Annotated in this window: 186 protein-coding genes, 6 tRNA genes and 13 pseudogenes (2 of these 205 cut by a window edge); 119 read left to right on the top strand and 86 right to left on the bottom strand. The window is 44.7% G+C overall.

Features of this window, described 5'->3' with window-relative positions:
- The 5 genes and pseudogenes from NQ565_RS09380 to NQ565_RS09360 all read left to right on the top strand — a co-directional run.
- Window positions 1–24: pseudogene (locus NQ565_RS09380) on the top strand (ISAon1 family transposase N-terminal region protein); it begins 319 nt to the left of the window's first position.
- Window positions 25–34: 10 nt separating this feature from the next.
- Complete coding sequence (locus NQ565_RS09375) at window positions 35–736, top strand: ISAon1 family transposase (protein ID WP_005652718.1); 702 nt, start codon at window positions 35–37, stop codon at window positions 734–736.
- A 36-nt stretch (window positions 737–772) separates the two neighbouring features.
- Window positions 773–1123: an ISAon1 family transposase N-terminal region protein gene (locus NQ565_RS09370; protein WP_005652161.1), complete on the top strand. Its 351-nt coding sequence runs from the start codon at window positions 773–775 to the stop codon at window positions 1121–1123.
- A 10-nt stretch (window positions 1124–1133) separates the two neighbouring features.
- Window positions 1134–2138 carry an ISAon1 family transposase gene (locus tag NQ565_RS09365; RefSeq protein WP_040315496.1) on the top strand — a complete coding sequence of 335 codons (1005 nt, stop codon included), beginning with the start codon at window positions 1134–1136 and terminating at the stop codon, window positions 2136–2138.
- Between the two features lie 16 nt (window positions 2139–2154).
- Window positions 2155–2475 (top strand): annotated as a pseudogene (locus tag NQ565_RS09360) (transposase); the annotation flags it as partial.
- A 173-nt stretch (window positions 2476–2648) separates the two neighbouring features.
- Here NQ565_RS09360 and NQ565_RS09355 read toward each other — a convergent pair.
- From NQ565_RS09355 to feoB, 3 genes are all read right to left on the bottom strand, one after another.
- A tRNA-Cys gene (locus tag NQ565_RS09355) sits at window positions 2649–2720 on the bottom strand.
- 54 nt (window positions 2721–2774) lie between these two features.
- Window positions 2775–2987, bottom strand: a complete 213-nt coding sequence (locus tag NQ565_RS09350; RefSeq protein WP_005652720.1) for a hypothetical protein — start codon at window positions 2985–2987, stop codon at window positions 2775–2777.
- The gene (feoB, locus tag NQ565_RS09345) at window positions 2984–5455 is read right to left on the bottom strand and encodes a ferrous iron transport protein B (protein WP_005652722.1); all 2472 of its coding nucleotides are present in this window, start codon (window positions 5453–5455) and stop codon (window positions 2984–2986) included. The genes NQ565_RS09350 and feoB overlap by 4 nt, the downstream gene beginning before the upstream one ends.
- A gap of 196 nt (window positions 5456–5651) precedes the next feature.
- Between feoB and tilS the strand changes: the two genes are divergently transcribed.
- Window positions 5652–6947, top strand: a complete 1296-nt coding sequence (gene tilS / locus NQ565_RS09340) for a tRNA lysidine(34) synthetase TilS (protein WP_005652725.1) — start codon at window positions 5652–5654, stop codon at window positions 6945–6947.
- A gap of 380 nt (window positions 6948–7327) precedes the next feature.
- Here the strand turns inward: tilS and NQ565_RS09335 are convergent, their stop codons facing one another.
- Window positions 7328–8161 carry a 4Fe-4S binding protein gene (locus NQ565_RS09335; protein WP_005652727.1) on the bottom strand — a complete coding sequence of 278 codons (834 nt, stop codon included), beginning with the start codon at window positions 8159–8161 and terminating at the stop codon, window positions 7328–7330.
- A 240-nt stretch (window positions 8162–8401) separates the two neighbouring features.
- Here NQ565_RS09335 and rho point away from each other — a divergent pair, with 240 nt between their 5' ends.
- The 5 genes from rho (at window position 8402) to NQ565_RS09310 (ending at window position 14337) form a co-directional block, all read left to right on the top strand.
- Window positions 8402–10381: a transcription termination factor Rho gene (gene rho, locus NQ565_RS09330; RefSeq protein WP_005652729.1), complete on the top strand. Its 1980-nt coding sequence runs from the start codon at window positions 8402–8404 to the stop codon at window positions 10379–10381.
- A gap of 297 nt (window positions 10382–10678) precedes the next feature.
- Window positions 10679–12001 carry a signal recognition particle protein gene (gene ffh / locus NQ565_RS09325; protein WP_005652735.1) on the top strand — a complete coding sequence of 441 codons (1323 nt, stop codon included), beginning with the start codon at window positions 10679–10681 and terminating at the stop codon, window positions 11999–12001.
- A 140-nt stretch (window positions 12002–12141) separates the two neighbouring features.
- The gene (folD, locus tag NQ565_RS09320) at window positions 12142–13023 is read left to right on the top strand and encodes a bifunctional methylenetetrahydrofolate dehydrogenase/methenyltetrahydrofolate cyclohydrolase FolD (RefSeq protein ID WP_005652736.1); all 882 of its coding nucleotides are present in this window, start codon (window positions 12142–12144) and stop codon (window positions 13021–13023) included.
- Between the two features lie 8 nt (window positions 13024–13031).
- Window positions 13032–14174 (top strand): CapA family protein, encoded by a 1143-nt coding sequence (locus NQ565_RS09315; protein WP_040315560.1) that lies wholly within the window; start codon window positions 13032–13034, stop codon window positions 14172–14174.
- A gap of 89 nt (window positions 14175–14263) precedes the next feature.
- Window positions 14264–14337 (top strand) — tRNA-His (locus NQ565_RS09310).
- Between the two features lie 198 nt (window positions 14338–14535).
- On the opposite strand, the gene NQ565_RS09305 is transcribed toward NQ565_RS09310, so the two are convergent.
- From NQ565_RS09305 to NQ565_RS09280, 6 genes and pseudogenes are all read right to left on the bottom strand, one after another.
- The gene (locus NQ565_RS09305) at window positions 14536–15504 is read right to left on the bottom strand and encodes an ISAon1 family transposase (RefSeq protein ID WP_458693198.1); all 969 of its coding nucleotides are present in this window, start codon (window positions 15502–15504) and stop codon (window positions 14536–14538) included.
- 10 nt (window positions 15505–15514) lie between these two features.
- Complete coding sequence (locus NQ565_RS09300) at window positions 15515–15856, bottom strand: ISAon1 family transposase N-terminal region protein (RefSeq protein WP_151878731.1); 342 nt, start codon at window positions 15854–15856, stop codon at window positions 15515–15517.
- 78 nt (window positions 15857–15934) lie between these two features.
- Window positions 15935–16069, bottom strand: a pseudogene (locus NQ565_RS09295) (transposase); the annotation flags it as partial.
- Between the two features lie 294 nt (window positions 16070–16363).
- Window positions 16364–17452, bottom strand: a pseudogene (locus NQ565_RS09290) (IS110 family RNA-guided transposase); the annotation flags it as partial.
- Between the two features lie 246 nt (window positions 17453–17698).
- A pseudogene (locus NQ565_RS09285) lies at window positions 17699–18787 on the bottom strand (IS110 family RNA-guided transposase); the annotation flags it as partial.
- A 246-nt stretch (window positions 18788–19033) separates the two neighbouring features.
- Window positions 19034–20185, bottom strand: coding sequence for an IS110 family RNA-guided transposase (locus NQ565_RS09280; RefSeq protein WP_005654610.1), 1152 nt, complete (start codon window positions 20183–20185; stop codon window positions 19034–19036).
- A gap of 158 nt (window positions 20186–20343) precedes the next feature.
- Here NQ565_RS09280 and NQ565_RS09275 point away from each other — a divergent pair, with 158 nt between their 5' ends.
- Both NQ565_RS09275 and NQ565_RS09270 read left to right on the top strand, forming a co-directional pair.
- A complete protein-coding gene (locus NQ565_RS09275) occupies window positions 20344–20694 on the top strand; it encodes an ISAon1 family transposase N-terminal region protein (protein WP_005652161.1) in 351 nt (116 codons plus the stop codon).
- Between the two features lie 10 nt (window positions 20695–20704).
- Window positions 20705–21709, top strand: a complete 1005-nt coding sequence (locus NQ565_RS09270) for an ISAon1 family transposase (protein WP_040315496.1) — start codon at window positions 20705–20707, stop codon at window positions 21707–21709.
- Here NQ565_RS09270 and NQ565_RS09265 read toward each other — a convergent pair.
- The 3 genes from NQ565_RS09265 to NQ565_RS09255 all read right to left on the bottom strand — a co-directional run bounded on the left by NQ565_RS09265 (window position 21698) and on the right by NQ565_RS09255 (window position 25049).
- Window positions 21698–22585: an ISAon1 family transposase gene (locus NQ565_RS09265; protein ID WP_458692664.1), complete on the bottom strand. Its 888-nt coding sequence runs from the start codon at window positions 22583–22585 to the stop codon at window positions 21698–21700. The two genes, NQ565_RS09270 and NQ565_RS09265, sit on opposite strands and share 12 nt — an antisense overlap.
- Window positions 22586–22595: 10 nt before the next feature.
- Complete coding sequence (locus tag NQ565_RS09260) at window positions 22596–22937, bottom strand: ISAon1 family transposase N-terminal region protein (RefSeq protein WP_005653519.1); 342 nt, start codon at window positions 22935–22937, stop codon at window positions 22596–22598.
- A gap of 471 nt (window positions 22938–23408) precedes the next feature.
- Window positions 23409–25049, bottom strand: coding sequence for a B12-binding domain-containing radical SAM protein (locus NQ565_RS09255; protein ID WP_005653523.1), 1641 nt, complete (start codon window positions 25047–25049; stop codon window positions 23409–23411).
- A 106-nt stretch (window positions 25050–25155) separates the two neighbouring features.
- Here NQ565_RS09255 and NQ565_RS09250 point away from each other — a divergent pair, with 106 nt between their 5' ends.
- Window positions 25156–26877 carry a helix-turn-helix domain-containing protein gene (locus NQ565_RS09250; RefSeq protein WP_005653525.1) on the top strand — a complete coding sequence of 574 codons (1722 nt, stop codon included), beginning with the start codon at window positions 25156–25158 and terminating at the stop codon, window positions 26875–26877.
- Window positions 26878–27422: 545 nt separating this feature from the next.
- Here the strand turns inward: NQ565_RS09250 and NQ565_RS09245 are convergent.
- Together NQ565_RS09245 and NQ565_RS09240 are read right to left on the bottom strand one after the other, a co-directional pair.
- Entirely contained in the window at window positions 27423–28391 is a 969-nt protein-coding gene (locus tag NQ565_RS09245) for an ISAon1 family transposase (RefSeq protein WP_458692665.1), read from the bottom strand.
- 10 nt (window positions 28392–28401) lie between these two features.
- On the bottom strand, window positions 28402–28743 hold the full coding sequence (locus NQ565_RS09240) for an ISAon1 family transposase N-terminal region protein (RefSeq protein ID WP_005653527.1): 342 nt from the start codon (window positions 28741–28743) through the stop codon (window positions 28402–28404).
- Window positions 28744–28906: 163 nt separating this feature from the next.
- On the opposite strand from NQ565_RS09240, the gene NQ565_RS09235 reads away from it, so the two are divergent.
- The 18 genes and pseudogenes from NQ565_RS09235 (at window position 28907) to NQ565_RS09150 (ending at window position 44265) form a co-directional block, all read left to right on the top strand.
- Entirely contained in the window at window positions 28907–30046 is a 1140-nt protein-coding gene (locus tag NQ565_RS09235) for an IS110 family RNA-guided transposase (protein WP_005653528.1), read from the top strand.
- A 355-nt stretch (window positions 30047–30401) separates the two neighbouring features.
- Window positions 30402–30743 (top strand): ISAon1 family transposase N-terminal region protein, encoded by a 342-nt coding sequence (locus NQ565_RS09230; RefSeq protein WP_005653530.1) that lies wholly within the window; start codon window positions 30402–30404, stop codon window positions 30741–30743.
- Between the two features lie 10 nt (window positions 30744–30753).
- Window positions 30754–31722: pseudogene (locus NQ565_RS09225) on the top strand (ISAon1 family transposase).
- Window positions 31723–31843: 121 nt separating this feature from the next.
- Window positions 31844–32185, top strand: a complete 342-nt coding sequence (locus tag NQ565_RS09220) for an ISAon1 family transposase N-terminal region protein (RefSeq protein ID WP_005653519.1) — start codon at window positions 31844–31846, stop codon at window positions 32183–32185.
- Window positions 32186–32195: 10 nt separating this feature from the next.
- Window positions 32196–33164 carry an ISAon1 family transposase gene (locus tag NQ565_RS09215; RefSeq protein ID WP_445291860.1) on the top strand — a complete coding sequence of 323 codons (969 nt, stop codon included), beginning with the start codon at window positions 32196–32198 and terminating at the stop codon, window positions 33162–33164.
- Between the two features lie 1091 nt (window positions 33165–34255).
- Window positions 34256–34582, top strand: coding sequence for an ArsR/SmtB family transcription factor (locus NQ565_RS09210; protein ID WP_005800946.1), 327 nt, complete (start codon window positions 34256–34258; stop codon window positions 34580–34582).
- 77 nt (window positions 34583–34659) lie between these two features.
- Window positions 34660–34893, top strand: coding sequence for a thioredoxin family protein (locus NQ565_RS09205; protein WP_005800948.1), 234 nt, complete (start codon window positions 34660–34662; stop codon window positions 34891–34893).
- A 9-nt stretch (window positions 34894–34902) separates the two neighbouring features.
- Complete coding sequence (locus tag NQ565_RS09200; RefSeq protein ID WP_005655272.1) at window positions 34903–35346, top strand: nitrophenyl compound nitroreductase subunit ArsF family protein; 444 nt, start codon at window positions 34903–34905, stop codon at window positions 35344–35346.
- A 1-nt stretch (window position 35347) separates the two neighbouring features.
- Window positions 35348–36055, top strand: coding sequence for an aromatic aminobenezylarsenical efflux permease ArsG family transporter (locus tag NQ565_RS09195; RefSeq protein ID WP_005655271.1), 708 nt, complete (start codon window positions 35348–35350; stop codon window positions 36053–36055).
- Between the two features lie 29 nt (window positions 36056–36084).
- Complete coding sequence (gene arsD, locus NQ565_RS09190; RefSeq protein WP_005655270.1) at window positions 36085–36411, top strand: arsenite efflux transporter metallochaperone ArsD; 327 nt, start codon at window positions 36085–36087, stop codon at window positions 36409–36411.
- A gap of 25 nt (window positions 36412–36436) precedes the next feature.
- A complete protein-coding gene (gene arsA / locus NQ565_RS09185; protein WP_005655268.1) occupies window positions 36437–38149 on the top strand; it encodes an arsenical pump-driving ATPase in 1713 nt (570 codons plus the stop codon).
- Window positions 38150–38153: 4 nt separating this feature from the next.
- The gene (locus NQ565_RS09180; protein WP_040315777.1) at window positions 38154–38582 is read left to right on the top strand and encodes an arsenate reductase ArsC; all 429 of its coding nucleotides are present in this window, start codon (window positions 38154–38156) and stop codon (window positions 38580–38582) included.
- A gap of 12 nt (window positions 38583–38594) precedes the next feature.
- Window positions 38595–39641 (top strand): ACR3 family arsenite efflux transporter, encoded by a 1047-nt coding sequence (gene arsB / locus NQ565_RS09175; RefSeq protein ID WP_005655265.1) that lies wholly within the window; start codon window positions 38595–38597, stop codon window positions 39639–39641.
- A gap of 142 nt (window positions 39642–39783) precedes the next feature.
- A complete protein-coding gene (locus tag NQ565_RS09170; protein WP_005655263.1) occupies window positions 39784–40644 on the top strand; it encodes an RteC domain-containing protein in 861 nt (286 codons plus the stop codon).
- A 210-nt stretch (window positions 40645–40854) separates the two neighbouring features.
- Window positions 40855–41214 (top strand): helix-turn-helix domain-containing protein, encoded by a 360-nt coding sequence (locus NQ565_RS09165; RefSeq protein WP_005655259.1) that lies wholly within the window; start codon window positions 40855–40857, stop codon window positions 41212–41214.
- Window positions 41177–42265, top strand: a pseudogene (locus tag NQ565_RS09160) (toprim domain-containing protein); the annotation flags it as partial. The gene NQ565_RS09165 and the pseudogene NQ565_RS09160, both read left to right, overlap by 38 nt.
- 175 nt (window positions 42266–42440) lie before the next feature.
- Window positions 42441–43118, top strand: coding sequence for a pyridoxamine 5'-phosphate oxidase (pdxH, locus tag NQ565_RS09155; RefSeq protein ID WP_005655256.1), 678 nt, complete (start codon window positions 42441–42443; stop codon window positions 43116–43118).
- Between the two features lie 100 nt (window positions 43119–43218).
- Window positions 43219–44265, top strand: coding sequence for a DUF2776 family protein (locus NQ565_RS09150; protein WP_005655254.1), 1047 nt, complete (start codon window positions 43219–43221; stop codon window positions 44263–44265).
- 4 nt (window positions 44266–44269) lie between these two features.
- Here the strand turns inward: NQ565_RS09150 and pgl are convergent, their stop codons facing one another.
- From pgl to gnd, 3 genes are read right to left on the bottom strand one after another with little or no spacing between them, the layout of a single operon-like run.
- Window positions 44270–44974 (bottom strand): 6-phosphogluconolactonase, encoded by a 705-nt coding sequence (pgl, locus tag NQ565_RS09145; RefSeq protein WP_005655252.1) that lies wholly within the window; start codon window positions 44972–44974, stop codon window positions 44270–44272.
- Complete coding sequence (gene zwf, locus NQ565_RS09140) at window positions 44971–46467, bottom strand: glucose-6-phosphate dehydrogenase (RefSeq protein WP_005655250.1); 1497 nt, start codon at window positions 46465–46467, stop codon at window positions 44971–44973. The genes pgl and zwf overlap by 4 nt, the downstream gene beginning before the upstream one ends.
- A gap of 49 nt (window positions 46468–46516) precedes the next feature.
- Complete coding sequence (gene gnd / locus NQ565_RS09135; protein WP_005655248.1) at window positions 46517–47992, bottom strand: decarboxylating NADP(+)-dependent phosphogluconate dehydrogenase; 1476 nt, start codon at window positions 47990–47992, stop codon at window positions 46517–46519.
- 271 nt (window positions 47993–48263) lie between these two features.
- Here gnd and gmd point away from each other — a divergent pair, with 271 nt between their 5' ends.
- From gmd to NQ565_RS09110, 5 genes are all read left to right on the top strand, one after another.
- Window positions 48264–49340: a GDP-mannose 4,6-dehydratase gene (gene gmd, locus NQ565_RS09130; RefSeq protein ID WP_005655246.1), complete on the top strand. Its 1077-nt coding sequence runs from the start codon at window positions 48264–48266 to the stop codon at window positions 49338–49340.
- Between the two features lie 123 nt (window positions 49341–49463).
- Window positions 49464–50546 (top strand): GDP-L-fucose synthase family protein, encoded by a 1083-nt coding sequence (locus NQ565_RS09125; RefSeq protein WP_040315776.1) that lies wholly within the window; start codon window positions 49464–49466, stop codon window positions 50544–50546.
- A gap of 105 nt (window positions 50547–50651) precedes the next feature.
- Window positions 50652–52310 carry a long-chain fatty acid--CoA ligase gene (locus NQ565_RS09120; protein ID WP_005655243.1) on the top strand — a complete coding sequence of 553 codons (1659 nt, stop codon included), beginning with the start codon at window positions 50652–50654 and terminating at the stop codon, window positions 52308–52310.
- A 150-nt stretch (window positions 52311–52460) separates the two neighbouring features.
- Window positions 52461–54014 carry a sulfatase gene (locus NQ565_RS09115; RefSeq protein ID WP_005655242.1) on the top strand — a complete coding sequence of 518 codons (1554 nt, stop codon included), beginning with the start codon at window positions 52461–52463 and terminating at the stop codon, window positions 54012–54014.
- A gap of 6 nt (window positions 54015–54020) precedes the next feature.
- Window positions 54021–55196, top strand: a complete 1176-nt coding sequence (locus tag NQ565_RS09110) for an LA_2272 family surface repeat-containing protein (RefSeq protein WP_005655241.1) — start codon at window positions 54021–54023, stop codon at window positions 55194–55196.
- 49 nt (window positions 55197–55245) lie between these two features.
- Here NQ565_RS09110 and NQ565_RS09105 read toward each other — a convergent pair whose 3' ends face one another.
- Both NQ565_RS09105 and NQ565_RS09100 read right to left on the bottom strand, forming a co-directional pair.
- Window positions 55246–57240, bottom strand: coding sequence for a fructose-bisphosphatase class III (locus NQ565_RS09105; RefSeq protein WP_005655240.1), 1995 nt, complete (start codon window positions 57238–57240; stop codon window positions 55246–55248).
- A 91-nt stretch (window positions 57241–57331) separates the two neighbouring features.
- On the bottom strand, window positions 57332–58996 hold the full coding sequence (locus NQ565_RS09100) for a putative transporter (RefSeq protein WP_005655239.1): 1665 nt from the start codon (window positions 58994–58996) through the stop codon (window positions 57332–57334).
- Between the two features lie 67 nt (window positions 58997–59063).
- Between NQ565_RS09100 and NQ565_RS09095 the strand changes: the two genes are divergently transcribed.
- Both NQ565_RS09095 and NQ565_RS09090 read left to right on the top strand, forming a co-directional pair.
- Window positions 59064–60572 carry a tetratricopeptide repeat protein gene (locus NQ565_RS09095; protein WP_005655238.1) on the top strand — a complete coding sequence of 503 codons (1509 nt, stop codon included), beginning with the start codon at window positions 59064–59066 and terminating at the stop codon, window positions 60570–60572.
- Between the two features lie 165 nt (window positions 60573–60737).
- Window positions 60738–62321 (top strand): leucine-rich repeat domain-containing protein, encoded by a 1584-nt coding sequence (locus tag NQ565_RS09090; RefSeq protein WP_016662368.1) that lies wholly within the window; start codon window positions 60738–60740, stop codon window positions 62319–62321.
- Window positions 62322–62501: 180 nt separating this feature from the next.
- On the opposite strand, the gene NQ565_RS09085 is transcribed toward NQ565_RS09090, so the two are convergent.
- A complete protein-coding gene (locus NQ565_RS09085) occupies window positions 62502–63023 on the bottom strand; it encodes a porin family protein (protein ID WP_005655236.1) in 522 nt (173 codons plus the stop codon).
- Window positions 63024–63209: 186 nt separating this feature from the next.
- Here NQ565_RS09085 and NQ565_RS09080 point away from each other — a divergent pair, with 186 nt between their 5' ends.
- Entirely contained in the window at window positions 63210–64058 is an 849-nt protein-coding gene (locus NQ565_RS09080) for a mechanosensitive ion channel family protein (RefSeq protein WP_005655234.1), read from the top strand.
- Between the two features lie 107 nt (window positions 64059–64165).
- Here NQ565_RS09080 and NQ565_RS09075 read toward each other — a convergent pair whose 3' ends face one another.
- Window positions 64166–64843 (bottom strand): MIP family channel protein, encoded by a 678-nt coding sequence (locus tag NQ565_RS09075; RefSeq protein WP_005655233.1) that lies wholly within the window; start codon window positions 64841–64843, stop codon window positions 64166–64168.
- 288 nt (window positions 64844–65131) lie between these two features.
- Between NQ565_RS09075 and NQ565_RS09070 the strand changes: the two genes are divergently transcribed.
- The gene (locus NQ565_RS09070) at window positions 65132–68089 is read left to right on the top strand and encodes an AsmA family protein (protein ID WP_005655231.1); all 2958 of its coding nucleotides are present in this window, start codon (window positions 65132–65134) and stop codon (window positions 68087–68089) included.
- A 201-nt stretch (window positions 68090–68290) separates the two neighbouring features.
- Window positions 68291–68490: pseudogene (locus tag NQ565_RS09065) on the top strand (IS66 family transposase); the annotation flags it as partial.
- A 161-nt stretch (window positions 68491–68651) separates the two neighbouring features.
- Here the strand turns inward: NQ565_RS09065 and NQ565_RS09060 are convergent.
- From NQ565_RS09060 to NQ565_RS09025, 8 genes are all read right to left on the bottom strand, one after another.
- The gene (locus NQ565_RS09060) at window positions 68652–71183 is read right to left on the bottom strand and encodes a hypothetical protein (RefSeq protein ID WP_005655223.1); all 2532 of its coding nucleotides are present in this window, start codon (window positions 71181–71183) and stop codon (window positions 68652–68654) included.
- Window positions 71184–71384: 201 nt separating this feature from the next.
- On the bottom strand, window positions 71385–72488 hold the full coding sequence (locus NQ565_RS09055) for a polysaccharide pyruvyl transferase family protein (RefSeq protein ID WP_005655222.1): 1104 nt from the start codon (window positions 72486–72488) through the stop codon (window positions 71385–71387).
- 4 nt (window positions 72489–72492) lie between these two features.
- Complete coding sequence (locus tag NQ565_RS09050; RefSeq protein WP_040315773.1) at window positions 72493–73656, bottom strand: Coenzyme F420 hydrogenase/dehydrogenase, beta subunit C-terminal domain; 1164 nt, start codon at window positions 73654–73656, stop codon at window positions 72493–72495.
- 50 nt (window positions 73657–73706) lie between these two features.
- Complete coding sequence (locus NQ565_RS09045; RefSeq protein WP_005655220.1) at window positions 73707–75233, bottom strand: lipopolysaccharide biosynthesis protein; 1527 nt, start codon at window positions 75231–75233, stop codon at window positions 73707–73709.
- Between the two features lie 284 nt (window positions 75234–75517).
- Window positions 75518–75590 (bottom strand) — tRNA-Lys (locus NQ565_RS09040).
- 16 nt (window positions 75591–75606) lie between these two features.
- Window positions 75607–75678, bottom strand: a tRNA-Glu gene (locus NQ565_RS09035).
- Between the two features lie 54 nt (window positions 75679–75732).
- Window positions 75733–75819, bottom strand: a tRNA-Ser gene (locus NQ565_RS09030).
- Between the two features lie 265 nt (window positions 75820–76084).
- Window positions 76085–77425, bottom strand: a complete 1341-nt coding sequence (locus NQ565_RS09025; protein WP_005655217.1) for an MATE family efflux transporter — start codon at window positions 77423–77425, stop codon at window positions 76085–76087.
- A 128-nt stretch (window positions 77426–77553) separates the two neighbouring features.
- On the opposite strand from NQ565_RS09025, the gene NQ565_RS09020 reads away from it, so the two are divergent.
- The 6 genes from NQ565_RS09020 (at window position 77554) to NQ565_RS08995 (ending at window position 85259) form a co-directional block, all read left to right on the top strand.
- Window positions 77554–78138 carry a Crp/Fnr family transcriptional regulator gene (locus tag NQ565_RS09020; RefSeq protein WP_005655216.1) on the top strand — a complete coding sequence of 195 codons (585 nt, stop codon included), beginning with the start codon at window positions 77554–77556 and terminating at the stop codon, window positions 78136–78138.
- Between the two features lie 210 nt (window positions 78139–78348).
- On the top strand, window positions 78349–79284 hold the full coding sequence (locus tag NQ565_RS09015) for a tyrosine-type recombinase/integrase (protein WP_040315771.1): 936 nt from the start codon (window positions 78349–78351) through the stop codon (window positions 79282–79284).
- A gap of 507 nt (window positions 79285–79791) precedes the next feature.
- Window positions 79792–81195 carry an undecaprenyl-phosphate glucose phosphotransferase gene (locus NQ565_RS09010; protein WP_040315769.1) on the top strand — a complete coding sequence of 468 codons (1404 nt, stop codon included), beginning with the start codon at window positions 79792–79794 and terminating at the stop codon, window positions 81193–81195.
- Window positions 81196–81231: 36 nt separating this feature from the next.
- Window positions 81232–82041: a polysaccharide biosynthesis/export family protein gene (locus NQ565_RS09005; protein ID WP_005655210.1), complete on the top strand. Its 810-nt coding sequence runs from the start codon at window positions 81232–81234 to the stop codon at window positions 82039–82041.
- 43 nt (window positions 82042–82084) lie between these two features.
- Window positions 82085–84493, top strand: a complete 2409-nt coding sequence (locus NQ565_RS09000) for a GumC family protein (RefSeq protein WP_005655207.1) — start codon at window positions 82085–82087, stop codon at window positions 84491–84493.
- Between the two features lie 145 nt (window positions 84494–84638).
- Entirely contained in the window at window positions 84639–85259 is a 621-nt protein-coding gene (locus NQ565_RS08995) for a UpxY family transcription antiterminator (RefSeq protein ID WP_005655204.1), read from the top strand.
- A 38-nt stretch (window positions 85260–85297) separates the two neighbouring features.
- Here the strand turns inward: NQ565_RS08995 and NQ565_RS08990 are convergent, their stop codons facing one another.
- From NQ565_RS08990 to NQ565_RS08980, 3 genes are read right to left on the bottom strand one after another with little or no spacing between them, the layout of a single operon-like run.
- A complete protein-coding gene (locus NQ565_RS08990; protein ID WP_005655202.1) occupies window positions 85298–85738 on the bottom strand; it encodes an N-acetylmuramoyl-L-alanine amidase in 441 nt (146 codons plus the stop codon).
- 3 nt (window positions 85739–85741) lie between these two features.
- Entirely contained in the window at window positions 85742–85843 is a 102-nt protein-coding gene (locus NQ565_RS08985; RefSeq protein WP_151878525.1) for a smalltalk protein, read from the bottom strand.
- 54 nt (window positions 85844–85897) lie between these two features.
- Complete coding sequence (locus NQ565_RS08980; protein ID WP_005655200.1) at window positions 85898–86398, bottom strand: HU family DNA-binding protein; 501 nt, start codon at window positions 86396–86398, stop codon at window positions 85898–85900.
- A 256-nt stretch (window positions 86399–86654) separates the two neighbouring features.
- Here NQ565_RS08980 and NQ565_RS08975 point away from each other — a divergent pair, with 256 nt between their 5' ends.
- Entirely contained in the window at window positions 86655–86879 is a 225-nt protein-coding gene (locus NQ565_RS08975) for a DUF4248 domain-containing protein (RefSeq protein ID WP_005655197.1), read from the top strand.
- A gap of 120 nt (window positions 86880–86999) precedes the next feature.
- Here the strand turns inward: NQ565_RS08975 and NQ565_RS08970 are convergent, their stop codons facing one another.
- Both NQ565_RS08970 and NQ565_RS08965 read right to left on the bottom strand, forming a co-directional pair.
- Window positions 87000–88979 (bottom strand): bifunctional DNA primase/helicase, encoded by a 1980-nt coding sequence (locus NQ565_RS08970; RefSeq protein WP_005655194.1) that lies wholly within the window; start codon window positions 88977–88979, stop codon window positions 87000–87002.
- A gap of 31 nt (window positions 88980–89010) precedes the next feature.
- Window positions 89011–89952 carry a hypothetical protein gene (locus NQ565_RS08965; protein ID WP_005655193.1) on the bottom strand — a complete coding sequence of 314 codons (942 nt, stop codon included), beginning with the start codon at window positions 89950–89952 and terminating at the stop codon, window positions 89011–89013.
- 127 nt (window positions 89953–90079) lie between these two features.
- Here NQ565_RS08965 and NQ565_RS08960 point away from each other — a divergent pair, with 127 nt between their 5' ends.
- From NQ565_RS08960 to NQ565_RS08930, 7 genes are all read left to right on the top strand, one after another.
- A complete protein-coding gene (locus NQ565_RS08960) occupies window positions 90080–90241 on the top strand; it encodes a hypothetical protein (RefSeq protein ID WP_005655189.1) in 162 nt (53 codons plus the stop codon).
- A gap of 421 nt (window positions 90242–90662) precedes the next feature.
- Window positions 90663–91313 (top strand): acyltransferase, encoded by a 651-nt coding sequence (locus NQ565_RS16970; RefSeq protein WP_005655185.1) that lies wholly within the window; start codon window positions 90663–90665, stop codon window positions 91311–91313.
- Window positions 91195–92505, top strand: coding sequence for an EpsG family protein (locus NQ565_RS08950; protein ID WP_316928870.1), 1311 nt, complete (start codon window positions 91195–91197; stop codon window positions 92503–92505). Before NQ565_RS16970 ends, NQ565_RS08950 begins: the two co-directional genes overlap by 119 nt.
- Window positions 92506–92531: 26 nt before the next feature.
- Window positions 92532–93590, top strand: a complete 1059-nt coding sequence (locus NQ565_RS08945; protein WP_005655180.1) for a glycosyltransferase — start codon at window positions 92532–92534, stop codon at window positions 93588–93590.
- A 16-nt stretch (window positions 93591–93606) separates the two neighbouring features.
- Window positions 93607–94650, top strand: coding sequence for a capsular polysaccharide synthesis protein (locus tag NQ565_RS08940; RefSeq protein ID WP_005655179.1), 1044 nt, complete (start codon window positions 93607–93609; stop codon window positions 94648–94650).
- 15 nt (window positions 94651–94665) lie between these two features.
- Window positions 94666–95901 carry a glycosyltransferase family 4 protein gene (locus tag NQ565_RS08935; protein ID WP_005655177.1) on the top strand — a complete coding sequence of 412 codons (1236 nt, stop codon included), beginning with the start codon at window positions 94666–94668 and terminating at the stop codon, window positions 95899–95901.
- 7 nt (window positions 95902–95908) lie between these two features.
- Window positions 95909–96991: a glycosyltransferase family 4 protein gene (locus tag NQ565_RS08930; protein WP_005655176.1), complete on the top strand. Its 1083-nt coding sequence runs from the start codon at window positions 95909–95911 to the stop codon at window positions 96989–96991.
- Between the two features lie 263 nt (window positions 96992–97254).
- On the opposite strand, the gene NQ565_RS08925 is transcribed toward NQ565_RS08930, so the two are convergent.
- Entirely contained in the window at window positions 97255–98910 is a 1656-nt protein-coding gene (locus NQ565_RS08925; RefSeq protein WP_005656266.1) for an IS1182 family transposase, read from the bottom strand.
- Between the two features lie 136 nt (window positions 98911–99046).
- Between NQ565_RS08925 and NQ565_RS08920 the strand changes: the two genes are divergently transcribed.
- From NQ565_RS08920 to NQ565_RS08885, 8 genes are all read left to right on the top strand, one after another.
- Window positions 99047–100372 (top strand): hypothetical protein, encoded by a 1326-nt coding sequence (locus tag NQ565_RS08920; RefSeq protein WP_005655173.1) that lies wholly within the window; start codon window positions 99047–99049, stop codon window positions 100370–100372.
- Between the two features lie 30 nt (window positions 100373–100402).
- A complete protein-coding gene (locus NQ565_RS08915) occupies window positions 100403–101677 on the top strand; it encodes an OmpA family protein (RefSeq protein ID WP_005655172.1) in 1275 nt (424 codons plus the stop codon).
- A 299-nt stretch (window positions 101678–101976) separates the two neighbouring features.
- A complete protein-coding gene (locus tag NQ565_RS08910) occupies window positions 101977–102591 on the top strand; it encodes a hypothetical protein (protein WP_005655171.1) in 615 nt (204 codons plus the stop codon).
- Between the two features lie 33 nt (window positions 102592–102624).
- Entirely contained in the window at window positions 102625–103320 is a 696-nt protein-coding gene (locus NQ565_RS08905) for a DUF3575 domain-containing protein (RefSeq protein ID WP_005655170.1), read from the top strand.
- 9 nt (window positions 103321–103329) lie between these two features.
- Window positions 103330–103890, top strand: a complete 561-nt coding sequence (locus NQ565_RS08900) for a DUF3575 domain-containing protein (RefSeq protein WP_005655169.1) — start codon at window positions 103330–103332, stop codon at window positions 103888–103890.
- Between the two features lie 8 nt (window positions 103891–103898).
- The gene (locus tag NQ565_RS08895) at window positions 103899–106136 is read left to right on the top strand and encodes a hypothetical protein (protein WP_005655168.1); all 2238 of its coding nucleotides are present in this window, start codon (window positions 103899–103901) and stop codon (window positions 106134–106136) included.
- A gap of 18 nt (window positions 106137–106154) precedes the next feature.
- A complete protein-coding gene (locus NQ565_RS08890) occupies window positions 106155–107921 on the top strand; it encodes a hypothetical protein (protein WP_040315766.1) in 1767 nt (588 codons plus the stop codon).
- Between the two features lie 17 nt (window positions 107922–107938).
- A complete protein-coding gene (locus NQ565_RS08885; protein WP_005655166.1) occupies window positions 107939–108361 on the top strand; it encodes a BT0820 family HAD-type phosphatase in 423 nt (140 codons plus the stop codon).
- Window positions 108362–108579: 218 nt separating this feature from the next.
- Here the strand turns inward: NQ565_RS08885 and NQ565_RS08880 are convergent, their stop codons facing one another.
- Both NQ565_RS08880 and NQ565_RS08875 read right to left on the bottom strand, forming a co-directional pair.
- Window positions 108580–109458, bottom strand: a complete 879-nt coding sequence (locus NQ565_RS08880; protein WP_005655165.1) for a helix-turn-helix domain-containing protein — start codon at window positions 109456–109458, stop codon at window positions 108580–108582.
- Between the two features lie 71 nt (window positions 109459–109529).
- Window positions 109530–111827 carry a TonB-dependent receptor gene (locus NQ565_RS08875; protein ID WP_005655164.1) on the bottom strand — a complete coding sequence of 766 codons (2298 nt, stop codon included), beginning with the start codon at window positions 111825–111827 and terminating at the stop codon, window positions 109530–109532.
- Window positions 111828–111857: 30 nt separating this feature from the next.
- On the opposite strand from NQ565_RS08875, the gene NQ565_RS08870 reads away from it, so the two are divergent.
- A complete protein-coding gene (locus NQ565_RS08870) occupies window positions 111858–112046 on the top strand; it encodes a hypothetical protein (protein WP_005655163.1) in 189 nt (62 codons plus the stop codon).
- Here NQ565_RS08870 and NQ565_RS08865 read toward each other — a convergent pair.
- Together NQ565_RS08865 and NQ565_RS08860 are read right to left on the bottom strand one after the other, a co-directional pair.
- Window positions 112028–112369 carry a hypothetical protein gene (locus tag NQ565_RS08865; RefSeq protein WP_016661247.1) on the bottom strand — a complete coding sequence of 114 codons (342 nt, stop codon included), beginning with the start codon at window positions 112367–112369 and terminating at the stop codon, window positions 112028–112030. The two genes, NQ565_RS08870 and NQ565_RS08865, sit on opposite strands and share 19 nt — an antisense overlap.
- A 43-nt stretch (window positions 112370–112412) precedes the next feature.
- Window positions 112413–114158, bottom strand: a complete 1746-nt coding sequence (locus NQ565_RS08860) for a bifunctional metallophosphatase/5'-nucleotidase (protein ID WP_040315764.1) — start codon at window positions 114156–114158, stop codon at window positions 112413–112415.
- 129 nt (window positions 114159–114287) lie between these two features.
- On the opposite strand from NQ565_RS08860, the gene NQ565_RS08855 reads away from it, so the two are divergent.
- Window positions 114288–116420 (top strand): Tex family protein, encoded by a 2133-nt coding sequence (locus NQ565_RS08855; protein ID WP_005655159.1) that lies wholly within the window; start codon window positions 114288–114290, stop codon window positions 116418–116420.
- 83 nt (window positions 116421–116503) lie between these two features.
- Here the strand turns inward: NQ565_RS08855 and NQ565_RS08850 are convergent, their stop codons facing one another.
- Complete coding sequence (locus NQ565_RS08850; protein WP_005655158.1) at window positions 116504–117550, bottom strand: leucine-rich repeat domain-containing protein; 1047 nt, start codon at window positions 117548–117550, stop codon at window positions 116504–116506.
- A 118-nt stretch (window positions 117551–117668) separates the two neighbouring features.
- On the opposite strand from NQ565_RS08850, the gene NQ565_RS08845 reads away from it, so the two are divergent.
- Complete coding sequence (locus NQ565_RS08845) at window positions 117669–118520, top strand: CPBP family intramembrane glutamic endopeptidase (protein ID WP_005655157.1); 852 nt, start codon at window positions 117669–117671, stop codon at window positions 118518–118520.
- 263 nt (window positions 118521–118783) lie between these two features.
- Here NQ565_RS08845 and NQ565_RS08840 read toward each other — a convergent pair whose 3' ends face one another.
- Window positions 118784–120400, bottom strand: a complete 1617-nt coding sequence (locus NQ565_RS08840) for an ABC-F family ATP-binding cassette domain-containing protein (protein WP_005655156.1) — start codon at window positions 120398–120400, stop codon at window positions 118784–118786.
- Window positions 120401–120739: 339 nt separating this feature from the next.
- Between NQ565_RS08840 and NQ565_RS08835 the strand changes: the two genes are divergently transcribed.
- Both NQ565_RS08835 and dnaJ read left to right on the top strand, forming a co-directional pair.
- Window positions 120740–121360, top strand: a complete 621-nt coding sequence (locus tag NQ565_RS08835; RefSeq protein ID WP_005655155.1) for a nucleotide exchange factor GrpE — start codon at window positions 120740–120742, stop codon at window positions 121358–121360.
- Window positions 121361–121373: 13 nt separating this feature from the next.
- Window positions 121374–122561 carry a molecular chaperone DnaJ gene (gene dnaJ, locus NQ565_RS08830; protein WP_005655154.1) on the top strand — a complete coding sequence of 396 codons (1188 nt, stop codon included), beginning with the start codon at window positions 121374–121376 and terminating at the stop codon, window positions 122559–122561.
- An 88-nt stretch (window positions 122562–122649) separates the two neighbouring features.
- Here the strand turns inward: dnaJ and NQ565_RS16965 are convergent, their stop codons facing one another.
- The 6 genes from NQ565_RS16965 to NQ565_RS08795 all read right to left on the bottom strand — a co-directional run bounded on the left by NQ565_RS16965 (window position 122650) and on the right by NQ565_RS08795 (window position 135761).
- Window positions 122650–125361 (bottom strand): cyclically-permuted mutarotase family protein, encoded by a 2712-nt coding sequence (locus NQ565_RS16965; protein ID WP_005655153.1) that lies wholly within the window; start codon window positions 125359–125361, stop codon window positions 122650–122652.
- A gap of 132 nt (window positions 125362–125493) precedes the next feature.
- A complete protein-coding gene (locus NQ565_RS08815; RefSeq protein ID WP_005655152.1) occupies window positions 125494–126744 on the bottom strand; it encodes an alpha/beta hydrolase family protein in 1251 nt (416 codons plus the stop codon).
- A gap of 37 nt (window positions 126745–126781) precedes the next feature.
- Complete coding sequence (locus tag NQ565_RS08810) at window positions 126782–128416, bottom strand: sialidase family protein (protein WP_005655151.1); 1635 nt, start codon at window positions 128414–128416, stop codon at window positions 126782–126784.
- Window positions 128417–128726: 310 nt separating this feature from the next.
- Window positions 128727–130832, bottom strand: coding sequence for a fimbrillin family protein (locus NQ565_RS08805; RefSeq protein ID WP_005655150.1), 2106 nt, complete (start codon window positions 130830–130832; stop codon window positions 128727–128729).
- A gap of 62 nt (window positions 130833–130894) precedes the next feature.
- A complete protein-coding gene (locus NQ565_RS08800; RefSeq protein WP_040315762.1) occupies window positions 130895–132445 on the bottom strand; it encodes a RagB/SusD family nutrient uptake outer membrane protein in 1551 nt (516 codons plus the stop codon).
- A 37-nt stretch (window positions 132446–132482) separates the two neighbouring features.
- Entirely contained in the window at window positions 132483–135761 is a 3279-nt protein-coding gene (locus tag NQ565_RS08795) for a SusC/RagA family TonB-linked outer membrane protein (protein WP_005655148.1), read from the bottom strand.
- A gap of 403 nt (window positions 135762–136164) precedes the next feature.
- Here NQ565_RS08795 and NQ565_RS08790 point away from each other — a divergent pair, with 403 nt between their 5' ends.
- Together NQ565_RS08790 and NQ565_RS08785 are read left to right on the top strand one after the other, a co-directional pair.
- Window positions 136165–136470 carry a MerR family transcriptional regulator gene (locus tag NQ565_RS08790; protein ID WP_005651667.1) on the top strand — a complete coding sequence of 102 codons (306 nt, stop codon included), beginning with the start codon at window positions 136165–136167 and terminating at the stop codon, window positions 136468–136470.
- On the top strand, window positions 136467–136796 hold the full coding sequence (locus tag NQ565_RS08785) for a hypothetical protein (RefSeq protein WP_005655143.1): 330 nt from the start codon (window positions 136467–136469) through the stop codon (window positions 136794–136796). The genes NQ565_RS08790 and NQ565_RS08785 overlap by 4 nt, the downstream gene beginning before the upstream one ends.
- 110 nt (window positions 136797–136906) lie before the next feature.
- Here the strand turns inward: NQ565_RS08785 and NQ565_RS08780 are convergent, their stop codons facing one another.
- From NQ565_RS08780 to mobA, 9 genes and pseudogenes are all read right to left on the bottom strand, one after another.
- Entirely contained in the window at window positions 136907–137974 is a 1068-nt protein-coding gene (locus NQ565_RS08780; protein ID WP_005655141.1) for a hypothetical protein, read from the bottom strand.
- 36 nt (window positions 137975–138010) lie between these two features.
- Window positions 138011–141973 carry an N-6 DNA methylase gene (locus tag NQ565_RS08775; protein ID WP_040315826.1) on the bottom strand — a complete coding sequence of 1321 codons (3963 nt, stop codon included), beginning with the start codon at window positions 141971–141973 and terminating at the stop codon, window positions 138011–138013.
- Between the two features lie 153 nt (window positions 141974–142126).
- On the bottom strand, window positions 142127–142306 hold the full coding sequence (locus NQ565_RS08770; protein WP_005655137.1) for a hypothetical protein: 180 nt from the start codon (window positions 142304–142306) through the stop codon (window positions 142127–142129).
- The gene (locus NQ565_RS08765) at window positions 142296–142742 is read right to left on the bottom strand and encodes a DUF1896 domain-containing protein (RefSeq protein ID WP_005655135.1); all 447 of its coding nucleotides are present in this window, start codon (window positions 142740–142742) and stop codon (window positions 142296–142298) included. Before NQ565_RS08765 ends, NQ565_RS08770 begins: the two co-directional genes overlap by 11 nt.
- A gap of 101 nt (window positions 142743–142843) precedes the next feature.
- Entirely contained in the window at window positions 142844–144133 is a 1290-nt protein-coding gene (locus NQ565_RS08760; protein WP_005655133.1) for a DUF3945 domain-containing protein, read from the bottom strand.
- A gap of 819 nt (window positions 144134–144952) precedes the next feature.
- On the bottom strand, window positions 144953–146668 hold the full coding sequence (locus NQ565_RS08755; protein WP_005655131.1) for a hypothetical protein: 1716 nt from the start codon (window positions 146666–146668) through the stop codon (window positions 144953–144955).
- 570 nt (window positions 146669–147238) lie between these two features.
- Window positions 147239–149245 (bottom strand): annotated as a pseudogene (gene mobC, locus NQ565_RS08750) (conjugal transfer protein MobC).
- Window positions 149246–149291: 46 nt separating this feature from the next.
- Window positions 149292–150467 carry a conjugal transfer protein MobB gene (gene mobB / locus NQ565_RS08745; protein ID WP_005655124.1) on the bottom strand — a complete coding sequence of 392 codons (1176 nt, stop codon included), beginning with the start codon at window positions 150465–150467 and terminating at the stop codon, window positions 149292–149294.
- Between the two features lie 148 nt (window positions 150468–150615).
- A pseudogene (gene mobA, locus NQ565_RS08740) lies at window positions 150616–151050 on the bottom strand (conjugal transfer protein MobA).
- Window positions 151051–151834: 784 nt separating this feature from the next.
- On the opposite strand from mobA, the gene NQ565_RS08735 reads away from it, so the two are divergent.
- The 23 genes and pseudogenes from NQ565_RS08735 to NQ565_RS08625 all read left to right on the top strand — a co-directional run bounded on the left by NQ565_RS08735 (window position 151835) and on the right by NQ565_RS08625 (window position 168142).
- On the top strand, window positions 151835–152029 hold the full coding sequence (locus NQ565_RS08735; protein WP_005655114.1) for a hypothetical protein: 195 nt from the start codon (window positions 151835–151837) through the stop codon (window positions 152027–152029).
- Window positions 152030–152092: 63 nt separating this feature from the next.
- Entirely contained in the window at window positions 152093–152503 is a 411-nt protein-coding gene (locus tag NQ565_RS08730; RefSeq protein ID WP_005655113.1) for a ParA family protein, read from the top strand.
- A gap of 2 nt (window positions 152504–152505) precedes the next feature.
- Complete coding sequence (locus NQ565_RS08725) at window positions 152506–152934, top strand: DUF3408 domain-containing protein (RefSeq protein ID WP_005655112.1); 429 nt, start codon at window positions 152506–152508, stop codon at window positions 152932–152934.
- Between the two features lie 3 nt (window positions 152935–152937).
- Window positions 152938–153846, top strand: coding sequence for a hypothetical protein (locus NQ565_RS08720; RefSeq protein ID WP_005655111.1), 909 nt, complete (start codon window positions 152938–152940; stop codon window positions 153844–153846).
- 211 nt (window positions 153847–154057) lie between these two features.
- Window positions 154058–154513, top strand: coding sequence for a hypothetical protein (locus NQ565_RS08715; RefSeq protein ID WP_005655110.1), 456 nt, complete (start codon window positions 154058–154060; stop codon window positions 154511–154513).
- Between the two features lie 21 nt (window positions 154514–154534).
- Complete coding sequence (locus tag NQ565_RS08710; protein ID WP_005655108.1) at window positions 154535–154972, top strand: hypothetical protein; 438 nt, start codon at window positions 154535–154537, stop codon at window positions 154970–154972.
- A gap of 265 nt (window positions 154973–155237) precedes the next feature.
- The gene (locus NQ565_RS08705) at window positions 155238–155537 is read left to right on the top strand and encodes a DUF4134 domain-containing protein (RefSeq protein WP_005682322.1); all 300 of its coding nucleotides are present in this window, start codon (window positions 155238–155240) and stop codon (window positions 155535–155537) included.
- A gap of 22 nt (window positions 155538–155559) precedes the next feature.
- Window positions 155560–155880, top strand: a complete 321-nt coding sequence (locus tag NQ565_RS08700) for a DUF4133 domain-containing protein (RefSeq protein ID WP_005655104.1) — start codon at window positions 155560–155562, stop codon at window positions 155878–155880.
- Between the two features lie 3 nt (window positions 155881–155883).
- Window positions 155884–157908 (top strand): annotated as a pseudogene (locus tag NQ565_RS08695) (TraG family conjugative transposon ATPase); the annotation flags it as partial.
- A gap of 630 nt (window positions 157909–158538) precedes the next feature.
- The gene (gene ltrA / locus NQ565_RS08690) at window positions 158539–160185 is read left to right on the top strand and encodes a group II intron reverse transcriptase/maturase (RefSeq protein ID WP_005655094.1); all 1647 of its coding nucleotides are present in this window, start codon (window positions 158539–158541) and stop codon (window positions 160183–160185) included.
- 119 nt (window positions 160186–160304) lie between these two features.
- A pseudogene (locus NQ565_RS08685) lies at window positions 160305–160787 on the top strand (TraG family conjugative transposon ATPase); the annotation flags it as partial.
- Window positions 160788–160809: 22 nt separating this feature from the next.
- The gene (locus NQ565_RS08680) at window positions 160810–160941 is read left to right on the top strand and encodes a hypothetical protein (RefSeq protein ID WP_005655090.1); all 132 of its coding nucleotides are present in this window, start codon (window positions 160810–160812) and stop codon (window positions 160939–160941) included.
- The gene (locus tag NQ565_RS08675) at window positions 160942–161217 is read left to right on the top strand and encodes a hypothetical protein (protein ID WP_005655086.1); all 276 of its coding nucleotides are present in this window, start codon (window positions 160942–160944) and stop codon (window positions 161215–161217) included.
- Window positions 161218–161221: 4 nt separating this feature from the next.
- The gene (locus tag NQ565_RS08670) at window positions 161222–161851 is read left to right on the top strand and encodes a DUF4141 domain-containing protein (protein ID WP_005655084.1); all 630 of its coding nucleotides are present in this window, start codon (window positions 161222–161224) and stop codon (window positions 161849–161851) included.
- A 27-nt stretch (window positions 161852–161878) separates the two neighbouring features.
- Entirely contained in the window at window positions 161879–162892 is a 1014-nt protein-coding gene (gene traJ / locus NQ565_RS08665) for a conjugative transposon protein TraJ (RefSeq protein ID WP_005655082.1), read from the top strand.
- A gap of 31 nt (window positions 162893–162923) precedes the next feature.
- A pseudogene (gene traK, locus NQ565_RS08660) lies at window positions 162924–163547 on the top strand (conjugative transposon protein TraK).
- Window positions 163537–163827 carry a hypothetical protein gene (locus tag NQ565_RS08655; protein ID WP_005655076.1) on the top strand — a complete coding sequence of 97 codons (291 nt, stop codon included), beginning with the start codon at window positions 163537–163539 and terminating at the stop codon, window positions 163825–163827. The pseudogene traK and the gene NQ565_RS08655 overlap by 11 nt, the downstream one beginning before the upstream one ends.
- Window positions 163811–164659 (top strand): conjugative transposon protein TraM, encoded by an 849-nt coding sequence (locus tag NQ565_RS08650; RefSeq protein WP_005655073.1) that lies wholly within the window; start codon window positions 163811–163813, stop codon window positions 164657–164659. The genes NQ565_RS08655 and NQ565_RS08650 overlap by 17 nt, the downstream gene beginning before the upstream one ends.
- A gap of 12 nt (window positions 164660–164671) precedes the next feature.
- Window positions 164672–165076 (top strand): conjugative transposon protein TraM, encoded by a 405-nt coding sequence (traM, locus tag NQ565_RS08645; RefSeq protein WP_005655072.1) that lies wholly within the window; start codon window positions 164672–164674, stop codon window positions 165074–165076.
- Window positions 165077–165080: 4 nt separating this feature from the next.
- Window positions 165081–165980: a conjugative transposon protein TraN gene (traN, locus tag NQ565_RS08640; protein ID WP_005655070.1), complete on the top strand. Its 900-nt coding sequence runs from the start codon at window positions 165081–165083 to the stop codon at window positions 165978–165980.
- Between the two features lie 18 nt (window positions 165981–165998).
- Window positions 165999–166589 (top strand): conjugal transfer protein TraO, encoded by a 591-nt coding sequence (locus NQ565_RS08635; RefSeq protein ID WP_005655069.1) that lies wholly within the window; start codon window positions 165999–166001, stop codon window positions 166587–166589.
- A 27-nt stretch (window positions 166590–166616) separates the two neighbouring features.
- Window positions 166617–167078, top strand: coding sequence for a TraQ conjugal transfer family protein (locus NQ565_RS08630; RefSeq protein WP_005655066.1), 462 nt, complete (start codon window positions 166617–166619; stop codon window positions 167076–167078).
- Window positions 167079–167230: 152 nt separating this feature from the next.
- Window positions 167231–168142: a M48 family metalloprotease gene (locus tag NQ565_RS08625; protein ID WP_005655064.1), complete on the top strand. Its 912-nt coding sequence runs from the start codon at window positions 167231–167233 to the stop codon at window positions 168140–168142.
- Window positions 168143–168163: 21 nt separating this feature from the next.
- Here NQ565_RS08625 and NQ565_RS08620 read toward each other — a convergent pair whose 3' ends face one another.
- The 6 genes from NQ565_RS08620 to NQ565_RS08595 all read right to left on the bottom strand — a co-directional run bounded on the left by NQ565_RS08620 (window position 168164) and on the right by NQ565_RS08595 (window position 173299).
- Window positions 168164–168625, bottom strand: coding sequence for a hypothetical protein (locus tag NQ565_RS08620; protein ID WP_005655062.1), 462 nt, complete (start codon window positions 168623–168625; stop codon window positions 168164–168166).
- Between the two features lie 361 nt (window positions 168626–168986).
- A complete protein-coding gene (locus NQ565_RS08615; protein WP_040315756.1) occupies window positions 168987–169226 on the bottom strand; it encodes a hypothetical protein in 240 nt (79 codons plus the stop codon).
- 133 nt (window positions 169227–169359) lie between these two features.
- Entirely contained in the window at window positions 169360–171294 is a 1935-nt protein-coding gene (locus NQ565_RS08610) for a ParB/RepB/Spo0J family partition protein (RefSeq protein WP_005655058.1), read from the bottom strand.
- A 25-nt stretch (window positions 171295–171319) separates the two neighbouring features.
- Window positions 171320–171910: a hypothetical protein gene (locus tag NQ565_RS08605; RefSeq protein WP_005655056.1), complete on the bottom strand. Its 591-nt coding sequence runs from the start codon at window positions 171908–171910 to the stop codon at window positions 171320–171322.
- Window positions 171911–171974: 64 nt separating this feature from the next.
- Window positions 171975–172991 (bottom strand): hypothetical protein, encoded by a 1017-nt coding sequence (locus NQ565_RS08600; protein WP_005655054.1) that lies wholly within the window; start codon window positions 172989–172991, stop codon window positions 171975–171977.
- A 32-nt stretch (window positions 172992–173023) separates the two neighbouring features.
- Window positions 173024–173299, bottom strand: coding sequence for a hypothetical protein (locus NQ565_RS08595; protein WP_040315821.1), 276 nt, complete (start codon window positions 173297–173299; stop codon window positions 173024–173026).
- A gap of 609 nt (window positions 173300–173908) precedes the next feature.
- Here NQ565_RS08595 and NQ565_RS08590 point away from each other — a divergent pair.
- From NQ565_RS08590 to NQ565_RS08510, 17 genes are all read left to right on the top strand, one after another.
- The gene (locus tag NQ565_RS08590; protein WP_005655051.1) at window positions 173909–175567 is read left to right on the top strand and encodes a DUF6377 domain-containing protein; all 1659 of its coding nucleotides are present in this window, start codon (window positions 173909–173911) and stop codon (window positions 175565–175567) included.
- A gap of 390 nt (window positions 175568–175957) precedes the next feature.
- Entirely contained in the window at window positions 175958–179047 is a 3090-nt protein-coding gene (locus NQ565_RS08585) for a SusC/RagA family TonB-linked outer membrane protein (protein ID WP_004313136.1), read from the top strand.
- 27 nt (window positions 179048–179074) lie between these two features.
- A complete protein-coding gene (locus NQ565_RS08580; RefSeq protein ID WP_004313137.1) occupies window positions 179075–180931 on the top strand; it encodes a RagB/SusD family nutrient uptake outer membrane protein in 1857 nt (618 codons plus the stop codon).
- 20 nt (window positions 180932–180951) lie between these two features.
- Complete coding sequence (locus NQ565_RS08575; protein ID WP_005655049.1) at window positions 180952–182445, top strand: SusF/SusE family outer membrane protein; 1494 nt, start codon at window positions 180952–180954, stop codon at window positions 182443–182445.
- Between the two features lie 57 nt (window positions 182446–182502).
- Window positions 182503–183981 carry a hypothetical protein gene (locus tag NQ565_RS08570; protein ID WP_005655048.1) on the top strand — a complete coding sequence of 493 codons (1479 nt, stop codon included), beginning with the start codon at window positions 182503–182505 and terminating at the stop codon, window positions 183979–183981.
- Between the two features lie 20 nt (window positions 183982–184001).
- Window positions 184002–186341: a glycoside hydrolase family 31 protein gene (locus NQ565_RS08565; RefSeq protein WP_005655047.1), complete on the top strand. Its 2340-nt coding sequence runs from the start codon at window positions 184002–184004 to the stop codon at window positions 186339–186341.
- A 26-nt stretch (window positions 186342–186367) separates the two neighbouring features.
- Window positions 186368–188509: a glycoside hydrolase family 97 protein gene (locus NQ565_RS08560; RefSeq protein WP_004313141.1), complete on the top strand. Its 2142-nt coding sequence runs from the start codon at window positions 186368–186370 to the stop codon at window positions 188507–188509.
- 126 nt (window positions 188510–188635) lie between these two features.
- Window positions 188636–191044, top strand: a complete 2409-nt coding sequence (locus tag NQ565_RS08555) for an ATP-binding response regulator (RefSeq protein ID WP_005655046.1) — start codon at window positions 188636–188638, stop codon at window positions 191042–191044.
- Window positions 191016–192314 carry a sigma-54-dependent transcriptional regulator gene (locus tag NQ565_RS08550; RefSeq protein WP_005655045.1) on the top strand — a complete coding sequence of 433 codons (1299 nt, stop codon included), beginning with the start codon at window positions 191016–191018 and terminating at the stop codon, window positions 192312–192314. Before NQ565_RS08555 ends, NQ565_RS08550 begins: the two co-directional genes overlap by 29 nt.
- Window positions 192315–192499: 185 nt before the next feature.
- Window positions 192500–193135, top strand: coding sequence for an RteC domain-containing protein (locus NQ565_RS08545; RefSeq protein WP_005655044.1), 636 nt, complete (start codon window positions 192500–192502; stop codon window positions 193133–193135).
- Window positions 193136–193245: 110 nt separating this feature from the next.
- Entirely contained in the window at window positions 193246–194193 is a 948-nt protein-coding gene (locus tag NQ565_RS08540; protein WP_005655043.1) for a DUF6047 family protein, read from the top strand.
- A 5-nt stretch (window positions 194194–194198) separates the two neighbouring features.
- Window positions 194199–194375 carry a hypothetical protein gene (locus tag NQ565_RS08535; protein WP_002562197.1) on the top strand — a complete coding sequence of 59 codons (177 nt, stop codon included), beginning with the start codon at window positions 194199–194201 and terminating at the stop codon, window positions 194373–194375.
- Window positions 194376–195092: a DUF6047 family protein gene (locus tag NQ565_RS08530; protein ID WP_005655041.1), complete on the top strand. Its 717-nt coding sequence runs from the start codon at window positions 194376–194378 to the stop codon at window positions 195090–195092.
- A gap of 11 nt (window positions 195093–195103) precedes the next feature.
- Window positions 195104–195424: a hypothetical protein gene (locus NQ565_RS08525; RefSeq protein WP_005655040.1), complete on the top strand. Its 321-nt coding sequence runs from the start codon at window positions 195104–195106 to the stop codon at window positions 195422–195424.
- Between the two features lie 6 nt (window positions 195425–195430).
- Window positions 195431–196207 carry a DUF6047 family protein gene (locus NQ565_RS08520; protein WP_005655038.1) on the top strand — a complete coding sequence of 259 codons (777 nt, stop codon included), beginning with the start codon at window positions 195431–195433 and terminating at the stop codon, window positions 196205–196207.
- 306 nt (window positions 196208–196513) lie between these two features.
- Window positions 196514–196678 (top strand): helix-turn-helix domain-containing protein, encoded by a 165-nt coding sequence (locus NQ565_RS08515; protein ID WP_005655033.1) that lies wholly within the window; start codon window positions 196514–196516, stop codon window positions 196676–196678.
- Window positions 196679–196681: 3 nt separating this feature from the next.
- The gene (locus tag NQ565_RS08510; RefSeq protein ID WP_002562202.1) at window positions 196682–196984 is read left to right on the top strand and encodes a helix-turn-helix domain-containing protein; all 303 of its coding nucleotides are present in this window, start codon (window positions 196682–196684) and stop codon (window positions 196982–196984) included.
- A gap of 61 nt (window positions 196985–197045) precedes the next feature.
- Here NQ565_RS08510 and NQ565_RS08505 read toward each other — a convergent pair whose 3' ends face one another.
- The 7 genes from NQ565_RS08505 to NQ565_RS08475 form a co-directional block, all read right to left on the bottom strand.
- Window positions 197046–198275, bottom strand: a complete 1230-nt coding sequence (locus tag NQ565_RS08505) for a site-specific integrase (RefSeq protein WP_005655030.1) — start codon at window positions 198273–198275, stop codon at window positions 197046–197048.
- 278 nt (window positions 198276–198553) lie between these two features.
- The gene (locus tag NQ565_RS08500; protein WP_225982405.1) at window positions 198554–199825 is read right to left on the bottom strand and encodes a sialidase family protein; all 1272 of its coding nucleotides are present in this window, start codon (window positions 199823–199825) and stop codon (window positions 198554–198556) included.
- A 31-nt stretch (window positions 199826–199856) separates the two neighbouring features.
- A complete protein-coding gene (locus NQ565_RS08495) occupies window positions 199857–201014 on the bottom strand; it encodes a sialidase family protein (protein ID WP_231292984.1) in 1158 nt (385 codons plus the stop codon).
- A gap of 38 nt (window positions 201015–201052) precedes the next feature.
- On the bottom strand, window positions 201053–202228 hold the full coding sequence (locus tag NQ565_RS08490; RefSeq protein WP_005655024.1) for an AGE family epimerase/isomerase: 1176 nt from the start codon (window positions 202226–202228) through the stop codon (window positions 201053–201055).
- 13 nt (window positions 202229–202241) lie between these two features.
- Complete coding sequence (locus tag NQ565_RS08485; RefSeq protein ID WP_005655021.1) at window positions 202242–203159, bottom strand: dihydrodipicolinate synthase family protein; 918 nt, start codon at window positions 203157–203159, stop codon at window positions 202242–202244.
- Window positions 203160–203192: 33 nt separating this feature from the next.
- Window positions 203193–204428 carry an MFS transporter gene (locus tag NQ565_RS08480; RefSeq protein ID WP_005655020.1) on the bottom strand — a complete coding sequence of 412 codons (1236 nt, stop codon included), beginning with the start codon at window positions 204426–204428 and terminating at the stop codon, window positions 203193–203195.
- A 218-nt stretch (window positions 204429–204646) separates the two neighbouring features.
- Window positions 204647–205093, bottom strand: coding sequence for a YhcH/YjgK/YiaL family protein (locus NQ565_RS08475; protein ID WP_005655018.1), 447 nt, complete (start codon window positions 205091–205093; stop codon window positions 204647–204649).
- 148 nt (window positions 205094–205241) lie between these two features.
- Between NQ565_RS08475 and NQ565_RS08470 the strand changes: the two genes are divergently transcribed.
- Window positions 205242–206450 carry an ROK family transcriptional regulator gene (locus tag NQ565_RS08470; RefSeq protein ID WP_074713630.1) on the top strand — a complete coding sequence of 403 codons (1209 nt, stop codon included), beginning with the start codon at window positions 205242–205244 and terminating at the stop codon, window positions 206448–206450.
- A 142-nt stretch (window positions 206451–206592) separates the two neighbouring features.
- Here NQ565_RS08470 and NQ565_RS08465 read toward each other — a convergent pair whose 3' ends face one another.
- The 3 genes from NQ565_RS08465 to NQ565_RS08455 are packed head-to-tail and all read right to left on the bottom strand — an operon-like array spanning window position 206593 to window position 210568.
- Entirely contained in the window at window positions 206593–206934 is a 342-nt protein-coding gene (locus tag NQ565_RS08465; RefSeq protein ID WP_005655014.1) for a UpxY family transcription antiterminator, read from the bottom strand.
- Window positions 206931–208040 (bottom strand): Wzz/FepE/Etk N-terminal domain-containing protein, encoded by a 1110-nt coding sequence (locus NQ565_RS08460; protein WP_005655013.1) that lies wholly within the window; start codon window positions 208038–208040, stop codon window positions 206931–206933. Before NQ565_RS08460 ends, NQ565_RS08465 begins: the two co-directional genes overlap by 4 nt.
- 8 nt (window positions 208041–208048) lie before the next feature.
- Complete coding sequence (locus NQ565_RS08455; RefSeq protein WP_005655012.1) at window positions 208049–210568, bottom strand: SLBB domain-containing protein; 2520 nt, start codon at window positions 210566–210568, stop codon at window positions 208049–208051.
- 356 nt (window positions 210569–210924) lie between these two features.
- Here NQ565_RS08455 and NQ565_RS08450 point away from each other — a divergent pair.
- From NQ565_RS08450 to NQ565_RS08420, 7 genes are all read left to right on the top strand, one after another.
- Window positions 210925–210997: transfer RNA gene (locus NQ565_RS08450), tRNA-Thr, on the top strand.
- Between the two features lie 380 nt (window positions 210998–211377).
- Complete coding sequence (locus NQ565_RS08445) at window positions 211378–211611, top strand: hypothetical protein (protein ID WP_005655010.1); 234 nt, start codon at window positions 211378–211380, stop codon at window positions 211609–211611.
- Between the two features lie 68 nt (window positions 211612–211679).
- Window positions 211680–212183, top strand: a complete 504-nt coding sequence (locus NQ565_RS08440; RefSeq protein ID WP_005655009.1) for a hypothetical protein — start codon at window positions 211680–211682, stop codon at window positions 212181–212183.
- 292 nt (window positions 212184–212475) lie between these two features.
- Window positions 212476–213513 (top strand): endolytic transglycosylase MltG, encoded by a 1038-nt coding sequence (gene mltG / locus NQ565_RS08435; protein ID WP_040315813.1) that lies wholly within the window; start codon window positions 212476–212478, stop codon window positions 213511–213513.
- Window positions 213514–213590: 77 nt separating this feature from the next.
- The gene (locus NQ565_RS08430) at window positions 213591–215183 is read left to right on the top strand and encodes a thiamine pyrophosphate-dependent enzyme (protein ID WP_005655006.1); all 1593 of its coding nucleotides are present in this window, start codon (window positions 213591–213593) and stop codon (window positions 215181–215183) included.
- A gap of 4 nt (window positions 215184–215187) precedes the next feature.
- Window positions 215188–215769: an indolepyruvate oxidoreductase subunit beta gene (locus tag NQ565_RS08425; RefSeq protein ID WP_005655005.1), complete on the top strand. Its 582-nt coding sequence runs from the start codon at window positions 215188–215190 to the stop codon at window positions 215767–215769.
- Between the two features lie 18 nt (window positions 215770–215787).
- Complete coding sequence (locus NQ565_RS08420; protein ID WP_005655004.1) at window positions 215788–217095, top strand: phenylacetate--CoA ligase; 1308 nt, start codon at window positions 215788–215790, stop codon at window positions 217093–217095.
- Between the two features lie 645 nt (window positions 217096–217740).
- Here the strand turns inward: NQ565_RS08420 and rplT are convergent.
- The 13 genes from rplT to NQ565_RS08355 all read right to left on the bottom strand — a co-directional run.
- Window positions 217741–218091, bottom strand: a complete 351-nt coding sequence (gene rplT / locus NQ565_RS08415; protein WP_004289896.1) for a 50S ribosomal protein L20 — start codon at window positions 218089–218091, stop codon at window positions 217741–217743.
- Window positions 218092–218192: 101 nt separating this feature from the next.
- Complete coding sequence (gene rpmI, locus NQ565_RS08410; protein WP_005655002.1) at window positions 218193–218390, bottom strand: 50S ribosomal protein L35; 198 nt, start codon at window positions 218388–218390, stop codon at window positions 218193–218195.
- Between the two features lie 65 nt (window positions 218391–218455).
- The gene (gene infC / locus NQ565_RS08405; RefSeq protein WP_005655001.1) at window positions 218456–219058 is read right to left on the bottom strand and encodes a translation initiation factor IF-3; all 603 of its coding nucleotides are present in this window, start codon (window positions 219056–219058) and stop codon (window positions 218456–218458) included.
- Between the two features lie 119 nt (window positions 219059–219177).
- A complete protein-coding gene (thrS, locus tag NQ565_RS08400; RefSeq protein WP_005655000.1) occupies window positions 219178–221118 on the bottom strand; it encodes a threonine--tRNA ligase in 1941 nt (646 codons plus the stop codon).
- Between the two features lie 79 nt (window positions 221119–221197).
- Window positions 221198–223243 (bottom strand): tetratricopeptide repeat protein, encoded by a 2046-nt coding sequence (locus NQ565_RS08395; RefSeq protein WP_005654999.1) that lies wholly within the window; start codon window positions 223241–223243, stop codon window positions 221198–221200.
- 117 nt (window positions 223244–223360) lie between these two features.
- Window positions 223361–223915: a peptide deformylase gene (gene def, locus NQ565_RS08390; protein WP_005654997.1), complete on the bottom strand. Its 555-nt coding sequence runs from the start codon at window positions 223913–223915 to the stop codon at window positions 223361–223363.
- A 38-nt stretch (window positions 223916–223953) separates the two neighbouring features.
- On the bottom strand, window positions 223954–224379 hold the full coding sequence (gene ruvX / locus NQ565_RS08385; RefSeq protein WP_005654996.1) for a Holliday junction resolvase RuvX: 426 nt from the start codon (window positions 224377–224379) through the stop codon (window positions 223954–223956).
- 146 nt (window positions 224380–224525) lie between these two features.
- Window positions 224526–225491, bottom strand: a complete 966-nt coding sequence (locus NQ565_RS08380) for a PCMD domain-containing protein (protein ID WP_005654994.1) — start codon at window positions 225489–225491, stop codon at window positions 224526–224528.
- A gap of 22 nt (window positions 225492–225513) precedes the next feature.
- Window positions 225514–226620, bottom strand: a complete 1107-nt coding sequence (locus NQ565_RS08375) for a sulfotransferase family protein (protein WP_005654993.1) — start codon at window positions 226618–226620, stop codon at window positions 225514–225516.
- Window positions 226621–226717: 97 nt separating this feature from the next.
- Window positions 226718–228178 (bottom strand): sulfate adenylyltransferase subunit CysN, encoded by a 1461-nt coding sequence (cysN, locus tag NQ565_RS08370; RefSeq protein WP_005654991.1) that lies wholly within the window; start codon window positions 228176–228178, stop codon window positions 226718–226720.
- Between the two features lie 33 nt (window positions 228179–228211).
- Entirely contained in the window at window positions 228212–229123 is a 912-nt protein-coding gene (gene cysD / locus NQ565_RS08365; protein ID WP_005654990.1) for a sulfate adenylyltransferase subunit CysD, read from the bottom strand.
- 6 nt (window positions 229124–229129) lie between these two features.
- Window positions 229130–229732, bottom strand: a complete 603-nt coding sequence (gene cysC, locus NQ565_RS08360; RefSeq protein ID WP_005654989.1) for an adenylyl-sulfate kinase — start codon at window positions 229730–229732, stop codon at window positions 229130–229132.
- Window positions 229733–229739: 7 nt separating this feature from the next.
- Window positions 229740–230686, bottom strand: the 3' portion of a protein-coding gene (locus NQ565_RS08355) for an SLC13 family permease (protein ID WP_005654987.1). It continues 607 nt past the right edge of the window; 947 of the gene's 1554 nt are visible here — the last part of the coding sequence; the start codon falls outside the window, past its right edge — the gene reads right to left on this strand; it ends in the stop codon at window positions 229740–229742.

The following is a 230686-nucleotide window of genomic DNA, read 5'->3' as shown; positions in this document are numbered from 1 at the left end:
TCTTTTTTAAAAGAATTATATTGATAAGCTGCCGGTGGGCTGCAGGCTGTTGGGAACGCTGTTCGGGGTCGACGGGGAACTGCTCGAGCGGCAATACCGGAATCACCTGAGCGGTTATCTCTGTTGGGAGCAGCTTCCTCATGCCGAAGAATGGCTTCTTTTCGAGAAGAACATCGGTGTTTATGTGGGACTGGATGAAGTCTGCCTTTCCCGCGGAGAATTATATACCGTGTTGATAAACAAGGAGAGAAAAGGCCGTTCGGGCAGTCTTATCGCCGTTGTGAAAGGAACAGATGTAAAGACCGTGACCTCCGTACTGCTCCGTCTTTCCCGCCGCAGACGCTTTCAGGTCAGGGAGATAACCATGGATATGGCTCCGAACATGGAGCAGATCGCCCGCCTCTGTTTTCCCGCCGCACGCCGCGTCACAGACCGTTTCCATGTGCAGAAACTCGCTTATGAGGCGGTTCAGGATATGCGCGTTAAAGCACGTTGGGAGGCTTTGGACGAAGAATCCGTTCAGATCGCCCATGCCAAAGCCTGCGGGAAGATATATCATGCGCCGGTCTTTGAAAACGGTGATTCACGCAAACAGCTTCTTTCGAGAAGCATTTACCTGTTATATAAGAAGGAATCCTTGTGGACGGAATCACAGCGCGTACGCGCCGGCATCCTGTTCCGGGAGTATCCCGATATTAAGAAAGCATACGGCTCAGCGGAAATATCTGGTTGGTAAGTTTTAAAATTAGCTATCTTTGCTTACCTTTGTTTTATGAAACCCGCACAACTCCTTCGTGCCATCCTTCCGGATGTGCTTATAGACAACTTTGATATTGTCAATTTCGACAAGAGTGCTGACCGTTTTGATATTTATCTTGATGAAAAAAAAGTTCAACTAAAAGAAGATAAGATCAATCCGGATATCATATCCTATGGTTTTGGTGAGTATCGTACAATCCAAGACTATCCTATTCGTGGTCGCGCCACTTATCTCCATGTTCGTAAACGTAAATGGCTTGACAAATCTTCCAATGAAATCTTCAGTTATGACTGGGATTTATCCGAATTTGACGGTACACGGCTCAATTCTGAGTTCGTCTCTTTTTTAAAAGAAGGAGATTGAATCTACTCCTGTGAGCATCAGTGTGCTTGCGGAACGTTATGGCGTAAAAGGGCAGACTCTTCGTAAACAATACAAGGAGAAAATCAGTGATTACCGGAACTGGGATCAGCTCGAACATGCGCATGACTATCTCCTTTATCCTGAAAATATTGGAGAAAAGCTTTCTTTGGATGAAACTTGCCTGAGCAATGGAGATGTTTATACGATTCTGACCAATAAAGCAGCTAAAGGTCGTAAGGGTGCTTTAGTTGCAATAGTTCGTGGAGTGGCCACAGATGCGGTAAGCGGAATCTTGCGCAGGCTTCCGCACCGGAAACGGCTGTCTGTCAAGACTGTCACTACAGATTTATCTTCAGCCATGATGCTGACAGTCAGAAAGGTGTTTCCTGCCGCAAAGCTGATCAATGACCGTTTTCATGTACAGCAGCTCATGTCTGAAGCTGTTGACCAGTTAAGAATACGCTATCGGTGGAAAGTACTTGATGCGGAAAATCAGGCTATCAGGGAGCATCGCCAAAAGAAGAAAGAAACAAAGAGTAAGGCGGAAAGGGAAAGAATAGGGAAATGGGAACCTGAAAGAATGGAGAACGGAGAAACCCTGTCACAGATAGTAAGCAGAAGCAAGCACATTATACTGAAACACTGGAGCAAATGGAATGAACAGCAAAAGACCAGGGCTGCCATTCTCTTTGATAAATTCCCCAAGCTTCTGGAAGGATACAGCCTTAGCATGAAACTGACAGACATCTTCAACAAGAAGTCAGGTCTCGATGAAGCAAGGCTAAATCTCGCAAGATGGTACAATGAAGTGGAAAAGTTTGACTATATGGAGTTCAACAAGGTACTTGATACGTTTTCAAACCATAGTACGACCATCATAAATTATTTTGAAGAACGATTGACAAATGCTTCAGCGGAGTCGTTCAATGCTAAAATCAAAGCTTTTCGAAGCCAGTTAAGAGGGGTGGCTGATCTGAAATTCTTCATGTTCAGACTGGCTAGGCTATACGCTTAAAAGAAAGCTTGCCAACCGGGGAAATCCGCTGACCCAAGCATACTACCTCTCCATGAGGCTCGGACTGATATACCACCAATGCAGGTACAAGGATGCGGCATTGACGCATCTTGCCCGCTGGTATGACGAGGTGGAAAAATCAGGGTTTCTTGCTTTCGGAAGAGTGGCACGTTCCGTACAGATGCATTACCGGGAAATAATCAACTTCTTTGACAGACGTTCAACAAACGCTGCTTCCGAATCGTTCAATGCAAAAATAAAGGAGTTCCGCACACAATTCAGAGGAGTAAAGGACAGAGCTTTCTTCCTGTTCAGACTGGCGAAAATTTATGCATAAGCTATGAATCCCTCAGGTTTTTACGTTGACCCTCCCTCAGATTGTTACGTTGACCCCTTTTATTATGCTTAACCTACAAATCCCTCACGTTGATTTTGTAGTACCAATGTAGTACCATTTTTGCTTATCTTAAAATAAAACCCCTCCCAGAAATTATCTGAAAGGGGTGTTTGAGGTTCCTGGCGGATTCGAACCGCCGTACACGGTTTTGCAGACCGCTGACTAAGCCACTCATCCAAGGAACCAATCTTTCTCGTTTGCGGTTGCAAAGGTAGTCATTTTTTTGAAACTACCAACTATCAACAGCATTTTTTCTTTATTTCTTTTTTACCGTCACTGCATTCCAAGCGTTTCTTTTCGTACAATTGCTTTAATTCACAGCCTGTTGCACAATTCTCGCAAGGATTACGTTTTTCTTTTACTTTCATGAAAAAAGCATAAACACGCTGTCCAATACGGACGATACACAACAATAAAATGAGAGCTACCGCCCAATTTTGCCAATTACTCATCCAAACAGCCCCCCTATCTGATAAATTGCAAAGGACACCACCCATGCAAGGACAGTAGTGTACACCGCTGCAAACAAAGCCCATTTCCAACTGCCCGATTCTCCTTTAATGGCCGCTAAGGTGGCGATGCACGGGAAATATATCAATACAAACACCATATAGCCAAAAGCCACCAACGGAGTAATCGGAATCCGTTCGCCCAAGCTCACCGCATCGGCTTCGGCATCATCTGCATACAGAACTCCCAGCGTACTTACCACCAGTTCCTTGGCCCCTACACCGGAAAGGATACCGACACCCAGTTTCCAATCAAAGCCTAACGGCTCTATCACCGGTTCAACAGCCTTGCCTATTCTGCCGATATACGAGTTTTCCTGCTGTTCGGCCACATCCTGATATGCATCGTGGTCCGGATAATACCCCAACGCCCATATCACAATGGAAGCCACCATGATGATACCTCCCATTTTGCGCAGATATTGCGCGCCTTTCTCCCAAGTATGGCGAAAAATGGACTTCGACGTCGGTATGCGGTAAGGAGGAAGCTCCATAACAAACGGCGTGTCATCTCCCTTTACCAGAAAGCGACAGAAAAGTCGTGCCATAACCACAGCCAGTAAAATGCCGATAGCATAGATTATCAGCAATACCAAACTGGCATTGTTCGGGAAAAACGCCCCCACCAACAGCAAATAAATAGGCAAACGTGCACTGCACGACATCAGCGGATTGATAAGCATGGTCACCAGTCGGCTCTTCCGGTTTTCAATAGTACGCGAGGCCATAATAGCCGGTACATTGCAACCGAATCCCATAATCAGAGGGATAAAAGACTTGCCGTGCAGACCCATCTTATGCATTATCTTATCCATGATAAAGGCGGCACGCGCCATATATCCGGAATCCTCCATCAAAGATATGAAGAAATATAGAATCAAGATATTGGGCAAAAAGACAATCACCCCGCCTACACCGCCGATAATGCCGTCCACCAACAAATCCTTCAGCGGTCCTTCAGACATGTTGTCACGCACCAGACTGCCCAACGCACCTACCAGCCATTCAATGCCCTGCATGGGATAATCTCCCAAGATGAATGTTCCTTCAAACATCAGATACAGGAACAGAAAAAAGATGGGATACCCCCATACTCGATGTGTCACAATGGAATCTATCACACGCGTTGTACGTGCCGTATCCTCTTGCTTGTCCACATAGGTTTCGCGAAGCGCACCGGCGATAAAACCGTATTTGGCATCTGTAATGGCCTGCTCGCTATCTTCGTTTATTACATTACGCAGGCGTTGCACTTCGCGGTTACGGACTTCAATAATATCCTTCCCATTGGGAAACTCCTGTACGGTCTTCTCCAAATCCTCGTCATTCTCCAGCAACTTAATAGCAAGAAAGCGCGTGGAGTATTTATACCGTATATTCTCGTTGACACTGATTATGCGTTTCACCTCTTCAATGCTCCGCTCCAATTCCGGCCCGTGATTGATATGGATGTGGCGGTAAAAGCCTGCCGGATGCTCCTTCTCCTCCTTATGAGTGCCGAAGTCATGGTCGGGTACATACTCCTTGTGCCAGTTGCGCAAATCATTCAGGATTTCGGCACGTATCTTACCTTTTTTATCCAGAAAATCACCACCCTCGTAAATGCCGATGATAATATGGAAAAGCTGTTCTATGCCTTTTCCGGTGCGACTGATGGTAGGCAGCATCGGCACGCCAAACAACTGACCGAGTTTTACGTAATCCAACGTGTTCCCGCTTGCTTCCAGTTCGTCGTACATGTTAAGCGCGATAACCATGCGCACGTTCATGTCAATCAACTGGGTGGTGAGATACAGGTTCCGTTCCAGATTGGAAGAGTCCACCACATTAATAATGATATCCGGAGTTTCGTTGATGATGTGATGGCGCACATAAATCTCTTCGGGAGAATAGGCAGAAAGCGAATAAGTGCCAGGCAAGTCGACGATGCGGAAATGATACCCCTGAAAGTCAAAATACCCCTCTTTAGCATCTACGGTGACACCGCTGTAATTACCCACATGCTCGTGCGAACCCGAGGCGATGTTGAAAAGGGATGTCTTGCCGCAATTGGGATTACCCACCAAAGCAACATTGATGGTGCGGCGTTTTCCTAAAGCGATACGTTTCAGTTCCTCTTCGTCCAAACGCATATCTTCGCTCCATCCCTCGTGATAGTCGAGCTGCACGGACTCCCGACACATTTCCTTTTCACCGACAATCTCAATCATCTCAGCTTCCTGACGCCGTAAAGAGATTTCATATCCCATCACCTTATACTTGATGGGGTCTTTCAGAGGGGCGTTCAGCAACACCTCAACGGTTTTCCCTTTGATAAATCCCATTTCCACGATTCGCTTACGGAAACCTCCGTGTCCCAGCACTTTAACGATTACTCCCTTCTCACCGGTTTTCAATTCGGACAAACGCATAGTCTTCTGCCTTTTTTATTTTTGCCGCAAAGATAAAGGATAAGTCCGTATAGCGCAAACAATTTAGAATGTTTTTAAATAAGAGGTATCAAAGAGAGCCGATTCTGCATTGTAAGCAAGCTGACAACGGTCTGCCAAAGCAACCTTTCGGCACGGAAGTAACAAAATCCGGGAAGAAACATGTATATTTGCCGCTATGGAAAAGGAAAAAGTAGCACAATATATCAACCGGAAACAGCTTTTGCAACCGACAGACAAGGTACTTGTCGCCCTAAGCGGCGGTGCGGATTCCGTCGCTTTATTACGACTGTTGCAAGCGTCGGGCTACGACTGCGAAGCTGCGCACTGTAATTTTCACCTGCGAGGTGCAGAATCCGACAGAGATGAGGCATTTGTCCGCCAACTGTGCGTAAAACAACAAGTACCGCTACACACCGTCCACTTCGACACCGCGCGCACTGCCGAAGAACGGCACATCTCCATTGAAATGGCCGCACGCGAACTACGTTACGGATGGTTTGAGGAAATACGGCAGAAAATCAATGCCGACGCCATTGCCGTGGCCCATCACCAGGACGACAGCGTGGAAACCCTCCTGCTGAACCTGATACGTGGTACGGGCATCAACGGGTTACGGGGAATACGCCCCAAAAACGGGCACATCGTACGTCCGTTGCTTTGCCTGGAACGCAAAGAAATCATCAGTTATCTGAACCGCATAGGGCAGGATTACGTAACGGACAGCACCAATCTGCAGGATGAATACACTCGTAACAAAATACGCTTGAACCTGTTGCCCATGATGCAGGAAATCAACCCATCCGTCAAAGAAAGCATTCTCAACACCGCCGAGCATCTGGATGGCGCATCCGCCATATATAAACAAGGGATAGACGAAGGCATAAAACGGGTGCGGACAGCAGAGGGCATCTGCATCGAGAGACTGATGCAGGAACCGGCCCCCGCAACATTACTGTTTGAAATCCTATACCCGCTCGGCTTTAACACTGCCCAAATCAGAGACATATACCGTTCGCTGGAAGGACAGCCGGGAAAGATCTTCACTTCGGAACATTGGTGCATCGTGAAAGACCGCGAATATCTGCTGATTGAAGCACACCGACACCCCATACAACCCGCACTGGCAATGGAAGAACATGTCTTTACCCCGGACTTTGTCATTCCCCGCGACAAGAACACTGCCTGCTTTGATGCGGATAAACTGACACATCCTCTCCTTCTGCGCCCCTGGCGACAAGGGGACTCTTTTATTCCATTCGGCATGAAAGGCCGGAAAAAAGTAAGCGACTATATGACCGACCGGAAGTTCTCCCTTTTGCGCAAAGAGCAGCAATGGGTATTATGTTGCGGCGAAGAGATTATCTGGCTGATAGGTGAAAGAACGGACAACCGTTTCCGCATCGGTGCCTCTACAAAACGGGTACTCACAGTCCGGCTTCTTCCCGCCGGGGACAGTCCTGTCACACCCTGAGCCCCAAGTGGTATAACTCTGCATCCGAAGAGTACCCCATTATCCATTTCATCTTTAGGTTAGAAATACAGAACTTTAACCTAAAAACGGATCTCTCCAGCCTAAAGACACCCATCTTCAGACCGGAGATAAAGTTCTTCTCCTATATTTACCGGCTTCTTACCTGAAGAGAACATCTCTCCTCTCCGACAAGAATCCTTCTCCTTAAGAACCTGCTTAAATCTTCTTCAGCACTCCTTGTTTGAAGATATTTTTCTATTTTTATTCGTCACATACCCCGTTATGCTTCTTATAAAAACAAACCGAATAGAGTTTCAAAAGAAGCTGAAAATACTCTTTGAACTCAATTTATGCCCGAAGGCAGATATGTCAGAATCTACTTACAAGATAATCCTATTTTCCTTCTGCTTCTTAAAGCAATCGGCAAGCAAGGCGGCAAACGGCGTATCAAAAGTACGGGCCTTTTGCGGACACCCTTTTACACAAGCACAGCAGCGAATACACTTTTCCACATCGGTACTACACTCATCGCCTTTCACGATGGCGCCTGCCGGACAATGCTTCACGCAGTATCCGCAATGGTTGCAAAGTTCTGTGTCGACAGCCGGAATGCGCGGCATAGGAACTCCGCTTTTGCGTAGTTTCACCACCTTCCGCAAGAAACGGAATAACGGAAAAAACGCCTGACGGGGACGTTGAATACGGTTGACGTCAACGGCATAGAGCTTATCCATGTCGGCTGCCGCTTCGATTTTAGTCCGTATCTTAGCGCCGAAAGTTTCTGCAAACTGCAAGTCATCTGCATCCGGCCGCCCTGCAGCTATGGGATTTTGCTGCGTACTGTACGAATGCTCGCCTACAAACGTAGCACCGGCAATCACTTTAAATCCTCTGTCCGATGCAAATGCGTCCAACTCCACCAATGCTTTTTCATAGGCACGGTTACCATACACAGCAACCAGCACCGCCGGAGCACCGGAAGCATGAACGTCTTTCATCCGCTCCAATCCCAGGGGTGCCACCTTCCCGCCATAGACGGGGACGGTTATCACCGTCAAGGTGCTTTCAGGAATTTCCAATTTGCCGGCCGGGTGGAAAGTAAGGTCTGTCCGGGCAACATCGGAAATGCCCGTACCGCGAACAATCGCCTCGCCCACTTGTTTAGAGGTATGGGTAGGCGAAAAAGTAATCAAACGAACTGCATATATATTCATAAATCTGTTTCTTATATAATAATGAAACAAAGATAGACTTTTAAAATTAAAAAAAAGACGATTTATTTATGAAACCAAAAATTATTATTACCTTTGTGCCGTTGAAACATTCTGCAACTCCTTGCTGAGGTGAGGATTGTTAGTCAGATTTCCGGTTCAATAACAAATATCCCTATTAAATCATAATTTACAAAAGGTAGACTTACCGATATAAGTAAAAACCATTCACACATATACTATATGTATAATATCATTCAATTAAACGACAAAAATTTGTCGGAACTGCAAGCTATTGCCCAAGAATTGGGTATCAAAAAAACAGACTCTCTCAAAAAAGAAGAACTCGTTTACAAGATACTTGACGAACAAGCCATTGCTGGAGCAACCAAGAAAGTAGCAGCCGACAAATTAAAAGAAGAACGTAAAGGGGACAAGCAAAAACGTTCTCGCGTAACGGTCAAGAAAGAAGCAGCGGACAAGGTATTCACAGCCAATAAGAACGGTGAACTCACAAAAGGGAAAACCGAAGAAGCACCTGCCGTACAAGCTTCCGTACAAGCAGCAGAGGCGGCTAAAGAACCGGCCGTAGCCGCAACTCCCGCAGCAGAGACTGAAGTTCCCAAACGCAAACCGGGACGTCCTCGCAAAGTAAAACAAGAAGCGGCTCCCGTAGCGGAAACACCTAAAACCGTTCCGGCAGAAACTAAAGTAGAAACTACAGAGCCGAAAAAAGCAGAACCCAAGAAAGTTGTTGCAGCCCCCCAGCCTACACCGGATGAAAGTCCTGTCTTGCCGGAAGCAGAGGATGACTTTATCCCCATCGAGGATTTGCCAACCGAAAAAATAGAACTGCCGTCAGAGCTCATCGGCAAATTCGAAGCTACCAAAGCAGAAACTCCTGTTCCTGCAACAGAGCAACCGCAACAACGCTCCCGTCTTCGCCTCCGCGATAACAATACGCCATACAACAACAATCGTAACAATAACAACCAGCGTCCTGCACAACAGCAGCAACGTCCTGCACAACAACAGAACAACAATGAGAATTATGTTGCTTCCGAACGCAAGCCGGCAATAGAACGCGAAAAGGCGTACGAATTTGACGATATACTCACAGGAACCGGCGTATTGGAAATCATGCAGGACGGTTATGGATTCCTGCGCTCATCCGATTATAACTACCTTTCTTCTCCCGATGATATTTACGTTTCACAATCACAAATCAAGCTGTTCGGCCTGAAGACCGGTGATGTAGTGGAAGGTGTTATCCGTCCACCCAAGGAAGGAGAGAAATATTTCCCGCTGGTAAAAGTATCCAAGATTAACGGACGTGACCCGGCTTTTGTACGCGACCGTGTACCGTTCGAACATCTCACCCCGCTCTTCCCGGACGAGAAATTCAAACTTTGCAAAGGCGGATATTCCGACTCCCTGTCTGCCCGTGTAGTAGACCTCTTTGCGCCCATTGGTAAAGGCCAGCGCGCACTAATCGTAGCACAGCCCAAAACGGGTAAGACTATTCTGATGAAGGACATTGCCAACGCCATTGCAGCCAACCACCCGGAAGTGTACATGATTATGCTATTGATTGATGAACGTCCGGAAGAAGTTACCGACATGGCCCGTACCGTAAATGCAGAGGTTATTGCCTCTACTTTCGACGAACCGGCAGAACGTCACGTGAAAATAGCAGGCATTGTTTTGGAGAAGGCCAAAAGAATGGTAGAATGCGGACATGACGTTGTTATCTTCCTTGACTCCATAACACGTTTGGCACGTGCCTACAATACTGTTTCCCCGGCTTCGGGTAAAGTATTGTCCGGAGGTGTGGACGCCAACGCACTGCACAAGCCGAAACGCTTCTTCGGTGCTGCCCGCAACATTGAAGGCGGTGGTTCGCTGACCATCCTTGCTACGGCGCTTATAGATACCGGTTCCAAAATGGACGAAGTGATCTTTGAAGAGTTCAAAGGTACTGGTAATATGGAACTGCAACTCGACCGCAACCTGTCCAACAAGCGCATCTTCCCGGCTGTCAATATCGTTGCTTCCAGCACTCGTCGCGATGACTTGCTGCAAGACAAGCAAACGCTGGATCGCATGTGGATTCTCCGCAAGTATCTTGCCGATATGAACCCGATAGAGGCAATGGACTTCGTAAAAGACCGTTTGGAAAAAACCAAAGACAACGATGAATTCCTGATGAGCATGAACGGTTAAATGCCTACACGGAAAAGAACCAACTAAGATATAAAAGCAAATATTTGAAAAAGAGCGGAATAGCATAAGTTATTCCGCTCTTTTTCAATGTTATTATATAATAAAAAGCAAAAGCATGGAGAATAAACATGATTTCAGTCTTCCCGTCAGTTGGAACGGAATATTTTATGCTTCAAGGCAATCTGCTGCAAAACCGCAATAATATTCTGTCCTTAAAAGAAGGCAGTTACAGGTATTTTTTGTACTTTTGCGCCTCAATAAGAGTAATTTGTAATTTAGTAATTGTAATTAGATACTATGTTCGATAATTTAAGCGAGAGACTTGAGAGGTCGTTTAAAATTTTGAAGGGTGAAGGTAAAATCACCGAAATTAATGTAGCGGAAACGCTGAAAGACGTGCGTAAAGCACTTTTGGATGCTGACGTAAACTATAAGGTTGCCAAGAGTTTTACTGATACCGTTAAGGAAAAAGCTTTAGGACAAAACGTGCTGACAGCTGTAAAACCCAGCCAGTTAATGGTAAAAATCGTACACGATGAGTTAACACAACTCATGGGTGGCGAAACTGCGGAAATCAATATTGATTCCAAACCGGCTGTTATTTTGATGTCCGGTCTGCAAGGTTCCGGTAAGACTACTTTCTCCGGAAAGTTGGCACGCATGTTGAAAACCAAAAAGAACCGGAAGCCCTTATTGGTGGCTTGCGACGTTTACCGCCCCGCCGCTATCGAACAGTTGCGCGTACTGGCAGAGCAGATCGAAGTGCCCATGTATTCCGAACCTGATAGCAAAGACCCAGTGAGCATAGCCCAAAACGCCATACAGGAAGCTAAAGCCAAAGGATATGACCTCGTAATCGTCGATACAGCCGGTCGTCTGGCCGTAGACGAAGAGATGATGAACGAAATCGCCGCCATCAAATCCGCCATCAATCCGAATGAAATCTTGTTCGTAGTGGATTCCATGACCGGACAGGATGCCGTAAACACAGCCAAAGAATTCAACGAACGTCTGGACTTCAATGGTGTGGTATTGACCAAGTTGGACGGTGACACTCGCGGTGGTGCCGCCCTTTCTATCCGTACTGTAGTAAACAAGCCTATCAAGTTTGTAGGAACCGGCGAAAAACTGGACGCTATCGACCAATTCCACCCTGCCCGTATGGCAGACCGTATTCTGGGTATGGGCGACATCGTGTCATTGGTAGAGCGTGCACAAGAACAATATGATGAAGAAGAAGCCAAACGTCTGCAAAAGAAAATTGCGAAGAACCAGTTTGACTTCAACGACTTCCTGAGCCAGATTGCACAAATCAAGAAAATGGGTAACTTGAAAGAACTCGCTTCCATGATACCGGGGGTAGGCAAAGCTATCAAGGATATCGATATTGACGACAATGCTTTCAAAAGCATCGAAGCGATTATCTACTCCATGACTCCGGAAGAACGCAGCAACCCGGCCATCCTAAACGGCTCGCGCCGCCAGCGTATCGCCAAAGGCAGCGGCACGAACATTCAGGAAGTAAACCGTTTGCTGAAACAGTTCGACCAGACCCGTAAAATGATGAAAATGGTGACCGGCAGCAAAATGGGCAAGATGATGCCGAAACTGAAACGATAAGAAAGAAAAATATCCTGCATATAAATCCCGCTAATTTCATAGTTCGAATGAAGTCAGCGGGATTTTTGCTTTATTCGGTTATTTGACCTATTTTTGCGAATAATGCCATGTAAATAATAACCAATACAATAATTTTGAATATGACACTAATTGACGGAAAAACAATTTCCGAACAGGTAAAACAGGAAATTGCAACAGAAGTAGCTGAGATAGTGGAGCGCGGCGGAAAACGCCCGCATTTAGCAGCTATCCTTGTAGGACACGACGGTGGCAGCGAAACCTATGTAGCAGCCAAAGTAAAAGCTTGTGAAGCATGCGGATTCAAGTCCTCGCTCATTCGTTATGAGACAGATGTAACGGAAGAAGAGCTGCTGGCGAAAGTGCGCGAACTGAATGAGGATGCAGATGTAGACGGTTTTATCGTCCAGCTGCCTTTGCCAAAACATATATCGGAACAAAAAGTGATTGAAACAATCGACTACCGCAAAGATGTGGATGGCTTCCATCCTATCAATGTAGGACGTATGTCCATAGGATTGCCTTGTTACGTTTCCGCAACTCCTAACGGAATTCTCGAATTGCTGAAAAGATACAAAATAGAAACTTCCGGAAAGAAATGCGTTGTACTGGGGCGCAGCAATATCGTAGGCAAACCCATGGCTGCCCTAATGATGCAAAAGGCTTATCCCGGTGACGCCACAGTAACCGTTTGCCACAGCCGCAGTAAAGACCTGGTAAAAGAGTGCCAAGAAGCCGATATTATCATCGCAGCTATGGGACAACCTAACTTTGTAAAAGCGGAAATGGTGAAAGAAGGCGCAGTTGTCATTGACGTAGGTACTACCCGTGTACCAGACGCAACCAGAAAATCCGGTTTCAAGCTGACCGGTGATGTCAAGTTCGATGAAGTAGCTCCCAAATGTTCATTCATCACTCCCGTACCTGGTGGTGTAGGTCCCATGACCATTGTCTCTTTAATGAAGAATACATTGTTGGCAGGCAAGAAAGCTATTTATCAATAATAAGGATGATGAAAGCGCTCATCTCCTTTATCTTTCTACTATATAGCGTAACCCTTTCCTCACAGGAAAGGATTACGCTATTATTTGTAGGAGACTTAATGCAACACCGGGCGCAAATAGATGCCGCCCGCACTTCCGACGGGAAATATGATTATTCTCCTTGTTTCTCCCTTGTAAAGGAAGAAATCTCCCGTGCCGATATTGCAATAGGTAATCTTGAAGTGACTCTCGGTGGAAAACCTTATCAAGGCTATCCTACTTTCAGTGCACCCGACGAATATCTGCAAGCTATCAAAGATGCCGAATTCGACGTTCTTCTCACAGCAAACAATCATTGCCTGGATCGCGGCAAGACCGGATTGGAACGAACCATCACACAAATCGAATCATTTTCCATACCCTATGCAGGTACTTACCGGAACGCTATAGAACGTAAACAACTCCATCCTCTCTTCATCCGGAAAAAAGGTTTCTGCATAGCCATACTCAACTACACTTACGGCACTAATGGAATCAAGGTATCTGCACCCAACATAGTCAATTACATTGACAAAAAAACAATTCTAAAAGACATACATAGCGCCCAAGCCGTACGCCCGGATGCTATTATAGCCTGTATGCATTGGGGAGAAGAATATCAATCACTCCCGAACCGTGAGCAATGCGAGCTTGCCGACTGGTTGCTGAAACAGGGGGTGACCCATATTATCGGTTCGCATCCGCACGTAATCCAGCCTATGGAATTACGCACGAACGGCAATCAACAGCATGCCATCGTCTATTCTTTAGGAAACTTCATCTCCAATATGAGCGCTGCAAATACAGACGGTGGACTCATCTTTACGCTGCAACTTGAAAAATATCCTCTCCCCAAGCCCATCCGTCCATTACAAAACCATTCAAGTCATTCACCGTCGCCCGAATCTTTTGCCTCTTCTTTTCCATTCGCCCGTGTCGTCCGATGCGGATACACTTTAGTATGGACCGGCCGCCCCACTCTCACTGGAGAAAAAAATTACATTTTATATCCTTCTTACTCACCACATAGCCATTTGCCGCAATCAGCCCGTAACCGTCTGAATATCTTCATTAAAAACACTCGAAAGTTCCTAGTACAGCATAATACAGAAATTTATGAAAATAATAAATAGCTATTTTTTTGAAAAAAAAACGCCAAAACATTTGTAATATCAAAGATTATCCATATCTTTGCACCGCATTTAAGAAATGCAACAACATGGTGACTGTAGTTCAGTTGGTTAGAGCGTCAGATTGTGGTTCTGAATGTCGAGGGTTCGAGTCCCTTCAGTCACCCAAGAAAAAGAGGAATTTCAGTGATGATTTTCCTCTTTTTTTATTATATACCCCCTTTACCGGGACTCAGGGTTCAGGGATCAACGTAACAATCTGGGGTCAACGTAACAATCTGAGGGATTTTATATTTAAGCATATAATTTAGCAAGTCTATATAAGAAAAAAGGGGTCAACGTAACAATCTGAGGGATTTTATATTTAAGCATATAATTTAGCAAGTCTATATAAGAAAAAAGCTCTATCTCTTACTCCTCTGAACTGTGCTCTAAATGCTTTGATTTTAGCATTGAATGACTCTGCTGCGGCATTGGTTGCCCTCCTTTCAAAGAAATTGATTATATCCAGATAATGTGTTTGTATAGAACGTGCGACCCTTCCAAAGGTGAGGAACCCTGATTTATCTACTTCATCATACCACCTTGCCAGCCTTGTCAAAGCAATATCCTTAAACTTACACTGATGATAGATTAAGCCTAACCGCATAGACAGATAATATCCTTTCTTTATATCGGGATATTCCTTGAAAAGAATTTCAGCCCGTATTCTTTGAGACTGAGTCCATAAGGATTCCTTCTTGTAAAGCAGATAAATACTTCTCGCTAACAACTGCTTTCTTGTATCTCCATTAGCGAAAACAGGTGCATGATACATCTTTCCACAGGCCTTTGCATAAGCAATCTGAGTGGACTCTTCATCCAAAGCCTCCCAGCGAGCTTTTACACGCATCTCCTGCACTGCTTCATAAGCTAACTTCTGTACGTGAAAGCGATCGGTAACACGTTTGGCCGCAGGAAAGCAGATGCGTGCAATCTGCTCCATGTTAGGAGCCATATCTAAAGTTATCTCGCGCACTTGGTAACGGCGGCGACGGGAGAGCTTAAGCAGGACAGAAGTGATCGTATGAACGTCCGTACCTTTAATGATAGCAATCATACTACCTTTACCACCGTGAGCTTCTTTATTGGTCAGTACAGTATAGAGTTCTCCACGCGAGAGGGCTACCTCATCAATACAGAGATAAGCACCGATATTCTTTTCGAATAGTAGCCAATCCTCTGCATGAACAAGTTGGTCCCAATGGAGATAACCACTTAGATGGTTACGGTATTGACGCTCCAATAAATCCCCGTCAACTCCATATAAAACACCTAAGAGCTTGCAACTGATCGGATAGCTATCAATATAGTTCTTTTAAAAAAGACGCAAAATCTTGCGTCATACGAGTACCTTCAGCCACCATACGCCAGTTACGAGAGATATACTCATTATGCTTCTTTAAGAGCCAGCGACGACGACGAATATTAAGGAAGACCTTCTTGCCACGAAGAGGAAAATCCTGAACAATAATAGGATCATAAAAGCCTTTACTCTCAGTATCCTGATCTGTATACTTCTCAGGGACGATATTTTTCTCCTCAAGGTAGATCACAACTTCATTTACGCTTTCCTTCACATCAACAAGATCAAAGTAATCTAAAGTGCCTTCAGGAAGAAGAAGGCGATAACCGTTTAACTCCATAAGCTATGAATTTGGAGACAAAGATAACTATTTATAAATTTACCCCTCAGGTTTTTACATTGACCCGGGATTTTATATTTAAGCATATAATTTAGCAAGTCTATATAAGAAAAAAGCTCTATCTCTTACTCCTCTGAACTGTGCTCTAAATGCTTTGATTTTAGCATTGAATGACTCTGCTGCGGCATTGGTTGCCCTCCTTTCAAAGAAATTGGGCTCAGCGGAAATATCTGGTTGGTAAGTTTTAAAATTAGCTATCTTTCCTCTATGAAAAGATAAAGATTACCCCTGTCTTTATGGCTCCTTTACTTAGTTTATGGTGTTAATGAGCATGAATGTATTGACCGTTCTATCAAGAGCAGTCAGATATACAATATAAAAAGTATCATTTTCCTCTTCAGGCTTTATTTCCTAACACTGGCATTCTAAGCCGCTTAAAGCATCAGTCAATTTGCAAAACGGAGTCTATGCTACCACAAAGATACTGGCCTTACAATAAGCGGTATATTATGAGTTGCCTTCTGCAATAGCTTCAGGCTTCTTATAATCATTGTATGGAACACCATCACTCAACACGTGCCAAATGACAACAAGCATTTTCCGCGCTATGGCCACTTTCACTTTCATGGCATTCTTCCTTCTGACGACAGTTTGTGTGTAACTGAAATTCGAGTAAAAACAGTTTTGTGTCCGGCTGGCTCCCCATGCGCATTCAATCATAGTCTTTCTGATGTACTTGTTACCATGTGTGATTCTTCGTGATTTGATTTTTCCTGCGCTTTCTTCATTCCGTGGTTTGAGCCCGCACCACGACACCAATGCAGCCGCTGTAATAAACATCTTCATGTCGGCCCCTAATTCAGAGAGTATGGAGGTTGCCGAGCGTTCCTTTACACCGGGTATCGTCTGAAGATTATCGAACTCCCTGGGGAACTCTTTCCTGCAGATTTCCGTCAGTTTTTCCTGGCACTCTTTCAGATGCTTGTCATCCATAAGGATTTCCTCCCGGTACTGGCGTATCAGGTCTATGTCCACTTCATTGACAACTCCTGTCAGAGCGGCTGTAATTACTTCTTTTCCGACACGGTTCACCGTCCGTCCATGGATGGCCTCCGTCAGCTTTTCCGCATTGACAATTCCTTCGGAAAGCAATTTCACCACATCTTTGTAGCTCTTACTGTCTGTAGAAGATACGTAGTTGCTGATACGGATATTGCAACGTTGAAGCAAGGCATCCAGTTTGGTCAGTTTATAGACCTTCTCCTTGTTCAAGTCAAAAATGCGTCGGTTATACTGACGCATGCGCTGCACTATCTCATCCGGCACGAAACTGCCACGGATGAGATCCTTCATGGTACATTCGGCTATCCAGGCAGCGTCACGGACATCACTTTTTCTGCCGGGAAGCTGCTTGATGAAGTAGGGGTTGACCAACTTCAGACATTCTATGTCACTGAGAATGCGCCAGATGGGATACCAGTAAATACTGGTGCTTTCCATAGTAACTTCCTTAACTTCATGAGTAAGGAGAAGTTGATGCAGCTCTTCCAGTTCAGGTGTCAAAACACCGTACTTGGCTTCAAATTTCTCACCTTTTCCTCTATGAAAAGATAAAGATTACCCCTGTCTTTATGGCTCCTTTACTTAGTTTATGGTGTTAATGAGCATGAATGTATTGACCGTTCTATCAAGAGCAGTCAGATATACAATATAAAAAGTATCATTTTCCTCTTCAGGCTTTATTTCCTAACACTGGCATTCTAAGCCGCTTAAAGCATCAGTCAATTTGCAAAACGGAGTCTATGCTACCACAAAGATACTGGCCTTACAATAAGCGGTATATTATGAGTTGCCTTCTGCAATAGCTTCAGGCTTCTTATAATCATTGTATGGAACACCATCACTCAACACGTGCCAAATGACAACAAGCATTTTCCGCGCTATGGCCACTTTCACTTTCATGGCATTCTTCCTTCTGACGACAGTTTGTGTGTAACTGAAATTCGAGTAAAAACAGTTTTGTGTCCGGCTGGCTCCCCATGCGCATTCAATCATAGTCTTTCTGATGTACTTGTTACCATGTGTGATTCTTCGTGATTTGATTTTTCCTGCGCTTTCTTCATTCCGTGGTTTGAGCCCGCACCACGACACCAATGCAGCCGCTGTAATAAACATCTTCATGTCGGCCCCTAATTCAGAGAGTATGGAGGTTGCCGAGCGTTCCTTTACACCGGGTATCGTCTGAAGATTATCGAACTCCCTGGGGAACTCTTTCCTGCAGATTTCCGTCAGTTTTTCCTGGCACTCTTTCAGATGCTTGTCATCCATAAGGATTTCCTCCCGGTACTGGCGTATCAGGTCTATGTCCACTTCATTGACAACTCCTGTCAGAGCGGCTGTAATTACTTCTTTTCCGACACGGTTCACCGTCCGTCCATGGATGGCCTCCGTCAGCTTTTCCGCATTGACAATTCCTTCGGAAAGCAATTTCACCACATCTTTGTAGCTCTTACTGTCTGTAGAAGATACGTAGTTGCTGATACGGATATTGCAACGTTGAAGCAAGGCATCCAGTTTGGTCAGTTTATAGACCTTCTCCTTGTTCAAGTCAAAAATGCGTCGGTTATACTGACGCATGCGCTGCACTATCTCATCCGGCACGAAACTGCCACGGATGAGATCCTTCATGGTACATTCGGCTATCCAGGCAGCGTCACGGACATCACTTTTTCTGCCGGGAAGCTGCTTGATGAAGTAGGGGTTGACCAACTTCAGACATTCTATGTCACTGAGAATGCGCCAGATGGGATACCAGTAAATACTGGTGCTTTCCATAGTAACTTCCTTAACTTCATGAGTAAGGAGAAGTTGATGCAGCTCTTCCAGTTCAGGTGTCAAAACACCGTACTTGGCTTCAAATTTCTCACCTTTTCCTCTATGAAAAGATAAAGATTACCCCTGTCTTTATGGCTCCTTTACTTAGTTTATGGTGTTAATGAGCATGAATGTATTGACCGTTCTATCAAGAGCAGTCAGATATACAATATAAAAAGTATCATTTTCCTCTTCAGGCTTTATTTCCTAACACTGGCATTCTAAGCCGCTTAAAGCATCAGTCAATTTGCAAAACGGAGTCTATGCTACCACAAAGATACTGGCCTTACAATAAGCGGTATATTATGAGTTGCCTTCTGCAATAGCTTCAGGCTTCTTATAATCATTGTATGGAACACCATCACTCAACACGTGCCAAATGACAACAAGCATTTTCCGCGCTATGGCCACTTTCACTTTCATGGCATTCTTCCTTCTGACGACAGTTTGTGTGTAACTGAAATTCGAGTAAAAACAGTTTTGTGTCCGGCTGGCTCCCCATGCGCATTCAATCATAGTCTTTCTGATGTACTTGTTACCATGTGTGATTCTTCGTGATTTGATTTTTCCTGCGCTTTCTTCATTCCGTGGTTTGAGCCCGCACCACGACACCAATGCAGCCGCTGTAATAAACATCTTCATGTCGGCCCCTAATTCAGAGAGTATGGAGGTTGCCGAGCGTTCCTTTACACCGGGTATCGTCTGAAGATTATCGAACTCCCTGGGGAACTCTTTCCTGCAGATTTCCGTCAGTTTTTCCTGGCACTCTTTCAGATGCTTGTCATCCATAAGGATTTCCTCCCGGTACTGGCGTATCAGGTCTATGTCCACTTCATTGACAACTCCTGTCAGAGCGGCTGTAATTACTTCTTTTCCGACACGGTTCACCGTCCGTCCATGGATGGCCTCCGTCAGCTTTTCCGCATTGACAATTCCTTCGGAAAGCAATTTCACCACATCTTTGTAGCTCTTACTGTCTGTAGAAGATACGTAGTTGCTGATACGGATATTGCAACGTTGAAGCAAGGCATCCAGTTTGGTCAGTTTATAGACCTTCTCCTTGTTCAAGTCAAAAATGCGTCGGTTATACTGACGCATGCGCTGCACTATCTCATCCGGCACGAAACTGCCACGGATGAGATCCTTCATGGTACATTCGGCTATCCAGGCAGCGTCACGGACATCACTTTTTCTGCCGGGAAGCTGCTTGATGAAGTAGGGGTTGACCAACTTCAGACATTCTATGTCACTGAGAATGCGCCAGATGGGATACCAGTAAATACTGGTGCTTTCCATAGTAACTTCCTTAACTTCATGAGTAAGGAGAAGTTGATGCAGCTCTTCCAGTTCAGGTGTCAAAACACCGTACTTGGCTTCAAATTTCTCACCTTTTTCGTTGAGAATACAAACAAATACACTATCTTTGTGTACGTCAAGACCACATACTATCCGCATAGGCTATTACATTTTGAGACTAAGAGCTCGTGAAACATTTATTTTGAGGCTCACACACTGAGACCTCCACGCCATAAAGATAGGGGTGGTCTTGATTTTTTCATATCCCACTGGCATATAAATCGTGATTTATATCTAAATTTGCTTACCTTTGTTTTATGAAACCCGCACAACTCCTTCGTGCCATCCTTCCGGATGTGCTTATAGACAACTTTGATATTGTCAATTTCGACAAGAGTGCTGACCGTTTTGATATTTATCTTGATGAAAAAAAAGTTCAACTAAAAGAAGATAAGATCAATCCGGATATCATATCCTATGGTTTTGGTGAGTATCGTACAATCCAAGACTATCCTATTCGTGGTCGCGCCACTTATCTCCATGTTCGTAAACGTAAATGGCTTGACAAATCTTCCAATGAAATCTTCAGTTATGACTGGGATTTATCCGAATTTGACGGTACACGGCTCAATTCTGAGTTCGTCTCTTTTTTAAAAGAAGGAGATTGAATCTACTCCTGTGAGCATCAGTGTGCTTGCGGAACGTTATGGCGTAAAAGGGCAGACTCTTCGTAAACAATACAAGGAGAAAATCAGTGATTACCGGAACTGGGATCAGCTCGAACATGCGCATGACTATCTCCTTTATCCTGAAAATATTGGAGAAAAGCTTTCTTTGGATGAAACTTGCCTGAGCAATGGAGATGTTTATACGATTCTGACCAATAAAGCAGCTAAAGGTCGTAAGGGTGCTTTAGTTGCAATAGTTCGTGGAGTGGCCACAGATGCGGTAAGCGGAATCTTGCGCAGGCTTCCGCACCGGAAACGGCTGTCTGTCAAGACTGTCACTACAGATTTATCTTCAGCCATGATGCTGACAGTCAGAAAGGTGTTTCCTGCCGCAAAGCTGATCAATGACCGTTTTCATGTACAGCAGCTCATGTCTGAAGCTGTTGACCAGTTAAGAATACGCTATCGGTGGAAAGTACTTGATGCGGAAAATCAGGCTATCAGGGAGCATCGCCAAAAGAAGAAAGAAACAAAGAGTAAGGCGGAAAGGGAAAGAATAGGGAAATGGGAACCTGAAAGAATGGAGAACGGAGAAACCCTGTCACAGATAGTAAGCAGAAGCAAGCACATTATACTGAAACACTGGAGCAAATGGAATGAACAGCAAAAGACCAGGGCTGCCATTCTCTTTGATAAATTCCCCAAGCTTCTGGAAGGATACAGCCTTAGCATGAAACTGACAGACATCTTCAACAAGAAGTCAGGTCTCGATGAAGCAAGGCTAAATCTCGCAAGATGGTACAATGAAGTGGAAAAGTTTGACTATATGGAGTTCAACAAGGTACTTGATACGTTTTCAAACCATAGTACGACCATCATAAATTATTTTGAAGAACGATTGACAAATGCTTCAGCGGAGTCGTTCAATGCTAAAATCAAAGCTTTTCGAAGCCAGTTAAGAGGGGTGGCTGATCTGAAATTCTTCATGTTCAGACTGGCTAGGCTATACGCTTAAAAGAAAGCTTGCCAACCGGGGAAATCCGCTGACCCAGAAATTGATTATATCCAGATAATGTGTTTGTATAGAACGTGCGACCCTTCCAAAGGTGAGGAACCCTGATTTATCTACTTCATCATACCACCTTGCCAGCCTTGTCAAAGCAATATCCTTAAACTTACACTGATGATAGATTAAGCCTAACCGCATAGACAGATAATATCCTTTCTTTATATCGGGATATTCCTTGAAAAGAATTTCAGCCCGTATTCTTTGAGACTGAGTCCATAAGGATTCCTTCTTGTAAAGCAGATAAATACTTCTTGCTAACAACTGCTTTCTTGTATCTCCATTAGCGAAAACAGGTGCATGATACATCTTTCCACAGGCCTTTGCATAAGCAAGCTGAGTGGACTCTTCATCCAAAGCCTCCCAGCGAGCTTTTACACGCATCTCCTGCACAGCTTCATAAGCTAACTTCTGTACGTGAAAGCGATCGGTAACACGTTTGGCCGCAGGAAAGCAGATGCGTGCAATCTGCTCCATGTTAGGAGCCATATCCAAGGTTATCTCGCGCACTTGGTAACGGCGGCGACGGGAGAGCTTAAGCAGGACAGAAGTGACCGTATGAACGTCCGTACCTTTAATGATGGCAATCATACTACCTTTACCACCGTGAGCTTCTTTATTGGTCAGTACAGTATAGAGTTCCCCACGCGAGAGGGCTACCTCATCAATACAGATATAAGCACCGATATTCTTTTCGAATAGTAGCCAATCCTCTGCATGAACAAGTTGGTCCCAATGGAGATAACCACTTAGATGGTTACGGTATTGACGCTCCAATAAATCCCCGTCAACTCCATATAAAACACCTAAGAGCTTGCAACTGATCGGATAGTTATCAATACAGTTCTTTTAAAAAAGACGCAAAATCCTGCGTCATACGAGTACCTTCAGCCACCATACGCCAGTTACGAGAGATATACTCATTATGCTTCTTTAAGAGCCAGCGACGACGACGAATATTAAGGAAGACCTTCTTGCCACGAAGAGGAAAATCCTGAACAATAACAGGAGCATAAAAGCCTTTACTCTCAGTATCCTGATCTGTATACTTCTCAGGAACGATATTTTTCTCCTCAAGGTAGATCACAACTTCATTTACGCTTTCCTTCACATCAACAAGATCAAAGTAATCTAAAGTGCCTTCAGGAAGAAGAAGGCAATAACCGTTTAATTCCATAAGCTATGAATTTGGAGACAAAGATAACAATTTATAAATTTACCCCTCAGGTTTTTACATTGACCCATTATTATTCCAAATAGGAGAAAATAGACCGTATGGTGTATCTTGTTTTTTATGCTCATTTTCCAGAATTGTTGTCAGCTTGGACGTTTGCATACTCTATCCGTATGCAATTCTCACTATTCTTTTCTTCTTTGTATGATGCTCCCTCTCTGTTTCTGAACGTTGTCCATGCAGCCGAAAGTAATATAATATAGCCACAAAGATAAAGAAAGAAATAGAAAAACCGACAGAGTAGTTGGTTCTGTTTTATTAAAGTACTTTTAACGGGGATTTATTGCTGTCTTATGTTGTCTGCAACCAGCATTTTCAAGCTTTCGGCAGTGAATTGAGGCAGTGCAGGCTTCGTGGCGTGACAGTTTCTTTAGCGGCAATTCATTTTTATTCAACGCAGTAAAATGATATTTGTTATATATCTATTTTAGCTTTGAATACGGGGAATGTTCTCTGTATTTCTGTTTCAAATCCAAACCAATAACCGCATTTTGTATTTTCATCGAGCGGAAGAAAGCAAAGTCGCAGATTACTTTTATATTCTCCATATATCACTTCCCATTTCTCAGGCGGAATCTGATGTTTGGTTTTTACTTTTTCTGCCGGAGTCTTTTTTAAGGACATGCCAGCTTCTATCCAAGCAATGCTTGCTTGGATTTTATATTCAGGATAGGCTAGTTTGCAATATTCATAAAGTATAAGCCCGCGTTTCTCCAAACTCATAGGCTGGTCTATCAGATTTACCTGTATCAGATATTTAAGGAAGTTATGTAGAAAATCTTTGTCATTTAATATTAACTCTCTGGTTAGTGTATGCCAGGCGGGAGTATTGTAGAAAGCATCTAACAGGCGAGACAGCCGGCGAGCGGTTTGCAGTTCTCCAACGCTGATTTCGTTGGTTTCCAAAACTTCGTAAGGAGGAAAGGGGGAATAGCGTATTCCAAGTTCTTCTGCCCGTCGACGCATTTCCGTACCTGGAAGCAATTTGAGTGATTCCAGCTGTATCTCTCCTGCATTGTATCCGGCAAGGGTATATACATCTTCAAATATTTCATAGAGGTGATAGAGGGGAAGTCCGGCAATGAGGTCGGCATGCGTTTCCATATTCGGGAGCGAGCATAGAAATTTCAGCCCTTTTAAGGCATCGGATAATTTTCCCATACGGTGGCTTTGCTCAAGAACAGGTTCGCGCAAACTTTGAATTCCCGCTTCGAGGTGAAGCAGACCTTGTGGCAATTGTTTCAATTCTTCTTTCAGTTCTTCGGAAAGAAGAGCTGGATGTATCTCTAAATGAAAATGTATATCGGGATATTCTAAAAACAGCTGAAGCAGTTCTTTTGCGCGATGCGTATTGTAGTTGAATGTACGGTCGAGTACACGTATGTTTTTGATACCGTGTTCGTGAATGGTTTGAAGCCGTTGGCGGATGTTTTCAATGGAGAGTGTACGTATAGGTTTTTCGCCGCCGCTGACGCAAAAGGCGCATGTGTTGAAACATCCGCGTGTGGTTTCAAGTTGCACAAACGGTTTGTCCCAATTGAAGAAACAGCTTTTTTCGGGTGGAATGAGTCTGGAAAAGTTTAAGACACGGGCTGTTCCATTGTCTCTGTATTGCTTGTCAGTGTCCAAATAGCATAGTCCGGCAATATCATTCCACAGTTCTGGTTGGTTCCAGCAAGTCAGCCATTGGGGAAAGACTTCCTCGCCTTCTCCTCTGAATACGCAGTCCACAAAAGGGTACTTGCGCAGAAATAACTCATTATTTCCGAGGAACTCCGGACCGCCTAATATGAGACATGCTTTAGGAAGTAATACTTTCAGCCTTGAAGTAATATGTAGCAACTGTTCGTGATTGAAAAGCCAGGTTGTTGCAGCTATGATGTCGGGCTTATGGCGGTAAGCTTCGTCTACAACGGTTCCTACATTCTCATTTATCGTGGCAGATACTATTGCCCATTCAATAGATGAGTCGTTTGCTATCTGTGCATGTAGCGCAGGAAGTGCCAATGAAGAATGAGCGTAGGAACTATTTAGGTCTATCCAAAGAATTTTCATATCTGATTAAGTTTCGTCTTTGCAAAGATAGATGATTTTACTGTTAGGATAAATAAAAAAGTATATATTTGCGAACAGTTAGTAAATCCGAATAGGTTCAAATGCTATGAAAAAATTCCTTTATATCTGTTTCTTATTTTGGGTGAACAGCGTTTTTTTGATGGCTCAGGAAAAAAAAGAGAGCGGACAATCTTCACTTTATACGGATCAATATATTACAGATATATATATGAGTGAACCCGACCGTGCCTTGCAGTTGCTGGATGAAGCTGAAAAGAAGAAGGTAATGATGCCTGCGCGCATAAACGATTTGCGGAGTATGGTCTATCGTAATAGATATCAGTGCAAATTGGCTTTTCGTTATGCACGGAGAGCTTATGTTCAGGATTCCATTGCTGGTAATAATCCTGAACATTTGCTTAAGATGACGATTGCATTGGCGGAATTATCAAGTTTGTTGAGTGAATATGAGGTGAGTAACCGGTATGTTGTTGAAGGCATCAGGCAAGCGAGGGATATGGAGAATAAGCGGGCAGAGGCTAAACTGTTGTTCTGTATGGGAGAAAATAAGCGTTGGCTGTCTTTTAAAAAGGATGCTTACGAAACATTTGATGAAGCTATTCAACTTTTGAGGGATGCTGACGATGCATATGGTTTGCGTATGCTTTCTTATTTCAACGGGGTTAAAATGAGTTTTTTGATAGATGATGGATTAATAGATAATGCGTTGTCCGTTGGGCTATATCGACAGAAACTGTTGGATAAAATGGAAGGCAAGGAAGGAATACAAGCTGCTTATTTGGACTTACAGAAGTCTTATCTGTATTCCAAACTGGCTTATTTGTATTATTGTTCGGGTGATAAGGAGAAAGCAGAGGAATGTTTTATAAAATATAAGTCTACTTTGGCAGCTTCAACTCCTGCCGGGAAATACGATGCTACTCCCTATTTGTTTGTGACAGGCCGGTATAGGGAAGTTTTAGATAATTGTCGCGAGCTGAAAGAAGTTTTTAGGAGAGAGGATACAATTAATTATCAGTATCGTGGCATTTTGTCTAAAGAGATAAAAGCTTATACTGGTTTGAAGGAATATGAAAAGGCAGTGAAGCTAAGTACTGTTTTCATTGCTTTGACTGACAGCATATATCAGCGTGAAAAAACAAATGCGGCATTGGAATTAGAAACCTTGTACGATGTTGATGAGAGAGAAGCCCACATTGCAGAACAAGCTTTAAAATTGAAGATACGGACAATTTCTCTGGCTTTTATTTTTTTTATAGTACTGCTGGTCTTGTTTTTTCTTTGGAAGGTTTGGCTGCAGAATCGTAATATCAAAGAAAAGAACAGGGCATTGGTGAAGTATGTAAATGAGGCGCTGTCAGAGCAAAAGAAGAAACAGCAATCGCCAGGTGAAGATGATAAGTCTATTCTGTATAATGACTTGGATACAGAATCTTCCGACATTGATAAAGAGTATGAAATCAATAAACAGGTCTTTCAGAAATTGGATTCTTTGATAAGGAGAGATGAATTGTATCTTTCTGCTGATTTGTCAAGAGAAGATTTAGTCAGAATGGCGCATATGAATAATACCCGTTTTGCTAAGATGATAAAAGAAAATACAGGTACTAATCTGAGTGGTTATATCAATGAGTTACGTTTGAATCATGCTATACATTTGTTGAAGGAACATCCTGAATATACTTTACGTGCTATAGCTGAGGCTTCCGGCATTAATAGTATGCCTACTTTTCATAGTCTGTTCAAGAATAAAACGGGAATGACACCTTCTGAATTTAAAAAGACCCAATTGGATATGAAACAATAAATTATTGTTATACAATATTATAAGACTTTTCTTTATAAACTTTAGGACATTTCTTTATAGCAAGAGCTTTTAAATTAAGATGCTTCATGCAGAAAAGCTTTTCTTTGCAGTATAAAAACATTGCTACGTATATATTTTGTTGGCTGATGCCATATAATATACGCCAAAGTAATGTATGGATATATTTTATGCAATAATAAACAGGAGTTGAATTTGAGTGCTACTGACGCAGTATATGAAATGCACGAGAACAATTTTCTACGTTCTTTGACTGATTTGAAGAGCCCGGCTCTTTTGCACAGGGGACTGGTTTGGGGTTATCAATATGCAAGTCTATTGTAAAGAGTGCGGGAATGGAATCATAAGTGTTGGTTCCTAATCGGTGTGGAAAGTCTGTTTTGAGTGATTCTATTCTGCTGTTTGCAACTTATTGAAGGGATACTAAAGAGTATTCTAAGTTCTGTTTATTCTGGGGTCCCGTAGGTCGTTGAGATTTGCGGGACTTTTTGGGGTTAGTCTGAAAAAAATCTGTAAGTATGTTAATTTCAGACTGTTAATTTATATAATCTAAAAATAAAGAATGGCATATCTCCGACTCCCCTAAACTGTGCTCTAAATGCTTTGATTTTAGCATTGAATGACTCTGCTGCGGCATTGGTTGCCCTCCTTTCAAAGAAATTGATTATATCCAGATAATGTGTTTGTATAGAACGTGCGACCCTTCCAAAGGTGAGGAACCCTGATTTATCTACTTCATCATACCACCTTGCCAGCCTTGTCAAAGCAATATCCTTAAACTTACACTGATGATAGATTAAGCCTAACCGCATAGACAGATAATATCCTTTCTTTATATCGGGATATTCCTTGAAAAGAATTTCAGCCCGTATTCTTTGAGACTGAGTCCATAAGGATTCCTTCTTGTAAAGCAGATAAATACTTCTTGCTAACAACTGCTTTCTTGTATCTCCATTAGCGAAAACAGGTGCATGATACATCTTTCCACAGGCCTTTGCATAAGCAAGCTGAGTGGACTCTTCATCCAAAGCCTCCCAGCGAGCTTTTACACGCATCTCCTGCACAGCTTCATAAGCTAACTTCTGTACGTGAAAGCGATCGGTAACACGTTTGGCCGCAGGAAAGCAGATGCGTGCAATCTGCTCCATGTTAGGAGCCATATCCAAGGTTATCTCGCGCACTTGGTAACGGCGGCGACGGGAGAGCTTAAGCAGGACAGAAGTGACCGTATGAACGTCCGTACCTTTAATGATGGCAATCATACTACCTTTACCACCGTGAGCTTCTTTATTGGTCAGTACAGTATAGAGTTCTCCACGCGAGAGGGCTACCTCATCAATACAGATATAAGCACCGATATTCTTTTCGAATAGTAGCCAATCCTCTGCATGAACAAGTTGGTCCCAATGGAGATAACCACTTAGATGGTTACGGTATTGACGCTCCAATAAATCCCCGTCAACTCCATATAAAACACCTAAGAGCTTGCAACTGATCGGATAGCTATCAATATAGTTCTTTTAAAAAAGACGCAAAACCCTGCGTCATACGAGTACCTTCAGCCACCATACGCCAGTTGCGAGAGATATACTCATTATGCTTCTTTAAGAGCCAGCGACGACGACGAATATTAAGGAAGACCTTCTTGCCACGGAGAGGAAAATCCTGAACAATAACAGGATCATAAAAGCCTTTACTCTCAGTATCCTGATCTGTATACTTCTCAGGAACGATATTTTTCTCCTCAAGGTAGATCACAACTTCATGTACGCTTTCCTTCACATCAACAAGATCAAAGTAGTCTAAAGTGCCTTCAGGAAGAAGAAGGCGATAACCGTTTAATTCCATAAGCTATGAATTTGGAGACAAACTTACATAAAGAACCTTGGATTTTTATGCCAGTCCAATAAAAACAAGACCACCTCCCTCTCTTTCGCCTTATTCGTACTCTTGGTACACAATTTTTTGTTATCCTTAGGTCTCCAGTTATTAACCTATAAATTGGCTTATTATGAGACGAGTATGTGGTCTTGATGTTCACAAAGATAGCATTTATATGTGTATCTTGTATGAAAACGGTTCAAAAATCGAATCTGTTTTTGGTGTATTGACTCCTGAGCTGGATAAGTTACGTGATTTGCTTGTTTCTCATCATGTTTGTGAAGTTGCTCTTGAGAGTACAAGTATCTATTGGATTCCAATTTGGAATATTTTGTCTGTTGACTTTAGTCTGAAACTTGTCAATCCTTATTTCATCAAACAGCTTCCCGGTCGTAAAAGTGACGTCAAGGATGCTGAGTGGATAGCTACAGTTCTGCAGAAAGGTTTGATTCGTGGTAGTTACGTTCCGGATCGTATGATTCAATGTTTGCGCCAATATGAGCGTCGCAATCATGAACTCTCCAAAAACATCGTTCATGCGGAACAACGTATGGATATGATTCTTCAACGCTGTAATATCCGTATTAGCAACTATGTCTCCTGCATCTCCTGTAAAGGTTATCAAAAGGTTGTCAACGCCATTATATCGGGAGAGAGTAATCCGAAAGTATTGGTAACTTTAATTCATAAACGTACCTTGAACAAGCACGGGCGACAGGTTGTCGAAGATTCTCTCAATGGTTTTGTATCTGATACGGACCGTGATATACTCCGTCAGTATCGTGACGAACGTATGCAGATGGAACAACACAAAAGTGAAAATAAAGCCAAGATGCAGGCTATTTGCGAAGCGCATTATTGCGAAGAATTGGAATTGCTTCAAACTCTTCCGGGTATAAAGGAAGAGAGTGCTGCCAATATCATTGCTGAAATCGGAGTGGATATGAAGATGTTCCTAACCGCATCCGCAATTGTAGGTTGGGCAGGCCTTAAACCGCGTAATGACCAGAGTGCAGGAAGAATTAAATCCCGAAAAATCACCCATGGGAATAAATACCTTCGTAAAATATTGGTGGAAGCAGCCTGGAGTGCGGCTAGAACAAAAGACAGTAGGTTCATGAAAATGTATCAACGATTATTGGCACGAGGAAAAAGCAAACAAAAAGCACTAATTGCAGTTGCAAGGAAGTTACTTGTTCTGATTTGGAATATGTTATCAAAAAAAGAGGCTTTCAATCCAGAATATAAAAGAAGAATACAAGCAGCATAAACTTAAACTTTATTGATGAAAAGGACCGTATCTTTGTGGTAGAGTAAACTCCGTTTTGCAAACTGTCTGAGAAATCAATAAAGAATTGAAAGCCAGTCTGAACTTCGAGTTCGAAGAGGAAAGTAATATAAAACAGGAGACTAAACAGAGTAGTCTCCCATAACAACACATGCCAAAAAGAATGATACCTCTGCCAAGCCGAAAGAGAGGGAGGTGGTCTTATTTGTTTTTTAGAGGAAAGATAACAATTTATAAATTTACTCCTCAGGTTTTTACATTGCCCCATCCTGGGTTAATGTAAAAACCTGAGGAGTAAATTTATAAATTGTTATCTTTGTCTCCAAATTCATAGCTTATGGAATTAAACGGTTATCGCCTTCTTCTTCCTGAAGGCACTTTAGACTACTTTGATCTTGTTGATGTGAAGGAAAGTGTAAATGAAGTTGTGTTCTACCTTGAGGAGAAAAATATCGTTCCTGAGAAGTATACAGCTCAGGATACTGAGAGTAAAGGCGTTTATGCTCCTGTTATTGTTCAGGATTTTCCTCTCCGTGGCAAGAAGGTCTTCCTTAATATTCGTCGTCGTCGCTGGCTCTTAAAGAAGCATAATGAGTATATCTCCCGTAACTGGCGTATGGTGGCTGAAGGTACTCGTATGACGCAGGATTTTGCGTCTTTTTTAAAAGAACTGTATTGATAACTATCCGATCAGTTGCAAGCTCTTAGGTGTTTTATATGGAGTTGACGGGGATTTATTGGAGCGTCAATACCGTAACCATCTAAGTGGTTATCTCCATTGGGACCAACTTGTTCATGCAGAGGATTGGCTACTATTCGAAAAGAATATCGGTGCTTATATCTGTATTGATGAGGTATCCCTCTCGCGTGGGGAACTCTATACTGTACTGACCAATAAAGAAGCTCACGGTGGTAAAGGCAGTATGATTGCCATCATTAAAGGTACGGACGTTCATACGGTCACTTCTGTCCTGCTTAAGCTCTCCCGTCGCCGCCGTTACCAAGTGCGCGAGATAACCTTGGATATGGCTCCTAACATGGAGCAGATTGCACGCATCTGCTTTCCTGCGGCCAAACGTGTTACCGATCGCTTTCACGTACAGAAGTTAGCTTATGAAGCTGTGCAGGAGATGCGTGTAAAAGCTCGCTGGGAGGCTTTGGATGAAGAGTCCACTCAGCTTGCTTATGCAAAGGCCTGTGGAAAGATGTATCATGCACCTGTTTTCGCTAATGGAGATACAAGAAAGCAGTTGTTAGCAAGAAGTATTTATCTGCTTTACAAGAAGGAATCCTTATGGACTCAGTCTCAAAGAATACGGGCTGAAATTCTTTTCAAGGAATATCCCGATATAAAGAAAGGATATTATCTGTCTATGCGGTTAGGCTTAATCTATCATCAGTGTAAGTTTAAGGATATTGCTTTGACAAGGCTGGCAAGGTGGTATGATGAAGTAGATAAATCGGGGTTCCTCACCTTTTGAAGGGTCTCACGTTCTATACAAACACATTATCTGGATATAATCAATTTCTTTGAAAGGAGGGCAACCAATGCCGCAGCAGAGTCATTCAATGCTAAAATCAAAGCATTTAGAGCACAGTTCAGAGGAGTAAGAGATAGAGCTTTTTTCTTATATAGACTTGCTAAATTATATGCTTAAATATAAAATCCCTCAGATTGTTACGTTGACCCAAAATTTTTTTCGAACTGAACCCGGGTCAATGTAAAAACCTGAGGGGTAAATTTATAAATTGTTATCTTTGTCTCCAAATTCATAGCTTATGGAATTAAACGGTTATTGCCTTCTTCTTCCTGAAGGCACTTTAGATTACTTTGATCTTGTTGATGTGAAGGAAAGCGTAAATGAAGTTGTGATCTACCTTGAGGAGAAAAATATCGTTCCTGAGAAGTATACAGATCAGGATACTGAGAGTAAAGGCTTTTATGCTCCTGTTATTGTTCAGGATTTTCCTCTTCGTGGCAAGAAGGTCTTCCTTAATATTCGTCGTCGTCGCTGGCTCTTAAAGAAGCATAATGAGTATATCTCTCGTAACTGGCGTATGGTGGCTGAAGGTACTCGTATGACGCAGGATTTTGCGTCTTTTTTAAAAGAACTGTATTGATAACTATCCGATCAGTTGCAAGCTCTTAGGTGTTTTATATGGAGTTGACGGGGATTTATTGGAGCGTCAATACCGTAACCATCTAAGTGGTTATCTCCATTGGGACCAACTTGTTCATGCAGAGGATTGGCTACTATTCGAAAAGAATATCGGTGCTTATATCTGTATTGATGAGGTAGCCCTCTCGCGTGGGGAACTCTATACTGTACTGACCAATAAAGAAGCTCACGGTGGTAAAGGTAGTATGATTGCCATCATTAAAGGTACGGACGTTCATACGGTCACTTCTGTCCTGCTTAAGCTCTCCCGTCGCCGCCGTTACCAAGTGCGCGAGATAACCTTGGATATGGCTCCTAACATGGAGCAGATTGCACGCATCTGCTTTCCTGCGGCCAAACGTGTTACCGATCGCTTTCACGTACAGAAGTTAGCTTATGAAGCTGTGCAGGAGATGCGTGTAAAAGCTCGCTGGGAGGCTTTGGATGAAGAGTCCACTCAGCTTGCTTATGCAAAGGCCTGTGGAAAGATGTATCATGCACCTGTTTTCGCTAATGGAGATACAAGAAAGCAGTTGTTAGCGAGAAGTATTTATCTGCTTTACAAGAAGGAATCCTTATGGACTCAGTCTCAAAGAATACGGGCTGAAATTCTTTTCAAGGAATATCCCGATATAAAGAAAGGATATTATCTGTCTATGCGGTTAGGCTTAATCTATCATCAGTGTAAGTTTAAGGATATTGCTTTGACAAGGCTGGCAAGGTGGTATGATGAAGTAGATAAATCAGGGTTCCTCACCTTTGGAAGGGTCGCACGTTCTATACAAACACATTATCTGGATATAATCAATTTCTTTGAAAGGAGGGCAACCAATGCCGCAGCAGAGTCATTCAATGCTAAAATCAAAGCATTTAGAGCACAGTTCAGAGGAGTAAGAGATAGAGCTTTTTTCTTATATAGACTTGCTAAATTATATGCTTAAATATAAAATCCCTCAGATTGTTACGTTGATCCATAATAATAGGTATTTTAAGATGGACTATATGTATAGTAGATACAAATGGAGGCATGAATTTCACTCCTTTTTTACAAGCATTCTTGTTGATAATTGCACTGTTATTATTTGTAATTTGGGATATTGTTTTGCATAAAATAACCTTGAGAGTAATTTCAACCATCATTTTATTATGTTTTAACATATGGTCTTACACCTACTATTTTAAAATAGAAGAATTAAAAGAATATTGGGATGGGGTTAAATATTCGCCTAATGATGCATATCTTCCCCCCCGACATTGATAATTTCATTTTTGTATGGTTGGCGAACCAAGTTCTTGTTTTTTATTTGCTTTTAGCAATAGGCATTTCACATCTATTACAGAGAAAAAAGACATTAGCAAAGCATGATAACATTTAACAGTATCCCTATCTTAACCCATAATGATGGAGATATATGAGTATATGTACGATAACTATTATAGTTATGACAACTTTATTGTCACTACTTTTATCGAAAAAGAAAGATAGTATATCTTACGTTAGGCATCTACATTTTGTTCTGTATGATTACATTACCCAATAGGTGTACATAGTATTAAAAGCGATCAGGTACACCGAATAGTACACCGAAAGAATGCTTTGATATGCTTATTTTTGCTATGTACCAAAATAAAAAATCGCCGTAAATTGTTAGTTTACAGGAATTTTCTTTGTTTTGCAATTCTTTCCAGCGGAGAGACAGGGTATTGAACCCAAACATCTAACCGCCTATAAATCAGCTTTTTATTTTCCAAAATTTCAAATAGGTAACGAAACAGTAACGATTTTTGCAGGGTTATTTGTCCGGCTTTGTCCGCTGTTTGTCTGCCTATCTCACGGGTTCAAAGATACAACACATTTTTTAATTACGCAAATCTCTGTATATAAATGTTTCAGCTTAGGTGCAAGGTGCAAGCTATATATATAGATATATACTTGCACCTTGCACCTATCCGAAAAAATATGCCGTATTATTTGGCTATTCAAAATATTGTTCGTAGTTTTGCGAACAACAAAGAAGAAAGGAGAATTGAAGTGAAAGAGAAACAGTACACAACAGAGCAGGAACAGATTGCTCGTTTTGCCAAAGCAATGGGGCATCCGGCACGGATGGCTATTCTTGCTTTCTTGGCGAAACAAGATAGTTGCTTCTTCGGTGATATTCACGAAGAACTGCCTATCGCTAAAGCAACCGTTTCGCAGCATTTGAAAGAACTGAAAGAAGCTGGCTTAATTCAGGGTGAAATAGAAACACCAAAAGTCCGGTATTGTATAAATCGGGAGAACTGGGAACTTGCCCGAAAATTGTTTGCAGCTTTTTTAGGGGACTGTAAATGTAAAGGTACATCGTGCTGTGAATAGCAGTACCTTTTTTTTGGGATAATTGTTCGTAGTTCTACGAACTACGATTATTATATTAACTTTAAAGTAGAATGACAATGGAAATTAAAGTATTAGGAACTGGGTGTTCAAGCTGTAAAGCCTTGTACGAAACCACCAAACAAGCTATTTCAGAATTAGGTTGCGATGCAACCCTTATCAAAGAGGAAGATTTATTGAAAATCATGGAGTATAACATTTTAGGGCTTCCGGCTTTGGTGATTGACGAGAAAGTCGTATCAGCCGGGAAAAAGTTATCCCTTGCAGAAGTGAAAGAGTTGATAACCAAATAAAAGTGAACTATGAGAAAATTATTTTATCTACTGATTGCAACGCTGGTCTTAGTTTCCTGTGGTAATGGTTCAAAGAAAAAGACCGGAGAAAACCAAGCGGAAGAAATACAGTCTAACCGCATAGAGGTTCTTTATTTTCATGGAGCGCAACGGTGTATCACTTGCCGGGCGATAGAAGCAAATACAGTAGCCCTTTTGGATAGCCTTTATTCAAAAGAAAAAGCGGACGGTAAAATTATCTATAAAGTGATAGACATTTCAAAGAAAGAAAATGAAGCGATTGCAGACAAGTACGAAGTTACATGGTCGTCTTTGTTTGTGAACGGCTGGAAAGACGGTAAAGAGAATGTAAACAACATGACCGAGTTTAGTTTTTCCAATGCGAAAAATGCACCGGACAAGTTTAAAGAGGGAATTAAAAGCAAGATTGACGAATTGTTAAAACAGTTGTAAGATGGATTTTCTTCAATCGCTATTAGATAACAGTTCTATTCCTGCTATTACAGCTTTTATATTGGGGATTTTAACGGCGGTTAGCCCGTGTCCGTTAGCGACCAACATAACGGCAATAGGATTTATTAGTAAGGACATAGAAAACCATCACCGGATATTTATAAACGGATTGCTTTATACATTCGGCAGAATAGTAAGCTATACGGTTCTTGGCTTTATCCTTATCCCTATTCTCCGTGAGGGGGCAAGCATGTTTATGGTTCAAAAAGTCGTAAGCAAGTACGGGGAAATGCTGATTGCTCCGGCGTTAATCATCATTGGAATATTTATGCTCGATATAATAAAACTCAATCTGCCGAAAATCAATATCGGCGGTGAAAGTTTGAAAAAGAGGACGAAAGGCGGTTGGGGGGCTATGCTATTGGGTATTTTATTCGCCCTTGCTTTTTGTCCTACCAGTGGAGTATTTTATTTCGGTATGCTTATGCCTTTGTCAGCAGCAGAAACGGGCGGGTATCTCTTACCTGTAATTTACGCTATTGCTACGGGATTACCCGTAATCCTTGTTGCATGGATTTTAGCGTACAGTGTTGCCGGACTGGGTAAGTTTTATAACCGGATGCAAATATTCGAGAAATGGTTTCGTAAAATAGTTGCCATCCTCTTTATTGCGGTAGGAATTTATTATGCAGTAGTCTTTTATCTATAACATAGAGTATCATTTTAAATAAAAACAGTATGAAAAAGATAGAAATTTTCGACCCGGCAATGTGTTGCCCTACGGGTCTTTGTGGAACAAATATTGACCCTGAATTAATGCGTATTGCGGTTGTTATTGAAACATTGAAGAAACAGGGTATCATCGTTACCCGTCACAATTTACGTGACGAACCGCAAGTGTATGTAAGTAATAAAACAGTAAACGAGCATCTGCAAAAACATGGGGCGGATGCACTGCCTATTACTTTAGTGGACGGCGAAATCGCTGTTTCAAAAACCTATCCTACCACCAAACAAATGAGTGAATGGACGGGTATCAATTTGGATTTTATGCCAGTAAAATGAGTATTCACCAGCTAATTATATAAAAATGAAAACATTTAATTTATCAGATATAGATTTGACGAAATACCTTTTCTTCACTGGAAAGGGCGGTGTAGGGAAAACTTCGATTGCTTGTGCTACTGCGGTAGGCTTGGCAGATAATGGAAAGAAAATACTTCTTATCAGTACAGACCCAGCTTCAAACCTGCAAGATGTGTTTAATCAAACACTGAACGGACACGGCACGGATATTCAAGAAGTACCCGGCTTGACGGTCGTTAATCTCGACCCGGAACAAGCCGCAGCCGAATACAGGGAAAGCGTTATCGCTCCTTTCCGGGGACAACTGCCCGAAAGTGTAATTCAGAATATGGAAGAACAACTTTCAGGCTCTTGTACGGTAGAAATTGCGGCTTTCAACCAGTTTTCCGATTTTATCACGGATGCCGATAAAGCAAAAGAATACGACCATATTATCTTTGATACAGCCCCCACGGGACACACGTTGCGAATGTTACAACTGCCATCAGCATGGAGTACATTTATTAGTGAGAGTACGCACGGTGCATCTTGCTTAGGTCAATTATCCGGTTTGGAAGAACGGAAAGGTATCTATAAGCAGGCAGTTGAAACACTTTCGGATGCAAATGCAACCCGCTTAGTGTTGGTTAGCCGTCCCGAAATCGCACCACTAAAAGAAGCTGCTCGTTCTTCACATGAATTGCAATTACTGGGAATTAAAAACCAGCTATTGGTAATCAACGGGCTTTTGCTACAATTAGATGAAGCCGACAGCGTATCGAAACAGATATATGACAGGCAGCAAAATGCCCTGAAACAGACCCCTGCGGAACTGCTGGAATATCCGTCTTATTATGTTCCTTTACGGTCATACAATTTATCTAATATTACGAATATCCGCCGGATGCTTTACAATGATAATTTAACAAATGATGCGAACTATCAGCGGATTACCGATGCCAAAGGGATAGATGAACTGGTAAACGACCTCTATCAATCAGGAAAAAGGGTTGTTTTTACTATGGGAAAAGGCGGCGTGGGAAAAACCACTTTAGCCACTGAAATAGCCCTGAAATTAACAAAACTGGGTGCAAAAGTGCATCTTACCACCACTGACCCGGCAAACCATCTGAATTATAACCTTGCTGTTCAGGCTGGCATTACGGTAAGCCGGATTGATGAAGCGGAAGTGTTGGAAGCCTATAAAAACGAGGTTCGCAGTAAAGCTGCGGAAACAATGACTGCCGAAGATATGGAATATATAGAGGAAGATTTACGTTCACCGTGTACGCAGGAAATTGCAGTATTCCGGGCTTTCGCTGAAATTGTCGATAAAGCAGAAAATGAAGTCGTAGTAATTGACACCGCACCTACCGGACACACTTTGTTATTGCTGGATGCAACGGAAAGTTACCATAAAGAAGTACAACGTACACATGGCGACACTCCCGCTTCGGTAAGAAAGCTGTTACCACGTTTGAGAAACCAGCAGGAAACAGAAGTCGTTATTGTGACCCTGCCCGAAGCAACACCCGTATTTGAAGCCGAACGTTTGCAAATGGATTTACAACGTGCCGGGATTAATAATAAATGGTGGGTCGTGAATGCTTGCTTGTCATTAACTGACACCGAAAATTCTTTCTTGCGGGCAAAGGCGCAAAATGAATTGGTTTGGATTAAGAAAGTAGAAGAATTGTCAAAGGGAAATGCTGCCCTGATAGCTTGGAAAAATAACTAAAAACATGAAGATTTTAATTCTTTGTACAGGGAATAGCTGCCGCAGCCAAATGGCACATGGCTTTCTACAATCATTTGACAATAAACTGGATGTCTTTTCAGCAGGAACAAAACCTGCTGAAAAGGTTAATCCGATGGCGGTAAAGGTTATGGATGAAATGGGTATAGATTTAGCCCACCATACCCCTAAAAGTGTAAACCTATATATAGGGCAGGAATGGGACTATGTTATTACGGTCTGCGGTGGGGCAAACGAAAGCTGCCCGATGTTTACGGGTGAAGTAAGAAATAGGCTGCATATAGGATTTGACGACCCCTCGGAAGCAACCGAAACGCCGGAGTTTATAAACAGTGAATTTCATCGGGTACGGGATGAGATAAAATCCCGTTTCTATGACTTCTACCTGAAAGAATTAAGACCACAATTAAGCTAAATAGTTGTTGTTATGGAAAAGAAACAAGGAATTGGATTTTTTGAAAAATACCTGACTATCTGGGTTGCCTTGTGCATCATTATTGGAATTGCTGTGGGACAATGGCTTCCGGCAATTCCGCAAACATTAAGCAAATTTGAATATGCCAACGTGTCTATACCCGTGGCAATCCTGATTTGGTTAATGATTTATCCGATGATGCTAAAAGTGGATTTTCAAAGTGTTAAGAATGTCGGCAAGCGTCCGAAAGGAATAATAGTCACTTGCGTTACAAATTGGCTGATAAAGCCATTTACCATGTTCGGAATAGCTTATTTGTTCTTCTATGTGGTTTTCAAAGCCTTTATACCTGCCGGATTAGCCGAAGAATATTTAGCCGGGGCGGTATTATTGGGGGCTGCACCTTGTACAGCTATGGTGTTCGTGTGGAGTTACCTTACTAAAGGGGATGCCGCTTATACGCTGGTACAGGTGGCAGTGAACGATTTAATCATATTGGTAGCGTTTGCCCCTATCGTTGCTTTCCTGCTGGGAGTTGGCGGCGTATCTATCCCGTGGGACACTCTGTTGCTATCCGTAGGGCTGTTTGTTGTGATACCACTTGCTGCCGGGGTCATTACCCGAATAATGGTTATCCGCCGCAAAGGTGTGGAATATTTCAATAACGTATTTATTAAGAAATTTAATAATTATACGGTAGGTGGGTTGCTATTAACGCTTATTATCCTGTTTTCATTTCAGGGAGAAACGATACTGAACAATCCCCTGCATATCTTATTGATTGCAGTTCCGCTTGTGTTGCAAACGGTTCTGATATTCTTCGTTGCTTACGGTTGGGCGAAAGGGTGGAAATTACCCCATGATGTTGCCGCACCTGCCGGAATGATTGGGGCAAGTAATTTTTTTGAATTGGCGGTTGCTGTGGCTATTTCTCTTTTTGGTTTACAATCCGGGGCTGCATTGGCTACGGTGGTGGGCGTGCTGGTCGAAGTTCCGGTGATGTTGATGTTAGTAAGGATTGCCAATAACACACGAAGCTGGTTTCCGGCTACAAAATAATAATAGGGCAAAAGTCCTAATCTAACTTTATCGTAAAAAGGCTTGGTGCTGGAAATGTTTGTTCCTAACATTTCCGGCATTCTGCCTTTTACAAAAGTCATAATAAAGATACATTTTTCGGCATTAAGACAACCGTTATAACATGAGCAATGAAATTGATTTTGAAGAATTTATAAGAAACATAGACTGCGCTATCTATGAAAAAATAGATGTTGATAATTGGAATATTTCAATAGAGGTAGTTCTCGATGTAGTCGAGTTCCTGCAACGGTCACTTGAAGATTTGAGGACATATATTGTCAATCATCCTTTCAGCAGCAAAGAAGAAGAAATTTATTTCTTCAAACACATCAAACCGGAAGTATTGAGTAGATTATTATACTTTACAGAGATTTACAATACCGAAATGCGAAAACCGCATGGAAGTATTGAAGTCTTAAAAAAGTATTATAACGACAGATTGGATGAATTGACTTCCTATTTTGAAAGTAATTTGGATTTTTACCAATATTACCGTTCTAAAGCGACCCACTTAGACAATCACTATTTTGTACGGGGGCATATTGATTTTAAGCTGTGTCCGAATTGTGTACCTTATGACCGTGACCCGGAGTTTTCCACTTGTTACGACCACAAAGCAGCACAAATATTAGCGAATGATATGCTTTGCATTTATCTGAATAAAAAGCTACATGGGGTTGATAAGCAAGTAATCATCGCAAAAAGTCGGTCTTTCTTACCGGAACACCCTTTCCGGTGGACTGCAACCAAAATAGCAGCCGTAGAATTAGGCTACGCTATCTATGCGGCGGGTGTCCTGAATAACGGGCAAGCGGATATAAAAGAAATTATGACTTTTATGGAAGCATCGTTTCAAATCGACTTAGGCGACTACTACCGGACATACATAACTATGAAAGACAGGAAAAAAGACAGGACTTCTTTTCTAAACAGCTTAATAAAAAGCCTGCTTAAAAAGATGGATGAAGATGATAACCTATAAACAAAAACAACCAAGTTCTTACCAACTTGGTTGTTTTTGTTTTCACCCGTTCCCTACTCTATTTTTTTCTTTATTGTTGCGAAAACAGGTAATATTTGCCTTGTTTTACCTGCAATTATTCCGAAAAATAAATCTTCCAACTTGGTAAAAGGTTGGAAGATTTAAAAAATAAAACACTCCAACTTTGCGGCAAATCAATTAGTTAGCAAAATGGAGATAATAACATTCGAGTCTAAAGCCTATAAGGAATTAGACAACAAAATTACCGCTATTGCGGATTACATTTTCAACCACATGGAAGCGGAAAGCACCAATGAAGATGAAATTTGGGTGGATAGCTACGAAGTCTGCACATTTTTGAAAATCAGTGAAAAGACACTCCAACGTCTGCGAGTGGCTGGAACTATTGCCTACTCCAATATTCGGGGACGTTACTTTTACAAAATCAGTGAAGTAAAACGGATGTTGGAAGAACGCCTGATAAGAAGTAATAAAGAAAACATTCAAGACCTGATAACCAACCACCAGCTATATGTTAAGGAAAGAAGAAATATTAGAAAGGACAAATAATGGGCTATCCGTGTTCAAGCATTACATATCCGGTAATTGGCGGATAGGTCGTAATTTCTTAAACCCACTTTATGAGGATAATAAAGCGTCTTGTAACATCTATTTCGACCGCCGAAGTGGTATCTATAAAATGAAAGACTTCGGTAACGACAGTTATAGCGGTGATTGTTTCTTTTTCGTAGGACGACTTAAAGGGCTGGACTGCAATAATTCAATGGATTTTGTGGAGATACTGGAAACCATAGACCGGGATTTGGGATTAGGACTTGCAACAGGTAATCCGATACCAGTTACCCGTACTTCTTCCCATATAGTAAATGATATGCCGGAAGAAACACCTGAAAAGGAAAGTAAACCTTACCAGTTCCGGGAACAGAAATTCCCGCTTGCCGAATTGATGTACTGGCAACAGTACGGCATCACACCGGAAGTATTGGAACTCTACAAGGTATGTTCCTTACGGGATTTTCAGAGCGTAACGGCGGATGGGACGCCGTTCACTTATACTTCATCCGTAACAGAACCGATGTACGGGTATAAGAACAAACGGTACATAAAATTGTACCGTCCATTCTCGAAAACCCGTTTCCTATATGGTGGCAATTTCGGGGAAAACTATTGTTTCGGATTGGAGCAACTGCCCGCAAAGGGTGATACACTGTTTATCACAGGTGGTGAAAAAGATGTCATGTCATTGGCAGCACATGGCTTTCATGCTATTTGCTTCAATAGTGAAACGGTGACTATCCCGCCTACCCTGATTTATAAACTGACGTTCCGTTTTAAACATATCATCTTGCTATATGATACCGATAAAACGGGCAAGGAAAGCGCACGCAAACAGGAAAAACAGTTGGAAGAATTTGGAGTAAAACGGTTGCTTCTTCCGCTTTCCGGCACAAAAGAGGAAAAGGATATTTCCGATTATTTCAAGGCAGGGAATACCCGTGAAGATTTCCTGAAATTGTTTATCGAATTTTTAGACAACCTATATAGTGATACATTGATTATGCTTAAATCGTGCGAAATAGACTTCAATAATCCTCCGGCAAATATAAACATTATTTACATAAAATCGTCCTATAGAACGGAAACACATAACGAAACTGAGAAGAATTATCATTACAATTATAAAAAAAGAAGAAAAAAAGATATTTTTAGCGGTCAACGTATCCGTATTTCAACCCTTTCGCTCTTTCATTGTTATAATAATAAACAGTAATTATATGAATTCCCAATTCTCGGACATACGAAAAGAATATAAGAAAGGCAAGCTCACCCGGAATACTATCTCAGAGAATCCCTTCGAGCAATTCGCCCGCTGGCTCAACGACGCCCTGCATTGCGGCGAGAACGAACCTACCGCCATGATTGTAGCCACCGTCTCACCGGACGGACGGCCCTCTACCCGCACCGTACTGCTGAAAGGCGTGGAAAACGGTAAACTCATTTTTTTCACCAATTACGAAAGCCGTAAGGGACGGCAACTCACAGCCAATCCCTACATCTCCCTCTCTTTCGTTTGGCATAAGCTGGAAAGACAAGTACATATTGAAGGGAAAGCAGAGAAATGCACTCCTCAAGAATCGGACGCTTACTTCTCCACCCGACCCTACAAAAGCCGGATCGGCGCAAGAATATCCCCCCAAAGTCACGTCATCAGCAGCCGGATGGAAATAATCCGCGCTTTTGTAAAGGAAGCTGCCAGGCTGACCGGACAGACCGTACCACGTCCCGACAACTGGGGCGGTTTTGCCGTCACCCCCACCCGCTTCGAATTCTGGCAGGGACGGGAAAGCAGGCTGCACGACCGTTTCGAATATACTCTCCACGAAGAAAAGTCCGCTTCCGGCCTATCGTGTCCAAACTCCGAAAAATGGGAGATAAACCGCCTTGCACCCTAAACCGGACTGTCAAAGTATTATATCCTATGAATAAAGCTTAAAATGAGAAACAAAGTCATAATGCTGCTGTTAGAGGGGAAAACTTTAATAGAAAATAATTATGAATTACGGAATCAGTGTTCTCTTTCGCACCATCCCTCTGCTGATGGCCCTGTTTTGTTTTGGTTACGGAGCTTTTGTACTTGATATGGGAACGGCCCCGGCAAAAAACGTTGCCGGTCCGGTAGTAATGTCATTAGGAATGATTTGCATTGCCTTGTTTGCAACAGCGGCTACCATTATCCGGCAGATTATTCACACATACAATACGGTTGTCCTGTACGCTCTGCCCGTGCTTGGCTATCTGGCTGCCCTACTGACTTTCATCTGCGGCTGGGAATATATCAGCGAAGCTGCCACCGCCAGTCATTTCGTAGCCGGACATGTAATCTGCGGCGTAGCTTTCATCACTGCCTGTGTGGCAACGACCGCCACTTCTTCCACCCGATTCACCCTTATACCTGCCAATTCCCAAACGACGGAAAACAATGTGCCCCCACAAGCCTTTAACGGCACACAAGGTAAGCTTCTTATAGTTGTTGCGACATTGCTGGCACTTGCCACTTGGATATGGACATTCCTTCTGCTTGCAAAAAGCGATGTGCACAACGCCTATTATGTAGCAGGGCATGTCATGGCAGGAATAGCCTGCATCTGTACAAGCCTCGTGGCACTGGTGGCAACTATCGTACGCCAAATACGTAACAGTTACTCGCATGCAGAACGTAAATGGTGGCCTGTAATGGTACTTGCCATGGGAACACTCAGCATCCTTTGGGGGCTACTGATACTGAAAAACCCGAACCCTGCCGAATCTTCCATAGGGTATATAATGATAGGCCTGGGATTGGTTTGCTACAGCATTTCAAGCAAAGTCATACTCCTGGCAGCAATATGGCGCAACACTTTCAAACTAGCAAACCGAATTCCCTTGATACCCGTATTTACCGCACTGCTCTGTCTGTTCCTGTCTGCTTTCCTTTTTGAAATGGCAAGCATACACGAAGTCTACTTTGTACCGGCACGTGTACTGGCAGGATTGGGCGGTATCTGCTTCACACTCTTCTCCATCGTAAGCATACTGGAAAGCGGAACCTCAAAAAGGTAACCGCTTATCCGTCAATTTCTATGTCGGTAAAGATGTCCACATCCGCGGCATGATGCGCCACGTAGGCAGCCGGACCGGTATCGCCCGATTTCAGAATGTCATAAACAACTTCCGTCTTGTTCTTACCCGTTATCAAGAATATAAGCTTTCTGGCACTGAACAGCAGACATCCCGTCATGGCAATACGCGGCTGCCCGTTATAAGGATTTATGCTCTTTTCATACGGATGAAAAGAAGAGAGCAGATACTCCTGACCGGGAAAAATGGAAGAAGTATGTCCGTCATCACCTGCTCCCAACAGCACTATGTCAAAGGTAGGGAAACCCCGGCGCAAAGGAACCGTACTGGAAACCAAATCCGAATAACGTTTCGCCTCTTGCGCCGGACTACGGCAATCACCATGAATGGGGTATACATATTCATCGGGCATGCCTACCTCTTGCAGCAGCAAACGCAGCATAGTACCGTAATTACTGTCCGAGTCGCTGACGGATACGCAACGTTCGTCCACCCAGAAAATCCGCATCCGCATCCAAGGAGTCTCTTCTCTGAACTCATGCGCCCAAATGTCAAACATAAGGGAAGGAGTCGTTCCTCCACTGAAAGCAAGGTAAAAAATCCGCTCCGGCTCCCGGTTCATCATATCGATTATATACCGGATAAGAGCACGTGCAGTCGAGGTTGCAGCAGGATATACATAACTTTTCATAATTCACAATATTCATCAGTATTCGTCAAATTCTTACACGGGTTAGTCCATTCGGCCCCATGTTCGCGCATCATAGCTTCACTTTCCAAAGGTCCCCACGTTCCCACGGGATAACCGTAAAGCGGTGCATCCGGATGTTCCTGCCAATACTTCAGCACAGGATTGAAAAAACGCCATGACGCATCTACGGCATCGCTACGGGTAAAGAGTGTCTGGTCTCCCTGTATACAGTCTTCAATCAGACGGGCATACGCGTCTCCGGCGGGCAGACCGCCCAAATCGGAATAACTGAAGTCCATCATCACCTGTTTCACATCAAACCCCGGTCCCGGAACTTTCATTCCGAACTTCAGCACAATACCCTCATTGGGCTGCAAACGCAGAATCAGTTTGTTGGCACGCGGGCAGTGGCCGCCTTCACAACGGAACATCTGATGAGGTGTCTCGCGGAAGTGTACCACGATTTCGGTCACCTTGGTCGGCATCTGTTTTCCGGTACGGATATAGAAAGGAACGCCGCTCCACCGCCAGTTGTCAATGCCTATTTTCATGGCAATATAAGTTTCGGTACGGGAATCGGAAGCTACGTTCTTCTCTTCACGATAACCGGGCTTGGTCGCAGACGCGGTATATTGCCCACGGACAATGTGCTCGTTCAGGTCTTCTTCTGTCAAGGGAGAGAGAGATTCATATACTTTTACCACCTCGTTGCGGAAATTATCGGCATTGAAAACTGCCGGCGGTTCCATCGCGGTAAGCGCTACCAACTGAATGAGGTGATTCTGTACCATATCACGCAATGCTCCGGTTCCTTCATAAAACCCTCCACGCTGTTCGATACCCAAATTCTCTACTGCGGTAATCTCTACATAGTCAATGTAATTACGGTTCCAAAGCGGCTCGAAGATGCCATTGGCAAAACGAAAAGCCAGAATGTTCTGCGCAGTCTCTTTACCCAGGAAATGGTCTATACGGTAAATCTGATGCTCCTCGAATACGGAAGCATAGATACGGTTCAGTTCACGGGCAGATTCCAAATCATAACCGAAAGGCTTCTCGACGATGATACGCGTATGAGGACGGTTCAGGCGGGCAGTCTTAAGATGAAGAGGAATCACACCATACAGCGACGGCGGTGTTGCCAGATAGTACAACATGCCATCCGGCTCCTGCTCACCCGTCAGTTCCCGGAGACGGGCATCCAGATTTCCATAATCGGCAGCCTCGGCCGGATTAAGCGAAAGATAGTACAGATGATTGCAAAAATCAGTCATACGTCCGCCGGCATGTTCTTCCGAAGCCACAAAACGTTCCATTTCCGTCCGTATATAAGTACGGTAGGTATCATCCCGGTATCCGGTACGTCCGATGCCTAAAACAGCAAAACCTTCCGGCAGGCGGTTATCCTTGTACAGATTATATAATGCCGGTATTAACTTGCGCTTTGTCAGGTCACCGGAAGCGCCGAAAATTATCATCACAAATTTACTCATAGCTTTATGTTTGTAGGGGAATTTCAGTAATCTTCACACTAAAGAAAGACTACACGTTATAGGTTCCCGACTTCGTTTCTCCGCCGTGTCCTGTCCAGTCTTCATGGAAGAACTGCCCACGCAGTCCGTCCACACGCTCAAAGGTGTGCGCTCCGAAATAATCGCGCTGTGCCTGAATCATATTCGCCGGTAAGTTGACGGAGACGAGTGAATAAAAATAATTCAATGCCGATGAAAATGCAGGAACCGGAAGTTCCTCTTTCATAGCCTGTGCCACCAGATGTTTCCAACCGGAGAGCAGTTGTTTCATCTCATTGCTGAAATAAGGAGTAAGAAGAAGATGCTGCGGTTTCTCACTCCGCTCGAAAGCGGCTGCAATATCATTGAGGAAGATACTGCGGATTATGCAACCGCCACGCCACATACGGGCAATGGAAGCCAAATCGAGGTTCCATCCGAAAGAGTCCGAAGCACGTTGCAATACAGCAAAGCCTTGAGCATAAGACACCAGTTTGGATGCATAAAGCGCCGAATAAATATCTCCTACCATTTCGGATTTGTTGTATACCACCTCCGTGCGCCGGCAGGTAAAATGCCCGGCAGCCGACTTCCGCAGTTCTTTCTGAGCCGACAAGCTGCGTTCAAAAACAGCCGTAGCAATCAGCCCCAACGGCATACCAAGCTCCATAGCATTGATTACCGACCATTTGCCTGTACCTTTTTGTCCGGCTGTATCCAGTATTTTATCTATCAGATAACCGCCCGACTTATCTTTATGCTGCAAGATATTAGCAGTAATTTCAATAAGATAGCTACGCAATTTGCCCTCATTCCATTGCGAAAAGACCGAAGACATTTCTCCGTTATCCAGCTTCAGCAGGTTCTTCATCACCCAATAGGCTTCAGAAATAAGCTGCATATCGCCATATTCGATGCCATTATGAATCATCTTGACAAAATGTCCCGAACCGGCCGGTCCCACCCACTGACAGCAAGGCGTGCCGTCGGATGCTTTGGCAGCAATACTCTGCAAAACAGGCTTCACTTCTTCCCAGGCGCTTACCGAACCGCCCGGCATGATAGAAGCTCCATTCAATGCACCCTCTTCACCGCCGGAAACACCTGCTCCCACAAAACGGAAGCCTCTCGCTTCGGCCAATGCCACACGGCGATTGGTATCTTCATAGTTGGAATTACCGCCGTCTATCAATATATCTCCCGGAGAGAGCAACGGAAAAAGCTGCTCCATCAGTTCGTCTACCGCACTACCGGCACGAACCATCATCATTATCTTGCGCGGAACGGCTACAGACTCCACAAAACGAGCTATATCCGTATATCCTTCAATACTTTTACCCTGTGCGCGTCCGTTTATAAAACGTTCTACCACACCTTCTTCAATCCCCGGAACCGTACGGTTATAAACCGAAACCCGCCAGCCCTTGTCCGCCATATTCAATGCAAGATTCTCGCCCATCACGGCCAGCCCTATCAGTCCAATGTCTGTTTTATTTAAATTCTCCATATACTTGTATAATTTATCTTTGTTATTAAAACAAAAAATAACGTCTGTTTGTTCGTGTCAAATTTGAAATTAATTCATTTTTTTCATAAAGGATTGACACAGAAAAACGATGTCATATCCGCTTCCCGGCAATCATCCGGACGCTACTCTCGGTATAAAGCAAAAATAATCTCAAAATCATTTACCGCATTGGCTTTGTTGTCTCACAATAAATTACGATTTTTGCAGGACGAAATATGCAACAATCAAAAAAAGTATAATACCAGAAACAATGAAAAAAGCTCTAATCTCCGGAATAACCGGACAGGACGGTTCGTTCCTCGCAGAATTCCTGTTGCAAAAAGGATATGAAGTACACGGCATATTGCGCCGCTCATCTTCGTTCAATACCGGACGCATCGAGCACTTGTATTTCGATGAGTGGGTGCGCGACATGAAGCAGAAGCGAACTATCAACCTGCATTATGGAGATATGACGGACAGCAGCTCGCTGATACGCATTATCCAGCAAGTGCAGCCGGACGAGATATACAACCTTGCTGCACAGAGCCACGTAAAGGTCTCGTTCGATGTACCCGAATATACCGCCGAAACAGATGCTATAGGTACGCTGCGCATGCTCGAAGCTGTACGCATTCTCGGTCTGGAAAAGAAAACCAGGATATATCAGGCATCTACCTCGGAACTGTTCGGCAAGGTGCAGGAAGTGCCGCAGAAGGAGACTACCCCTTTCTACCCGCGCAGTCCCTACGGCGTAGCCAAACAATACGGTTTCTGGATTACAAAGAACTACCGCGAAAGCTACGGAATGTTCGCCGTAAACGGCATTCTCTTCAACCACGAAAGCGAGCGCCGCGGCGAAACCTTCGTTACCCGCAAGATTACGCTGGCTGCCGCCCGCATTGCACAAGGATTCCAGGACAAACTGTATTTGGGCAATCTGGATGCACGCCGCGACTGGGGATATGCCAAAGACTATGTGGAATGTATGTGGCTTATCCTGCAACACGATACGCCGGAAGACTTCGTGATTGCTACCGGAGAGATGCACACCGTACGCGAATTTGCCACACTTGCCTTTAAGGAAACCGGCATAGAACTGCGCTGGGAAGGCGAAGGCGTGAACGAGAAGGGTATTGACAGCCAAACCGGTAAGGTACTGGTAGAGGTGGATCCCAAATATTTCCGTCCTTCCGAAGTGGAACAGTTGCTGGGAGACCCCACCAAAGCCAAAACGTTACTGGGCTGGAATCCGCAGCAGACAAGCTTTGAGGAGTTGGTACACATCATGGCGGAACATGACATGAAGTTTGTACGGAAACTGCATTTGAGAAGCAAAGAAGACTGAAACAGATAATTTAATTTTTCAGACAGAAGAACAAAAGAACATATATATATGAGAAAATAAAAAAGAGTATAAACCGGATATGTTCTTTTGTTCTTCTGTCTGAAACCAATCCATTTTATAACAATGTTACACAAGAACGCAAAAATATACATCGCAGGGCATCGCGGACTGGTAGGCTCTGCTATCTGGAAAAACCTGCAAGAGAAAGGCTATACCAATCTCGTGGGCAGAACCCACAAAGAACTCGACCTGCTGGACGGTGTTGCCGTCCGCCGTTTCTTCGATGAGGAACAGCCGGAATACGTATTCCTTGCCGCTGCTTTCGTGGGCGGTATCATGGCAAACAGCATCTACCGTGCCGATTTCATTTACAAGAATCTCCAGATACAGCAGAATGTCATAGGCGAAAGTTTCCGCCACAATGTCAAGAAACTGCTCTTTCTGGGTAGCACCTGTATCTATCCGCGTGATGCCGAACAGCCGATGAAAGAAGACGTACTCCTCACCTCGCCCCTGGAGTACACCAACGAACCGTACGCCATTGCCAAAATTGCCGGATTGAAAATGTGCGAGAGTTTCAACCTGCAATACGGCACGAACTACATTGCCGTCATGCCCACCAACCTCTACGGTCCCAACGACAACTTCGACCTGGAACGCAGCCACGTACTTCCTGCCATGATTCGCAAGATACACCTGGCCCACTGCCTGCAACAAGGCGACTGGGATGCCGTACGCCGTGACATGAACCTGCGTCCGGTAGAAGGAATCAATGGCAGCAACAGCAACGGAGAGATACTGAACATACTTTCCAAATACGGCATCAGCGAAGAAGAAGTCCGGCTTTGGGGTACGGGAACTCCGTTGCGCGAATTCCTCTGGAGCGAGGAAATGGCGGATGCCAGCGTATTCGTCATGGAGCACGTAGACTTCAAAGACACCTGCAACCCCGGAGACAAGGACATCCGCAACTGCCACATCAACATCGGCACAGGTAAGGAAATTACTATCCGCCGGCTTGCCGAACTGATTGTCAACGTTGTGGGTTATCGCGGAAAGCTGACCTTCGACACTTCCAAACCCGATGGGACCATGCGCAAACTCACCGACCCGAGTAAGCTGCACGCATTGGGCTGGCATCATAAAATAGACATCGAAGAAGGTGTAGAGCGGATGTACCGCTGGTACCTGGATAACAATAAATAGGCTCAAAGGGGGAATTTGCATAAAATGCTTTTTCCCCCTAAAAGTTTGCATTCTCTACATAAACCCTTATATTTGCACAATTTTCAACTAAATGTGCAATATATAATGGAACAAAGTTTTATCGCCTATATAGAGAATAGTATAAAGGAAAACTGGGACCTGGATGCCCTGACCGATTATAAGGGAGCCACCCTGCAATACAAGGATGTAGCCCGCAAAATAGAAAAACTGCATATCATTTTTGAAGCGAGCGGCATCAGAAAAGGCGATAAAATCGCCGTCTGCGGACGTAACAGTTCGCATTGGGGAGTCACTTTCCTCGCTACCCTGACGTATGGTGCGGTCATCGTGCCCATTCTTCACGAATTCAAGGCGGACAATGTGCATAACATCGTCAACCACTCCGAGGCCAAGCTTCTTTTTGTCGGCGACCAGGTGTGGGAAAATCTCAACGAAAGCGCCATGCCGTTGCTCGAAGGTATCTTCATGATGACGGACTTCACCTTGCTGGTCTCGCGCAACGAACGGGTTACTTACGCCCGCGATCACCTCAACGAGATATTCGGCAAGAAATTTCCCAAGAACTTCCGTAAGGAACACATCGACTATCACAAAGACCAACCCGAAGAGTTGGCGGTCATTAACTATACTTCAGGTACTACCAGTTACTCGAAAGGCGTAATGCTCCCCTATCGCAGCTTGTGGTCCAACACCCGATTCGCTTTCGAAGTACTGCCGCTGAAAGCGGGCGACAAACTGGTATGCATGCTGCCGATGGCTCATATGTACGGATTGGCATTCGAATTCCTGTACGAGTTCTCCGTAGGTTGCCACATCTACTACCTCACCCGTATGCCAAGTCCGAAGATTATCTTCCAAGCATTCGCCGACATAAAGCCGAACCTCATCGTAGCCGTACCGCTCATTATCGAGAAGATTATCAAGAAGAGCGTATTGCCCAAGCTGGAAACGCCTACCATGAAACTGTTGCTGAAAGTACCTATCATTAACGACAAGATAAAAGCCACCGTACGCGAGCAAATGGTACAGGCATTCGGCGGCAATTTTGCCACAGTCATTGTCGGCGGTGCGGCATTCAATCAGGAAGTAGAACAGTTCCTGCGCATGATAGACTTCCCCTATACCGTGGGTTACGGTATGACAGAATGCGGTCCTATCATCTGTTACGAAGACTGGACGCGCTTCAAACCCGGTTCCTGCGGAAAAGCCGCTCCGCGCATGGAAGTGAAGATTCTTTCTCCCGATCCGGAGAATATCCCCGGCGAGATTGTCTGCCGCGGTCCCAACGTCATGCTGGGCTACTACAAGAATGAAGAGGCTACCGCCGAAGTTGTGGACAAAGACGGTTGGCTGCACACCGGTGACCTTGCCCTGATGGATGCCGAAGGCAATGTCACCATCAAAGGACGCAGCAAGAATATGCTCCTCGGTCCAAACGGGCAGAACATCTACCCCGAAGAAATAGAAGACAAGCTGAACAACCTGCCGTACGTAGCTGAAAGCATCATCGTACAACAGAACGAAAAGCTCGTGGGACTGGTATATCCCGACTTTGACGATGCCTTTGCCCACGGCCTCAACAACGACGATATAGAACGTGTCATGGAAGAGAATCGTGTGGCTCTGAATGCAGAACTGCCTGCTTACAGCCAGATTTCCAAAATGAAGATATATCCCGAAGAATTTGAAAAGACACCCAAAAAATCCATCAAACGCTTCCTGTATCAAGAAGCAAAAGGATGATGAAATAGTAATTAGCGGTTAGTGATTAGCGATTAGTAGGCTGTGCAGTATATTGCGCTAATTATTTACCGCTATTTTTAATGTTAATCCCTAACCACTAATCACTAACCACTAATCACTAACCACTAACCACTAACCTCTCTTTTCCCGATGAAAAACGAATTGTTATTATCTGCTGCGCTGCTTCCGTTATGTGGAATGGCAGGAGAAGTACACACAAGGCCGTCAAATGAAACGGCTCCTGTTACGGACAAGCGTCCGAACATTATTTTATTCTTGGTAGATGATATGGGTTGGCAGGACACATCCCTGCCTTTCTGGACACAACGCACCCGCTACAACGACACGTACCATACACCCAATATGGAACGTCTGGCAAAGCAGGGCAAGATGTTCACGCAAGCCTATGCCTGTAGCATCAGTTCGCCTACGCGTGTCAGCCTTTTTACGGGTATGAACGCTGCGCGTCACCGGGTGACAAGCTGGACATTACGCAAGAATACCACCCACGAACAGCCGGACTCCGTTATGATATACCCCGAATGGAATGTCAACGGTATCTGTCAGGAACCGGGTGTGGAACGCACCACGCAAGTCACCTCGCTGGCACAAGTGCTCAAGGACAACGGTTACCACACCATCCATTGCGGCAAAGCCCACTTCGGAGCTAATGACACGCCCGGAGCCGATCCGCTGAAAATGGGCTTCGACGTGAACATAGCCGGCCATGCGGCAGGCTCTCCCGCCAGCTACTACGGCATGCAGAACTTCGGAAACAAACCCGGCGGAAAAAGCCCGCTGGCTGCCGTACCCGGACTGGAAAAATATCACGGCAAAGACATATTCCTCTCCGAAGCCCTTACCATAGAAGCCGAGAAAGCTTTGGACAACGCCCGGACAACGGACAAGCCTTTCTTCCTCTACATGGCCCATTATGCCATCCATACGCCTATCCAGCCCGACATGCGTTTCTACCAAAAATATCTGGACAAAGGACTTCCCCCGGTAGAAGCAGCGTATGCCACCCTGATTGAAGGCATGGACAAAAGCCTCGGCGACCTGATGGACTATCTGGACAAAAACAACCTCACCGACAACACTGTACTGCTCTTCATGTCCGATAATGGCGGACTGGCTGCACACACCCGTGCAGGAGAGCTGCACAGGCAGAACTATCCGCTCAACAGCGGAAAAGGTTCCGCTTACGAAGGCGGAGTGCGCGAACCGATGATTGTACGCTGGCCCGGCGTGGTAGCGGCAGAAACCAAATGCGACCATTATCTGATGATAGAAGATTTCTTCCCCACCATTCTCGAAATAGCCGGTGTGGAGCACTACAATACGGTACAGAAACGCGACGGCATCAGCTTCCTGCCCCTGCTTACGGGCAAAGGTAGGATGCCCGCCCGTGACATCTACTGGCATTACCCGCACAGTTGGGGCCCTTCCGGTCCGGGTATAGGCGCCACCTGCTCCATCCGTTCCGGAGAATGGAAACTGGTGTACTACTTCGACAGCGGCAAGCACGAATTGTTCAATATCCCTGCCGACATCAGCGAAAAGCATGACGTAGCCGCCGAGAACCCCAAACTTGTAAAGAAACTATCAAAGAAACTGAGCAACTATCTGCGGTCGGTGGATGCGCAGCGTCCTGTATTACGTGCCACCAACCGACTGGCGCCCTGGCCCGATGAAACATTATAAAGAATTATGAAACGTATATTTCCACTGATCTGTCTGTCCCTGCTATTGGCAGGGACAGGCTATGCCCGGACAGGCAGGCAACAGTCTGCCCATAAAGAAAAAACCGGTATCAACCTTTCCCTTTGGAAGAATCTTTCCACACAGCGTACAGATACGGTCGGAAGCACATTCTTCAATCTCGGTATCTTCTCGGCGATGAACCGTTTGAACGGCTTGGGAGTAAATGTTTTGGGAGCTGTTACGGGCAGAGACATGAACGGAGTTCAAATCTCCGGTATATCCAATATGGTGGGTGGAAGTATGCGGGGCGTACAGGTAGCGGGCATCACCAATATCAACGGCAATAACCTCAGCGGTCTGTCCGTTTCCGGCCTTGTGGGCATCACGGGTAATCACGCACGGGGAATGGTCTTCTCCGGCCTTGCCAATATCACGGGCGATAACAGCAACGGAATGATTGTAGGCGGCTTGCTGAACATTACAGGCGAAAAGACTGCCAGCGTACAGCTTTCAGGACTCGCCAATATATCGGGCGGTAATTTTTCCGGTGTCACCATATCCGGCCTGCTGAATGTGGTGGGCGATGATATGAAAGGGCTCCAGATTTCCGGTCTGGGCAATATTACAGGCGGTACGTCTGCCGGCGTGCAGCTCTCTCCCCTGAATGTAGCCGTCCGTGCCAAAGGCCTTCAGATAGGTTTGGTAAACTACTACAAGGAGAAGCTGGACGGTTTCCAACTGGGACTGGTCAATGCCAACCCGGACACCAAAGTACAGATGATGTTTTTCGGCGGCAACACCACGAAACTGAACCTTGCAGCCCGCTTCAAGAACAAACTGTTCTATACCATCCTCGGTGGCGGTACGCATTTCCTCGACTTCAGCGATAAGTTCTCCGGTGCGCTTTTCTACCGCGCCGGACTGGAATTGCCCGTCTGCAAGCAACTGTTCATCAGCGGCGATTTGGGATACCAGCACGTAGAAACCTTCAAGAATAAAGACTATGGCTTCCCTGCCCGCCTCTATTCTCTCCAAACCCGTATCAACCTCGAATACCGTCTGACGGCAAAATTAGGAGTATTCGTTACGGGCGGTTACGGTTGGGACAGATACTACAACAGAAATGCCAACTTCGACAAGGGAGCCATTGTAGAAGGCGGTGTGGTATTATTCAAATACTAATCCGTGCCTGAAAAGCCAGGCAATGCAAGCACCGGAACATACAGCCATATCAGAAAATCTCCTTTTCTTTGATAAATCCCGTTCTATATGCCACCAGCAACTTCTTCAAATCCTGAATCTGCGTCACGAGCTGCTTGCCCTTATCGGTATCCTTCACCATCATACGCTGCGAGTTGAATTCGATGACGAAAGTTGTGGACTTGATATCCTGTCCCTCTTCAATCGCTTTCTGACGGCTCTGGAACGGGTCATGCTGCACCAACTGCATGCCGTGCGAGTGATATACCAGCGTATAGCCCGCAATACCCGTTTCGGGCTGATAGGCTTTGGAGAAACCACCGTCAATCACCAGTAACTTTCCATCAGCCTTTATGGGGCGCTCGCCTTTAATCGTCTTCACCGGCACATGTCCGTTGATGATATGCGAATGAGGTCCCGGCTCCACCCCGAACTCCGCCAGGATATTGTCGCAAATATCCGCACGGTTGCGAAGCGTGTAGTAATAACCTTTATTCTCTTTATGCAATGCCTTGTCGGCTATGAAGTAACGCTCGAAAGTAGCCATCTTATCCTTGTCGAAAGAGGGCGCATCCGGGCCGCACCACATATACCACATATAATCCAACGCAAAATTCTTCTCCTCCGAACCATCTTCGTCAAAGTAGGCGGTACGGATAAGCTGGTCGGTCTTTTGCAGCAGTTTATGTCCCCAGTACTCTTTCTTGCCGATACGTACATGCTTGAAACTTCCGTCCTCATTCAGGGGCACGGATGCGTGATAAAGCAGGTTGCTGTTGCACACCAGATACATGCCGCCGTACGTAAACAGGCAACGCATATGCTTCTTCAGTTTCTCGCTGTTCATGAACGAAGCATGAATCTTTTCAACCAGCTCCCTTTCTTCATCCGTCAGGCGATACGGGTCGGCAGGGTCAATAGTCGGGAAATTGGCATCGCGCAGTTCGTATTCTTTGCCTTCGTACACAAATACGCCCCGTTCAAAGTCAATCTTGTGCAGCAGTTTCCGGTTGTCCATGTCAAACTCCGGACGCCGGTTTATAATCTCCGCTTCCAGTTTGAACTGGATTATCGTAATCGCCTTGTGCATCTGCGTAATCAGCCGCAGTGTCTTTTCGTTGTAATTGGCATCGGCAAAGTTCATCTTCGGAGCAAAGATAGTGCAAGGATCATCCGCATAGGTATCCATTGCGAAGGTAGCCAACGGCAGCAGGTTGATGCCGTAGCCGTCTTCCAGTGTCGCCAGGTTGGCATAGCGCATGGACATACGGATAACGTTCGCTATGCAGGCGTCATTGCCCGATGCGGCACCCATCCACAGTATATCATGGTTGCCCCACTGAATGTCGAAATTATGGTAGTCGCAAAGCGTATCCATGATGATATGTGCACCCGGACCACGGTCGTAGATATCGCCCACGATGTGCAGCGAGTCGATTGTAAGCCGTTGGATAAGCTTGCACATGGCAATGATAAAGTCATCCGCACGCTTGGTCGAGATAATCGTACTGATAATGACGTTGATATACGCATGCTTGTTAGGTTCTACGCTGGACTCGTGCAGCAACTCCTGAATGATATAGGAGAACTCCGCCGGCAAGGCTTTACGCACTTTCGAGCGTGTGTATTTGGAAGATACGTTCTGGCAGACTTTCACCAATTGGTTCAGGGTGATGAGATACCAGTCGTCCAGATCCGTTTCCTGTTCCTTTATCAACTGCAACTTCTCTTCCGGATAATAAATCAGCGTACAGATTTCCTTCTTTTCGCTTTCGCGCAGCGTATGCCCGAAGATTTCATTCACCTTCCGCTTTACCGCACCCGAAGCATTCTTCAATACATGCTGAAAAGCCTCATACTCTCCATGAATATCCGTAAGGAAGTGTTCCGTACCTTTAGGCAGATTCAGAATAGCTTCCAGATTGATAATTTCCGTACTGGCATCGGCGATGGTAGGAAAACTGCGCGACAACAGTTGCAAATAGCGTAAGTCGTTGACTATACTTTCCGGAGTAATAGTTCCCATGATACGATTTATGATTTTAGATTTATGATATATATTCAATTATCAGCAATTAAGCCCTCTCTGTCATTTCTCAATTTTCAATTCTCAGCTCTCAATTCAACAGGAACATCAGCAGCACCTGCGCTATGATTACCCGCAGGAACATACACATCGGATACACCGTTGCATAAGCCACCGACGGATTATCGCCCGGAATGGTGTCGTTGGCATAATTCAGCGCCATCGGGTTGGCCATGCTTCCGCACAGCATACCTGCCATGGAGCCGAAGTCCACCTTCATCCATTTAAAGGCAACCACTCCCACTATCAGCACCGGAACAACGGTCAGCACGAACCCTGCAGCAATCCACAGCAGACCTTCCGGACGGAACACCGTATCAAAGAAATGCGCTCCGGCATCCAGTCCCAGACAAGCCAGGTAGAGCGACAGTCCCAATGCACGGAGCATCAGGTTGGCGCTTCGTGTGGTGTAGGTTATCATGTGCATTCTCGGCCCGAACGTACCAATCAGGATACCTACGATAATCGGTCCGCCGGCAAGTCCCAGCTTCACCGGAGCACTGATGCCCGGCAGGGAAATGGGAATCGCACCCAAAGCCAGACCCAGGATGATACCGATAAACACCGCTACCAGATTCGGTTCTTTCAGGCTCTTGATGGCATTTCCCAATACTTTTTCCACATTCTGGATGGCGGCAGCCTCACCTACCACTGTCAGACGGTCGCCCAACTGCAAGGTCAGTTCCGCGGTGGCAAGCAACTGCACGCCGCTACGGTACACACGGCTGATGTTGATGCCGTAATGATTGCGCAGGTGCAGCGCCCCCAGTTTCTTTCCGTTCAGTTCGGGACGTGTCACCACGATACGCTGCGAGATGAGCTGGCTGTCTATGGCATTCCAGTCTATATCCTCTTTGTTCCAGTCGGTATGTTCCTGTTCACCGAACAGTACGGTCAGTGCCGGAGCATACTTCTCCGAAGTCACCACCAGCAAGCGGTCTCCTTCCCTGATTATCTTCTCGGAAGTGGGGATGCTTACATTGCCGTCCCGCCACAGACGGGAGATTACGAACTTCGGATAATTCAAGCCGCCTATCTCCTTGATGCTTTTATCGAAGATGGCCGGATTGTGTACTTGAAACGCCGCAATGTAAGTTTTGTTCGCATCGTCCTTCTCTTTCAACTCCAGATCTTCCTTACGCGCCAACGCCTTGCGTATTATCAGCACGGCAAAAATAACGCCCACTACCCCCAGCGGATATGCCACGGCACATCCCAAAGCCGGCGTACTGGCTTCCAGCCCCATTTGCTTCAATGTCTGCTGTGCCGCACCCAGCGCCGGCGTATTGGTGGTAGCGCCGCAGAGGATGCCCACCATGTCCGGCAACGAAATATTCAGGGTATAACTGCCCAATACGGTCATCAGCGTACCGAGGAGCACTACTCCCAGCGCCAGCATATTCAACTGTACCCCGCCCTTGCGGAAAGAGCTGAAAAAGCCCGGCCCCACCTGCAGTCCCAGTGCATACACAAAAATTATCAGTCCGAAACTTTCCGCATAGTTCAGCATCTGCGGGTCGATGGACAGTCCGAAATGTCCGGCAAGAATACCGGCAAAGAAAACAAACGTCACGCCGAGGGAAATACCGCAAATATGTATTTTCCCCAACCCTAATCCGATAGCGGAAATCAGCGAGAGCACCACCACCGCCTGCAAAGCGGAGTGTTCGACAAACAAACTATATAGCCATTCCAAAGTGTTACGGTTTTATCTACATTTAGAAGTGCAAAGATAGGAAGTTCCGCGAAGCCTAAAAAAAGAAATGCAGGAAATTCACGCAAAGCTCCTCATTTCCCGCCTTTCACTTGTGCAAAACATCTTTTATCACTACATTCACGGCATGAAACGCCTTATCATACCTATTATATGTATGCTCCTGTCGCTGGCGGGATGCCATGAACGTAAACCGCTCCCCAGCCTTGAGTTCGCGGACAGCCTGCTGACCGATGCCGGCGATAAATCCGGAGCTTTGCGCATCTTCCTGCAAATCGAAGAGCAGCTGCAAAGCCGGCAAGACCCTTACAATAAAGGGCTTCTCTACGAACGCATCGGCAGTATATACTACGGACAGATGAATTACGTCCGCGCCTACCACTACTTCAAGCAGGCCAGAGAAAATTTTCAAGTATCCGACAGTCTTCGTAAGGAAACGGAAGCCACGCTTGATATGGCAGCCTCATCCTACCGCCAGAAAGATTTGGAACGTGCCATCAGGCTGTATTCGGCTGCCCTCGACCTGGCCGACGAACAGACAGACGAACGTCTTGCCGGAGCAGCCCTCAGCAACCTTGCCTCCCTTTATGTAAAATCGGGCAGAAAACAAATCCCCCAGGACCTGCTGTTACGCATCGAACAGTCGGCACGCAAGGCATCCCGCTACGGCCCCCACACCATGATAGACGTCCAGCTTCTCAAACACCGTACGGACAGCGCGCGCCACTACCTGCAACTGGCAGAGGCGCAAGACAATGACGTGCTCGACCTGGCCGAACTGCAATACACAGCCTACCGGATAGAGGCCCTCTCCGGAAACTTCCGGAAAGCGACCGACCATATACACCGCTATATCTACCTCACGGACTCCCTCACCCGCTCCACCATGCAGGTCTCCGCCGGTATAACGGAGAAAGAGTATTTCCAGGAACAATCCGCCTTTGCCGAATACCGAATGAAGAACCGCATCTTCTGGGAAACCACCGTTACCTGCGGCATATTCATCCTCGCCGGAATAGCCGTTTATATCATCCGCCAGCGCCTGCGCATCCAGCGCGAACGCAACGACCGCTACCTACTGCTGGCAGAAGAGGCCCGTGCCGAATACCGGGCGCTCACCCGGCAACTGGAAGGACGGCAGAACACGGAAAAACGGCTGAAAAGCCTGGTTGCTTCCCGTTTCGACATCCTCGACAAACTCGGAAAAACTTATTACGAACGCGAGAATACATCATCGCAACAGGCAGCCATGTTTCAGGAAGTAAAACGGATAATCACCGACTTCTCGGAAAACAGTGAAATGCTCCGGGAACTCGAACAAATGGCAGATACCTGCCATGACAACGTCATGCAGAAACTCCGGCAGGACTTTCCGGCAATGAAAGAAAATGACATCCGCCTGCTCTGCTACATCTTCACCGGATTCTCCCCGCAGGTAATCAGCTTGTTCACGAAAGAGAGCGTGGCAAACATATATGCCCGAAAATCCCGGTTGAAGTCGCGCATCAAAGCAGCCGGAACGCCCCATACCGACCTGTTCTTATCCCTTTTCGGATAGATGTCAGAGCCGTGTTAGAAAAAAGCAAAGCCTCATTTCATAATATACTGTAAAACAGTAGCATAAAAACGTACCTGTTAGATTTACACATTCAAATCGTAACTCCCGGAAGAGCCGTATTCACTATCTTTGCAACCGGAACAACGATTAAAAATGTGTAAGAATATGAAGAATAAGATTATTTTTTTAGTATGTGCGGTCTTCCTGACGATAGCATGCGAAAAGGAACAGCACACAGGAAAAGAAAGCCGTGTAAGCGTAACCGTTTATGACGAAAACGGAAAAGCGATGCCCGGCATTCCCGTAAAGATGTATGACGAAAAAGACTACAAGGCATTCGAGCAAGATAACCTCACGCCTCCCACTGCCGGCGCAACCGCCAATGCGCAGGGTATCGCCCTGTTCACGCTGCCCGGCGAAGTATGGTTCTCCGGACAATCGCAGCGCTTCCTGACATTTGTCGTACAGGAAGGCGGCGGTCCGGACAACTACCGTATATGGTCCGTTGGGAAAACGATAGATGCCGGAAAAGACATACAGCTTGAAATCCGCCTGACTTCCGCCCTCGCCCCCGGAGAAGAGCAGCCGGAAGACAAAGGAACACTCATCGGGCTGTCCATTGCACAGCCGCCTCATAAAATAGCATATACTTTGGGAGAACCACTCGATTTGGACGGCCTCCTGCTGACCGGCGTATATAGTAATGGCAAAGAATATCCCGTCACTGTAACTCCGGAACAAGTCAGCGGCTTTTCTTCCGATGCTCCGGCAGACCGGCTGGTACTGACCATCGGCATAGAAGACCGTCAGGTAACCTTCACCGTCAGCATTGCTCCCATCCGCGTACAGGAAGGCGTACTGACAGAAATATATAAAGGATACAGCGAAACCATCCTTCCCCCACACGTAACAGCCATTGCACCGGAAGCCTTTATGCAGAACAGGCAAATCACCAGAGTCGTGATGAACGAGGGACTGACCTCTATCGGCGAAATGGCCTTCTTCAACTCCGGCATACAGGAAATCGTATTCCCGTCCACCTTGCAGCAGCTTGCGCCGGATTTGTTCTACTACTGCGACCGGCTGAAACGGGTCGACCTCTCGCACACCCAAATCACCCGGATTCCCGAAAGCGCTTTCGCATGCTCCGGAGTAGAAGAAGTATTACTGCCGTCTGCACTCACAGCCATCGGAACACAAGCATTCATGATGACGGAACATCTGAAATCCGCAGTAATCCCCCAAAGCGTCACACATATCGGTATGGAAGCATTCCGGGGAAGCGGCATCACCACTGTACAACTTCCCAACAGCATCTCCACCATAGAAGCACGTGCCTTCTACCTATGCCCCAACCTGACGGAAGTATCCGCATACGGTCCTGCCTCAAGCAACCATCCGGATGCCGTAATCAAAGAGCACTGCCTTGTAGGCTGCCCCAACCTTGCCCGCTTTGAAATTCCTCAAAGCATAAGCATCCTGGGGCAAGGCCTGATAACCGGCAACCAAAAGGTACATACACTGACCATTCCCGCCCGTGTCACCCGCATCGACTTTTCCGCTTTCGACAACACAGGCATAAAAGAGGTCATTGTAGAAGCCCTCACACCGCCTGCCACCTCCGAGGGCGAATGGTACGGATTTCCGGAAACCATAACAAGCATTTCCGTACCCGCACAAGCCGTCGAAGCCTACAAAACGGCCGAAGGCTGGAAAAAGTTCGCGGATAAAATCAGGGCACGCTCCTAAGCAAACCCGAGCCCGGCATTAGACTCTCTCTTTAACATTATAAGAGGTCGTGCAAAATGCACTTGATTTTTTTCAGGCACGGAAATACAAATTACACGGAAAACACGGATTTTCTTTATTCTTCTTCCGTGAATTCCGTGTAATCCGTGTTTTCCGTGCCTGAAAATATACGCTGCTCCCTTAGAATCTGTATGCAGCTCCTATATTGATAACCCCCTGGTCGAAATCGCTTACCAGCTGGTATCTGAACTCAAAATTCATCGCCCAGTTACGAGGCAGTGCAAATTCCGCTCCCGCTCCCAGATTTACACCGAACCGGCATTCGTTATGATTGCCGTTATCGTCGATATGCACATGGCCTTCGTCCATATCAATATCAAAGTCGTGCATGTCGAACATCCAGTTGGACAATGTCAAACCGAACAACGGATAAAGCTTAACGCTCTTGGCCACTGGAAACAGATAGTGAAAATTCACGTTCAAATCCAGCATGCTTACATTGTCATTCTCGAAGAAATAGTTGAAAGACGGCTCTATACGGATAGGATTGGTAATATTGTACTGATACTTGATACCCAACCCGATACTTTCGATTTCCGTTCCGTAACTCAGGCCAAAACCTATCGCCTGTTTTCCTTTCTGTGCATGGGCACTACCCAACAGCACAAAAAGCAATCCGAATAAAGTTAATACTTTTTTCATACGTTCATTTTTTATTAATTTATTTAAGTTAGAGTGTAATATTTGGCAAAATTAATGTTTTAATTCTATTTAGGAAATAATACGCATTATATATTTCATACGCCACAACCGCCCGGATTTTGATTATCTTTGCATGCTGAATATACACCTATTTTATAATATTATTTTATTTATTGCGAAAAAGAAATGAATTTACTTTTATTGAACACTCCCGCCGCCGGTGGGAAACTCGAACAGGCATTGGAAAAACTGATAGATTTTGGAATGGATGCCGGCAAGGACATATTAATCGCCATTTTAATCTATGTAATCGGACGTTTCATCATCAGGCAGATAAGCGCGTTGGTAGCCAGAATATTCGAAAAGCGGAAGATTGAAACCAGCGTACAGACCTTCCTGAAGAGCCTGATAAAGATTCTGCTGAATATGATTCTTGCCTTTGCCATCATCGGCAAGCTCGGTGTGGAAACCACCAGCTTTGCGGCACTGCTTGCATCCGCAGGTGTGGCTGTAGGTATGGCGCTTTCCGGAAACCTTTCCAACTTTGCGGGCGGACTGATTATACTGATTTTCAAGCCGTTCAAGGTAGGCGACTACATAGACGGACCGGGAGTAAGCGGCACGATAAAGGAAATACAGATTTTCCACACCATACTGTCCACCCTCGACAACCGTATGATTTATGTGCCCAACGGAAGCCTCAGCGGCAATGCCGTCACCAATTACAGTAAACAGGACAAGCGCCGTGTCGAATGGGTGTTCGGCGTAGAGTACGGCGAGGATGTGAAGCGAGTAAGAGCCGTGCTGCAACGCATCATCAATGCAGACAGCCGCATATTGGACACCCCCGCTCCTCTCATTGTCTTAGGTTCACTGAGCGCAAGCAGCGTCGATATCACGGTACGCGTATGGGTAAAAAGCGCCGACTACTGGAGTGTACTGTACGATATCAACGAAATCGTCTACCAGACATTTAATGAAGAAGGCATCGGATTCCCGTTCCCGCAACTCACCGTACACCAGTCGAAAGAGTAAAAAAACAGAGGATGTTCCCCAAACACAGCATTCTGTCGCAATCGGGAAACATCCTCTTTAAATATCCTCTTCAAATATCACCGACCCGGTTCAGGGCAGGCACCGGCTCATTCCTTTCCGCCGGCAACTATCTTCCATGCTCCGGCACTCAGCACCGCACCGATAAACGGGCCTACAATGAAAATCCACAACTGGCTCAAAGCCTCTCCACCCTGAAAGAGCGCAGGGCCTATACTGCGAGCCGGATTAACCGAAGTACCGGTATAACGGATGCAGGCCAAATGTACAAGTACCAAAGAGAGACCTATGGCAAGTCCGGCAAAATTACCGGCGCCCTTCTTGGCATCGGTAGTGCCCAATACCACCAGTACAAACACAAATGTAAACACAATCTCGGCCAGCAGGGCGCCCGTTACGGAAACTCCTTCCTGGCAGGCATTAGCGCCTGTTCCGCTCACACCCGAATTGGAAGTCAGCACCCAAAGAACGGCAGAACCTAAAATAGCTCCTATTACCTGAAACAGCATATACATGCCGGCATCCTTTCCGCTCATACGGCCGGAAAGCAGGCAACCGAGCGTTATCGCCGGATTAATGTGGCAGCCCGAAACGCCACCGATAGTATAGGCCATAGCCACCACCGACAATCCGAAAGCAAGCGCCGTACCTATTACCGTGGCCGCCAGATTAGGGTCGGCCGATGTGCACGACAGACTGACTGCCGTGCCGCAGCCCATAAGAACGAGAACCATGGTTCCCAGCATTTCTGCAATGTACTTTTTCATAACATCAATTTATTAGATTAAACTTAAGGCATCCCGATATACCTTATATATAAGGCAACATAACCGGATACCAACGGTGCAAATATAAAATTTAAGCAGCATTTATTCATGCTTTAACATAAAAAAAGAACTCAATTATTCATTATAGCGGAAAAATCATTCATAAATTCCTTTAATCATTTTTTAACAATACCGGCTTACGGCTTTATCAAATTACAGTTATAACTTTGCACATGATTAAGGAAAGGAAATCACTCCTTGTCCAATATTTACAGAACGAATTACAAAATGAAAAGTCAAACCAAGAAAATACTCAAACTGTCCGGTATCATACTGGGAGCACTCACAGCCGTTGCAGGCATATTGATTGCCGTAGTCCTGAACTTCATATTCACTTCCGAGAAGCTGACTCCCATAGTATTGGAAGCCGCCAACCGCAACCTGAACGCCAAGCTGGACATGAAAAGCGTGGAGCTTACCTTTTTCTCAACATTCCCCCGCTTCGGAGTGCAACTGACCGACGGAACCCTGGTTTCCAAAGCCATCCGCGACACGTTGTGGCAACGGACCGACACCCTGATATCATTCAAAAAGGCGGTAGCGGTGGTCAACCCCATGGACTACCTGCGGCAACAGAAAATCAGCATCCACCGCCTGGCGCTGGAACATGCCGATATCTACGCCTATAAAAACAAAGACGGCATTGCCAACTGGGACATCACCGTTCCGGATACGGTACAGTCCGTCTCTTCACCTGCCGGAGACGCCATGAACATCGACGAGCTCGACATCCGGCAAATTTCCATCCAGCACGCCACGGTAACCATGGACGACCGCGACACACGCATTTTCGCCAACCTATGGGACACAGACCTTACCCTGAAAGCCAATATGAAGAAAGGCCATTCCATGCTGGCAGTAGATTTCCGCAACAAGAACCTTCTCTTCTGGCAAGACGGGCAGTTGTTGGCAAACCGCATCGCCACCCACCTGCGCACCGACCTTGAACTGAATACCGCCCGACACTCCCTGCTCCTGCACGATGCCATGATTGACATCAACGGTACGAAATTGGGAGTAAAAGGAACCGTGCGCCGCGACACCGCAGCCAAAGCGCTCGACGTCGATTTGCAATACGGACTGCACACCCCCTCGCTGGAAACCGTACTGCACATGATTCCGGAGAGCATCCTGAAAAAGGCAGAAGTATCGGCAGGAGGAGAAGTAAGTTTCATCGGCACGCTGAAAGGCATGTACGGCAAGCAGAAGATGCCCCTTGCCACGCTGGACATCAGGATAAAAGACGCTTTCGCCAGATACGCCGGACTGCCTTACGGCATAGACAAGGTAAACGCCGACTTTTCCGCCCGGATAGACCTCATGCGGAACACCCCCTCTTGCCTGAACCTGAAAATCTTCCAGTTCAAAGGCGCCGACACCGACATATTGGCCGATATGAAAGTGGACAACCTGCTCACCGACCCGGACATCACCTTTCATACCCGCTCCACCGTCGACCTGAATACGCTGGCGCAGATTTTCCCTCTTCAGGAAGGCATCGGCATGGATGGAAAGATGAATGCCGACCTGAAACTGCGTTGCCGCCTGTCCACCCTCAAGAAACAGGATTGGGGACGGGTAAAGATGCAAGGCAAAATCAGAACGGACAAACTCGTGCTACGCCATACCCAAAAGAATTTCGAGTTCACAAGCAACGCTACGCTGGACTTTGCCGGCAACGAATGGCTCGGAGGGCGTGTTGAAATCAAGGATATGACGCTCCGCTCACCTGCCCTGAACTCAGCCACGGAAAGCTTTACGGCGGCAATCAGCACCTATCCTTCCCAAGACACGCTGCGCCCTGCCAAGACGAAATGCAAGATAGAGATGAACAAGTTGAGAGTATCCCTGGCGGATTCGCTCGACCTCTTTTGCGGAAAATCATCCGCCCGCCTCAAGCTGCAACCCGGAGAGCACAACCCTGCCAATCCGCAGATAGGGCTTACACTGGAAGTGGACACACTGTTCTGCCGCATGGGCGACACCCGCCTGGGAATGGACAAAGCAGGCATCGGAATAACAGCCGAAAAAGTACGCGATTCGCTGTGGACACCCAAAGGCATCATCGGTTTCCACCGCATGGCGTTCCGCACCCCGGAATGTGCACTTCCCATACAGGTGCAGAAAACTTCCGTCACGGTAAACGACCGCGTCATCACCCTGCGCAATGCCACCATGCGCATCGGCAAATCCGATATCACCGCTACCGGTTCAATTCACGACCTGTACGGCGCCATGCGGCATCACAAGCTTTTGCGCGCCAAATTGGACCTATCGTCCGAACAGTTGGACTGCAACCAGTTGATACGGTCGATATCGCTCCCGTCGGATACACTAGCTGCGGAAAGCGATACGGTCTCCACCGAAGTAAAGCTGTTCGTCATCCCCAAGAACCTGGATTTTGAACTGCAGACCGATTTCAGGAAAATCTTTTACGAGAAAGTCACATTCAACGATGTCCGCGGAGCTGTAGACATCCGCAACCAGTCCGTCTACCTGAAACAGCTCAGCATGAAAGGCATGGGTTCCGACATGAACACCACCCTCGTCTATCAGGCAAAATCTCCGGAAGAGGGATTTGCCGGTTTCGACTTCCGGCTACACAACATCAACATTGGGAAGCTGGTAGACTTCGCCCCTTCCCTGGACACGATTGTCCCCATGCTGCGCTCATTCGAAGGAACGGTCGATTTCAATGTGGCTGCCGCCGCTTCCCTGGACTCCGCCCTGAACATCAAAATCCCCACCATGCGGTCGGCCATTCATGTCAAGGGAGACAGCCTTGTCCTGATGGACGGTGAGACTTTCGCCGAAATCTCCAAAAAATTCTTCTTCAAAAACAAGAAAAGAAACATGATAGACAGCATATCCGTAAACATCGGCATCAAAGACGGAAATGTAACCGTCTATCCGTTCGAAATATCAATGGACCGTTACAGAGCGGCGGTAGGCGGCACACAAGGGCTGGATATGAAGTTCGACTATCACATCTCCATCCTGAAATCCCCCATTCCGTTCAAACTGGGCCTGAATATATCCGGAACTCTGGACGATATGAAGTTCAAGCTCGGCAAGGCTCGCTACAAAGATGCGGTCACACCGGCAGAGGTACATAAAGTCGATAGCGCGATAGTCAATATGGGGCAGCAGATTGCCGAGGATTTCAAAAAGATTATGAAAAGGTAAATTTTCAGCGAATCGCCAAAGACAAAGAGGGGATGCAGAAAGACGCTTGATGATTTTTTTAGGCACGGAATACACGGAAAACGCGGATTTTCTTTATTTTTTCCGTGAAATCCGTGTATTCCGTGCCTAAAAAGAAACATTCAGTAAATGTCTCTAAAAAGTAAGATGGCACATGAAGCTGATAGATTAAAATTACATAAGCATAAGGCTGCTGAAAATACAACAATCCTATGCTCACTATTAGCTACCTGTAAAGCAAAAGTAACCCAAGGGAATGGCTGAATGATATCATAGCCAAACTTCCATATTATCTGGAAAAGGACTCCGGGAAAAATGTTCATGAACTTCTTCCTGATGTTTGGAAGTTGGAGAAGTCTAATACGAATACAAGTGGAGTTTAAATATTTATATTGAAGAAAAAAAACTCGATATTAACACAATGTTAAAGTTGATATCGAGTTTTCTATTTATGAAAAAGACAATGTGTACTTTATCAGATGCTTACAAAGCAGAACAGTTTATAATTTCAATACTACTATTTATTTGACCGATACCAACACCCTTACTTAATCTCTCGCCCTAACGCATCTACCCAAATATTGTTTCCTTTGTGATAAATCATAATGCCTGTTGTACTACTTTCTGTAGTCTTTCTGTCAGTACAAAAATAAGAAAAACCAATTGCAGAGTTTAAAGGCTTCTCTTGAAAAGAACCAACACATTTAGTATTCACAGCCTCTACCTTAGATAATTTGGTAACTTCCAAAGCATCATCACTAGATATAGTTAAAAGATAGATGCCAGGCTCATCAATCGGGTATGTTTCATTCTGCTCATTCTTTAAAATACATCTACCCTCATACATAGATATTAGTTTAAAATTACTATATAATACTTTTTTAGAGTAAGTTATAACAGAAGGTTTGGAACCAGAAGTTCCAAATGTAAAGAAATCAACATCTGTTATATCTTTCTCTAAATCAGACATATTTGCAGAATTAAAATAAGCTTTTTTATGAACAAATGAATGATTCAAATCTTCATCAAAAATCATAGGTGTAAGCTCATTATTAAAACTAATTTGAATCTTTTTCTTAGGTCTATGAGTAGAATATATTACGTTTCCTTTAGCATCTTCCACAATAAAGGATCTACAACCTCCACTTAGATAAATTTCCAAATAGGGTGCTATGCTAATAGCTCGTTTATCTAATTGCAAAATAAACTCATCCAAAAATACACTAAGATTTATTATCTTACTACAATTAATTGTTCCATCTGGACTGGAAGATCCTTCTGTCCAAATTTCAGAAATGCTCTTTTGAAGTCGTTTATTAACCGCTCCCTTACTATTATGATCATAATACCATAAAAATGATTTATTCTGCTGCTGATAATTACTATATTGTTTCTTTACATCATAAGATTTTTGATTATACTGATATACACTATACATACTTCTTATTTCTGTTGTATTACAATCTTTGATTTTGAATTTAGATGCTTCAACATATGACTTTAAATCTATTAGAACGTTTGTACAATTATCCATTTCTATATAAGTTGAATTTCTTATTGATTCGGACATCCTTATATAATTAAATCTATCTACAGACCATTTGTACAAAGACTTAATAGGACAATCAATATCTTCAAAACCAATACTATTAAACACATTTCCATTAATAGCATCAAATTTATTTCCGCGTCCATATTGCATGATGCCATTTTTGCCAGATAATCGGCCTCCATTAAACTGATTTTCATTAATCCATAATCCCTTGCCTTCATCTGCTCCATTCACATCAAATACGATACAATCATCGCATTGTTCTATATGTTGCCACGTAAACACACAATATTGTATACCAGAGTATGTAGCATTTTCAGGATCTCCAGCATCAAATTTTACTCGCGGATACAAATTGATACCTTTATTAAAGTTTGATATTTTAAATATATTAAATGTGGCATTATATACATTATTACTCAATTTAATAGCGGAAGCATTTCCTAATGCTATTTTATTTCTATTTCGTAAAGAATGTATGTCCAATTGTATCCAATGTTTAGTTATAACAAAAGCATCATAGTTTCCGTTAGTTTCTACATTACTCAACTTAATAGTTTGATTTAATGTCTTTATCATAACAGGAGAAGCTAAATAATAACATCTTCCATTCCCCTCCCAGTTCAAAATATTAGAATTAAAACAAACATTAAAGATTGGTGCATTATCAAAATTTCCATCTCCAATAGCCCCCATCCATTCTACATAAAAATGATTTGAAAAATCTCCTTTAAATGATATTGATTTAAATATCTGATATAATCCGGCTCGTATATTAGTATTACAACCTTTTATACAGCCATTTTGTACACTTCCGCCTTCAAACTGAAGTGTACTCCCTTGTGGAACAATTAATTCCCCACCATCCAAATCATAGTCATACTGAATAACATATGTTGTATTAGGCTCATTCATCATAGCTTGTGTTAATACATTTTTCCCCAATACAATATGTTTCCTTAAAATTTTATATCCCTTTCCACTAAAATCAAGAGGGTTATATTTACGGTCAGCTCGTTTTAAGACTCGTATTCCGTTTCCATTATCAACACTTGTAATATCTTCTTCATCAGCGGTACTAACTGTTTTACCTATATTTGACTCTGCTATGCAACGTTTAATCGTTCCTATTAAAGTTTCCGAATTAATACCTAATGAAAAAGTACTTGACATCTCTTCTTTTCTCCAAACTTTTACATCACTCCATGTACCTCCATTAAAAACCCATGTTTCTAAACTACCTGAAGCATTAATAAAAGAACAGCGTACATCCTTTTTTCTTAGTTCACTAGGAATTTTTGTTATAGCCATATTTAAAGTGTACTTGTTACTACCATTAATACCACCTTTAGGACACAAGACGGACACATTAATATCTCCAACCGACAAAAAATCATTACTTAACGATAACTCACCCAATAGAGTTCCGCCGTTCATCCTCATAGGGAATATGAAGATAAAGCAAAGCATTGTGTTTAGCACATAAGCTAATGAGATTCTATAATTTGTATTATACTGTTTCATATTAAAAAATTTCAGCAAATATATTGTATACTTGTAATCATCATTTTTGACTTAAAATAAAAAAGCATGACAGATTATTACCATCACGCTTTTACCTTAACTAACAAATAAATATGCATGCATTTTCTTTTCTTTGAACATATTATAATCATCATTACAATGCGAAAATTCTATCTTTATGAAGTCTCCCAAGAGATTCTATCAAAGATTTGCTTCTATCCAATCAAGAGATTCTTTTCGCAATTTTCCCAAATTTATTTGTTCTTGTTCTTTATCATAAAAAGGATTAGCATGAGTAATTTCTTCATTTACTCTCAATCTACACTGATTCAATTTAACTTGCTCCAACAAGCTACTTTGTCTATCATCACCATTAGTCGGAGTTATTGACAATAAAGGAACACCGTAATTTAATGCAAAAGCAGTACCATGAAAGGAAGAAGTCACAACCAAAGATGCTTGGGCAAAATAATCAAGAAATTCCGATATAGTAGATTCTGTTGCATCTTCAATCTTCAAATTCTTTACATATGGATCGTGACCTTCGTATCCCTCCAATGCTATAATTTTACACTGCAACTTATCTTGATAATATTTTAACACATCATATATATACGGACACGGTTCGAAAGCATATCTTAGTAAATATAATAGTATATATTTTTCTGATTTCAAAGATTTCTTACGTAGAACATCCCACTGATTAGCACTAAGCAACAACGTTGGATCTAAAACTAATTGTGAATTTCTCAAGCCTAACTGTGACAAAATTTCTATACCATGCGCTTCTCTTACAGATAAAGCAGAAAACTTAGAAAGTTCTTTTCTAAATATTTCTATATATTTTCCATCTAATAATTTACATGCAAAACTAGATGCTATAGATATTTTCTTCTTATCCGTATGAGCAAATTCCAAAAGAAAAGTAGGGTCACAATTCGTGTATTTAGTATTCCATACTTGATCACTTCCTATAATATAAACATCATACATAGTACCTTCATTTTCTTCCATATCTTTCAGAGTACCATAAGGTGAGGTAAGATGAATATGGCTTTTTACAAATTTTTTCAAAAGTTTCGCCTTACGGTGTTTAGCTTTCAAGCCCAACCAATTTCCTACTTTACTTTTAAAACTCATTTCTGGTACTCCATGTCCTTTAGCCCATTCTCCTCTATTATGATCATAGTTAAGTACCCGACACTTATATCCAAACTGTTCTACAACACATTGCGTAGCATATGTTTGTAGAACACTGCCAAAATTAGGTACAGTAAAAATAGTTACTATCAGTGCTTGTTGCATATTATTATTTAAAGATTTTATTAAACTTCCCTATAATTCTACTAAAAAAGACCAATTGTTTCATTGAAACGGATTGTAATTTAGCAAAAAAAATAACAAATGACCATCCCATAGGATATTTTATCTTAGTTTTTATTTGCCCTTCTGCTACTCTTGCAAATGGATACTCAACTAATTCACAATTCACATTATTCAACACATCCATTCCTTGTTGAGTAAATGCAACGCAAGCGGTTACACCTTTGTCTTCTTTAGCATAAGTCTCTCCCCACATATCACCAATACGAATATCTGCAGATGAATGATCATATTTGAATTTACAATATTTATAACATGCTTTACCCAAGCAGTTATTACCTAAAAACATATTATAAAAGGTATCTCCTTGGGTCCATCGAGAATTAACACATCCTTTTTTCTCTTTTATTAATAAATTGTAAGAATCATACCAATCAACAACTTCTCCTCTATCTGATGGACTAATAGTCATCGCCCATGAATCATGCCATCCATTCTGTTTGTTTCTCCAGGATACAAAATCTATATTTCCCAATTTATCCTGTTGTTCCTTAATATATTTATCCCAAACAAATTTACTTGGCACACCGTGACAAAAAAAGTCCAATAACACAAAATTTTCCTGACACTTCATTTTATTGATATAACGGCGAAGCGAATCTATCTGACAAGGAGTTCCAGAAACCAAAAATTTGTCCTTTCTATTGATCTCCTTAAATCCTGACAATGTATAGCTTTGGATATACTTACTCCCCATAGATAAAATAAACTCATCTACAGAAGAAGCGACATAATGTTCGGCTTTAGCTCTTTTAACATCATATTTTACCCCTATAGCTTTATACCCCTTGCCAATCAGATATCTCCCAATTTCGAATCCAACGCCACCACTAGCACATATATGCCGCACACTTTTTTCCTTACTCCATGCTCCATAAGAAACTTTTGGAAGTTCATTCAAAGCTATTTCTGAGTGATTATAAGAACACACTTCAAGGCACAATCCACAATTTACACATTTGGCTCCATCTGTAATATAAGGTTCATAGAAACCATTAGAATTAAGACGAACGTCAATTATCTTTTTAGGACAAGCAATTGCACAAACAGCGCAACCATAACATGAATGTATATGAGAAATATTATTCATTAATATAATTTTTAATCATTTCTTCAAACGTTTTTACCAACAAAATACTACTATTTTCTCTTTAGAAATTTAGTTCGTATTGTTCGCATAACCATTTCTTTTTCACTTTTACACGTTCCACAAACATATATTATACAGCACATAATAGGCACAAATAATATAAATAAAAGCAATCTATAATATCCTCCTGTTCCTGCATAGATGTATAAGGCTATAGGTAAAGATAATGCTGTTACAAACACAATGGGAAATATCACCTCCCTAACATAGTTACGAATTGAGAATTGCAAGTAATATTTAACAAACAAGACACGAACTCCGACTGTAAAACCTGTAATAACAATTTGTATAATTAAGACTACACTTGGAACATATCCATACATTAAAAACAAATAACTAACAGGTAAATTCAATAATAAGCAAATACCAGTAACAATTTGAAATCTTTTAATTTTTCCACCTGCTTGCATGGCTGCCCATAATGGTCCTGTTAAAGAGTCAACCAAACAAAATACAGAAGTTAATATCGCAAAAACAGCTGTATGCTTAGGAGGATTTTCTAACCATATCTCTAATATTAAGTCAATATTGAAAATTATAGGAAATACAATTATCAACATTAAAAAATAGGAATATTTAGATATACGGTATACCAATGTTTTAAAATATTCATAATCACCCAAAGCATAAGATTTTACTATTTGAGGATTAACAGCCAACTGCAAATTTCCAATAAAAGAAACAACAGCATTACGTATTTGATTGGTAATACCTAATACTGCATTGATCGATACTCCCCAAAAAAGATTTAAAATTATATTAGTTCCTTGCTTATAGCCCACATCTGCCAATCCGCCAAATAAATTCCAGACAGAAAAACTCGTTAATTCCACAAAAAGTTTTTTATTTGTTTTCAAATAAAATTTATTAGCTACAAGAAATCTATGACAATAATACCAATAAGCAATATCGATAATAATAACAACTAGCAACAATAAAACAGAATAAACAACTAGTTTATCACCTGATGTTATTGCCAATACCCATACAACCAACAGCTTTAAGAATGTTTCCACAATACTTATATAGGCAAAGAAGGCCATCCGCTCATTAGCTATAATACTAGCATTATAAGGAATACGAATAATATTCACACTGGTTGTAGCAATTGCTAACTGATAAATTACATTGGTAGCATACATTCTATCCACAGGAATTTCCAACTTAGTATTTACAAACCAAAGTCCAACCGTTTCTGCAACAAAAACAATAAAAAGAATTAAAATAAAATGAGAAAGAAGTGAAGTAGAGAAAATAGACTGGATATATTTTTCATCTCCTTTTCCGATGGCTACGCTCAAATACCGCTGCGTAGCGGTAACCATGGCATTACTTAAAAAAGAAAATAATACAACTACACCAGCCACCAAATTATAAATACCAAAATCTTCTACCCCTAATTCATTCAGAATAACTCTACTGGTATATAAAGAAACCACCATGATAAGAATCATTCTAAAATAGAGTAACAACGTATTTTTAGCTATTCGTTTACTATTTGACTCTTGATTAGACATACTCTAAATTTATTAATAACAAAATTATTAAAAACAACTACTTAGCGAAACAGTACAACCCATTCTATTGCCTATGACAATAATCACTAATAGTTCTTCTTTTATTTCTTTATTATAAAATGATATTATTCTAAAATCAAGTTCTGCAAATAGCAAACTAAATCGGCACAACAATACTTGTAGTCTATATAAAAAATATAAATCAGCAATCTTAAACTTGTAATCTACAAAAAAACAAAAGACTCCAGAAAAATAAATCCTAGAGTCTTTATAACTGTGCCTTGTACACCCTCAGGGATTCGAACCCTGGACCCACTGATTAAGAGTCAGTTGCTCTACCAACTGAGCTAAGAGTGCGTTTATTTGCTTTATGTAGTGGATACGAGAATCGAACTCGTATTGCATGCGTGAGAGGCATGTGTCCTAACCGTTAGACGAATCCACCAAGTTTTTTTTAGAAAAGCATCGGTTCTTTCAGACCGATGCTTTCAGTTCCTTGCGGAAGCTGGGGGATTCGAACCCCCGGTACGGTTACCCGTACGTCAGTTTAGCAAACTGGTGGTTTCAGCCACTCACCCAAACTTCCTTAGTAACCAACATTTGTTCTCAAATGCGGTGCAAATGTATGGCAAACTTTTGGACTATGCAAATCTTTCCCGCATATTTTTTTCAGTATTTTTGCAGGAAAAGAGATAACACGCTAACACTCAAAACACAATACGCTGTTTAATTTTTCGGCAAAAAGTATTTTCTCAGGCACCTTTTAGAGTATCCCCGTTCAGTTTCCCTATCTTTACCTGCACACACCCGTTTACTTCCCATAAAGAAAACCGGCCTTTCCTCCCTAAGCATTATCTTATAAAACTCTTGCTTGCCCATTTCATGCTGTACCAACGGCGCACAAAAATAGCCCCGCGGATATTTTCATCCAGCAAAAACGCTACCCACATGCCGCAAATGCCCCAACCCAACGGAATGCCGAACAGATAGCCAAGCCCTACGGCTACACTCCACATCACCACCAACCCTACATAGAACGGATAATTCACATCGCCCGCCGCACGCAGCGCATTCGTCGCGAAGATATTGACAGGACGCCCTATCTCCAGCACAATATCAATAACCAGAATGGTAACCCCCATCTTTATAATCTCGGCATTGGACGTCAGCCAACCGAAAATAACATGTCCGAAAAGAGCAAGAATACAAGACAGAATCACGGTTATCATCACCGACTTCTTCATTACATATTTCCCCATCAGGAAAGCCGCCCGCGGTTTCTTCTCCCCTATCAGATGCCCGATGCATATCGCCCCGCCCTGTGCCATGGAGATGCTAAACAGATAAGCAAACATGATGATATTGACACAATAAGTACGCGTGGCAAGCGCTTCCACTCCCAGCATGTTAATGAAATAAGTAATCACCACCTGCGACGAACTGTAAGAAAGCTGCTCGCCGGCAGAAGGCAGCCCCACCTTCATCAGGTTCTTCAACTCCACCCAAGGGAACGGACGGAAGTAGGCCGGCGGGAAACGGTGGATATGCTTGCGGAACAAGATTACAAACAGGATCACCATGGACACCCCTCTACTGAAAGCCGTAGAGATGGCCGCCCCCTCCACTCCCAATTCCGGAAAGCCGAAACGTCCGAAAATCAAGGAATAGTTACCTATTATATTCAGCACATTCACCACCACCGTCACCAGCATCGGATACACCGCCTTGTTGGCGCTGCGCAACGAAGCGGAAAGAGTAAGCGACAATGCCTGGAAAAAGGCGAACGCCCCTACAATACGCATATAGTCCATGCCGTCCTGCATCAGTTCGGGCCCCAGCCCCATCAGCCGCAGGATAGGCTCCGCACACCCAAACAGCAGCATGCTGATGCCTACACCCACCGCGAAGTTCACCAGGAGAGATACTCCCACCACCTGCACCACCTGTTTATGCAGCCGTGCGCCGAGATACTGCGAACACAACACGGAAGTACCGAGATTAATCACCTCAAACACCAGGAAAGTCAGCATGATAATCTGATTGACCACCCCTACGGCAGCCACACTGTTGTCCGAATGGCGGCTCAGCATAACGGTATCCACCGCGCCAAGCATCATGATTAATAATGTCTCTATGAAAATGGGGGCCGCCAGCCTGGCAAGCCGTTTCTTCAGATTCTCCTGCTGTATCATTGTTGTAGAAGCGCTATGATAAAAATCGTGCAAAGATACGGAAAGGAAAGGGAGAACAACTTGACGCATATCAAATATTTTTTGCTACCTTTGCCACGCTAAATGACACCCAAACCTGCATAACCATTATGGACACATTACTCAAAGAAACAGTGAATGCCACCGTCAACTCCCGCTATCCCGGCATGGCGCCCGAAGGCAGACGGCAGTTGGAAGAAATCCTGATCCGCAGAGAAGTGGAAAAAGGCGAACTTTTACTGAAAGAGAGACAGGTAAGCCATAATATCGTACTCGTTGGCAAAGGCATGTTGCGCCAGTTCTATTACAAAAACGGAAAAGACGTCACCGAGCATTTCTCCTACGAAGGATGTATCGTCATCTGCATTGAAAGCACGCTGAAGAAAGAGCCCACCCACCTCATGATTGAAGCGCTCGAAGACAGCGTGGTCTACCTGCTGCCCTATGACAAGCTGATGCTTCTTACCGAAATATCGTGGGAAATCAATATGTTCTATCGCAAGATACTCGAATATTCCCTTATTGTTTCACAAATCAAAGCTGATTCCTGGCGGTTCGAGACAGCACGCGAACGCTACAGCCAGCTGATGGAACAACAGCCGGAAGTCATCAAGCGCGCCCCTCTGTCGCACATAGCCTCCTACCTGCTGATGACTCCAGAGACCTTAAGCCGGGTACGTTCGGGCATACTCTGATTTTTACGGGAATGCCCGGACCGGTCATAATCTGAATCCATATAGAATATTTACCCTTTCTATATACGGAGTCCCTTTGAATTTTCTTCAAAAAGAACTTCCCAAAGAAGCTGAACAAAATTTAAACGGACTCTTAAACCCGTCTTATCTCAAATCTTTTTTTGAGATAGCTTGTTTATCAAGCTCGTTATCCAACTTAAAATTCAGATTATGACTACCATATACACTTTTGCGCAAAGCGCAATCGAAGAAGCCAGAAGCGCCGGCCGCTACGGCACAGCCAACCTGTATTCCGGCGCCATCAACAGTTTCCGGAATTTTACCGGCGACATCCCCCTTACCTTCAAGGAAGTGACGGCGGGAATGATAAAACGATACGAAGAAAGCCTGTTGCAGAAAGGCCGGCGCCACAATACCATCTCCGCCTATATGCGCATGCTGCGTTCCATATTCAACCAGGCATACCAGCAAGGCATTCCCGATACGATACCTGCCGACGAGCTGTTCCGCTTCGTATTCACAGGCTACGAGCCTACCGCCAAACGTGCCATCTCCCCCGCCCTTATACGGCGTCTCTCGCAACTGAATCTGGAACACTCCCCCCACCTGCGCTTCAGCCGCGATTTATTCCTGCTCAGCTTCTACCTGAGAGGCATTCCGTTTGTCGACCTGGTTCATCTCCGCAAAACGGACATGAAACACAATACCATTTACTACTACCGCCGCAAGACCCGCCAGCAGCTATCGGTCTACCTCGAACCGTACGCCGCCGAGATTCTGCGACGCTACACCGACAAGCACTCCCCCTCTCCTTACCTTCTGCCCATACTCTCAGCGGTCGGTCCGGAAGGCTACCGGCAGTACAAAAGCGCTCTGCGTCTTTACAACCAGCACCTGCACCGGCTATCCAAGATGCTGCGCCTGAGTGTGCCGCTCACCTCCTACGTGGCACGCCACAGTTGGGCCACCACCGCCAAAGAAGAAGGAGTAGCCATTGCCATGATAAGCGAAGGGCTGGGACATAGTTCCGAAAAGGTGACACACGTATACCTCTCTTCTTTTAACAATAATGCAATGAGCAAAGCCAACCGGAAGGTAATTTCCACCATTCACTCCAAAAAGAAAAAGAGAAAAAAAAGGGAATAGAATAAAAATAGCATGTAAATTAATATTACTTGCTATATAAAATTGTTTCATAGATAGTTCATTCTCTTACTTACAAGGTAAGAGAATGAATAAAATACTGTAAAAAAGCTTTTTATAATAACATAAAAAGCACTTTTCCCATTGTATCCCTTAGGCTTCTATAAAGGCATGGAAGCGAAATGACATTTTTGAAACTTTGTTAAACAAAAGCAATGTACACAATGAGACATGTAAATATTTAATACTTTTAAAATATGTTTTATGCCTTTTTATGAGTAGTTATGATGGGTATTCGAGATTTAAAAATAAATATTTTTTTGCTTGTAATGATAATATTTTTCATACCTTTGCAAACGAAATAATGGTTCTCTTACCTTGTAAGTAAGGGAATAGGCTATCTCTTACCTTGTAAGTAAGAGAACCCATAATTAATCATAACAAATAAGACAGGAAAATCAATTATTTTATTTACAAAAATTCAATGATTGATAAGACATTACGAAGATCATGAAACAAATTTTGCGTTTCAACAAAATTATCAAGAGTATCATCATTGCCGGTGATTTATGCATTCTCAATGCACTCTTTGTAACCTTGTACTATGTATTGGACACAGATACCCAGCGTATCCTTCTCTCCGATTCACTGCCGCAATTGTTGGTATTGTTGAATTTGGTCTATCTCTTATGTAACTATTCCAAAGGAGTCGTGCTTCATCGCCGCATCGTACGTGCAGACCACATCGTAATGCGTGCCGTACGCAATACATTCTGCCATGCGGTAGTATTCATCAGCCTTATCACGCTGGTGCATTTCGGCAGCTTGTCTACACGCTTCCTCGTTATATTCTATACGGCATTCCTTGCACTGCTTGTATTATACAGACTCATATTCAGGCATTTCGTCAAGATATACCGCCGCAAGGGAGGCAACCGTCGTACTGTTGCACTTGTGGGCGATGGATTCAATATGGTCGAACTCTACGAAGAGATGACCGCCGACCCTACTTCCGGCTTCAAGGTAGTGGGCTATTTTGCCGAGCATCCTTCCGACAATTATCCGAAGGAATGCCGCTATCTGGGCACTCCCCAAGAAGTAATCCCTTATCTTAAGAAAAGTAAGGCCGAACAGTTGTACTGCGGTCTTACTTCCTCGCATAGCAAAGAGATTCTGCCCATCATCAGCTACTGCGAAAACAACCTGATTCATTTTTACAGCGTGCCCAACGTACGCAACTACCTGAAACGGCGCATGCACCTTGAACTGATAGGAAGCGTACCTGTGCTGGACATTCGTCAGGAACCGTTGGCGCAACCCGAAAACCGGTTGGCAAAACGCCTGTTCGACATCGTGTTCTCACTATTGTTCCTATGCACAATCTTTCCTATCATCTTCATCATAATAGGACTGGCTATCAAGATAACCTCGCCCGGACCTATCTTCTTCAAGCAGAAGCGTAGCGGCGAAGAGAACAAGGAGTTCTGGTGCTATAAGTTCCGTTCCATGCGTGTCAACAAGGACAGCGATAAGGTGCAGGCTACTTTAAACGACCCGCGCAAAACCCGTTTGGGCAATTTCATGCGCAAAACAAGCATTGACGAACTGCCACAGTTCATCAACGTTCTGTTAGGCGACATGTCCGTAGTAGGTCCCCGCCCGCACATGCTGAAACATACCGAAGAATACTCCAAGCTGATTGATAAGTATATGGTACGCCACCTTGTCAAACCCGGCATCACCGGTTGGGCGCAAGTCACCGGCTTCCGCGGAGAGACCAAGGAACTCTGGCAAATGGAAGGACGCGTGGAGCGTGACATCTGGTATCTGGAACACTGGACATTCATGCTCGACCTGTACATTATCTACAAAACCGTGAAGAATGCGGTAAAAGGAGAAAAAGAAGCCTACTAAAACGAGTTGAAAGCTGAGAGTTAAAAATCAAAACACATGAGAAAAAGAAAAAGTCTGATTATTTTATTGTTGTTGCCGCTATTGCTGGCAGGGTGTCAAAGCTATAAAAAAGTTCCTTATCTTCAGGATGCACTGCAAGAAGTTGCTGCCGGAGATACCGGCACAGCTGATATGCCGTTATATGATGCACGCATCATGCCGAAAGACCTACTTACTATCGTAGTGAGTTGCCCCGAAGAACCGGAATTGGCGATACCGTTCAATTTAACGGTGACGAGTCCATTAAGCAAAGAGAACAACTACCTGACAAACCAGCCTGTACTGCAACAGTATTTGGTAGACAATAAAGGTGACATAGACTTCCCTATCATCGGTAATATCCACATAGGCGGTCTGACAAAAAGCGAAGCGGAAGAATTGATAAAAGACAAACTCCAACCTCAATTCCGTGAAATACCCATTGTTACCGTACGCATGGTCAACTATAAAATCTCCGTTATCGGTGAAGTTGCCCATCCCGGCACATTTACCATCTCCAATGAAAAGGTAAACATTTTCGAGGCACTTGCCATGGCAGGAGATATGACCGTATATGGTATCCGCGACAAAGTAAAATTGATTCGGGAAGACAATCAGGGAAAGCGCGAAATCATTACCTTAAACCTGAATGACAGTGATATCATCAATTCGCCCTATTACTATTTGCAGCAGAATGACATACTTTATGTCACTCCCAATAAAACGATTTCCAAGAACTCCGGTATCAGTAATAGCACCACTATATGGATCAGCGTAGTAGGAACGCTCGTTTCATTGGCAAGTTTAATTACTACAATCATCAAATAACCACAACCGGAAAGCATCATCATTATAGTTTATTCAAGATTTTATGAAAGAAGAACTTTACGACGACATATTCGAAGACAAAGAGGAACAGATAGATTTCAAAGCCAGCCTTTTCAAGTACATCATCCGCTGGCCCTGGTTTGTTGCATCCGTCATTATCTGTATGGCATGTGCATGGATTTACCTGAAACAAAGCACCCCTGCTTACAATATCAATGCATCTATCCTTATCAAGGATGAGAAGAAAGGCGGCATGTTAGGAAGCGAATTTTCAGGACTCGAAGACCTTGGACTCCTCAACCCGTCAAAAAACATCGACAACGAAATAGAAATTTTACAAAGCAAGTCCTTGATAAAGGATGTGGTTAATGAATTGGGACTCTATATCGACTACACGGCTTCCAAAGGTTTCAAAACCGTAGACCTTTACGGCTCATCGCCTATACTTGTCCACTATTCTCCCAAAGATGCAGAACTGCTCGATGCACCCATGTTGCTCACTGTCGGCTATCAGAAAAACGGACAGATAGAAGTTAATGTAACTACCGGCAAGGGAAGCGACGAGGAAAAGACTTTCAATAAAAGTTTTACCGAATTGCCGGCAGTATTGTCCGGTGAAAAAGGCACTATAACTTTTATGCCCAATTCACAAGTTCCCATTACAGAGAACGGAAAGCTCGAAATCACAATCCAACATCCGCTTGCCGTGGCAAAAAACTACCGCAAGGCACTTGCCATTGAACCTACCAGCAAGACCACCTCTGTGGCTACCATATCAATAAGCAATACGAATAAAAAACGCGGCGAAGACTTTATCAATAAACTGGTAGAGATATACAACCGCGATGCCAATGACGACAAGAATGAAGTGGCTCAAAATACCGCCCGCTTTATCGATGAACGTATCGCCATTATCAATCAGGAATTAGGAACTACCGAACAGGAGTTGGAAAGTTTTAAACGCGAATCCGGGCTGACCGACCTTAGCAGTGATGCCAAACTTGCCATTGCTGAAAAATCCGGATACGAAAAGCTATGCGTGGAAAACGGCACACAATTGAATCTGATAAAATATCTGTCCGATTATCTTAACAAACCGGAGAATGCCAATACTACATTGCCGGTCAATGTAGGCTTAGATGACGAAGCGCTCACATCTTTAATATCCCAATACAATGCACTGATTCTGGAGCGCAACCGTCTGCGCCGCGCTTCTTCCGACTCCAACCCTGTAGTCCGCCGGCTCGACAGCAACATCGACGATATGCATGCCAGCCTTCTGACTACCATCAATAGCGTATACAAGGGATTGCTCATCACTAAAGCCGACCTCGACCGCCAGGCAGGCAAATATGCCGGTCAAATCAGCAATGCTCCTGCACAGGAACGCCGCTTTGTCAGCATCCAGCGCCAGCAGGAAATCAAGGCGGGACTTTACCTGATGCTGTTGCAGAAACGCGAAGAAAACAATATCGCACTTGCCGCCACCGCCAACAACGCTAAAATCATAGATGACGCATTGGCGGATGATGTACCCATATCGCCCAATAAAAAGATAATTTACCTGGCAGCCCTGGTACTCGGTTTCGGCATTCCGGTTGCCATCATCTACATACTGAGCCTGCTCAGCTACCGCATCGAAGGACATTCTGATGTCGAAAGACTTACGCGTGTTCCTGTTATCGGCGATGTTCCCTTGAACGACTCCGATGAAAAGTACGCCATCGCCGTCCGCGAAAACGACAACGACATCATGGCAGAGACTTTCCGCAGCCTGCGCACCAACCTGCTTTTCATGTTGGGCGACCCTGACAAGAAAGTAATTCTCGTCACCTCCACCACAAGTGGCGAAGGAAAGACTTTCATCGCCTCCAACCTCGCTGTCAGCTTGGCGCTATTGGGTAAGAAAGTAGTCATTGTGGGACTTGATATCCGCAAGCCGGGATTGAACAAAGTATTCCATATTTCGCACAAGGAACGCGGCATCACCCAATATCTGGTTGCTCCACAAAGTACAGACCTGCGAAGCATGATACAGTCTTCGGACCTGTCTGCCAACCTCCACATCCTACCTGGCGGAACTATCCCGCCCAACCCCACGGAACTGTTGGCACGCAAATCCCTGGACGATGCCATCGAACTGTTGAAAAAAGACTACGACTATGTCGTGCTCGACACTGCCCCTATCGGCATGGTCACCGACACGCAGCTCATAGCACGCGTTGCCGACATCAGCGTTTACGTATGCCGTGCCGACTATACGCATAAGAACGACTACCAGCTCATCAACGAGCTGTACGCCAACAAGCGTTTGCCCGGTCTGTGCACTGTTATCAACGGCCTGGACATGAAAAAGAAGAAGTACGGCTACTATTACGGCTACGGCAAGTACGGCAGGTACTACGGCTATGGCTACGGGTACGGTTATGGCGATACTTCCGATTCGAAATAAGATATTCACCCCATAAGCCTGGGGAACTTCTACATGCAATGCTGTCCTTGTTTCCGGGCTTATTTTTTGTTTGTTTGCTTGTATGCTGTGGCAGCAGAGCGCTGCTGCCCGGCATACTTTTTAACCCAACCGAACGTAAAAAACAATGCAGAATACGAATCACATAGAAACAAAAACCAATACAGCACCCCGCCAATGGCTGGTGGCCTATGTACAGTCGTGCCTTGAGAAAAAGACTGCACAACGGCTTGCCGCTATGGGCATCGAGTGCTACCTGCCCGTCCAGAGCGAGATTCGCCAGTGGAGCGACCGCCGCAAACGGGTAGACCGTCTTGTGATTCCCATGATGATATTCGTGCATGTCACTCCGCAGGAACGGCCGCTCCCCCTGAGCCTGCAGGCGGTCAGCCGCTATATGGTACTGCGCGGCGAAAGCACCCCTGCCGTTATCCCCGACGAACAGATGGACCGGTTCCGCTTCATGCTCGACTACAGTCCCGAAGCGGTGGAAATGTGCAGCGCCCCGCTGGCTCCCGGCGATGCCGTGAAAGTAATAAAAGGGCCGCTTGCCGGACTCGAAGGAGAGCTTATCACTGTGAACGGGAAAAGTAAAGTTGCTGTGCGGCTGGATATGTTGGGGTGCGCGCATGTGGATGTACCTATAGGATTTGTCGAGAAAAAGGGGGAGGGAATGGAAGGACAAAAGAACAAAAAGACAAAAGAAATACAGAAGAGGAGGCAACAAGAAGAAAAGGCTGTACGATGATTTTACTATCACCCTACAGCCTTTTCAGCATCCCGCTATCAGAATTCCTTCCCTACATCAAAGCAGGGACATTGCTTGGTCCACTCCATGGGTTCCACTTCCCCGTTTCCGTTCAGGTCGGGACTGAGGTCCCTGTGCCCCACTACACACGTACCGGGATATTCCTGTAATAACTTTCCCACCAGCACACTCAGCGAATGTCGCTGCCACTCTGTCCTCGTATCTTTCGGATTTCCGTAACGGTCCAGCCCACCTTCATAACAGATGCCTATCGAGTGAGCATTGTAGCCCCGCGCATGCGCCCCCACTTTGCTTACCGGACGGGTAGCCAGGACTCTTCCGTCACGCCGCACATAGAAATGATACCCCGTTCCGTCGAACCCTATAAGCCTGTGAGAAGCCTCCAGCGCCTGTTCTGTCAACGCATAGTTCTCGCGCGTGGAGCTACAATGGATTACTATCAGGTCAATCGCTCTCATCTCCTAATAGTTCATCGCATTCGCACCAAACACACCCAGCACAGCCGAAGCCACTGCAATTACCACTTTCAAAATCGTATCCCAAAAACCTTTACTTTTTCCCATACTTCTTTTTTTCAATTTAAAAATTTAAAATTCATCATTCAAAATACCTTATCCTTATCCCAACGGGTTCTCTTCCTCACCGCCGGCATTTCCGCCGCCGTTGCCGCTACCGCCCGATGTCTTGTTGTCGTCGGACACCAGCTCGAAATTAATGTTGTTGGGTGCGCCCTTCGTGGTGGCAACCGAGTCATTCACCAGTCTGAGCGTAGTGGCGACCTTGAAATTAATCCGCACCTTGTCAATATTCTTCACCGTACAATCCTTGGGATTTTCCGTTGCTATGCAGTGAAACGAAGTGCGGAAAATTCCGAAATCATCCAGACGGACACTGTTGCCGTCGGTCAGCTTCTCGCGCATGTTTCTCACAATCGCCTTGCCCACGTGCAGCACATCCTCTGCCGACATACCTCCCAAAGCCTCTATTTCTTCCGAGATGCGTTTCAAATCATACATCTTCGCGTCGCGCGGTTTTCTTTTCAGGATATAAACCAACGGAGACGTCTTGTCGCCAATCTTTTTGTAGCGCTGTGCGCGTACCACCAATGCTGTTGCCATAATTTTTAAGTTTTAATTGTTAATTGTAAATCATTCATCGCTCAATCCGAAGGGGCCCTTTCTTCTGACCGGCGATACAAAGATAGCACCTTCCCCACCCGCTTCCGCCCCTTTCCGCTCCTTCGCACATCATTGCACACCATAAAGCGTTTTTCTGCAACTTATGACACCTTACGACGCAATAAACTGTCCTTTTTTCTTTCGCAAACCACTAATTTTCACTAACTTTACATCATAAAAACAAGTAATAAAGAACATGGAAAAATCCTCTTTCATCCCCCGCAGCTACAGCAAAAGCGAGCTGGCAATCTTATACAGTCCCAGCATCACGCCCAAGGCAGCCGTCCGCAAGCTCAACCGTTGGATAGCCTTCAAGCCCGGACTCCTGGAACAGCTTGCCGCCACCGGCATGCTTCCCAATGCCAAGTGCTACACTCCTATTCAGGTGCACGTCATCGTAGAAGCATTGGGAGAACCGTAGCCTCCGAAAAGCCAGGCGTTTAAAAACCGAATGCCCGGAGTTTGCATCTGAAACTCCGGGCATTCCAGCCTGAAACATGAGGCATTCCGGGAGCAAACACCCGGTCTTTCAAGAGCAAACTCACGGGGTTACCAGCCCCATCCACGGCAGCCTGTCCTTATCCAGAACCTTCCCCTGCATCTCGGTCATTATCTGCTCCTCCGATTCCCGTTCGTCATACCGCCCGCACGGCTGCCTCACAAACAGCACGCTTCCCGTCCGGCACAAATCCTGGTCGCGCACTTTCAGCATATCGAGCCGGGTATAGCGCCTGTCCGGTTCCTCGATGCGGCTTATGGAAAAGATGAAATCGGCAAGGTTCGCCCAATTGGCGCTGCCCGAAATGGTGTACATATCTATCTCCTCCAGCTCGTTCTTCCCGTTCAGCTTTTTCAGGCTGCGGGGATGCGCCACGATAATCACCCAGACACCGTTGTTACGCCCCCACGCCTGCATCTGCGTCAGCATGCCCTTGATGGCCTGCGTCTCCGTGTTGTAGCGTCCGGTTTCCATTTCCATGAAGAGGTACGGGTCGATGATGAGGTACTTCAGCGGCATGGCGCGTTTCACCCGCTCCGCGCGCTCTATGATGTTGGCGGGCGTGGGCGAAACCTCGTGCAGGTCCAGGTGCACCATGTGCCCGTCCAGGAAAGAGACGATGGGCTGCAACTGTTCGCGGGTGTATGCCGCCGTGTTCACCTTGCCCAGCATCAGGCGGATAAGATTTGCCATGTGTTTGTTCTTGTCGGGAACCTCAAAGGAGAGGTAGCACACGTTACGTCCCGTCTTGGCCATGAGGCGGCAGGTCAGGTCGTTCAGAAAATCCGTCTTGCCGCTGTTGGGCTTTCCGGTGGCAATTATCAGTCCGCCCTGGTCGGTTGGATGGAACACCCGGTCGGTAAGCGGACCGTAACCCACATCGTAGCCGTGGTCGTAATTGCCGTTCAGCACGTTCATAATCTCATCCGCACGTTCGCTCACGGTGATGATGTCCGACGTACGGTGCGGACATGCCGAACCGATAATCTCACGCACCACATCGGCGCCGTACGCCACAAGCACGTCGGATATGTCCTTGCAGCCGCCGGGCAGGACGGTGAACAGGCATCGCGTACCGAAATAGTCGGCAAGATGCTTCACAAGCGTCCTTCCGGGCAGGTCGCTGTCGCCGCAAATCACCAGCTCCTGCACCCGGTCCAGCCAGGGGCGGAAAGCCTCGAAGCCTTTGGAAAGGTCGCTTGCCGCGCCGTTGGGCACGCTGATGACATACGGGTAGCCCGCCTCGCGCAAAGTCAGCACATCCCTTTCCCCTTCGGTGACAATCAGGCGCGGAATATTCTCTTCGGCAATCAGCAGCGGGTTGATACAGTCGATGTTGTAAGGCGGGCAAGGTATGGTGGGCGAATCCTGGCTCCAGCATTTGGTATAGCCGGAAGCGGTGGCATCGCACGAGCGGTACTTCACATTGACGGGCTGCCCGTTGATATAGTTCACATAGGCGATGCACTGGTACATCATCCCCGCAGCATTCTTTTTATCCTTTCCGTCCTTGCTGTCCTTGCCTCCGAAGCAGCGGTGCACCAGGCAGCCGATACGTGCATCGATGGCTGTTTTCAATGAGATTCCCATATCGGCAAGATAACGGCGGGCGGCAAGCTGTCCGGTATCGGTGGTCTCCGGGTCATCGGTCAGCGGCTTGATTTTGGCGATTACCTCAGGCGACAGCCGTTTGTAGTCTTCGGGAAGCATCGATACCTCAAATGCGGCGTTCCCTCCGCCTGCCGATACCATACTGCCCGTCTCTCCTTTCCCGGCACTTCCCTTTGCCACCGGCGAAGCTCCCGCCGGACTCCCGGCATCCTGCCACCCCGTACTTCTGCGCTCTGTCCAAAAGTCCTTCAGCTTCCCGTGAAAGTCGCATCCCGCATAAAAGCAGCAGTACAATCCCGTATCGCGCGAAATGGCAAGATGTTTTTTCCCGCACTTGGGACACTCTGCTATATAATTCTTCCCCGCTCTTCTACGCTCGGGAAAATCACTCAAATAATAAAACGGCTTCATCCTCCGAAATTTATAATTTATAACTCATAAATCAAAACTCTCCCCATTCTCCGCTCAGCACGTTCCACTCCGCTCCCGCTCCCGGGCGGGGCGGGGCATTGTCCGGTATGTTCACCATCCCTTCCAGCGGGTCGTCGTAAAAGCGCAGGCCGCTTTCCTTATCCGTCCACTCAAACTCGCTGAGCGGGTGGTTGTTGCGTTGTTCACCCCGCATGTCGGCAATGCACTGCAACCGTTTCCGCCTTCCGGCATCCGCGGCATCTTTCAGCATCCGCAGTCCGCCGGCGGATTTCAGCAGGTTGTTCAGCCAGCACAGCCGCCCGACATGGGTGGATTTCATAAAGCGTTCCTGGCTTGCGAAGTAAGGTACCAACAATTCATTCACCAGGTACACCACGTTGGCGCAGGCATCTTCGCGCGCCAGTCCCTCCTTCTGCTGGAAGCTGTCGATGAGCGGAGTTAAAATCCGCATCTTATCCACCCGATTTTTGTTGATGAGGTGAAAGAAATTACGTGCGGCTTCCAGGCTTTTTTCCGCAGAAGAAATCCTTCCGGAGGAGGTATTATTCTTATTATCCTGTATAGTATATATATTATATATATCCTCCTGCGGTAATTTTACCGGTAAAGTTACCGGTAAAGTTTCCGCGGAATCATCCGTTTTTTCCTTCTCTTTCCAGAGGCAGGAATAGAACGAACTCATCCCGTACACATTGTCGCCGGGTACGATGCCGAACGCTCCGCTCAGCCTGACCGCTTCCACCAGATACCGCGCGTTCTTAAACTTCAGCGCCTTGCTGATATCATAGAAATTCTCCACGGGATAAACCGCATCCTCGTTCATGTAAGCGGTCATCCCCAACATCAGTTCCAACAGCTTTGCAATGGTGGAATCCGTAATTTTCCGACTTTTCCACTGCCCTATGGTCTTTTGCAGCTCCCGTACGGAAAGAGTAGTTTTATGTGCTTTCATAGCATTTATATTTTAATTTGTTTTAAAAACTGTTGCAAAGGTATACCTTTGTACCCAAATTACCTGTACCCACTATGTAGGTACAGGAATCAAATATTTCTATTTTATTAACTAAAACAAATTTATTATGAAATCGAACAGATTTATTTCCGATCATCCGGAATTCGGTGCATTCCTCAAAAAAGAACTGGAACAGCTTGATATCCGAAGAGAGGCATTCCGTTCCACCTGTCACATGAAGCAAAACTATCTTGAGGACATAAAAAAGGGCTCCATAATTATGAGGTAGACAGCTACGAGATCATTCTGAGCGCATTTAAAGAGTTCACAACGCCGGAAAACGCACAACGTATCTATCGGGAAGGGGTAAAGACTTTATTTCCTAAGCTGAAAGAGTAAAAATCATTACTTTCCGAAGAAGATACATTACCTCTTTCATATGCTTTTTTCTTCGGAAAGTTTTGTTTTTTTATGATTAATCTGTAATTTTGCAGGACATTTATCAATTATTGTTTTGGATTTCGTTTATCCTTTGAACATGGGATAAGCGAAAGCGTAGCGTACACATTTTATACAATATATAAACAAACGATTGTAAGCATAATTACAATACATTTGTCCGCAATTGCTACGCCATTTATCTCTTTAAAAAATCTACGTAAGAACAAGATATTGTAATCAAATATCAGAAATTTCTACAACACTAAATTATGCTCAAAAAAATCTTCCGTTTTATTCTGAAGCAAAAACATTATATTTCTTCAGATAGTTATATTTCTTTTTTAAAGTCTAAAGGTATAAAAATAGGAAATGACTGCATTTTCAGAGAGCCTCGTACTACATATATAGATCTCACACGCCCATGGCTTATCAGTATAGGTAATAGGGTTGACATGAATGTAAACTTCCACATATATACACATGATTGGGGAGGACGTGTATTTATAGGTAAATATAACCAAATGTTAAATTCAAGCGGTGCTGTAACGATAGGGAACAATATCTATTTTGGGGCAAATGTGACAGTACTTAAAGGAGTAAATATAGGAGATAATTGTATTATCGGCGCTGGTTCTACAGTGACACATGATATTCCTTCTGGAAGCGTAGCCGTAGGAAATCCTTGTAAAGTAATCTGCTCATTGGATGAATATTTTGCAAAACGTTTAAAAGTGGCACCTTTAGAAGCCAAAGAGAATGTCATGTATTTTTATCAAAGATACGGACGATATCCCTATAAAGATGAGCTATCCGAAGAATCAATCTATTACGACGGAAAACCTAACCTTCTCCCCCCCCCCTACAAATTTACTTCGTACGAAAATTTTTTGGATTGGTGTAAAGATTCTATATCAGAATAAAAGAGCAATATCCCATATGCCGAACTTTGATTTAGATTATCTAATAATTAATATAATACTTCTATCTTGCTTCACTTATTGCGGAAACAGGATATCAAAAGGAGCCCCATATAAATCTGCAACTTTACCATGCATCCTCTTATTCACTTTAGTACAGGGTTGCAGATATATGAGAGGAAATGACTACCAACATTACATCGAAGTATTCAATGGAGATACACCTGATACAACAGGCTTCCTTTTTATCGGTATCAACGATACTGCTAAGTTATTAGGCTTTAATGCATACAGCGTATTCCTTATTTATTCTTTTGTATTTATTTTATGCGCCACACATTTTCTAAAAGAATACAAAGCCTATGCCAAATGGATATTTCCATTATTCATTATGGCATATATGCAATTCGAAGAATATATGATAAGGCAAGCTTTCAGCTATTCTTTTTTCTTTCTATACATGAATAGCCTATTTAAAATAAAGCCTAAAAGTGTAAAACATATATGGAGAAAAAATAAAAAATCTATTTTCCTATGTATTTTTTGGGGGATTATTTGTCTAAACATACATTCTGCAAATATTGTAAACATATTAATAGTAACAGGATTGTATATCTTTATGCATAAGCCTTTGCACTACAGCATCACAATACCAATTTATTTGCTGTGCGTATATGTTCTTCCTAAAATATTTGATTTTTCTATTTTACAACCTATTTTAGATATTTTTTCAAGACATAATGAATTAGCTTCTGCCTATGCAGAAAACTCATCTAAGTGGTTTTCTTCAGAAGGAATGAATGAACTATATACTAGAAATGTAGCAGTACAAGCTATAGAAGCATTAGGAACATCTGCACTTTTATATTTGGGTTACAAAACAATATTATGTCATAGAGTAGGGCAATCAATAAATGCTACTTTATTTAACTCTTTTTTCATAGGGATTTCAATCCTTTCTCTATTCAGGAACCTTGAAATTCTAAACAGAATAGGACAAGTATTAGCTTACTCATGGATTTTTCCAGTATCCCTTGTGCTACATTACAAGACTCCCCGATGGAGTAAATTCGACAAATTAGTAAGTATTTTTCTCGTATGGTTTGCATATGAATTCCTTAAATACTTATTCTTTCCGCCTACAGATAAGACCGCATTTATTTGGGATGCCCCTTTCACTGTATCTTTTTTTTAAAACAGATTAAAATTCAAAACAGTAAAATGAAAACAAAACTATTAATTATTGATAGAGGACAATTAGGCATTCTTACAGACACTTTAAAATATTGTGAATATTTGCATTGCCATTTTAATATTACATACATCTGTTTTGATGAACATCGCAAAAAAATAGAAATCCCTCAAGTAAAGATCATTTATGTTTCTTCATCCGGTGGAAAATTATTTAAGAATGTCCGTTTTCTCATAACTTGTATTCTATACTGCCTCTTCTATAAAGGTAAGATTTTTACTGTCTATTTTCCAAAATGTCATTGGCTAAAAAAAATTCTACCCTTCAAAAAAATGCATATTGATATCCGAACATTATCTGTACACAAATCACTAGAACAACAACAAATAGAAAATAAAAGTATAGAACATGCGGTTAATGTATTTGATAGTGCCTCTTTTATATCCAAAGGCATTAAACAAAAACTTCACTTAAAAACAAATTTGCCTACATTCATCCTTCCTCTCGGTGCTGATATCATTTCACATACAGATAAAGACTTTAATTGTTTAAAACTTCTTTATATGGGCACCTTAAGTAATAGACATATTATTGATACAGTAAAAGGAGTGAAAATGTTTAAAGACAAATATCCAGAAATACCTCTTATATATAGCATTATTGGAGATGGCGAGGAACTTTATGAAATAAAGAACTATATACATATGCAAAAGTTAGAAAGCACTATACACACATATGGTAGACTACCGTACAGTGAATTAAAACCTTTTCTTGATACCCATAATATAGGTATATCTTATATCCCCCAACTTGAATGTTATGAATATCAGCCTCCAACAAAAACATTTGAATATGCTTTATCTGGCCTATATACTATAGCAACAAATACCTATGAAAATAGACAAGTCATTCATTCCAATAACGGTATACTCATCAATGATACAATTTCTGATTTTGCAAAAGCTCTATATGATACCTATCAACACAGAAGAGAATACAACAGCCAAACAATACGCAAATCTATGGAAAAATGGCAATGGGAAAAAATAATACAACAAAGCCTCATTCCTATTATATCTTTCAAATAACATAAAACAAATAAATATGAAACAAAAACATAATACTTTTAAGCGTATATTTCACAGAATATGCGAAGAGTTAAAAGCAACATATGATGTAGCACAAGTTATTTCATGGAAAGCGGCATTAGTAACATTCCGTGCAAAGATTGATATTCAAATTATGAACCGAAACGGATTCAAAGAACCTGAAAACGTTAAAAATAGATTATTATACAAGCATCAAATAATGTTAAATTTTTTAGAGAAAAAATTTAGCTCATATTGGAATAACTACCAATACCTAAATACAATGCCAGAATGTGATGAAAAAATGCGAAATAAGATTTGGGTATGTTGGTGGCAAGGACTTGACAATGCACCTGAAATTGTAAAAACATGTGTTGAATCTATCAAACGTAATTCCGGAAAATATGAAGTATTAATCATTACAGATGAGAACTATAAGCAATATGTAAAGTTTCCTGATTGGTTAGAGGAAAAGCGCAAACATGGTATCATATCTAAAACAATATATTCAGACTTATTACGCTTAAACCTTTTATCAACATATGGAGGAATATGGATTGATTCGACATTCTTTTGTACGGGAAAAAGTTTTGAACATTATATGCAATTACCTTTATGGTCCATTAAACGCCCAGATTATTTACACTGTTCCATTGCAAGCGGATATTTTGCAAATTATTCACTAGGATGCAGTTACGAAAACCGTTGGGCATATGCAGTTATTAGAGATTTTTTATACAATTATTGGAAACACTACGATCATCTTATTGATTATCTACTAACGGATTATGCTATTGTACTTGCACAAAATCATATTAAGCCATTAGCTGATTTATTTATGCAAATTCCACCCAATAATCCATATTGCGACGAGTTGTGGAAAGTGCTAGGACAGCCATACGATCCTAACGTATGGAAACTAATCAGTAAAAATACATTTTTGTATAAACTTACATGGAAACAATATTTTCCAAAAGAGATTAACGGTAAGCCCACTTTTTATGGCTTGCTAATAAATGGAACATTGAATCAATATAAACAAGAGCAAACTTTACAATAAAATATTATTATATAAATGAAAATACTTCTAATAGACGTATATAATTTTAATAAAGGTGGCGCAGAAACAGTATGTTTCAATACAGGTAAATTATTGGAAAAGCATGGACATCAAGTTGTATACTTCTGTTTAAAATGGAAAGAGAATAACCCTTCCCCCTATAGCAAATATTTTCCTGAATCCAAAGCAACTAGAACCGGATTCTTCAAAACTGTAAAAAACGTAATAAATTACTTTTATCATTTTGAAGCAGCGCAAAAAATAGAGCAACTAGTTAAAGATGAAAAACCTGATATCGCACATATTCATTTATTATGGGGACAGATAACTCCTTCTATTTTTCCTGTTTTAAAAAGATATAATATCCCCATTTTATTTACAGTACATGATTATCGTATCGTTTGTCCTGCTTATACTTTTCGTAACGGAAAAGGAATAATTTGTGAGGATTGTAAAGGCAAATATTTTTATAAATGTTTTACCCACACATGTTGCAAAGGAAGCAAGGCAATGAGTGCAGTAATGGCAGCTGAACAATATTTCCGTAATTGGTTCTTTAACCCTGCAAAATATATTGACGGTTTCTTGTATGTAAGTAAATTTGCTAAAGAAATTCAAGAAAAATATATGCCTGAAGTTAGACAAACACATAATATCACACTTTACAATTTTACAACCTCCATTGCTACCACATCCAAACAAATACCAACAAATAAATATTTTCTGTTCTTTGGTCGTCTTTCTTATGAAAAAGGAGTAAAAACACTACTTAAAGCATTCAAAGAACTACCCGAATGTAATTTAAAAATTGTTGGTACAGGCCCAAAAGAAAAAGAGTTAAAGTTGTTTGTCTCAAACAACAGCATGAACAATGTTGAATTTCTTGGCTATAAACGTGGATTGGAGCTTATAGATTTAGTAAAAAATGCATATTTTGTTATCGTACCATCAGAATGGTATGAAAACAATCCTATGACTATCATTGAAGCTTATTCTGTTGGCACTCCCGTTATTGGCGCAAAAATTGGTGGCATACCAGAAATAATCATTGATGGAAAAACAGGATATCAATTCACAACAGGTAATAGTGATAATTTACAGGAAACTATCAAAAAAATATTTTCTCTGACTCCCGAAGCATATCAAAGATTAAGTGCAGGAACGTTAGAATTTGCCCATGAAAATCTAAGTCTTGAAAACTATTATCCAAGACTTATAGCTTTTTATAGCCATTTTTTAAAACAAGAATAAATACTTTATGAAAATAGTAGTAATAGGCACCCGTGGCATCCCTAATATAATGGGGGGAGTTGAAACACACTGTGAAGAACTTTTCCCCCGCATAGCAAAACGTGGATTTGACATAACGATAATTCGAAGATCTAATTATGTACATGATGATTTAAAAGATTGGAATGGAGTAAAACTCATAACAATCCCTTCTCCCAAGAAAAAATCCTTTGAAGCAATAATTCACACTTATCGTGCCATTAATGAAGCAAGACGACAGAAAGCTAATATCATTCATGTTCATGCTATTGGTAACGCTTTACTTGTCCCATACGCAAAACTGTTAGGAATGAAAGTCGTATTTACTCATCATGGTCCTGACTATGACCGTGACAAATGGGGAAGAATTGCCAAAATTATATTAAAGCTTGGTGAACGGATAGGATGCATGTTTGCAGATGATGTAATTGTTATTTCAGATGTTATCAGAAGACTAATTGCGCACAAATATAACCGCACAAAAAAGGTGCATCTCATATACAATGGTGTATCTGAACCTGATATTTGCGACTACCCGGAATACTTTCAAGAACTTGGTATCGAAAAAGGAAAATATATTCTTGGCATGTGTCGATTCGTACCAGAAAAAAATCTACACCATCTCGTAGAAGCCTATAGCAAGATTGACACAGCAGACTGCAAATTGGTGCTTGCAGGTGATACTGATTTCGAAGACTCTTATTCACTTTCATTAAAAAAACAAGCAAAGGAAAATGGCGTAATATTAACAGGATTCATCAAAGGGAGAAAACTCCATTCACTCCTTACTAACTGCCGCTGCTATTGCTTGCCTTCTTCACACGAAGGCCTTCCTATTGCTTTACTCGAAGCTATGAGCTATGGCGTGAAAGTTGTAGTAAGTGATATTCCTGCAAATAAAGAAGTAGGGTTATCTGACAATAGTTATTTTCGCTGTGGAAATGTTGATGAATTAGCCTCAAAACTCCAAAACATTATCAATTCACCTCTCGAACATATTAAATATGATATGAATAAATATGACTGGGAAAGGATTGCAGATGAAGTGGCAAGTGTCTATAAACAATTATAAACACAATCTACATCGATCAGCAAATGATTCTCACCAAACATATTAATCAATAATCATTGCCGAATGGAACGGCGCACTGCTGGTATGTAGCTTAAAAGAAGAACAAAATATCAAACGTTTTACCCTAAAACAAAATTAGTTATGAAAAGAAATTCAAAAATGTTTCTGTTTATAGTCATGCTACTATTAACAGGAAGAAGGTGTGTCGTAATGCACGATGCACCTCTTTTTTGTTCATCACTATACAAATCTGTTCATTTTCTTTAAGCTGCGATAATTCGAAGATTTCTTTGATTTATGTGTCTCCAGCATCTAAATAAAGCGACAGTAAGTTCATAAAACCATCCAATCAGCCATTTCGTATCTTCTTTTGTCAGTTTTGCACACATTTTTTTTATATTGAAGGCAATGGCTAGGAAGGCAAAGTCCATGAAGACCTTGTCCTTTCCAAAATGTCGGAAACGTTTGTAGTTCATATTGTTTTTAATTTGTCCGAACACGGCCTCCGGTTCTATGCATCTCTGCCCTCTGTGTTTCAGTCCTTTCTCAGAGCAGAGCAGTTCTTTGGCTCTCCGCTTGTATTGTCTAAGCCTATGATTCAGTTCTATCGTCCTGTTTCCTTTTGCTTTAAAACAGCGGCATCGCAGGGGACAACCTTCACACCTGACAGCTCTGTACCGTGCATTTTCGCTGACATATCCGGATGCGGTTTTCACATTCCTGGTGCCTATCCTCCGCATCCTTTGCCCCATAGGGCAGATGCAGAAGTCATGTTCTTCATTGTAGTAGAAGTTTTCGGCCTTGAACGGGGCCGGTTTGAATCTCGGCCGCTGCTCCATGTGGAAATAGTTGTACTTTACGTAGGCTTCCATGCCGTTTTCGGACATGAAGCGGTAATTCTCTTCGGAGCCATAGCCGGAATCAGCAACCACCGTATGGGCCATCCGTTCATACCTGTTTGAAAAAGATTGCAGGAAAGGAATCAGGGTCAGTGTATCCGTAGGGTTCGGGAAGAGTGCAAAATCGGTGATGAACTGATTTTCGGTGCCGATTTGAAGGTTGTAACCGGGCTTCGTCTGTCCGTTGCGCATGGCATCCTCCTTCATTCTCATAAAAGTAGCGTCCTTGTCCGTCTTGGAATAGGAATTCCTCTCTTGCAGTGTTTCCAGATGGCAGTCGTATTCCTGCAGTTTGTCCCTGTGTTCTTCCAGTTCCTTCAGCTGTTTGCGTTTCTTTTTCAGTTCAGTCTTTTCCTCTTTCGCGGATGGCTCGGAAACCTGTTCCAGTGCATGACGCAATTCTCCTGCCATTTCAGTCAGCATGGCCGGAGTGAACTCAACTTCCTCATTGTTCTCTGATGACTTCTCCTGAGCAATGACATCGTCTATCTGCCCTAACAGGACATGTATCTTCTTCATCAGGCGTTCACGGTTCCGCTCAACCGTTTTTCGCCAGACGAAAGTGTACTTGTTGGCTTTGGATTCGAGCTTTGTCCCGTCAATATATTCCACATTCAGGCTGATGAAGCCTTTGGAAGAGAGAAGAAGTACGGTTTGCGTAAACACTTCGTTAATTTCCTTCTTCACCCGGTTGCGGAAACGGTTGATGGTAATGAAATCCGGTTTCTCATATCCGGCCAGCCAGATATAATGGATGTCACGGTGAAGGAGTTTTTCAATTTTCCGGCAGGAGTAGATGTTGTTCATATAGGCATACAGAATGACCTTGAGCATCATCTTGGGGTGGTAAGGGCTGCGACCGCATTCCTTATACAGTTTTCTGAAACTTTCAAGATTCAAGCCCTCAACCAGGGCGTCAACCATGCGCACCGGATCGTTTTCTGCAATATCCTCATCAATTCTTTGAGGAAAAAGAACGGTTTGGTTGGGATTGTAAGGACGAAAATGTATCTTTGTCATAGTAAAGAACTTATGCTTAAAGATACAAAATCTTTAGGTAATAACAAAGCCCCAGCTTGTGAAAGTCGGGGCTTTGTGCGTAAAAAACAGAAGGTGTGCATTTTGACACACCTTCCAAAAAGATTATGACGGTCAATTGGAAATCATCCGTAACCAACTGAAAGCGGGAGAAAACAGTTACACCGAACTTAAGGAGCAGATAACCAGTCTTGAAGAAAGGGTTACCACTATCGAAAAGCAAATAGAGGATTTACAGAACGGAAACAATGGGGGCGGTTGCGATGTCGATTGCGAAGCTCAGTTGAAAGAACTGAGAGAAGCATTGGAAACCGCCAAAGCCGAACTGCAAAACAAGATTAATGACTTGAACGATAAAATAAAAGAACTGCAAGAGCAGATAGATAACCTAACCGGCAATCAGGGCATTACCGACGAGGAACTGGCTGAAAAGCTGACAGAACTGGAAAACAAATTCCAGGGACTGCTTAATGAAGTGGAACAAAATTTGAGTAGCAAAATCGATAAATTGCAAAGTCAGATTGATAAATTGCAAAGTCAGATTGATAAATTGCAGGAACAGATCGATGAACTTGCCAATCGCATCAAAAAGATGGATATTATTCCAGACTTCAACAACCAAAGCGTTCTCCTGAAACAGGATGGCAGCAAGTACACCTTGAAAATCAATGTAAAAGTGATGCCTGCATCAGTAATAGATGAAATGATAGAACAGAAGGATGCCATTTCTATTGATAGTCGCAAAGTGACTCCCGTGACACGAAGTGCGGAAGCTGGTCCGGAGTTTACCGTAGAAAAAGTAGAAAAGTATGATGAAGCAACATTGACTGTAACAGCTTCTGCCACAGAAGTGGAAGGATTGCCGAGTTCTGTTGCCAAAGATTTAGCATGTCAGGTTGCTGTTGTATTTAACAAAAACGCAGAAAACGGAAACTGTAGTCAGAGCGGATACTGCGGAGTTCGCTTCTCTCCCAACGGTGTTATGGACGGAAATAAAGATTATGACTTTTTCCAAGAGAATATTCCAGTAAATGTTGCTACCGGATCAGACTTAAGCGACTTTAACGATACGGATATCTATAAACGCAATATTCTTGCCGATATAGAGGACTTAGGAAATAATCTTGTGGAGATAATAGGCACACAACCGGTTTTGGAAGGTGAAGATGTAAAAGCCAGCCCGAAAGATGACGGAACAAAAAAGCTGAATGTAATATACTCTTATATAATGGCGTATGATAAAAATGGAACTGCGGTAAGCCACATGGACAGTCATATAGGAGTAACCACTGACGGAAAAATATTTATGAAACAACATCTGAATCCGGGTGTGAATGTTACTTCCATCGAAGGTTACAAAGTAGTAGTGCGACTGCAAGCCAGTGAAAACGGATATTTCTACGGAAAACCGGCATTCGTCTGCATTGAACTGTTAAAGAAATAACCGATCCAATCACTTAAAAAGTACAGTATTATGAAATTGTTACAGAATATAGCAGCCGCTTCATGCCTTATATTCTTATCCGGCATGAATGCTTCGGCTCAAGAAACAATAAAAGTGGATGATCCCTGGAAGGATTATCCCAGCAAAAAAGCTTTGTACAATGATTACTCACGGTGGAGCATAGGTATTAACGGCGGTGTTCCGTTTTTTGCAGGAGACTTCCGTTCCGTAACCAAAGGTAACGGTTATTGGGGCGGAATGATAGGACTGCAAGGCGGATACCAGTTCAATCCGTTGTTCGGTATACGGCTGTCTGTGGACTATGCCGCCAACAAAGCCGGTTCGCGAGATTATGAAGACGACTTCATCCTCATGCCAAATGCGGAAACCTATTACAATGTAGATTTTCCGGAAGGAGCCAAATACTACAAAGAGCTGCGCAGTGACATCAGGATGTGGAACTTCGGACTGAATTTTGAAGTGAATATGTTTAACCTGTTCCGACGCAGCGATGGCAATCGCCGGTGGGCATTACTGGTAGCTCCGGGTATATACATGCAGAAATTCTCAACCGAAGTGGAAGAAAAAGGCAGTGGAAACCGGTTTGCAGATAAGCTGAGCAACAAAGTCAATTTGGGATTGGGCGGAGATGTAGCATTGCGTTACCGCATCAACAAACATTTGGACGCCCAGTTGAAAGGCGGCATGATGTGGATTAACAACAACAAATTTGACGGCATCAAAACTATCTGCAACTGCAAGAGAAATACGATGTTTACCGCACAAGTGGGTCTGGTATGGAAAATAGGCAATGGAAAGAGCGGAAAGAAAGACAACATCATGTACGCTCCGGGCTATCTGCCTATGTGGAAGCGCGCTACAAAGACCGTTACGAAAGTGGTGCACGATACTATCTACATCGAACAGAAAGTGCTTGAAAAATCTCCGGAAGTAGTGGTATGCAAAGGTTTCCCGAAAGACTTGCCCGCCGTATACTTTGAACGCGGAAAATGGAAACTGGATACGGACAAGTATGCACGCGAACTCTTCACCATTGCCAAAACACTGAAAGAGAATCCGGAAATACAGATTGACATCTGCGGCTATGCCGACCATACGGGCGGAGAAGCCATAAACAAAAAAGTGACGCTGAAACGTGCCGAAGCCTTGAAGAAGTTCCTCGTGAAAGTGGGTATAGAACCCGAAAGACTGCATACGTATGGTCTGGGCAAGGATATGACCATTGAAAAGGAACTGCGCTACACCGAAAAGGCACGCCGCGGCGAAGTGAAAGAAAAAGAATAGTCCTAACCTACTTTATAGGTAATTAAAATAGTCTGTGTCAGCAAAGTTTTATTTTATTCTTTGCTGACACAGTTTTATTTACGCCATTATTCTACATCATTATGTAAATAAAAAGTTGTTTTTTATTATTTTAGTTAGTAACTTTGCCACGCATTAGAACTTATCCATTTTACCTGTTCCACATAATTTCCAATGTGACAGGCAATAGCGTAGCATGCTCTACAAAGAACAACACTTCATATAAACATATTATTCTTTTATTTTATACAATTGAAGTAATTAATAACTACTTTGAAATAATGAAACATTTTTTTAGTCTAAGACCTTGGATATTGGCAGCGGTAGTTCTTGCTTCGGCAGGGACTACCGTTGCCGCACAAGGCAAAATGGAGGCCTATCCGGCCAATGAGAAATGGTTTGTAAGCGGTTCGGTAGGAGCCGGAGTATACGTAGGCGATTATGACATGCACACGAAATTCGGAAACCGCATTTCCATTACGGGCGACGTAAGCGGCGGTAAATGGATTACTCCCGTATTAGGCGCCAGATTGCAGATAAGCGGAATGCACGCTTCGGGCGAAGCCAAGAACGGAAGCAGCGAATCGTGGAATTTCATGATGTATCATGCCGACATCATGGTGGACGTGCTGAACTGGTGGTGCGGTGTGGACGAAGAACGTACATACAGCCTCATTCCGCTGGTGGGCGGCGGTGTGGCCAACGCCCCCGGACTGAATACCACCACAGGAGTGCTTACCGTAGGTGTGCTGAACCGCTTTAAGGTATCGGAACATCTGGACATCAATGTCGAGCTAAAAGGTAATCTCGTAGGGGACAAGCTGGACGGATGCGCCAGCGGAAAGAAAGGGGAAGGTGCAGCCGCACTGACTGCCGGACTGACCTACAACTTCTGATATACAGAATATAGAACTAAACATTGACAACTGATGACAAATAGGACAAAGGTACTGTTTCTGTTTCTGGCGATGCTGGGCGCGATAAGCGTCCGAGCATACGCCCAACAGAAAACCTCCGAAAAGATTTCGCCCAAAGAACGGTGGGCGTTTGAAACCAATGCAATGGACTGGCTGTTGCTGTTGCCGAATGCCAAAGTGGAATTTGACCTTTCAAGTTCTACCGACAACCGGTGGGTAGTGGGCATAGGCGCCAAATGGAACGGCAATGCCAAAATCAGTATGAACGAACGCATACAGATGAAAATCAACGATTACAGACTGGAAGTGAAAAGATATGCCAAACCTTCCTTTACCGTAAAGACGGGACAGTCCAAGATTCCCAAATTCTGGCGTACCTACTACTGGGGCTTCTATGCCGGATACAGCAAGTTTGCCGGAGCATGGGGCAAAGGCATCGCCGGCGATATGTTCCATGCCGGACTGACCGGCGGATGGCAGCTGCCCGTATACAAATGCAAACAGGGCGCAATAGATCTGGATCTGGGTCTGAGCGTGGGAGCAGCCTATGCCGAATATGACAAATATAAATATGAAGATAACCACCTGATACGTACAAAGAGCAGAGACAGGCATTTCCTGCCCTACCCCGTAGTGAGCGATATACGCGTAGGATTCGTGTACCGCTTCAGCTCTATCAGAAACAAGTACAGTCAGAGACAAAAATAAGAGATTCGTATGACAAAAGATTGTAAAAAGAAAAGTATATGGGCGAGGCTGATAGTGATAGCTGTACTGGCATGCACGGCAAGTAATGCGCAGGCACAGCTCATTGCCGGAAGAACAAACGCACTGCTTTGGGGAAACCTGACTCCGAACTTCTCGCTGGAACTGGTGACATCGAACCGGACCAGCGTTATGGCGGGAGCTTTCTACAGCCTTGACCAGAACCCGCTGGATTGCAGCATCAAAGGTGCGGAAGCGCAAGTGAGATACTGGGTGAGCGGACGGGCAATGGTGCAGAGCTTCATAGGCCTGGGCATACAGGGCATGAGGTATGACGCCACATTCTCGGATACACACCACTTCGGCGATGCCATAGGCCCGGGAATGGTGTACGGATATGTACTGCCGCTGGGCAAACGCTTCAACATAGAATTCAGCGCCGGAATATCACTGATGTGGTACAGGGAGAAACGCTACGAGAAGGGATTGCCCGAACCGGGAGACTACAACACCACCGGACACAAGGTGATGCCCATGGGACTGGGAATTTCGTGTACTTACATTTTTAAATAATACGGAGAATGATTACTGAAAGATTGAAAATATGGATCCTGCTTCTGGTTGTGGCGGGATGCGGTACCGGCACTGCCCTGGCGCAGAAAATGGTGAAGGTATCGGGTACCGTATATAACATTGCCGAAAACCGGAAAGTGCCTTTCTCGGACGTGACGGTGGATGTGTATGCCGCCAAGACCGTAGCCGTGGGCGAGGATATGAAGAAGATACTGGACAGCAACGACCAGGAGAAAACATTGCTGCTGGACCAGGAAGGGAAAACAACCACCGACGAGAACGGGTATTATGAAATACTGGTTCCGGACAACGGTGCGCTGATTTTCAAAGTGGGACTCTCGCCCTCGGTATTGAAGGAAGTGAGACATCAGATGAAAATAGATGTGAGCATCGACGAAGGAGTGATGCTGGAGAGTGTGACCGTAACCGCCATGCGGCTGGTTCTGAAACCGGAACCGAAAGCGCCGAAGATTATCGGAAACATGCTGATTCCGTACAATACCTTCAAACTGCCGCCTTACTTCGGCAACCGCTTCTCGCGACTGATTATACAGCCGTACGTACTGGACTGCGAAACGAACGATACGATAACCTTTGCACGCCCGTCCGTATACGACGGCAAGGAATATGCCCTGACGCAGGAACGCAAAATGGGCTATGACATGAACCGTGACCCGCTGCGTCCGTACATCAAAGCGGAGGCGCTGACTACAAGGGCCATGAACCTGGACTGGACGGATACCATCATTGTGCCCGACCCCAACCGGAACTACAGTTGCTTTGCCATCGTGAACCTGGAAGATTACAGCGCGTCGAACTCCAGAACGTACCAAATCAATACGTGCCAGACCAAACGCCCGATGAAGTTCCTGCAATACAACCTCTTCTCGGAGCAGATGGATCCGTTGCAGCACAAGGAAAGGGCACAGATAGAGAAAAGAAATACGTCGGACAAGATACAACTGTCTTTCCTCATCAACTCCGACCAACTGACGGACACGCCCGAAAACAAACAGAGCCTTGCCATGCTGAGAAACAAGCTGAAAGAGATAGCCGAATCTCCGGGTACGGTATTGAAGGAGTTTCACGTGGCAGGTACGGCTTCTCCGGACGGCCATTACAGCAGTAACCTGAGCCTTGCCGAAAGACGTATGCGCAAGATTGAACAGGAGATTACCTCCATATTGCCCCAATATACCCTGGAACGCGTTTACCGCAACCCGCATGCCGAAGTGGCTCCGTGGGAAGAAGTGGTGAAACTGCTGGAACGTGACGGCAAAAGCACGGAAGCCGGCAAGGTGAAAGAAATTCTGGCAAAGCATAAGGATATCGGAGCGCAGGGCAGAGCGCTGAAACAACTCGACTGGTACGCTACCGTCATCGTGCCTTATCTGGACGAACTCCGCGTGGTGAACTATAACTGCCTCTACGAGATATACCGCGAACCGAATGACGAGGAAGTCATGGCACAATACAGGGAAAAAGGGCTGAAAGGCAGCTACACACGTTATGAATACTGGAAGCTGTTCCAACTGATAACCGATGAAAAGGAACTGGAAGCTCTGTACCGCCGCGCCTACGAGGAATCACTGGAACAAAAGCATCCGTGGGCGCTTGCCGGCAACAACCTGGCGGCTTCTTACCTGGAGAGGGATACCGTGGATACTTCCATACTGGAACCGCTGATAGACCTGAGCATCCACTCCACCGACTATTCGCGCATGAATGCCGACGGAAGCCGTACGGAAATCGTGAACCGGCTGGAAGTGGTGACCAACCAACTGTGCATGTACATCAAGAAGGGAGACTTCGAGCACGCCAGCGTATTGGTGAAGATTCTGCCGGAGGACAGCAAATTTGACCTGCTGAAAGCCTATACATGGGCTTTGGGCGGCTACTTCCAGGGCGGAACGACTCCGGAAGAGAAAGAACGTGCACACAAGACTTTTGAAACCATCAAGGCTTCATCGCCCCAGAACGAAGTGGTGATGTACATGGCGCTGGATAACCGCGCCGGCAACGCCGCCGCCAAGGCTTCGCTTGCCAAACTGCCGCAGGACAGCGCACTGACCTGGTACTTCAAAGCCACCTTGTCTGCCAGAGAGGGTGAGATAGAGTTCATGAATACGGTGATTGCCCTGTCCGAATGTTTCAAACGCGACAAGAGCTTCGTGGCTACCGCACAGAACGACGGTGAATTTAACGAGGATATCATACAGGCAGCTATGGATATGTCTAACCTATAACCATAATAAGGATTGAAAATGAAATTGAAATATATGATTCCGGCACTGTGCATCTGCACATGTACGGCAATGCCGGAAATGCTCCATGCGCAGGACGACAGCCTGAAGAAGGACAGCACCGAAAGGCCTTTCAATGCAATGGACTATGTATTGCAGAAACGGTATATCCCGCAGGGAAGAGAAGTGAACAACAGCCAGCCGGGCAAGAATTTCTCCCTGTCGGTAATGGGCGGTGTGAACAAACTGAGGGGCAGTTCTTCACTGCCGGCATGGTTCAACGGCGGTATTGCCCTGACTAAGGATGTAAGTTCATTCAACTCCTACCGGGTGTCTCTGTTGGGCGGCTTCAACGACGAGCTGAAACAGGGCGGCATCGAGCTGGACCACCTGTTCAACCTGTCCGATTATATCGGCGGGTACAAAAGCGGCGCACACATCAGCCTGTATACCGTATTGGGTATAGGCGGCTATGTGAGCAAGCGCGACGGTATGGATGCCAAAATAGCCGGCGGAGTGCACGGCGGCTTGCAGGCACGCTATCATCTGTCGAGAAACTGGGACTGGTATGTGGAACCCAAACTATACCTCTATACCGACGGAATAGACGGTGCGGACTGCCCCAAACGGTATGACGTGGGATATGGCGTGTACACCGGACTGACCTACCGCTTTACCGGTCTTCCCATCAGGATGAAATCGGAAGATATGGGCGATAATATGTTCATAGAAGCGGCTATCGGTACGCAGGGCGATTTCGGAAAGCCCGTGCGCAACAATCTGTCCGGACTACAGACGTTAGGTCCTGCCGCTTCACTGGCAATTGGTAAATGGTTCATGCCGCTGGGATGGCGCATCAGCGGCTTCGGCGGCTTCCACTATACTTTCAATTCGGACAAGTTCAAAAGCGAAGAAGCCTATGCAGGCGGCAGAGCGGAAGTGCTGGTGAACCTGAATACGCTGGTTTCGCCGAGTGTGGACGATCCGAGACTGGAAGTGAACCTTTCCGCCGGCTACGAATTCGGAGCACTGGCGCACAGAAGCAGCGACTATGCCAAGAAGCTTCGTACATTCCACGGTCCTACGGGGTCTATGCAACTGGTATATTTCCTGTCAGACCAAATCGGTATCACGGGTGAGGCGCGATACAGCAAGAGCTTCTATACGCAACCGTTCAAGAGCGGCATCACACAGGACAGACACATGCAGAATGTAGGCGTGATGTTCGGTGTGCAGTACCGTAGAAGAAAGGCCGACTTCGATGCCAGACGCGGCTTCTTCCAGCCTTATAACTTTGCGTATGCCACCGTGGGAACCAACTTCCCCATGCGCACCGCAGGTGTGAAGATGAAGGATATTCCCGATATGCTGGGACAACAGATAAGCCTGGGTGTGGGACGCCAGTACACGCCGCTGTCTGCCGTAAGAGGAAGCATCGAGATTGGGCGGTATGCTTATCAGCACGGGGGTGTGTATCCGCTGTCTGTCACCGCCGACTACATGCTGAACCTTACCAACATGATAGGCAATTATAGCGAGAACCGCATATTCGACCTCAACGCCTTTGCCGGTATCGTCTATACGCACCACGAAATGGAAGACAAGAATTACTTCGGCATCCAGGGCGGTCTGCAACAGAGCTTCAAGCTGAACGACCGCTGGAATATCTTCGCGGAAGAGTATCTGAGAGGTTATAACGGCAAGATTACTCCTTCGGCACGTACCTACACAAGCGGAGAATATACGTTTGTCTTAGGAGCTTCCATAGGAACAAGTTACCGTTTTTAAAGTAACACATAAGCATCATGACTATCGCCATTGATTTTGACGGCACAATCGTAGAGCACCGTTACCCTAAAATAGGGAACGAAATCCCTTTTGCCACCGATACGCTGAAGATGCTGATCAAAGACCGCCACCGCCTGATACTGTGGACTGTACGTGAAGGAAAGCTGCTGGACGAGGCCGTGGAATGGTGCAGGGAACGGGGCGTGGAGTTTTATGCCGTCAACCGGGACTATCCCGAAGAGGATGCCGCCCATCACGGCTTCTCGCGCAAGGTGAAAGCGGACCTCTTCATTGACGACCGCAACCTGGGCGGCCTGCCCGACTGGGGAGACATCTACCGCATGGTTCAGGAGAAGCTGACGTATGAGGAGCTGTATCGCGATACCGATAAAACTCCGCAACAAAAGAGAGGCGGTTTCTGGAGCCGGTTCAGGAAATAATCCTTTTTTGATATATATCAAACAGTACCTTAAAATAACTCTTTAAATTTGCAACGTCATTTAGAAAACGATAGAGTAAATTAGTTTTTGAAAGAGAAAGGTTAGTTTTTTAGGGTACACTAAAAAAATACCGGGCAGCACACGGAGCACAGGAAAAAATTCCTGCCGTAGCTGTCCGGTTTTTTATTTGCCTGCCGGAACCGGGAGGTTGCCGGATATTACTGTTTCCGGTATTCCTTGGGCGAAAAGCCGGTGTGATGCTTGAAGTATTTGCCGAAGAAAGACTGATTGGCAAAGTGCAGCTCGTCGGCTATCTCCTGAATGCTCTGCTCGGATGATTTCAGCATGGCTTTCGCTTCCAGAATCACGAGGCTGTCAATCCACTCGCCCGCCGTCTTTCCGCTCACCTCTTTCACCATGGTAGAGAGGTGCTTGGGCGTAAGGAACATCTTGTCTGCGTAAAAGGACACGCTCCTCTCCTCTTTGTAAAACTCGTACACGTACCGGATGAAGCGTTCGAACAAATCTTCCTTGCGGCTTTTGGGAGTGCGCTCCTTCACGGCATGTCCCTGATAGATGTCGTATATCTCGTAGCACAGCGCCATCAGCAATCCCTGCGTAATCTCCTTGCGGTAGGGATTGTCCTTCAGCTTCACCTTGCTCCACAGGAAAGAGTGATATTCCTCGAACGCCTGCAACTCGTTGGCAGTGACAGCGATGCAAGGCCGCTCCTTTATCATGAAGAACATGGGAAACAGTTGCTGCATCGTGGGTATCACCAGGTCCATGAAGTCGCGGGACACGGCTATGAAGCTGCCTGAAAAATCATCGGAACGCTCGCCCTGCTGCACAATCTGCTCGGGCAGGATGATGCAAAGCATCCCTTCACGCATTTCATAATCCCGCAAGTTGATATTCAGCTTGCACCAGCCTTTCCGGCAGACGGCAAAGCAGGCAGCGTTCAGACGCGTAGGATATGGCGTGAAAGGGATGTCCCTTATATCATCGAAAATAGCGAAATCATTGCCGATAAAGTCAATCATGGGCAGGTGTTGTATACCGGAGATATCAACGTTGCGTATCTGTTTTGTATTCATTATTCATGCGCTTTGCCGGCAAATATAGGATTATTCACGGAATTATTGGTTTAAAAATCGTGAATGTTATCCTAATTCATTATTTTAAAGCCGATGAAGAACGTACGCGGCTGCGTGGGACCGTAGAAATAACCGGCATCGCGGAACTCGCCCTTATCCAAGTCTTTCTGGAAGCTGTTGAATATATTCTGCACACCGGTGTTCAGTTGGAACTTGATATGGTCGTGCAGCACGAAGGTATAGTTCAGCTTCAGGTTGAGGTCGAAGAACTGGGGCGTGGTCTCCATGCGGTCTTCCGCGATGTATCCGGCATAGTGCGGTACAATCATCTTGCCCGTATACGTGCCGGAGAGGGAGAAGTCGAAATTCTTCAGCGGAGCGGACGAGAAGGTGAAGTAGCCGTAATAGTCGGGCGTGCGGGGCATGCGCTTGGTGGTCAGGTCCTTGCCGTCCACCTGTGTCCAGACTTCCTCGCGGGTGTAGCGGCTGCGCTGCGCGGTAAAGCCCAACTGGAGCTGCGCTTCCTTGCCGTGGGCAATCTTGGCGTCGAGGTTGGCGCCGTACACGCGGGCGCCGTTGCCGTTGTGGCGTTCCTTGATTACATCGCCCACATCGTTTTTACCGATGTCCTCGAGCACGAATACGTGGCGCAGGTCGGTATAGAAACCCTCTACAAGGATGTTTGCCTGCCAGTGTCCCAGGTGGGCGGTCCAGTCCACCGAGCCGCTGTAACTGTTGGAACGCTCCTCGCGCAGGTTGTCCGCCAGCTTGATTTGCACGCCTTCGCCGCCTACTGCGGTGACGTGCAGGTCTTCATCGTAGGCCTGCGGGGCGCGGAAACCGGTGGAGTACGTCAGGCGCGCCTGGAAGTCCTCGGTAGGCTTATAAAGCAGGTTGACGCGGGGACTGAATATCAGTTTGTCTATCAGGTTGTGCTTGTCCAGGCGGGCGCCGACGAGCATGGTCAGTACGTTCATCTTCCACTCGTTCTGCACGAAGGCGCTGGCGATGCGTACATCCTGCTGCATATCGCGGTGATAGCCCGTCATGACATCGTGCAGGGAGTTGTTCTGATACTCCAGTCCGCCCGTGAAGGTGGCGGGGGCGAAAAGGCAGTTGTTCATGTTGCCCACGTACATGCCGCCTGCCACCCACGTCAGGTCGTCCGTCTTGCCGTAGGCGTTCATGTCCTTCTGTGCACCGTAGTAGCTGTTGCGGTCGGTGTGCTGGATGGAGCCGTACAAGGAGATTTTATGCTTATACTCGCGCCAGAAGAGGTCGTAACTCAATCCGCCGCTGTTAATGATGTGCTTGGTCTGCTCGGTGATGTCCGCCTCGTGGGGCTGAAGATCGAACTTGTTGCCGCCGCGGCGGAACTCGTTGGTGGTGTGATACTCCAGGTTGATACGGCTGAAATGCGTGGGACGGTAGTAGGCGCGGAAGCCGAAGGTGTTCATGTTCAGCTTGCCCAGTTCGGAGAAACCGTCGCCGTCACGGTCGTACGGATTGCGGTTGCGGTAGCTTTCGTAGAGGGCGATGCCGTAGGAGTTGTCTTTGGCCACCAGGGATACGTTCCCACCCATGTACTGCTCCCAGGACTTGCCGTCCATGTTGGAGAACATGCTCGACACCTGGAAGGAGTTGTTAATGGGGTCTTTGGTGATGATATTGATAGTTCCGCCCACAGCATTGGCGCCGAACAGCGCCGAACCGCCGCCGCGTACCACCTCTACCCTCTCGATCATGTTCACCGGTATCTGCTCCAGCCCATATACCCCGCTCAGCGCACTGATGACGGGACGGCTGTTTATCAGGATTTGCGAGTACGGGCCTTCCAGACCGTTGATACGCACCTGGGGGAAACCGCAGTTCTGGCAGTTGTTCTCCACCCGCAGGCCCGACTGGTAGTTGAGTGTCTTGGCAAGGTCGGTGGAGTTCACCATCTCAAAGAGCTTGGCGCTCATCACGTTCACCACCACGGGAGCAGCCTTGCGGCTCACCTCGTTGCGGTTGGCGGACACCACGACCTCATCGGTCATGAAGCTTTCCTCTTCCATCTGGAAATGCACCACCGCCGTAAAGTCCTTGTTTACTTCAATCGCCTTTTCCTGTGTCTTATAGCCTACGGCGGATACGCGCAACGTATATTTGCCCGCCGGCAGGTTCTTGAACTCGAACTGACCTTCTTCATTGGACACTGTTCCCTGTCCGCTGCCTACAATCAAAACGGTGGCATACGGTATATTCTCTTCCGAACCTTTTACAAGAACATGGCCGGAAATCATGTTGCCTTCCCTGATAGGGTTTGCGGCAACGGCTGCGCCGATACCTGCCACAGCAAGCATCAACGCCAATATAATTTGTTTCATTTGAATAATCGCTTTTATTTCAGTTACTTAATGATACCAATTCTGTACCGGTACTTGGTACGGCAAGTACCAAAGGCGGGTACGACGGATACCAAACATTGGTACGGCGAGTACCAAAGATTGGTACATCGAATACCAAGCATCGGTACAACGAATACCCAACGTTGGTATGGAGCATACCAGGCGTTGGTACAACACTATCAAAGGGTAACGGAATAAGGGGGAGCGCGGAGAGAGGGCATCCGACACGCTTTTCCCTTTATGACGGGCGTATCGGTTTCGCTTTCCATCACCTGCAACAGAGAGCGCATCGGGTGTTGCAGCTCGCAGCAGTCCGGCGTGTCCGAACTGAAGTGCGACAGCAGGCCGATGACAATCAGCGAGTCGGTGGAGTGCGAATGCTGGTTATGGAAAGGGTGCGAGTGGGTTATCAGCACCCCGTTGACGTAGTGGACGTGGGTAAACGCCGTTATGCTTGCCTGGTACGCCACGAAGAGCGCCAGCAAGCATAATGCGCATATGGTTCTTTTTATTCCTCTCACGTCTTACGGTTTGTTTCTTGAGTTAGGGACGGCAAAGGTAATACTAATTTCGGTTTGTACCAAACAGAAATTCATAATCGCGCTTGGAAGCGGGAACAGCCCACTCCTCCGGAATGAATTTCCACTGGCCGAGCGCACGCGGCTCGATTACCTTCTTCTGCTCGATGTACTGCATCAGGTAATAGCGCAAATCCTTGTCGGTAGAGCTGATGATGCGTTCCTTCAACTCGTCCTGGGAGATGCCCGCGCCTTTCGTCAGCAGTTCCCCGCCGCCGTTGCCGCGATAGGAGTTCAGGGCTACCGTGTACATCTTGTCCATGTGGAACGGGGTGCCGTCTGCCATGCTGAGGATGGTTACCTTACTGCCGCACGGCTTCGTGACGTCTACCGTGTAGATGATGCCTGCGGCGGAGTCGAAGTTGAAGCTGAAGTTCTTGAAGGCAGCCCTGTCCGCAGCGCCCTCGCGGGGTTGGTCGCGAAGCAGCAGGATGTGGTCGTCGGGCGAAGTCATGCGGTTGGTCCATAGGTCGTAGGACATCTCCAGGGCATCGTGCACTTCCTTGCCCGAAAGTTTCATGGTGTAGAGCATGTTCTCGTACTTGTAGAGGTTGAACATGTCGTACACGTAAATATCCCCTTCCTTAATCTGCGTGTCGTAGGACAAGGGAGCCGCCAATGAAATCTCGGCACCGCTGATGTCCAACTGCAAGGTATGGATGAGGTCGATGAATGCGGAAGAACCGAAATAGGCGGGACGGGTGGAGACCGTCTTCGTGAAGCGTCCGATTCTTTTCGATACGAAATCCTGAATGGTGGCGTACTGCGGCGAGAAACGTTTCATGAATTCACCGCTGATGCCGTAGGGGGCGGTTTCGGTGAGCACGCCGTCAATCTGCTTGTCCGTAACCTTACCGTTGCGCAGGGTCACGGTAATGTCAATGTCGCTCACCACGATGCCGTTGCTGGCGGGGTCCATCACCAGTACGGAGTCGCCTGCCACGTTCTGCACCTTCTTGCATTCGCGGGCGTGGTCGTGGCCCATAAGCACGATGTCGAAGCCCGGAACATTGCGGGCTACGTCCAGCGAGGCATTCTCCCGGTATTTGCCACCCATCAGCAAGGCGTCCTGCCCGGCATGGAACATACCGATTACAATATCGGGACGCTCCTTTTCGCGGATTATCTTCATCCACTTGCGAGCGGTCTCTTCCATGTCGTCAAAACGAAGCCCCCGCCACAGATTCTCGGAGAGCCACACCGGAATGGCGGGCGTTATCATGCCGAGAACGGCAATCTTCACTCCGTCGCGCTCCAGCACCTTGTAGGGCCGGAAGTGGGGTTCGCCCGTAGCGGTATCGATGATGTTGGCACCCAACACCGGAGCACGGCAGTCGCCTGCCCAACGGTCGAAAACGGCACGTCCCGTCTCTACATCGTGGTTGCCCATATTGGCGGCATCATAGCCCATGAAGTTCAGCATATCGGCGGTTACGTGGAGCGATACCGTGTCGATGTAGTTATAGTAATAGGCGGTGGGCTGGCCTTGCAGGATGTCGCCGTTGTCCAGCAGAATCAGGTTGTCCTTATAGGTTTCGCGCGCTTTCTGCACGAATGCGTGCACGCGTGCCAGGCTTCCGGCGGCCTCCCGCTGAAGGATGAAATCGTGGGGATAGAAATTACCGTGGATATCACTGGTCTGTACTATTTTCAGTTTTACTTCTTTATCCTGCGCAGCAACTGCTCCAATCAGCAGGAACATCCACGCAAGACAGCAGGTCAGTCTTTTCATTTCGTTGTTCTGTTAATGTATAAATACCATGTGTAAATAGCGCAAAGATATAATAAAACTCACAAAAAGGCGGTAGGGAAAGATTGTTTTTCGTACTTTTGGCGCTCATTATCAAAAAAAGAAGCTGACATGACACAAATCTTTCACAGCATGATAGCTGCCATTCTCGGCATATCGGAAAAGCAAATCGGGCAGACACTCTCCCTGCTCGACGACGGAGCAACCATCCCGTTCATCAGCCGCTACCGCAAGGAAATGACGGGCGGACTGGACGAAGTGCAGATAGAATCCATCCGTACCCATTACGAAAAACTGAAGGAAACGGCGAAACGGAAGGAGACCATCGTCGCCACCATCCGCGAACAGGGGAAAATGACCCCGGAACTGCAAAAGCGCATTGACGACACGTGGGACAGCACCGCCCTCGAAGACATCTACCTGCCCTACAAGCCCAAACGGAAAACCCGTGCGGAAGCCGCCCGCCAGAAAGGACTCGAACCGCTTGCCACCCTGCTGATGCTCCAGCGCGAGCCTCATCCCGAACAGCGTGCCGCCGCCTTCGTGAAAGGCGATGTAAAGGATGCGGACGATGCCCTGAAAGGTGCGCGCGACATCATAGCCGAACAGGTGAGCGAGAACGAACGCGCCCGCAACATGCTGCGGAATACCTTTGCACGCCAAGCCTTGCTGACCGCCAAAGTGATAAAAGGCAAAGAGGAGGAAGGTGCCAAATACCGGGATTACTTCGACTGTTCGGAGCCCCTGAAGCGATGCAGCTCGCACCGCCTGCTTGCCATCCGCCGCGCCGAAGCGGAGGGTCTGCTCAAAGTGAGCATCAGCCCCAACGACGAAGAGTGCGTGGAACGGCTGGAACGGCAGTTTGTACAGAGCAACAACGCCTGCGGGAAGCAGGTGGCGGAAGCCGTGCAGGATGCCTACAAGCGTCTGTTGAAACCGTCCATCGAGACCGAGTTTGCCGCGCAAAGCAAGGAGCGTGCCGACGATGAAGCCATCCGCGTCTTTGCGGAAAACCTGCGGCAGTTACTGCTGGCATCGCCCCTGGGGCAGAAAAGGGTGATGGGGATAGACCCCGGATTCCGCACCGGATGTAAGGTGGTGTGCCTGGATGCGCAGGGCAACCTGCTGCACAACGAGAATATCTACCCGCATCCGCCGGTGAACCAAAGCAAAGAGGCGTTTGCCAAACTGCAGAAGATGATAGAGGCCTATAAGGTGGAAGCCATCGCCGTGGGCAACGGCACTGCCAGCCGCGAGACGGAAGATTTCCTGAAACGGCAGACGTTCAACCGGGAAGTGCAGATTTTCATTGTCAGCGAGCAGGGTGCATCCATCTACTCCGCTTCCAAGATAGCCAGGGATGAGTTTCCGGAATATGATGTAACGGTGCGCGGCGCCGTATCCATCGCCCGCCGGCTTATGGACCCGCTGGCGGAGCTTGTCAAGATAGACCCGAAGTCCATCGGTGTGGGACAATACCAGCACGACGTAGACCAAAGCAAGCTGAAGAAATCCCTCGACCAGACTGTGGAGAACTGCGTAAACCTGGTCGGCGTAAACCTGAATACGGCAAGCAGCCATCTGCTGACGTATATATCGGGACTTGGTCCTCAACTGGCGCAGAACATCGTGAACTACCGCGCCGAGAACGGAGCATTCGCATCGCGCAAGGAGCTGATGAAAGTTCCGCGCATGGGTGCAAAGGCTTTTGAGCAATGTGCCGGCTTCCTGCGCATACCGGATGCCAGGAATCCGCTGGACAACACGGCGGTGCATCCCGAAAGCTACCACATCGTGGAGCAGATGGCAAAGGACCTGGGATGCAGCGTGGCCGAACTGATTGCCGACAAAGAATTGCGCCGGAAGATACAGCCGGAACGCTACCTCTCTCCCACCGTCGGAATGCCGACCTTGAAGGATATCCTGCAAGAGCTGGAGAAGCCGGGGCGTGACCCGCGCGGGCCTATCAAAGTGTTCGAATTCGATAAGAACGTGCGTACAATCGATGATTTGCGCATAGGCATGGAACTGCCGGGCATCGTGGGGAATATCACCAACTTCGGCGCTTTCGTCGATATAGGTATCAAGGAAAACGGCTTGATACACCTCTCCCAGCTTGCGCAGAAGTATGTATCAAACCCTAATGAGATTGTATCCATCCATCAGCAGGTACGCGTAAAGGTGCTCAGTGTAGATACCGAACGGAAACGTATACAACTGACGATGATTGGGGTTAGCGGTTAGCGATTAGGGGTTAGTGATTAGGGATTAGTGCCTTGCGGTGTGAGTGCGCAGCCTGCTAATCACTAATCGCTAATCACTAACCCCTAATCCCTATATATCAGCTTGTCCTTGTCATTGCCGAAAAGGTTATCGCCCAAAGTTGTAATCTTATCGCCGGTGGCAAGGACATGACGAAGATTGTCGCATCCCATGAATGCACCGTACTCTATGGCAGTTACACCGGAAGGAAGTTCCAAGGTGCCGCACAACCGTCCGCATCCGCTGAACGCACGCTGGCCGATGCTCTTCAAGCCATGGGGCAGTTTGATATTGAGCAGGTATTTCTTTTGGGTAAACGTGTATTCGGGGATAGTTGTGGCATTGCACTTGGACAAATCCACGCTCACCAGATTGGGCATGTAGTTGCGTATCAACGTAAAGTCCGCCTCGTCCATCTTACCTTCTACCGTAAGGAAGTTCACATCTTTGGGCTGTATGCCCGCACGAAGCAGTTCGCTGGCAAGGCTGCCCATGGTGGCTATCTGCACCAAAGCTCCTACCGGTTCGCCCTCTATGAAAGCGAATGTCTCCCACCGCTTGCCGCGACGATAGGAATCGCTGCTACCCAGAGGGACGAATATCGCCGTTACACTGTCCGCCAGAGCTTCGGGCAACAGGTTGGGGGGAGTTTTCTTACGTATGCGGCAAATCTTCAGGTTGGTGCATCCCTTGAATGCACCGTCTTCGATGTTCTTGGTCTTGTCGGAAAGGATTACCTCCGTCAAGGATGTTTTTCCGGCAAAAGTGCTGTCGCCAAGCTGCTTGCAGAAAGCATAGGACGGGATGCAATTGGCGGGATAGATGTAAAAGCGGTCGGGATGCGTACCGTTCTTTCCGGCGTACATGCTGATGGATGCATTGGAGATGTCCAGTATTTGCAGTTTCTTGAATTCATCGCGCAGGTGGCGGAAATCCACTGCATTCAGCTTGCCTTGCAGGACAAGGTGGGTAATCTCGTTCGCTTCTTCTTCGGTGAGCATTTCCACCAAAGTACCGGGTTTGGCAACGGTATATCTCCTGGAAGTCTGGGCGGAGACGTTCGATATCATAATGCCCAGTCCGGCTACTAAAAGTATCTTTTTCAGGTTCATGTTTTGTGTCAGATTGATTTAATTTTCAAATATAAGAAGAAAGCGCCAACCGTGAATAATGATTTCTCTTTTTATTGCTATTTTTGTCGGATATTAATTAACCGAACTTATTTTTCTCATGGAAACCATCGGAAATGAATCCAAAGCCAAACGTTTTGGAAAAGCGGCAATCGACATTGTTTCATTCGCCGCGCTTGCCGTCATCATCATTACAATAATAAGCGTCCCTTTCGCAACCGTATTGCTGAAGTTAGGAAAGGAAGAGGCCGATACGATGTCCTATTTCATATTGAGCGAGACGCTGATGCTGGCAGGCGTATTCCTTTCCGCATGGATAGTATGGCATTTACGCGGCTTTTCACTGGAAGGGCTCGGACGCTCTTTAACGATGCGTTGGAAGGACTGGCTGTCGGGAATACTGCTGGCAACCGTTCTTTATGCGGTAGGGTTTGGCATATCCTTGTGGGCAGGTGCGGTAGAGATTGCAGGAGTGACATTCAATCCTTCTTCCTTACTGATGAGCCTTGTATTCTTCCTGCTGGTAGCCGTGACAGAGGAATTGGCATTGCGGGGATTTGTATTGGAACGCCTGCTGCAAAGCGGGGTGAATAAGTTTTGTGCCTTGTTCCTCTCCGCCGCCCTGTTCTCCTTGATTCATATAGGCAATCCGAACTTCGACTTTCTGTCTTTTATCAACATACTTCTGGCAGGCATCCTTTTAGGCTCATCCTATATATACACACGCAACCTCTGCTTCCCGATAGCTCTACACTGGTTCTGGAACTGGATACAAGGCCCGGTATTAGGCTATGAGGTCAGTGGAAATAAATTCTGCAACGGCTTGCTGGCCCTTCGGCTGCCCGAAGCCAATCTGATAAACGGCGGCGCTTTCGGCTTTGAAGGCTCCGTACTCTGTACGGTACTGATGGTAGTGGGAACAGGATTGATTTTAAAAATACACGGAAAATAGGGGTTAGTGATTAGCGGTTAGTGTTTAGGGACGGGAGTGGGATGTAATTTGAGGATTTCTTTTAGGCACGGAATTACACGGATTTCACGGAAAAAAGAATAAGGGGTAATGTTACCAAAAGCAACTTGGTAATATTACCCCTAATAAAATAAATCCGTGTAATATGCGCCTAATAAAGCAACAAATAAGGGAATGCTACTGAAAATAACAAACGCTTTTTTGTTTTGACACGCTATTAATCACTAATCACTAATCGCTAATCATTATTTATTGTACATTTTTGTTCTCAGCTCCTTGATGTGGTCGGAAGTGATGTATTCATCATACTCCATCATCTTGTCGATGATGCCGTTCGGGGTCAGTTCGATGATACGGTTTGCCACTGTCTGGATGAACTCGTGGTCGTGAGACGAGAACAGGATGTTTCCTTTATAGGTCTTCAGGTTATTGTTGAATGCCTGGATGGATTCCAGGTCAAGGTGGTTGGTCGGCGTATCCAGAATGAGACAGTTGGCATTACGCAACTGCATGCGCGCAATCATACAACGCATCTTCTCGCCACCCGACAGTACGCTTGCTTTCTTCAGCACCTCTTCGCCGGAGAAAAGCATACGGCCGAGGAAACTCTTCATATATACCTCATTGCCCTCGCCAAACTGGCTCAACCAGTCTACCAGATTCAAATCCGTATTAAAGAAAGCGGTGTTGTCCAACGGCAGATAAGCGGTGGTAATCGTAACACCCCAGTTGAAAGTTCCCGCATCCGGCTTCATATTTCCGTTGATAATCTCGAACAAAGCGGTCATGGCACGCGGATCGTGTGAAAGGAACACGATTTTATCCCCTTTCTCCACATTGAAGTTCACATCACGGAACAGCACCGTGCCGTCTTCCAGCGTTTTCGTCAGTCCGGCTACTTCAAGAATCTGATTGCCCGGTTCGCGTTCGGGAGTGAAGATGATGCCCGGGTACTTACGTGACGACGGTTTGATTTCTTCCACATTCAGCTTCTCCAGCATCTTCTTACGGCTGGTAGTCTGCTTGCTCTTCGCCACATTGGCGCTAAAACGGCGGATAAACTCTTCCAGTTCTTTCTTCTTCTCCTCGGCTTTAGCCTTCTGGTTCTGCTGTTGGCGGAGAGCAAGCTGGCTGGACTCGTACCAGAAGCTGTAGTTTCCGGCAAAGAGGTTAATCTTTCCGTAGTCGATGTCCACGGTATGCGTACAAACGGAGTCGAGGAAGTGACGGTCGTGGCTCACTACCAGAACGGTATGTTCAAAATTGGCAAGATAGTCCTCCAGCCAGGTTACGGTTTCCATGTCCAAGTCATTGGTAGGCTCGTCCAGCAGCAGGTTATCCGGATTGCCATACAAAGCCTGCGCCAGCATGACACGTACTTTTTCCTTGTTGTTCAGCTCGCCCATCAGCACATAATGCTTGTCTTCCTTGATGCCCAGTCCGCTCAATAAGGCGGCAGCATCGCTTTCTGCATTCCAACCGTCGAGTTCGGCGAATTTCTCTTCCAGTTCGGATACCTTCAGACCGTCTTCGTCCGTGAAGTCCTCTTTGGCATAGAGTTCTTCGCGCTGTTTCATAATGTCCCACAGCACGGTGTGCCCCATCATCACGGTATCCATCACCGTATAAGCATCCCACTTGAAGTGGTCCTGGCTCAATACGGACAGGCGCTCGCCCGGTCCCAGCATGATAGACCCCGTTGTCGGGTCCAAATCGCCCGAAATAGTACGCAGGAAAGTAGACTTTCCGGCACCGTTGGCACCGATTATACCATAACAATTACCACTTGTAAACTTCAGGTTTACATCATTAAACAACACTCTTTTACCAAATTGAACCGATACGTTCGAGACTGTAATCATCTTTATATTTACTGTTTTATTATGTACTACTTACAATTTAATACCTATAACTCTGCAAATTGCGGGTACAAAGATACGAAATAATACGGTAAAACAGCTTACAACGAGTTAACTTATTGCATGATATGAAGTTAACCCGATACATACAACAAAGGTAACTGACTGCAACCTATCGAGTTAACTTACTGTCCGCACAAGGTTAGCGCTCTATTTATAGCACATTACGCTGTCAATCTGACATAAAAATATTACCTTTGCAGCGTTTTTGGCAAAAGCCGTCAATTTGGCAAAGTTTTTGCTATTAAAACCGTATCATATTAACTTAAACCCTTAACAACAATGAAAGCAAAATCATTTTACAAGAATAACAAGCATAACAATATGGACTCTAAAGAAAAAGAAAACATCAACGAAGAAGAGTTAAAAGCACAAGACGCTCAAGACGAAACTTGTGAAGAAACAACAGAGAAAGAAGAAGAAGTTGCCCTGACAGAGGAAGAAAAACTCACTCAGGAACTGCAAAAGGCCAACGCTGAGATTGAAGACCAGAAAGACAAGTACCTGCGTCTCTCTGCCGAGTTCGACAACTACCGTAAACGTACAATGAAAGAAAAAGCCGAACTTATCCTGAATGGCGGAGAAAAGAGCATCAGCAGCATTCTTCCTATCGTGGACGACTTTGAACGCGCCCTGAAAAACATGGAGACCGCCACCGATGTAGCTGCCGTAAAAGAAGGTGTGGAGCTTATCTACAACAAGTTTATGACAGTATTGGGTCAGAACGGTGTCAAAGTAATCGAAACCAAAGAACAGCCGCTTGACACAGACTACCACGAAGCCATTGCCGTAATCCCGGCTCCCGACGAAGCTTTGAAAGGTAAAATTCTGGACTGCGTACAAACCGGTTACACGCTAAACGACAAAGTAATCCGCCATGCCAAGGTAGTGGTTGGAGAATAACATACACAGTTATATGGAAAAAAGAGATTATTACGAAGTACTGGAAGTCGAAAAAACAGCATCGGTAGAAGAGATAAAGAAAGCCTATCGTAAGAAAGCTATCCAGTATCACCCCGATAAAAACCCCGGTGACAAGGTAGCCGAGGAGAAGTTTAAAGAAGCGGCAGAAGCATACGATGTATTAAGCAATCCGGACAAGCGTGCCCGTTACGACCAATTCGGCCATGCCGGAATGAGTGGCGCTGCCGGCAACGGCGGACCGTTCGGCGGTTTCAGCGGTGGCATGTCCATGGACGACATATTCTCCATGTTCGGCGATATATTCGGTGGACACAGCGGTGGCTTTGGCGGCGGTTTCAGTGGTTTCGGCGGATTCGGCGGCGGTGGCGGTGGCGCGCAACAGCAACGCCGTTATCGCGGCTCGGACTTGCGCGTTAAGGTGAAGCTGAACCTCAAGGAGATTTCTACCGGAGTAGAGAAGAAATTCAAACTGAAAAAGTATGTACCCTGCAGCCACTGTCACGGAACCGGTGCAGAAGGAGACGGCGGTGCGGAAACCTGCCCTACCTGTAAGGGCAGCGGTACGGTAATCCGCAACCAGCAGACCATCCTCGGCACAATGCAGACGCGTACCACTTGTCCTACCTGTGGTGGCGAAGGCAAGGTCATCAAGAATAAATGTAAGGAATGTGCAGGCGAAGGTATCGTTTACGGCGAAGAAGTCGTTACCGTGAAAATTCCTGCCGGTGTAGCCGAAGGCATGCAGCTCTCCATGAGCGGCAAAGGCAATGCGGGCAAACACAACGGCGTACCGGGCGACCTGCTGATTCTCATAGAGGAAGAGCAGGACAAGGAACTGATTCGCGATGAGAATGATTTGATTTACAACCTGTTGCTCAGTTTCCCGACAGCCGCATTGGGCGGTGCGGTAGAAATACCCACCATTGACGGCAAGGTTAAGGTAAAAATCGAATCGGGTACACAGCCGGGTAAGGTTCTCCGCCTGCGCGGCAAAGGACTGCCTAACGTAAACGGATACGGAACCGGAGACCTGCTGGTGAATGTCAGCGTATATGTGCCCGAAACACTGAACAAGGAAGAGAAAAAAGCGCTGGAAGAAATGGAAAGGTCGGATAACTTCAAGCCGAATACTTCTATCAAGGAGAAGATTTTCAAGAAGTTCAAGAGTTTGTTTGATTAATACTAAAGTTACATCTCTATAAAACAGAAATCTCTATAAAGCATCGTTCTTTATAGGGATTTCTGCTGATAAAGTTCCCGTTTACACCTTACTTTTTAATTGTAATACAAGTAATTTCTGGAGTACGGACCCCCGGTTTTAATTCTCCATTGATACAAAAAATATTTTCTCCGCATACCACCAACGCAGCACCTGCACGAGCAACATCCGGTATACAAGCTATTGTTTGCCACTCCCGTAAGCGTACATCATAAACAAGAACCCGTTTATTAAAACGATACCATTCCACCGGATGAGTCAAATAATCAGCAGCCGGTTTTTGAAGTGCACGCAAAAAAATGTCTTTATCAACACCTCCCATACAAATAATCAGATTTTTATCCCAAGCAGTCGCCACGCCACCGCTTAAAGAGACCTTTTCACCTACCTCATCCATTACCTCAGGTAATGGTGTCCAAGTATTAGCAGCCGGTGAATACACATATCCATCAACCGAAAGAGAAGCATCACGTTCTTCCGTTGGTGCAGCAAAGCCACTCCATAGGTAGAAACATAATTGTCCATCAGCATCCAGTTGTGCAGCGCTTACCGGTTGTACCCGAGGAACACCCGGAAAGGCTGGAAGCTCCTGCCAGCCTTGAGACAATTGCTCCAAATCGAGGCAATAAAAAGCATTGGACGCCTTACCATCTTTATTTCCACCGGCAACATAGAGTTTATTTTCCAGTAAAGCACCTGTCATATTATCCAGCGTACAAGGTAACGAAGGCAATGTTTCTACAACAGCTTTCTCATTAGCCACACGTATGCGATAAGTTGTAGACAGAGCCGCCTGTTCATTCATCCCCCCTACACATATTATTCCATCTGCGGTAGATACAGAAACTCCATAGGCCATTGCTTGCGGTAACTGTCCTGCTCTCTGCCAAACCAATACAGAGTCCTTCGACAGTTCTGCTGTATAAATATCGCGATAGTATTTCTTAGAGCCGCCGGCATGAACCGGTATTTTAGGAAAATTACAGCCGCCGGCAATCAATAACTTACCTGCCGCTATTCCTGCATAGCAAGCTGAAACACCTTTAGCAAAATTTTCATTTTCCTGCGGGAATCCCTGCATTTGACTGACTTTATCAATAATAACGCATGCAGCAGATGCAGCTACACGAAAAGTTGAAGCCGGCAATCCCATCTTATTCACCAGATTAGCACGAGTAAACGGTTGCCATCCATAGCGAATGAAACGGGGATTCTTAATATTGGTATTATACACTTTCAGACAGTTATCCTCAACGATAGCAGTAGCAGGCTCATAAAAGCCCTCTTCCTCTGCCACTTCAAACGCACACAAAGGGGCTCCATCAACACTACGCAAACCATCGCCGTAATCGAACGAAACATATACAGCACCATCTCTGAATTCTGCACTGCGAAACAACGGACCTGAAGGAAGTACATTTTCATACCCATAAGTACGGTTCAGTGCCCAATACCCCAAGCGCTCGCCAATCGGTTTCTTATTGATAGGATGTACATCCAATGAATCTCCCTGATCGCTGGATACAACCATTCCCGTATTAGGAATACTTTTCATCAATCTTCGCTGACTATCACGGAACCAAGTCCATGACGGACGGTCTATGCTTGACAGTTGCACATAATAAAAAGGCAGATTCGGTTGTTCCCAATTGGAGCGCCAACTATCAATCAACAGTTTAAAAAGTTTCTCATGCGCTTCCTTGTTATGAGTATTCGATTCTCCTTGATACCAAATAACTCCTTTCAGCGGGTATTTACTCAAAGGGAGAATACCGGATTCAAACAGAAAACAAGGTTCGTAAGGATGACGTTGCTGCTTGTTGGTAGAATGTTTTATGTTCAAAGCAGCTCTTTTACGAACCCAGTCTTGAATAAAATCATTCTTTGTCCAATCATACAGGATATCCGGAAACTCACAATCCAATGTATGGCGATCTATCCATGCTTCCGTAGGTGAACCACCGACAGCATTACATATCAAGCCTACCGGTACATTCAGACTATCGCGAAGCATCTTGCCAAAGTAGTAAGCCACAGCAGAAAAAGAAGCTGCTGTAGCGGAAGTACAAGATTTCCAAACAGTAGATTTATAATAGTGCAAATGATTCAAAGAGTCTAACACAGATGCATTCCATGCTACCGCATTCGTACGCCAACGCGCTTTCATATCAAACAGCCGAAGTTTGTCGTCATTCGCTTCCGGAATATCTGTTTGCGCAGTGGCTGCCTGCTTCAACATAAACTCCATATTTGATTGTCCGGAACATAACCAGACTTCACCAACCAATACATTTTTGCATGATAAAGTCTGTTTTCCTACAGATATGGATAATGTATAAGGTCCGCCCGCCTGCAAAGGCGTAAGTAGCACAAACCAACGACCATTATTGTCTACACGGGCAGTAGCCTTCTGCTGGGCGATACTTACTGAAACCAGCTCACCGACATTCGCTTTCCCGTGTATCTTCAATGGAACATCACGTTGCAACACCATATTATCGGTATACAAGTCTGATACTTGCAAACGGGTAGAATACGACTCTGCCTCCCGATTTTCTATTCTTGCACCATAAGTAATACCATTTTCCATACAAGTCACTTTCACTTTCTTTTGTGCCCAAAGGCAAGTATAGCAAAACAAACTTAAGAATAAAAATACTTTTTTCATTTCTGTATAATATAATGTTTTACGTTCTCTACCCATTTCAAAATAACCTTTTCCAAGTAAATGCAACCCGTCATTCGTATAATCAATATTCATTTTTCCGGTTGCAAATAAAACGTTGAAAATTTATTCAGCTGAGCATTGGCAGTTACTGTAACTATCAGCACTGCAATGAATAAATAACTAATAGTATTTTCTTCATGACTAAAATATAATTAGTAATTTCAGTTATTCTTTCAAATGTTTTTTCAGCCAGGGAATGACTAGCTCCGATTTAAAATAATGGTCAGGCGCATCTACATTCACCATATTAAAATACTCATCCCTACTTAATCCTTCGGGCAGTTTATCAATCTTTTTGCGCTTTTGCGGATCAGCAAATTTAGGATAATGGTAAATTTCCACATTAGATGGATAACCAGATATTTCGTAAGCCTTACGAATTATATTGAAGTCGCGGTCTAATCCGCCTTCCGTCAGGATGACAGGACGCGGAGCCAACGAGGCTACAATATCCGGAAAGTTAAACTTGCGCCAGAAATTAGGAATCAAGTGCCGGATTGAGTTGGGAAAGATACGGGTTCCATTCTTATCGGGAGCGGTCATCACCAAAGCTCTTTCCTGAGTTTGACACAGAAAATCATTGTAGACAAAAGCGTATATAGAGGGATCCAGTACCCCCAAAACCATTAATGGTTCCGTACCCAAAGAAAATCCACTGACCACAATACGGTCTTTACGGATATAAGGCCGCGACTTCATCCACTCAAGTACCTGCATATCCAGATAAGCCGCATATCCCAAGTAACTCCATCCCATTTCCAGCAAGAAACGGGAAAACAAGTCATAGTTATAGTTTCTGCCTCGGACATACCGTTCCAGATCAGCCGCCTCACCAGCTGCCGGATTATCTACAGCCACTGCAATATATCCGGCTTTGACTAAATTTTGTGCCATAGTCACTTTAGGGTTACGATAATCGTCATTGAACTTAGCTGCCACCCCTGGTTCGCCGGCTAATCCTTCTTTAGAGCCGCCCGAACCCGGAATACATAAAATGGCAGGCGACGGTTTCACCAAACTATCCGGTATTAGTACCAGAAATGTGGATACGCATTCGGATAAAGGATAATACTCCCACTTTTCAAGCCGATAGCCGTTACGCTGTACTGTATGAATACACTTGGGAACCGGAGGGTTATCCTGTTGTTTCGGAAAATTCATAATCTCCTGCATAGACTTACGAACTTTCTTCTGCCATTTGGCAAATTCCCTTTTACTCATGTCCGGACAAAAAGCACACTCCGGTTCTATATCAGACAACATGGAATGCACCACACCATAAGAACTAAGGAAGCGTCCGTCGTCACGGTCAGAGCGAATCTCTTTATGCTCATTAGGTGACCATTCCGTCACTTGGGCTGTAATCAAGGCACACCAGCATAGAAGCAAACCTATTATTACATTTCTCTTTTTCATCTCTTCATAAATTTAAAGTTTTACAACGACCTCACACTTATTTCACAATATCCTTCAGCATCACTGCCTGAAAAGTCATCTGAGCAACACTACTCTCGTACAATATGCCAACGGTTTCTTTGTCAATCATTGTCAGGCACGAATATCCCCAGTTATTGTCTTCATCCAACAATAACTGATGTTGCGGCAGCCAAGTTACACCGCCATCCAAACTAACTTTAATGGTAGTGCTGTGACGTCCTTTCGTCGTATTAGGATTGGAAAATATCAATATGTCTTTATCCAATATGTTGTCTTTAGCTTTCACACTGATGAGGCTTGCCATGCAAACGGGTTCCTGAAGCGCACTACGTGAAGATACATGTTCCATCCAAGTCTGCCCTAAATCTTTTGTCGTTGCTACGGCACGGCTTCCTTTACGGTTATCGCGCATGTTCAGCATCAGTATTCCCGGTTCAACTTCAGCAACTTGTGCTTCCGTTGTATTGGTACGAGCACAATTATGCATTTTCCAAGTTTCCCCACCGTCTTTACTATACATGATTCCTGCATTGGGTACACGAGTAGAATCTATAAACTGAGTAGGAAAAACCAATGTACCATCATCCATCGTAATACCCCTTCCAGGACCTTGTAGCAAGAAATACCAAGAAGGGTCTTTTACTTGTTCGGTTATATTGATTGGAGCAGACCATGTTTTACCATCGTCTATACTTTTAGTCACTACTAATTGGGCGGTATGGTTTAAATCCATTCCCGGATGCGAACTCCACCATGCACGCTGATTACCCATTCCATGAGTCCATGCAGCTACAATCCATATGGTATTAGTCTTGGTATCTACCAAAATAGAGGGATCACCCACCCCATTCTGTGCAGCAGGTAGCCCGTCATATTCACCAAAAGCAAGGGGCAGACGCATCTTCTCCCATGTTTGCCCGCCATCTGTACTGCGACTCAAACCTACATCTACATGTTCCTGCAAGTCTGCGCTATTGTTATACCGGACGTCATATACTCCCAGCAGGGTTCCTTTATTGGTAGTTACCAATCCCGGAATGCGATAAGCTGTCGATGCATCATCACCGGCATGACGTACTCCAACACCTACACGATGCTTAATACCTTTTGGCGATACCACTTGTAGAGAAGCTTTATTATTATCCAGATTTACAGATACTACTTCTGCAGAGATCTTAGTAGTCAAAGAAGCTGAAGATTTCATTTGCAAGCTAACCCAAAAGAAATTTACGCCGGGAAACAGTCTTTGATTTCCTACCAGTTTTATTTCATTCTTTACAGGTTTCGTTACTTTCGATTTTAAAATAGAATAAGATGGATTAGTAGCCAGAGTCTTTCCCGGTGAAGTAAAAGACAGATAGGATACAGGAGCAAAACGTTTTTTACCGTAATCTTGCAAAGCTTCCGTTCCACTATAATAGAGTTTTACAGACTGAATATCCTGTATAGGAGTATTTCCCGTAAACTTTAAAACTACGTCATTGAATATCTGTGCTGTATTAGCTTCCAAACGTATATAGAAAAGAATGTTATCCTGTCGTTCCAAAAGAACCGGAATCTGTGCTTCCTTCACGAACACGGTATCGGAAGCTTGCAGATTTCCAAACAATGTAATACTATAAAGCAGGAATAAGAATCGAAGTTTTTTCATGGTCAATATGTTCTTTTATTATTCGGCATAATACCGACGCTTATGATATAAATATAAATGCAATGTTATGTCTTATTTGTTCCTCAAACTGAAACTGTCAGTTCCAACAAGTGAAACTTTTAGTACCAACAAATTAAACCATTAGTTTTTTACCGGTGAAACTATTTTTTCCTTATAGGATAAAAGAAAAGCTGCCTCAAGACTCTTTTTGCCATGTCTTATTCAAAAGCTATTGGCAAAGCTAATGAAAAGATTTTATTACAGCAATTCCTGAGTGTTGAGGCAGACTCATCTTTCTAAAGACTAATAGCTATTTGGTATCTTTCATGCAACGAACAGGATAACCAAATGTTTTAGCCTGTGATCTTAATGGGAAGAAATTCGCCTTATCGTACATTAAAGAAGAACCATTTTTTGAAGTTATTATGCCATTACTCCAAGACTGTCCTCTATTAGCAGGGTTCTTTATTATCGGTCCTGAAGATGCATTATTTAAATAGCCTGTATTCGGATAGATAGGAGTAGAACCGACACTAAAAGTTCCACCGCCATTAGCTATAACTTCTGTCATTGTACCAGATGCAAGATTCACTTCTACAGCACCTGTAGAATATTTACCTCCTCCTGGAACACTAACAAATCCAGTCCATACATAAGCATGGGGTACACGATAACCCGGTGGACATGGATCATAAATAGTTTTATGCCCTGTATCATTTGTAGGTGCATCTTTTGATGTCAAAGCAGGATTACCCCACAAATCATTACCACCATCCTTAAGCCAATTTTCAGCTCCTGTACCGATATAGCACATGGGATATTTAGCAATATCAACCAATTCGATTGGAGTTCCTGTATATGACCAACTGCTATTATTTCCCTCAACAAACCCAATAAAGGATGGTATCATATTATTCTCTTTATCGTAAGTTGTCATAAAGGTGGTTGAAGCCATAGCACTATTGTCTCTTTCTGGAAATGGATCCTTGCGTCCCCATTGATAACGCATACCTTGCGCGCTGTTATCATTATTTGTAGACCAGCATGTAGCAGAAAGTGCACCCAGATTTCTATCCATCATCATAGGATTAATCAATTTATCATAGCTATTAAAATCACTATGAATTGTATACGTTTCTACCTTGGAATTTAAATCCACATCTGTAATCCAAATATGCCAACTCCAAACAATAGTTCCTGCATCATTATATGCTGCAATTACAGCATTACCTGGTACTAATGGAGTATTATCAGAGCCATTCAAAGTAAAATAAATGTAGTTATTCTTCAATTTTACACCAGAAAGCAAACTTCTTTCACTTTGCCATAAAATTGAAGCAGAAACGGGTACCAACGGAGAAGGAATTATACCTGGAGCAACACCCAAACTACTATCATAATTTGTAGTTTCCGGAGTTACTGCTCCATTACCCATAACCGTAGCATTAAAACGATATTCTTGTCCAGCCTTTCCTACTATGTAGCAGTTTGCGGTTTCATTTGCACTCAAGTCAATAGAAGCATCACCCAATTCTGTTTCAGTTAGTGTATCCATATCTACTTCCAGTGTATTAAATTCACCAGCAAGAATCTTCATAGAAGAAAGGTTACCCGTCAAGCTTAAGTCATTATCTTCTCCAGCTTTTTCTATCACTATCGTTACCTTACATTGTTTTGCCGACAAGTCCAAAGGATTTATAGACATATATCCATGAAAGGCTTCATTCAGCACTAATTCCGGAGCATTATCCACTTTCACCTGTACTTTAGAAGAACCTTCGGCAATAGCAAACTGACCTGTTGTCAAGTCGAACTTATACTCACCTGCCAAAGGAGCCCCCTCTTCTGTAGAGAATTCAATGGACTTTACTTTCCAACCTGCATACTTGGCTGCTGTTTTACAACTGATATCCATATATCCTAATGCATGCTTGAAAGTCATAGGTACAGCTGTTTCTACTTCGGCAGAAGTAGTCGTGGCATAAGTCAAAGCACTATTCATCAAATGAGTATTAGTAACACCCGACTGCAATTGTGAATTACTTAATGTTCCGGCAATAGCTTTTGCAGAAGTATTATTCTTGTTATACGGTGCATATACATAGAAAGTATGCTCACCCACCTCTTTATTCCACACTACCTGTGTGTAGAACAAACCTTCAGTCTTCCCTACAAAAGGAGCCGCAAGACCAACAGCCAAATTAACGGTTTCTGTTTGTTCACAAAAGAGACCAATCTTGCTGTCTGCCGCCCAAATTACCTTATTGTTTTCATCCAGCTGTGACTGACAATTAAAGAAAATCTGATTTCCTCCTGCCGGACGTGTAAAGTCATTTGTATAGTCATCGTCACTGCATGCAGTTGTAAAAAGCCCTGCGCAGAGTCCTAAGACCAGAAATGTATATTGTTTTTTCATCTTTTTATGATTTAGTATTTCTAATGAATTATAATAAACTCACTTTTCACCCGACAAGCGGTTTAATAGCCCGGTGTTTGTTCTACCTGAGGATCTTTAGACATCACTGCTGCGTCAATAGGCCACAACAAATGTTTCTCTACCAAGTCACCCGTAACGTTGATTTGAAGAGCCTTAGCCAAATCACCGTCTTTCATACGGCGAATGTCATACCAATGCTTACCTTCACCTACAAATTCTTTCGTACGTTCTTCTAGGATGGCATCTTCAGCCGTTTCTCCTGACTGCGGATATTTATGGTTAGCATAAGTATCGCCATAAGCACGTTGACGAATACTATTGATATAAGTAGTAGGATCGCCACCTTGCATAGTCACTATCTCAGCCAACAGTAATTGTAAATCTGCATAGCGATAGATAGGCCAGTCATTAGTGAAACGGCGGGTATCATTATCCATTTCACCCATAAACTTAGTCAAAAGAATAGCTGCATCTCCGCCTTCTATTTTATACACATCAAAAAATGTAGTACTACGGCGAATATCATCTTTACTGAACTCATCAAAGAGAGCCTTGGTATACTGAAAATTAGAAGCGGTGCCATTCAGATTCAAAGGGTTCACATTATCCCCAGCATACACATTACCGTCAGCATCTTGGAAACCTACCAAATTGGTGTTTGTAGGATATAAGAATTTACTAAAGAAATTTTCTTTTTCGTTCAATAGGTAACGGACTACAAATATCATTTCCTTATTATCCTTTTTAGCGACATCAAATACATCCGCAAAGCTTGTTGTAGAGGCAAAGCCATACTTCTCCGAATCTATAACGTCTTGTAATGCTTGCTTGGCAGCAGTCAAATCGGCAGACACATCCTTAGAGAAAACATTAGCACCGCCAATCGGTCTTACTTTACATCCCCATAGCAGAATCTCTGCTTTAAGCATTTTGGTTGCCGCTTTACTCCAATAAGAACTCTTGTCCGTAGAATTAATCGTATAGTCATCTTTTTCAAAATAATCGTCCGATGTCTTTATATCCTTCACCAAAAAAGCGTAAATTTCCTCTTCTGTAGCACGGGGCTGATTCAAATCGGCAGGAGTAAAACTACCATCCATCACACGTGCTGTCTCTATCAACGGTACCCCACCATAAGTACGGAATAAGTGGAAATAATAAAAACTTCTCAACCCGTACAGTATGCCCATATAGTAGTTTTTTTCTGTTTCATTCAGAGCATCTGTATCTGGAACAGACTGGATAGCATGGTTAATCTGCATAATATCCATATAGAAATTGCCCCAGTTGGTAATAACAGAATTGGTTACAGTCAGGTTATTATTCACTGCCGCAACATCGCTGATAGATTGGTTAAAAAGAGAGGAGCTCGTTCCTACAAATGTTCCCCCTCGGAGTTCCCCCATTTTGAAAAATATCTCTTGACGCTCACGAAGACGATAATGTAAGCCACGAACATAGCGTTCCACCTGATCTTTTGTACTCCAATAATTACTGATGCCATAGGAATCTACCGGACTTAAGTCCAAGTAATCACATGACTGTATGGCTCCTATCAACAATATCAAGAATATGTATTTTATCTTTTTCATAATACTATCTTTCTTTATGATTTTAATATTAGTAAAGTTAGAACACAACCTTTATTCCCATCAATACAGTCTTAGGCAAAGCATATCCGCCCTTACCGTCATCCTTGGTATTATTTTTAGAATCATATTCGGGAGTATAGAGATTGTTGCTCGTCACATAAAACAGATTCTGCCCGGTGAGCGTTACCGTTACCTTCTCCATCATAGCTTTCTTTGTCCACTGTGAAGGTAAGTCATAACTCAAAGAGATTTCACGAGCACACAGATAAGCAGCATTTTCCCAGAACAAAGAAGTATTACGAGTATAGTTTTTCTTAAAATTAGTATCATTAGTCATTAATACCGGCAATCCTGCTGTAGGATTATCTTCTGTCCATGTTTTCTTGGCGAGTTCCGGAACATTAAAGGAACCGGATGTTATTCCCATGAAATATTGATAACCGCTATTCCACTTCTTATATCCTAGTGCATAGTCGAAACGAGCAAAGAGAGTCAGTCCTTTCCAAGAAGCAGAAGTATTAAAACCACCCATCCATTTAGGTATGGAGTTACCAAACTTTACCTGGTCGTGCGTATCAATGATACCGTCACCATTTACATCGTACCATACAGCATCACCGGGAGCCAGTTTCTGGGCATTCTTCTGTTGCTCAACAGTTAATTGAGCATAGGCCGCCGGACCGTATACTGGTTGAGAAGGAACTTTGTCTACGTAATAAGCATAATTTGCAAGGTCTGCTTCATCACGAACAACATGTGTCATTTTAAAACCATAAATGTCACCATAAGATTGTCCTTCTTGTATACCGCCTCTCCACACTGTTTCATTACTGCCCTTACCTTTATAGACCTCTGTACCGCCCTGACGATTGTTTTCATTACCATTATCAGGTAATTTCAGCACTTTAGACTTAACAAACGTAACATTAGCACCTACATTCCACTTAAAATCTTTACGATCAAAAATACGATAATTCACTTCCAATTCCATACCCTGGCTGCGTACCGCACCGTTGTTGGTTTTCATAGAACCCACACCAGATGAAGCAGACAAAGGCACATCAGCTATCAAATCGGTAGTTTTCTTATTGAAGTAACCTACACTAAAATCGACCTTATTGAATAAACCTAATTCAATTGCTGCATCAAACGAAGTTGTTTTTTCCCAACGCAATCCAGGGTAAGCAATGTCATCTATCAACAAACCATACACACCATTATAATTACCGGCATTAGCATAGCTCCCTTGCAACTCATACAGCCCGATACCATTTACATTACCATTCTGTCCATATCCCATACGTAATTTCATATTAGAAAATATATCCAGATACTTTTCCATGAATTCTTCACGATACACATTCCATGCAGCACTCACACCAGGAAAGAATCCCCAACGATTGTCTACCAACTTAGAATAACCGTCATAACGTCCAGAGAAAGAGAACAAATACTTACTTTTATAGTCATAGGATGCATTGATGAAACCAGACATAATACGTTCCTGCGTATGAGTAGTAGACATATTACGAGTGGACTTTCCATTGGCATCTAAAGGTTCTGTGAACTGCAATCCGATAAAATCATCAGAAGTAGCTCCTTGACCGGATGCTTTAAGACCGAAATTATACTTATCTATCATCTCAAAACCACCTACGGCACTGATGCTATGATCGCCAAAAGAAGTATTATAGTTAAATATAGCATTATAAGTCTGATCTAGGCGACGTGCATAGTCGGCAGAAGCCTTTCGATTAGAATCCACTTTACCCGGACCATTCGGAAGTTCCTTGTTGAAAGATTCTTTTTCAACCATATGAAGATACCACATACCACTCAACTTCAAGCTCAATCCTTTCATAAGGTCTATTTGGAATGAAGTACCCAAAGTTGTCTTGTAGGCTGTATTCCTACGATAGTAATAGTTCTTCATCTCATTCCAGTTGGCATTCTGAGTATTATTGATCAATTTAATGACCGTTCCATCCATGTTGGCACCTTTGAAAGTAGGTGGAACGGCAGGTACTACGCTCCAAAAATTAGCATCACTCATATAGTTAGGATTTGTTTCGGAACGAGAAAAGTTTACAAAACCGGAAGCTTTCAACCAATTCTTAATTTTGTATTCACCATTCAAATTAAAAGATAAACGCTCATAACCAGATTCCAATGGAAAGCCTGTTTCATCATAATATCCAATACTTGAATAGTACTTTCCTTTTTCATTACCACCCGAGAAAGAAATATTATAATCTTGCGTCCAAGCGTCCTGCATATTCAAATCACGCATATTAGTTTCCTTGAACAACAGATAGTTATCGGTAACCGGGTCTTTCATAGACTGCCAACCGTAATCCAGCAAATATTTATTCTTATCGGTCAGAATAGTCGTACTGTAAATACCACTGGCTGTCTGATTTCCATCGGCTGTAATATCATTCCCCGTACCCCAACCATTAACAAGGTTCAGGTCATCCCCACTACGATTTGCAGCCATACGTTCCCAATATAGATAATCACGGGCATTCAGGAAATTGTAGTTGTCACGAGCAAAGCCTTTACCTACATTTACATTCAAAGTAATGGTAGTTTTACCGACATGACCGCTCTTAGTAGTTACTAACACTACACCATTGTTGGCACGAGCACCATAAAGTGCTGTTGCAGCAGCATCTTTCAAAATTTCGATAGACTCAATATCATTACTATTAATATCGTTCATATCATCCTTTTGTACACCGTCAATAATATATAACGGACTACCTTTACCGTTCAAAGAAGCACCGGCACGAACTTGAATAGAAGGTCCTGACCCCGGCTGACCGGAAGTCTGCGTAACACGTACACCAGTAACAGTACCGGCCAAAGCCGTCAACGGATTGGCACGTACTCCCCTCTCCAATACTTCGGAAGAAACTTTAGAAATAGCAGCTGTCAACTTATCTTTAGTTACAGTTTTCCCGTAACCTGTAACGATAACTTCTTGTAAGCCTACTGCATCTTCTTTCATCACAACAATAATACTTTTACGTCCGCTGACGGAAATCTCCTGCTTAGTATAGCCTATGTAAGAGAAAGCCAATACCGATTTGTTTTTTGTCAAAGTTAACGTATATTGTCCATCCAAATTAGTAATAGCGCCATTAGATGTACCAATTTCCAATACAGAAACGCCAATCAGCGGTTCTCCTTCAGTGTCTTTTACAACACCTGTCACTGTCTGTCCTACTTGAGCATATAAGCTACTCAAAGTACAAAACATTACCACTGCCATGAGAATTACTTTCTGACAGTTCTTTAAATGTATTTTTCTCATATTAAAAACTATATATTTCGATATAACTCTCTGAAGATAAGTAAAATATAGAGAGCTTAAAAGATGCAGGTAACGATTTGGATATGGAAGTCCTGCTTCGGGTTACACTGCTTTGCATAGTTTCAAATAACTCACATACAAAAGTAGGAAATATTGGGGATATAACAAAATATTTCCTTGATTATTTCTTATATAAATCTGATTATTAAAGCATTAATAAACATAAATGTGCTTATTGATACTTACCTGTCATAAAATAGCCGGGAACAGAGCCTCCCGGCTATTTTTTTGTCCCGGCTTGTCGTTTTCTGTCTCTTTTTGGCGGTTGCTCAACGGTTGAGTAACCAATGACCTTGTAATATCTCCGTAATATTGCACCATAAACAATAAAAACAAGGTCATTATGAATAACAGAAGAACTGCACCGGGTGGACAGATGACCCACATGCTCAGTACCATACTCGCCAAAGTAACCAACATTGAAAAGTTACTGGCTCCTGCCATACATAACTTGCCTGACAGCGAGATACTGGATTCAAAAGGCGTGCGCCTGCTTACCAAAATGTCCGACAGGACACTTCTAAGACGCCGTAATGACGGTTCGTTGCCTTTCCACCGTGACAAGGGGAAGATTTACTACCGCCGTTCGGACGTGCTGCGTGCCATGTTGCTGGAAAAAGAAGAACACTCTAAAAATAAAAGGTTATGAGAAAGATGATTAAGGTTGAAAGCGGCTCGTTCGCCGCACTCGTGAGAAGTTACAAGAAGTCCCTCAACATGCTGGCCGTGCTGCAACATATCTGCGAGGACAACTGTGTAGAACTCTCCATGCTGCCCGATGAGGTTTGTGAGCTGATAAACCTCGATCCGGCAGAGATTGAGAAGCAGCGTTTGAGCGGACGTCTGCGTTTTGCGGAAGAGGAGAACGGGACCAGGCATTATTCGATTGTGGATATAATCAATCTGAAGGATTCCATTGACTGGAAGGTTATTAACAGACAGGTGGAGAGCCTTTCCTTTGAGGAAGAGGAATGACGGAGTGCCCTTCTTCCCATTACAGACAAGAGTATGGCCGGCAGGCCGGATTTATCCGGGTGCCGGCCATACCTTTGTCATTTCCTGAAAAGCGGCTTTTTGCGGGAAACTTAGGATATTTTTTTCAGCCCGTTTGTCGGGGCGACAATTTCCATTGAGGGTACATGCCTTGCCTTCCGTGGCAGGTCCGGTGTATCGTCACTTTCGCCTGTCGCTTTCTCTCCTTTCATCTCCGGTCCGTCATCCGTTCCGCTTTCATGCCCGCCTGCCGGTTTAAGGGTAAGCTGTATTTTCCGGTTCAGTGTGGCAAGCTCTTCATTCAGACGTTTGATTTCCGCATCCTTGGGCCATGAGGCCGCCACAATCTCCTGAAGGACCGGGATGTCCTTCGACAGCTCCGCGTTCTCCTTCTCCCGTTTCTCTATCATGGCGGGAATGCGTTCCAGCGCATTGATAAAGTTCATGACGGCCAGTTTCGGGTCTTTGGCAATATAACCGTTGTTGTAGGTATATTTGATGCCGTCCAGCCCCTCGACCATGAATTTGTTCTGCAAAGCCTGCATGTCCCCCTCACAGATCCTTTCGGTACGGACAAGGATACGGAAATCGAACAGAGTACCGATTTTCATATAGTCATCCTCCGTCCGGGCATTCCGGTTGATTGCGGCAAGCCGGTTGCCGAGTACCTCGATATTGTCCGAGTCCACACCGTCCAGTTTCAGGGGATTGGGACGGAGTCCGGTTTTCGCATCTGCGGGGGCCACCTTGTTGAAATATTCCCAGTCCCTGGTGAAACGCCCGGTAAAGGCATTGTTTTTTTCTATTCCCGAAGTCCTTTCATTCAGCTTGCCTTTCGCGTTTCCCTTGTTACGGTGGAATGCCTGCCTCTCGCTTTCGAGGACCGCCAGTTTCTTGTCCAGCTTCGCCTTTTCCAGCAGGTCGTCGTTGCCTGAAAGGATGGCCACGTATTCGCTGAAACTGCCGCCTCCGTTTTCGTCAATCGCCCCCTCGTCAATGGTACGGGTGGCCAGATTGCGGCTTTTGAGCTGGTTGATGAACACCTGCTTGTTTTGCAGCAGGTTGAACTTGTAGCTGTCCAGTGACTTCTCCACCGCATAGATATAGCAGTCCACCTTGTTGCCGGCGTACTGCTTGGCGATGATATTGCCTTTTCTCACCGCACGTCCGTTGCGCTGCTCCAGGTCGGACGGCCTTCAGGGTATGTCCAGATGATGGATGGCCACGGCCCGTTCCTGTGCGTTGACACCCGTACCCAGTTTCTGTGTGGAACCGAAAAGAAAACGGATGCGGCCCGAGTTCATGTCCCTGAACAGTTCCTTGCGTGCGTTGTCGCTGTTTGCTTCCTGAATGAACTTTATCTGCTTTTCCGGAATATTATGGTCTTCCACGAGTTTGCGCCTTATCTCACTGTAGATGTTCCACTGGTCGGGTTTATAGGTACTCAAGTCTGAAAAAATGAACTGTGTGCCTTTCTGGTCGAGATATTTATAGTAATATTCCGCAATCTTGGCCGCGCAATGGGACGCCTTGTTTCCCGGACTGTCGCCGTATTCAGGGTCTATCAGCCGCATGTCAAGCGACATCTTGTTCGAGTAGTTGGTGGCGATCAGCATCTGTGCCTTTTCTTCCGCCTTGGACAAAGGTTCTCTGTCTATGTAGGCCGCATCCCCGGTTTCAGCGAACTTTATCAGTTTCTGAATGAAAATCTCCTGTTGGGGAGTGGGCGGTATGTGATAGAGTTGCTCGTTGAGTTCCGGCCTGTCAACCCCTACGTCCTCGGCCGTTTTGTAATCGGTTATCTCCGCATAGAAATTGGCGAGTTCCGGCACTTTGATAAAATAGCGGAAACGCTCTTTCTGCACGACCTGGTTGGTCACGGAAAATTCAAAGTCCGTGCTTTTCTTCGCATAGACGGCCGCCCAGCCGTCAAAACAGGTGATCCCCTGCCGCTCCATTTCCTTCGGACGGAGATATTTGAAAAGGAGATAGAGTTCCGTCAGGCTGTTGGAGATGGTCGTACCGGACAGGAAAGTGGCCCCCAAATCCCTCCCTGTACGCTCCTGTATGGTACGGATGGCGAAAAGCATGTTCATGGCCTTCATGCTTCCTTCGGGGTTTCCCAGACCGGAAACTCTTGCATGGCGTGTATTGAACATCAAGTTCTTGAAGTTGTGCGATTCGTCAACGAAGAGGTGGTCAATGCCCATTTGCCTGAAATCGGTCACGTCATCCGTCCGGTCTTTTATATCCTGTTCCAGCTTTTCAAGTTTGGCCTCAAGGTTTTCCTTTCTTTTTTCCAGCCCCTTCTTTATCCAGCCGCTCACTTCATTGCCCTGCTGCTCGAATACTGCGAGATTTTCTTCGATGCTGTCTATTTCCTGCGTATATATTTCCTGCTGTATTTCGGGAGATTGGGGTATTTTTCCGAACTGGTCGTGTGTCAGGATGATACAGTCCCAGTTATTATTTTTGATGTCATGGAATATTCCGACACGTTTCTCCGGTGTAAAGTCCTCCTTGCCCGGATACAGCACTCTGGCGTTCGGATAGGCTCTCTTGAACGTGTCGGCTATGTCATGCACATTGCTTTTGAGTCCGATAATCATCGGCTTGTTCGCCAGTCCGAGTCGTTTCATTTCAAAGGCGGCTATGCACATGATAAGGGTTTTGCCGGTACCTACCTGATGGTCGATTATACCGCCGCCGTTCATCTTCAGCATCCATACGGCATTCTTCTGGCTGTCGTACAGGGACGGTATGCCCAGTCCTTTCAGGTCAAGGAACGGGAAACTCTGTAGGGAGCCGTCGTAATCGGGACGTACATAGCAGTTGAACTTGCGGTTGTACATGTCCGCAAGGTTCTGCTTGAACTCGGGCAGCTGCTCGTTCAGCCAGCCGGTGAAGGCGGAGCGTATCTCGTTGATTTTGGTGTCGGCAAGCTGGATGGCCTCCGCGTCACGTACCTTTATGTCATTGCCCTCCTTGTCCTGAACGGTCTTGGTTATGTCGGGGACGGTGTTGTGCAGCGCATGTTTCAGCAGGTCGTTTCCGTAATAACCTCTTTTTTCCCCTTTCACATAATATCTGTCGGTGATGTTCGCGTTCGTTTCTTCAAAACTCACACTGAACTCGTCGATGGATTCCGTATAGTGGATATGGGCTTTTGCCTCAAAAAGATAACCGGCAAACTCTTCATATACGGATACGGGTATCCACCTTTCTCCCAGATTAAAATCAAGCAGTTCGAAACTGATCGGCTCCGGTATGGCTTTCTGCAAGGCTTCCAATGATTTCTTGCTTGCGTCGTCATCGGGATAGTCTTTCAGGTAGTTCTCTATCCATTCGACTTTGGCCACTACATTGCCCGCTATGAAACGGTCCTTGATTTCATAGTTCTTCATCATAGGATTGTAGAAGATACGGTTTTCCAGTTGTGTGAGCAGTTCCTGCCTGCCTGTTTCACTGAGATTTTCCATATATTCCAGATTGACCTCCCCGAACTTGTTCAGGGATGCCGCAAGCGCTTCCTGCGGTGTATCCACATGTGTCACTTCATTGGCGTTGAACGATACGGGAACAGAAAAGATATCCGCCTTCTGTATCTTGCCGTTAACGGAACGTTCCAATGACAGTATTTCCCGTCCTCCGGCATCCATCAACAGGAACTTGGCATTGTCCTTTCCGTTCAATTCCCTGAACATGCGGTAAAAACTGTCATACCGCTTGACCAGTTCTTCCCGTAGTTCCGGCTGTTCGGTTTCCGTTTCGGCTTCCTTATTGTAGAGATTGTGGTAGGCTTCACGGAGCGGGATATAGTAGGCGGCCCGGTATTGTTGGGTGACTGTCAGTTTAAGCGGATGGAATTGTGCTTCGGGAGTACCCACCCCCCTTAAATATCCGTATTGCTCACCCGATTTCACGATGGAGCCGTTCTTGTATTCGGGACGTATCTCTCCGGTAAACGGTCGTGGTTCCATTTCTTTCTTCCGCTCTTCCTCGAATTTTTGTCTGCGCTCCTGCCATTTTGCTTCCGCTGCCGCCCGTTCCCCGGTCAGGTCTTCCTGCGTGGCGGCTTCATCGTACATGTTCTCTTGGGAGAAAAGATTGAACATTTCCGGTTCATTCCCTTTCTTTTTGCGGGATACCGACGGTGCCCGGCTTGGTGAAGGTCTGCTTTCTACGACTTGCACCTCCGCTTGCTCTTCATCCGCATAGGCGGCAAACAGGTTGAGCATGGGTTCATAGGACTGTGCGGGGCTTTTTTCCTGTACCTCCTGCCGTTCTGCCTCTCCTGCTGTTTCCAATAGTGTCTCAAACTCCGTTTTGAGGATGGTGGAATTGTTTGAGCGGGATAGATTGTCATCATAAAGTTTCCGGTCAAGATGGTTCTCCACATCTTGTGCCAATAACTGCCTGAGATGTTCGGAAATGGCGCCGACACCTCCTTCATGAATAAAATTCATGGCCGGTTGTCCGTACATGTTTTTGCCCATAGATACGGAAGTATGGACGATATGGTCTAAATCGGCATAGCTGTTGTTGATATGGATACCGCCGGATATGATGCGGGTCTCGATAAAGCTCCGCTCCTTTTCGGTCAGTTCCAATTTTCGGGTATTCTTCTGCAATACGATCAGGTCGCTGCCCACTTCCGTACCTGCATCGGTAAACAGATTGTCCGGCAGACGTATGGCTGAAACAAGATTGGCATGGTTCACCAGCCATTCCCTGACGGGACGGTTCTGTGGCGAGTCCATGACGCCCGAAGTCGTGATATAGGCCAGTATCCCGCCTTCGTGTAACGTATCCATACCTTTGAGAAAGAAATAGTTATGTACGGCAGCAAGTGAGGATTTACGCACGACGTCTTCGCTCCGGTCAAAATCCCGGTCATAAACTCTGGTATTTCCAAACGGTATATTGGATGAAACCATATCGAAGTAGTTATTATAATAGGGCTGTATGGACTGGAAACCGTCTATGGTCACTCTGCTTTCCGGATAGAGGGATGAGAGGATTTTTCCCGTGAGCTTGTCTTTCTCGAAACAATGGACTTCGGATACATCCTTTAAGCCACTGATAAACATGCCCGTTCCGGCAGAAGGGTCAAGAAAACGTCCCGGACGGATTCCCGGTAGCTGCAAGGATTCCTGCATGGCCGTTACCACCGGTTCCGGTGTGTAAAAGGCTGTGAGAGAGGAGTTTTTGAGGCTTTGGACGTATGCCTTGTATTCTTTTTCGTCTTTGGAATACTCACGCAACAGTTCATGCAGCAGTCGGACTTGGGGAAACAGTTCCCTGTCTGTCGTTCATCTTTCAATGTCCGTGTCCTTTTCCGCCGGATTCAGGATGCATTTCAATCCCCCGAAACCCGAATAACCGTTCAAAACCTTGCGTCCCTCTTCCGTGAGACAAAACTCCGGGCGCATGAATATCCATTCAAGTGCGGCTATGTTGTCCGCCAAATGTTGTCGTTTGTTATATGCCATATTGTTCTATATAAAATTGTATGAAACCTGTTAGTTCAACGGTAAGTGTATGATAGGACGGGGATGATTCAAACCGGTCATCTATGGGATATTTGCTGAATACTGTTTCTGCGGGTGACAATACTTTCAGGCAGAAATCCGTCCGTCTTTCAGGCCGTACTTCGGGAAACCACTCCGACACGACCTCGAAAATCGTATCGAATTTGGAAAAACGCAAGTCCTGATAGAGAACGGCCTCGGCCAGTTGCAAAGCCTGCGTAACGGATAAGCCGTCACGTATGGCACGTTCGTAGCTGCCTGCCGCCTCGTCGGCCCGCGCCCGGACAAGCGTTTTGTCATCGACAATATGCGGATAGCTTTCCTTTAAATAAAGAAGGAGAGTTGTCTCAAAATAGGATAATTCTCCGGTTGCGGTATTTTTATCTTGTATAGTCATTTGTTTTCGCTTTAAAATGTTAATCGGATATTAAACATATACCCGGCTGTCATAAAAGAGAACCGGGTATATATCTGATGTAAACATGAATAATCTGTCTATTACATGACTGAAAGGCTCTTTTTTGACCGGGCCTTTACAGACGCCACATGGCGGGGTACCTGCTGTTTCACCTCCTTTTTCTTGTCATTTTTCTTACTATCAATAGTGGGTTTGTATTCACGGGCGTTACGTCCTATCAGCAGTTGGTTGCTCTTGTTGCTGAAACGTACATCATCGGAAAATACCCTGCCTTTGTAGCGCATATTCTCAACGAACACCATTTCATGGTTCTGGAGCATCTTCTTTTGCTCAGGAGTGATTTTGGCACCCATGATAGTGTCGTTGACCTTCAGTTGTTCACCGGACTGCTTGAATGCGATGTCCATTATTCTCGGATCGACGAAAGCAACTCCGGAAAGCAGCGTATCGTTTTTGCGCTGTATGTCGTTGATGGGAAGCCGGCCTCCTGACGCAAGGATTTGCTTCTGTTTGTCATCCAGCCTTTTCCCGTAGATATAATCGGGTATCTTGATGGCATTCACGGGCATGGTAATGATACGGTTGCTCGGTTCATGGAAAGATACATAACAGTTGCAGACTGTTCCCGTATGGGTATCCTTCATCTCCTTGATTGCCCCCAAAGTTCCGGTGTCTTTAAGCGACTGCTTTTCCTCGTCCGTGAATACTCCTTTATAGGCAGGCAGGTCATACTGCGGTTTGTCAAGCCTGCTTAAAGTTTTCAGTTGCACCTTGCCGTCCTCCCCTTTGACACAGAGGAAACAGGCTTCCCCCATATCCTTCTTTTCACCGTTCACTTCCTTACTGATGGGGAAAGCCATAGAGGTAATCCTTCCTTTCAGCATCTCACCCATGCAGTGGTTATCAAACAAGAGTTGCTTGTCAACTCCCAATGCGGCGAGTTCTTTCCACGGAAGCTGGTGTTCGTCAAACTTATACCGACGGGCAAGTTTGGCGATACGTCCTTCATCGTTGAGTTCGCTGTTCTCCACCAGTTTTTTGCCTTCCACTCCGGGGTCTTCCCCTTTTCGGATCTGGACTACGGCATTCAGTGTCTTTTCCAAAAGGACAAGAGGTACGAGGAAGAAACTGAAACTCGTGGGATTTTCGTACTGGTTCTTGAAATTGGTGAAGAATAGTTCCAGTGGTGAGGTACGGTCCAGTTTGAGGAAACTGCTGCTGTTCTTCTTGTCGGGTGGCACGATTTCGAGACTACCGTCCTGCTCGTTCATTTTGGAAACGACTGCGGTTTTGTTCGTTCGCTTGTCAAGGATGGCCATTACATGCTCGTCCTGACTCTGTTCTTGTTGTTCTTGCTTTTTCTTAGCCATGAAATCAATAATTTAAGTGATACAATAATTAATCAATACCGGGTAAACTTTAGCCCGTCGGTGCGAATGTAGAGGTTTAATTGATAGAGCACTATAGTCTTGAAGTCAGTGAGAATAAATGGCGGGGATTGGCGTTCATTGACGTAGAAGAAAAGATATAGCTGATCTCATTTTACTATTTTTTGTTTAGCAAAGGTTTGGATCAACTCATCATGCTCTTTTATAGTTGGAAACAGTTTCTATAATTACAAATTATCCGCTAATTTATTTATTCAATTTATGATTATATCATTTTTGCATTCGTAATGTTAATGCGTATATTTTGTTAATTTATTACTGAGAACAGAAAAATCTCAAAGAACTCTAACACTAACTTAATGGAATATAGAAAGAAAATTGACATACCGTGTTTTACTAATAAGTTGCACTTTATTGCATGAGTAAATAGAATCGGGAATAAATAAAAAAAATGGATGGTAAGAATACAAAATTTCTATTGACAAAGTCAGTACTTACTACATGATAAGAGCTAAACTATAAAAAAGATCTTGCATAGGCCAAGATGAAAAATATTCAATACGATTATAGAGATGCAAATGGTATGTTCTATTACTATTTAAACTCTATTTTAGAAAAAGTATATAAACAGTACAACAAGTGGCTACTGTCTAAAATATAATAGACTAATGCAATTGAGTGGTGAAGAACTTACTGCCACTTTTGTCAGTGAGTTAAGACTGCAAAAAGTGGCAAAATACTCTTGAAAACCTCCTAATTACCGAATATTATTTTTTGCAAAAAGACAAACTATTGTATAGCTTATTTGCGTTTGAGTGCATTATTGGGTAAAAACTCAGCACGAAATTCATTGAGTAACTTGCGAAGTTTATATTTAGGATATAATTGTAACATAAAATCGGCATAAGAAATAAATCTATCAAATAATCCATTTATTCCATTCTTTCTAATAAGCGATTTGTAATGTCGTAGATAATTGTGATATTGATTAATCGAATCTGCAAATCGAATTTTTCCATTAGATAATTTTTCAGAAAAAAGAATTAAAGTATTCATATCAATAACCGTAAGTTCAGATACATATTTGCCAAAGTTATTAGTTATATCACGAAATTCTCGTGCAAGGAGAGAATTTATACCATGTTGATTAAATTGTGAATCAGCTATTACAAGAATAGGATAAATAGTAACTCGATTAGAATTATAATCTTTATCGAAAGGAAATTCTTTTTGTAAGATACGTTGAACATTATCTGCTAATTGGGAAACACCAAGCTTACTTTCTTTTCCATTAGATTGTCTCACTTTTACAAATTTGCTAAAAAGAGTATTGCGTATAGACTTATATTCACGTGCCATACGTAAATCTGCTTTTATTCTCACATCTTTATGTTCAAAAACAAAGATTGAATTTTTTATTCTCACATAATAATCGGGTTCACCTTTGATAAGATGTTGCTCTTCCATTTGTTTACCAGTAATACAAACGGCATTATTGATATTACCAAAAATACATTGCATAAAATGATAGAAAAGAAATTCTTCAGAAAAACGTTTGTCATAATCACCAAAAAATTGTTGAGGTTTAAGACCGCTGGCTTTCATTAACTGAAATACCACACTGCTATATATTTTCTGAATTAGAAATATATAATTGATTAGTAAGTAATGGTTTGGCATACATTCTAACAATGGTCTGTCACGGAAAGCAATATAATCTTGATTATCTTTCAAAGAAATTATCTCATTTATATTCATTTTGTAATCAGGTGCATAATCATCGGTTAGCTTTAAAGGAACATCACGATGTTTATTATAAGCATTATAAATAGCTAAATTCTTGTAACCATACCAATGAGTAGATGCTATATTATGAGTAGTAAGAAATTGTTGCATATAATTTGAATAATCTGCATTTTCGCGACAAAATTGGCACAGTTCCATGTACTTAACTAATTCTGATAGTGCAAGTAATTTTGCTTGTACACCGGTAAATGAGTAAAACGAGAAATTATTTGCCAATAAAATTTGCTCCATCCATTGGTCATCATGTTCTTTAAGAAGTTCTTGTAGTTCTTCATCATTCACATTGGATAAGTCGAAAATTTTATCATTTATCAATAAAATGGCTTGGCAGAATAGTTCTAAGCTTTTTTGTTCTGAAGGGGGAGTCGCTGATGGTTGTACGGCAAACTCTTGACGTAAAAGTTCTAAAAGGGTTACATCGCATATAAGTATATTACGCCCTTTTTCTATTTCTGGATGTAATGAACACTGTTTGTCGATATATTGCTGTACCTCTTTTTTTAGTTGTCTTCCATAAGGCCAATCTCCTTTACTACATATTTTATCAATCACTTCACGAATATCTATATTAATATAGTTTTCCCGGAAATCAGTAAACATATCAATAAACCGTTTTCTTGATAACTGACACAATAAATCATTAATACTTGGTATAGCTGCATTGGGATATATATCATGATAACCCAATTGTACTTGAAATTTATACTCCATCTTTAGTGCAATTAGTAGGTAAAATATATCTAATAAGAATGTGACATTGATAATAAATTCATTTACTCTTGTTTTACATATGCTCTTTCAAACAAGAAAAATGTATATTCATATTTAGTGTTATCAAATCTTTCAAAAGATAATTAACTTATATGCAATATTCGCTAATTTTTTTGATAATTGCAAATTTTCTTTTCCAATATCCAATAATCAATCTATGAATTAGTAAAAGGCTAATTCTTTATGGTAGGGATTGGCTCTAATCATTAGTATTATTTAACTTCAACCCAGAAAGATAGTAATTATTTAGTAGATATAACATTCTGTCATTCTGAACAAAGCGAAGAATCTCTTTCTTTAAAAAACGATAAAGAGAGGAGATTCTTTGTCGCTACGCTCCTCTGAATGGCGGATAATATGCGTATTTTCATACCTCCATATTCTCCTGTAACCTAATACAATTGACAGCACTTGCAATTCGGATTAAAAATAAGAACATTAGTAGGAGCTAATATCCAAACACTTATACTATTATACTATTATCCTAATTACAAATAATATATAAATATTTTAGTTCTCACTCAACAAATGTTTGAGTTCCGGATCACTTTCTATGCGGATTAGCTCATTCTCTACAAGTTCCACAATATCCTGCTTGATTTGCCGGTAGTTGGCTTGTATCTGCTGCTCCATTGTATCATTGCCCTCCGCATCCAGAAAGCTGCTGATTTCAGGAATGGGCTGGTAGGCCGCCGTCTCTTTCTGTACGGCTTCATTGTCAACGACTATCTGCGCATGGAAAATTTTCTGTTCGATTATCTCTCCGAAGTTGTCGGCTACCGCACCGACAAATATTCCCTGACTCAATGTACTGATTTTGCTGGCAGGTATCAGACTGTCCAGTTGTGTGTTGATGGAAGTGGATGTATCGTTGCGGTTGATACTCATAGATTCTCGTTTTTGTAGGATTTTCCCGAACCGTTCTGACAAGGTTTTGGCCGTTTCACCCACTACCTGACCACTGAAAACATTACCCACAGTTGACATGATTACGGCGGCCTCCTTGTCGCCGTAGTCGCGCTTCAACTGGCTGAAGTCCTGAAAACCTAATACAACCGCCACTTTGTTGCTTCGTGCCGTGGCAATCAGATTATCCAGACCTTTAAAGAAAATGGTGGGTAACTCGTCAATTATCACACAGCTTTTCATTTGCTTCTTCTTGTTTATTAACTTCACAATACGGGAGTTATACAGACCTAAAGCTGCTCCATAAATAGAAATTCTATCGGGATTGTTGCCCACACATAAAACCTTAGGCTCTTTGGGATTATTAATATCCAGCGTAAAATCACTGCCGGACATTACCCAATAGAGTTGCGGGCTTATCAGTCGGGAAAGCGGGATTTTGGCGGATGCAATCTGCCCCATAAGCTGCTCGCTGGCACCTCCTTTCCATGCGTCAATGAACGGACTCAGATAGTTCTCAAGTTCGGGATAGCTTGTCAGAATGGTGAATACATCCTCGTACCTTTTGTTCAATAGTTCTATCGCATGAGGGAACGTACAATACTTGCCGTTTTCATACAACTTCAAGAACCATATTATCGCCGTAAATAATACAATCGGGGATTCCACAAAGAAGTCTCCCTGCTTTTGCACCCACGACTTATTGAGGTTAAGCATGATGGTGTACGACGATTCGTAAGCATCTGAAATATCCGTCATCAGCTCTGGTGACAATGGATTACAACGGTGGCTTTTCCTCGGATTATCGAAATTGATCACATAAAATTTAGGTGGAACCTTATAGCGGTGTCTGTACTTGAGCAAATGATTGTAAGCGATAACCGACAGGTCGTCAAACTTAAAATCATATATATAAAGCGCATAGGATTTCTCTATAGTCTGCTTTATAAACTGGTTGACAATGGCATAGGACTTCCCGCTGCCCGGTGTTCCTAATATCATTGTTGCTCGAAAAATATTAACAAGGTTGATAAATCCGTTGTAAGTTTTCCCTCTATACCAGAATTTGGTTGGCAGATTGACGGAATATTCGTTTTCCATCAATTTTGTTTCCTGCATGAACGATTCATTCTCGGTATTGAAAACGTCCTCCAATAAATTGTTCTTCAACAGACGGCTTATCCATAAACCGGATGCTAACAGACTAAAAAAGCCGCTGATCAATGTTGTGGTATAAAGTACCGCACACACACCGGATGATGCACTAATGGACAGCAACCACCAGTTCAGGAAAAAGAGTATGGTGCCCACTATGGCCGCAATGAAAATCTGCCTTCATGTGATTTCATGCTTCTTTACTCCCTTATTGCCCATGCAGGACAGACCGAGGAAAAGGACACAGAACAGTTTTGTATAAAGCAGGGACGAAAACAATCCGGTGGTGCGTTGGAAGTTGGATAGTATTTTATCCACTATGCCAAGCGTTCAGCCCATTTCGTGGAACCAGCCGTAACAAAACCAATAGATGTGTATCGCCAAAAATAGAAAACTGATGGCCCGCATAAAGTCTGTGACTTTGGCAAGACCTCTTAAATCATCTTCATTCTGCATAATTGTAACTATTAAAATTAAACTTCTTGTTCTATACTTTATTATATTATAACCTGCGCCTTCGCTTCTTCTTTTTCTTGCGTCCATAGCGGAAAGCCGGATCAATGTACTCGTGTGTATGGTCGTCTTCCATAAGTACAGAGAAAATATCAACAGCACCGAGTGCAGATGTATCAATCAGGCTGCCGGAGGATTCATTCTGATTTTGATTTTCCTGCTGCCGGTATTCCACACCTTCCTGCCTTTCTTCCGCTTTTGTTTCCCTCTCCTGACAGGACGGTTCCTGCTCCGGTTGCGGTATCAGTCTTTCACGGTCTGCATCCGGGTTGTTAAATAATTCGTTGGACACATTGGCTGAAAAGGCTTTGCCCAAACGCGAGCCGTTGAACACTGCCCGAGTGGTATGGTCTATGAAGGTGATACCATACAGACGTCCTTCGGGATTGATACGGTAAACCACCTCTATATCCGCATCTTTCAGCCTTCGGACAAAATTTTCTTTCGTGCCGATGTCCTGCATGGCTTTAATGATTTCCTGCCTTGTCCTTTCTGCAAGTTTGTCCTTCTTCACCTTTTTAGTAGAAGCGGTAAACTTTTTTTGCAGTGCTTTATAGCCCAATACCTTTCCGAACTTACTGGATTTGAAAGGCGTGCCTACCTGCCTCCCGTCATCATCCAAAGCTCCGTACATGATGCCGTGGTATTCCTTTCCGTCCACGCTTCCCCTGACTTCATAAACAGTGACGTTATACAAATTCAGAAGGGTGTTGTATTCGGCAAGTGAATGGCAGTTGTAGCATTCCAGTAATGTACGGGCGGTATGCTTTACCTGCGCTTTCACGTTGCCTTTCGGATAATCCACTTTTTGTAGGGATAGTAGTTCCCGCTCACCATGTTCTCCGAGTGTGGGATGAAGCCCGTACTTCACTTCCATTTCACGACAGATGTTCTGTGCCCGGACGGCTTCCCGGTTGTGATCTATCTTTTCTCCTTTCTCGTTGATGCGTACCGAAACGATGTGCATGTGTTTGCGGTTGATGTCTTCGTGCAGCCAGACCATATAAGGCTGGTTTCCGTAACCGAACTTTTCCATAAACTCCTGCGCCAATACGGTCATCTGTTCTTCCGATAGAATGTCTTTCTGGGAAGGATTCAATGAGATATGGATAACCGGTTTCTTGACGTGTGAATTGAGTGCGATGTAAGGTTCAAAAGCCTGCACACAGTTTTCAATCGGTACATTGCCGGAGGTGTCGGCCGCAATTTTCGGATGTCACAATACCTTTGCCGTACCGTCGTCAACCTTTATCTTATTATAGGCAATCACGCCATAGAACGAACTGCCCGACGTAATATTCGGTACCATGATGTTATTTATTTTTAGTGAGATACTCCTTTTCGTACCGCTTTGTCAGTTCGATAACCTGCTTGCATACTTCTTCCAGTTTACGGGTTTCTTCGGTAAGTTTGTAGAGAAACGCAAGCGATTTCTTCTCCCCGTAAATGGTATGGATGGTCTTTACACATTGGTTGTAGTTGTTCCCGATGCGTCGGAACTGCTGATAGAAAGCGGTGAGCTGGGCGTAGTATTCCTGCGCTTCCTTATCAATCTTCACTACCTTGAACTCTCAACCGAAGATACGGGCGAAGATAAATTCGGCTTTGTTTTTCATGCCCGATTGCTCGAACATGGAGATAAACTTTTCGTCTTCCTCGTCATTAAGACAGAGGTAATAGCGGTGCGTGCGCGGGTCTGCCAGCACCTTGCGCCCTGCGGCACCACGGATTCTTGTTTCATCTTTCATAACATGAATAATTTAGGAAGTTCGACTTAGGAGAACTGACACCCCCGAAACACCTTTCGGGCGAGACTTTCAGCGGGTGGAAATATTTTCAACCGCTGAAAGTACACCTCGCTATATGCTAGCGCATATTAAAATCCGGCTGTGCCGGATTAAAGGTCTGAAGGATTGTCTGACGTTCTCTTATCGAGAACGGGCTGCGCTCTCCCGGCAACAAAGGTAGATAGTTTTTTCTGTCCGTGCATCATGGCGTATCACGCCAACACCCGCCAATGAATGACTTTGAAACCGAGTATACTTCATGGATGCTCTTTTTGAGGTTTATTTGTAGCCGGATAGCTGTTTAAACGGATAAACGGATATGCAATCAAGTAGATATTCAGACAGGCATTTATCCGGATATATGGCTATACATATATATAAATGTATAGACGGATAAACAGATATTCGGATAAATGGCTATGCAATCAGACATGTGAATAGCTGTCTGGATATGTACATAGCTATATAATTGAATAGCTATATAAACAGATAGCCGGATAGCTAAGTAGCTGCATAATTAAATAACTATATAGCTAATCAGACAAACAGATAACAGAATGAGTAACCGGACAGACAGCCGAAAAGACAGGTGGCTGTTCATCCGACTGTCTATAAATCAATTTATTCATTTAAATCAGTAACAATGGAAAAGAGAAAGAAAACCGTGTTCGTTTCGTTCGCCTCCCAGAAGGGCGGCGTGGGTAAATCAACCTTTGCGATTTATGCGGCATCGTGACTGCATTATGTGAAAGGTCTGAATGTGGCGATAGTGGATTGTGACTATCCGCAGCATTCAATCATCAAACAGAAAAAGCGGGATATGGAAGTGGTAAAGACCACACCCGCCTATCAAAATCTTCTGGTGGAACAGGCCGGGCGGTTGAAGAAGAAGGCTTATCCGGTTATCGGCAGTACCCCTGCGGATTGTATGACGGACTGAAGGGCGTTTGAGGAAAAGGCGGACGTGCATTATGACGTGGTACTGTTCGACCTGCCCGGAACAATGGGCAGTGACGGGGTGATTGCCACAATCAGTGCGCTCGATTACCTGTTCGTACCGATAAAGGCAGACCGCCTTGTGCTGGAAAGTACGCTGAATTTTGCCACGACTGTCAATGACCGCCTGATAAAGACCGGTATCTCCAATTTGAAAGCCTTGTGTATGTTCTGGAATATGGTGGACCGCAGGGAACGTACCGTTTTATATGACATTTACCAGCAAGGTTTCTCCCTCTTGGGACTGGACTGTCTCAAAACCCGTATTCCCGTGCGCAGTAACTTCACCAAAGACCTCGCCATTACGGGCGGCCCGGTTTACCGGAGCACCCTGTTTGCACCGGATGCGGGCTTTACGAAGGAGTGCGGCTTCGATGCGCTTATGGATGAAATCATGCGGACAATCAAAATCGTATAGTCATGGTAAAGAAAACGAGTGAACAGAATCCGGTGGATGAAGCCTACCTGCGCAGCCTGATGGCGGGTAGCCCGCCGGAAAGGGTTACATCGTCTGTTCCCCAAAAAGGGGAAACGGACAGGGAAACGGCAGAAGAAACAAAGACGGAATTTGAGGCGGAAGAGATGCCGGAAAAGGCCGCATCTAAAACGCTGAAAGCCGCACTGGCCGAATTTATGCGGAGATTCCTCACCCCTTACAAATGTGAAGGCAGGCAGGGTGTCTATATAGACAAGGAACTGCATCAGAAAATATCGGTCATTGTCGGCATTGCCGGTAAACGGCAGTTGACGGTGGGCAATTACATTGACAATGTATTGCGGGAACATTTCGAGAAACATTCGGATGAGGTGAAGGCATACTGCCAGAAGAGTTACAACAAAATATTTTAAGCTATGGATATACGGTCATGTTATGAAGCCGGAGCGGTTCTGTTCTGGCTGCTGTTCGCCTATCTGTTCATGGACAAGTTCCTGTTTAGGGGGCAGCTTGGCGAGATATGTTTCGGGAAGGCACGCTGCCGCATGGCGAAAGCCCTGCGGAGTGCGGCAGGCTGGTTCGATCCGGTGAAAGAGGAGCGGAAGAAGGGACGCGGACGGGCGAAAGGGAAAACGGGCAGGAAAGAGACTCCGGCAGTCGTGAAAACGCAGGAGAAAGAGCTTCCACCCGTCAAGGCGGAGATGAAGCCCATGGAAAAGACAGCGGAGAAAAACAGTGAACAAACGGTGGAAAAACAGCCTGAGACGGACAGCCTTGTCGTCACAAGAAGCTACGGGACACGCCAACAGCCGCCAATGAACGCCAGCGGTTCCGGAGCTATTGCAGGAACTGAAAATGCCTCTACTTTTGCCGGTGGAAACGAAAAGACATCCCCCCGCAGGAGTGCACAGGTTCAACCTGAACGTATTCCCGATTTATTCCAGGACAAGCGTGTGGAAGAGTGGCGGGCCTCCGGGGTTGACAGTTCCGCCGGGCATGAAAGCGATGACGGTGAAACCGGAAACGGTGACGGGGTGGATACGGACGAGTTGAATGAGGAACTGGAAGATTTGAACTGTGCCCGTGAGGATTATTCAGAGGTACCCGGCATAGGGCCGGAAGAGATAGACTTGATTATCGACCTGTGTAACGGCAAGGATATTCCGGCAGGCAGACGGCTGTCTCTGTTGAAGGCTATCCACCATATCAAGGATACGCGAATTGAACGTTCAATATTGGCAAGTATCAACGGCAGCGACAGCCGTATCAGCAAATTTCTGGATGATGCCGAGCGAATGGGCGGGGCTGCTCCGGACAGTGACTAACCAATTTAAAAAAGGAGGTAACGATGACAAAAGGTTATTTTGATACGGGTTGATCCGGAAAAACGGATTACCCGAAAACAGAGAGAATTTCTTTTAGTACATAACCATCAAACAATACGGCCATGACAAAAGGCTATTACGATTCGGGATGACATGCCCGTCCCTTACCCGAAAAGACAATACGAATTATTCACCATTAATCATTATCCGTATGAACATAGGATTAGTAGATGTGGACGGGCATAACTTCCCCAATTTCGCACTGATGCGCCTTTCCGCTTATAACAAAGCAAAGGGACACCGGGTGGAATGGGCCTCACCGGCGCAGCGGTATGACAAGGTATTGGCAAGCAAGGTGTTCACCTTCACGCCTGATTATGACTATAACCTGCTGGATGCGGGTGAAGTGATAGGGGGCGGCACCGGGTATGACATTGCCGGCAGGCTTCCCGAAGCCGTGGAGAACAGCCGGATGATGGACTATTCCATATACCCTGATTACCCGTTCTCCCTCCAATTCTTTTCAAGAGGCTGCATCCGCAAGTGTCCTTTCTGCCTTGTCCGTGAAAAAGAGGGATATATCCGGGCAGTGGAACCGGTGGAGCTAAACCCGAAAGGAAACTGGATAGAGGTGCTGGACAACAATTTCTTTGCGAACCCGCAGTGAAGGAGTGCGGTAAGCTATCTGATGAAAGCGGGCCAGCCCGTAAAGCTGCACGGCGTGGATGTTAGGATTATGGACGAGGAACAGGCCTGGCATCTGAACAGGCTCAGGATGAAGCAGAACATCCATATCGCATGGGACCTGCCGCAACTTGACCTGACGGACCGCCTGAAAGAAATGGTAAAGTACGTGAAGCCTTACAAGATAACCTGCTATGTGCTGGTAGGTTTCAATTCGACTATCGAGCAGGACCTGTTCCGGCTGAACACACTGAGGGAACTGGGTATCACCCCCTTTGTGATTCCTTTCCGGGATTATGGGAATGAACGGGTGCCCACGCAGTACGAGCGTGACCTTGCCCGGTGGGCAAATCGGATGTGGCTGTTCAAATCCTCCTCCTTTGAGAACTATATGCCCCGCAAAGGTTTCAAGTGCGGAGCCTATCTGAAGAAGGCCGGTTAAACATTTAAAACGCAGAAGACAATGAGAACAAAAGGCTATTACGATTCGGGATGATTCAGATCTTCATCCCGGGGAGAGAATTAACAATGAAGTTTCACCATTCAATCATGCAACCATGCGAGAGATGTATTTTGACTCCGGCTGATTACCTGCCGGAACTTACCCCCTGAACCATTAAACCATAAACGGCCACGGCTGCCTTATGGGGATAGTGAAAGGGGGCAGCCCGTGGATTTTTATTCACTTAAAAAAATCACGGAAATTAATGAAACAGAAAAGATTGATTATGATGCTGGCCGTACTGGCGGCAGCGGGTGCGGCAATGGCACAAGGGAACGGACAGGCGGGCATCACGGAAGCCACGCAATTAGTGACGGGATATTTTGATCCGGGGACGAAACTGGTGTACGCGGTGGGTGCCATTATCGGTTTGATTGGGGGCGTCAAGGTCTATCAGAAGTTCAGTTCGGGCGATCCGGATACCTCGAAAACTGCGAGCAGCTGGTTTGGAGCCTGTATCTTCCTGATAGTAGCCGCCACTATTCTGAGGTCGTTCTTCCTCTAAAAACAATTCAAAGGCACAACTTATGTCTGATTTTGAGATAAACAAAGGTGTGGGGCGTGAGGTGGAATTTAAGGGACTCCGTGCCCAATACCTTTTTATTTTTGCTTTCGGGCTGCTTGCCGTGTTCGTGGTGTTCGTCATCATGTACACGGCGGGCATCGGGCAATGGGTATGTATCGGTTTCGGGGTATCGGCGGCCACGGCAATAGTCTGGCTAACCTTCTCGCTGAACAAGCAGTTTGGTAGCCACGGACTGATGAAGCTCCTTGCCGCCCGGCAGCATCCCCGACGGATCATCTCACGGAAACGTATCACACGTCTGATTAAAAAACAACAATCGTAAATTATGAGAAGTACATTGACAACATCCACACTGGAAAGCAAATTCCCCGTCATGGCGGTGGAACACGGCTGCATCGTCAGCAAGGACGCTGACATAACGGTGGCTTTCCGGGTGACACTGCCGGAAGTATTTTCGGTATCATCCACGGAATATGAGGCGATGCACGCCACATGAGCCAAGGCAATTAAGGTATTGCCGAACTATTCAATCATCCACAAGCAGGATATTTTCATCACGGAGAAATACAGACCCGACACCGGGAAAGACGACCTGAGCTTCCTCTCCCGCAGTTTTGAACGGCATTTCAACGAACGGCCCTATCTCAACCACACCTGCTACCTGTTTCTCACCAAGACCACCAAAGAACGCTCCCGGCAGCAAAGCAACTGGAATACGCTGTGTCGGAAGTTTCTGGTGCCGAAAGAGATACAGGACAAAGAGACAATGGAGCGTTTCATGGAGTCGGTGGGACAGTTCGAGAGTATTGTTAATGACGGCGGGCTAGTGCGACTGGAACGGCTGGCCACGGAAGAGATAACGGGAACGGAAAACGAACCGGGCATCATCGAGAGGTACCTGACCTTATCGACGGACGGAAGCGTCATGCTACAAGACATGCAGTTGAACCCGGACGAGATGCGTATCGGCGACAAACGGCTCTGTCTGCATACCCTTTCCGACCTCGACGACCTGCCGGGAAAGGTGCGGACTGACGGACGTTATGAACGTCTTTCCACGGACCGCTCGGACTGCCGTCTGAGCTATGCCTCGCCCGTGGGTATCATGCTGCCCTGCGACCATATCTACAACCAGTGAATATTCATAGACGACAGCAGCGAGAACCTCGCCCGTTTTGAGAAAACGGCGAAGAACATGCAGTCGCTTTCACGCTACAGCCGGAGCAACCAGATAAACAAGGAATGGCTGGATGAATACTTGAACGTGGCGCACACCAACGGGCTGCAATCCGTCCGCTGCCATTGCAACATCATCGCGTGGGCCGAAAACGGGGACGAGCTGCGGCGGGCGAAGAATGACGTGGGCAGCGCACTGGCGCTGATGGAATGCACACCCCGCCATAACACCACCGACCTGCCGGTCCTCTACTGGGCGGGCATACCGGGAAACGAGGCGGACTTCCCTTCGGAAGAGAGCTTCTACACGTTCACCGAACAGGCACTATGCTTCTTTACGGCAGAAACCTGCTACCGGAACTCGCTCTCCCCCTTCGGTCTGCGCATGGTGGACCGGCTGACGGGAAAGCCCGTCTTCCTCGACATATCGGACCTGCCCATGAAAAAAGGGGTGGTGACAAACCGGAACAAGTTCATCCTCGGCCCGTCGGGCAGCGGAAAGAGCTTTTTCACCAACCATATGGTAAGGCAGTATTGGGAACAAGGTACGCATATCCTGCTGGTGGATACCGGAAATTCATACAAGGGGCTGTGCGACCTGATTCATCAGAAAACAGGCGGGGACGACGGGGTTTATTTCACCTACCAGGAAGATGACCCGATTTCTTTCAATCCGTTTTTTACACAGGATTACCGGTATGACATCGAGAAGCGGGACAGCATCAAGACGCTGATTCTGACTTTGTGGAAAAGAGAGGACGAGCCGCCCCGGCGCTCGGAAGAGGTGGCGCTATCGAACGCGGTCAGCCTGTATATCGAGAAGATAAGGAAGAACCGGAAGATAAAGCCCAATTTCAACTCGTTCTATGACTTTGTAAGGAAGGACTACCGCAAGGTGCTGGCAGACAAGAACGTGCGCGAGAAGGACTTTGACGTGGACGGTTTTCTGAACGTGCTGGAACCCTATTACAAGAACGGCGAATACGGCTATCTGCTGAACTCGGACAAGGAACTGGATTTACTGAACAAGCGGTTCATCGTATTCGAACTGGATGTCGTGAAGGATAATCCCATACTTTTTCCGGTGGTGACTATCATTATCATGGAGACTTTCATTAATAAAATGAGACGTTTGCAGGGTATCCGCAAGATGATATTAATTGAGGAAGCCTGGCTGCGACATGTAAGTCTTGTATATGATTGTTTAACATTCCATTCCACGCGCTGGAAATAGAACGATTAAACCTGTTGTTTCGTCAACAGTAGCCTATGGGAACGTGCGATAGTAAGCAATGAGGTCGTGCGATAGCAGAACCAACAATGAAGCCCTTCCGAAAGGAGAAGTCAGAACCGCGAGGGAACGACAACTGCCGTTAGTATCGAGTGGCAGGGGAGCTAGGCTGAATGGTATGAATAACGTAATGTGAACCGTTGATAAACGTCGTAACTTCGAATGAGCTGTTAATGATACTGGGCTCTAACCCAAAAGGGACGCAGTCGGATAACCTTCTTCATGCTAAGGTTACACGAACATGATGACTGCCGGCGGATAGACGGATTCTAACCCATTCGTTTGTCATATACAAGAAACATGGTAAACCCGTATTTCTCCTGTATAACAGCAGGTAAGCAAACCGTAAGGAAAGCCGAATGAAATGCGGGCAGAGGAATGTGGAAAAAGCGAATGCCATTCTGTAATGGAGCGGATAGAGGTTGAAACATCACCTCACACGAAAGTGGGCTGACTTCCGCAAGGTGACTTTTTACAAGAAACTTTTAGAACTTATTTAAAGGAGAAAAGCAAATGAACGAAAGTAAGACATCGTGTGCATCTACTGACCAAAAGTGGAGCACTTGGGAAAGCATAGACTGGAACAAGTGCGAAATAGCGGTTAATAAGCTACAAGCACGTATTGTAAAAGCTCAGAAAGCAGGCAAACACGGCAGGGTGAAAGCTTTGCAGTGGATGCTGACGCATTCGTTTTACGCTAAAGCTTTAGCGGTAAAACGTGTTACATCGAACAGAGGCAGTAAAACTGCGGGTGTTGATAAAGCTGTGTGGGCAACTTCCAACAGTAAATTCAAGGCCATCAGCGAGCTAAGAAGAAGAGGCTATACCCCTCAACCTCTAAGAAGGATACATATTAAAAAGAGTAACGGGAAGTTGCGTCCATTAGGGATTCCGACGATGAAAGACAGGGCAATGCAGGCATTGTATCTGCTCGCATTGGAACCTGTGTCAGAAACAACTGCTGACAGCAACTCCTACGGATTCCGTAAAGAGAGAAGTGCTGGCGATGCAAGAGAACAATGTTTTTGCGTCCTTGCCAAGACAGCTTCTCCCGAATGGATTTTAGAAGGAGACATCAAAGGTTGTTTTGACCATATCAGTCATGACTGGCTGTTGGAAAATATTCCAATGGATAAAGTCATGCTGAAAAAATGGCTCAAATGCGGTTTCGTTTTCAACAAGGAATTATTCCCTACGGAAGAAGGAACTCCACAGGGTGGAATTATCTCGCCAACTCTTGCCAATATGACATTGGACGGTCTGCAAGCAATGCTCGCAGAAAAGTATTATAGGAAATCCGTTAAGGGACAAGTATATTATCCAAAGGTTCACATGGTTCGATACGCGGATGATTTTATCATTACGGGAAGGACTAGGGAAGCATTGGAGGAAATAAAGCCGTTAGTGGAGAACTTCCTTGAAAGTCGGGGACTTACTCTATCAGAAGAAAAGACAAAGATAACCCATATTGAAGAGGGCTTTGATTTTCTCGGGTACAATATCCGTAAATACAATGGAATACTTCTAATAAAGCCGTCCAAAAAGAGTCTGAAGGGATTCATGGAGAAAATCAGAGGAATCATTGATTCCAATAAAGGTAGTAAACAGGAATCTCTTATAAGACTTTTGAATCCGGTAATAGTCGGTTGGGTGAATTACTACAAGAATTGCGTGGCTTCGGACACATTCAGAAAAGCTGATTACTTGATATTTGAAAAGCTATGGCAATGGGCCAAGAGACGACATCCCAAGAAAGGTAAATATTGGATTGCCAGCAGATACTTTACACGAATAAAGAATCGTAACTGGTGCTTTGTGGCGAACTTCAAAAGGGGTAAAGCGGATGATAAGATTGCCCTCAAAAGACTGTACGACACGAAAATCACCCGATACGTAAAAGTGAAAGGTGAAGCCAATCCTCTCGACCCTGAATGGAAAGAATATTTTGAAAAGCGCAAGACTTACAAGATGCTCAAGTCGCTTAATGGTAGAAAATCATTGCTGTATATGTGGGAAAAACAAAATCATTTATGCCCCATATGCGGAGAACCCATAGACAAAGAACACTCGTGGGGAACTAATGAAAGAATTGTCAATGGAAAGAAAGTTAATTTCTTGGTACATGACAGTTGCAGAAGAAAAGTCATTCAACTTAAATAGATGTAACAATGAGCTGGTTTCTATTAGATAGAAATTTAAAGTTGCTTGAGCCGTATGATTGGAAACTTTCACGTACGGTTCTTAGGGGGGAAAGGGGCAGTAATGCCCCCGACCTACCCGGCAAGGCAATCGCACGTGAAGGGATGGCGAACTACATCCGCTATCTCTTCAAGACGGTCAGAAAATTCTTCGGCGAAGCGGTTGTGGTGACGCAGGAAGTGGACGACATCATATCGAGTCCGGTTGTAAAGGAGACAATCATCAACAATTCGGACTGCAAGATACTGCTTGACCAACGAAAGTACCAGAACAAGTTCGACCAGATACAGAACCTGCTCGGCCTGACGGACAAGGAACGCTCACAGATACTTTCGATCAATCTTGCCAATGCAGCCAATCGCAGGTACAAAGAGGTCTGGATAGGGCTTGGCGGCACGCAAAGTGCGGTGTACGCAACGGAAGTCTCGGACGAGGAGTATATATGCTATACGACTGAAGAGTCTGAAAAACTGGAACTTACCCGCCTTACGGAAAAGCTGGATGGAAACATCGAGCTGGCTATCAAACAGCTTGCCGAAAATAAGCGGCAGGGAAACAAGTAACCATATTAATTCATAGACAATAATGAGTAAGAAAGATTTATTAAGTCAATGCAGGGAAGCGCTCGGAGACGCCACCCTGACCAATCTGGACCTGCTGAACCTGATTGGGGAAATGAGAAAGGAACTGGAACATGACCGCATCTGCGGTCACTGAATGAACAAGGAAGGCGGGTCCACGCTGACAATCCGTAAATCCAACCGGGTGACGGACGGATTCAAGGGCTACAAGGCTACACTGTTCGCCGGAGAAATGAGTTATACCGAAATCAATATCCCACTCCGTAAAGGGGACGACCTTTTCCTGCACGGGAACAAGGATGCGGGATGTATCGGGTATTTCAGCGGAAGCGAGGTATTGCTGTTCGGCTGTTACGGGCTGTTTGCCCGTGATGACGACAGCCGGTATTTACTGACTAAAGAAAGGAGATAGATGCATGAAAAGGAAAATGACAATTCTACTGGTGGCCTTGCTGTCCCTTTCGGTGACGGTCAGGGCACAGTGGGCGGTTTTCGACCCCAGCAATTTCGCACAAAGCATCGTGAACTCTGCCAATGAAATCGTACAGACTTCCACAACGGCGCAGAACATGTGGAGTAACTTTCAGGAGACTGTAAAGATTTACCAACAAGGTAAAGCCTACTACGACGCCTTGAAATCGGTGCATGACCTTGTAAAAGGTGCCCGTAAAGTGCAGCAGACCATTCTGTTGGTGGGTGACATCAGCGACATCTACGTGACGAATTTCAATACGATGATGGGTGACCCGAATTTCACAGTGGAGGAACTCTCGGCCATTGCTTTCGGGTATAACCGGCTGCTTGAAGAAAGCAGCAACCTGCTGCTGGACTTGAAGGAAGTGACCACGGCTACCGGACTCTCGATGACGGACAAGGAACGGCTGGACATCATCAACCGGATATACGGTGAAGTATTGGAATACAAGAACCTGACATGGTACTATACCCGGAAGAACATCGGGGTGTCGTACCTGCGGAGCAAGGAAAAGGGGGATGCCGCACGGGTGCTCTCCCTGTACGGGACACACGACCAACGTTACTGGTAATCATTTATAAGTAAAAATAGATAGACTATGGTATTACTATCAATAGACTGGACGAACCTGCATGAGTTGTTGCGTTCGCTTTACGATGAAATGATGCCGTTATGTGAAGACATGGCTTCGGTAGCGAAGGGAGTGGCGGGCCTCGGCGCCTTGTTCTATGTGGCCTACCGGGTATGGCAGTCTCTTGCCCGGGCCGAGCCGATAGACGTGTTCCCCCTGCTCCGGCCCTTCGTGCTGGGCCTTTGCATCATGTTTTTTCCCACTATGGTATTGGGCACGATCAACGGGATTCTTTCCCCCGTATGCAGTGCCACTTCCTCACTGGTGGAACAGCAGACTTTCGACATGAAAAAGTATCAGGAAGAGAAGGACGAACTGGAACGGGAAGCAATGCTCCGTGACCCGGCAAAGGCCTTTCTGGTAAGTGACGAGGAATTTGACAAGAAGATAGACGAGCTTGGCTGGTCGCTGGGGGACATGGACACGATGATAAACATGTACGGGCAGAAGGCGGTGTATGACATGGGGGAAAAGATACGGCAATGGTTCCGGGAACTGCTGGAACTCTTCTTTCAGGCAGCCTCGCTGCTGATAGACACGCTGAGGACTTTCTTTCTGATTGTCCTTTCCATACTGGGGCCAATCTCCTTTGCGCTGGCCGTCTATGACGGATTCCAGAGTACGCTCACCACATGGCTGTCACGCTATATCTGTATTTACTTATGGCTGCCCGTGGGTGATCTGTTCGGTGCTATCCTTTCACGCATACAGATTCTGATGTTGCAGCAGGACATCAAGCAGATGCAGGACCCGACATTCGTACCGGACGCATCCAATAGTGTGTATTGTATCTTTATGATTATCGGTATCATCGGTTATTTCTGTGTTCCTACGGTGTCCTCGTGGATTATCCAGGCAGGCGGTGCGGGAGCTTACGGGCAGAAGGTAGGCGGTGCCGGGAAAATGGCCGGAAACGGTGCGGCGGCAGTCGGAGGCGCAGTCGGCGGATCGGTAGCCGGACGCATTAAGAAAATGTTCTAAAACGTATCACTTTAAAAAATAGGAAAAAGACATGGAGTTCAAATCATTAAAAAACATCGAGACATCATTCCGGCAGCTACGGCTGTTCGGAATGGTATTCCTGGGAGTATGCGCACTGGTAACGGTCTTCGCCACCTGAAAGGCATACGAGTTTGCCGAGGCGCAACGGCAGAAAATCTATGTACTGGACAGCGGAAAGTCGCTGATGCTGGCACTTTCGCAGGACGTGCAGCAGAACCGCCCCGTGGAAGCGAGGGAACATATCAGACGTTTCCACGAACTGTTTTTCACCCTATCACCGGACAAGAGCGCCATTGAAAGCAACATCCAGCGTGCCCTTTACCTTTCGGATGAAAGCGCCATCGGTTACTACCGGAACTTGCAGGAGAAAGGCTACTTCAACCGGATGATAGCGGGAAACATCTCGCAGACGCTGACGGTGGACAGCATACAGGGGAACTTCAACAGCTATCCATACGAGATGAAGACCTATAGCCGGCAGCACATCATCCGTTCGAGCAGCGTTACCGAAAGGTCGCTTGTCACCACCTGCCGTCTGAGGAATGTAACCCGGAGCGACAACAATCCGCAGGGCTTTCTGATAGAGAGTTTTACCATCATCGAAAACAGGGACATCGGACAGTATGAAAGATAACGGTATAAAAAAGGTCTTCCACTCGTTCAGAACGGAGAAAGACCGATATATAATAAAACTCCGCAGGCGATGGCAACAGCTAAGCTACCGGCAGCAAAGGATTATCATCCTTTGCCTGCTCGGACTCTTCGCCGCCATCGACCTTGCCTACATCGTGGGCGGTTTCTGCGGGACAGACAAATTTCCGATTGAGGTACGGCATCTCCAAAGGATTGCGCTTCCCCAAACGGACAGTATCCAACCATTCAAAAACAATGTATCCAATGACACAATCCGATAAGAAAGAAGAGAAAGAGAAGGATAAAGGAGCGCAGAAGACGGAACCCGCATCCGAAAAGGAGAAGAAGTTAAGCGGCAAGGCCGCTGAAAAGCTGAAATTCTATGGCGTGGTGACATTCCTTTCCCTGCTTTGCGCCGGGTTCATCTGGTTTATCTTCAAACCGGACACACCCGAAACGGTGGAAGGGACGGCAGGCATCAATACCACGATACCCGACGCTATCGCACCGGAAACGATGGCCGACAAACAGAAGGCTTACGAACTGGAAGAGATGAAGAAACGCAGGCAAGAAAAAGTGAGAACCTTGCAGGACATGGCAGGTGGCTATCTGACACCGGACACAACGGACGGGCTGAAACCGGAAGAAGATGTACCGAAAGCGGATGCTATCCGGGAGTCCAGAGAAAAACAGCGGCAGATTTCAAGGCAGATCACCTCGTTCTATCAGGAACCGAAGGAGAGTCCGAGGGTGGACGAACTGGAGCGGCAGGTGAAGGAGCTTAACGAAAAGCTGGAACGTGAACGGAAAGGACAAGACCCGCTGGAACTGATGGAAAAGTCATATGAGATGGCGGCACGCTATTTCCCCGGACAGACGGGCGGACAGGTGAAGAACATACAGCCTGCGGGTGGTGCATCCGGCAATCCTGCCGCCATAGCCGCCGGACGTGCCGCGGAAAATGTGGTTTCGTCACTGGCCGCACCTCCGGCCCCCGACACGATACCCCGCAATTACGGTTTTGCCACTGCCGTGGGTGGCGGACAGCTTGCCGGAGCCAATACGATACGTGCCTGCGTGGCTGAAGACCAGACAGTGACCACCGGAGCATGACTGAAGTTCCGGTTGCTGGAACCGCTGCAAGTGGGCGGCGTGCTTGTACCTGCGAATACTCCGCTATATGGTACGGTGCGTATCGAAGGGCAGCGGATGGCAGTCACAGTAAACTCCATAGAGAGTGGCGGGAATATCCTGCCGGTGGAACTAACGGCTTACGATATGGACGGGCAGGCCGGACTTTTCGTTCCGAATACCGCAGAACGTACCGCCATGAAAGAAGCCGCCGCCAATATCGGGGGCAGTTTCGGAACAAGCATCTCGTTCGCACGCAGTGCCTCGCAACAACTCGTCATGGACGTGACAAGGGGCGTGCTTGGCGGCGGATCACAATATCTGGCCACAAAGATGCGTGAGGTGAAGGTGGCTGTAAAGGCAAATTATCAACTTTTATTAATATCCAAAAAGCAGTAATCAGATGAAGACAAGAATTATTTTATCATTAGTAATGCTTTTAACCGTATTGTCGGTAAAGGCGCAGGAACCGGTGGAAACAAAGATTTTCCCCACCAACCAGATTATCTCACCGCATAAGATTGAGGTGACTTTTCAGAAAACCGTACATATCCTTTTCCCTTCCGAAGTGAAATATGTGGATTTGGGTTCGTTCGACATCATAGCGGACAAGGCCACGGGAGCGGAAAATGTAGTACGCATCAAGGCGGCGGTGAAAGGTTTTGAAGGGGAAACGAACTTCTCCGTCATCACTGCCGACGGTTGTTTCTATTCATTCAATGTGGTTTACAAGGACGAACCGGCACAGCTCTCCGTCGAGATGGAAGACTGGCTCCGGGACAATCCCGAAGGCGGGATTGCGGGCGACCGCATGTTCGTGAAGCTGAAAGAACTGGGCGGGGAGACACCGCTGGTGGTGAACCGTATCATGTACACGCTGTATAAGAAGAACAAAAGGCATATCAGGCATATCGGTTGTAAAAAGTACGGCATACAGACACTGCTCAAAGGGCTTTATATCAACAATGACCTGCTGTACCTGCATACTTCCCTGCGCAACAGTTCGGATATATCGTTCGACATTGACTATATCCGTTTCAAAGTGGTGGATAAGAAAGTAGCCAAGCGCACGGCCATGCAGGAGAACTTCATAGAACCTGTAAGGACATACAACCGCCTGATAACGGTGGACGGGAAAGCCACGGTACGCAACATATTCGTGCTGCCCAAGCTCACCCTGCCGGATGACAAGCTGCTCGTGGTGGAGATTTACGAAAAGGGCGGTGCCCGTCACCAGTCGTTCCGCATAGAGAACACAGACCTTGTGGCGGCAAAACCAATCAGTGAACTGCATCTGAAATAATAACCTATATATAATATAATGTATATGCAAAGAATACTATTCATACTGACAGTTGCCGTGTTGTCGCTCTTTGCGGGCGAAGCATACGCGCAGCGTGACCTGCCGGGACAGACAGGCATACAGTTCACATCGGGCGGGGTGAATCATTTCCTTTCATGGAAGAGTGGCGGCGAACGCCACTACTTCACCTCGCTGGCCTTTACACATACCAACCGTAACCGTACCTACTGGCTGTATGGTCTGGATTATCAGATAAAGGAGTACACCTACGAAAATAAGGCAATACCCAAAGCGCAATTCACGGGGGAACTCGGCTATTTTATTCCCGTATTGTCGGACAAGGGTCGGAATGTCTGTTTCCGTATCGGACTTTCCGCTTTGGGCGGTTTCGAGACAGTCAACTGGGGAACTTCCCTGCTTCCTGACGGGGCGGCAGTGACAAACGGGGACAGCTTTATTTATGGCGGAGGACTGACGGCGGCTTTCGATGTCTATCTGACAGACCGGATCATCTTCCTGCTGCAAGTCAAGGAAAGGGCACTGTTCGGAACGGATGCGGGGAACTTCCATACGCAGGTGGGTTTGGGTGTCCGCTTTATCATCAACTAATAAAAAAGAGAAAGGAGAAACAGAAAAATGAAAAACGTATTATATATATGTATAGGCGCACTGCTTGCGGTGCTGGCCTTCAGTTCTTGTAACGACGGGATAGACATCCGGCAGGATTATGATTTCAGCCTCTCGTCATGGTATCTGCAAAAGCAGATCGCAACGGGTGAAACGGTGGAGATACGTTTTTATCTTGACCGTGAAGGAGACTATGAAAAGGCGGAGTATGAAATAGGTTACATTCAGATGGAAGGCAAGGGAGAGGTGTCAGACTGTGAAGGCGTAAAACTTGTGAACAGGGAAGTGAAACCGCTGGCAGAGGTGCCGGGACTGGATACGGAAAATCCGGTAAAGCAGGTATTCACTCTCTTTTACCGCTCTACAAGTGCCAGACGCTCGGAACTGAAATTCTTTGTCCGGGACAATTTCGGGCAGGAAAGGGAAATGACAGTAACATTTGACACGGAAAGCGGTACGACGGAAGAATAGCCGTTACCAATACCTATAAGTGAGAACGGCGGGGCATCCCGCCGTTCTTCATTCCATAAATTTGACTGTATGGCAGTAATTTGATTGATTTACCCACCCGGTGATTCAAATTAACTTTTTATATTTACCAACCGTTTTAAATTTATAAGCATATGAAAACAACACTCCGTATATTCCGCATTTTATACAAGCTGCTTCTGCTCTGTTACGTGACAGTGGTAAACATTATCCTTATATCGGCTTTTTATGTCCTGCTTCTTCTTATTGTGGAATGGGTGGCCCCTTCATTCCTGCCGGGGCTGTTTGCCGAATACTCCTTCGCGCATCATCTGGTCTATTCATTGCCTTTCTATATTGTCTTGCTTTACATCCTGTACAGCCTTTCACCACTGAACGTATGGATGATGCGGATGAAAGAGGGTTACAGACCGCTGGGCGGTGAGGAACGGGCACGGGTGGAACGCCTGCTCTCGGAAATGGGGATGGAGAGGAAACTGAATATCTACCGCAACAGGGACGCACGCACGAACGCCGTGACTTTCGGCTTCCATACAATCGGGCTGACGGGCGGTATTCTTCAGACGGCATCGGATGAGGAACTCAAAGGGATAATCAGCCACGAAGTGGGGCATATCTCGCATTATGATTTCGTTTATCAGGTACTTCTGTTCTCGATGCAGTCGTTGGGCTACCGTTGTCTGTACGGACTGTTCCTGATTCCTGCACTGTTTTTCGGAATAATCGGCAACCTTGTGATTGCAGTGGTTCCGGCTGTCCGGTTTGCTGTGGCGGGGATGGCAAAGCTATGGTGGAGTCTTTATAAACTGCTGCATCACACGATTTACGGCATCAGCCGGATGGCCGACGTGAATATCAACAAATATGCCGAATACCGTTGCGACACGTATGCCGTGCGTTATGGCTGCGGGGAAGGTCTGCTCTCGTTCCTGCGCCGGCTGGCGGTGGCGGAGACGGGCGGGCAGCGGCCTTCGTTTACCGAATATATCATGAGTACGCATCCGTCCACCGAAAAACGGATTGCACGGCTGGAAAAGTTGCTGTAATATGCGGCAAATGATATATGCCTATATCATTTTACGGATATTGGTATAGGGAATACCGGATGCACGCACCTGCCCGATTTCTTCGGAAAAGTCGTCATAATAACAGACGATATGACTGCCGGTAAGTACATTGCTGAAAATCTCTTTTTCCGGAAGCATTTCTTTATTGTCCGCCTGCTTCATCAGGTCGTCATACAAGGCACGATACACTTTGTCGGTATCTGCCGGAAAAGTTGTTCCCGGTATGATTGCCGAAAGGGTTATATCCGGGCATTTGTCCGCTTCACGCAGCATGATTATCGTGTCTGCGCCTAATAATCCGATATAGGAATGTAGATTGCAGGTAAATGTGCGATAACCTTCATTGTAAAGTGAAAGGATAACCCGGTAAAGTTCCATGCGGATTTTATCTTCCTGGAATTGGTCGTACTTCGTTGTCTTTTCAATGGTACTGCCGGTAATGGCAACGCTCTTGTTGTACATCTTGCTATGATTTTTTGGTGGATACCTTGTCCGTAACTTCCTGCTATGTACCGAAAAAAGCACGGTACTTAACAGGTTCTACTCTCCGGTACGACCAAGCACCCATGCAGGAAACGAGTTAAGACCGTGCCATTGGTGTATGACAAGGACTCCGCCCGTTTATTCTCCTGCTTTGAATTTGGTCGTTTCGAGAGTAAGAACAAACAGCTAAAAGCTATTCTAATATGTTATTATTCAATTCCTTTAATCTTATAACTTTCTTTTTTGGTTCAACCCTGCAAAAATAGGAAAAAGTCGGGCAACCGCATAGGGATTGCCCGACTTTTTTAAGAGAGAGTATTCAGGTGTGGAGTGTGGCAGGTCATTCCACCGGCTCGCCGCTATAGCGAAGGCGGCAGATGTCCTCGTGGATTTCACACATGATATGTAGCTTCATCCGCTTGCTGATATGGCGGCTCGGAGAACACATGAACAGACGGTTCTCTATCAGACTGCAAAACTTCGTGCCTTCCCGGCTTACAATGCAGACAATCTGATTCTCAAGAAAAAACTCTCTGTCGGTGGAATACTCCACGTCCGGGGATATTCTTATATATTTCATTCGCTGATATTTTTAAAGGTCGTTTTACGGTGGCGGTGTAGGTGGGGTCGTCCGGCCCTGCCCTCTGTTCTCTCGGGGGCGGTGAAAAAGCGTGTGCCGGATGTTGTTTCCGGCACACGCTTTCCGTTTGGGGTTATGCTGCTTTTCCGCTTTCGGGCTTCTCCGTTTTCGGGGCGGTGACTTTCTTCTCCGCCACTTCTGCCGCCTGCTGCCGTTCCGCTTCCTTGGCTGCTTTCTTTTCCGCTTTTTTCATTTCCTTTATCCTTTCCTCCAAACGTTCATGCCGTTTCTGATATTCCTCCTCGTGGGTGGCTTTGGCAAGTCCGTACTGGTCGGGGAAGTGCATGTTTGCGAAGTCCCTCAATAGTTTGGATGCGTTGTTGTCTCCATAGCCGTTCTCACAAAGGAAGTGGCTGATGAAGTCACGTTTGATGAGAGTCTTTTGTGCGTCTGTCAGTTTGGCAACGATTTTCATCCGCTGTTTCTCGTCCAATGCGAAAGGCTGGTCCTTGATGCCGAAAAGCGGGAAATGTCTCCTTTGAAGTTGGGCAAGCATGGCAAAATAAACCATACCGTCTTCGTACTGCGTGAACGGGCTTTCGGGATAGTCGTTCTCACGGACAATCTTTTTCGTATCGGCAACGGTCTTTTCGATGGAAAGCTGTTTGAAACGCTTGTCCCTTTCCTGCAATGTCCCGATAGTGACGGGAGCGGTTTCCTTCCTGTTTATCTCCACGTAGCAGAGTTCGGGTTCCGTCTGCCCTACCTTTACATAGGTCTTTATCCTGCCTTCCTCCTTCATGCGGTCAAGTTCCTCCACCTTTCGGGCATATTCCTCGTTTCTGCGCTCAAATGTCTGCACCGCCTGTTCGTACTCTTTCGTTTGGGTGAACTGCTCTTTCTTCGGTGCTTCGGGTGCTTTGGGGAATTCCCTTGCCGATACGTTGTAGTCAAGTTCCTTGATTTCATGCCCTTTCTTGTCCAATTTCTGTAGTGCCATATCGTTACGGCTTCCGTAGTAGGGGCGTGCGACAACCAGCTTCGGATCGGATTTCAAAAGTTTCTCCGTCTCTTTTGCCACATGGGCTGCGTTCTTGGCTTCCAGACATTTGCGGTTGGTGCAGTGTCCGCACCCGTTATGCTCGGCAAAAAGGTTGTAATTGGCTGCGTTGTGTACGCATGTATTGCATTCCGTCTTGTCGAACTTGTATTGCCCAAGGTCGGTGGTATAGTATTTTTCAAAGTACCTTTTGAAGAGGTTCAATGTATATCCCGTCCAACCCTCACCGTTCCCCTCTTTGAGGTGCTTCTCGTACACGTCCTTTTGTATATCGGGCTCATAGGTGCTTATCTCCTCGGCTACGCTGACAGTAATTGTTTCATTGTCCAACAGTTCACCGATAGGCGCATAGAGTTCGTTCAGTTTCAATCGGGTATAGATATATTTCTCGCTCCGTCCGAAACGGGCGGTCAGTGAATACATGTCATATCTGCCCTTTTCAAGCAACCGCTTGAACGCTTTTGCTTCTTCAGTGGGGCGTACCTGCTCACGCTGCAAGTTCTCGCTTAACGACATGTCTTCCGCTTCATCGTCCGTCACATTGTTATATATGGTTGCCTTTATGGTCTTTGCTCCTGCAAGCAATGAGGCACGGTAACGGCGTTCACCGTATATGATTTCATAACCGCCTTCCGTGCGTGGACGTACTGCAATGGCCTGCAGGATTCCCACTTCCCGAATGCTTTCCGCAAGTTCCTGCAATGATGCGTCATTGAACGTCTTGCGGTGGTTGTCCCTACTTGGGTGTACGGTGGTGATGTCAAGGTCTGTTTCGGCTGTGGCCGTTGCAAGCGGTGTCTTGAACGTGGCCTGCTGCGGTGCTTCTTCCGTAACGGTGGGAACGGTTGCCGTTTCGGGTGCTTCTGTCACTTCGGTAGCCGTGGGCACGTCCTGCGGTGTGAGTAGTGTAATCGGTTTCGGGATGATTGCCAAAGCGGTCACCTTTACTGCATTTTCTTCCTCTGATTTCTGTACGCTGTTCGTCTGTACTTTCTTGTTCGTTTTCATAATGATAAGTTTTAAATGTTGATAATTAATTGAATAGTTTTCCGTCTGAAAGGTATTCCCAACCGTTGGCGTTGCTTTCTTCCGTGAAGTATTCCAAAGTCCGGGTGCTTTCCATATCATCCCGACAAGCACGGAAAAAACTGTCGAGACATTCGTTCATAAGGCTGTCAAACGTGATATTTTCGGTGGGGGATTTCAAGAACTGATAAATCGGAGTAAGAATACAGTTATCTATATAATAGCCCGTAAGGGGACAACAGGCATCTACAAATATCCTGCTTTTTCGTCCTTTCGTCCCTTTCCAAAAATATTTTGGCGTGTACAGGTCGTTCCAATGGTTGTTCATCAGATAGGCTGCCAACCGCCAACCGTTTAGCCCGTCTATGCAGTCTTCCTGCCTGCTGCGGTAGTCATAGCTGTAATTGCATGCGTCATATCTCCAATTACGGCACACAATGCCGAAGCGTTCGCAAAAGGTATCAAGGGTCTGACGGTTCTCGTGTGTCCAACCGTAAAAATATCGGTTGCACAACCATTCGTTGTGTGCTTTCTCTTTGGCTTCCCCGGATAACTCGGTTATCCGATAGAGGGTGTATGTTCTTGTTTCCGTTCTCATGTCGTTACTTTTTTATGGGTTCGTTGATAGGCGGGCGGATTGTTCCGCCCTGCCGTTCATGCTGTCATACACGGATGCACGTGGCGAGTGCTTCCCTTACTTTCGTTTCCTGCTTCTTGGAATATATCCACCCTGCACGCCTTTCGCCCTTATAGGTGAGGTTCGCACGGAACAGACCGTTCAAGTCTTTCAGAATGTCCTTTATCGGCCTGGTGTCACCGAATACGGCAATCGCCTTCTCGCTGTATTCCACGATTTCAAGACTGAGGGTTGAAAGGTCTGCGGTTGCTGTGGATTGTTCTGCCGTATCGCTGTTTCTCTGCGGTGCTTTCATACAAAGGTTGGCTTCATCCCCTGCGGTGTGCGCATACCGTTCTATGAATTTTTCAAGGTCGTGGATAGGCTCTTTCTCAACCGTCCAACCGCTGTACTTGTTCCTGCCCAGATACATACCGTCTCCCATGCTGTAATTTTCACGGTGTTCGTAATCTGCGTTATATTCCGCCAAATAGGCTGTTCCCTCAAAATTGGCGGCATGCTTGCGCATTTCTGAAAAGAGGTTGCGTGTATGTTTGGAAAAGCCTAAAATGACGGTTCTTGCTATACTGTAGTCATAATAGTCCGTATAGCTGTCGCACTCGTTTACCCGTAGTGTACCGATAATGACCGCCTTTGCATCCGTCGGGATAAGGGGGCTCAAACGCTCCGCACCGATTTTGGCGATACGGCTGTATTCCTTTCTTGTTTCCTTCGCTTTCTTTTCTTCTTCGGCTTTCTTCTCTTTTGCCTTGGTGAGTAAAGCGGCTGTTTCCAACGGATCTAAAAACCTGGGGTTCGCATCATCGTAATAGATTCCTATTCCGAATTTTTCCGATAACGGGCGGATAAGGTCGGATGTATGAAACTCGTATGTCCGCAAATTGATAAGATGATAGGTTATTCCCCACCCGTTGCGGCCTACTTCATACACAACATAGCTGTCATAGCTGTAGCCTTCCAATACTACCACTTGATTGACTGAAACGGTCTGAACGCTTCTGTCGTAACTTCTGTTAGCTCCTAATAAATGTACTTTAGTCATAATGATTTGATTTTAAAATGATTCATATTCTGTCAGAGTATCACGCAAAGAACAAGGATAAAAAGGGCAAGCACGCAAAGGATGCGCCACACGGCACGGATGAGGAAGACCACCACCGCCAAAACTGCCAACATGGGCAGCACACTACCTAAACCAATCGCCACACCACCCAAAAAGGCACACACGAAACGCACCGCCACATAGACCATGAAACCGACCGGCGACCACTTCACCAAATTTTTAATGCCGGTTGGAGCGGAGCCGAAGCCTCGTTTCAAATCCTGCCGTATTTCAATTCTCTTTTTCATAACATTGACTTTTTTTTTATGCCTTGTCGGTGGCTTCACCTTGCTCGTTTCAGGGGGCAGATACGGACGGGGAGAAAATATGCAAGGCTTTTGGTGAAAAATTTTCAACCGCCCGGCTGGACGGATTGAAAAATTTTCGCCAAAACCCGCAGGGCGCGAAGCGGGCTTGCAGATTTTTAGGGGCCCCGTACGTAGCTTCGCACCCTGAACCACGCAAGGTGGAGCTACTGACGGGATAAATAAAAACGGGAAAATCGTTATATGGGAAAAAGAGAATTGAAATATGGCAGGATTCGTAGTCTGTTTAAACAAGCATAACTATCGTATTTATCACAGCTCAATATAATTTTTGGAAAATACATTTATTGTCAGAGTAAAACATATTAATAATTCTATGTTATAAGTTTAACAGATATGGCTTTGGTAATAAATTGTTAAATAAAGCCATCGCAATACGCTATAGTATTATTTTTTTAGACTAAATAATGTGTGAACATATACTGTATGAATATTAAAATAATTCATATAAAGGAGATAAATTCTTTTGTATTTTAGTTACTTTTGCGTAAAAACTTTCAAATATGGAGTTTTTGATTGATATGTTAAGCTATGAAAAGTATAGTTGTATTTTGGTGTTTTTGCATCGTTGGCATATGTTATGTTTATGCTATAGACAGTAACCGAGTCGATTCTTTATTGCTGAAATTAGATCAGTCGATAAAGAAACGTCCTATATATATGGAACAAAAAGAGTTGAGACTGGCAAAACTGAGAAGGCAGTTGTTACAGTTAATATCGGAGGAAGAGCATTTTGCCATTCTTGGTGCATTATTGGATGAATATCGTTCATTCAATACGGATTCAGCATTTTATGTGGCTGAGGAGAGGGAACAGATAGCTATGCGTCTTGGAAACCGAGAATATATAGATAATGCCCGTATGAATAAAGCTGATGTCTTGGGAATGACAGGCATGTATAAGGAAGCAATGGATTTGATGCGAAATATTCATGCAGAACGGTTGTCGAAAAACCTCCGTCCCTATTATTATCATATCTATCGCACAATCTATGGACTTATGGCTGACTATGCAGTTACAAAGTATGAAAGGAAACTTTATACGGAACTTACGGACAAATATCGTGATTCATTGCTACTAGTCAATAAGGATAACCTTTTGATACATACCTTGATTCAGTCCGACCAGTATAATGTACGCAATGAATACGATAAAGCCATTTGCTTACTGACAGATTATTTAGCCCAGCAGAAGGAATATGAACATGATGTTGCAATTTGTGCCTATACTTTATCAGAGTCCTATCGTCTGAAAGGGGATAAAGAAAAAGAAAAAGAATTTCTGATTGTTTCTGCCATAGCAGATATGACAACCGCTGTCCGGGAATACATTTCTTTGCGTAAGCTAGCCATATTGCTTTATCAAGAGGGGGATATCGAGCGTGCCTATTCTTATGTAAAGATATGTATGGAAGATGCCGCAGCTTGTAATGCTCGGTTGCGCAAATTGGAGATTTTGGAGATATTTCCCATCATTAACGATGCTTACCAACAAAAGACAGAGAAACAGCAGGAACAAATGAAATGGACATTGGCATCTATCAGCATGCTTTCATTTTTTCTATTGCTTGCCATATTTTATGTATATAAACAGATGAAGAGGTTGGCTGTCGCTCGCAAAGAAGTGATTGACACCAACAAGCGGTTAAAAGAACTGAATGAAGAACTTCACCTTTCGATGCACAAGCTTAAGGAGGCTAACCACAGTATTGCAGAGAATTCTTATCTGAAAGAGGAGTATATTGGTCGATATATGGATCAGTGTTCGGTATATTTGGAGAAGATGGACAATTACCGCCGGTCATTAGGTAAGATTGCTGCTACTGGGAATGTGGAAGAACTCTACAAGAACATCAAGTCTTCCAAATTTATAGAGGGGGAATTGAAGGAATTCTATGCGAATTTTGACAATACTTTCCTGCAAATGTTCCCTACTTTTGTGGAGGATTTCAATGCCTTGCTTACCAATGATGAGCAAATATCCTTGAAAACCGGTGAACGGATGAATACAGAGTTACGCATCTTTGCATTGATACGCTTGGGTATTAGTGATAGCGTGAAGATTGCTCAGTTTCTACGCTATTCTGTAACCACCATTTATAATTACCGCACGAAAGTTCGAAATAAGGCCGCTGGTGACCGTAACCTACTAGAACAAGAGGTAATGAAAATTGGAAAGTCAAAAGACTAATAGAAGTTTACGATTCAGAATATTCTTATTTTACACTTATATTTTTACTACTTTTTTAGTTTTACTACACGTTTTTATATTACTAATATACAGTAGATTATACATTTTCCATTGATATAAATCACTACTTTTTCACTCTTTGATTCATAATTAGTATTTCTTATCTGATATTTTTGCGTTGTCTCTTTTCCCAAGAAAGAGATAGTTTGTAATTTATACTTTTTTATCAACTTTAAAATCTTATATTATGTATGCAAAAGAACAATCTAACTAGAAAACAAAGGGTAATAATTCGAATAGCCAACAAGTATCCAGACCCGCGATATGTCGTTCTGCTTAATAGGCTGTTATATTGTAATCAATGACGTTAATCTTTTAATTTAAAAAACTATGAAAGTAAAAACTACTATTCTGGCGCCACTATTTTTGTGGATAGGATTCTTTCCAGTTTATGCTGACGAGTCTATGGCAGAAAGTATTATTGTCCAACAGCAAGTAAAAGGTATCCGAATTAGTGGAACCGTACTTGATAAAGAGAAATCTCCACTTCCAGGTGTTAATGTGACAGTCAAAAATGAGCCAGGAGGGGCTATAACTGATGTGGATGGTCACTTCTATATTGAGGTACCGAATAAACAGAGTGTATTAAATATAACTTACATAGGTTTCAAGTCTAAAGAAATCGTGGTTGGAAATGAAATCAACTTCAATATTATACTAGAAGAAGATGTAGAAGCTTTGGATGAGGTTGTGGTAGTAGGTTATGGTAATCAAAAGAAACTTTCAGTTATTGGTTCGGTACAGACTATAGAACCTACCAAGTTGCAAGTCGGGTCCTCCCGTTCACTCAGTAACAATTTAGCCGGACAGTTAGCGGGTGTGATTGCAGTACAGCCATCTGGCGAACCCGGATATGATAACTCAAATTTCTGGATTCGAGGCATTGCTTCTTTCAGTGGAAATACTTCTCCATTAGTATTGGTAGATGGTGTAGAACGTAGCTTAAATGATCTTGATCCTGCTGAAATTGAATCTTTTTCTGTTTTGAAAGATGCTTCAGCCAGTGCTATGTATGGCGTACGTGGAGCGAATGGAGTCATTATTATCAATACAAAACGCGGAACGATAGCCGCTCCTTCTGTTAATGTACGTGTAGAGCAGTCCATTCAGGCTCCCACCAAACTTCCTGAGTTTATTGGAGCTGCTGAATATATGAGTTTACTTAATTCTCTGGAAAGTGATCCCAATAAACGTATGTTTACAAAGGAGCAGATACTTAAAACTTATTATGGCTACGACAAAGATTTATATCCGAATGTAGACTGGATAGACGCCATTACCAAAGATTATGCAACTTCCACTCGTGCTAATCTTACAGTAAGTGGTGGAACAGAAATACTCCGTTATTCTCTTACAGCATCTCTTTATCATGAAAATGGAATTATGGCTTCCGATAAGAGTTTGCCTTATGATACCCAAAGCAAGTTGAACCGTTACAACATACGGGCAAATGTAGATCTAGACTTGACAAAAACTACCCTAGTTCGTTTTAATGTAGGTGGTTACTTACAGAATCTACATAAAAGTCGCAGTGGTACGGATGAAGTTTTCAGTGCTGCTTTTGAAACGCCTCCTTTTGTACACCCCGCTGTTTATTCAGATGGGACTATTCCTATTGCCAGTAGCAACCGTCCTAATCCTTGGGCTATCAGTACACAGAACGGTTACTACCGTAGCGGACGAAGCAAACTAGAATCTTTGTTTGCTGTTGAGCAGAACCTTAAAATGATAACTCCGGGACTAAAAGCTAAGCTCACTTTTGCATTTGATACATATAATGAGAACTTTGTGACACGTGGTAAGGAGCCGGACTATTATAGCGTAGCAAAATCACGCAATGATGAAGGTGAACTAGTACATAGCATCTTGAAATACGGAAGTGAGTTTCTTGACCATTCCAGTAATGCAAATTACGGTAACCAGAGCGTTTATTTGGAAGCGGCACTCAGTTATAATCAGACGTTTAATAACAGACACATGGTAGATGCACTTCTTTTGTATAATCAACGCAGCTATGATTGGGGCGATATACAGCCGAACCGGACACAAGGTATTGCAGGACGTTTTTCATATACATTTGACCGCCGCTATATTTCTGAATTCAACTTTGGATATAATGGTTCGGAAAACTTTGCGAAAGGCAAGCGTTTTGGCTTTTTCCCTTCCATCGCCTTGGGGTGGCTCGTTAGTGAGGAGCAATTCATGGAACCTATACGCAATGTGATAAGTAAACTGAAACTCCGTGCCTCTGTGGGAACGGTAGGAAATGACAATATCGGTGGACGCCGTTTCGCCTATATCACAACCATCAATTCAAAAGCTAATGGTTACAATTGGGGATATACAGGAGATACTTATCGTGACGGTGTGCAGGAAGGAGAAGTCGGTGTAGGAAACCTGACCTGGGAGAAAGCGCTTAAAACGAATATAGGTATAGAAATAGGTCTTTGGAATGAACTCGATTTTCAACTCGATCTATTTAAAGAACGCAGGACCAGCATTTTCATGCAACGTGCCACCATTCCTACCCAAACCGGGTTTATCAACAATCCATATGCCAACTATGGCAAGGTGGACAACAAAGGTATCGATCTGTCACTGAATTACAATAAGCGAATCAATAAGGATTGTAATATCAGCGTAAGAGGAACTTTTACTTATGCTAAGAATACAATCATCGAACGAGACGAACCAGAATCAGTCAAAGGAACTTATCGTTCTATTACCGGGCATTCAATCAATACGCTGTGGGGGCTGCAAGCCTTAGGACTTTATACCGATGATGATTTCGTAGATGGAAAGCTGAAAGAAGGAATTCCTGTTCCACAACTAGGCGGTGAAGTGCGTCCGGGCGATATCAAATATCGTGACATGAATAACGATGGCTATATAACTAGTGCTGACGAAGGCTATATTGGTAGTACTACTGACCCGAGAATCGTTTATGGGTTTGGCGGAAATATCAATTTCCGTAATTGGGATATGAGTTTCTTCTTCCAAGGAAGTGGTGACACTTACCGTATTATCGGTGGGTCGGATTATTTCATTCCCGGTAGCGGAGCCGGTGTATTAGGTAATGTCTATACCAACTATACAGACTGCTGGACTGAAGAAAATCCTTCTCAGGACGTTTTTTGGCCACGTCTTTCTCAGAGTACTAATACGAACAATAACCGTGCCTCGACTTTCTGGAAGAAAAATATGAGTTTCCTCCGTTTGAAAACACTTGAAATAGGCTACAGCCTACCTAAGAATGTCGTTAATAAAATTAGCGCGAAGAGTATCCGATTCTTTGCCAGTGGGAATAACTTGTTCTACATTTCCAAGTTCAAATTATGGGACCCGGAACTGGCCACCTCTGATGGTTTAAAATATCCGTCCATGCGTTCTTTGATGTTGGGGGTAGAAGTAAATTTTTAATGTAGAATGAACTAAAGAAAAAGAACAATGAAATTTATAAAAAATATTCTTATAGGATTTATAGTCACAGCTTCATTGATGTCTTGTGTTGACTATCTTGACAAAGAAACTGATACAGAATTAACTCTTCCTTTGGTCTTTGAAGACAAAACCCGTATTGAGGGTTGGCTTGCCAATGTCTACTCGGCTATACCCGATCCTTATTGGGGTTATACTAACACATTGGGTTGGGAAGTCCTAGCTGACGATCTGACTCCGTCCGAACGTTGGCGGCAGTGGGGTTGGAAAGTCATTCCTTATATATTGGGTGAATGGACACCTAACAGTGATTGGGAAGGAAATTACTGGAAGCTTCTTCCGCAATGTATTCGGGAGGCTAATATTTTCCTTGAGAACATACACCCACTACCAGCACAGGGTATAAGTGCAAAAGAAGTAGAGTATATGAAAACGGAGTGCAAATTCATGAAAGCCTATTATTATTACTTGCTTGCCAATACTTATGGAGCTGTTCCGTTTGATCCTGATTATATTGCTCCAACAGATTTTGTACTGTCGGACTTGATGAAAGGACAGGCTCCTTATTACACTGTGATAGATTGGGCTGACAAGGAAATGCTTGAGGCTTCTATGATACTACCTCCTAAATATACTGAAGCGCGAAAGTATGGGCGTGTTACCAGTATTATGTGTTTGGCAGTGCGTGCACGTATGTTACTTTTTGCTGCCAGTCCATTGGTAAATGGGAATACGGATTATGCGGATTTCAAAAATGAGAAGGGTGAAAATCTTTTCAGTACCGTTTATGACCCGACACGTTGGAAAAATGCAGTAGAAGCGTGTAAACTATTGATTGATGAGGCTGATAAAGCCGGATATAAGCTTTATGTTGAAGAAAATGCAAATGGAGAGATTGATCCGTTTATGTCTTATCAGAACTTGTTTTTGAAGCGTTTTGATGAAGGGAACACCGAAATTCTGTTTGCGCGTCCAAGCTCTGATTATGGTTCATACGAAAAACATGCAACACCGGCTGCCAGTGGCGGTAGCGGCGGGTTAGGGGTAACTCAATCTTTGGTCGATGCTTTCTTTATGCAAGACGGACTTCCTTATGACGGTTCGAATGAAGAGGGATTTTCCGAATCGGACGTAAAACTTGATAATACAATCTGGGACGAAGAAGTAAATGGAGGAGCTGTTACTTATGCAGGTACATATAATATGTATTGTAATCGTGAACCGCGCTTCTATGTATCCGTAGCTTTTAATAACTCTTATTTCCCTACCGAGAAACGTAAATTTGAGTTTTTTAACGGGCAGAAAGACAATCCGCATACGCACGATGCGCCTCAAAATGGTTATCTTATCCGTAAACGGGTGTCTCCTAAGACGAATGTTAAAGAGAACAATTACCAGTATCGTCCCGGTATTGTTTACCGCTTGGGAGAAGCATTTTTGAATTATGCCGAGGCATTGAATGAGTATAAAGATGAACGTACAGTTCGCGAGGAAGCTTTGAACTATGTGAATAAAATTCGTACACGTGCTGGTATTCGTACTTATACGTTTGGTAATAGTGATGCCCAGAATATCCATGTGGACGATAATCAAGAGACTGTGCGTAAGATTATTCGTGCCGAACGCCGTGTCGAGCTTTGTGGAGAAGGGGTGCGTTATGACGATTTGCGCCGTTGGAAAGAAGCTGAAAAAAAGCTGAATGGAGATATGTACGGAATGAATTATAGCGGAAAAGACGCTGAGGCTTTTTATGTACGTACACCTTATCAGAAACGTGTGTATAATCCTGCTTATTATTGGTTCCCTATCCATCAAAGTGAAATGGATAAAAACGAGAATCTGCGACAACTTCCATTTTGGAGATAATTCCCATAAAATCAAGCAAAATGAAAAATAAAATCTTTTTTTTACTTGCCATGCTTTCTTGTTTGATAGTAGGCTGTAAGGATGAAGATATACGTTATAGTATTGAGCGTCCCGATGATACCATGCACTTGCAAGTATCGAATGAATATGTAGAATTGAATCAGAAATTTGGAAAGGAGGAGGCTGTTACTTTTTCATGGAATGAGGTAACCAATGCCCCTTTGGACTCTAAAGTGACTTACTATTTTAAGTTGGACATTGCTGACAATGATTTCGGCACTTCTATTGACAAAATGAGAATTCCGGCCGGCGAGCACAGTGTAAGCTTTACCCATAAAAAAATGAACGCATTATTGACGAAATGGAAAATAGAACCCGGTGAAAGAGTAACATTGGAAGCTGAAATTATCGCAGAAATAGAAGAGACCGACTGCTATGTGAAACCGGAACTATCAACTGTACGTTTTGACGCAGTGGGGTATGAAATACAGCCATACGACATCTATGTCATGGGAACAGCACTTGAAGGAGCTACTGACCCGGTCAATGCGCTTAAAATGACAGAAGAGATATCGGAAGAGGTATATACCTGGTACGGGGTGATGAAAGAAGGTGACTACAAGTTTATTTTGAATACCACCGGACAGTCACCTTCGTATACACAGGGTGCCGACGGCAGTGTGGTCTTTAATGAGCATGAAACCGGTAATGAAACCCCCTTTACCATTAATAAAGCAGGATTTTATGTGTTGAAATTGAACATTGAAGCCGGAACATTGAATGCAGATTACCCGACTACCGACTATAATGATGTTTGGATGGTAGGAGAAGCAACCCCTGCAGGTTGGAACATCATGAGTTCCACAAAACTGACGAAAGATCCAGTCAACCAAGTGGCTTTCTATTATGAAGGTCTCCTGAAAACCGGAGATATGAAATTTCCATTGGAACTGAAAGAAGACTGGAATGTAGCATGGCTGATGCCAATAGAAAACGGAACGCATGAATTTGGAGATAATCGTATGGAACGCATCGAGGCCGGTATACAGGGACATGACTACAAATGGAACATTACCAAAGAAGGCAACTACCGGGTGACACTGAACATGTACACCATGACTATTGACTTCAAGCTGTTACAGAGCATTCCTGATGATCTGCCCTGCAAAGAGATATGGATGTTAGGTGATGCAACTCCTGCCGGTTGGGAGCAAGGGAAGGAAGCTTTCGTTTATGATTTCAATGTTGATAAAGGAACATTCTATTGGGAAGGAGAATTAAAAGCTGGTAGCTTTAAATGTCCGATAAATGTAGATGGAAGTTGGGCGATCACTTGTTATATGCCCAAGCAGGCGGGAGAAGACGGAAAAGCTTCTCTTAACATGACTGATGTGCAGTTGGTTCAACCGAATGGTAATGACTACCAGTGGAAAGTGGAAGAAAGTGAAGCCGGTCAGTATCGTGTAGAACTGAATGTATTGACTAATAAGATTAAATTTGAAAAGAAAAATTAGTAATCCTACGAGTGCGGACAATTTAGTTCCGCACTCGCTTAGAAATGAAAAAGTAGTATGGAATATAAGAAAATAACATTGTTTTGCTTGTTGATGATAGGAATATTTACTTCCACAAGCTGTAAGGACGAAGGAACAGGGTGGACTCCGGATATGATTCCCGATGATGAAGTGGAAGTGCCGGATTATGACGAAGAGGTGGATATTAGCAATATCCATAAATTCAAAGCCCCACTCTATTGGAGTGTATATGAGTTTTGTATGGAGATGGCTGATAATGGTATTCCTGAATATCAAATGGATATGAATGCAGAAGAGTGGGACAAAGCTATTGACTGGGTTGCCGAGAATCTGAAACCTTATGGTTATGATATGCTTTGTACGGATGGATTTATTCCTATGCTTTGTGAAAAGAACGAATACGGCTACATGGACAAATATGGTAGCATGTATTTGAAAGATCTTGTAGCTAAATGTAAGGCAAAAGGGTTGAAACTAGGTGTGTATGATAACCCGTTGTGGTTACACGGAAAAGATGAAACTCCCATTCAGAATACCAATAACATTACATTGGGACAATTGAAGTATGATGCCGAGAGTGATGTTGTAGCGCATCCGGACGAGCCGGATAAGTTCTTTACTTATGTGGTTGCTACCCATAAAGGAGCAAAAGAATATATTGACGGCTTTTTCAAACATTATAAGGAATTAGGAGTAGAATATATTCGTATGGATTTTCTCAGTTGGTATGAAGATGGATTTGACCGTGGCATGGAAGCCAGTTGGGGAAATGGACTTGTGGGCAGAGGCTATGGAAGAGAATGTTATGAAAAGGCATTGGAGTATATCTGTATTTCGGCCACTCGCTATGGTATTTTTACTTCATTGGTTATGCCACATCTTAAAAATAATGCCGAGTTGGAAAGGAAATATGGTAATATGGTGCGTATTGTAGCAGATACAGGTCAAGGTGGATGGAACCATTTTTCTGACGATAGCCGAGGCAAAGTGTATGAAGGCTGGCCCAACAGCATGAATATGTTTGATGGATTTATATATTGGTCGAAAGTAACAGGACGTAATCAAGTAATTCCTGATGGCGATTTTATCCGTCTTAATACCTTTAATACTGATGCGGAAAAAGAGTCGGTTATTTCTTTGCAGTTGATAGCAGGAGGGCCGGTAACGGTAGCTGACCGACATAATACCGTAGGAGATAACCTGAAATTTTATCAGAATGAGGAAATGTTGGCACTGAATGCCGACAGATTCGTAGGAAAGCCTCTTTCGGGTGACGTGACCGACACTGAAAAGAACCAGATTTGGTACGGACAGATGTCTAACGGTGATTATATAGTAGGACTTTTCAACCGCGACAATGAACAGAAAACATATGAACTACATCTTTCGGAGATTGGTATAGAAGGAGAAGTAAGCGTACGCGACTTGTGGAAACACAAAGACGAAGGCAAAGCATCTAAATTGAGTGTTGAATTAGGGCCGCGGGCTTGCAAGGTTTTGAAACTGACCAAATAATTTAATAACAGTACATTTATATGAATAAAAAAAGAATAATGAAGTGGATAGGATTGGCGGTGATGCTAAGCATGGCACCATTTGTTCGAGCTACAGTTGACAATAATAATCCGATAGCAAATTCCAAGGCAGTGGTTATATGTGGCAATGCACGCTTCACAGTACTGACTCCAGAAATGATTCGTATAGAATATAGTGAAAAAGGCATGTTCGAAGACCGTCCTACATTTACAGTTGTCAACCGTAATCTTGAATTGGTAGATTTCAAGAAAAAAGAAGATGACCGATTCTTGTATATCCAGACTGATAAAGTAAAACTCAAATACCGAAAAGGAACCAATCCGAAAACAAGTCCGGCATCTCCGGAAAACCTCACTATTACCATTGAAAACCATGGCTGTGAAACACTTTGGTATCCAGGGAAAAAAGATCCGCTAAACCTTAAAGGGACTTGTCGGACTCTTGACGGTAGCAATGGAGACAATAAACGGAGTGAATTGGAAAACGGATTAATATCCCGATCCGGTTGGGCTGTAATAGATGATTCATGGGAAGCAACACGTGCTGACGGGAGTCACTCATTTGCACTTGAGCCAAATCCGGAGGTTGGATATGACTGGTGGGCATATCGTAATGACCCTCAGGCTATTGACCTGTATTTTATGGGCTATGGCAATGAATATAAGAAAGCTATCGGAGATTTTACCAAAATAGCCGGTAAAATTCCTTTACCACCGGCATACGTTTTCGGCTATTGGTATAGCCGTTACTATTCATATTCAGCCGATGACTATCGGGAGATTATGCGAGAAATTAAGAAGAACGATATCCCTACCGACGTAATGATTCTTGATATGGATTGGCATTGGAATGGCAAGGCATCAAGTGAGTCGGAGAATATCGGAGGTTGGACCGGCTGGTCTTGGAATACCAACTTAATACCTGAACCGACTAAACTTCTTCAGGAAATCCATGACAACGGTTACAAAATCGCTTTAAATCTCCATCCGGCAGATGGCATTGACAGTATCGAATCTCCATCCTATTACAAAGCAATGAGTAGGGAACTTGGCGGTAAATATGGTAGTAACGGCAAAATTGCCTGGTATCTTGATTATCCGGATTTTACAAAGTCATTCTTTGACAACGTAATCCGTGACCATGAATCTGAAGGTGTGGATTTCTGGTGGCTCGACTGGCAACAACATCTTACGAGTCCATATACTCCCGGTCTTGGACAGACATTCTGGTGCAATCATGTGTTTTACAATGATATGGTTAAAAACAGGCCTGACCGCCGACCTGTAATCTTTCATCGTTGGGGAGGATTAGGGAGCCATCGTTACCAAATTGGTTTTTCGGGAGATGCCCTTATAAATTTCCCGACTCTCGCATTTGAGCCGTACTTTACTTCCACCGCATCAAATGTAGGATACGCTTTCTGGGGACATGACCTTGGAGGCCATGCGTTTACCGATGAAAAAATTGTAAATGACCCGGAACTAATGCTTCGTTGGATTCAGTTTGGAGTGTTTACCCCTATATTCCGCAGTCATGCCACTGATGACAGCCGGATAGAACGGCGTATATGGAAATTTCCCAATTTTCCTAAGTTACGCGATGCCGTAAAACTTCGTTACGCACTCTTCCCTTATATATATACAATGGCTCGTGAGACATTTGATACAGGTATAGGTATGTGCCGTCCACTTTACTATGAATACCCTGAAAGTGAAGAGGCATATAAATATGAAGGTGAATATTTCTTTGGAAACGACATTTTAGTAGCTCCGATAACAGAACCGGCTTTGGAAGATGGTATCAGTTCAAAAGAAATCTGGTTTCCTGAGGGGAAATGGTGGAGTGTGGCTACAGATGAATTGATTGAAGGACCGTGCAGAAAAACAATGTGTTTTACGCAGGAGCAAATTCCGTATTTTTTTAAACAAGGTGCAATTATTCCTTATAATCCTCCTACTGTAATGAATGTGACAGAACGTCCCGGACATCTGATTTTAAACTTCGTGTCAGGTTGCAAGGGTGAGGGGGTATTGTATGAAGATGATGGTGATAATAATGATTATAGTACCGTTTTTGCAACAACAATCTTAAGACAATCATTCAAAAATAATAAAGGAGAATATGTCATTACTCCTCGTCAGGGAATTTATACGAACGGTGTCAATGCTCGTTCATATACTTTTCGCATCTATAATACGACGCAACCTGTAGCGGTAAAAGTGAATGGAGTGGAAACTTCTAATTATTCTTATGACGTAAAAAGAAAATGTACGAACATTGATATACCTTGCACTGACTGTACAACCGAAGTAAAGGTCCGTGTCGTTTATTCCAAATAAATGAATTTATAAAAAGAAAGATAGTTATGAAAATAATAATAGCAGCCTTTCTGCTTTTATCGTGCTTTATGGCAAAAGCAGAAAGCATCTCTTCTCCGTCGGGCAATATTACACTTGAGTTTTCAATAAATGAGAGAGGAATCCCGACTTATCAGGTAACTTATAAGGGCATTCCTGTGATAAAGCCTAGTACACTAGGGATTGAATTGAACGAAGAAAATTCATTAATGGATTCTTTCCGGATAAATAATACATCTACATCGACTTTTGATGAGACTTGGGAACCTGTATGGGGAGAAAACAGTCATATCCGTAACCGCTATAATGAACTTTTTGTGGAATTGGAGAAACCATCGAACGGACGCTTCATGAATCTCCGTTTTCGTGTGTATGATGACGGCGTGGGATTCCGCTATGAGTTCCCTTCGCAACAATATTTGCCCTACTTCGTTGTAAAAAAAGAACATACTCAATTTGCCATGACCGGTGATCATACAGCTTGGTGGATTCCGGGAGATTATGATACACAAGAATATGACTATACCGAGTCGAAACTGTCAGAAATTCGTAGTTTGCTGAGCGGTGCTGTTGACGGGAACCTGTCGCAAAGTATTTTTTCATCCACAGGCGTACAGACTTCCTTGCAGATGAAGACAGCCGAAGGTCTTTACATCAACCTGCATGAGGCTGCTTTGGTGGATTATTCTTGCATGCATTTAGTCCTAGATGACAAGAATTTTGTATTTACTTCGCAACTTACTCCTGATGCACAAGGAAATATGGCTTATATGCAGACTCCTTGCCGTACTCCCTGGCGTACTGTCATGGTGAGTGATGATGCACGCGATATTCTTGCTTCAAACCTTATCTTGAATTTGAATGAACCTTGCAAATACAAAGATACCTCCTGGATTAAACCGGTGAAATATATCGGTGTATGGTGGGAAATGATTGCCGGTGGAAAGCCTTGGGCATATACCTGGGATGTACCTTCTGTGAGATTAGGAGAAACGGATTATAACAAGGTCAAGCCCAACGGACAACACCCGGCTAATAATGAGAACGTAAAAAAATACATAGACTTTGCTGCTAAGCATGGATTCGACCAAGTGTTGGTGGAAGGATGGAATATCGGGTGGGAAGACTGGTTTGGCCATTCCAAAGATTACGTGTTTGACTTTGTGACTCCTTACCCGGATTTTGATATCAAGATGCTGAACGAGTATGCCCAGTCTAAAGGGGTGAAACTAATGATGCATCATGAAACATCGGCTTCTATCCGTAACTATGAACGTCATATGGAAGCTGCTTATCAATTGATGAACGATTATGGATATAATGCTGTAAAGAGTGGATATGTGGGCAATATGATTCCGCGTGGCGAACATCATTATGGACAATGGTTGAATAACCACTATCTATATGCCGTAACCGAGGCTGCCAAACACCATATCATGGTAAACGCACATGAGGCCGTACGTCCTACCGGGTTGTGCCGTACATATCCTAACTTGATTGGCAACGAATCTGCTCGTGGTACGGAATATGAGGCATTCAGCGGAAACAAGCCGTTTCATACTACCGTCTTACCGTTTACCCGCCTGCAAGGTGGTCCTATGGATTACACTCCGGGAATCTTTGAAATGGATATGAGTAAACTCAATCCAAATAGTAAATCACACGTGAACTCCACACTTGCCCGCCAACTCGCGCTTTATGTCACCATGTATAGTCCACTCCAAATGGCAGCCGATATACCAGAAAACTACGAACGGTTCATGGATGCTTTCCAGTTTATCAAGGATGTGCCCGTGGATTGGGATGAGAGTAAATATCTGGAAGCCGAACCAGGACGCTATATTGTAGCGGCACGTAAAGCAAAAGGTTCAAATAATTGGTTCATAGGTTGTACCAGTGGTGAAGAAGGACATTTATCCACGCTGAAACTTGATTTTCTTGACAATGACAAGAAATACATTGCAACTGTTTATGAAGATGGTAAAGATGCGCATTATCGGAACAATCCGCAATCTTATGGCATTCGTAAAGGTATTGTTACTGCCAAATCGGCTTTAAAGATGAAAGCTGTGGCAGGTGGTGGCTACGCCATCAGTATTATTGAAATAACTGATAAAACTGTTCTGAGAGACCTGAAGAACTTGAAATAATCTATTAAATATTTTTCAAATAATCCTTACATAAGTTGCACTAAAACCTAGGTAGGGATTATTTTTTATATGTATATTATTGGCACGGGCCAATAATTGATTTATAGGTTCGGATGATTCATAATCATGTGGTTAAAGTTAAAAATATTTCTGGGTTATGCCATTTTGGTCCTGCTGTCGGCCTTCATTGTCTATCAGTTCCGTCAGGAGCAGATGTTAAGACATACGTTGCGCAAGGAGGAAAAGGAGCTGGTGGCGATACACAGTCTGACGGAAAATAGCTACATCGGCCTACTGGACCTCTCCACCCATGCGGAGACTGCCGTCACATGGGATGATGACGACCTGAGAGAATACAGCCGCAAATGCCATAGGGTCTGTGACAATCTGCAATTTCTGAAAGAATATGTCCATACTCCGTTACAGAAAAAACATATCGACTCGTTGTGTCTTCTTCTTTGGAATAAGGAACTACTTCTTTCCAAGGCGATGCATACTTTCAAGGAACTGCAGGGTATAGGTGACATTGTGCAGGAAAGTATCCCGTCCATTGTCTCAACAGCTCGGAAACAAACTGTGCAGCAAAAGGAAAATGTGATGATTCCGAGTACTGGAGCGGAAGATTCCCCCAAAAAGAAAGGAAATATTTGGAATATCTTCCGTAGAAAAGAGAACAAATCCGCTTACCTGCAACAGCGGGAAGAGGCAGAACGTAAACGGCAATCTCTATCCGCCACTTCTCCAACTGGGATAACAACACGTATGCTCCATTCCCTAAATGAAAGGATCATTCTGGAACAGACTGAAAGACAGGAACGGCTGCTGGTACAGATGGACAGCTTATACATCGGCAGCGTGGAACTAAACGAAAGAATGAACAGCATGGTCTCTGAATTCGAGCGGGAGAACAACGAGCGTTTTACTGAACGCTACCGGGCCTTCATCCTTGAGCGGGACAACTCCTACTATATGGTAGCCGGCCTTGCCTTGTCCGTCTCCCTGCTGGCAATCATGCTGTACACCGTCGTACATCGAGACCTGAACCACCGTATCCGATACGAGAGGAAGCTTGAACAGTCCGACAAGCGGAATAGGGAACTGCTCCGCTCACGCAAGGAGCTGATGGCTTCGGTGGCCCATGACCTGCGTACCCCACTGGCGGCCATTAGGGGCTGTGCGAAATTGATGCCCTCGGAAAACGATGTCAGCCGTAGGACCGACTATCTGGACAACATCCTGCACTCGTCCGATTACATGCTCGGCCTGGTAAACACACTGATGGAATACCACCAGCTGGATGAAAGCGGGGTCCGTTCCAATAACACGGTCTTCAACCTTGAAGCCCTATTCGAGGAAATAGCGGACAGCCACCGTCTTGCCGCCCTGCAGAAGGATCTGGCATTCACCGCGTCCTTCTCCGGTTTAGACGCCATTGTCTGCTGTGACAGCTCGCATATCCGGCAGATAGCCGGCAACCTGCTGTCCAACGCTCTGAAGTTCACGTTCCACGGGGAGGTGCGTCTTGAGGCGGAATACCGGCCGGGAAATCTCCGTATTGTTGTCCGGGATACCGGTGTGGGAATAAACGCAAAAGAAAGAGAACGGATATTCGGAGCGTTCGAAAGGCTGGATAGCGCACGTAACATTCCCGGATTCGGGCTGGGACTGGCGATCACGGTCCGGCTCGTATATGAAATGCAGGGCCGTGTGGAAGTGGAGAGCGTCCCCAGTGAAGGCAGCCGCTTCTCCGTTTTCCTTCCCGTGCCACCGGCCGGACACCCCGTCTGTCCGGAAGAGAAGTTTTCTCCTGTTTGTGAATTGCCTGTTGATATCCGTGTGCTGGTCATTGACGACAACCGTGTTCAGCTGGGAATCATCAGTAAAATACTCTCCCGCAATCAGATTCACTGTGACTGTTGCACGGATGTCCGGGAATTGACGGACTGTCTGAACAGGCAGGAATACGACCTTCTGCTGACCGACATACAGATGCCGGGCGCGGATGGATTCTCGGTCCTTGAACTGCTGAGGACCTCGAACATTCCCCGGATATGGAAAATTCCTGTCATAGCCATCACGGCACGTTCCGACAACAAGGAAGAGTATCTTGCCGCAGGTTTTGCCGACTGTCTGTACAAGCCTTTCTCTGAGGAAGAATTGCTGGCAGCAGTCTCACAAACGGGCAGACCGAATTTTGCTGCTATCATGGAAGGTGAGGAAAACGGGGAAGAGATGCTCGATCTGTTCATAGAGGATACCACAGAGGAACTTTCCGGAATGCGGGACGCTTTTTCCACGGGAGATTATAAGAAGTTGGGGAGTATCATACACAAAGCCGCACCGCTTTGGAAAATGATCCGCATAAACATTCCCCAAAGTGAACTGAGGGAAATGGCTTCCATGCCTTCCGAAAAATGGGGTGGCTTATCGGATAAAAGGATAGAGGAACTGATTAAAGCTGTGGAACATGCTGTAGAGAAAGCAAAAAGAATAAAGAAAAGAGTATATGGCAACCGTATTGATAGTAGAGGATGACCGTGTGTATGCACGCACTACCACAAACTGGCTGGTGAAAAACGGCATCAATGCCCGTTATGTGTTATCCGTGGACAATGCAAAGGAGTTTTTAGGCAATCATGATGTGGATCTGGTATTGTCGGATTACCGTCTCAACAACGGCAATGGCATGGAACTGCTGGGATGGATGAATACACATGGCTATCGTATTCCTTTCCTCATCATGACAGGTTACGGGGACATACCCGGTGCCGTGGAAGCGGTTAAAAAAGGTGCCGTGGACTATCTGCCCAAACCTGTGCAGACAGAAAAGGTACTCGGTATTATCCGGAAAGCATTGGAACGTAAGAGAAGGGACGGCAATACAAAACAAAGATTCTATACAAGCAAAAGCCCTTTGGCATTGAGATTGCAGGAGCATATCCGGCTGGTGGCTCCGGTGGATACGTTAGCCGTGCTGATACGTGGCGCATCAGGGACAGGCAAGGAGTATGTGGCCCGGCAGATACATGTGTTGAGCGGTCGGTCGGATGCTTCTTTCATCGCAGTGGATTGCGGGGTACTTCCGAAGGAACTGGCGGCATCGGAACTGTTCGGTCATGTGAAGGGTGCCTTTACCGGAGCGACGGAAAACAAGACGGGCATGTTTGCTGCCGCCAACCATGGGACACTGTTTCTGGACGAGGTGGGCAATCTGAATGCCGAAGTACAAAGGGCACTGTTGCGTGCCTTGCAGGAAAAACGCTACCGCCCCGTAGGCGGTAAAGAGGAGATTCAGACGGACATCCGTCTGGTAGCCGCTACCAATGAGGACCTGGAGAAGGCGATAGCCGAAGGACGTTTCAGGGAAGACCTGTTTCATCGTCTGAATGAATTTCCATTGCATGTACCATTGCTGGCAGAGTGCATTGAGGATATAATTCCGTTGGCAGAATTCATGCTGGATGCCGCCAATCAAGAGTTCTCAAGGAAAGTGAAAGGCTTTGACCGCGAAGTACAGAAACGGTTGAAATCTTATTCGTGGCCGGGAAACATACGGGAACTGAGGATGGTTGTCAGACGGGCCACCTTATTGGCGAAAGATGACTGGATAACCACCGGGGAGATAGACATTCCCGATAAAGGCAGGCAACCGGGAGAGTATTCACTTAATGACGAGCGGATGGAACGGGCAACCATTCTGAAAGCATTGGAGGCAACGGGCAATGACAGGAAGGCTGCCGCACGGCTGCTGGGCATCAGCCGGAGCACGCTTTATCTGAAACTGAGGAAGTATCGTCTGGATTAGAATATGTCCGAAATTCGGACACATCATGTCCAATCCACAATGCTTTTATGTACACATCATTTTTACTGCTTTCTATATGGTTTATTTCCAATGTTTTATCTGTGTACTGTTTCAGGCATGGCACTTGTCTTTATTCCGGTAGGATGAGTGGAGAGTTGAATTGTGGAACCTAAAAACATGATACGATGAAGACATTGGTGGAAACCTCTCTTTTTAATCTGTTCGCCTCTTATACAAACGGTGCCGGACCTGCGGCAGGTGAGTTGCCGGCCGCCTATAACGATTTCGTTAACTGCCTTGCTACGCTTTCACCGGCAGGGGACCTGACGGGACAGCTACGTTGTCTGAACTACACAAAAATAGAGCTGGCCTTTATGCGGCAGGCCTGCAACGGAATGGCTGAAGATTGCCGCAATATCCTGTATGACGTGTTCATTGACAAGACGTTGGCGTTGCTGGATGCGGAAGCGGAAATACTGAAGGAGATGCTTCGTCATGGTACCGTGTCTGCCGGATTCCATGCGGAAGCGGTGCGTGGAAGCGGAAGCAAAAGTTCCGTCACACTGACATGGAACGGTACGGACAGCGACCTGATTGAACTGGTGGCCGCACTGATGGCAGCCGGTGCGATAGGTACGGCTGAAGGCCGGAATTTGAAAATTGTGGATGTTATCCGCGTTTTCGAGGAAGTGTTCCATCTGAAAATCAATGCGCTGTACACCAAGCGTGGCAAGGTGTTCGACCGTTGTACGGACACCACTCCGTTCATCGACTCCCTGCGCAAAAGTTATAACCGGATGCTGGACGCACGGCTGGCGTAAAGGTTGTACGCCAACAGCCGCCAACGGATGACTCGTATGTATGAGGTATTGCAGATTGGCGGCTGAATGCTTTTCTTTGTCGCCGGTTATCATGTCTAAAAATACAAGCTATGTCAATCCTGAATGATATTTGGAACCGCATTGCCCAGAAACCGGACAGGCGGAAAGCGGCGGTAACGGAAACTTCCGGGACGGAAAACCGGGTATATGCGGTGGTTACGGAAGAGGGCGTGATGCTGTTTTCCGACACCCCCAAGGGTATGAAGGCACGGAACAGCTATCTGCAACATCTGGCCGACGGCTTCTTCAACGTGACCAAAGTACCCGAAACTTTGCGGATATATGAGATTGACCTGCCTATCAAACGGGTGGCCGGGCTGGCGGACAACTGCATCGAAAAGCTGTCCAAAGCGGATTTGCGAAGTACAGATGCACAATTGCGCAGGTCGGTGGTGAACTTCACTTCCGACAAGTTTGCGGATAGAAGTGTGCTGGATGGCGGGGTGTGCAGGGCAAAGTTCGACCTGCGGCCCGATTTCCATAACTTCGACCGGCTGACAAAAGAATTCGGTTTGGGTATCTCACCCCGGAACTATGATGTGGCGGCATTACTGTATATTTCGGAAAACGGGTACGCCGGGATTGTTGCGGCAGACAAGGTGCATCCGTTCAGCTATGAGTATGAGTTCAGGGAACTGGCGGAGAAGCTGGGAGACAGCATGAGGGCACGGATGAACGCGCCTTTGTCGGCACACGACTTCGGCTATGCCGCCTTACAGAAAGAGGCAAAGGAGATGGCGGCGGATTTGTTGCAATCGGAGTTTCATATTACGGATGGGGAGTTCAGGTTGGGCGCACGGATAAGCCGGACAAAAAGGATGGAAATGTCACATCCGGTGTCGTATCCGCATTCGGAAGAGGAACAGACCGGCGGGTTACCGGAAACACACTACAGGCAGGAAGCTCCTGAACAGCGGATGTCTGACAGCCAACGGCAGGTGAAGCATGCAGCTTCCATTACCCCACAGAAGAAGGAGAAGAAACAATTAATCCTATAGAATCTATGGAAGAAAAGAAAAAGCAAGCGGTGGAAAGCGGCAGTCTGTATATGACATTGGACGCCTTTTACAGACCCGTGTATCTGAGTATGCGCGGACAGGGGGAAGAGGGATTTTCCCGTTATATCAGTAACAACGTGCGGTCTCATACGACCGGTCGGGAATTTATTCCCGACCACTGAATGTTCCGTTTCGACTTTAAAGACAAAAGTCTGATTCCTCCCATATTCGGTACGGACAATGCGGATTATCTGGAACGGCTCTGTCCTGTACTGGAACGGGAGAATATATATCCGTCGGGGGTGGTGAGACTCCGGGATGCGGCATTCTGTGAGGAACGGGGGATTGTACATCTGTCATTATCAGCGGAACATACGGCTTTGCTGGAAAATGAGGATTACAGGCGGCTGCGACATCGTTTCGGAATGGACGGGGATGTGATACGCAGCGGGCTGGCTGCTTTTCCCACCTACATGGCGGTGGAACACGGGCGGAAGGTATTGCTGTTTGACAAGACAGACGGTGGGAACAGGATGCTGGATGAGTTTCTGAGTGGGCTGGCCGAACGTTTTTTTGACGGCAAGCGGAAACCTGAGAGCTTGAGGTTTTATGAGGTGGCTCCGCTGAATGCCGCATGCCGGGCAAAAATAGGTGACGGGCAGACGGTTTCTTCGGATATGGTGAGATATGGGATTTGTGTGGCATGTTGCGACATGGCACCTACGCTGAGGAACTTTAACAGGCTGAGAAAATTGCAACGGCAGCCTATGCCGCTGACCGGAGAACAGGAACGGATAGTCTCGTCACTGGTGGCACGACCGGATAATGTACGGTTCCCGAACGTGGAAATGAGGGTGCGGATTCCGGCAAAGAGAAAAGGACAAGGAATGAACATTTAATTTTTTGATGAATGGAAAAAGAGAATACGAACAGTGGCAGTGTGTATGTCACAGTGGACGGACATCTCAACCCGGTGCATGTCAGTATGAAAGGTACGGGTGAGGAAGGTTTTCTGGAGTTTATGCTGGAAGATGTGGAGAAGGCGCTCAAGGAAACGGAAATGCCTACCATGGGCATGATGTACTATAATGTGCCTGATATGGGGATTGTTCCGCGTTTGCGGGAAGGGAATAATGATGATTATCTGCGAAGACTGGAAAAGGTGATGGACGGACATGGGATTAAGCTGCATAGATACCTGGCTCTGTCGGAAGTGGTGTATTGCCTGTGAAAGTACATGGACCCGCTTTCAAGGGACGAGAACTATCCCCGACAACTTACACCGGAGATGTGGCGGGAGATAAAGTCCGCACCACCCGAAGTGATAGCGGAGATGCAGGATGATTTGAAGCATGGGAACACGTATTATACAGGTGTTGAGACGGGTAAAGGGGTGCTGCTGTTCGGTAGGGATTACGTAGGAAACCGTCAATACGGGGATTTTATGGCAACGAATATAGAGAAGCGTTTCTTTGAACCGGACTTTGAGGAAAAGTATCTGAATGTGTATGAGTTACGGGGATGGCCTTCATTGATGGAAGGGAAAGTAAACCGCTGTTGCGATGATTACGGCTGTTTGTTGCCGTTGGAGAAGATTCCGGCAGATGCTTTTGTGGACAAATCGGTATCGAAAAGTATAACGGACAGTGAGCGTTATGACCTTGCTCCTACATGGGAGAACTATTATAAGCTGACTGATTCCGGAAAGGGGCTGGGCCTTACTCGGAGTCCGTATAATTATGACCGGATGACACTGCTGTATATCATGGATAAAGGCTATCCGAGAGACGGACTGATAGATGAATACCCGGACAATTTCAGTTTTTACGATAAATTCGAGAAGATAGAAAACAAGCTGCTGGGCCGCAACAGATGGGATGTGTATGATGTGATGCAGGAGAAGGCGAAGAAACTGGCAGGGAAATTGTTTAAAGAGCACTTTCCGGAAACACGGCAGAAAGCGGACATGAAGGAAAAGGCGGCTGTGCGGAAAAGTAAAAGCATGAAGATGTAGGATTATGGAAGACAAGTAAGGGGATGGAAGGCCCGTTGCCGCATAGATGCAGGTAACGGGCCCTTCTCTTTTATCGTTGGATACGCCAATGCACGCCAACGGAAGACTCTGATACGATCTGTTTGGATAGGATATAGGATATGCTTTACTTTGCCTCATATTCAGAAACTTAAAAAGAATTTTAGTATGGAACTGACGATTATTGAAACAAGCGCGTATCAGGAGTTGAGAAAACTGGTCAGCACGCTGGCCGTACAAATGAGTGACTTCCAGAAAAAGATTGCACCGCCTGCGTCGGACAAGTGAATGGATGCGCAGGACGTATGTCTGGCTTTGGGCATATCGAAACGATGCCTGCAAAATTACCGTGACAACGGGCTAATCCCCCACTCGAACGTAGGGGGAAAATTCTTCTACCGGGAAACGGATATTCAGGAGATACTGGAAAACGGACTGATCAAAAGGAAGTAAAGTATGGCGGAGATTATCACAAGGGATTCGGAAGAGTTCAAGGAACTGGCCGGATGGATAAAAAAAGCGGGGAAAGCGGTGGAAGAGGCTACGGCACGGATACGCCCGACAGTTGCGGACGAGCATTACATGACGGGAGATGAGATATGCACCCTATTGCATATCTCACGACGGACGTTGCAGACGTTGAGAGATGAAAGGCTGGTGCCTTATACCACTATCGGGGGGAAACTGCTCTACCCGGAGAGTGCCCTATACGAAGTGTTGAAAAAAAATTACAGGGATTTCAGACGGTTCAGAAAATAAACAAGTAAAATAAAAAACGTCCTTCGGCTTATCGGCTTCCGGACGTTTTTTTATTGCCGTGTTACATGGCAAGTTTGTAAACGTGACCGATTTTCTCGCTAATTTTGTCGGTATCCTCGCCTACCTTCGGGTTAATCAGTTCGGCATAAACCTGTGTGGAGAGAATGGACTTATGCCCCAACACTTTCTGAAGGGTTTCCAACGGCATTCCCTTAAGTATAGCCAGAACGGCAAATGTGTGGCGCCCGATATGCGGAGTGACCTCGGCCCGGCAGTTGCATTTCCTGCCTATGATTCCAAGACTGAGCCGCATGGCATTGTATTCGCCTACCGGAAAGACACATTCGGGAGAGTCTTTCTTTTCATCCGCACCCCTGTATTTTTCAATCAGCTCGATGGCAATGGGTAATAATTTTACGACATACGCCACTCCTGTTTTTATACGGTTGCCCATCAGCCATGTACCGCCGTCGGAGTCGGTATGAATATTATCGTAGGTTATGGCTTTCAGGTCGGCGTAGGAAAGACCGGTGAAACACATAAATAAAAACATATCGCGCATGGCACGCTGGCGCTTGTATCTCAGTTCCAGACGGATTATCCTTTGCAGTTCCTCTTCGGAAAGGAAAGAGCGCCTCTTGTATTCGGGCATACACTCGAATGATGCGAACGGATGAACCCGTATCCAGCCTTTTTCCTGTGCGATATACATCAGCCATTTCAGGGTATTGACACGCCCGAAGGCAGTGGAGTTCGCCAGAGCACAGGTACCGAGCATCCAGTTGTAGTAATCCTCGATGAAGGATTTATCAAGTTCTTCAATGACAATATCCTCTGTATTCTTTTTGCTTTTCATGAAAAGCAGAAGGTTCTTGTAATCGGCAACCAGACCGCGATAGGTGCTTTCGGCCTTTTCTTTGCCGACTTTCTCTTTATACGATTCCAGCTGTTCCCTGAAAAGACTCATAAGGGTATGGTATTCCTCTGAGAAGCCGACATAGCGGTTATAGACTTTTTTGGCTGTGACAAAACTGTCGTGGTCGCAGATATACTGGTAGTGCCTGGTGATTTGTGCCTTGATATTGTCAAGTTCCTGATTGAGTGTACGGGCTTCTTCGGACTTGCCTCTGGCCCGGTTGGCTTTGACATCCCACAATGCGAGGGATACTTCTTTCTTACAACTGAAACCGGCTTGGGTTCCATTGATGGTGATACGGCCCATTATCGGTGCCTTTCCGCTTTTTACAGACTGTTTCTTCACGTAAAATAATACTTTGAATGTACTTTTCATAACTCAACTTTTTTTAGTTACAAATTTAATTACTATTGAGTTATTAAAGATTATGCAAAGTTGTGCAAGTCGCTGTAATATAATATATTAATAGTGTATTTGACGCATTTTGGGCTGAGTTACGATTTGGTAACTTAACTCTCACCCAAATATGCTTTTTCTTGCTTCCTTTTCTACCCTTGCTAAGAAAATATGTTTTATAACCATTTGATTTTTAGCAAGATTACATTATCTTTGCGCATCTGTTTGAAATATTTAGTTTCACACCGAAAAACAGGTTATTTAGAAGATAATATAAACAATTGCAATCTTATCCATCCTTCCGGTCTAGTTGAGGCTTTTGTAAATCCGGGCAAGTCACCAAGTTCTGCAATAATAACCAAATCACCATCTGGCAATAATGCCATACAAGTATATCCCGCTGCTTTATCATAAAGTACCATATGATCTGCAGCATTAAATGTATGTGAATGTCCATCAAAGAATTTTGCTTTAGCAAGATATAGTATACCACGGTCATCATGCGAGCTTGTTTCAGAGATTCCTTTCGCTCCGCAATAGTACAACCAATTATCTTTCACTATAACACTTCCTGCACAACCTTTTTCCGGAGTTGGCAACTGTGATGCCGGATAATCCGAAACTCCTGGCCACTTAGCGCCACCATCTGTACTGTAATAGTTTTGCCTATATCCCTTATATCGGATATTACCAATCAATGCGCCGTCAGGAGCCTCAGTAACCGTCCATTCACCCGATTTATTAGGTTGACCCGTTTGCCAGGTAACACCATGATCGTCTGAATACATAGCGGTATTTCCACCATTGGAAACGGTTCCCTTATCCGCATCAACCTTAAATGAACGCATAGGAACAATCAAACGGTCCTTATACATTTCATTGGTCATTTGTACACCGGAACCAGGACCAAAACTACCAATCATTCTTGTAAAACCACTATATATGCCGATATGAACTTCATCCGTGAGATCTTTCCTTGTCCAGGTTATACCATCATCTTCAGAGATATACATGATTGCTCTGTTGTTATAACCTTGTTGGGCAGAAGGTTTACCAACTGCATCCCATAAAGAGGTGAAAAGGAAAATTTTTCCGGTAGTCTGATCAACCACAACTGTCGGATCCATATAAGAGAGTTTTGAAGAAGTAACTTGTTCTGTTATGTTCTTTTCTGTCCAGGTAGCTCCCTTATCCGTACTACGCTTCATGAGAATATCCGTACGCCCTGATTTATCCATCCAAGTACCATAACGAGTTTCACAAAAAACGAGTATAGTACCAGCTTTTGTAACTGCAACAGCAGGCACACGATAAGAAACGTCCGTACTTACTTTAGAATTAAAAACAGTAGTTGTTGAAGTTACTTTCCATACCGGATCTGGATCAAGAGTCGGGTCATCCGGGTCAGGTGTCGGATCGGGTGTCGGTTCTTCCGGCTCCACCTCATCAGGATAGGGAACTGGTGAAAAATCATTGACACTATCATCTGAACAAGCTGTAAAAACAAGCAAGCTCATAACGATACTCATAGTACAAAAAAAGTTTTTCATAAATATAAAATTAAAGATTAATAATAGGAAGTATAAGTAAGTCCAATCTCATCCAACCAGCCGGACGCTTAAGAGGTTTGATACCAGGCAATGATTTACGGGTAAACCCCGGAGTATCTGCCGTTTCAAATATAATCGCCATCCTGCCATCAGGCAAGAAAGACATACAACTGTAACCTGAAGCTTTATCATATAATTGAATTCCATTGTTCCATGTCTTTCCACCATCACTACTTTTATACAAAGCGAGCCCTACACGTTCATCATATTCCGGTGTTTCAGCTTTTCCTCTGATTCCAGAAAAATAGAGTTCTCTTCCTTTTCCCAAAACACCAGCCTGACATCCTTTAGAGACTCCCGGTAAGGTCGGTTCTTTTATCGCTTTACTCCAAGTAGTTCCACCATCAACACTATATGCCACCATACGCGCTCCCGGTATACGAGCGTTATAGACTAATGTTCCGGCAGGGGATTCGGCTATCTGAAATTCATCACCGGTATCGCCCTTACCACCCATTGCCCATGTCTGGCCATGATTATCAGAATATATTGCTACGTTATGAGCACTTTTTCTTTTGAAATCAACTACACGGGTCGGTAAAATCAATCGTTCCTTAAACCGTTCTCCAGACATCTGTAATCCTGCTCCCGGACCAAAACCAACAATATGATAGCCCGCCGGAATAATCGCAGATGTAACATCTACAGGTAAAGACCAAGTTTTGCCATTATCACCCGAAGTAATAAGAATAGCACGATTCTTTGCTCCGGAATGATCTTCCGCTGGCCAAAAAGTAGTAAATAAAAAAATGCGTCCAGTAATTGAATCAAGAATCGGAGTAGGATCCATATAAGCACCGGTAGTACCTTGTGTCAAATCTTGCATAATGGACCATGTTTTCCCTATATCCTCACTTCGCTTCACTACAATATCAGTACGACTTTTATCTCGCCAACTATCCCTACGTGCCTCACAAAAAACAAGCAATGTACCATCTTTGGCTGTTAATAATGAGGGAATACGATAACTGTTCACATTATCATCCCCAGCAGTAAAGACAGTACACTTCTTCAGTCCGGAAGACTTTGATTGTTCTGTTGTTTGCGCTTCTCCTTTAATAAAGAAAGGAAAAGATAAAAAAAACGCTATGAATAGACTTTTCAACATGTACACATAATATTTATAAATGAAGATAAAAACATCACTTACAGCAGCTCCTGGCACAGCATATAACTACGAATCATCATGCGAGGTATATGGAAAGGGCCCTTAAACAAATTACCTTTAGCAGGTTGTGCCACTGTACCGTCACGGTGCAGATACCCATACCACTCACCATATTCCTTATCAGGGAAATGAGCGTATGTCCAATCACTTATCTGTTTATGCATGGCAAGGTATTTTTCATCGTGAGTTGCCTGATAAGCATAAAGAGTGGCGATAATAGCCTCGGTCTGCGGCCACCAGAATTTCATATCCTGAGAATAATCCTGTGCGGGGAAATTGCGGCAGTCCCGGAAGTTTATTATACCGCCATGTTCTTCATCCCAACCCCATTCCCAAGACCAGTCAAGAATCTGAAGAGCCATTTGCACCAAATCTTTATCCCAGTTACGATAGCGGGCTTCTTCTAAAATAAACCAGGAAGTCTCAATACAATGTCCCGGATTAATGACACGCCCGTTACAAGTATCAATGAACTCTCCATCTTTTCCCACCATTTCAAGCAATGCCTTAAATTCGGGATGAATAAAGTACTTTCGGATAGCCGCAAGCGATTCATCAATTTGTGTGTCAAGTGTCGGATCGGAAATAGCAGCACGAACACGAGAGGCTGTATTGATAAGAATCATCGTAATAGAATGTCCGCGAGCCTGTAGTGTAGGCAGATACTTGGGTTCCAAAAAACCGGGGGTGGAAAGAAACCTTTGTATACGTTTGAAAAGCGCTAAAGCCTTTTCAGCATAAGTTTTATCTCCTGATGCAATAGCGTATTCTGACATGGCAATGACAGCAAAACACTCAGAAAACACATAGCGACGTTTACGCAAAGGAGTACCGTTTTCAGTAACTTCAAAGTACATATGTCCGTCTGCATCAAAACAATATTTTTCTATAAAATCGATACAACTCTTAGATGCCGCAAGCCATTCCGATTTCTGTTCAATGTTATTATAAGCATAAGCTGCAATAAATCCAAAACGTCCCTGAAACCATACTGATTTCGTTGTATCCATCAAACGGCCATCACGATCAATGCAAGTATATACCCCACCATGCTTACGGTCAAGACCATAGTGCATCCAAAAAGGCATAATATTCTCGGTGAAATCATAGCGATAGGATGCAGACCATGAGGTTAAATAATCCGTTACATTCATAGTTTATCAGATTTTAGAATTTATTGCAACGTTCAAAGAAATGAATAGCTTCAAGCTCTGCTTTCATTTGGTACTCTTCTTCATCGGTCATATTTTGGAATGGAGTGCGATTCTTACCCAAGTCAAGGCCAATAAGTTTCATTATACGTTTACCGCCCACTATATTTCCACGAAAATGACAAATAACATTAATCACCTCTTGTGAGAAATTTTGACGTTCACGCGCCAATTCAAGGTCACCGGCCTTCCAAGCATCAATGATACCTACCAGTTCTTTTCCATTATAGTTGGTAGTACCGCCAATACCACCTTGTGCACCTCCCATAGCCAAACAAGGAAGTATCGTTTCATCCTGACCATGAAGCATATCGTACTTTCCATTCTTATAAAGACGGCACTGATTGTACTCATACATACTCTCGAAAGTATATTTAATACCGGCAAAATTAGGTACACGTCCATCAACCGCTTCCAGTAGCTTAACCATAGGCAGGAAAGCACCGTTGAAGGCAGGAATATGATAATAATAGAAAGGTAGTTCGGGAGCACCTGCTGCAATCTCTTCAATATACTTTACCAATTCTTCCACTCGGCCAATTTTAGGGAACGGTGGGGCCATCGCTCCAATAGCTGTAGCTCCAATCTTCTGTGCATGTTCCGCCAACATACGGCTTGCTTTAACACAGCAACTTCCCACATGAACAATTACCTTAAATCCGGCAGGCGCTACAGATACCCAGCGTTCGGCAAGTTTCATACGTTCTTCTTCAGTCAACATATATCCCTCGCCGGAAGAACCGTTAATGAATACTCCTTGAAGACCATTCTTCTGCAACATCTTTGCATAGATTTCAATAGGTTCATAGTTTACTTCTCCATTTTCATAAAACGGAGTAAAAGGCGCATCAATCAAACCAATAATCTTTTCCATACTTTTTATTTTTTAACTTCGTTAATCTTATTGTTATTCCATATTATCTGTCTTAGGATGAAGGAAGTAAAGTTGTAAAGCCAAAGCTACCAACACTATAACACTGAGCATAGCAAATCCTTGTCCCAAGTTTCCACCATCTGTCCATCTTCCCAATAATTCGGTAACAGCAGCCCCAGCAAATACACCTGTCATATTCATAATACCATAGGCGGTACCACGATATTTTGCCGAAACGAACTGACAAAGAATAGGCATATTATTAGCATCGAAAACACCAAAACCAATACCGAAAAGCAGTCCGGCACCAATAATAGCTACAAAGCTGTGTCCAAACCCCAACAGCATTAATGCAGGAATCGTCAATCCCAATCCGATGGCTCCTGTATAAACACGTCCTCTGATATTCTTTTGCACCCATCGGTCAGATAAAATACCTCCTACAATAACCCCGATAAACGAAGAAAAAGCAATTGTAATAGTAGAAATCGGACCGGCTTCAGACATAGGAATATTCAAACTTTCGGAAAATAATGTCGGTAACCAGTTTTTAGTTGCCCAACCGGGAAGGCTCGGAGCTGCAAAATAGAAAAGAATAATCCAAAAAGCACATGTAGAGAAAAGTACACTAAGCCCGCTAAATAAAGACGGTTTCTTTTCTCCCAACGCTATTGGTCTCTCTTTTACCAAAGTATGGGCAGGATTCTCCCGCAAAGTAACAACCAAAATCAAGGAATAAATAATACCTATTACACCAAACCAATGAAATGTGGAATGCCAAGAGAAGATAGCTGCCACCGTAGCACCGAATCCACCAATAGCTTGCCCTACATAAAGTCCGGTCATATGCACCCCAATAGCCAATGAACGGGATTTACCTTGATGCCAATCAGCAATAAGAGATAAAGCAGAAGGTATATAAAGCGCTTCACTGATTCCCATCACAGCACGAAGCCAATACAGTTCATGAAAATCATCTGCATACCCCATCAAATATGTAACAGCAGACCAAACAAACAAACTTCCGACAACCAACCACTTACGACTAAAACGGTCAGCAATCATACCGGCAACAGGACTCATAAAACCGTAAATCCATAAAAAGATAGCCATTAGAGCTCCAAAGGCTTCTGCTTTATTCAATTCTACAATATCAACCTTCATTGCCTCTTGCATAGTAGAAAGCATTTGGCGATCCATGTAATTGAGTAGAGCAACCACCCATAATAAAGCAACTACTACCCAAGGATACAGATTTTTGTTTTTCATAATCTTTAGTTAAAACTATATTATTTAATTTTGATGCAAATATATCAATCATTTTATTATATGCAAAATATTTAATAATTTATTTTATTAAATACAGGGTAATAATTAAAAATATACGAATAATAAGTGAATACAAATAAAAAATGGCGTAAGAAGAATAGACTATGCATCTAACTTACGCCATGCCTTTCACCTCACCAACCTAATACCAACTATTTTCAAATCTTTACCTTAGCGATTAACTTACGGATTTTTCCCTGACCAATTATGGGTGCATGAGGATCCTCTGGATATACAATCATAAACTGACCAGGATACAAATCAATCCATGTAGTTGCACTATCCGAAAACAAGGCACAGTCTCCCTCTTTTTCATAAGGTTTAACTTCCAGATTTACATCTTCAAAAGCCTTCCATCCAATCCTCTCTATACCTTGCAAAAGAATATGTACATCAATATAAGTACGATGAACCTCCAACACTTGTTTATCTTGTTCAACACATTCAGGATTGATATTCATAATAAATAAATTATCACCGTCAATATCAATACGTCCTAATTCCGCATGAAGTAAATCATGACTTTTTACATAATCAAAAAGAGTTTTAAACAAAGGATGAAGCACCTCTATCCTACTGCTATTCTGCAAATTTGATACAATCATTTTTTCTATTTTTTAGTTCTATATAAAAATTCCGAAGCAAATATAGAAATTAATTTAATATAAAAGGCATATATAATAAATTATTTTATTATATATAAAATATAAAACTAAATTTATTATCTTTGTAGAAAATCAATCAACAGAAAATATGAGACAGCAACTTTTAAAAGAAATAGAGTTAGGAAGCAAAAGTGCTCTCGTAAAAAAGAGAATTATTACACATTATATATATAATGGGAGTTCTACCATTACTGATCTATCCAAAGAGCTAGATCTAAGTATACCTACTGTTACCAAATTTATCAGTGAGATGTGCGAAGATGGCTATATCAATGATTACGGTAAATTAGAAACCAGTGGTGGGCGACACCCAAGTTTATATGGTCTTAATCCGGAATCCGGATATTTTATCGGTGTAGACATCAAAAAGTTTGCTGTCAACATCGGTTTAATTAATTTCAAAGGTGATATGATGGAACTAAAGATGAATATCCCCTACAAATTTGAAAATACGCCGGAAGCTATGGAAGAGCTATGCACACTTATCAGTTCTTTTATAAAGAAAACGAAAGTCAATACAGAGAAGATATTAAATATCAATATCAACATATCCGGACGAGTTAATCCTGAATCAGGATATAGTTTCAGCCTGTTCAACTTCTCTGAGTGTCCGCTGGCAGAAGTTTTAACTGAAAAAATAGGATACCAGGTTTGTATTGATAACGACACCCGCGCCATGACTTATGGTGAATATTTACAAGGTTGCGTGAAAGGAGAAAAAAACATTATATTCGTTAATGTTAGTTGGGGACTTGGAATCGGAATTATCATAGATGGCAAAATATACACCGGCAAATCAGGTTTTTCCGGAGAATTTGGACATATCAATGTATTTGACAATGAAATACTGTGTCACTGTGGCAAAAAAGGATGTCTGGAAACAGAAGCATCCGGCTCTGCGATATATAGAATTTTGCAAGAACGTATCAAAAATGGTGAGTGCTCCATATTGTCTAATCGGACAAACAGCCAAGAGCTTCCTCTTACATTGGACGAAATAATCTCTGCCGTAAACAAAGAAGATTTGCTATGCATTGAAATCGTAGAGGAAATCGGGCAGAAATTAGGTAAACAAATTGCTGGATTAATTAATATATTTAATCCCGAATTAGTTATTATTGGCGGGACATTATCATTAACTGACGACTATATAGCCCAACCTATTAAGACAGCAATAAGAAAATATTCACTAAACCTCGTAAACCAAGATTCAGCCATCACAGTTTCAAAATTAAAAGATAAGGCAGGAGTTGTAGGTGCTTGCATGCTGGCACGAAGCCGAATGTTCGAATATTAAAATCATTAATATAACCTTCTATCTTTCATTGGTATAAAAACAGAAGGTTATACTTTGGGATGTTCAGCAGACAATATAAAATCAAGCAACTAATTTTAGATGTTTAATAAATATCTGTATCTTTTTTTTCAAATTTTTCTCCTCAAAAAATAAAATTATAATTTTGCAGCAAGTGTACAAATTTTGCTGATAGTTCAGTCTTATCGGCACAAATAGATAGATTTTTTCCCTCTGTATCTACCAAAAGAGCAACACTCCGTGAAGCAACAAACGACTCCACACCCGCCGCTTCTTCTACAAAAACACAGCCGGGGAACAGAGGTGCAAACACTTCTTTGGTCTGTCCTTTCCACTTCTTGAATACGATTTGCATAGGACAAAATGCCATATATCCTGCTGCATGCAGGCGCTGCACTAATTTACGTTCCGACTTTGCCGCCGTATACAGAACACACCAACGACTCATATCATTATTAGCCATCATATTGCTTTGTTTGCTTTTCTCCAATCTTTAAATAAATCCTTCACAAATAATATCCAGCCAACACATCCCACTCCTGCCAAGAATACAAAACCTATAAGAATCATAATCTTATTAGGCTTGGCGGCACGCAAAGGAACCGTAGCCGGTTGCACAACCGTATATACCGGAGTAATCTCCTGCACTTTGGCTCTTGCCATCTGCAATTGTCCGGAAACCTGGGTATAAACAGTATAAGCCAGCTCAACTTCGTTTTTTAAACGTTCCTGCTCGGCACGATAGCTTAACAGAACCACATTCTGGTTGGCATCTGCAAAAGTAGCATATTTTTTCTGAGCTTTCTCATAATCCGCCTTTGCTTCTTTATATAACTTTTCTGTAAAAGCTAAATCATGACGGGCTTTATTGGTACGGTAATTTGTGATATAATTCTGCAAACAATGCATCACGGTATCAGTTAACGAAGCCGAAATCAAAGGGTCCTGCATAGTAACCTCCAAAGTTGTAACCCCTGTTTTTTTATCAATCGTAACCAAGATACGCTTACTCAAAGCATCCGCTACCTTCGCCTCATCCAATGTCAGGTGGAACGGATCGATTTTTCCTTCTTTCTTCTCCGGTTTATCCTTGAATAAAGACAAGGTCCAACCCAAAGCCTTGAATGGCGCAGACATTACAGCACCCATCCATGACGAACGCTGGTATTTATCCAGATAAGCATATAAGGTCGTATCTATTTTGCCTTTCTGGTCTTTGACCCTTACATCAAACAACTCCAACAGAAAAGGGGTTGACTTAACGATATCGGGATACAGCTCGGGCGACAGGGCATCTTCTCCGACAGAACCGCCTAAGTTGATGCCAGCCATAGCAGCCAATGCCCCCATACTCCCGGCATTCACTTTACTTGCACTTTCGGGAGCCAATGTCACTTCCGTAGAATACTCTTTAGGAATGCTGAATCCTACAATCAAGCCAATCACTGCCGCAATACCGCATACCTTATAAAGCATTTTACGATCGGCCCACACTTTCTGAGCCAACTCAATCAAATCGATTTCCTGTTCCTCCGGTTTTTGCGGAGCCTTTTGTATTTTACTTTCGTCCATTGTCCTTATCACTTAAAGAGATTAACCAAAGTAGCAATCATTGTGCCTAAAGTGGCAATAGAAGTACCCATACCTACCATTTCGGCCACGCTCATACGCTTACTTGGATCCTTAGTCGGGATGATAATCTCACACCCGGGCTCGATTGCCGTCTTACTACCGGAGCGTATGCGGGATACAGTACCATTCATATAAACCACAAAAGCACTGCGCTTCTTGGCATTCGAAGCATATCCGCCCGCCTGATTGATGTAGTAACGGCTGTTCTCTCCCTCTTTGTACAGTACGGTATTAGGATACATCACGGCACCGTTGATTTTCACTGTGCTTACATATTCAGGAATAAACAATACATCCCCCTCGCGCAACACCATATCATAATCAGAACCCGGATTTTTCAAAGCCTCATCCAGATGAATGCCTACCGTATATACATATAAAGTAGTTGAATCTGCACCGACCTTTATAGCCATGCGGGTGGCATCTTCCTTTCTGCGAAGCTCTTCCTCCGACATTTTACGGATAAGACGGGCTCCTCTTACATAAGCATCGGATGTAACACCACCGGCTTTAGCGACCAGGTCGCTCAAACGTTCATTCTTCTTGGACAACGCGTAAGTACCGGTAAACAATGCCTCTCCTATTATCCCCACATTTTTCTGCTTGCGATAAGCAGGGCTTTTACGGACATACACTTCATCAAAAGGCTCCAAATAGAAATTTTCGCTCCCCGCTCCTATCAGCAAGCCGTCTTTCAGGTCAAAGGTAAATGTCTGGCCTACAATATTACTGTCGTCCGTGCTTTTGGGAGATTTAATACGGCGCGATACATCTATTTTCGTTGTAGAAGCCGCTTCAAGCAAGCCACCCGATTCCAAAACCAAATCCTCGATGGTCATCTTGTCGGCATAAAGATAAGTACCCGGATCTGCAACCTCACCATGGATAGTCACTGTAGGCTCTTCTTTCAGATCCTGAATGCTGGGAATATAAAGTATATCATTCTTTTGCAAAGGAATGTCCGCAACCACACCTTTCAACAAGCCTTTCAAATCTATGGAAATAACCTCGCGCGTCAAATCCTCATGTTCACGATTGATTACGGCACGATTTAGGAAAGCATCTCCACGTACACCTTCCGCTTTCTTTATCAACTGTTTTACGGTATTCACCTCTCCGCTCAGCTGATACAAGCCCTCACGGTAAACAGCACCGCGAATCTCTACACGATTCTCGAAACGGTTGAGAACGGAATCCACCGTAAGCATATCACCGTCTTCCAGGCGGAATACCGAATAATCCATTTCGTCCACATTGAAAATCTGATGCTCGCGTCCGCTCTTGCGTACAAGACGGATGGCTTTTTTATATGCATCGCCCGTAAAGCCGCCGGCATATCTCAGCAACGTACCGATTGTTTCCGTAGGCTTCATTTCATAATACATAGGACGCTTTACCTTACCCAATATCTGCACCAGGGTCTGATAAGGATTGACAAGAATCACATCACCGTCCTGAAGACGGATATCATCCTTCAGCCGACCTTCCATGATAAAATCGTAGATGTCCAAATCTGCAACCGTCTTTCCGTCGCGTATAACTTTTATGCTTCGAAGACTACCGATTTTATTTACTCCACCAGCCCAATACAAGGCATGGAAAACTGATGCGAATGAAGAGAGGGTGTAAGTACCCGGTACGACAACTTCACCCATAACATTCACCTGAATGGAACGGATTTCGCCTAACGTCAAATTTATTTGCGTATTGGGAGTTTCTCCCGTAACCCCGGCATATATCTTGGCAAATTCGCGTTTCAAATAATCATTGGCTTCCTCTACGGTCTTTCCACTCAGATAAACCGGTCCTAACTTTTCGATTTGCACAGTACCCTCAGGCGAGATTTTTTCGCGAATCGTAGTCTGGGAAGCTCCCCAAACATCAATAATAACTTCATCGCCCGCCCCCAAACGATAATTGTCGGGTGTTGCCACATTTATATTGGGTTCAAAAGTCAGATATTCGTTATCGAAAATATTATGTCCGAAAATCTGTTGTGTAAAAGCGTCTTCCGCGCTTTTAGGACCATTATAACCATAACCCGGCTGTCCATTGTTATTCACCCCCGTTCCATATCCATTGCGTTGCTGGGCCGATTTCGCCCGCAGCCCTTTAATACTTTGCTTTTGGGAACCGAGATTATCCAAGCCGGATTCATCCTGAGAGATATTCTTGTTTTTGTTCTCGTAAGTTTTCTGCGTACGTAAACGGGAGTTCGCTTCTCCCATGAAATTGGCATTTTCCTCAGAGCTTCCGTCCGATTTGCCTGAATATTTAGACTGTATTCTCTGGATTTGTTCTTTTGTGACTCCTTTCTTCATCAATTCAACCAACATCTCCTGTTGTGTCTTCCCCTGACTCTGAGCCTCTTGCACGTACAGAATGACTTGTTCATCCGTCATTTGTTGGGCAAATACCACACTTGATACCGTAAATACCAACAAACACAATAGTATAAATTTACGCATAAGTAAGATCTTTGATTAATCTTTTAGTTATCTAGTAATGTTTTTAATTGGGGACAAAGGTAATACATTATTTTCATAATATACATTTATTTCCTTTTGAAGTTTTGGAAAAAGAATTAATTCCGGGCTTCAATACAACCGGTATTTTGCCACAAACACCACTTATACCAAACAGTATTTTTCCAATCATCCAATAGAGTTAAACGTCTTTACCATACGGTTTTATCCATAATATCTCCGATAAATACACAAATATAGAAAAAATGCCAGACAGAAATATTTCTAAAAAATCAGGCAATTCTTTTTGCAAATTCAAATAAAGATGTACCTTTGCACCTCGTAATCGAAAACCCATTGCCGCTATAGCTCAGTTGGTAGAGCAACGCATTCGTAACGCGTAGGTCGCCAGTTCAAGTCTGGCTAGCGGCTCTCCCCAAAAACGCTGATTGTCAAATAAATAATCAGCGTTTTCTTTTTTTTTTAAAGCCAGCCGTACGAATAAAAAATCCATTTTTCTCATTCCCTTTATTCTCCACACATCATAATAGAACAGATGGCATTTACCTACAAAAGGAGCAGCTAACTGAAACAGATAGCTTTTTATATGCTCACAAACATATTTCAAAGCGGACTTATCTCCTTAATTATCCGACAGTTCAAAAAAAGATCCACTGTGTAGAACGTATCAATAAGCAGGGCATTTTACTCATGCATGATACTCAAAAAAAATTTCGTAATTTGCCAAACACAATATTTATTTCTACATTTGAATTTTAACTAATTACACAATATCACCAAAATGTAAGTATATGAGAAAATTATTATTCGCCATGTTGGCATGTACAATTACACTTGCCTTTGCATCGTGCAGAGAAAAAAAGGCTAAAGACAAGGTTAAAGACCGTGTAGAAAATGTAAAGGAATCTGTTGAGGAAGCCCTCGAAGAGGCGCAGGACCAGATTGAAGAGGGAGCGGATGAGGTAAAGAAGGCTTTGGATAAAGCCGGCGATGAAATTGAAAAAGCCAAAGAAAAACTGGAATAGAAGTTGCCGGAAAACTGTCCAAATATTCACACAGTAAGGAACAGAACTCCATTTAACTTAGAAACATTATGAAAAAGATTAATTTGCTACTGTTTTTTCTCCTGCTTGCATGCGCTTTGCCTGCCCAGGATGGCATTTCCGTCTTTATCGGCAGAGCTAACCGCTACGCATCTGTGGAACTCTCTGATTACAGAAAGCGCCTATGCCTGGAATATAATATTTCAAACCATTCCTTAGACGATTACTACAGACGCTGTGGCAATGACTGGGGAAATGTGGGAATTGCACTTGAGATAGCCAGAACTTCAGGAAAAAAAATGCGTGATGTATGCGACTATTACAAGCGGTATCATCGTTACGGGTGGAACCGTATCCTTGTGGAGATTGGCATAAAGCCGGGAAGTATGTATTATAACCCTTTCTATAACAGAGTCCATCACCACAGTGACTGCTGGCATGAATACTATAATTCATACTGTGAACGCCATGACAAATTCCACCATAAGAAACACAAATACAGAAAGCCGAAAAAACACCACAAGAGACATTGTCGACACTACGATGACGATTAATCGGGATTTGAAATCCAAGTGCTGAAACACCCGAAGAGAATGTGTGTGTGCCAAAACTAAAATCCGCTTACTATTTGTTTCTTTGTTTAGGCACGGATTACGCGGAAAACACGGATTTCACGGAAAAAGAATAAAGAAAATCTGTGAAATCCGTGTTTTCCGTATCTAAAAGAAATCGTCAAGTATATATTGACACATCCCCCTCTTCCTGTCATGAATAAAACAAGGGAAGCATTCTCTTTATTCCCAAATCTTGCTAACTTTGCCCGACTCAAAAACAATCAAGATTATGATGAAAAAAAAGAAAAAAAGAATCCTTTTCGGAGCACTGGCGGTTATTCTTTTCATAGGCATTGCAAGTGCGGGTACAATGTATTACTACCTGTTCACTCCGCAATTTCATCCGCAAAAGACAGTTTATATCTACATCGACCGCGACGATACGACAGACTCCATATACAATAAGATAAAAGCACAAGGAAAGCCCAATAGTTTCAACGGTTTCAAATGGATGTCCCAATGGCGCGATTACTCCGGCAACATCCACACCGGGCGCTATGCGATACGTCCCGGCGAGAACGTTTACCATGTATTCAACCGTTTCTACAGAGGATACCAAGCCCCCATGAACCTGACCATCGGAAGCGTACGCACTTTGGACAGACTGGCGCGTAACGTAGGGAAACAACTGATGATTGATTCCGCCGAAATAGCCGGAGTGATAAATGACTCTCTGCTCCAGCAACGGCTGGGATACAGCAAAGCGACAATAGCCTGCCTTTTCATACCCGAAACCTACCAAGTATATTGGAACATGAGCGTAGAGGATTTCCTCGAACGGATGCAGAAAGAACATCAGAAGTTCTGGAATCGGGAACGGCTCAATAAAGCGAAAGCCATCGGCATGACACAGGAAGAGGTATGCACCCTCGCTTCCATCGTTGAAGAGGAAACAAACAACAACCAGGAAAAGCCCATGATTGCCGGCCTGTACATCAACCGTATCCACGCCGGCATGCCGCTACAAGCCGACCCTACCATCAAGTTTGCCCTGCAAGACTTCAGCCTGCGCCGTATTGCCAATGCACACCTCACCATCGATTCGCCCTACAACACCTACCGCAACCTCGGCCTGCCCCCCGGCCCTATCCGCATTCCCACCCCCATAGGTATAGACGCAGTCCTGAATTACACCAGACACAATTACATTTATATGTGTGCCAAAGAAGATTTTTCAGGAACCCATAATTTTGCAGCCAACTACGCCGAACACATGAAAAATGCCAGAAAGTATTGGAAGGCGTTAAACGAAAGAAAGATTTTCAACTAATATCATAATAAAACAAAAGCAAAAAGCTATATTTGCGATTGTTACTAAAACCATGATTAACACTTAAACACTAAAAAATGAGCAAACAACTCTTACTTGGCGATGAAGCCATTGCACAGGCTGCATTAGACGCCGGCCTATCCGGTGTGTACGCCTACCCGGGTACTCCTTCGACGGAGATTACCGAATATATCCAGACAGCAGCGATTACTGCCGAAAAAGGTATCCACAACCGCTGGTGTTCCAACGAGAAAACTGCCATGGAAGCAGCTTTGGGAATGTCGTTCGCAGGAAAACGTTCACTGGTCTGCATGAAACATGTAGGCATGAATGTGGCTGCCGACTGTTTTATCAACTCCGCCGTGACCGGCGTTAAAGGCGGCATCATTGTCGTTGCAGCCGACGACCCCAGCATGCATTCGTCACAAAACGAACAAGACAGCCGTTTCTACGGTGACTTTGCATTGATTCCGATGTACGAACCGAGTAACCAGCAAGAAGCCTACGACATGGTTTACAACGGATTTGCCTTTTCCGAACAAACCGGCGAACCGCTGCTGATGCGTATGGTCACCCGGCTGGCACATTCCCGTTCCGGCGTAGAACGCAAGGCGCAACAGCCTCAGAACGAGGTATCTTTCAGTGACGACCCGCGCCAGTTCATCCTGCTCCCCGGCAACGCCCGCAAACGCTACAAACTTCTGTTGCAGCATCAGGACGATTTTGTCAAAGCCTCGGAAAACTCACCTTATAACAAGTACATAGACGGTCCCAACAAAAAACTGGGCATCATAGCCTGCGGCATCGGTTATAACTACCTTATGGAGAACTATCCCGAAGGCTGCGAATTTCCGGTATTGAAAATCGGCCAGTACCCGCTTCCCAAGAAACAACTGATGCAGCTTGTAGAAGCCTGCAACGAAATACTCGTACTGGAAGACGGACAACCGTTTGTAGAAAAACAACTGAAAGGTTGCCTCGGCATCGGCGTAAAAGTCAAAGGACGCCTGGACGGCACACTGTCGCAGGACGGAGAATTGAATCCGGACAGCGTAGCACGCGCCGTAGGCAAAGAGAACAAAGCGGAATTCGCTGTTCCCTCACTCGTTGAAATGCGCCCACCAGCCTTGTGCGAAGGTTGCGGACACCGCGATATGTACACCGTGCTGACCGAAGTGCTCCGGGCAGAATACCCCAGCCACAAGGTATTCAGCGACATCGGCTGCTACACCTTAGGAGCCAACGCTCCTTTCAATGCCATTGACTCCTGCGTAGACATGGGAGCTTCCATTACAATGGCAAAAGGCGCCTCGGATGCCGGAGTCCATCCTGCGGTTGCCGTTATCGGCGACTCCACCTTCACCCACTCCGGCATGACAGGCCTGCTGGACTGCGTAAACGAAAACGCCAACGTCACCATCGTCATCTCCGACAACGAAACCACAGCCATGACCGGCGGACAGGATTCAGCCGGAACCGGCCGTCTCGAAGCTATCTGTGCAGGTATCGGCGTAGCGCCCGAACATATCCGCGTAGTAGTTCCATTGAAGAAGAACTACGAGGAAATGAGGCAGATAATCCGCGAAGAAATCGAATACCGCGGAGTATCCGTCATTATTCCCCGCAGAGAATGTATTCAAACTTTAGCACGTAAGAAACGAAACAAGTAAAGCCATGAAAAAAGACATTATACTTTCCGGCGTAGGCGGACAAGGCATCCTCTCTATCGCTACCGTAATCGGGCAGGCAGCCCTTAAAGACGGATTATACATGAAACAGGCCGAAGTACACGGAATGAGCCAGCGAGGCGGAGACGTACAGTCCAACCTCCGCATCAGCAACCGGCCTATCGCTTCCGACCTCATCCCTACAGGCAAATGCGACCTTATCATATCGCTGGAGCCCATGGAAGCGCTGCGCTATCTTCCCTACCTCAGTCCCGAAGGCTGGCTGGTAACGAACGAAGCCCCTTTCATCAATATCCCCCACTATCCTGCCGAAGAAGCTCTCAAAGCCGAACTTGACAAGCTTCCTCACAAGATTGCACTGAACGTAAACGAAGTAGCCAAAGAAGTGGGCTCTCCACGCGTTGCCAACATCGTGTTGCTGGGAGCTACCATTCCGTTCCTCGGCATTGATTATCAGAAGGTACAAGACAGCATCCGCGACATTTTCCAGCGTAAAGGCGAAGCCATTGTAGAGTTGAACCTCAAGGCCTTGGTTGCCGGTAAGGAAATTGCAGAAAACCTGATGTAAATCAAAATACCAATAACCATGAATGACAAATACTGGGAAGAAGAGATAGAAACCATGCCGCGTGAGGAGTTGCACAAACTGCAACTCCGGCGGCTTAGGAAGACAATCGGCATTGCAGCAAATTCCCCCTATTACAAACAAGTTTTTCAAAAGCACGGCATTACGGCAGACAGCATCCGGTCGATAGAAGACATCCGGAAAATCCCGTTTACCACCAAGGCGGACATGCGCGCCAACTACCCTTTCGGACTTGTGGCCGGCAATATGCACGAAGACGGTGTACGCATCCACTCTTCCAGCGGAACCACGGGAACGCCCACCGTCATCGTCCACTCCCGGCACGATCTGGAGTCCTGGGCCAACCTTGTAGCACGTTGCCTATACGCAGTAGGCATACGAAAGACCGATGTTTTTCAAAACAGTTCCGGCTATGGTATGTTCACCGGAGGATTAGGTTTCCAATACGGAGCCGAACGCCTGGGAGCACTGACCGTACCCGCCGCTGCCGGTAACAGCAAACGGCAAATCAAGTTCATCACGGACTTCAGAACCACCGCCTTGCATGCCATTCCCAGTTATGCCATACGCCTGGCGGAAGTATTTCAGGAAGAAGGTATCGACCCGGCATCGACTACTCTGAAAACCCTCGTCATCGGAGCCGAACCTCATACGGACGAACAGCGCAGGAAGATTGAGCGGATACTGGGTGTCAAAGCCTACAACAGTTTCGGCATGACCGAAATGAACGGTCCCGGCGTTGCCTTTGAGTGTACCGAGCAAAACGGCATGCACCTTTGGGAAGATTGCTATCTGGTTGAAATCATCAATCCGGAAACCGGCGAACCGGTTCCCGACGGTGAGATTGGAGAGCTGGTACTGACTACCCTCGACCGTGAAATGATGCCGTTGATACGCTACCGCACACGCGACCTTACCCGCATACTTCCGGGTACATGCCCCTGCGGACGTACGCATCTGCGCATCGACCGCATCAAGGGCCGCAGCGACGATATGTTTATCATCAAGGGTGTCAACATCTTCCCCATGCAGGTGGAAAAGGTATTGGTGCAATTCCCCGAATTGGGCAGCAACTACCTCATTACTCTGGAAACCATCAGCAATCAAGATGAAATAATTGTGGAAGTAGAGCTCAGCGACTTATCCACCGACAACTATATAGAACTGGAGAAAGTACGCAAAGCTATTTCCCGCCGACTGAAAGATGAAATCCTTGTCACTCCTAAAGTGAAGCTGGTCAAGAAAGGCTCCCTGCCTCAAAGCGAAGGCAAAGCCGTCAGGGTAAAAGACTTGCGGGATAACAAATAATATTCTACCGGTATGTCCAGTTCCAACCGTTAGTGAAGCCGTGCCATACCGGTAAATATCCCTGCATTATACTCCCGAAACTTCCGGAATTTACTTCCCAAACACCGGGCATTCCAACCTAAAACTTCAGGCATTTCGGGAGTAAACACCTGGAGTTAAACGAGCAAAAGCCTGGACTTTTCCCCCTCACTGCAACCAATCCGATTTTACTGAACTCTCTGATCTTCAAGAAGCAAAACCGTAAAATAACGACAAAAGAAAAAGGAACGGTAGTCAACCAAGATTACCGTTCCTCTTTTATAGAAAGCCGCACCGATGATGTGATGAAACTCCGTATGACATGATTTGAGTGCTCGTCCTCTTTGTAATCCACCGACTCAAGAGTTACCCCGAAAGGCGTGGCCCGCCATTGAGAACTGAAGCTTGTCTCGGTATTTCATTAGAATTGATGAGTTTCCCGATCCAATCAATGCGGCTATTTTTTCTACTTCAAAGGTAGTGAGTTTCTACGAAAGAAACAAGAAAAACAAGAAAATTGTTTGCCTGCATCTAATGTTTTCACATTTCCACAATACTGCCCAAAACAAAAAGCGCCGATTACGTATTCGTAATCAGCGCCTTGCAGGTTTATTCTTTTACCCCGGCTTATGCAGCTTTTGCTTTAGCTACAATGGCCTTGAAAGCTTCCGGATGATTCATTGCTAAATCAGCCAAAACCTTACGGTTGATTTCGATACCAGCTTTGTGCAGAGCACCCATCAGTTTGGAATAAGACATACCTTCCAGACGTGCAGCAGCGTTGATACGTTGAATCCACAAAGCGCGGAAGTTTCTTTTCTTATTCTTACGGTCACGGAACGCATAAGTCAAACCTTTTTCCCAAGTATTCTTGGCAACGGTCCAAACGTTCTTTCTTGCACCAAAGTAACCTCTGGTCAATTTCAAAATTTTCTTTCTTCTTGCTTTAGAAGCAACATGATTTACTGATCTTGGCATAGTTTTACTTGTTTTTGAATGTTAGCGCCGGTACTTCACGCAACGGACTTAAAGCTAATGCATTCGGTTAATAACTTTAATAATACTTCGTACGCTTTTGATTACTTCATAGCTAAGAGTTCCTTAACCTGGCTCATATTCGTTATATCAACGGTTGTAGAGTAACACAGATTTCTCTTTTGCTTCTTGGTTTTCTTAGTCAGAATGTGACTGTGAAAAGCGTGCTTTCTTTTGATTTTACCTGTTCCGGTAAGAGTAAATCTCTTTTTAGAACCGGAGTTAGTCTTCATCTTTGGCATCTTACTTATTTTTAAATTATTTAATTATATGGCAACGCACTATACCTGCGGCGTTACTCATTTCTTTAGTCTTCGCTTTTGTCTTCGGCCGGAGCTGCTTTCGGAGCTTCTGCCGGCTTCGGTGTGGCAGGCTTTTTCGGAGCTGCACCTTTCTTCGGAGAAAGCTGAATGGTCATCCTCTTTCCTTCCAGAACCGGCATTTGGTCTACTTTCGCATAGTCTTCCAAATCATTGGCAAAACGCAGCAGCAGTACTTCGCCCTGCTCCTTGAACAGAATTGAACGACCCTTGAAGAACACGTATGCCTTCACCTTGTCGCCATCTTCCAAAAAGCCTTTGGCGTGTTTCAGTTTGAAGTTATAGTCGTGGTCGTCTGTCTGAGGACCGAAACGTATTTCCTTCACATTTACCTTAACCTGCTTCGCCTTCTGCTCTTTCTGACGCTTCTTTAACTGATAAAGAAATTTAGAGTAATCAATAATACGACAAACAGGGGGTTGTGCATTCGGAGAAATCTCCACGAGATCTGCTTCCATTTCCTCGGCCATTTTCAAGGCCTGAGCTATCGGATATACTTTAGGTTCCACCTCATCGCCCACAATGCGGACTTCTTTGGCACGGATTTGCTCATTAATCCGATGTTGCCCTTTTAAGCTGTCATTCTTCATTAAATAACGTTTACTTCCAGTTTGTTTCTTGTTTATTACTACCAAATTATTTTTTTGTTAAGTAAAAGCGGTCTTTAGAACATCGTATGTATGCTATGCTTTTACAATTGGGCGCAAAGTTACCATTTATTTATCATATTTTGAACTTCTTCGTTCACTTTTTTAGCAAAATCTTCAAATTTCATGGTTCCCTGGTCGCCTTCGCCTTGCTTGCGGACGGAAACTTCTCTGTTTTCAGCCTCTTTCTCGCCGACAATCAGCATGTACGGAATACGCTTCATTTCGTTGTCACGAATCTTACGTCCGATTTTTTCGTTACGCTCATCCACAATGGCACGGACATCATATCTCTTCAGATAGTCTTTCACTTCCTGAGCATAATCATTGAACTTCTCGCTGATAGGCAGGATAGCCACCTGGTCCGGAGTCAGCCACAACGGGAACTTGCCGGCGGTATGCTCGATAAGCACGGCTACGAAACGCTCCATAGAACCGAACGGAGCACGGTGAATCATTACCGGACGGTGCTTTTGATTGTCGGCTCCCGTATATTCCAGTTGGAAACGTTCGGGCAGGTTGTAATCTACCTGAATGGTACCCAACTGCCAACGGCGGCCGATAGCATCCTTAACCATAAAGTCCAGTTTAGGACCGTAGAAAGCAGCTTCACCATATTCCACTCTGGCTTTCAGTCCCTTTTCTTCACAAGCCTCGATAATAGCCTGTTCTGCCTTCTCCCAGTTCTCATCGCTACCGATATACTTCTCACGGTTCACCTTGTCGCGCAGAGAAATCTGTGCTTCAAAGTTCTCGAAGTGCATAGACTGGAATACGATTGAGATAATGTCCATTACGCGCAGGAACTCATCCTTCACCTGATCGGGACGGCAGAAGATGTGCGCGTCGTCTTGCGTAAAGCTGCGTACACGGGTCAAGCCGTGAAGCTCACCGCTCTGCTCGTAACGGCAAACCGTACCGAACTCCGCCAGACGCAAAGGCAGGTCTTTATAAGAACGGGGTGAGTTCTTGTAAATCATACAGTGATGAGGACAGTTCATCGGTTTGAGGAAGTACTCTTCACCTTCTTCCGGCGTATGAATAGGCTGGAACGAGTCCTTACCATACTTGGCATAGTGTCCGGAAGTGATGTACAGCAGCTTGTTGCCGATAGGCGGACACATTACTTCCTGATAGTCGTAACGGGCCTGAATGCGGCGCAAGAACTCCTGCAGACGGATACGCAATGCAGCACCTTTCGGCAACCACATCGGAAGTCCCTTGCCTACCGTATCGGAGAACATGAACAAGTCCATCTCCTTGCCGATTTTACGGTGGTCGCGCTTCTTGGCCTCTTCCAGCAATACGAGATACTCATCCAGCATTTTCTTCTTCGGGAAAGTGATACCGTAGATACGTGTCATCATCTTGCGGTCTTCCTGTCCCCGCCAGTAAGCACCGGCAACGGAAGTCAGCTTGATAGCCTTGATAGGCGCGGTAGTCATCAGGTGAGGACCACGGCACAAGTCGGTAAACGCACCCTGCGTATAAGTAGTGATGTGACCGTCTTCCAGTTCGGAAATCAGCTCACATTTATAAGTTTCGCCGCGATCGCCGAACATCTTCAAGGCATCCGTCTTTGAAATGCTCTCTCTGACAACCGCTTCTTTCTTGGCTGCCAGTTCCGCCATTTTCTTTTCGATAGCGGGCAGGTCGGCTTCCTTGATAGCAGTCTCTCCCGGATCCACATCATAATAGAAACCGTTCTCGATGGCCGGACCGATACCGAACTGTATGCCCGGATACAACTCCTGCAAAGCTTCCGCCAGCAAATGGGCGCTGGTGTGCCAGAAGGCATGCTTGCCTTGTTCGTCTTCCCATTTATAGAGAACCACTTCAGCGTCTTCACTGATGGGACGCCCCAAATCATAAACTTCTCCGTTCACGCCACAAGCCAATACATCCTGTGCCAAACGTGAACTAATGCTTTCTGCTATTTGCAGTCCTGTCACTCCTTCGTTGTATTCGCGAACGGAGCCGTCTGGAAATGTTATCTTTATCATAATGCTATGTATAATTCAAATTTTAGAACGCAAAAATAGCTAATTCTTTATTGATATTCTATTTTTTAGCAAAAAAATGTTACTGCTGCGTATTCGTAAAACGCTTGATAATATTGTAAGCGGAAACGATGCCCAATTCGCCTGCCTTGCTCAAATCAGAAATTCCCTGCCTGTTATTGCCCAGGAAGATATGCGTCAGGCCACGGTTGAAATAGGCTTCGGCAAAATCGGGATTCAGTCCGATTGCCTTGTCGTAATCCGCCAATGCCGCACGGTAATCTTTCAGCAGCGACAATACATTGCCGCGGTTATAATAACCGTAAACAAAATCGGGCGCCAATTGGATGACATGATCCAAATCATTTTTCACAATATCGTAATCCATCGCCGTTACTTCCGCCTTCTTTACTTCTTGCGCACCGGAAACGGCACCCTCGTTCATACCGGCTTCCGCTTTCTTGTACTCCAACTGCTTGTAGCGCACCAAAGCACGCATGAAATATGCCGGGAAGAAAGTATCATCCAGCAGGATACTCTGTGTAAAATCGTCTATGGAACTTGCAAAGTCCTGCACCAGATAGAAATCCAAACCGCGCATAAACCGCTTTCCGGCATTTTTTTCGTCTGCCACAATATCCGATGTATGGGCGTCTATCAATGCGAAGTGGAAACGTACCTGCTCTTCTGTCAGAGGCGACTCCATATTGGTGATGCGCAACGGTTTGGGGAACAGTTTGGAGTGATTCAACTCGTCTATATACTTGTGATAATGCACAATACGTTTTACGTCGCTCAGCTTCTCATAATAGGTCAGCGCATACATAGGTTCGAGCTTGATAGTCACGTTACGGTCTTGCACACGGCCGCGATAGTCGCTCTTATAACGCTGTTCCACTTCCGAATCATCCGCAATCACAATCTTGCGGTAGTTATCCATATTCTTGTCGGACTTCTTACGGGTCTTGCCGTTATCCTTTCCGGAGTTGCCGTCCGCATTATCCGCCACATCCTTGTCATTGCCGCCGGTTGTCACGCCGTTGCGCTTGTCGAGCTGCATCTTCATAAGCTTGAACTCATCCTGCTCGGCTCCCTTACGGTCGCCAATCTTCTTGCGGGCCTCGGCACGATGGTAGTAACCCGCCGTGAAGTTGGGATACTCTTCTATCACTTTGGAGTAGTCGCTGATAGCGCCGCGGTAATCGCCCGTTTGTGCACGCAGCAAACCACGGTTGAAAGTTGCCATCATATTGTCCGGCTCCATCTTCAGCACAAAGTCGAAATCTTCTATCGCACGGTTATCGTCACCTACCTGTGCACGCAGCAGTCCCCGGTTATAGTGACCGAGGAAGTTATTGGGGTCAATATCCAGCGCCAGGTCATAGTCGCTCATCGCACCTCTCAGGTTATTCTGATGGAAACGCGCCAAAGCCCGGTTTATGTAGTTGCCCGAATTACGTGCGCTCAGGTGTATCGCCTGGTCCAAATCCTTTTCAGCTTCCTTGTAGTCGGATTGCTGAAGACGGACAATGGCACGGGCGGCCCAGCCGTCGGGGTCGTAACGGTCCATATCAATGGCCTTATCAAAATCCTTCAAGGCCTGTATCGTATCGTTCTGCTTGAGATTGACCTCACCGCGCATCAGGTACGCACGCGTATAGCGGGGAGCTATGGCGAGCAACTTGCCCAAATCCTCTTTGGCAGCATTGAAATCCTCTTTCTGCATATGACAAAGAGAGAGGTTATGCCAAAGTACAACATTCTCCGGGTCGTACTTCAAAGCCGTCTTGTAGTCCTCGACCGCACCGTCGAACTTATCCTGGCGGATACGTGCCAAACCTCTTATCTGATAAGCGCCTACAACAAAAGGATTGCGCTGAATAGCCTGATCGCAATCCGCTTCCGCTCCCTGAAAATCGTCCAAGTTGATTTTTGCCAGCGCACGGAAGAAATAAGGCTCGTATAAATAAGGCTTCGCATTGATTACCTGATTGAAATATTGGATAGAAAGCACGTAGTCCTCGAAATACAATGCGTTGCGGGCAATGGTCATCACCCGTTCCGTATTGATTTGCGCATATAACAACGTGGGCAATAACAGAATTGCCAGCAATATCTTTTTTATCATCTTGTCTTATAAATGCTTGTAAACAAAACAAAAGTAGCGTTTATTCATTTACATATCAGGATATACCGAAGACTTTTTATATTTTTTGAGCCTTTTATACCTTATTATATGGTTTGCTTACTTTACGGTTTTCACCTTATAGGTACAGTGTGCCTTACCTTTCAGCATGGCATTCAGTTTTCCCTTTATCATCTGTCTGCGCAAGGGCGACAGATGGTCGATAAACATCTTACCGTCCAAATGGTCGAACTCATGCTGCATCACACGGGCCAGATAGCCTTCCACAATCTCGTCATGCTCCACCAGGTCCTCATCCAGGTACTTCACGCGTATCTTATTGCCTCTTTTCACAGATTCGTGAATGCCCGGCAGGCTCAGGCAGCCTTCTTCCATAGATACTTCTTCGCCCGATACTTCGAGGATATGCGCATTGATATATGCCTTACGGAAACCTTTATATTCGGGATAATCTTCCGACAACACATCCAGGTCTACAACCACCACACGGATAGGCAAACCGATTTGCGGCGCTGCAAGTCCCACGCCATCGGCATGGTCCATGGTTTCGAACATATTCTGAATCAGTTCTTTCAGGTTCGGATAATCGGGAGTAATGTCCTCCGCTACTTTTCTCAATACGGGTTGTCCGTATACATAAACAGGTAAAATCATTTCTTTAATTTATGAATTATGAATTATTTTCCAAACATTTATAAAGAGGAGAAGCGCCTGTTCTCCAGATAAGTCTGCAGGATAATAGTCGCGCTGATTTCGTCCACCAGTGCCTTGTTCTGCCTGTCTTTCTTTTTCAGTCCGGCTTCCAGCATGGTGCGGTGCGCCAAGACCGAAGTAAACCGCTCGTCCACATACTCTACCGGCATATCGGGCAACCGCTTTTGCAAGGAACGCACAAACGGCTCTATCCGTTTCATGTTCTCGGAAGCTTCGTTATTCATCTGCTTCGGCAGTCCGACAAGTATCCGCTCTACCGGTTCTTTCGCCACGTAATCCATGATAAAGGCGAGCAGTTCATGGGTAGGCACAGTGGTAAGCCCGTTGGCAATCATCTGCAACGTGTCGCTGACGGCTATGCCCGTACGTTTTTTACCGTAATCAATAGCTATTATTCTACTCATAATGGGCTACAAAATTACGATTTATATTTGAACTCTTTTTCATACGTATCAAAAAAGATTTTGCCTATGGTGAAAATCCCGTCTGATATACATCAAACAGTTTTTTCGCCATAGGCAAAATTACACATGCCGGTATAGGAACGAAATCAATATACCAACTTCACATTATCTACATAGAATGAATTGCCCGGAGAACCGATATATGCCCCGCCGTGGCTGGACGTAAACTGCAACTGGATATGTGTGGGGATATCATCTTCCGTTCCCCATGCCACTTCCTTGATAGGCACGCTTTCGCCCTTACTGTTCACCGCATAGCGTTCCTGCACTTGCAGGCGCATCATGTGCGCCTTGTATTCGGGGTTGCCCGTTATATCGCCGTACATAATGGAATAAGTGGCATTGTTGCGCCAGTCGTCCGTTGTAGTGTAATAACGCACCACCACCGTACCCACGCGTTTGGCATAGATATTTCCGTCTTTGTCTTCCCAGCGTTTCTGCAAAAAGAGGTTCATTTCGGGGAAATCCTTTCCTTCCACATCGGTTATCTTGCTGAAACCGGTGGCATGAACACGTTTTTCACGGTCGGACATCTTCACCTTATAGTCAAACTGAATGGCAATAGGTTTCTTGGTGAACGGGATGCCCGAATTCAGTATCTTCTGCGGATTCTTCGTCCCCTTGATGGGCTCGTGTACATCGCCCAAAAATATGGAACCGGCAGCCAGCACCGTAATGTCCACGATGCCGAACACCTTTACGCTTTCCATACGGGTGTCCATACGGGCACAGAAGCCGTCGCCCCGCTTCTCCGGAAATACCGAAGTATTGGTTTTGGTGATGCCTGCCACACGCGCCATCACGTTGGAAGTAGCCCACGGGGAACCGCCCATATTCTTATACGGCTTGTTTTCACGGATAGTTGCCGTAGGACCGATAGCATACACATTTTTGGTAGCACCGCCGATAATTCCCGATTCTTTAATCTGGCGGTCAATCCATTGATCCATATTTCCGAAAGGAATCATCTCAACCTTATGCTGTGCCGATACTGCTACGCAGCAAAGCATTGCGGACAGCAAACTCAACATTCGAAGTCTTTTACGAATCATTTCTCTATTCTCCTACAATCAGTTAAAGTTCATAATTCCACTGCTTCAGCGCAAAGCCCCAGTTGTCCTGAACCAGTTGCACCGTGCGGTCGTCATATTTATATTTATTCTTCTTATAACCTTTCTTACCGCCTACATACTGCTCGATGGCAGTGCGGGCATCCGCAAAACCGGGTATGGACAGCGCATCGTAGATGTGCTCCGTCATTCCCATAGCATCGGCTTCGAAGTCCTCGAACTTCACTTCAATCAGATTACCCGCCGGAATGCTTGCCTTGTCCGCCTCGTACTTATGATAAAGTTTGGCATAGGCAGACAGGATGTTCTGCTCCAGTTCTGCAGGAGTAATATCCTGAAGTTTCAACGGCTGGATAGTATTCGTGAAGAAACTGCGCGTGCTCTCGAACACCGTATAAGGATTACGCATCAGGTAGATGAACTTGGCATTGGGGAACATCTTTACCAGTTCCTTCACACGCCCGGTATGCGGCGGGTTCTTGCTGAGAAACTGCGTACCGTGCGTATTCCACAAGGAAATCTTGATGAGTCTGGTAAATGTTTCCTCAAACACCTTCAGCTCCGCCTCGCTTATATCGTCGAACAATAGATACTTGTCGGCATACTCCTGCTGATGCTTGGGCAAGAACCAGAAGTTATAATAGGTATAAGGCATCATGTTCGCCAACGCAAACTCTTCCTCCTGCGGCAGGTCTACCGCCAGCTCCATATTGTCCGTGGGACGCTTGTCGGGCATCAGCCAGCTCATGTTTTTCTTGAAGAAAGGCTGTCCCCACATCATCAGATGCGGAAATACGGTCTGATACGTTGTGTTATAGCCGAAATGCTTGTCGCAAGAGAACACATTATGCACGAAAGTTGTTCCGCTACGCCAGTGACCGAGGATAAATACAGGGTCGTGCTCCAGCGGTTTGTCCGCCAACAGCTTCTCATAGCGTTTGTCCTGCAAGGGAGCCAATGTGGAAAGCATGCGGCAAACGGCTTTCGTCAACCGGAATTTACCTTTGTACGCGGCATCTATTTCACGTCCCTTTGTAATGGCGTTGAACGTTTTCCAGTCTGCACCGACCAGTGTGTTAATCGGCAGTTTGTTGAATTCTAATAAACCCATTCTTGTTTAATTGAGAATTGTAAGTTGAGGATTGCAGAACAGCCTTTCGGGCCAGTCCGCAATTCTCATCCGACTCTTATTTGTTAATGTTTAATTTTCATTTCTTAATAATCACTGCCACTCCCTGACGTTCCAGTTCTTTGACGGCTTTCTCTACAGCTTCGTAATGCTCGGGAGCGATGCCCAGCTTCGGCAAGTCAAGAACAGGGAGTTCTTCGGATACATGCATATCCTTATCTTCCACGCGGTCGATAATCATACCAACGGCGCTGGTATTGTTGGTTATCGGGTCTATCAGGATGAAAGAACCGGTGGCTTTGTTGGTCTGATAAGGGTCAAAGAAGAGTTCCTTGGCAGTAGTCAACACTACGCGGGCAATCTGGTTCAACTGCATCGGCAGGGTCTCTTTCGTCAACCGGCCGTTGTCAAGGGAGAGTTTCTCCATTGTATTGACATCTACCTTATACTTGATATTGTCAATACGCGTACGGCTCAAATTGGTAGTTTGCTTGATGAAGAACGATTTGTTTACATCCATCGGTTCCTCGTCCATCCACACTACCATGGCTTCGAAGTTACGCTCCATCATCGGAAGATTGTCAGGATGTACCAGCATCTCTCCGCGTGATACGTCAATCTCGTCTTCGAGCGTCAAGGTAACGGACTGCGGTGGGAAAGCATAATCCAATTCCCCGTCATAGGTCACGATGCTCTTGACGCGGGACTTCTTTCCGGACGGCAATGCCATCACCTCATCTCCCTTGCGGATAATACCCGAAGCCACCTTGCCGCAGAAACCACGGAAGTCGAGGTTGGGACGCAACACATACTGTACCGGGAAACGGAAATCTTTCAGGTTGTGGTCGTTATCAATAGGTACGGTTTCGAGGAAGTCAAGCAAAGAAGTACCGTTGTACCACGGAGTGCGCTCCGACTTCTCCACCACATTGTCGCCGTCAAGCGCAGAAAGCGGGATGCAAGTTACATCGGGGATGCCCAACGGAGCGATAAACTTCTTGTACTCGCCTACAATTTCATTGAAACGCTCTTCGGAGAAGTCCACCAAGTCCATCTTATTAACGGCAAGCACCACATGCTTGATACCCAGCAAAGATACAAGGAAAGTATGACGGCGCGTCTGCGTGATGACACCCGTGCGGGCATCTACCAGAATAATCGCCAGATTTGCGGTAGAGCCGCCGGTAATCATGTTACGCGTATACTGTTCGTGTCCCGGAGTGTCGGCAATGATGAATTTACGATTATTCGTGGAGAAGTAGCGATAGGCCACGTCAATAGTAATGCCCTGCTCACGCTCCGCCTTCAAACCGTCCAACAGCAAGGCATAGTCGATGTGGTCGCCGGCATTACCCATACGTTTGCTGTCGCGCTCCAACGCATCCAACTGGTCTTCATACAATTTCTTACTATCGAACAACAGACGTCCGATAAGCGTGGACTTTCCGTCATCCACCGAACCGGCGGTAAGGAAACGAAGCAAATCTTTCTGTTCGTCTTTATCAAGGAAAGCCTTTATATCAAGTCTTGAATCATCCATTTCTTAATTCTCAATTTTTAATTCTTAATTTCATTAGAAGTATCCCTCACGTTTCTTCTGCTCCATACTTGCTTCCTGGTCGAAATCGATAACGCGGGTGGTACGTTCGCTCTTGGTGGTAGTCATCATCTCTTCCACAATCTTCTCGATTGTATCGGCACTGCTTTCTACAGCCCCGGTCAGCGGCCAGCAACCCAACGTACGGAAACGTACCATACGCATTTCAATCTTCTCGCGATACTGTTCCGGCAAGCGGTCGTCATCAGCCATAATCAGGTTGCCGTCAATCTCCACGCAAGGACGTTCCTTGGCAAAATACAAAGGTACGATAGGAATATTCTCCAGACGGATATATTGCCAGATGTCCAGTTCCGTCCAATTGCTCAACGGGAACACACGGATACTTTCTCCCTTATGGACACGCGCATTGTATATGTCCCACAATTCCGGACGCTGATTCTTCGGATCCCATTGGTGGAACTTATCACGGAAAGAGAAGATACGTTCCTTTGCGCGCGACTTCTCTTCATCGCGACGGGCGCCACCGAAAGCCGCATCGAATTTGTATTTATCCAATGCGTGCAGCAGCGCCTGTGTCTTCATCAAGTCCGTATGCACTTTACTGCCATGCGTAAAAGGTCCTACACCTGCTTCAAAAGCTTCCATATTGCTCTCTACAATCAGGTTCCAGCCGTACTTCCGGGCATACTCGTCACGGAATTGAATCATCTCCTTGAACTTCCACTTAGAGTCGATATGCATCAACGGGAAAGGAACCTTACCCGGAGCAAAAGCCTTTTCGGCCAGACGTACCATAACCGATGAGTCCTTGCCGATACTATACAGCATCACCGGATTCTCGAATTCCGCAGCCACTTCGCGGATAATATGAATAGACTCTGCTTCGAGTTCTTTCAAATGGCTCAGTTTATATTCTTCTTTCATGCTATATTATTTCTTCTGAATTCTCGGTAAAATTAATTCCAATAATTTATTGACGGATTCTTCCAGGCTCAACGCAGATGTATCCAGTGTCAATGCCGGATGTGCAGGAGCCTCGAATGGCGCGGAAATACCCGTGAAGTTTTTAATTTCTCCGCGGCGTGCCTTTGCATACAAGCCTTTTACATCCCTGCGTTCGCATTCCTCAATGGGCGTACTGACGTACACTTCCAGAAAATCATCCTTCCCGATAATATTCGCCGCCATTTCGCGGATGTCGTTGCTGGGACTGATAAAGGCTGCAATCGTTATAATGCCCGTATCTACAAATAATTTGGAAACCTCGGCTATACGGCGGATGTTCTCTATGCGGTCGGCTTCCGTAAAGCCCAAATTGTTATTGATGCCGCTGCGGATATTGTCTCCGTCCAAAATACGGCAAAGCAATCCGCGTTTATGCAACTCACGTTCCAAAGCGATAGCTATCGTACTCTTACCCGACCCGCTCAGCCCGGTAAACCAAATCATCACGCTATGTTGTTTCAGAAGTTCTTCTTTGTCTTGCCTCGACAACATTCTGTCAAAAATAGGATATATATTATTTTCTGTCATAATTCAATCAAAATGGCCATATTAAGGGAATAAGGAATATGGATATAAGAAAAGTGATAATATTCAACGGAAGTCCGATGCGGACGAAATCCGTAAATTTATAATTGCCGATACCTTGTACTATCAGGTTGGTCTGATAGCCGATAGGCGTCGAGAAACTTGCCGATGCAGCCATACAGATAACCACAAAGAAAGGCGTCGGACTTACGCCCAGTTGCGATGAAATGGAAAGCGCCAACGGAAAAGCAAGTGCAGCGGCGGCATTATTCGTTATCAGTTCGGTAAACAGGTTTGTAATGACAAACATGACAGCCAGCAACACCGCAGGCCCGTAATGATCCGTCAGTCCAATGATGTATTCGGCCACGGCATCCGCCACTCCGGAGTTTACCATTGCCTTGCTGATGGCAAAAGCACAGGCAATCGTTATCAGGATATCCCACGATATATATTTGGTATATTTACGGGCCGGAAAGATTTTTGTCCATGCCATTAGAATGGTTGTAACGGACACGAAAAAGAACATATCCAGTTTGATATCCGGAAAAGCCTCTTTCACTGCAGGCAGTTCGCCAACTGTAGCTCCGGTTATCATCAGAATCAGCAGGGCAAGGGCAAACCAACGTTTGCCTTTACTTGCAACAGGCTCCGTATCCTTACCGTTGGCAAGCATCACGAAGACAGAAGATTCACCCCACGTCTGCACAAAAGAATCATCAGCCATTACCACCAAAGTATCACCTTCCCGGAAATACTCATTCTCCAAATCCTGCACATAACTCTGGCCGTTACGCTTTATCTCTTTCACTTCAGCGCCATAATGACGTTTAAAGTTAAAATCCTTCAGTTTCTTGTTGATACCCGGAAAACGAGGACCCAAGACAGCCTCTACCCTATGCAGATCACTATGTTCTTCCGGTTCATCATCCGGTTTCACCGCATCTTTACGGACAT

It is taken from the genome of Bacteroides stercoris ATCC 43183 (assembly GCF_025147325.1).
Taxonomy (GTDB): Bacteria; Bacteroidota; Bacteroidia; order Bacteroidales; family Bacteroidaceae; genus Bacteroides; species Bacteroides stercoris.
Note: the sequence above shows the minus strand (reverse complement) of the source record. Positions and strands in the feature narration are given on the sequence as shown.

Coding starts and splice junctions, on each gene's coding strand:
- NQ565_RS09020 (WP_005655216.1), top strand. CDS start 77,554: ATGGACACATTACTCAAAGAAACAGTGAATGCCACCGTCAACTCCCGC.
- NQ565_RS08900 (WP_005655169.1), top strand. CDS start 103,330: ATGACAAAAGATTGTAAAAAGAAAAGTATATGGGCGAGGCTGATAGTG.
- NQ565_RS08480 (WP_005655020.1), bottom strand. CDS start 204,428: ATGAAAAACAAAAATCTGTATCCTTGGGTAGTAGTTGCTTTATTATGG.
- NQ565_RS08635 (WP_005655069.1), top strand. CDS start 165,999: ATGTATATGCAAAGAATACTATTCATACTGACAGTTGCCGTGTTGTCG.
- rplT (WP_004289896.1), bottom strand. CDS start 218,091: ATGCCAAGATCAGTAAATCATGTTGCTTCTAAAGCAAGAAGAAAGAAA.
- zwf (WP_005655250.1), bottom strand. CDS start 46,467: ATGAGTAAATTTGTGATGATAATTTTCGGCGCTTCCGGTGACCTGACA.
- NQ565_RS08455 (WP_005655012.1), bottom strand. CDS start 210,568: ATGCGTAAATTTATACTATTGTGTTTGTTGGTATTTACGGTATCAAGT.
- NQ565_RS09280 (WP_005654610.1), bottom strand. CDS start 20,185: ATGCGGATAGTATGTGGTCTTGACGTACACAAAGATAGTGTATTTGTT.
- NQ565_RS09275 (WP_005652161.1), top strand. CDS start 20,344: ATGAAACCCGCACAACTCCTTCGTGCCATCCTTCCGGATGTGCTTATA.
- NQ565_RS09115 (WP_005655242.1), top strand. CDS start 52,461: ATGAAAAACGAATTGTTATTATCTGCTGCGCTGCTTCCGTTATGTGGA.
- NQ565_RS09260 (WP_005653519.1), bottom strand. CDS start 22,937: ATGGAATTAAACGGTTATTGCCTTCTTCTTCCTGAAGGCACTTTAGAT.
- NQ565_RS09055 (WP_005655222.1), bottom strand. CDS start 72,488: ATGCAACAAGCACTGATAGTAACTATTTTTACTGTACCTAATTTTGGC.
- NQ565_RS08765 (WP_005655135.1), bottom strand. CDS start 142,742: ATGACTATACAAGATAAAAATACCGCAACCGGAGAATTATCCTATTTT.
- NQ565_RS09220 (WP_005653519.1), top strand. CDS start 31,844: ATGGAATTAAACGGTTATTGCCTTCTTCTTCCTGAAGGCACTTTAGAT.
- NQ565_RS09315 (WP_040315560.1), top strand. CDS start 13,032: ATGAAAGCGCTCATCTCCTTTATCTTTCTACTATATAGCGTAACCCTT.
- NQ565_RS08855 (WP_005655159.1), top strand. CDS start 114,288: ATGACACAAATCTTTCACAGCATGATAGCTGCCATTCTCGGCATATCG.
- NQ565_RS09300 (WP_151878731.1), bottom strand. CDS start 15,856: ATGGAGTTAAACGGTTATCGCCTTCTTCTTCCTGAAGGCACTTTAGAT.
- NQ565_RS08625 (WP_005655064.1), top strand. CDS start 167,231: ATGAAAACAACACTCCGTATATTCCGCATTTTATACAAGCTGCTTCTG.
- NQ565_RS08570 (WP_005655048.1), top strand. CDS start 182,503: ATGGAATATAAGAAAATAACATTGTTTTGCTTGTTGATGATAGGAATA.
- NQ565_RS08890 (WP_040315766.1), top strand. CDS start 106,155: ATGAAATTGAAATATATGATTCCGGCACTGTGCATCTGCACATGTACG.
- NQ565_RS08700 (WP_005655104.1), top strand. CDS start 155,560: ATGTCTGATTTTGAGATAAACAAAGGTGTGGGGCGTGAGGTGGAATTT.
- NQ565_RS08985 (WP_151878525.1), bottom strand. CDS start 85,843: ATGGGAAAAAGTAAAGGTTTTTGGGATACGATTTTGAAAGTGGTAATT.
- NQ565_RS08620 (WP_005655062.1), bottom strand. CDS start 168,625: ATGTACAACAAGAGCGTTGCCATTACCGGCAGTACCATTGAAAAGACA.
- NQ565_RS08500 (WP_225982405.1), bottom strand. CDS start 199,825: ATGAGTATCGTTATGAGCTTGCTTGTTTTTACAGCTTGTTCAGATGAT.
- NQ565_RS08475 (WP_005655018.1), bottom strand. CDS start 205,093: ATGATTGTATCAAATTTGCAGAATAGCAGTAGGATAGAGGTGCTTCAT.
- NQ565_RS09195 (WP_005655271.1), top strand. CDS start 35,348: ATGGATTTTCTTCAATCGCTATTAGATAACAGTTCTATTCCTGCTATT.
- NQ565_RS08840 (WP_005655156.1), bottom strand. CDS start 120,400: ATGATTACAGTCTCGAACGTATCGGTTCAATTTGGTAAAAGAGTGTTG.
- NQ565_RS08580 (WP_004313137.1), top strand. CDS start 179,075: ATGAAATTTATAAAAAATATTCTTATAGGATTTATAGTCACAGCTTCA.
- NQ565_RS09105 (WP_005655240.1), bottom strand. CDS start 57,240: ATGGGAACTATTACTCCGGAAAGTATAGTCAACGACTTACGCTATTTG.
- NQ565_RS08560 (WP_004313141.1), top strand. CDS start 186,368: ATGAAAATAATAATAGCAGCCTTTCTGCTTTTATCGTGCTTTATGGCA.
- NQ565_RS08565 (WP_005655047.1), top strand. CDS start 184,002: ATGAATAAAAAAAGAATAATGAAGTGGATAGGATTGGCGGTGATGCTA.
- NQ565_RS09230 (WP_005653530.1), top strand. CDS start 30,402: ATGGAATTAAACGGTTATCGCCTTCTTCTTCCTGAAGGCACTTTAGAC.
- NQ565_RS09180 (WP_040315777.1), top strand. CDS start 38,154: ATGAAGATTTTAATTCTTTGTACAGGGAATAGCTGCCGCAGCCAAATG.
- NQ565_RS08425 (WP_005655005.1), top strand. CDS start 215,188: ATGAAAAAAGACATTATACTTTCCGGCGTAGGCGGACAAGGCATCCTC.
- NQ565_RS09085 (WP_005655236.1), bottom strand. CDS start 63,023: ATGAAAAAAGTATTAACTTTATTCGGATTGCTTTTTGTGCTGTTGGGT.
- NQ565_RS09000 (WP_005655207.1), top strand. CDS start 82,085: ATGAAAGAAGAACTTTACGACGACATATTCGAAGACAAAGAGGAACAG.
- NQ565_RS08910 (WP_005655171.1), top strand. CDS start 101,977: ATGAAACATTTTTTTAGTCTAAGACCTTGGATATTGGCAGCGGTAGTT.
- NQ565_RS08630 (WP_005655066.1), top strand. CDS start 166,617: ATGAAAAACGTATTATATATATGTATAGGCGCACTGCTTGCGGTGCTG.
- gmd (WP_005655246.1), top strand. CDS start 48,264: ATGAAAAAAGCTCTAATCTCCGGAATAACCGGACAGGACGGTTCGTTC.
- NQ565_RS09050 (WP_040315773.1), bottom strand. CDS start 73,656: ATGAATAATATTTCTCATATACATTCATGTTATGGTTGCGCTGTTTGT.
- NQ565_RS08525 (WP_005655040.1), top strand. CDS start 195,104: ATGGAAAAAGAGAATACGAACAGTGGCAGTGTGTATGTCACAGTGGAC.
- NQ565_RS08950 (WP_316928870.1), top strand. CDS start 91,195: ATGAGCTATCCGAAGAATCAATCTATTACGACGGAAAACCTAACCTTC.
- NQ565_RS08485 (WP_005655021.1), bottom strand. CDS start 203,159: ATGGAAAAGATTATTGGTTTGATTGATGCGCCTTTTACTCCGTTTTAT.
- NQ565_RS08655 (WP_005655076.1), top strand. CDS start 163,537: ATGAAAGATAACGGTATAAAAAAGGTCTTCCACTCGTTCAGAACGGAG.
- NQ565_RS08725 (WP_005655112.1), top strand. CDS start 152,506: ATGGTAAAGAAAACGAGTGAACAGAATCCGGTGGATGAAGCCTACCTG.
- NQ565_RS08670 (WP_005655084.1), top strand. CDS start 161,222: ATGAAAAGGAAAATGACAATTCTACTGGTGGCCTTGCTGTCCCTTTCG.
- NQ565_RS09205 (WP_005800948.1), top strand. CDS start 34,660: ATGGAAATTAAAGTATTAGGAACTGGGTGTTCAAGCTGTAAAGCCTTG.
- NQ565_RS09235 (WP_005653528.1), top strand. CDS start 28,907: ATGAGACGAGTATGTGGTCTTGATGTTCACAAAGATAGCATTTATATG.
- NQ565_RS08600 (WP_005655054.1), bottom strand. CDS start 172,991: ATGACTAAAGTACATTTATTAGGAGCTAACAGAAGTTACGACAGAAGC.
- NQ565_RS08775 (WP_040315826.1), bottom strand. CDS start 141,973: ATGCAGGAATCCTTGCAGCTACCGGGAATCCGTCCGGGACGTTTTCTT.
- NQ565_RS09110 (WP_005655241.1), top strand. CDS start 54,021: ATGAAACGTATATTTCCACTGATCTGTCTGTCCCTGCTATTGGCAGGG.
- NQ565_RS08990 (WP_005655202.1), bottom strand. CDS start 85,738: ATGAGAGCGATTGACCTGATAGTAATCCATTGTAGCTCCACGCGCGAG.
- NQ565_RS08730 (WP_005655113.1), top strand. CDS start 152,093: ATGGGCAGTGACGGGGTGATTGCCACAATCAGTGCGCTCGATTACCTG.
- NQ565_RS09005 (WP_005655210.1), top strand. CDS start 81,232: ATGAGAAAAAGAAAAAGTCTGATTATTTTATTGTTGTTGCCGCTATTG.
- NQ565_RS08460 (WP_005655013.1), bottom strand. CDS start 208,040: ATGGACGAAAGTAAAATACAAAAGGCTCCGCAAAAACCGGAGGAACAG.
- NQ565_RS09025 (WP_005655217.1), bottom strand. CDS start 77,425: ATGATACAGCAGGAGAATCTGAAGAAACGGCTTGCCAGGCTGGCGGCC.
- dnaJ (WP_005655154.1), top strand. CDS start 121,374: ATGGAAAAAAGAGATTATTACGAAGTACTGGAAGTCGAAAAAACAGCA.
- def (WP_005654997.1), bottom strand. CDS start 223,915: ATGATTTTACCTGTTTATGTATACGGACAACCCGTATTGAGAAAAGTA.
- NQ565_RS08970 (WP_005655194.1), bottom strand. CDS start 88,979: ATGAAGCCGTTTTATTATTTGAGTGATTTTCCCGAGCGTAGAAGAGCG.
- ruvX (WP_005654996.1), bottom strand. CDS start 224,379: ATGAGTAGAATAATAGCTATTGATTACGGTAAAAAACGTACGGGCATA.
- NQ565_RS08430 (WP_005655006.1), top strand. CDS start 213,591: ATGAGCAAACAACTCTTACTTGGCGATGAAGCCATTGCACAGGCTGCA.
- NQ565_RS08705 (WP_005682322.1), top strand. CDS start 155,238: ATGAAACAGAAAAGATTGATTATGATGCTGGCCGTACTGGCGGCAGCG.
- tilS (WP_005652725.1), top strand. CDS start 5,652: ATGGAAAAGGAAAAAGTAGCACAATATATCAACCGGAAACAGCTTTTG.
- NQ565_RS08945 (WP_005655180.1), top strand. CDS start 92,532: ATGAAAACAAAACTATTAATTATTGATAGAGGACAATTAGGCATTCTT.
- NQ565_RS08885 (WP_005655166.1), top strand. CDS start 107,939: ATGACTATCGCCATTGATTTTGACGGCACAATCGTAGAGCACCGTTAC.
- arsB (WP_005655265.1), top strand. CDS start 38,595: ATGGAAAAGAAACAAGGAATTGGATTTTTTGAAAAATACCTGACTATC.
- NQ565_RS09120 (WP_005655243.1), top strand. CDS start 50,652: ATGGAACAAAGTTTTATCGCCTATATAGAGAATAGTATAAAGGAAAAC.
- NQ565_RS09045 (WP_005655220.1), bottom strand. CDS start 75,233: ATGTCTAATCAAGAGTCAAATAGTAAACGAATAGCTAAAAATACGTTG.
- NQ565_RS08380 (WP_005654994.1), bottom strand. CDS start 225,491: ATGATTCGTAAAAGACTTCGAATGTTGAGTTTGCTGTCCGCAATGCTT.
- NQ565_RS09095 (WP_005655238.1), top strand. CDS start 59,064: ATGCAGGAAATTCACGCAAAGCTCCTCATTTCCCGCCTTTCACTTGTG.
- NQ565_RS09240 (WP_005653527.1), bottom strand. CDS start 28,743: ATGGAATTAAACGGTTATCGCCTTCTTCTTCCTGAAGGCACTTTAGAC.
- NQ565_RS08805 (WP_005655150.1), bottom strand. CDS start 130,832: ATGAAAAAACAATATACATTTCTGGTCTTAGGACTCTGCGCAGGGCTT.
- NQ565_RS08815 (WP_005655152.1), bottom strand. CDS start 126,744: ATGAAAAAGAGAAATGTAATAATAGGTTTGCTTCTATGCTGGTGTGCC.
- NQ565_RS08470 (WP_074713630.1), top strand. CDS start 205,242: ATGAGACAGCAACTTTTAAAAGAAATAGAGTTAGGAAGCAAAAGTGCT.
- NQ565_RS16970 (WP_005655185.1), top strand. CDS start 90,663: ATGCTCAAAAAAATCTTCCGTTTTATTCTGAAGCAAAAACATTATATT.
- NQ565_RS08870 (WP_005655163.1), top strand. CDS start 111,858: ATGATACCAATTCTGTACCGGTACTTGGTACGGCAAGTACCAAAGGCG.
- NQ565_RS08905 (WP_005655170.1), top strand. CDS start 102,625: ATGACAAATAGGACAAAGGTACTGTTTCTGTTTCTGGCGATGCTGGGC.
- gnd (WP_005655248.1), bottom strand. CDS start 47,992: ATGGAGAATTTAAATAAAACAGACATTGGACTGATAGGGCTGGCCGTG.
- NQ565_RS08515 (WP_005655033.1), top strand. CDS start 196,514: ATGGATGCGCAGGACGTATGTCTGGCTTTGGGCATATCGAAACGATGC.
- NQ565_RS08510 (WP_002562202.1), top strand. CDS start 196,682: ATGGCGGAGATTATCACAAGGGATTCGGAAGAGTTCAAGGAACTGGCC.
- NQ565_RS08550 (WP_005655045.1), top strand. CDS start 191,016: ATGGCAACCGTATTGATAGTAGAGGATGACCGTGTGTATGCACGCACT.
- NQ565_RS08440 (WP_005655009.1), top strand. CDS start 211,680: ATGAAAAAGATTAATTTGCTACTGTTTTTTCTCCTGCTTGCATGCGCT.
- NQ565_RS08535 (WP_002562197.1), top strand. CDS start 194,199: ATGGAAGAAAAGAAAAAGCAAGCGGTGGAAAGCGGCAGTCTGTATATG.
- NQ565_RS08995 (WP_005655204.1), top strand. CDS start 84,639: ATGCAGAATACGAATCACATAGAAACAAAAACCAATACAGCACCCCGC.
- ltrA (WP_005655094.1), top strand. CDS start 158,539: ATGAACGAAAGTAAGACATCGTGTGCATCTACTGACCAAAAGTGGAGC.
- NQ565_RS09125 (WP_040315776.1), top strand. CDS start 49,464: ATGTTACACAAGAACGCAAAAATATACATCGCAGGGCATCGCGGACTG.
- NQ565_RS08770 (WP_005655137.1), bottom strand. CDS start 142,306: ATGGCATATAACAAACGACAACATTTGGCGGACAACATAGCCGCACTT.
- NQ565_RS09350 (WP_005652720.1), bottom strand. CDS start 2,987: ATGAGTAATTGGCAAAATTGGGCGGTAGCTCTCATTTTATTGTTGTGT.
- pdxH (WP_005655256.1), top strand. CDS start 42,441: ATGAATTCCCAATTCTCGGACATACGAAAAGAATATAAGAAAGGCAAG.
- NQ565_RS08680 (WP_005655090.1), top strand. CDS start 160,810: ATGAGTAAGAAAGATTTATTAAGTCAATGCAGGGAAGCGCTCGGAGAC.
- NQ565_RS08540 (WP_005655043.1), top strand. CDS start 193,246: ATGTCAATCCTGAATGATATTTGGAACCGCATTGCCCAGAAACCGGAC.
- NQ565_RS08935 (WP_005655177.1), top strand. CDS start 94,666: ATGAAAATACTTCTAATAGACGTATATAATTTTAATAAAGGTGGCGCA.
- NQ565_RS09090 (WP_016662368.1), top strand. CDS start 60,738: ATGAAGAATAAGATTATTTTTTTAGTATGTGCGGTCTTCCTGACGATA.
- traJ (WP_005655082.1), top strand. CDS start 161,879: ATGGTATTACTATCAATAGACTGGACGAACCTGCATGAGTTGTTGCGT.
- NQ565_RS09335 (WP_005652727.1), bottom strand. CDS start 8,161: ATGAATATATATGCAGTTCGTTTGATTACTTTTTCGCCTACCCATACC.
- NQ565_RS08530 (WP_005655041.1), top strand. CDS start 194,376: ATGTTCCGTTTCGACTTTAAAGACAAAAGTCTGATTCCTCCCATATTC.
- NQ565_RS08675 (WP_005655086.1), top strand. CDS start 160,942: ATGAACAAGGAAGGCGGGTCCACGCTGACAATCCGTAAATCCAACCGG.
- NQ565_RS08915 (WP_005655172.1), top strand. CDS start 100,403: ATGAAATTGTTACAGAATATAGCAGCCGCTTCATGCCTTATATTCTTA.
- NQ565_RS08880 (WP_005655165.1), bottom strand. CDS start 109,458: ATGAATACAAAACAGATACGCAACGTTGATATCTCCGGTATACAACAC.
- arsD (WP_005655270.1), top strand. CDS start 36,085: ATGAAAAAGATAGAAATTTTCGACCCGGCAATGTGTTGCCCTACGGGT.
- NQ565_RS08760 (WP_005655133.1), bottom strand. CDS start 144,133: ATGGCTAAGAAAAAGCAAGAACAACAAGAACAGAGTCAGGACGAGCAT.
- NQ565_RS09060 (WP_005655223.1), bottom strand. CDS start 71,183: ATGAAACAGTATAATACAAATTATAGAATCTCATTAGCTTATGTGCTA.
- NQ565_RS08555 (WP_005655046.1), top strand. CDS start 188,636: ATGTGGTTAAAGTTAAAAATATTTCTGGGTTATGCCATTTTGGTCCTG.
- NQ565_RS08790 (WP_005651667.1), top strand. CDS start 136,165: ATGAATAACAGAAGAACTGCACCGGGTGGACAGATGACCCACATGCTC.
- NQ565_RS08420 (WP_005655004.1), top strand. CDS start 215,788: ATGAATGACAAATACTGGGAAGAAGAGATAGAAACCATGCCGCGTGAG.
- NQ565_RS09200 (WP_005655272.1), top strand. CDS start 34,903: ATGAGAAAATTATTTTATCTACTGATTGCAACGCTGGTCTTAGTTTCC.
- NQ565_RS08395 (WP_005654999.1), bottom strand. CDS start 223,243: ATGATAAAAAAGATATTGCTGGCAATTCTGTTATTGCCCACGTTGTTA.
- NQ565_RS08875 (WP_005655164.1), bottom strand. CDS start 111,827: ATGAAACAAATTATATTGGCGTTGATGCTTGCTGTGGCAGGTATCGGC.
- NQ565_RS08505 (WP_005655030.1), bottom strand. CDS start 198,275: ATGAAAAGTACATTCAAAGTATTATTTTACGTGAAGAAACAGTCTGTA.
- infC (WP_005655001.1), bottom strand. CDS start 219,058: ATGAAGAATGACAGCTTAAAAGGGCAACATCGGATTAATGAGCAAATC.
- thrS (WP_005655000.1), bottom strand. CDS start 221,118: ATGATAAAGATAACATTTCCAGACGGCTCCGTTCGCGAATACAACGAA.
- arsA (WP_005655268.1), top strand. CDS start 36,437: ATGAAAACATTTAATTTATCAGATATAGATTTGACGAAATACCTTTTC.
- NQ565_RS08490 (WP_005655024.1), bottom strand. CDS start 202,228: ATGAATGTAACGGATTATTTAACCTCATGGTCTGCATCCTATCGCTAT.
- NQ565_RS08575 (WP_005655049.1), top strand. CDS start 180,952: ATGAAAAATAAAATCTTTTTTTTACTTGCCATGCTTTCTTGTTTGATA.
- NQ565_RS08520 (WP_005655038.1), top strand. CDS start 195,431: ATGGACCCGCTTTCAAGGGACGAGAACTATCCCCGACAACTTACACCG.
- NQ565_RS09250 (WP_005653525.1), top strand. CDS start 25,156: ATGAAAAAATTCCTTTATATCTGTTTCTTATTTTGGGTGAACAGCGTT.
- NQ565_RS08715 (WP_005655110.1), top strand. CDS start 154,058: ATGAACATAGGATTAGTAGATGTGGACGGGCATAACTTCCCCAATTTC.
- NQ565_RS08545 (WP_005655044.1), top strand. CDS start 192,500: ATGAAGACATTGGTGGAAACCTCTCTTTTTAATCTGTTCGCCTCTTAT.
- NQ565_RS09170 (WP_005655263.1), top strand. CDS start 39,784: ATGAGCAATGAAATTGATTTTGAAGAATTTATAAGAAACATAGACTGC.
- NQ565_RS08375 (WP_005654993.1), bottom strand. CDS start 226,620: ATGGGTTTATTAGAATTCAACAAACTGCCGATTAACACACTGGTCGGT.
- NQ565_RS08960 (WP_005655189.1), top strand. CDS start 90,080: ATGAAATCGAACAGATTTATTTCCGATCATCCGGAATTCGGTGCATTC.
- NQ565_RS08720 (WP_005655111.1), top strand. CDS start 152,938: ATGGATATACGGTCATGTTATGAAGCCGGAGCGGTTCTGTTCTGGCTG.
- NQ565_RS08925 (WP_005656266.1), bottom strand. CDS start 98,910: ATGACAAAGATACATTTTCGTCCTTACAATCCCAACCAAACCGTTCTT.
- NQ565_RS09165 (WP_005655259.1), top strand. CDS start 40,855: ATGGAGATAATAACATTCGAGTCTAAAGCCTATAAGGAATTAGACAAC.
- NQ565_RS08465 (WP_005655014.1), bottom strand. CDS start 206,934: ATGATGGCTAATAATGATATGAGTCGTTGGTGTGTTCTGTATACGGCG.
- cysD (WP_005654990.1), bottom strand. CDS start 229,123: ATGAAAGAAGAATATAAACTGAGCCATTTGAAAGAACTCGAAGCAGAG.
- NQ565_RS08590 (WP_005655051.1), top strand. CDS start 173,909: ATGAAAAGTATAGTTGTATTTTGGTGTTTTTGCATCGTTGGCATATGT.
- NQ565_RS08785 (WP_005655143.1), top strand. CDS start 136,467: ATGAGAAAGATGATTAAGGTTGAAAGCGGCTCGTTCGCCGCACTCGTG.
- NQ565_RS08895 (WP_005655168.1), top strand. CDS start 103,899: ATGATTACTGAAAGATTGAAAATATGGATCCTGCTTCTGGTTGTGGCG.
- NQ565_RS09080 (WP_005655234.1), top strand. CDS start 63,210: ATGAATTTACTTTTATTGAACACTCCCGCCGCCGGTGGGAAACTCGAA.
- rho (WP_005652729.1), top strand. CDS start 8,402: ATGTATAATATCATTCAATTAAACGACAAAAATTTGTCGGAACTGCAA.
- NQ565_RS08940 (WP_005655179.1), top strand. CDS start 93,607: ATGAAACAAAAACATAATACTTTTAAGCGTATATTTCACAGAATATGC.
- NQ565_RS08595 (WP_040315821.1), bottom strand. CDS start 173,299: ATGAAAAAGAGAATTGAAATACGGCAGGATTTGAAACGAGGCTTCGGC.
- NQ565_RS08710 (WP_005655108.1), top strand. CDS start 154,535: ATGAAAGCGGGCCAGCCCGTAAAGCTGCACGGCGTGGATGTTAGGATT.
- NQ565_RS09070 (WP_005655231.1), top strand. CDS start 65,132: ATGAAAAGTCAAACCAAGAAAATACTCAAACTGTCCGGTATCATACTG.
- NQ565_RS08975 (WP_005655197.1), top strand. CDS start 86,655: ATGGAAAAATCCTCTTTCATCCCCCGCAGCTACAGCAAAAGCGAGCTG.
- NQ565_RS08650 (WP_005655073.1), top strand. CDS start 163,811: ATGACACAATCCGATAAGAAAGAAGAGAAAGAGAAGGATAAAGGAGCG.
- NQ565_RS08835 (WP_005655155.1), top strand. CDS start 120,740: ATGAAAGCAAAATCATTTTACAAGAATAACAAGCATAACAATATGGAC.
- NQ565_RS08965 (WP_005655193.1), bottom strand. CDS start 89,952: ATGAAAGCACATAAAACTACTCTTTCCGTACGGGAGCTGCAAAAGACC.
- NQ565_RS08930 (WP_005655176.1), top strand. CDS start 95,909: ATGAAAATAGTAGTAATAGGCACCCGTGGCATCCCTAATATAATGGGG.
- NQ565_RS08845 (WP_005655157.1), top strand. CDS start 117,669: ATGGAAACCATCGGAAATGAATCCAAAGCCAAACGTTTTGGAAAAGCG.
- NQ565_RS08755 (WP_005655131.1), bottom strand. CDS start 146,668: ATGGAGTATAAATTTCAAGTACAATTGGGTTATCATGATATATATCCC.
- NQ565_RS16965 (WP_005655153.1), bottom strand. CDS start 125,361: ATGAATATTGATTATACGAATGACGGGTTGCATTTACTTGGAAAAGGT.
- NQ565_RS08795 (WP_005655148.1), bottom strand. CDS start 135,761: ATGAGAAAAATACATTTAAAGAACTGTCAGAAAGTAATTCTCATGGCA.
- feoB (WP_005652722.1), bottom strand. CDS start 5,455: ATGCGTTTGTCCGAATTGAAAACCGGTGAGAAGGGAGTAATCGTTAAA.
- NQ565_RS09075 (WP_005655233.1), bottom strand. CDS start 64,843: ATGAAAAAGTACATTGCAGAAATGCTGGGAACCATGGTTCTCGTTCTT.
- NQ565_RS08980 (WP_005655200.1), bottom strand. CDS start 86,398: ATGGCAACAGCATTGGTGGTACGCGCACAGCGCTACAAAAAGATTGGC.
- NQ565_RS09255 (WP_005653523.1), bottom strand. CDS start 25,049: ATGAAAATTCTTTGGATAGACCTAAATAGTTCCTACGCTCATTCTTCA.
- cysC (WP_005654989.1), bottom strand. CDS start 229,732: ATGACAGAAAATAATATATATCCTATTTTTGACAGAATGTTGTCGAGG.
- NQ565_RS08850 (WP_005655158.1), bottom strand. CDS start 117,550: ATGAACCTGAAAAAGATACTTTTAGTAGCCGGACTGGGCATTATGATA.
- NQ565_RS08605 (WP_005655056.1), bottom strand. CDS start 171,910: ATGAGAACGGAAACAAGAACATACACCCTCTATCGGATAACCGAGTTA.
- folD (WP_005652736.1), top strand. CDS start 12,142: ATGACACTAATTGACGGAAAAACAATTTCCGAACAGGTAAAACAGGAA.
- NQ565_RS09150 (WP_005655254.1), top strand. CDS start 43,219: ATGAATTACGGAATCAGTGTTCTCTTTCGCACCATCCCTCTGCTGATG.
- NQ565_RS08615 (WP_040315756.1), bottom strand. CDS start 169,226: ATGAAATATATAAGAATATCCCCGGACGTGGAGTATTCCACCGACAGA.
- pgl (WP_005655252.1), bottom strand. CDS start 44,974: ATGAAAAGTTATGTATATCCTGCTGCAACCTCGACTGCACGTGCTCTT.
- NQ565_RS09370 (WP_005652161.1), top strand. CDS start 773: ATGAAACCCGCACAACTCCTTCGTGCCATCCTTCCGGATGTGCTTATA.
- NQ565_RS08610 (WP_005655058.1), bottom strand. CDS start 171,294: ATGAAAACGAACAAGAAAGTACAGACGAACAGCGTACAGAAATCAGAG.
- traN (WP_005655070.1), top strand. CDS start 165,081: ATGAAGACAAGAATTATTTTATCATTAGTAATGCTTTTAACCGTATTG.
- NQ565_RS09015 (WP_040315771.1), top strand. CDS start 78,349: ATGACTACCATATACACTTTTGCGCAAAGCGCAATCGAAGAAGCCAGA.
- NQ565_RS08495 (WP_231292984.1), bottom strand. CDS start 201,014: ATGTTGAAAAGTCTATTCATAGCGTTTTTTTTATCTTTTCCTTTCTTT.
- NQ565_RS08810 (WP_005655151.1), bottom strand. CDS start 128,416: ATGAAAAAACTTCGATTCTTATTCCTGCTTTATAGTATTACATTGTTT.
- NQ565_RS08445 (WP_005655010.1), top strand. CDS start 211,378: ATGAGAAAATTATTATTCGCCATGTTGGCATGTACAATTACACTTGCC.
- NQ565_RS09010 (WP_040315769.1), top strand. CDS start 79,792: ATGAAACAAATTTTGCGTTTCAACAAAATTATCAAGAGTATCATCATT.
- NQ565_RS08860 (WP_040315764.1), bottom strand. CDS start 114,158: ATGAAAAGACTGACCTGCTGTCTTGCGTGGATGTTCCTGCTGATTGGA.
- mltG (WP_040315813.1), top strand. CDS start 212,476: ATGAAAAAAAAGAAAAAAAGAATCCTTTTCGGAGCACTGGCGGTTATT.
- NQ565_RS08800 (WP_040315762.1), bottom strand. CDS start 132,445: ATGAAAAAGATAAAATACATATTCTTGATATTGTTGATAGGAGCCATA.
- ffh (WP_005652735.1), top strand. CDS start 10,679: ATGTTCGATAATTTAAGCGAGAGACTTGAGAGGTCGTTTAAAATTTTG.
- rpmI (WP_005655002.1), bottom strand. CDS start 218,390: ATGCCAAAGATGAAGACTAACTCCGGTTCTAAAAAGAGATTTACTCTT.
- cysN (WP_005654991.1), bottom strand. CDS start 228,178: ATGGATGATTCAAGACTTGATATAAAGGCTTTCCTTGATAAAGACGAA.
- NQ565_RS08585 (WP_004313136.1), top strand. CDS start 175,958: ATGAAAGTAAAAACTACTATTCTGGCGCCACTATTTTTGTGGATAGGA.